Below are 224541 nucleotides of genomic sequence, written 5' to 3' on the forward strand. Positions count from 1 at the left end.
CCTTTTGCCACGGCCCTGCACCCGCTGATCGGGTGGAAGGTGACGCCAGGGGGTTAAGACGGGGTTGATTACAGGGGGGCATGGAAACGTGTGCCCCCGGTAAGGCCGCGGGGTCTCAGGGCGGCCCCCGCAGGCAGGGGCCCCGGAAGCCCCCAGGGAGGAAGAGCGTGTCCCGTCCTCCCTGGGGCGATGCCTCAGCGCTGGCTGCGGGTCCGGCTGCTGCTGCTGCTGCTGCCGCCGCGGCTGCGGCTGCGAGTCGTGGCCGGGGCGGCCGGCTCGGCGGCCGGAGCGGGGGCGCTGGCGCTGGCCGGGGTCACGCCGCGGGAGCGGTCCAGCTCCTCCAGCATGCACTTCTTCAGGCCGAACTCGGTGGCGGTCGGCAGGCGCTGCTGGCAGGCCGGGCGGAAGGCCTCTTCCGGCGGCGGGGCGACGGTGGGGGCCGGCGGGGGCGGGGTGGTGCACGCGGCCATCAGCGCCAGCGACGGGAGCAGGGCGGCCTTGAGGATCGTCTTGGTCACTGGTTCGTCCTTGGAATAAGGGCCCCGCAGGACCGTTCCACGGGCGGGGCGCCGGCCCTTCTAGGGCGACGCGCGCCGCGCGTCACCGGGCTTTTCCGGACGTTGCAGTGCGGAACTGCGATAAAGGGTGAAGTGCGGCAGCCTAGCGCGTGCTGCCGTCCCGCAGGGCGTCGTAGGCGGCGCGCACGCGGTCCGCCCCGTAGATGCGCTCGAACTTGCGCACGGTGAAGTGGGCGTGGGCCACGCCCCGGAAGTGCTCGAGGAAGGCGAGATTGATGGCCGCCCCCGCCGCGGCGCCGATCACGGGCACCGCCTGGGCCGAGAGCTTCAGGCCGACCGTGCCCGTGAAGCGGGCTGCGATGGCGCCCAGGAAGCCCGGCACCAGGCCGGAGACGAGGCTGGTGGCCGCGTTGGGCAGCATCTGGGCAAGGGCGATGCGGGCGGCGAAGTAGCCGGTTTCCGCCACGTCGTCATCCGAGGTGGAGGGGCTGCCGAGGGCGAAGACGGCCATGCACTCGGCGGCGGTGGAGGGCACCTTCGGGTCCTCCCCGGCGGCGGCGGCCTCGGCGGCGATCTGGCGGAGCAGAATCGTGGTGGAGAGGGGCAGCTCCGCGAGAGTCCCCAGCAGGCCCAGCGCGCCGCCCGCCGCGCCGCTCGCCATCGCGACACCCCGGTGGAACCAGGCCACGTCCATGCCGAAGGGTGTGCGGCGGGGCTCCGTGCCCACCGCGGTGGACCAGGCCTTCTCCAGCGCCCTTCGAACGGCGTTGTCCACCTGGTCCCGGACCGATTCGGGCAGCTTCTCCTTAAGCGCCTCGATCGGCGTGCCGGCGATGGCGGCCAGCCGTGCGGCGAAGGAGGGCCCCTCCAGCGTGGCCACGGCCTTGGCCAGCTCCGTCTGGGCGTCCTCGGGCAGGGTCAGCAGGGCGGGCAGGGTGCTGCCCGTGGATTCGGACGAGGTGGTGCTCATGGCGGGAGAAATGGCGCGGCGGGGGCCGGGTTGCATCGCCGTCTCGCGCCGGGTCGTTGATCCGCCGGAGGTATCGCCCTATCCCCGCCCCAGGTCTGCGGCCCAGGTCTGTGGCCCAGGTCTGCAGATCGGGCCTGGGGAAGGGGCTAGGGGACTTGGTGACGCTGGCGGTTCTGGTCGTGCTCGGCCTTCTCGGGGCGCTCGGCTGGCGGATCTGGTCCGTGCGCGAGGGACGGAAGAAGGCCATCTCGGCACTGATCCACGAGTGCCCGGGGCTGGACGACCGGCTGGATGGTCGGGAGACCACCATCCTGTTCAGCGGCACGGAGGAAATGGTCGGCCTCGCCTCCCACCGCCTGACGAAGCTGCTGCCCTTCTCCATCATCCGCAAGTGGCGGACCGAGCCGGTCTACAAGGCGGACAAGCGCGTGGGCTGGAACTTCATCATCGAGACCGGCGACCCGCTGGAGCCGATCTGGACCATCCGCATGAAGTCCGGCCCGGGGAACGAGGTGCCGAACTTCTGGATGGCGAAGTTCAGCGCGCACCTGAACGGCTAGGGGCCGGGCGGGTGCCCGGCCCCCCGCCCGTCAGAGGATGAAGCGCGACAGGTCCGTGCTGGCGGCCAGCGGCGCCACCTTCTCCCGCACGTAGCCGGCGTCCACGCGCACCGTCTCGCCGCGCCGGTCGGAGGCGGTGAAGGAGACCTCCTCCAGCAGCCGCTCCAGCACGGTGGCCAGGCGGCGGGCGCCGATGTTCTCCACGCGGTCGTTGATGTCGGCCGCCAGCTCCGCCACCGCGTCCACCGCGTCCGCGGAGAAGTCCAGCGTCACGCCCTCCGTGCCCATCAGCGCGGTGTACTGCGAGGTCAGCGCGTGCTCCGGCTCCGTCAGGATGCGGCGGAAGTCGTCGCGCGTCAGGCCCTTCAGCTCCACACGGATCGGCAGGCGGCCCTGCAGCTCGGGCAGCAGGTCGCTGGGCTTGGCGATGTGGAAGGCGCCGCTGGCGATGAAGAGGATGTGGTCCGTCCTCACCGGGCCGTGCTTCGTGTTCACGGTCGTGCCCTCGATCAGCGGCAGCAGGTCGCGCTGCACGCCCTCGCGGCTCACGTCGCCGCCGCGGAAGCCGTTCTCCGTGCGGGCGCAGACCTTGTCGATCTCGTCGATGAAGACGATGCCGTTCTGCTCGGCGTGGTGCACGGCGTCGCGGGTCAGCTTCTCCTGGTCCAGCAGCTTGTCCGCCTCCTCGCGCTGGAGGGTGCTGCGGGCCTCGGGCACGCTCATCTTGCGGGCGCGGGTGCGGCCCCCGAACATCTTGCCCATCATCTCCTGGATGTTGCCGGCGCCGGGCGGCATGCCCGGGATGTCCATGGCGCCGATGGGCGTGGCCTGCTCGGCCACCTGCACCTCGACCTCCTTCGTGTCGAGGCTGCCGTCGCGCAGCATGCGGCGGAACTTCATGCGCGTCTCGCCATTCGCGCCCTCCCCGACGAGCGCGGTGATCAGGCGCTCCTCGGCGTTCAGCTCGGCCTTGGCCTGCACCTCGGCGCGGCCGGCCTCGCGCAGCTGCACGATGCTGGCCTCCACCAGATCGCGCACGATCTGCTCAACGTCGCGGCCGACATAGCCGACCTCGGTGAACTTCGTGGCCTCCACCTTCAGGAAGGGGGCATTGGCCAGGCGCGCAAGGCGGCGGGCGATCTCGGTCTTGCCGCAGCCGGTGGGGCCAATCATCAGGATGTTCTTCGGCACCACCTCCTCGCGCATCCCGTTCGGGAGCTGCTGGCGGCGCCAGCGGTTGCGCAGCGCGATGGCGACGGCGCGCTTCGCGTCGTGCTGGCCGACGATGTAGCGGTCCAGCTCCGAGACGATCTCGCGCGGGGAGAGGTTGACGGCTTCCGCGGGGGAGGGGGTGTTCATTCCGATGGTTCATCCGGGCGCAGGGCGCGCCCATAAAGGGTAGAGGATGTCGTCAGGCGTCTTCGACGAGCCGCGCGAGGGGCGGATCCTGCCGCGCGCCGGCGAGGACGGCGTCCAGCAGGCCGGGGAAGCGCCCCTCCAGATCGTCCCGGCGCAGGGAAACGATACGCGAAGGCCCCTCGATCCGGACCCGGACCACCCCGGCCTCCCGCAGGCGGGCGACGTGGTAGGTCAGGTTCGTCTTCGTCGTGCAGCACAGGAAGGAGGAGCAGCGCTTCTCGCCCTGCTCCGCGACCATGAGCACGATGGCCCGGCGGATCGGGTCCCGCAGCGCGTCCAGCACCGCGGAGAGGTCGATCGCCTCCGCCTCGGGATGGGAAAGCGCCTTGGACATGCACACGAGATAGGCAACTCCCGGCGCATCTCCAAGGGGTCCAGGTTCAAGGGCTCTTGAACTCTCTGGCCACTGGGACTAGTTCAACATTCGTTGGACTACGGAGGGCGCCATGCCCCGCACGATCCTCTGGCTCACCCTCGGCGCCTTCGCCGTGGGAACCGGCACCTTCTCCATCGCGGGGCTTCTGCCCGTCATCGCCGCGGATCTCGAGGTTTCCGTCCCCGCCGCGGGCCATCTCTCCATGGCCTTCGCGCTGGCCTATGCCGTCGCTTCCCCCGTGCTGGCCGCGGCCACGGCCGCCATGGAGCGGCGCCGGACGCTGGTGCTGGCGATGGCGGTCTATGCCCTGGCCTCCGCCGGCTGCGTGCTGGTGCCGGGCTATGCGGGGCTGATGGGCCTGCGCGTCCTGGCGGCGCTGGCCGCCGCCCTTTTCACCCCCATGGCGGGCGCCTGCGCCGTCGCCCTCGTCGAGCCCCATCACCGCGGCCGCGCCCTGGCGCTGGTGATCGGGGGCATGACCCTCTCCACCGTGCTCGGCGCCCCCATGGGCACGCTGATCGGCGAGTATCTGGGCTGGCGGGCTACCTTCCTCGTCGTGGGCGCGCTGGGCCTCCTCTCCGCCCTCGGCGCCCTGGCCTTCCTGCCCCGCCTGCCCGGCAGCCGGGAGGCCGGGATCGGGGAGCGCCTGGCCCTCGTCACGCGCCCGGCGGTCGCCACGCTGCTGGTGCAGACCGTGGTCGTCTTCACCGGCGCCTTCACCCTCTTCTCCTACCTCGCGCCTTTCGTGCGCGGCACGCTCGGCTTCGTCGGCACGGGCACGGCGCTGGCGCTGCTGCTCTCCGGCCTGGGCGGGCTTCTCGGCGTCTCCCTCGGCGGCTGGGCGGCGGACCGGCAGGACCCCCGCCGCTTCCTCATCCTCTCCAACGCCGTGCTGGGCTGCGCCCTCGCCGGGATTTCCCTCTGCGTGGAATGCTTCACGCCCGGCGTGGCCGTGCCGACCGTGCTCGCCCTCCTTGTCGTCTGGGGCGCCTCCGGCTGGTGCTTCCCGGCCGTGCAGCAGGCCCGCCTCGTCGCCCTCTCCCCCGCCCTTGCTCCCGTGCTCCTCTCCCTCAATGCCTCCGCCACTTATGTCGGCACCTCCCTCGGTGCCCTGTTCGGTGGGCTGGTGATCGGGGCGGGCGGGCTGCAGGAGATCGGGCTGGTGGCGGGCGGAATCGTCGGGATCGGGGCGGCGATGGTCTGGGGAATGCGGGTGCGCGTGGCTTGAAGCCGGCCAGGGAGAGGGAGAAGGAATTCTCCCTCTCCCCGGACCCCTCACCCACATCTTTTTCTTCGGGCTGCCGCGGAATGCGGGGCTCTTGGTGCGCCTCGGATCGATGACCCGAGGCGCGGGACATGGATCCCCGGGACCAGCTCGAAGAAAAAGAGGATGGGGTCCAGGTGAAGAACTCCTTCTTCCCCTGGCGGTGGGTGCGGGAGGCAGAGCCTCCCGGAGTTACCCCCGCCGCAGCCCCGAGAGCGGCAGGCGGCCCGATTCCTTGAGCCGTTCGAGGACGATGGAGGACCGCACGCGCGCCACGCTCTCGTGCGGTAGGAGCACGTCGTTCACCAGGGCGGAGAGATCCTTCAGGTCGCCCACCACGGCCTTCAGGAGGTAGTCGGCGTCGCCTGTCATGGCGTAGGCCTCCTGCACCTCCTCCAGCCGGGCGACCAGATCGCGGAAGCGCTGGGCGTTGTCCCGGCTGTGGGTGGCGAGGGTGACCTGCACGAAGACGAGGAGGCGCAGGCCCAGGGGTTCCGCCGCCAGTTCCGCCCGGTAGCCGCGGATGATGCCCGCCGCTTCCAGCGCCGTGCGGCGGCGGGAGCATTGGGAGGGGGAGAGGCCGGCGCGCTCGCCCAACTGCTGGTTGGTCAGGCGCCCATCCTCCTGCAACGCCGCGAGGAGGCGGAGGTCGATGGCGTCGAGTTCGACGGCTTCGTGCATGATGGCGGTTTAGCACGCACGGACCGTGCAAGGGCAGGCGTTTCGCCCCGCAGTTCGCACGCAACTTGCGGAAGGCGCGCGATAGGCTTCCCTCATAAGATCTGAGGAGGCTTCCAATGGGTCCTTTCCCGCATGACGCGCCGCGCGCCGCGATCACGGATCACAACCCGGCCGGCACGGACGGCTTTGCCTTCGTCGAATACGCGAGCCCGGAGCCGGAGAAGCTGCACGCGCTGTTCGAGCAGATGGGCTTCAAGGCGGTGGCGAAGCACCGCACGAAGAAGAGCACCCTGTATCGCCAGGGCGACATCAACTACCTGCTGACGGAGGAGCCCGGCTCCCACGCGCAGGGGTTCACGAAGGACCATGGGCCCTGCGTGCCCTCCATGGGCTTCCGGGTGGTGGATGCCCAGCACGCCTTCGACCACGCGGTGAAGAACGGCGCGGAGCCGGCCACCGAGGGCAAGACGATGGACGTGCCGGCCATCAAGGGCATCGGCGGGTCCTACCTCTACTTCATCGACCAGTACGGCGAGGGCCGGTCCTGCTACGACGCCGAGTTCATGTGGTTGGGCGAGCGCGATCCCTGGCCGGTGGGCGCGGGCCTCTATTACATAGACCACCTGACGCACAACGTGTTCCGCGGCCGGATGGACTACTGGTACGATTTCTACAACCGCATCTTCAACTTCCGGCAGATCCGCTACTTCGACATCAAGGGCGAGTACACCGGGCTGTTCTCCCGCGCGCTGACCTCCCCCGACGGGCGCATCCGCATCCCGCTGAACGAGAGCGCGGATGACGAGAGCCAGATCGAGGAGTACCTGCGCGAGTACAAGGGCGAGGGCATCCAGCACGTCGCCTGCGGCTGCGACGACATCTACGGCACGATCGAGGGCCTGCGCGACGCCGGGCTGAACTTCATGCCCGCCCCGCCGGACACCTATTACGATCGCGTGGACGCCCGCCTGCCCGGCCATGGCGAGGATCTCGTGCGGCTGAAGAAGAACGGCATCCTCGTGGATGGCGAGGGCGTGGTGGAGGACCGCAAGGCACGGCTGCTGCTGCAGATCTTCTCCGCCAACGTCATCGGGCCGGTGTTCTTCGAGTTCATCGAGCGCAAGGGCGATGACGGCTTCGGCGAGGGCAACTTCCGCGCCCTTTTCGAGAGCATCGAGGAGGACCAGGTGCGCCGCGGCGTGATCGGCAACAAGGCGGCCTGAGGAGCAGCCAGAGGGGCGGCTTGCGGCGCGGCGGCGCCGGGCGGGATACTCCGGGAGAACCCGGAGACCTGCCCGATGCCGACGCGCCGCTCTCTCTTTGCACTGTTGCCCGCTGCGGGGCTGGCGGGCACCGCCCGTGCGGCGGAATCCTGGCGGATTGTCACCGAGTATCCGGCGAACGCCATGCCGGGCGAGGGGATCGCCCATTTCGCGGAGGCCGCGACGCGGCTCTCCAACGGGGCGCTGGCCGTGACACCGAGCTTCGATGCGCCGGACGGACTCCGCTCCGCCGCCATGATCCGCGCGGCCGCCGAGGGGCGCGTGCAGGCGGCAGATGCCTTCACCGGCGCGCTGGCGGGCGAGGCGCCTATCTTCCAGCTCTCGGCCCTGCCTTTCCTGACCGCTTCCGCCGAGGACACGGCGCGGCTGCTGCGCGCGGCGCGCCCCGCCTATGCGGCGGCGCTGGAGGCAAGGGGGGTGGCGCTGCTCTACGGCACGCCCTGGCCGGCCACGGGGCTATGGTCCCGCAACCCTGTCTCCGGGCCGGAGGCGCTGCGCGGGCTGAAGGTCCGCACCTATGACGCGGCGAGCACGGCGGTGATGCGGAACGCGGGCGCGGAACCCGCGCAGATCTCCTTCGCCGATGCGCTTCCGCGGCTGCGGGCGGGCGACATGGATGCGGTGATGTCCTCCGGCGATGGCGGGGCGGGCGCGCGGCTGTGGGAGATCCTGCCGCACTTCACGGTGCTGGATTACGCCTCGCCCCTCAGCCTTGCCTTCTGCAACACGGCGGTGCTGCGGGCGCTGCCGAAGCCGGTGCAGGAGCATGTGCAGCAGGCCGCGCGGGAGACGGAGGCGCGGCAGTTCCAGGCGATCGCCACGCGGCTGGCGGAGAACGAGGCGCGGATGCGGGCGAACAATGTGGTGCTGGCGAGCGGCGCCCCGCTGCGCGCCGCGCTGACGGCGGCGGCCGCGCCGGTGGTGGCGGACTGGACGTCCCGCGCCGGCGCCGAGGGCGCGGCGATCCTCAACACCTACCGGGCGGGCTGAAGGCTATGGGGCGTCTTGTCGATGGCGAGTGGCACGACCAGTGGTACGACACCAAGGCGACGGATGGGCGGTTCGTCCGCAAGGACAGCGCCTTCCGCAACTGGGTCACCGCTGATGGCAGCCCCGGCCCGAGCGGGGAGGGTGGCTTTCCCGCGGAGCCCGGGCGGTATCACCTCTATGTCTCGCTCGCCTGCCCCTGGGCACATCGGGCGCTGATCCTGCGCGCGCGCAAGGGGCTGGAGGGGATGATCGGCCTCTCCGTCGTCCACTGGCGGATGCGGGAGAATGGCTGGACCTTCGAGGACGGGCCGGGCGTGATCCCGGACACGGTGAACCACGCGCGCTTCCTGCATCAGGTCTACACGGTGGCTGACCCGCGCTACACCGGGCGCGTGACGGTGCCGGTGCTGTGGGACAAGCAGCGCGGCACCATCGTGAACAACGAGTCCGCGGAGATCATCCGCATGCTGGACCACGCCTTCGACGGCGTGGGCGCCACGCCGGGTGACCACGCGCCGGCCGGGCTGCTGGGCGAGATCGATGCGGTGAACGCCAGCATCTACGACGCGGTGAACAATGGCGTGTACAAGGCCGGCTTCGCCACGACGCAGCCCGCCTATGAGGAGGCGGCGCGCGCCGTCTTCGCGAAGCTGGACGAGCTGGATGCGCACCTGGCCACACGGCGCTATCTCGTCGGCAACGTGCTGACGGAGGCCGACATCCGCCTCTTCACCACGCTGGTGCGCTTCGATCTCGTCTACCACGGGCATTTCAAATGTAACCTGCGGCGGATCGCGGACTACCCGGCGCTGTTCCCGTACCTGCGCGACCTCTACCAGTCGCCGGGCTTCGGCGAGACCTGCGATTTCCTGCATATGAAGCGGCACTATTACGAGAGCCACCCGACGGTGAACCCGACGGGCATCGTGCCGATCGGGCCGGACCAGGACCTCTCGGCGCCGCATGGGCGGGAGGCGCTGGGCTAGAGGCCCGCGCTACTCCCGCAGCGCGCGGGCCGGCACGGCGACACCGCGGGCCGCATCCAGCGCCACAGCGACGGAGACGCCAGCCACGGCCCAGCCTCCGTCGGGGCCGCGCGCCAGCAGAGGGGCGCCGCTCGCGCCACGGGTGGCGGCGCAGTCATGCGCGATCAACCGCAGGCCTTCCAGGACCGCCGTGCCGAGAACGCGGCAGGCGGTGTCGGCCATCAGCACCTCCGGCCGGTCCTGCTGGTAGCCGCCGAGCATGAGCGGCTGGCTCGGGGTGGGATTCTCCTCCAGCAGGGGGAGCGGCTGCGCCTCGATGGGTGCTTCCAGCGTCACCACGGCCCAGTCAGCGCCGCGCGGGAGGCGCGTGCGCGGGTCGAAGCCTGGGCCGGTGCGGAAGCCCGCGGCGCGCGCCGTCGCCTTCCAGGCGCCCTGGCGATAGCCCAGCAGGAAATGGACGGAGGAGGGCTGGACCAACCGGCCGGTGCGGGGCGCCACGAGGCAGTGCGCGGCGGTGAGGACGGTGCGCGAGCCGATCAGCGTGCCGGTGCAGCGGGAGCCCAGTTCCGTCTGCACCCGGCCCAGCGAGGCCCAGGGCGGGGCCCCGGCATCCACCACCCGCCGGGCATCCCCGGCGCCGAGGCCGGGGAGGACGGAAGGGGGGATCCGGGGCTCGGCCAGGGCCGGCCCGGCGAGAAGGAGGAAGGCCGCGATCAGTACCGCTTGTAGGGCAAGAACTTGCCGGACATGGTGATCCGCACGCGGTCGCCCTTCTGGTCGGGCTGGCGCTCCAGGGTCATGTCGTAGTCGATCGCGGACATAATGCCGTCGCCGAACTCCTCGTGAATCATTTCCTTCCAGGTCGTGCCGTAGACCAGCACCAGTTCGTGGAAGCGGTAGATCAGCGGGTCCGTCGGCGGCAGGGGCTGGGCGCCGCGATAGGGGATCTCGCAGAGCGTCGCCTCCTCTTCCTCGTCCAGGCCGAACAGCTCGGCGATGCCGCGGGCGTGGTGCGGCTCCGCGCTCATCTGGCCCATGCAGAGGGCGCAGGTCCAGACGGGGCTCTGCCGGATGCGGGCGGCCACCTCGGCCCATTTCAGCCCGCTCCGCTTCTTCAGCCTCAGGATCTTCCGGCCGAGTTCGGTCTTGGCGTCGTTCATCAGGTCTCTCCCGCTCCAGGGCGGGATGCCGGATGCCAGTTCGGTGCCAGGAGCCCTGCCACCCCCTTCACGGCGAGCGGCCGCGCCCGATAAGAGCGGAACTGTCGCCGCCGGATGCGGCGAGAGGAGACGCCGATGATCGTGGACCTGCGGATCTACACCTGCCAGCCGAACCGCATGGCGGAGTTCGTGAAGATCTACGAGACGATGGGCTGGGAGATCCAGAAGAAGTACCTGGGCCGCTGCCTGGGCTGGTACACCACGGTGGAGGGGCCGCTGAACCGGATTGTCCACCTCTGGGCCTATGACAGCCAGGCGGACCGCGAGGCGCGGCGCTCGGCCATGGCGAAGGATCCGGGGTTCCAGGCCTATCTCGCCAAGGTGGCGGAGCTGGGCGTGCTGCAGGAGATGGAGAACCGCATCGTGGCGCCGGCGCCGTTCTACGCGGCGCATCTGGCGGAGCAGGGGAAGTAGGAGAAACGGCCCGGGGAGGATCTCCCCGGGCCGCCCTGTTCTCTAGAGGCGGGACTTCAGGAAGGCGTTGATCCGGTCCAGCAGGCCATCGCCCTCCTGGGCCGCTTGGCGGGCGCGGCGGTCCACCTCCTTGCGGGCATGGCCGAAGAGGTGCCAGCCCTCGTCGCGCGCATCCTCGTAGGTCTCGCGGCCGCGCTTGCGGGCGCGGTCATAGACCTCCTCGCCCTGGTCGCGGGCGCGGCCGAAGAGGCTCCAGCCGCGGTCGCGGGCGTCCTCATACGCGTCCTCGCCGCGGTCGCGGGCCTTGCTGAACAGGCTCCAGCCCCGGTCGCGCGCGTCCTCGTAGGTATCCTGGCCCTCGTCGCGGGCGCGCTTGAACAGGCTCCAGCCGGTGTCGCGCGCGTCGTCATAGGTGCCGCGGCCGCGCTTGCGGGCGGTGTCGTACAGATCCTCGCCCCGGCCGCGCGCCTGCTTGTAGTAGCTGCGGCCGCGGTCGCGGGCCTCCTCGTACAGGTCGCCGCCGCGCTCCCGCGCGTCGTCATAGGCGGAGGAGGCGTAGCGGCTCGCCCTGTCGGCGAAGCGCTCGGCCTTCTTGCGGGCATGCTTCAGGTGCGGCCGCGCCTCGCGCTCCGCCCGCTCCGCGTAGTCCAGGGCGCGGTGGGCGATGCGGCTGGCCTCATGGCCCAGCGTGCCGATCCCGTGGCCGGCGTCGCGCGCCACGCTCTGGCCGATGCGCCAGGCGCGGTCCGCCAGGCGCTCCTGCACGGGCTTGGGGCGGCGCAACGTGTACATCCCGATCGCGGCGCCGCCGAGCAGCGCGGCCGCGCCGATCAGCAGCCCGGCCGGGCCGAGCGGGTTCATCTGCGCTTCCAGCAGGAAGGAGGTCTTGCGCGGCGGCGGGCCCGAGAGGGAGGAGGTCTCCGCGAGGTCTTCCTTCGGCTCGTAAAGATTGTCGCGGCGCTCCATGCGGCCGGTCTCCTCGGTTTCCTGGGTGGGTCGGGCGATCTTCTCGAAGATCAGGTCGGTCAGGCGCGGGAAGTGGACGCCCATCATCGCCATCATGAAGCCGCCGCCGCCCACGTAGAGGTCGCGCGTGCGCGTCTCGCAGGCGTGGAGGATGGCGCGGGCGACCACGCGCGGGTGATAGGCCGGCGGCGGGTTCCGCAGGCCCGGCGAGCCGAGATGGTTGCGCGCGTGCTCCATGTAGGGCGTGTCGATCGGGCCGGGCTTGATGAGCGTGACGCTGATCGGATAGCCCTCGGCCTCGAACTCCGTTCGGAAGGCCTCCGTCACGCCCTTCACGGCGAACTTGGCGGCGGAGTAGGGGCCCTGCAGCGTCATCGCGCGCTCGGACAGAACGCTGCCCGTGTTGATGATGGCGCCGCCCTTGCCCTTGAGGTGGCGGGCGGCGACGAGCGTGCCGTGCACCACGCCCCAGTAGTTGGTGTCGAAGAGGCGGCGCTGGTCCTCCAGCGGCACGTCCTCCAGCTCGCCGTAGATGGCGACGCCGGCGTTGTTGCACCAAGTATCGAAGCCGCCGAAGGCCTCGATGGCGCGGGCGCTGATCGCTTCCACCTGTGCCATGTCGGCGACGTCGGCCACCACGGGCTCGGCGCGCCCGCCCTTGGCGCGGATCTCCTCCGCCAGGGCGTTCAGCGCCTCCTCGTTCCGGGCGACGAGGACGAGGGCTGCGCCCCGCTCCGCGGCCATGCGGGCAGTGGCCAGGCCGATGCCGGAGGAGGCACCGGTGATGACGATGACCTGTTCAGAAACAGGCTTCAGCTTGGGTGCGGGCATGAAGGGGACCTCGGCATTGCCGGGTCTCAACGACGGAATCCCCCGAGGGTTACGCCGGGCCTAGTCCACGATAAGCCGTGTCGTTCCCTCCGCCCCGATCGCCACCTCCGCGATGACGGGCAGGTGGTCCGAGGCGTCGCGCGCTGCCCTGTCCGTCCAGCTCCGCACCAGGGCAGCGCGCGGGCGGGCGTAGATGCGGTCCAGCGCGAAGACGGGGCGGGCAACGGGGAAGCTTCGCAGGCGGGTGCGGGAGGGGAGGGTGCCCAGGAAGGCGCGGTCTACCGGGCCGTGCGGCTCCCAGTCGTTGAAGTCGCCCATGGCGAGCATGGGCTCGGCGGCGGCGCGGGCGAGGGCCGCCAGCTTCGCCGCCTGGGCGCGCCGTTCCCGCCATCCCAGCCCGAGATGGGCCGCCAGCAGCCGCAGCGGGCCGGCCGGTGTCTCCAGCCGCGCGGTGATGGCGGTGCGCGGCTCCCGCCCGGGCACGGAGATGTCGTGCAGCGCGCCTTCCTCCAATGGCCAGCGGCTGACGAGGGTGTGGCCGTAGCAGCCATCCGTGGCGCGCATGGTGGGTGCCTCCACGGCGTGTCCGCCCAGCGCCTCGCATAGCGCGGTGAAGGGGGCGTGGCCCGGGCGGTTGCGACCCTCCACCTCCTGGATGGCTACCACGTCCGGCTCGTGCCGGCGGATCAGGGCGATGACGCGGTCCAGGTCGTGCCGCCCGGTGGGGGAGACGGCGCCGTGGATGTTCCAGGTCATCGCCCGGAAGGTGAAGCCGTCCATCTGCCCGACGTGCCTATCCCTCGTGGCGCAGGCGGCGGAACAGCTTCTGCAGGCCCCAGGTGACGAGGGCCCAGGCGACGAGAACAAGGGTGAGCAGGCCGATGTTGCGGAGCGTGGGATGCTCCAGGATGCGCGACAGGCTCTCCCCCACCAGGGAGAGGAGGGCGATGCCGGGCAGCAGGCCGAGTGCGGTGCCGATCATGTAGTCCGGGAAGCGGATCCGCATGGCGCCGGCCACGAGGTTCACCAGGGTGAAGGGCGCCACCGGCAGCAGGCGGATGGTGGTGACGGCGAGGATGCCGTTGCGGTTCACGGCCTGGCTGACGCGGTTGATGCGCGGGCCGAGGAACCGGCGCAGCAGGTCCGGCCCCAGCTTGCGCCCGAGCCCATAGGTGGCCGCGGCCGAGACCATGGCCCCCACCCCTGCATAGGCGAGGCCTGGCCAGGTGCCGAAGGCCGCGGCGGTGCCGAGGATGAGGACGTTCACGGGGAAGGCGACGAGGCCGAGCAGGAGGAAGAGCCCGACGGAGAGGGCGGGGCCCCAGTGGCCGCGATCCGTCAGGGCGCCGCGCATCGCCTCCGGCGTCAGCAGCCCGGCGAGCGGGGTGAACTTCCACAGCAGGATCAGCAGCGCGACGGGCAGCAGCAGCAGCGCCGCCCGGGCCAGAAGCGGCCAGGGCCGCCCCGAGGGCGGGGCGACATCGGGGTGGACGAGGTAGTCCGAGAGGAACTCGCCGGACTGCATGGGGCGGCGCGGGTCGGCGGCGCGCTCGATCCCCGGCAGCAGGCTGCGGGCGGGGCGGTCGCCGTCCTTCACGTCCTGCAGGCTCTTGCCGTTGGCCGAGAGGCCCTGCACGGCCTGGAGGATGGAGCCGGTGGCGCGGATGCGGGTGGCGACCGCCTCGGGCGGAACGCCCGTGTGCTCGGCGATCAGCCGGTCCCGCGCGCGGGCCACGGCGGCGCGCGCGGCGGCGTCCCGCGCCTCCACCATCAGGTCGCACTCCGTGTCCGTGCCCATGGAGCGGTTGCAGATGTTGGAGGAGCCGACGCGGAGGAAGCGGTCGTCCACCGCCATGACCTTGGCGTGGACCATCACCTCCGATTCCGCCCCGTCGTGCTCAACATGCGGGAAAACGAGGCGCACGCGCTCCGCCAGCCCCGCGCGGCGGATGGCGCGCATGAAGCGGATGCGGCCCGCCAGCATGGTGCGGTGCTCCAGCCAGGTGTGGTGCGTGCGGGGAACAACGATCAGCGCCTCCAGCCCGCGCCGCGCCTTCATGCGGGCAATCAGGGCGCGCGCCACGCGGCCGCAGGTGAGGAACTGGTTCTCGATGTAGATCGTGCGCTCCGCGCTGCCGATGGCATCGAGGTAGAGGGATTCCACCTCCCGCACCTCCGGCGCGCCGGAAAAGGCGGGCATGGTGCGGGCGATGCCGATCGTGGCGTCCCGGAAATCCGGCTCGATTCCGGGGGGCCAGGGGTCGTGGTCGCCCGGCGTGGGGGCGGGTAGGTCCAGGCACTCGGCGCAGGCGGCGTTCCAGCGGGCCTGGACCAGCTCCTCCAGCGCCGCCGCGGCCTCGCCGTCCACGACCATCTGCACGTCGTGGAAGGGCGGGTAGGGCTTGCCGGCGGGGTCCAACCGGTCCGGGTCGGCCGGGTTGTGGGCGCTGCGGTCCCAGCGGCGGATGGTCAGGTCCAGCCCTCCGGAGAAGGCGACCTTGCCGTCGATCACCACCACCTTCTGGTGGTGCGATGCGCCGAAGGGCGTGCGGTCATCCAGGCACAGTTCCACGCCGTCCGGGGTGTTCCAACGGAGATGCAGCACGGGCAGCGGCTCGCGCTCCAGCGCGTAGAGGACGGAGTAGTCCCAGAGCAGCAGCTTCACCGAGAGACCGGGGCGCCGCTCCACCAGGGCGGCCAGGAAAGGCCCGAGCTCCTCCGGCAGCCCGTCCTCCGGCGGGGTGTCGCCCACCAGGCGGGTGCGGCTGTCGATGTCCCAGCCGACGACATGGATGCTGCTGCGCGCGGCCAGCATCGCCGCCCGCACCGCGCCGAAGTAGTTGGCGCCATCGGGCAGCACGGCCGCGCGCGGGGCGCGGGTGGCGCGCCACACATTGCGGCCGGGGCGGAGGATGGAGGGCGTCTCGGCCTCGGGGATCGGGGGCGCCGTCCGGGGCCGGGCGCGGGGTGGCGCTTCGGTCAGCATTCCCCGCCTAACGCGGCAGGGAGGGTTTCGTTCGCAAACGCGAGGGACGGCCCGGTTCTTGCCAAATCCGGCGGGGATGCGCGGTTCGGGGGAAGCGATGCTCTGGGATCTGGCGCGGGCGGAGGGGCCGGAAGCGGCGGCGCGGGCCGCGCTGGCGCGCATCGAGGCCTGGGCCGACCCCGCCCTCTTCATCCACCGCGTGCCGGCGGAGGCGGTGATGGCGGAGGCCCGGCGGCTGGCCGGGGAAGGGCCAATGGGGCGCCCCCTCTGGGGCATCCCCTACGTGGTGAAGGACAATATCGACGTGGCGGGGATGCCCACCACCGCCGCCTGCCCGGACTACGCGTTTACGCCCGGGGAGGATGCGCCCTGCGTGGCCCGGCTGCGCGCGGCGGGGGCGGTGCTTCTGGGCAAGGTGAACCTGGACCAGTTCGCCACCGGGCTGGTGGGGGTCCGCAGCCCCCATGGCACGCCGCGCAACGCGGTGGCGCCGGATTGCGTGCCCGGCGGCTCCTCTTCCGGCTCCGCCAGCGCGGTGGCGGCGGGGATCGCGGGGTTCTCCCTGGGAACGGACACGGCGGGATCGGGGCGCGTGCCAGCGGGGTTTCAGAATATCGTCGGGCTGAAGCCCAGCCTCGGCCTGGTGCCCACGCGGGGCGTGGTGCCGGCCTGCCGCTCCATCGACACGGTTTCCGTCTTCGCCATGACGGCCGCGCAGGCCGCCGAGGTGCTGGATGCGATGGCCGGGGCCGATGCCGCCGATCCCTATTCCCGCGCCGCCCCGGCTTCCTGGCGCGCCACCGGCGGCGCCGTGCCGCCCGCCCTGCGCGTGGCGGTGCCCGAGGAGGCGGAACTGCTGCTGGACACGCCGGACGATGCGGCGCTGTTCAGGGCGGCGCTGGTGCGACTGGAGGCCATGGGCGCGACGCTGGAGCGCGCTTCCATCGCGCCCTTCCTTGCCCTCGCCCGCCGCCTCTACGACGGCGCCTGGGTAGCGGAGCGGACGGCGGCGCTGCGGGACATGGTGGAGAACCATGCGGACGCCCTGCACCCCACCACGCGCATCATCCTGGAGGGCGGCCTCGCCCGCCGCACGGTGGATGCGTTCGACGACTTCCACGCCCAGGCCGGGGCGCGCCTGTTGTCCCGCGCCCTGTTCGCGCGCTTCGACCTGCTGGCCGTGCCGACCGCGCCGGGCCTGCCCACGCTGGAGGCGGTGGCGGCGGAACCGATCGCGGTGAACAGCCGCAACGGAACCTACACCAACTTCGTGAACCTGCTGGACCTCTCCGCCATCGCCGTGCCCGCGGGGTTCCGGGGCGATGGGCGGCCTGCCGGGATCACGCTGGTCGCGCCCGCCTTTGCGGAGGCGTTGCTCTGCGCCGCCGGCGGCGCGCTGCACCACGCGGCCGGGCTGCGGCTGGGCGCTTCCGACGAGACCACCCCGCCGCCTCCACCTGGGGCCCAGCCGGCGGCCGGCGAGATCGCGCTGTTCTGCATCGGCGCGCACATGGCCGGGCTGCCGCTGAACGGGCAGGTGACGTCGCTGGGCGGGCGCTTCCTGCGGCGCGACCGCACGCGGCCGGAGTACCGGCTGCACGCGCTGGGCAACCGGCCGGGGATGGTGCGCGCGGCGGATGGGGCAGCGATCGAGGGGGAGGTCTGGGCCTTGCCGGCCGCCGGGATCGGGCCGCTGCTGGCCCAGGTGCCGGCGCCGCTCGGCTTCGGAACGGTGGCGCTGGAGTCTGGCCCATGCCTGGGCTTCCTGGCGGAGGCCTCGGGCGTGGAGGGCGCGCCGGACATCACCGTGCATGGCGGGTGGCGGGCCTGGTTGGCCGCGCAGAGGTAAAAGGCTGGGGGAAGAAAGAATTCTTCCCCCAGACCCCCATCATCTTTCTCTTCGAGTTGGCTACGGGGAGGCCTGTCCCGCGCCTCGGGTCATAGACCCGAGGCGAACCGCAAGTTCCCCATTCCACGGCAGTCCTGAAGAAAAAGATGAGGGTGAGGGGTCCGGGGAGAGGGAGAATTCCTTCTCCTTCTCCCTGGTCCGCATCGTCATGCCGCGACCACCACCCCCGGCCCCGCCCCCCGCATCGCCCCGCGCGTATCCACCACCAGCGGCGCCGCGCGGCGCACCAGTTCCAGGTCCATGCCCGGCTGGGGCGTGACGAGCAGCACCGCGTCCTGGGCCGCCAGCACGGCCTCGTCCAGGGCCACGCTTTCCAGCGCGGGGGAGGTGCCGTGCAGGCGGCGGGTGGTGGGGAAGCGGGGGACGAGGGGGTCGTGGTAGGAGACGACCGCGCCGCGCTGCTCCAGCAGGCGGAAGATCTCCACGGCCGGACTTTCCCGCGTGTCCGGCACGCCGGGCTTATAGGCAAGGCCGAGGAGGAGGATGCGGGCGCCGCGAAGGGGGATTTGGCGGTCGTCCAGCGCGTCGCGCAGGCGCATCACGGCATAGGCGGGCATGGCGTCGTTCACGCGGCCGGCGAGTTCCACGAAGTCGCTGGGAACGCCGAGTTCCCGCGCCTTCCAGGCGAGGTAGTAAGGGTCCACGGGGATGCAGTGGCCGCCGAGGCCGGGGCCGGGGCGGAAGGGCATGAAGCCGAAGGGCTTGGTGGCGGCGGCGTCGATCACCTCGTTCACGTCGAGGTGCATGGCGTGGGCGATGCGCTTCAGCTCGTTCACCAGGCCGATGTTCACGGCGCGGAAGACGTTCTCGTAGCACTTCGCCAGTTCCGCGACGGCGAGCGACGAGACGGGGACAAGGCTGCCGGCGACGGGAGCATAGAGTGCCTGCCCGACGGCGAGGCAGGCCGGTGTCGCGCCGCCTACCAGCTTCGGCACGCGCGCCACCGTGCCCTCCGGGTTGCCGGGGTCCTCGCGCTCCGGCGAGTAGATGGCGAAGGCGTCCTGGCCCACGCGCAGGCCAGCGGCGGCGAGGACGGGGAGGACCAGCTCCTCCGTCGTGCCGGGATAGGTGGTGCTCTCGAGCGCGATCGCCTGACCGGCGCGGAGATGCGGGGCCAGGGCGGCCAGCGTGTCCCGCACCGCGGAGAGGTCGGGCTCCTTGTGCGGGCCGATGGGGGTTGGGACGCAGATCACCAGCACGTCGCAATCCGCCGCCGCCACGGTATCGACGTGGGCTCGCATGGCGCTGGCAGCGATACGATTGTCGGCGATGCCGTGGACGGGGCTGCGGCCGGACGCGATCGCGGAGACCTTGGCGGGATCGATATCGAAGCCCTCGATGGCGAAGCCGGTCTCGGCGAAGCGGAGGGCGAGGGGGAGGCCGGCATAGCCGAGGCCGACGATGCCGATCCGGGCCCGCCGGGCGGCGATCCTGGCGATCAGCGCGTCGCGCCAAGTGGCAGAGGCTTGGGAGCCGTCCATCGAGAATCACTCACTTTTGAGTGACGGTAGGGAACCGCAACCGTGCGGGTGCCGCAAGTCGGCGCAGGTGGTCCCTACACCACCCACACCTCGACGCGCCGATTCCCCTCCTCCGGCGTGCGGGGCGGAGTGAGGATCAACGGCCGGGTCGCCCCGACGGCGGTCGTCGTGATCAGGCCGGCCGGAACGCCGTTCAGCACCAGGAAAGCAGTCACCACCTCCGCGCGCCTGCGGCTGAGAGCCATGCCGCCCAGGCGCTCCTCCGCCCCGTCGCAGTGTCCTTCCACGCGCATCCGCTGACCTGCCAGCGGCCCCAGGAAGTTCTCCAGCATGGTCAGGGTGGTGCGCTGGGCGGTGAGCGTGAGTTCGGAACGGCCGGGCTCGAAGCGCAGCATCATGGAGCGCGCATAGTCCGGGCCGCCTGTCCGGCCCCTCGTAGGTGCCGCGTCGCCGCAGGCGGCCAGCGGCCCGGTCAGGCTGGCAACGGCAAGGAGGCTGCGCCGGCCCGTCTGCCTGGCAAGCGAGGTTCTCACGCCCGCCCGGCGGCCGGCGTGTTCGGGGCGTGCTCGAATTCCGGCACCAGCCGCGCCAGCCCGGCCAGGGCCAGCCGCGCCTGCCCGCCGCGGGCGGCGGAGGCGATTTCGTCGATGGCGCGCCCCACAAGGGCCGCGTCCGCCGTGCGCGGGGTGGCGACGAGGAGGCCGGGGAACTGCGTCGGGCTCGGCGCCTCCTTGCCGTGGAACAGCTCCTCGAAGAGCTTCTCGCCGGGGCGCAGGCCGGTGAATCGGATCTCCACGTCGTCGTCCGGCTGCAGCCCGGCGAGGCGGATCATGCGGCGGGCGAGGTCCACGATCTTCACGGGCTTGCCCATGTCGAGGACGAAGATGCCGCCATCCTTCAGCTCCGGCGGCTGGTCCGCACGGTCCTCGGCGCCGATCACGCTGGCCTGGAGGACGAGGCCCACCGCCTCGCGCACCGTCATGAAGTAGCGGCGCATGTCGGGGTGCGTGACCGTCAGCGGCCCGCCGCGCTCCAGCTGGCGGCGGAACAGGGGCACGACGGAGCCGGTGGAGCCGAGGACGTTGCCGAAGCGCACGGTGACGCAGCGCATGCCGCCGCTGCCATTCGCCATGCCCTGGCGGGCCTGCATGTCCAGCGCCTGGCAGTACATCTCCGCCAGGCGCTTGGAGGCGCCCATGACGGAGGTGGGGTTCACCGCCTTGTCCGTGGAGATGAAGACCATGGCGCGGCAGCCATTGGCACGCGCGGCGTCTGCGATGAGTCGGGTGCCGAGGGCGTTGGTGAGCAGGCCCTCCAGCGGGTCGTTCTCCACCATCGGCACGTGCTTCAGGGCGGCGGCGTGGAAGACCAGCTCCGGCCGGATCTCCTCCATCAGCCGGCGCAGGCGCGGCTCGTCCCGCACGTCGGCCAGGACGGGGCGGCGGGTGATGCCGGGATGAGTCTCCGACAGCTCCAGGTCGATCTCGTAGAGGGCGAACTCGCCGTGATCCAGCAGGGTCAGGGTGGAGGGGCCGAGGGCGGCAATCTGGCGCGCCAGCTCGCTGCCGATCGTGCCGCCGGCGCCGGTGACAAGGACGCGCCGGCCCTGGATCAGCCGCGCCATCCCCTCCCGGTCCAGCGGGACCTGCGGGCGGTCCAGCAGCTCCTCGATGGAGACGGGGCGCAGCTCCAGGCGCCTGGCCGTCGCCTGGGGGCGGGCGGAGGCAGGGTCCAGCGAGGTGGGGCGCGGGGCGCGGCGCACGGGCACGCCGTGGCGGTCGGCCGCGTCCAGCAGCGACTCCAGCGCCGCGCCGGAAAGGGCGGGATCGGCGAGGACGAGGAGGGCGGGCAGGCGGCTTTCCGCCCGCAGCGCGTCCAGCACCGCCCCCGCATCCTCCACCGTGCCGAGGATGGGCACGCCGAGGATGCGGCGGCCGCGCTGGCGGGCGCGGGGGGCCAGGATGCCCTCCACCCGGTAGCCCGGGGCGCGCTGGGCGATCAGCGCGCGGAGGAACAGGTCCGCCGCGTCGCCGCCGCCCGCCAGCAGCACGGGCTGGGCCGGCACGTCGGAGGCCGGGCCGGCGCGGTGGGCGGATTGCAGCCGGCCCAGCAGCCGCGCGCCGCCCAGCAGCGCCGCGAGGACGCCGGCGTGCAGCAGCGGGAAGGCGGGATTGGGCGGCCGCCAGCCGCCGGCCAGCAGCAGCCCCGCCCAGAACAGGGCGGCCGCGGCGGCCGAGGCCGCCACCACGGGCAGCAGGTCCGGCAGGCCAACATAGCGCCAGTACTGGCGGGGCAGGCGCAGGGGCAGCGCGGCGGCGGTGAAGGCCAGCAGGGCGCCGGGCAGCCCGCCCGCCCACCAGAGGGCCGGTGGCCAGGTCCCGGGTGCGGCGAGGGCGAGGGCGGCCGGCAGGGCCAGCGCCGCCAGCGTCAGGTCCAGCCCCAGGTTGAGAAGGATGCGTTGCGGCGCCACGGGCCGGCCCTCAGGCGCCCTGCGCGGGCTGGGCGGCGCCGGGCTGCTGCAGCAGGCGCCATTCCGCCAGGATTGACCCCGGTGGCAGGGCGCGCGGCGCGGCGCGCAGCCCGGCCTCGATCAGCGGGACGTCGGAGGTGATGGCGGGCGCGGCGGGCGGTGCCTCCGCCTCCTCGGGCGGGCGGGCGAGCACGGCGGCAACGCCTGCGGGCAGGCCGCCGCCGGAGAGGTTGGCCTCCGACAGCAGCCGGGCGCCCGCGCCTCGTGGCACCTCGATGGGGCGGCCCGTCAGGGCGGGGATTGCCGGCCCGGGCTGCGGTTCGGGCAACGGGCGGGGCGGTGTGGGCGGCGGGGGCGGGGCCTCCGCCGCGGCCCGCATGCCCGCCAGCAGCGCGAAGACCGGCTCCGCCGGAGGGGGCACGGGGCGGGGCGGGGGGGCGACGCGCAGCGCCTGGACCATGGATCCGAGCGCGACAGTGGGGGTCTGCGTCTCGGCCATGGCCGGGGCGGCAGGCAGTTCCGGCATGGGCCCGAGCACCTGGGAGGGCGGGGGCAGCTCGCCGGGCGGCGGAGCGACGGGAGGCGGGCCGGGCGTGGGCTCCGGCGCCTCTCGCGCGAGCACCGCGGCGAGGCTGGCCGGGACCTCCCGCGCGCCGGCCAGCGCAGCGTCTGCGAGAAGGCGGGGCTGGGCGGCCTGCGCGGGCGCCGGACCGGGGAGCTGGGCGTCCTGAACCGAAACCGGGACCGGGGCCGAGACGGGAGACGGGGGCGCAGCCTCGGCCAGCAGGCGGAAGGGCGCGGCCTCCTGCGGGGCGGGGCTGGGCGCGGCGGGCGCCGGCCCGCGGCCGAGAAGGGCGGTGAGAGAGGGCGGCACGGCCCCGTCGCCGAGGCCGGCCTCGTCCAGGAGCCGCGGCGCGGCCGCGGCCGGGCGGGCCTGTCCGCGCATCGCGGCGGAGAGGCTGGCGAAAGCATCCGCCGGGCTGAGAGGGGCGGCGGCAGCCGGCGCGGGCGTGGCGGGCGGCGGAACCGGGGCGGCAGCCGGTGCGGGGGCCGGCGGCGCAGGGACGGGCCTAGCCGGAGCGAGGGCCGCCGGAGCGGGCCTCGGCGCTTCCACAAGGCTGGCCGGCACGGCGGCGACAGGGGCGGCCACCGGGGCGGGCGCGGGTGCCCGGGGCGGCAGCTCCGCCGGGGCCGGGGCAGCTGCCAGAGCGGCCATCGCGGGCGCGGGCATCGGAGGCGGGGCCGGGGCCGGCTCGGCGGTCCGGGCCACCGGGGCCGGAACTGGAACCGGGGCGGGCGCGGACCGCGCCTCCTCCGCCCGAACATGGACCGGTGGGGGGGCTGGCAGCGGGGCCAGCACCTCGTAGAGCGCCACGAGCCGCTCCGCCTCTCCTGCCCAGCCGTAGCGGCCGAGGGCGGCGGCGCGGCCGGCGGCGCCCATCTCGGCGCGGAGATGCGGGTCGGCCAGGGCGCGCACCGCCTCGGCCACCGTGTCGGGGTCGGCGGTGTTCACCAGCACGCCGCAGCCCGTCTCCCGCACCACCGCCGCCACCTCTTCGGCGAAGTTGGGGACGATGACGGGCAGGCCGGCCAGCATGCAGTCGAAGAGCTTGTGCGGCAGGGCCAGGCGGTGGTTCTCGTGGCCGGGCTGGAAGAGGACGAGGCCGATGTCGGCGTCCGCCGCGAGCGAGACGGCGGCCTCGTGCGGGAGCCAGCCGTGGCGTTCCACCGCGCCCGCCACGCCGAGGCGCTTGGCCTCGGAGAGGAACTCGGTCTCCGAGCTGTCGTTGAAGCGGCCGATGAGGGAGAGGCGCGTGCCCTCCGGGCACTTCGCAAGCGCCCGCAGCATCTCGAAGGCGCCCCGCTCGCGCGTGAGCGCGCCGAGATGGACGAGAGTGAGCGGGCCGTGGCGGTGGTCGCGCGGCGCCACCGGCACGGCGGCGGCGTAGTTGCGGACGGGCACCACCTCGGCATCGAAGGCGTCCTCCAGCCCGTCCTTGGCCACCACCACGGCATCGGACCGGGCGGCCATCCAGCGGCAGGCCGCGATCACGGCGCGGCGGCCGAGGCCGCGGAACATCCCGGGCAGCCGCGTGTCCAGGCGCGAGGGGTAGTGCTCGTGCACGTCCAGCACCACCGCGGCGCCCGTCATCCGGGCGGCGAGGATCGCGGCGTACCAGCTGTCCGGCTCGTGCGCGTGGATCACGGCGGGCTTCAGCTTCGCGGCGCGCCGGGCCAGGGTGCGGGCGGCGCGCAGGCGGCCAATCCAGCCGGAGACGCGGGGATAGGTGTGGATCTCCACCCCCGCCATCTCCTGCGGCACGTCCTTCGCGCCACGCAGCGGGGCGGGGGCGAGGTGGGCGACGCGCCAGCCGGCCGCGGCCAGGGCCGCGCCCTCCTTGCCGACGATGCGAAGGTCCGTCGGCGGGTGCGCGGCGGAGAGCATGAGGACCAGCGGCACCTCGCGCGAGGCGGCGAGGCGCAGCGCGGCGGCGGAGCGCTGGGGCTCCCGCCCCACGTCGCGGGTATGGGGCACCTTCGCCGGGGTGCGGCGGGCTTCGTTGCGGCCGCTCATGCCCGGGCCTCCACGGCGGCGGGCGTGCCCAGGTATTCTGCCAGATGCGCCACCATGCGGGCGCCCGCCCCGCCGTCCCACAGCGGGATGGGCCGGGCGCGGGGGCGGTCCCCGGCGAGCACCGCACACACCGCATCCGGCAGGGCTTCCGGCGCGACGAGGCGGTTGGTGCCGGCCTCCAGCGTCACCGGCCGCTCGGTGGAGGGGCGCAGCGTCAGGCAGGGCAGGTCCAGCGCCCAGGCCTCCTCCTGCACGCCGCCGCTGTCGGTGGCGACGAGGCGGGCGCGGGCGAGCAGGCCGAGAAAGTCACGGTATCCGAGCGGCGGGAGGGACATGACCCCTTCTGGCACGAGGAGGCCGAATTCCGAAAGACGTTGTGCGGTGCGGGGATGCACCGGCCAGGCAAGCGGCAGGTGCCGGGCCGCCGCCTCCACGGCCCGCAGCAGGGCCGAGAGCGCCTCCCGGCTGTCCACGTTGGCGGGGCGGTGCAGGGTGAGGACGCCGTAGCTGCCGGGCCGCAAGCCGCCCGGCAGGGGGCGGGCCCGGGCGGCGGGCAGGGTCCGCAGCAGGCTGTCGATCATGGTGTTGCCCACGGCGCGCACGGCGGCGGGATCGTGGCCTTCCGCCAGCAGCCGGGCGGCGGTGCCTTCGTCCGGTGCCCAGAGGAGGGTGGAGATCGCGTCCACGGCGCGGCGGTTGATCTCCTCCGGCATGTCCAGGTCGCCGCAGCGCAGCCCAGCTTCCAGATGCGCCACGGGGATGCCGAGCTTGCGGGCGGCGAGGGTGGCGGCCAGCGTGCCGTCCACGTCCCCGGCCACCACCACCATGGCGGGGCGGCGGGCGGACCAGAGCTCGGCGCAGGCGATCATGGTGCGCCCTGTCAGCCCGGCATGGCCGCCGCCGGAGATGCCGAGGGAGACGTCCGGCGGCGCCAGGCCGAGGTCCGCCAGGTGTCCGCCGAACATCGCGGCGTCGTGGTGCTGGCCGGTGTGCACCACCACAGGGCGGCAGAAGGGCGGGGCCTCCGCCAGGGCGTGGATCAGCGCCGCCAGCTTCGGCAGGTTCGGCCGGGCGGCCGCGATCATGTGGAGTTCGGGAAGCACGTCGCGCCGTCCTGGCCGGGAGAGGGGGTGGTTTAGGCCGCCCGCGCCAGGGCCGGCACCCCTGCCGCCGCCTCCAGAACCTCGCAGAAGCGCGCCGCATGGATCCGGCGGTCCCAGAGCCGCACGGCCCGCCCCCGTGCGGCGGCGCCCATCGCGGTCCGGCGGGCCGGATTCGCGGCGAGCGCCGCCAACGCGTCGGCCAGGGCCGGCGCGTCGCCGGGGGGCGCGGCGATGCCGCAGGCGGTCCCGTCCGCCCCCGCCCCCACCAGCCGCGCGGCGCGGCCCGGGGCGTTGGTGACGACGGGCAGGCCCGCGGCGAGGTAGTCCATCAGCTTGTTAGGCGCCGTCCACTCCGCGAATTCCGGGATGGGGGCCAGCAGGTGCAGCCCGATCCCGGCGCCGGAGAGCAGGGCGGCCAGCCGCGTCTTCGGCAAGGGATCGAGGAAGGTGACATTGCGAAGGTCGCGGCGCCGCGCCTCCTCCATCAGCCGGGCGCGCTCCCCGCCCTCTCCCACGAGCACGAGGCGGATGCGGCGCTCCCCCGCGTTGCGGAGGATGGTGGCGGCCTCAATCGCCGTGCCCAGCCCGTTGGCGCGGCCATGGGCGCCGGCATAGACGGCCAGCACCTCCCAGGCGGCGGCCTCCGGCGGGCGCCAGGGCGCGACCTGCGGGCCGAAGAGGTCGAGGTCGCAGCCGTTCGGCACGACATGGACGCGATCGGGCGCGGCGCCGCGGGCGAGGGCGGTTTCTGCCATGCCCTCGGTCAGCCCGATCACGGCGGCGGCGTTGCGGCAGGCGGCGTCCGCCAGCCGGCCCATGGCGGCCAGCACGGGGGCGGGCACGCCGCCGCCGAGATGCGCCTCCGACAGGGCGCGGGGCAGTTCCGGCCAGGGGTCGCGGATCTCGAAGACGAAGGGAAGGCCGCGCAGCCGCCGCGCGGCGAGCGCGGGGATGGCGACGGTGAGGGGGGTGGAGGAGGCGAGCGCCAGGTCGAACCGCTCCCGCATCGCCAGCCGCGCGGCGCGGTGGGCGTAGCGCAGGAAGGCGCCGGTGCGGGCGCCCAGGCCCTGGGCGTTGCCGCAGGGGATGTCGAACTCCACCACCCGGAAGCCGGCCACCCGGCCTTCCCGCACCCCACGCCGGAAGGGGCCGGAAAGGCCCGTTTCCGCCCCCTCGTAGCGGCCGCAGGCGAGGGTGACGGCGTGGCCGCGCGCCGCCAGGGCGCGGGCCATGGCATGGGCGCGGGTGGCGGTGGCGCCGCCGGGCCCGGAATAGTGCTGGTGGAGGTAGAGGAGGTTCAGGGGGATCAGATCCGGGCCAGGCGCCGGATCACCTCGACCACGCGGGCCTGCTCGCCCGGCTCCATGGCGCCGGAGGGCAGGCAGAGGCCGCGCTCGAAGAAGCCGGTGGAGACGCCGCCGCCGATCATGCGGCTGCCCCGGAAGGCTGGTTGCAGATGCAGCGGCTTCCAGACCGGACGGCTCTCGATCCCCGCGGCGTCCAGGGCGCGGCGCACCACCTCCCGGTCGGCCCCGAAGCGCTCCGGGTCCACCAGCATCACGCTGAGCCAGCGGGAGGAGCGGCCCCAGGCGGGCTCAGGCATGAAGGAGATGCCGGGCAGGTCCGCCAACCCCGCCACGTAGCGCGCGAAGACCGCGCGCCGGGCGGAGACGCGGGCCTCCAGCGCCCGCAGCTGCACCAGCCCGACGGCGGCGAGGACGGAGGAGAAGCCGTAGGAGTAGCCGAGCGTCTCGTGCTGGTAGTGCGGCGTGGACTCCTTTGCCTGCATGCTGAAGTGGCGGGCGGTGGTGATCAGCCGCGCGTCGTCGGAGGCGAGGGCGCCGCCGCCGCCGGCCGTGATGATCTTGTTGCCGTTGAAGGAGAAGCAGGCCAGCCGCGCGCCCTTGCCGGCGGGGCGCAGCCGCCCCTGGCCGCCAAGGCTCTCGGCGGAGTCGCTCAGCACCGGCACGCCCCAGCGGTCGCAGGCGGAGACGATCGCATCGAGGTCCGCGCACTGGCCGTAGAGATCGACCGGTACCACCACCCGGGGAAGCCGCCCCTCCCGCGCCGCCTGGGCCAGGGCGTCGCGCAGCAGGTCGGGGTCCAGGGTCCAGCTGCCCGGCTCCACGTCGAGGAAGGTGATGCGCGCACCCATCTGCGCGGCGGGGGCAACGGTCGCGACGAAGGTGAGGCTCGGCGCCCAGACCTCGTCGCCCGGCGTCACGCCCAGCACGCGATAACTGAGGTGCAGGGCGGCCGTGCCGGAGGAGACGGCGAGGACCTCGTCGAAGCCCGCCGCCTCGGCAAAGGCGGCCTCGAAGGCCTTGGGGATCGGGCCGGCGGGGGCCAGCCAGCCGCTCCGCAGCGTCTCCTCCAGCGCCTGCATCTCGCCGCCGGCGAGCTGGGGCGGGGAGAGGTGCAGGCGGCGGGGCGGCCCGGCCTCCGCGCTGGGACGGCGGAAGGGCAGGATGTTATCGATAGAGGCGAGGTCCGCGCCCGCCAGGGTGTCGGTGGACGGGATAAGGCGGAGCGCCATTCGGCCCCTCACGGAATTGCTACTACGTAGGTTGTGGCGCCTCGTGGCGAGTCCGCAAGGGTCATCACAACCGGCAGAATGAATCTTATTTTTTAACCATACCGTGTTTATCCCGGAGAACATTTACCAAAGATAAGATTCAGCCGGCCCGGCCGCGACGCGCTGAGCGATGTGCCCCGGTCCGGTCCGGGTGTCCGCCCGGCTTGTTCCCATGTGGCCGGCCGGGCAGCCGCCGCGTGTCGCGGGGGTTCCGGGGCGGCAGCTCCGGCATGGTGGCGTGGCCCGGGGCATTCACCCCGCGGCCGGAGAGCAGGACGCGCAGCGTGCCCAGCACCGCCGCCAGGTCGCCGCGCGCGGTAACCGCGGCGGCGTAGCGCGCATCCCATTCCAGCCGGGCGGGCCAGGGCACGGCGTTGCGTCCGCGGGCCTGGGCCAGCCCTGCCAGCCCCGGCCGCACCCGCAGCCGCTCCGCCTGGCGCGGCGTGTAGCGGGGCAGGTAGTCCATCGGCAGGGGGCGGGGGCCGACGAGGCTCATCTCCCCCCGCAGCACGTTCAGCAGCTGCGGCGCCTCGTCCAGCGCGGAGGCACGGAGAAGCCTGCCGAAGCGAGTCAGCCGCGCCGCGTCCGGCTCCCCCGCGAAGCGGGGCGCGCGCATGGAGCGGAACTTGAACAGGGTGAAGGGCACGCCGCCTCGCCCCGCCCTTTCCTGCCGGAACAGCACGCCGGGGCCGAGGGCGATCCGCACCGCCAGGGCCACCCCGGCCAGCAGGGGGCTGAGCAGCACCAGCAGAAGCCCCGCCGCGGCGGCATCCAGCCAGCGCTTCCCGTGCCGGGCGTAGAAGCCTTCAGGCAAGGGTCATTCCCTTCTCCGCTCCATGCGGCGCGGCCGCGCCTCCAGCCCGGCGGAGAGGGCGAGGCCCAGCGCGAACCAGACCATGCGGTTCCCCATGTCCGTGGACACCATCGCCCCCATTGCCACTGGCAGTACCAGCGCCACCAGCCGCCCCGCTGCGCCCGGCGGCAGCGCTCGCAGGCGCCCCGCCAGCAGCGCCGCCCCGCCTCCGAAGGCGCCGAGCCAGAGCACCAGCCCGGGCAGCCCGCCCTCCGCCAGCGCCTCCAGTAAATGGTTGTGGGGGTAGAGGCCGCGCCTCTCGCCATTCCCCGCCGCGAGGGTGAAGCCGCCCGTGCCCAGGCCCCAGGGCAGCGTCTCCCCCGTCCAGCGCAGGGCCTCTGCCCACAGCACGGGGCGGGCCGATGCGGCGATGCCATCCCCCGTGAAGCGCTCCAGCGTGCGCAGCCCCTCCGCGCGGGTGGGATCGGCCAGCACGACGGCCAGGCCCAGCAGCACGGCCCCGGCCGCCAGCCCCACCCACCCCAGCGCTGCCCTGGCCCGCCCGACGGACCAGAGATGTGCGGCCGGCGCCAGCGCCACGGCCAGCCCCATCGCGATCAGCCCCGCCCGCCCGCCAGGCAGCAGCCCCGCCCCGCCGAGGAAGGCGGTGAGCAGCGCCCAGGGCAGGCGCCGGACGCCCCGCGCCTCCACCACCCGCAAGGCGGAGAGCCCCGCCGCGGAGGCGATGGCGAGCCCGGCGAGCTGGTACTGCACGCGCACCATGTCCGGGTTGGCGCCCACCGCGCCGCCCAGCACCACGCTCCCGCTGGCCAGGCCCAGGGCGATGGAGGCAGCGATAAAGGGGCCGAGGAACAGGGTGGCGCCGGCCAGGACGCGCCGCGTCCCGGCCTCGCCGCCCACTGCCAGCCCCGCCAGCAGCATGGCCGGGCCCACCAGCACCACCTCCGGCAGCTTCGCCGCCAGCACCTCGCGGGACGGGCTCCAGAGACCGGCGACGACGAGCCAGACCCAGAGCAGGGCGCAGCACGCGAGCGGAGGGGCCAGCGAGGGCAGGGCCCGCCAGTGCGTGCCCGCGGCCAGCAGCAGCAGCCCGGGCAACAAGCCCAGGGTGCAGGCCAGCGTCAGGTCGAAAGGCAGGCCCGCCAGCAGCGGGGTGGATTTCAGCCCGCCCGCGAACTGCATGCCGGCGGCGGGAAGCCCGGCCAGGGCCGCCAGGGCGGCGGCGCTGGGGCGGGGGACCGTCAGGGGCATCCCGGGCTGCCCCCAGGGGGCGCCGCCCCCATCACTCCTCTCGTTTGCGCGCCAGGGCCGGCCGCAGCAGGCGGGCGCCGGCCGGGCGGCGTTCCGGCACCGCGGGCACGCCGAAGAGCAGCACGCGGCAGGCGGCGAGGAGGGTGCAGGCCAGTGGCACGGTCACCCCCAGAAGCATCAGCAGGAGGGGGCGGTTGGGCAGGGCGGGCCAGAGGCCGACACTGGGGGAGGAGACGAGGCGGGCGGCCACCGCCTCGTCCGCCGCCGCGATCACGCCGGCGCGCTGATGCTGTGCCAGCAGCTCGTACATCGGGGTGCGGAGATAGATGTCGCGCTCCGTCGCCAGCCGGGCCTCCAGCGCGGCGACGCGGCGGCGGGCCAGGTCGTCCAGGCTCGCGCGCACCTGCCTTTCCCCGAAGGCGTGGAGGCGGCGCAGGATGTCCAGCGCCGCCGCGCGGTCCGGGTGGGGGATGGAGAGGCTGGTGGTGATGGTGGCGAGGGACTGGGTGGCGCCGAGATTGCGGTCCAGCCAGCGGTCCACGTCGTCCAGGTCGGCGGGGGAGGGCGGAAAGCCTACAAGGGTGCGGAGGCGGCCCGTCACGCCCTCCCGCTTCTGGCGGGTGAGCTCGGCTAGGATATCCGTCTCGCGCGCCAGCATCGCCGCGGCCTCCGGGCTGCGGAGGGCGGCGAGGTAGATGGCGAAGTTGCCGCCGGCGCGCGTGTCCAGCAGGCCGCCGGGCATGACGAGGCCGCCCTGGATGAGGGTGGAGGCGGCCAGGCCCGTGGTCTCGGCCGGGGCCACCACCGCTTCCGCGACGTACTGGCGGGGCCAGAGCATGACGAGGGTGGCGCCGAGGAGGAGCAGGGCGAGGCTGGCGGAGACAACCCTCCAGCGGAGGCGCCAGACGCCGAGCAGGAGGAGTTCGAGCGGCATCCCCGATCACGAGACTGTGTGGGTTATTCTAGGCGCCAATTTTGCGCTTGGTGCAACCGGCATGGAACGTGATTCGCGTTTTGATCGTGCCCACGGGGGCTGTGGCGCGTGCCACGAGCACCGGAGCGCGCCGCGCCGACCCGTAGGCGGGACTGTCCCAGCCTTCCTCCAGAGAGAGGTCCAGCGGGGCATCGGCCGAGAGCTCGATCCGGGCGGCCGGGCTCTCCAGGGCCATGCCCTTCGGCTGCCAATGGCCGGGGGCGAGGTGCCAGCGCAGGGCCAGCGCGCGGAAGGGACCGGAAACCCTGTCCTCCACGACCCACTCCCCGTCGCCCGGCCACACCTGCCGGGCGTGGCGGTTGCCGCGGGAGTCCCGGGTGGAGCCGCCGCCGGGCAGGGGCTCGGTGGCGACCCAGCGGGCGAGAAGGAAGCGGCCGGCGCGCGGCATGGGCTCCGCGTCGTCGAAGAGGATCAGGTTGTGGGCGACGGCAGAGGCGAAATGGGCCGTCCACCACTCGGATCCCCGGGGCGGGTTGTAGGCGCCGGTTCCCGTGTCCCGCAGGAGGTTCAGCGGCCCGTGCCAGAGGTCGAGGTGCAGCAGGTCCGCCTGGCCCGGGCGGAAGCGCAAGGGGCCGGTGCGGAGGAGGGCACGGGCGCCGCCCCGATGCCAGCCGCGCGTGCCCTGGGCGGCCCACTCCGCCTCCTCCGGCAGAGGTGGGGCTGGGGGCAGCGCGAGCCAGGCGCAGCCCGGGTCCTCCGGGAAGCCCGCCGAGGCGCCGAGGAAGAGGCGGGCGGCGCGCTCCGCGCTGCCGCGGGCATCGGCCGGGCCGGCGAGGGAGAGGTCGGCGAAGGCGGAGCCGTCCTGGTGACCCAAGCGGGGGGTGGCGCCCGTCTCGGGGGCCACCAGGCGGGCGAGCCAGCGCGCGGCGGCGGCGGCACGATCGGCGAAGGGAGCGGGGAGAGAGGGGGCGCCGTGGTGCCGGCGCAGCCATTCCACGGCCGAGAGCACGTCCAGCAGCAGTCGGTGATACCCCGTGGAGACCTGCGCGAAGCCGCCATCCGGCGCCACGAGCCGCGCTAGGGCGCGCGCGAGGTCGCGGGCGGCGTGGCGGGCCATGGCCGCCTCGCCCAGGATCCAGGCGCAGGCGAGCAGGCCGGCGGGCTCGCTGACGGAGTGGTTGTTGTCCTGCGCCACGGCGTAGGCACGGGTGGCCGCGATCCGGCGGGCGTGCAGGCGCAGCAGGGCGGCCATCCCCGGCGACGGCGGACCGCCGCCGAGAAGGGCGTGGGACAGGGCAAGGTGCAGGGCGCGCAGGGCGGCTTCCTGCCCGCAGGCCCAGGCTGGGCCGCGGAAGGGCGGGTTGGCGGAGGCCCATTCGGCGAGCCGGGACTCGGCCCGCGCGCGGTGGCCGGCCTCTGGCGAGAGGCGATGCGCCTGGGACAGCAGGGGCAGCCAAGCCAGGCGGTTCTCTTCCCAGACCGGGCGGATGTCGCCGGGGGTGAAGAGATCCATGCCCAGCCCGGGCGCGGCGGGATCGAAAGGGCCGTGCGCGACGGCGGGTGAGAGGGCGCCCGCCGCCGCCAGCAGCGCCGCCCGGGTGCCGGCCGGCAGTGGCGGCATAGGGGGTACGGCTTCCGGCAGGAAAGGGGCGGTGGGGACCGGCGCATCCCGCAGCGCGCGCCCGGGCAGCCCTGCCGCGGCCCGGCCCCTGTGCCATGCCAGCCATAGCAGCGGGCGCGCGCCCAGCCGGGCGGCGGCGTCGAGGCGCAGCAGGGCTCGGGGTGCTTGGACAGGCATGGGGGCCGTGTTAGCACGATCACGGGTTCGTTATATCAGTGTCTCGCGGGCGGGTTGCGGCGCGCGGCGGGGCTCGGCCAGGGGCGGGGCGGGTTGCCGATGCGGGATGTCGCAGTCAGGGCCGGGCGCCTCGGGGCAGCTCTTCTGGTCGCGCTGGGGCCGGGCGGGGCTTTCGGCCAGGGCGCGGGCCAGCCGCTGATGCCGCCCTCGCTACCCTCCGCCCTGCCGGGCGGCATGTCGCTTCCGGGCCTGCCCTCCGGTTCCCAGCAGGACATCCTGCAGCGCATCCTGGACGCGGCGGGATCGCGCTTCCCCGGCGGTGGTTCCGCCATGCCCGCGCCGGCGCCCGTCGCGCCGCCCGTCATGCAGCCCCTGCCGGTGCCCGCGGCCCCGCTCCCCAACAGCTACCCGGCCTCTCCGGCGCCGCGCCTCGATCTCGCCGAGCCGCTTTCCAACACCGAGGCCTTCTTCGCCGCCCGCCTGCCGGAGCAGCAGCCGCCGCTGCGGCAGTTCGGCTACGACACCTTCCGCAACCTCGGCGCCCCGCCAGGGCCCGGGCCGGGCGTGGTGGGAGCGTTGCCGGACAGCTACGTGCTGGGCCGGGACGACGAGGTGGTGATCGCGATCCGCGGGCGATCGCGCCAATCCTACACACTGCGCATCGGGCGGGACGGGCTGCTGACCCTCCCGGACATCCCGCCCTTCCCTGCGGCCGGGCGCACGTTGCGGGATCTGCGCGCCGACATCGAGGCGCGGGTGGCGCGGGAGCTGGGCGGGTCCGAGGCCTATGTCTCGATCGGGCAGACCCGGCAGATCGCGATCTTCGTGGCGGGGGAGGTGGTGCGGCCGGGACTGGTGCCGCTGCCGGCCGTCGCCTCCCTGCTGGACGCGCTGGGGGCGGCGGGGGGCATCCGCCGCACCGGCAGCCTGCGCGCCGTGCGGGTGGAGGGGCCGGGAGGGGCGCGGGTGGTGGACCTCTACGCCGCCATCGCCGGCACGCCGGGTAGCCCGGACCTGTCCCTGCGAGAGGGCGAGCGGGTGGTGGTGCCGCCGCTGGGCGGGGTTGTGGCGCTGGCCGGGGACGTGACGCGGCCCGCCATCTATGAACTGCCAGCGGGGGCCGGCGCCGCCCCGCTCTCCGCCCTGCTGGCCCTGGCGGGCGGGGCGCTGCGCCCGGCGGGGAACCGGTTCCTCTCCACGGGTACGGATGCGGGCGGGCGGCGGGCCCTGGCGGAGCTGGCGCCGGGATCGCCGGTGCGGCGGGGCGATGCCGTGACGATCTCCCCCGGCGTGGACGCGGTCTCCGGCGGGCTGCGCCTGGCCGGGCATGTCGTGGCCCCGGTGATGCGGGGGGTGGGCGCGCGGGGCGGGGCGGGGCTGCGAGCCCTTCTGGCGGATCCGCGGGTGATCCGGCCGGACCCCTATGTCCGCATGGGCGTGGTCTGGCGGCAGGACGAGCGCACGCGGGTGCGGCGCTTCATCGGCTTCGACCTGGGGCGGGTGATGAACGGGGGTGCGGAGCTGCCGCTGCGCGAGGGGGACGAGGTGATCCTCCTCTCGCAGGCGGACGTGCTCTGGCTCGCCTCTCCCGCCGTACAGCGGGCCCTGAAGGGGGATGTGGGGCAGGGCGCGGTGGCCGGAGCCCCGGTGCCCGGCGCTTCCGCGCCTGGGGCGATGCCGGGGATGGCGGGGGCCGCGACCCCCGGGGCGGCAGTGCCCGCGTCCCTGCCCGCCGGAGCGATGGCTGCGGCCGGCGCGGCGCCTTTCCCGGCGGCGGTGGCCACCGGGCCGGACTGCCCGGCGCTGACCGCCCTGGCGATCGCCGCGCGCTCCTCGCCGCTGCGTTTCGCGCATGCGCGCAGCGCGGGCTTCCCTGATATCGGCACCCCGGGTTGCCCGCAGCTCTTCGTGGACTATCCGGCGCTGCTGCCCTTCCTGCTGGACCAGTCCGTGCTGCTCTCGGGCGAGGTGCGGCTGCCCGGGCTCTACCCCGTCCTCGACGACACGGGGCTGGACATGGTGCTCGCGGCCGCCGGCGGCACGGCGGACACGGCCGACCTCTCTTCCGTGGAGTTCGCGCGGGAGCCGCTGGAGAGCGCGGGCGCCATCCCGCTCACCCGCACGCTGCTGGACCTGCGGAGCCGGAACTTCGCGGCCATCCGTCTCTCCCCGCGCGACGCGGTGCGGGTGCCGCGCGGCTTCGGGGACCGCGACACGGGGCCGGTGACGCTGGTGGGCGAGTTCCTGCGCCCCGGCACCTACGACATCCGGCGCGGGGAGCGGCTTTCCGAGCTGCTGGCGAGGGCGGGAGGGCTGACGCAGCAGGCCTATCCCTACGGCGCCGTCTTCACGCGGGAGAGCGTGCGGCAGCGCCAGCAGGAGGGTTTCCAGCGCACGGCGCGGGAGCTGGAGACGAGCCTGATTCAGGTGGCGGCCGGGCAGGCCGTGGCGGGCAGCCGCCAGGGCAACCTGGACCTGGGCGGGGCGATCAACGCCGGCCAGGCGCTCGCCTCCACCCTGCGGGAGGCGCGGGCGGCGGGACGGATGGTTGTGGAGGCGAATCCGGTGGTGCTCGCTTCCCGCCCCGAGCTGGACGTGCTGCTGGAGCCGGGCGACCTGATCGTGATGCCCAAGCGCCCGAACGAGGTGACGGTGGTGGGCGCCGTGCTGAACCCGGGCAGCCTGCAGTTCGCCACGGGCTGGAAGGCGAGCCAGTACGTTCGCGGGGCGGGCGGGGAGCAGCGCTTCGCCGACATCTCCCGCGCCTTCATCGTGCTGCCGAACGGGCAGAGCGTGCCGGCGGGGCTGGGGAGCTGGCAGGCCGGCGGGCCGCCCGTGCCGCCGGGCAGCCTCGTCGTCGTGCCGCAGGATCCATCTCCCTACGAGACCTGGGGCTTCATCCGGGACCTGACCTCGGTGCTCGGGCAGATCTCCATCAGCTCGGCGGCGCTGGCGGTGATTTCGCGGCAGGCGAAGTAGCGGGCGATCACGAAACGTTGCGGAGAGATGACGGGCGGGTAAGGTTTCCACTAGGATCGGCTTGCGCGGGGTGCCCAGGGCCCCCGCGCCAAGATCCGGGATGGGAGGCCAAGATGCACACCGCCCTGTATTCGAGCCTGCACACGCTCCGCGGCCCGAACCTTTCGCTTTCGCTCCTCGCCCTCGCGCTCGTGGTGACACTGTTGGTGATGGAGCACGTCGTCGAGTGGCCGTTCCCGCTCTACCGCGAGACGCGGTAGGGGCTGCACGGGCCCGTAGCTGCCGGCCGGTGCCGCCCGGCCGCCGCTTCGGGCTGGGCACTGCCGGGTAGGACGCATCGCCTTCCCGGGGCTCCGCCGCGCCCTGGCGGTGAAGTGCGCGCGAGGTTCCTTGCGCCGCCTCGGCTTTCCGCCGACAGGATCGGGGATGCCGTCCCTGAACCCCCTCCTGCTCGACACGGGCAGCCCGCCCATCCCGGAGATCCAGCGCTGGGGCAGCCTCTACAACGGTGGGGGCGGGCCGCTGCTGAACATGTGCCAGGCCGTGCCCTCCTACCCGCCCGCGCCGGGGATGCTGGAGCGGCTGGCAGCGGCCGCGGGCGATCCCGCTTCCGCCTCCTACGGCCCGATCATGGGCGACGCGGCGCTGCGGGCGGCTTACGCGGCCGATCTCAATCGCGCCTATGGCGGGCGGATCGGCGCGGCGGAGGTGGCCATCACCGCCGGCTGCAACCAGGCCTACTTCGTCGCCATGATGGCGCTGGCGGGGCGCGGGGACGCGGTGCTGCTGCCCACGCCCTGGTACTTCAACCACCGCATGGTGCTGGACATGTTCGGCGTGGAGCCGCGGCCGCTGCCGTGCCGCTCCGCGCGCGGCTTCGTGCCGGACCCGGAGGAGGCGGCGGCGCTGATCGATGAGCGCGTGCGCGCGATCGTGCTGGTGACGCCGAACAACCCGACCGGCGCGATCTACCCGCCCGAGGTGATCGCGCGGTTCCACACCCTGTGCCGGGAACGCGGCATCTGGCTGGTGCTGGACGAGACCTACCGCGACTTCCTGCCCATCGGGGTGGACCGGCCGCATGGCCTGCTCTCCGGCGATGAGTGGCCGGAGAACCTTGTCCAACTCTACAGCTTCTCCAAGTCCTTCGCGATGCCCGGGCACCGGCTGGGCGCGATCGGGGCGCCCACGGCGCTGCTGCCGGAACTCGGCAAGGTGATGGATTGCGTGCAGATCTGCGCCGCCCGCGCCGGGCAGGCCGCGCTGGCCTGGGGGCTGGGCGCGCTGGACGAGTGGCGCGCGGAGAAGCGGGCTGCAACGCAGGAGAGGATCGAGACGGTGCGCGCCGCCTTCTCCCGCCTGCCGGGATGGGAGCTGGAGGCGCTGGGGGCGTATTTCGCCTATGTGCGCCATCCCTTCGGCGAGACCTCCGCCTGGCGCGTGGCGGAGGAGCTGGCGACGAAGCACGGGCTGATGTGCCTGCCCGGCCCCGCCTTCGCCGGGGAGGAGGCGCATCTGCGGATCGCCTTCGCCAACGTGGACGAGGCGGGGATCGTGGCGATGGAGGAGCGGCTGCGGGCGGCGACGCCCTGAGCGGCCGCCCCGGTAAGAGCGCCGCCATTCCCGGCCCATCCCGCGCTCCCAGCGCATCGTTTCTGTGCCAGCCTGGGCCGTGACGGGGCGGGCCCATGCTGGACGACTCGATCTGCACACGAGAGGGGACGGAAATGGACCAGCATCCGGCAAGCCGGCGCGACGTGATGGGGATGGGGGCCGCCGCGATCGGCCTCGGGGTCCTCCCGGTTGCGGCCGCGCACGCACAGCAGGCGCCCACAGCAGCGGCGGAGAGGGCGGCCTATGCCCCGCGCTTCGTCAACTCGCCCGATGGCGTGCGCCTGGCGACCTATGAGTTCGGCAATCCGCGGGGGGCCGCGATCCTTTTCCTGCACGGCTTCGCGCAGGCCGCCCTGTCCTGGGACCGGCAGCTGCGCGACCCCGCGCTCGCGCGCGAGTTCCGCGTGGTCGCGATCGACCTGCGGGGCCACGGCATGAGTTCCAAACCCGAGGGGGACGCCTTCTACAAGCCGGGCCAGGTCTGGGCCGACGACGTGCGGAGCGTCATCGCCGAGCTGGGCCTGCAGCGGCCCGTCCTCGTCGGGTGGTCCTATGCCGGGCGGGTCGTCGGCGATTACCTCAACGCCCATGGGGCCGCCGCGCTGGCGGGCATCAACTACGTCGATGCCAGCAGCTCGCTCAGTGATCCGGCCTTCTTCGGGGCCGATGCTGGGCTCCTCGGCCCGCAGGCCATGCTGGCGCCGGGCATCGATGGCTTCATCGATGGCACGGTCCGCTTCCTGCGCTCCTGCTTCGCCACCCAGCCCGAGCCCGCGGACTTCCAGACCATGCTGGCCTTCAACATGCTGGCGCCGCACTACGTGCGCGCCGGCCTCGCGGGCCGCCCTGCGAATTATGACGAAGCCCTGAAGGCGCTGCGCCTGCCCGTGCTGGTCAGCCATGGCGAGAAGGACCGGATCCTCACCACGGCGATGGCCCGCTTCACGGCCGGCGCGGTGCCGGGCGCACGACTCTCGCTCTACGCGGATAGCGGCCACGCGCCGTTCTGGGAGGAGGCCCCCCGCTTCAACCGCGAGCTGGCCGACTTCGTCCGGCTGGCCCAGGCGGCGCGGTAGCAGGGCGGCGCGGTAACAGGGCGGCCGCCCCGGCGGGCAGGCCCGGCCGGCGGGGCGGGTTTGCCCGGCGGACGGGCCTGGGCGGGGTTCCGGCTCAGCGTCGCGTTCGTGCCCGCCTTCGGACCGAGATCGCGAGGAGAAGGACCGCCGCGCCCGCCAGAACGGGCGCAAGGGCTGGCGCTGCCCGCATCAGCGGGACGTAGAGCCGGCCGTAGGCAAGGCTGGGTTCGTCGCGGTCGAGCACTATCTGCTCCGGGAGGGGTCGATCCCGGGCCTCCGGGCGCTCGATCCACATCGCCGGTTCTCGCTTGAGCACGAGGATGGCTGTCGGTTCGTCCGACAGGTAGATCACCCCGGTGAAGAGGCGGGCACCTCCGATCAGGAGGGACAGGACGAACAGCCCCAACGCAAGCTTGCGCATCGGCGGGTGCTCAGGCCCTTCTCTTCCCGCGGCCACTCAGCCCGGCAGCCAGCCCAGGGCGCGCAGCCGTTCCCGCTCGCCCCTGAGAAACCGGTCCCCGATATCAGCCCTCCAGCGCAGCTCGGGGGCGACGACGTTGCGGGCGCGGGTGCGAGCATCTTCCTGCGCCTCTTCCACCGTGGCGCCGGTGCCGGTGACGATCATCAGATGGCCGGAGCGGCGGTGGCCAAGGAGCTGGCCGTCCTCCATCCGCACATCGACGAGGTGGTAGCGGTCCAGTTCCGGGCCCTCGGGCTGGCGAAGGAAGAAGATCGGAGGGTCTTCATCCGGCGCGGAGGATTCCGTGTGGGCGGGGAAGGGCGGCACGGTGAGGACGATGGCCACGGACCAGCCGGGGCGGGTGGTGAAGCGGTCCGTGCCGCCCGCGGCCATGCGTGCCATGAGGTCGCCCCAGCCATCGGGCTGCAGCGCGGCCAGCACGGCGAAGCCGGGGTTGCCGAAGCGGCAGGTGAACTCCAGGGGCCAGACGCCCCGCTCGTTCACGATGAGATTGAGGTTCACGTAGCCGACATGGCCGGCCTCCGCGAAGTGGGGTGCCATGCGGTCCAGCGTGGCGGCGAAGAGCTTCTCGGAGTCGTCATAGGCGGCGAGGGTGCCCATCTCGCCGGTCATCTCGCCCATCTCGCCGGTGAAGAAGCGCTTGTGCTCGAAGTCGATGCAGGCGGGGCGGAGGAACTTCGTGCCGTCGAAATAGGCGCCGACGCCGACCTCCACCCCGTCCAGCCGCTCCATCAGCAGCACGCGGCCCTCGCCCGCGCGGCGGAGCATGAAGGCGAGGTCCGCGCCCTCCGGGTGATCTCCGACGAAGGTGGTGCGGGCGGTGTCGTCGTGCTTCAGCACGTAGCGGCCGGGGTGGCGGGCCAGCCATTCGAGGGCGAGGGAGGGGTGGGCGAAGGAGTGGCTCTCCGCGATGGCGAGCCCGGCTTCCTGCAGGACGGTTTGGCCGAACTCGCGCTCCGCCTCCAGCCGGTCGCCGAAAGTGCTGCCGCCGACGACGCGGTAGCCCTGGGCGCGCAACTCCTCCTGCACGGCACCGCGGCCGATGCGCTCGAAGAAGATGATGCCGTCGCGCCCGACCCAATCCAGTTCGGCCCGCCAGTCCGGCACGGTCTCGATGATGCCGCCGAAGGCGCGGCGCTCCGGCGGGTCCTCCGCGTGGACGCGGACCTCGTGGCCTTCCCGGCGGAGGGAGAGGTAGACGTCGCCGAGATAGGCGCGCGGGCCGATGGCGAGGATCCGCATGCTCACTCCGTCTCAGCGATGGTTCCTGAAGATGTGGACGGCACGGGATGTCTCAACCCCGCCCGCTACATCCCCGCGAATTGGAGCCGCGCCAGCCGCGCGTAGAGGCCGTCCTCCCGCACCAGCGCATCATGCGTGCCCTCCGCCACGAAGCGCCCCTCCTCCATCACCAGGATGCGGTCCGCCCGGCGCACGGTGGCCAGGCGGTGGGCGATGACGAGGACGGCGCGGCCGCGGGAGAGGCGGGCGAGCGCGGCCTGCACGGCCGCCTCGCTCTCCGCGTCCAGCGCGCTCGTCGCCTCGTCGAGCAGCAGCAGGGGTGGGTCGCGCAGGACGGCGCGGGCGATGGCGATGCGCTGGCGCTGCCCGCCGGAGAGGCGCACGCCCTTCTCGCCGAGGAAGGTGGCGTAGCCCTGCGGCAGGGCGTCCACGAAGCCCTCCGCGTCGGCGGCGCGGGCGGCGGCACGGATCTCGGCCTCCGTCGCGTCGGGGCGGCCGTAGCGGATGTTCTCCGTCACGTCCGTGCCGAAGATCACGGGGTCCTGGGGGACAAGGGCGATGCGGGCGCGGATGGCGGCGGGGTCGGCCGCGCGCAGGTCCACGCCGTCCAGCGTGACGCGGCCGGCGTCCGGGTCGCGGAAGCGCAGCGCGAGCTGGAAAAGGGTGGATTTCCCGGCGCCGGAGGGGCCGACCACGGCCACCGTCTCGCCGGGCTCCACGCGGAGGGAGGCACCGTCCAGCGCCGCGCGCTCCGGGCGGCTGGGATAGAGGAGGCGGACGTTCTCGAAGGCCAGGCGGCCCACCGGGCGGCCGGGGGCAGGGGCGGGCAGGGGCGCGGGGTTCGCGGGCGCCCGGATCTCCGGCGTGACGGCGAGGAACTCGCCCACCCGCTCCGCCGCGCCCGCCGCGCGCTGCACCTCGCTCCACAGCTCGGAGAGCGAAGTGGAGGAGCTGGCGAGGAGCACGGCATAGAAGACGAAGGCGGAGAGCTCCCCGCCCGTCAGGCGCCCGGAGAGCACGGAATGGCCGCCGACCCAGAGGGCGAGGGTGATGGCGCCGAAGCCGAGCAGGATGAGGGAGAGCATGAAGCCCGCGCGCACGCGAATGCGGGCGAGGGAGGCGGCGACGCTCTCTTCCGCGCGCTCCACGAAGCGGGCGAGGTCCGCCGCCTCGTGGTTCTGGGCCTGCACGGTGGACATCGCGTTCAGCGTTTCCTCCGCCTGGGCGCCGAGATCGGCCACGCGCTCCTGCGCCACGCGGCTGAGGCGCCTCTCCCGCCGCCCGAAGAGGACGAGGGGCAGGACGATGAGCGGCGTGACGGCGACGACGACGAGGGTGAGGCGCGGGCTGGTGAAGAACAGCATCGCCAGCGCGCCGAGGGCGGTGACGAGGGCGCGCAGCCACTGCGAGACCGCCGCGCCGACGAGCCCGCGCAGGATCTCCGTATCCGCGGTGAGGAGGGTGAGCACGTCGCCCGTGCGGCGCTGCTCGTAGAAGCTCGGCGGCAGGTCCAGTGCGTGGGAGAAGACGCGGCGGCGCAGCGCCGCGCCCACCCGCTCCCCCAGCCACGAGACGAGGTAGAAGCGCGTGGCGGTGCTGACGGCGAGCAGGACCACGAGGCCGAAGAGGAGCAGGGCCTGGCGGTTCAGGGCCTCGATGCTCTCGAAGCCCTGGTCCACCATGTGCCGCAGCCCCTGGCCGAGGAGCAGCAGCAAGCCGGCGGCGGTGGCCATGGCGAGCACCGCGCCCGCGACACGGCCGGCATGGGCGCGCAGCAGCGGCAGCACGATTCGCAGAGCGGGCAGGCGGCTCACGCGTTGGGATGCGGGGGCGGCGTTGCTCAAGCGGCCGCCGCGGCGCGCGGGCGCAACTCGTCCAGGCGCACGGGACGGTAGCCGCGCGGGTCCACGCCGACATCGTATTGCCGGGGCAGGGGCTTCAGCGTGCCGTGGGAATGGCCGTGCAGGTTCCAGGCTCCTTTCCTCTGCCCGTTCCAGTGCCGCAGCGCGTAGTGGCAGAGGACGAGGGCGTGCCCCTCCCGCTCGATCTCCGCGAAGGGCTGCGCGCTGGCCCAGCCGGGCAGGGCGCGGATGGCGGGCGGGTCGTTGTTGCCCCAGACCAGGTGCTTCGTGCCGTGGAGCGACGCGAGCAGCCCGGCCGGGTCCTTGTGCCCCACGGCGAAGTCGCCGAGGTGCCACACCTCGTCCTTCGGCGCGACAGCGGCGTTCCAGGCGGCGGCGAGGGCGGCGTCCATCTCGGCGGTGCTCCCGAAAGGGCGGCGCATCAGAGCCCTGAGGGAGCCGTGGCCGAAATGGGTGTCCGCCGTGAACCATGTTCGCATCTGCGGAAGATGGGGCGGTGCGCGGGGGGGCGCAGCCTCCGTAACCGTCTTGTCAGCTTCGCGTAAGCTTCGTGCGATCCTGATTTCCTTCCTGCAACGAAGCGGCCGCTGTCCGGTGCTGCCTTCGATGGGCAAGCTGATCCCCGTGATGGGCGCCGTGTGGCGCCTACTGGGTCTGCGCCGGTTCCGGCCGGTGCGGGACGCCGCGCTGTCGCTGCGGGCGCCGGTGGACCGAAGGCCGCGCTGGTTCGACCGCTGACGTTGCCGCGCCCCTGATCAGATCCGATCCGCGGCGCTGTCGGCGGGGCGGGACCGAATAAGGCCGGTGCTACCGGTCCGGCCCGCCGCGCGGCCCAGCATCCGGCCCGCGCCCGCCGGGCCCCGCGGCCCCGCCGGCGGAGTCCATCCCCGGCCGGTCGTTGCGGCCGCCCGGGCCGCCGCGCCCCTGCCCTGCCTCGCGGCCCGGGCCGCCCCAGCGGCCACCGGCGTCGCGCTCCATCCCGCGCCGGCTCTCGAAACCGCGGTCGGGCATCGGGGCGCGCTCGCCGTGTGGCGTCGCAGGGGCCGCAGCACCGCCCGGGGTGGTCGCGGCGGGGCCGGGGGGGCCCGCCCCCCCCCCCCCCCCCCCCCCCCCCGGGCCCCCCCCCCCCCCCCCGGGCCCCCCCCCCGCGGGGCGGGGGGGGGGGGGGCGGGGGGGGCCCCCCCCCCCCCCCCCCCCCCCCCCCCCGCCCCCCGGCCCCCCCCGGCCCGCCGGGGCCCGCGGGCACGGAGAGGCCGGGGCCGAGCAGCATCCGGCCGCCGCCAAAGCCTGCCCATGCCTCGATCAGCACGCGCGGCGCGCCGAAATAGGCGGGCGGGTCCCACATCAGCCGGTCCCGCTCCACCGAATCGGCCAGCAGGACGCCGTTCTCCATCCGGCCGCGGGCGATCACCGCGCCGTCGGGCGGCAACTCCACCCCTGGCGCGACGCGGAGGAGGAGGTTGCCGATCCGCGCCGGGCCGCCGAGACGGGTCAGGCGCCCGAGGACGAGGGTGGCGCTGCCGCCGGCCTCGCGCGGGTCGATGCGGGTGGCGGTCAGACTGCCATCGGGGGCGCGCAACCCGCTGACGAGCACGGCATCCCCTACCTGCCAGCTACGGCCAGCGGGCAGGGCGCCCAGGGTGGCCACGCGCTGGCCGGCGACGCGGATCGCGCCCTCCTCCACCGCCTCCACCGTGCCGGCGACCTCGTGGCGCAGGCCGATGCGGCGCGCGCGCAGGGCCCCGTCCGGCCCCATCGCTTCCACCACCACCACCTGCCCGACGCGGAGCGCGGCTGGGGTGAGAGGGCCGTCGGCCGTCGCCACGGGCTGGGCCGGATCGTAGGCGACATGCAGGCCGTTGACGCAGATGCTGGCGAAGCCGGTGACGACGCCGACGATGCCAAGGCTGGGGGCGCCCGTGCCGCCGATGCCGCGGTCCCCTTCCGCCGAGGCGAGGATGCCGGTGCCGCCGATGCCGCGCTCGCCCTCGGCCAGCGGCGGAGGGCCGCCATCCGGCCCGATGCGGCAGAGGCCGGACGGGGCCGGCGCCGGGGCGGGCGCGGGCGGCTGGGCGGCGCAGGCGGCGAGGAGCAGCCCCGCCGCGCAGGCGGCGAGGGCCGGCCGTCCCGCGGGGACGCCCAGGGGAAGCCACCTCACGCGCGGCAGGGGAAAGGGGCGCGGCATCCGGGTCAACCCTTCGGCGCGACCCGGGAAGAAGCGGGGGGAGCCTCGTTCTCGGCGTAGAGATAGATGCCGAGGTTCACCCGCCGTGTCGGCGTGCCGGGCTCCGCCTCGCCTTCCTCCAGCAGCGAGAGGGCGAGGCGGTTCATCTCCAGCAGCAGGCGCTGTGCACCCTCCCGCCCCGCCTCCTCAAGCCTGGCGGCGGCCTCCGGGCGCAGGCGGTCGTAGTGCAGGCTGCGATCGAAGAAGGGGGGCGCTCCGCCGGAAGAGATGTTGGCGCCGGCCGCCGCCATGTGGTCGTGCAGGTTCCGCGCGAAGTAGAAGAGCCGCCCCTCCAGGTCCTCGCTGGGCAGGTAGGCGGCGACGTTCAGGCGCAGCCGCTCGTCCGGGCCGGATGCCACGAGCCCCTGCTCCAGCCAGCCGTCCAGCACGGCGCGCGGGCGGACATCGGTGGTGACGGAGGCGACAAGCGTGTCGAAGGAGGGTTCGCCCGGGGGCGCGCTGCGGGGCAGGGGAAGGGGGCGGCCCTCCGCGTCCGCGTAGCCGGGAAGGCCGAGCCAGCGGGCGATCACCTGGCTTGCCAGCGTCACCACGGCCGGCACCTCCTCCGTCTCGCGCGGGGTTTCGCGCAGGCGCCGCAGTTCCTTGCGGTGCACGCCGGTGAGGAGGCTGAGGCGGCTGTCCGTCCGCCCGCGCGCGTCCTCGGCCATGCTTGCCGCCACCTCCACGTAGAGGCCGCGCAGCAGATCGGCCAGCACCGGGAAGGTGAGGCCGGCGCGGATCGTCAGCCGCACCAGCGGGCGCAGCAGGCGGCGAATGGGACGGAGGAGACTTTCGGCCGGAGGGGGCGAGGGGAGCATGGGATCCAGCGACAGCGCGCACATTCCATAGCACGGCCATTCGGTGGGAAAAAGTCCCACGCTCGCTTGACGTGGGAAATTATCCCACATAGGGTCCGGCTACTCCCACCCGGCTCCCGGAGCCAAAGATGGACCGCCCGACCATGACCTACCTCTCCGCCCGCTCCCTGCACCCGGAGGCACCCTGGTCGCCCCTGCCGCCGCGCGGCGCCGTGCCGGCCGGGGAGGACGCAGTCTCGATCGGGCTGCTGCGCCACCACACGAAGAACGCGCTGCAGCGGATCCTGACGGAGGTCTCGAAGGTGCGGGGGCTGGAGGAGACGCGGGAGGGCCAGAAGCTGATGCTGGAGGTGGAGCGGCGGGTGATGCTCAGCGCCGCCCTCTCCAACGCGCTCTTCGGCCTCACCCACGCGCCGGGCGGGATGGAGGACCGGCTGCGCTCCGTCTGCGAGGCGACGCTGGAGCTGATGGGCGACGCCGACCAGATCCTGCGCCTGGCCGTGGCGGTGGAGGGCGACTGCCCCGTGCCGCTGCGCGCCACCGCGCTGCGCGCCGCGCACGAGATGGTGGGGAACGCGGTGAAGCACGGCATGCACGCCCGCCTTGTCGGCCATATCCAGGTGCGCCTGACGAGCGGGGACGGGTGGACCCGGCTGATGGTGGAGGATGACGGCTGGGGCTATGGCGGCGCGCGCGACGGCGGAGAGGGGCTGGGCCTTCTCCGCGCCCTGGCCGGGCAGCACGAGGGCACGACGACGCTGGAGCGTGTCCAGGACGGCACGCGCGCCGCGATGGACCTGCCCCACGGCCCGCAGGACATGCCGCTGGGCTGAGCCGGCCGGGCGGACCCGATCGGCCGGGATCACAGGCCCCTGGTCTGGCCTTTCGCGCCCGCCCGCCTAACCTCGCCCGGACTTCAAGGGGATTCGGGCATGTACGACCTGGCGATCCGCGGCGGCACGGCCGTGTTGGGCGACGCGGTGGTCCGCTGCGATATCGGCGTCTCCGGCGGCCGCATCGCCGCCATCGCGGAGCACATCGACGAGGCGCGGCAGGTGATCCGGGCGGACGGGCTGCTCGTGATGCCCGGCGGCGTGGATACGCACTGCCATATCGAGGAGCCGCTGCCCGAGGGCGGCTTCCAGGAGGAGAGCTGGGAGAGCGCGTCCCGCTCCGCCTTCGCCGGCGGCACGACCAGCGTGGTCTGCCACACCACGCAGGACAAGGGCGGCACGCTGCTGGAGCGGCACCGTTCCAACCGCGAGCGCGCGGCGGCGGGCGCCATGGTGGATTACGGCTTCCACCAGATCGTGGCGGACCCTTCGGACGCGGCGCTGGCGGAGATCCCGGCGCTGGCGGCGGACGGAATCGGCAGCCTCAAGGCCTTCCTGACCTATGACAACGTCCACCTGGACGACGCCGCCTTCCTGCGCGTGCTGCAGGCCGCCAAGCGCAACGGGCTGATGGTGCACGTCCACTGCGAGAACTACGACGCGATCAACCTGGCCGTCTCCACCCTGCTGGCCAATGGCTGCACCGCACCGAAGTTCCACGCCCTGTCCCGCCCGCCCGTGGTGGAGCGGGAGGCGACGGCGCGCGCCATCGCGCTGGCGGAGCTGGTGGGCCAGCCCATCCACATTTTCCACGTCTCCTGCGCCGAGGTGGCGGAGGAGATCGCGCGCGCCCAGGCCCGCGGCGTGGCCGTGAAGGGCGAGACCTGCCCGCAATACGTGACGCTGACGGCGGACGACATGGACCGGCCGGGCTTCGAGGGCGCGAAGTTCATGTGCAGCCCGCCGCCCCGCACCGCAGCCGACCATGCGGGCGTATGGTCCATGATCCGGCGCGGCGTGCTGGACATGATCACCTCGGACCACTGCGCCTTCTCCTTCGAGGGCACGCGCGGCAAGGCGAAGAACGGGCGCGACGCGGCCTTCGACGTCATCCCGAACGGCGTGCCCGGGCTGGCCGCGCGCCTGCCGGTCGTCTTCTCCGAGGGCGTGTCCAAGGGGCGCATCGACCTGCCGACCTTCGTGAAGCTGGTGGCGGAGAACCCCGCGCGCATCGCCGGGCTCTACCCGCGCAAGGGCGTGATCGCCGTGGGCAGCGACGCCGACCTGGTGTTGTGGGACGCCGAGCGCCCGGTGACCCTCACCAACGCGCTGATGCAGCACGCCGTGGACTACACGCCCTACGAGGGGCTGGAGGTGGTGGGTTGGCCCGCCGCCACCATCCGGCGCGGCGAGGTGGTGATGCAGGCGGATGTCGTTCTGGCCCGGCCCGGGACCGGCCAGTGGCTGCCGCGGGGCCCCGGGGCGCGGTAGGGCGGGGCGGGCGCCCTCAGAGGCCCAACAGGTCCAGCGTCCGCTCCACCACCGCGCGCTCGTCGTAGAGCTCCAGGGCCCGGGCCCGCCCGGCCTCGCCCATGCGCGCGCGCAGGGCGGCATCCCCCGCCAGGCGGTTCAGCGCGGCGGCCAGGGGCTCCACCGTCGCGGGGGGGACGATGAGGCCGGTCTCTCCCTCCAACACCTGTTCCCGCGGGCCGCCGATATCAGTGGCGACGACGGGCAGGCCGGTCAGCATCGCCTCGATCACCGACATGGGCAGGCCCTCGAAATGGCTGGGCAGGCAGAAGATGTCGGAGGCCGCCAGCACCCGTTCCGTGTCGTGGCGATAGCCCAGGCGGCGCAGCCGGGGGCCCAGATGGGCGGCGGCGCGGGCGAAGTCCGGCTCCAGGTCGGCGCCGTGATCGCTCGACAGCCGCTCCCCCACCACCCAGAGCGTGGCACCGGGGACGGATTCCATGGCCCGGAGCAGTTCCGGATAGCCCTTGTGGCGCACGAGGCGGGAGAGGGCGGTGATCACCACCGCGTCCGGCGCCTCGCCCAGCTGCTCGCGCAGGGCGGCGCGGGCCGCCGGGTCCGGGTGGAAGCGCACGGGGTCGCGGCCGTTGCGGACGGCAACGGGGTTGGGGTGGATGCGAAGGCGGCGCGCGTCGCCCGCCTCTTCCTCGCTGACGGTCAGGAAGGTGTCGGTCAGCCGCCCGCCGAGGGATTCCAGGGCGAGCGAGAGGGCGCGGCGCCAGGGGCGGCCGGGCTGGTTGAAGAGGAAGCCGTGCACCGTATAGGCCGTGCGCGGCACCCGCTCCATCCGTGCCGCCGCGCGGGCGAGCAGGCCGGAGATGGGGAAATGGGCGTGCACCAGATCCGGCCGCGTCTCCCGGATCACCCGGCGCAGGGCCCGAAAGGCGCGCAGGTTCGCGGCCGGGGAGAGGCTGCGGGCCATGGGCACGGGAATGACCGTGAAGCCCTCCGCCCGCGGCAGGTCCAGCAGCGGGCCCTCCGCGCAGGCGGCGAAAACCTCGTGCCCGCGCGCGCGGGCGCCCCGCATCAGCGGCAGGAGGAAGTGCCGGAGGGAGAAGTCGATATTGGCGACGAAGAGGACGCGCATGGCCGGGGACTTCGCGCATTTCCCGCGGCCTGTGCAGCCCGGCGGGCACGAAAAAGGGCCGCCGGACATCTCCGGCGGCCCTTTCCTCGGCGCCCCGCGGTGCGGGGTGGCGGATCAGCCGTGCTGGCCGCCGCCGCCCGTCGCGCCGCTCTGCTCCAGGATCGTCTGCCCGGAATTGCCGGCCAGGGCGGTGCGGCTGTCCGCGGCGACCCAGCGGCCGGAAGCGGTCGCGCCCTCGGGCACGCGGACCTGGTCGGCGAAGGCGGGGGCGGCAACGGAGCCGATCAGGGCGGCGGCGAGGGCAAGGGTGCGAAGGTTCATCATGGCTGCATGTCCTGGGTGGATCGGGCGGCAGGGTGCCGCCCTTTGTTGCCAGGGAAATGCGCCCGGAAGGTCTGAAGTTCCAACGCAGGGGATGGATGACACCTATCCAGGAAATGGATGGTCCGTCCTGAAACCCTGAGGAGGCGGTGATCAGCCCCGGCGGAAGCGGGCTACGAAGAAGCCGTCCATCCCGCCCTTCTCCGCCCAGAGATCGGGCCGCGTCCGCAGCGCGCCCTGTGCCGTCACGGCCTCCTCCAGCCCCGGCACCTCTTCCGGCCGCACGGGCTCGGGCGTCAGGCCCAAGGCGGCAATGCGGGCGAGGTGGGCCTCCCCTTCCTCCGGCTGGAGGGAGCAGGTGGCGACCACCAGCCGCCCCCCCGGCGCCAGCAGGCCGGCGGCAGCCTCGATCAGCGCCGCCTGGGTCTCGGTGAGCTTCGGCACGTCCTTCGGGCGGCGGAGGAGCTGCACCTCCGGGTGGCGGCGGATGGTGCCGGTGGCGGTGCAGGGGGCGTCCAGCAGCACGGAGTCGAAGCGGCCCTGGTGCCCGGCGGACCAGTCCAGGGCGTCCGCGACCACCAGATCCGCGTCCAGCCGCAGCCGCGCCAGGTTCTCCCGCAGCCGTTCCGCGCGGTGGGGGTCCTTCTCCACGGCCGTCACCTTCGCGCCCATCGCGGCGAGCTGGGCAGTCTTGCCACCGGGCGCGGCGCAGAGATCGGCCACGCGCCCGCCGGGGGAAGGGGCAAGCAGCCGGGCGGGCAGGCTGGCCGCGGCGTCCTGCGCCCAGAACCCGCCCTCGGCGAAGCCGGGGAGTTCCGTGATGCGGGTGCCCGGCGCCAGGCGGGCCGTGCCGTTGGGCAGGATCTCCGCCCCTTCCGGCGCGGCGGCGCCGGGGGCGAGGGAGAGGTCCAGCGGCGCGGGGCGGGTGTGCGCCTCCGCGATCGCGCGCACCTTCGGGCCATAGGCGGCGTGCCAGGCGGACCAGAGCCAGGCGGGGGTGTCCAGCCGGGCGGCGTCCAGTTCCTCCAGCGCGGCGGGGCCTTCGGCGGCCACCTTGCGGAGCACGGCGTTCACCAGCCCGGCCAGGGGGCGCGGCGCCAGCGCAACCGCTTCCGCCACCGCCGCGTGGGCGGGCGTGCCGAGGAGGAGCAGGTCGGCCGCGCCGATGCGGAGCGCCTGCATGGCCGGCGGCGAGGGCTCCCGGCGCAGATAGGGTTCGAGCACCGCGTCCAGGCTGCCCAGGCGGCGCAGCACGGCGGCGGCGATGCGGTGGGCGGCGGCGCGATCCCGCGGCTGCAGATGGCCGGGCAGGGCATCCAGCGCCTCGTCGAGCGCGCGGCGGCGCTCCAGCACGGCGGTGAGGAGGGCGAGGGCGGCGGAGCGGGTGGGGTTGGACGGCATGCTGGGGGCGGCTTGGCGCATTTCGCGCGGAATGTGCAGGTCTTTTGCTGCATGCCCGGCCACGCGCTTGCGTGGCCCCCCCACGCGCTTGCGTGGCCCCCCCACGCGCTTGCGTGGCCCCCCCACGCGCTTGCGTGGCCCCCCCACGCGCTTGCGTGGCCCCCCCACGCGCTTGCGTGGCCCTTGATGCGGCGAAGGCCGCCAGCGGGGCTGGCGGCCTTCGGTCCAAGACCTAAACCGGGGCGATCGCTCCCGGGCGGGGATTAGCCGTGCTGGCCGCCGCCACCCGTGGCGCCGCTCTGCTCCAGCAGGGTCTGGCCACCGTACTGGTAGCCCGTGCCGGAGGTGTCGGCCTCGCTGGCCACGCCCTCGCCGCCAACGCTCCAGGCGCGCGCGGCATGGGCATCCTGCGAGAGGACGGGCGTGAGCAGGGCAGCGGCTAGGCCAAGAATTCCGAGGGTCTTCGTAATGCGCGACATTGTATTATCTCATGCGTGAATGGCGGCGGCACCGTGTCGTCGTCTTGCCGCCCTGATATCGGCGCATGCTGCACCGCACACCACCCCGGCCAGGGAATGGGTGCCATTCGCTTGGTGGATGGAACTCGCGCGATCCTGATTAGCCCTGTCCGATTAGCCCTGTCCGATTAGCCCTGTCCGGCCGCCCGCGCGCGGGCCTGTGCCTGGAACAGCAGGAAGAGCCCGACCAGGGTCAGGACTCCACCGGCCAGGTCGGCCCAGCCCAGCACCTCGTCCAGCACAGCCCAGCCGATCACGGCGGCGACCGGCGGGGCAAGGAGCTGCAGCGCGGCGGCCGTGGAGGGCGGGAAGCGCCGGAGCATGATGAAGAGCAGCGCGTAGCCGCCGACCCCGACGACGGTGACGCTGTAGGCCAGGCCGAGCCAGGCATGGGTGCTGGCTCCCGCCGGGGCCGGGCCGCCGAAGGCGATGGCGAGAGGAAGGAGCATGGCGGCGCTGACAAGGCTCTGCCCGGTGCTGGCGGTCCAGAGGTCCACGCGGCCGCGTGCCGGGGCGAAGATCAGCAGCCCCGCCGCCTGGGAGACGGCGCCGAGCAGGGCGAGGAGGACGCCGAGCGCCTCGGCGGGGCCGTGGCCGCCGGCATGGTCCTGGAGTTGCCCGGCCAGCCGCACGCCGCCCAGCAGCGCCACCCCGGCCCAGCCGAGCGCCAGCCCGATCCAGGCGAGGCCAGAAGGACGGCGGCGCAGGAAGGCCGCTTCCCCCAGCGCCACCACCAGCGGCGTAGCGGCGCTGATGAGCGCGACGAGGCCGGAGGGGATGAGCGACATGGCCCACCAGGAGAGGGCGAGGTAGCCGCCGGTGCCGAGCAGCCCCAGCAGCGCCACGCGCCCCCGATCCCCCGGCGCCGGCATGCGGGAGCGGGTGGCGGCGGCGATGGCCAGCAGCAGCGGGGCGGTGAGGAGGAAGCGGATGGCCAGCGCCCAGAAGGGCGGCCATTCCAGCACCACGAAGCGCGCCGCATTGAAGGCGGAACCCCAGATGAGGACGAAGACGGCGGCCAGCAGCAGGTCGGCCGGCTTCATCCCCGGGTGTCCAGCCGGGCGGCCAGGGCGGCCTGCGCCGCCTGGAGCCGCATCACCATCAGCCCCAGCCGGCCGAGCGCGAGGAGGCTGAGGGCGGAGATCGCCCCCGCGCCGGCGTAAAGGATGCGCGGGCGGGACCATTCCGGCCCCAGCAGCGGCGTGCCCTGCAGGGCCAGCACGGCGCAGCCGACCAGCGCCAGGATCCCGACGCCCTGCAGGATTCGGAACAGCACGGCGTCAGGCCAGGCCGGGGCCGTGGCCGTAGGATTGCTCCGGCGTGGCATGCGTCTCCGCCACGCCGCCATTGGGCTCCAACGGCACGTGGGCGCGGCGGGCCAGGGCGGCCTCCAGCGTGTTCTCCAGCAGGCAGGCGATGGTCATGGGGCCGACGCCGCCGGGCACGGGGGTGATCCAGCCCGCGTGTTCCTTCGCGGCCTCGAAGTCCACGTCGCCGGTCAGCTTGCCGTCCGCCTTGCGGTTGATGCCCACGTCGATCACCACGGCGCCGGGAGCGATCCAGTCGCCCTGAACCATGTTCGCGCGGCCCACCGCGGCCACCAGCACCTCGGCGCGCCGGCACTCCGCCGCGATGTCGCGGGAGCGGGAATGGAGCATGGTGACCGTGGCGTCGGCGGCCAGCAGCAGCGCGGCCATCGGGCGGCCGACGATGGCGCTGCGGCCCAGCACCACGGCGCGGGCGCCGGAGAGCTTCACCCCGGCCTCCGCCAGCAGATGCATCACCCCCTTCGGCGTGCAGGGCACCAGCCCCGGCAGGCCGGCGGCCAGGCGCCCGGCATTGACGGGATGGAAGCCGTCCACGTCCTTGGCCGGGTCCACCGCCTCCAGCACCTTCTGCGCGTCGATGTGCTTCGGCAGGGGGAGCTGGACGAGGATGCCGTCCACCGCCGGGTCGGCGTTCAGCCGGGCGATGGTCTCCAGCAGGGCAGATTCGGCCACGTCCTCCGGCAGGAGGATGGTCTCGCTGTCGTAGCCCGCCTCCTTCGCCGCGCGGTCCTTGGAGCGGACATAGACGACGCTGGCGGGATCATCCCCCACGCGCACCACGCGCAGGCCGGGGCGGAAGGGCAGGGCACGCACCCGATCCGCGAGCCCGGCGCGGATGCGGGCGCCGACGGCCTTCCCGTCGAGCAGCTGGGCCACCATCTCAGGCCGCCAGCCGCCAGAGGGCGGGGAAGACGGTGACGTTGAGGAAGATCCGCAGCGCCTGCAGCAGCAGGATGAGCACCAGCGGCGAGAGGTCCACCCCGCCCAGGTCCGGCAGGATGCGGCGGATGGGCCGCAGGGCGGGCTCCGTGACGCGCCAGAGGAAGTCGCCGATGGTCCAGACCAGGCGGTTGCGCGTGTCCAGCACGTTGAAGGCGGTGAGCAGGCTGAACACCGCCGCGATGATGAGCACCCAGACGTAGAGGCCGATCACCTGGTCGATCAGCCAGAACAGAGCCGTCATCCCGCCTTCCCCTTCCGCCCCTTGCCAAAACCGTGTTGCCGGGCCGAGCAGGCCCCCGTGTATGGCCCGCATCCCCGCCCGTCCAGCGGGACGCTTGACGTGCGGGCCGTGGCGGGGAATAAGCCGCCCCACGCCCGCGGTCCCCAAGCCTGCGGGAGCGGTGGTTAAGGGGCTGTAGCTCAGTTGGGAGAGCGCGTCGTTCGCAATGACGAGGCCAGGGGTTCGATTCCCCTCAGCTCCACCATCCCCCCTCCGAGAATAAATCTGGGATCCGTGGTCCGCCTGACCTGAGCGTGCCGGGTTGTTCGGTTGCTCGCCCTGTTGGCTGGAGCATCGGCTACGGCGTTCTGCGGAGTTGCGCGGCACCCGGCCGGTACGCACGGCAGCTGTTCCGAACGCTCACGCCACAGCCGCGCAGCGACGACGGCTATCCTTATCCTCTCGGGGCAACCGCCCTCTCTGTGAGCCCGGGATGCAACTGCAGGTAGGTTAACAACTTCATTAATCTCTCTTTGATTGCGTTCTAGTTGTGGAATTCTACCGCGCTGCATGTTGTTTTCCCGCCAAGGTAGATTTTCAAGACGGGCGCCATGCTGGCTGACGTACTACTGCCCAAGGGGACGGACGGCCGGATCACCGGTCATTCGCCGGGGCCGGCATGCTGAGGAAGGCTTCCGCACCCCGTGTCCTGATCGCCACTTTCGGGTCGCGCGGCGACATCCGGCCCCACCTCCTGCTCGCGCGGGCTCTCATCGCCCGCGGCCATGAGGTCACCCTCCTCACCAACGAGGAGTTCGTGAACTACTGCCGGAGCTTCGGGATCGAGCCGGTCCTTCTTCCCACGCCGGTGGGGCGGCTCCTCGGCGCGCACTCGGCGGGCGCGCCTCGTCCGGGCCTCTCCGCGCTCCTGCGGGAAGCGAATGAGTTCATCGCCACCGCCATCCAGACGTGCCATGCCCTGACGCGGGCCGCGGACCTCGTCGTCTACAACGCCTCGGCTTTCTTCTGCGCCGAGTTCGCCCGGGAGCAGGGGAAGCCCGCGATCCACGTCGCCCTCCAGCCCCTTCTGCCCTCGCGCCGCGCCCCGCTTTCCCTGTTGAGCGGCGCGGGCCGAGGCTCGCTCTCCACCCGCCTCTCGCACCATGCGATGCGCGTCGTACCGCTGCTTCTCCACTCGGGTATCCGCAAGGCGCGTCGGCAGACCGGGGCCGGGGCCCGTCTCCGCCCCTGGAGCAATCCCCTCACCGTTGGCCTGCACTACGCCGACCAGGTCCTTGCCTTCAGCGGCGCCCTCGTCCCGGATCCCGGCGATTGGCCCGGCCGGAAGACCCAGACTGGCTTCTGGTTCGACAGCAGCCCCCCGCCGCCACTCTCCGAGGAGATCCGCCGCTTCCTCGCCGCCGGGCCACCCCCGGTCTATATCGGCTTCGGCTCCATGGTCTGGCGCAGCCGCGCGAATGCGCGGCTCGTGCTCGAAGCCCTTCGCCGGTTCGAGGGCCGCGTCGTCCTCGGCCCCGCCATCGCCCGGACGGACGAGGAACTGCCCCCCAACGTCCTGCGCCTGGGCTTCCACGACCACGCGCCCCTGTTCCCCCATATGGGCGCCGTGATCCACCATGGCGGCGCCGGCACCACGGCCGAAGGGCTTCGCCATGGCCTTCCCACGGCGGTGTTTCCCGTGATCGGGGACCAGACCTTCTGGGGCACGCAAGTCGCCCGCCTCGGCGCCGGCCCGTCCCCGGTCCTGCTGCGTTCCGTCACCCCCTCCACCCTCGCCGACACCCTGCGCCAGATCACCGGCACCCCAGCCTATGCGAGGGCCGCGGCCGGGCTTGCCGCCGGCCTCGCTGCCGAGCCGGGCCTGGACGTGGCCGTGCAACTCATCGAGCGCAGGCTGGAGGAGAGGGCAGTTCAGCAGAAACGGCCTGCCAGCGCCGAGCTTCAGGCCCGGGCAGGGCGCCCCCGCGGCCTCGATATGGGTGATCTGCTCCTGCCCTCGGCGGCGCTGCGCCGGGCCTGGCACAAGGTCCCGTTCAGGAAGGCGGCGACGCCTTCCCGTACCGCCTTGCCGCTGTCCTGAACTGTCGCAGCCCAGGGGGCGCTGCCCCCTGGAACCCCCGCCAGGAGGCTGAGCCTCCTGGACCTGCATCGGGCTGCCGCGGGACTGACATGAGGCGTCGTGCCTGACGATTGGGTCTGATCCTGCCCTTGCAGTCGCCTCGGGTCATCGATCCGAGGCGTGCCGCCAGTGAAATCAGACCAACTCGAAGAAAAAATGATGGTGAGGGGGCGGGGGAGAGGAAGGATTCCTTTTTCCTCTCCCCGGGATGAGCGACATTCCGGGAGAACGACCCGTCTAGGGCGCGTGGTGGATCACGAACCACAGCGTCGGTGGCTCTGCCTGTGTCCAGGCCACGCGGTGGCGGCGGCGCGCTGGCAGGTGGACCCAGTCGCCGGGGCGCAGGCGGCGGGAGGTGCTCTCTCCCTCGATGTCCAGCACGGCCTCCCCGGCCACGAGCAGGACGAACTCGTCCTCTGCCTGGTCGTACCAGAAGCCGGGCGGGCTGGCCTGGCCGGCGGAGACGATCCGGCCGATGCGAAGGCCGGGGCGGGAGAGAAGGGTTTCCTCCACCTCCTGCGCCGGGTCGGCGGCCAAGCCTTCGTGCAGATTGCCGTGCGGGACCATCCGGGCCTTCTCCGCGGGATCAGGCGGGGACGCTGCTGCGGCTCTCCGCTGGCGACCGGTCCAGCCCGGTGTCGCCATAGAGCCAGGCGATCGCGTCGTACCATTCCTCCCGCGACTTGGCGGACATGATGGCGTTGCGGAGTGCCGCGTGCGGGCCGGACGGGTGATAGATGTGGTCTCCCACCTCGCGCGACTGGAGCTGCACGCGGGCGGTGCGGAGCACGCGGCGGCGGCGGTAGGCCTCTAGCGCCGCCTCCGGCGCGCCGGCATGCGCCTCCATCTCCTGGGAAAGAACGACGGCGTCCTCCATTGCCATGCAGGCGCCCTGGGCCAGGTAGTGCAGCGTGGGGTGTGCGGCATCGCCCAGCAGGGCCACGCGGCCGTCCACCCAGCGCTCCACCGGATCGCGGTCGCACAGCACCCAGAGTTTCCAGTCGCGGCCGTGGCGTATGATGCTCTGCGCGCGGGGATGGACGTGGGTGAAGCCGGCCATCACCTCCTCCATCCCGACGGGCTGCCCGGCCACGGGCTCCGGCGCCCCGTTGTGGTAGGTGACGACGAGGTTGAACTGCTTCCGGCCGGGGAGCGGGTAGTGGACGATGTGGCACTTCGGCCCGGCCCATAGGGTGGCCGCGTTCCAGCGCAGGTCTTCCGGCATCATCTCCGTGGGAATGACGGAGCGGTAGGTGGTGTGGCCCGTCACGCGCGGCGGGCCATCCCCCACCACCCGCGCGCGGATTCGGGACCAGAGCCCGTCCGCCCCGATCAGCACCGCGCCGCGCAGCGTCTCGCCGGAGGACAGCCGGGCGGTGACGCTGGCGCCGTCCTGCTCGTAGCCTGAGACGGTGGCGCCGGTGCGGAGGGTGACCCGCGGGTTGTCGCGGCAGGCGCGGACGAGGACGCCGTGCAGGTCGCCCCGGTGCACCACGGCGTAGGGATTGCCGAAGCGGCGGCGGAAGGGCTCCGTCAGGTCGATGCTGGCGATGTCCTCCGCCGTCAGCGCGTCCATCAATCGCAGGCGGTCCACGTACACGGCCATGGCGCGCGCCTCGTCGCCCATGCCGAGATGGTCGAAGGCCTCGAACGCGTTGGGGCCGAGCTGGATGCCCGCGCCGATCTCGCCCAGCTGAGGGGATCGCTCCAGCACCGTCACCTCGTGGCCCGTGCGGGCAAGGCCGAGGGCCGCCGAGAGACCGCCGATGCCGCCCCCCGTGACGAGGATCGGTCCTTCCTGGCGCATGCTGGTTCCCCTCCGCCGGTTCTTTGCCGGCCTGCTTTCGTCGTGGGGCGTTCCGGGCGGCCCGCCCCACGAGATCGAGATTGACCCTACACAGATAAAACGCACACTGTCTAATAAGTGAGCAAGGGAGGAGGCCGGCATGACCGACATCCAGGCACAGGAAGCGGGGATCGCGGCGAAGCGCCAGGAATTCTACGACCGCATCGGCGGCCAGAACCTGACGCCGCTCTGGCTCTCCCTGGCCGAGCTGGTGACGCCGGAGCCGCGCAGCAACTGCCGGCCGGCAAGCTGGCGCTTCGCCGATATCCGCGCGGCGATGATGGAGGCGGGCGGCCTCATCACCGCCAAGGAGGCGGAGCGGCGCGTGCTGGTGCTGGAGAATCCTGGCCTGCGCGGGCAGTCGAAGATCACGACGGACCTCTATGCCGGCGTGCAGCTCGTGCTGCCCGGCGAGGTGGCGCCGGCCCACCGGCACACGCAGACGGCGCTGCGCTTCGTGCTGGAGGGGAAGGGTGCCTACACCGCCGTGGACGGCGAGCGGACGCTGATGAACGAGGGCGACTTCATCATCACCCCGCCCATGACCTGGCACGACCACGGCAATGAGAGCGATGCGCCGATCTTCTGGCTGGACGGGCTGGACATTCCGCTGGTGCAGTTCCTCGACGCCTCCTTCGCCGAGCATCTCGGCCAGGACGAGCAGCCCGTGACGCGCCCGCTGGGCGACAGCGACGCGCGCTTCGGCGCGAACCTGCTGCCGGTGGACCACAGGCCGCGCGGCGGCACCTCCCCGGTGTTCAACTACCCTTATGAGCGCACGCGGGAAGCGCTGGAGCGGATGCGCCAGGCCGCGGAGTGGGACCCCTGCCACGGGCTGAAGATGCGCTACAGCAACCCCGTGACGGGCGGGCACGCGATGAACACGATCGGCACCTTCGTGCAGCTTCTGCCGAAGGGCTTCTCCACCGCCGCCTACCGCGCCACCGATGCCACCGTCTTCGCGCCGATCGAGGGGCGGGGACGCAGCATCATCGGCGACGACTTCGTGGTGGAGTGGGGCAAGCGCGACATCTTCGTCGTGCCGTCCTGGAAGAGCGTGCGGCACGAGGCGGCGGAGGACAGCGTGCTCTTCTCCTTCTCCGACCGGCCGGTGCAGGAGGCGCTGCACCTGTGGCGCGAGGATCGCGGGAACGCCTGATCGCGGCCCTCCCGACGATCAGCCCGCGACGGCCTGGCCGAGGCGGCGCGCGCAGTCCGTGACCCAGGCCGAGGCCCTGTCCACGTCCAGGTCGTCGAGCGCGACGACGCCGAGGCTGGCCTCGAAACCCGGTAGGCCGGGAATGGGGCTGGCCACGCCCACCGCGCCGCGCTGCAACTCGCTGCGGGTGATGCTGACGCCGCTCCGCCGGGCCTCGCGGACCGCATCGGTGTCCCCCGCGCCCTCCGGGCGGCCCGCGAGGATAGCGATGCCGGCCGCCCCGCGCGAGAGAGGGTGGCGGTTGCCGACCCTGTAGGCGATGTGGAGCAGCCGGCCCTCCGGCTCCGCTACGGCGACGGCGACGCATTCCTCGCCCTGCGCGACGGAGAGGAAGGCGGCCGCGCCGGATCGCCCGGCCAGTTCCTGCAGGAGCGGCTGCGCCCGCGCGCGAAGCTGCGGCCCGAAGCGGGAGGCGAGGGTGAGGATTCCGGCCCCGAGGTGAAGCGCCCCTGCCGCATCCCGCGCGATCAGGCCGTGCATCTCCAGCGTGGTGGCGAGGCGGTAGGCGATGGCACGGTGCACCTCCAGCCGCGCGGCCAGGGCCGCCACCGAGATGCCCTCCGGCTGCCCGGCGATGACCGACAGCGCCTGGAGGCCGCGATCCAGGGTCTGGAGCGTGTTGCCCGGCTTCTCCGCCGCATTATCGGCCTTCCGAACCATGTCCGTTCCTCCCGCAGCAACGCGTTGACGCGCGGCCCCGGCCCTTCCTATTGTGCGTTAACAGTATCGATCTGTGCGATATTAGTAAAATGGAGGAAGCGATGGACGGGATGGACAAGCTGGCGCCGGCCGCTTCCGGCTGCCCCTTCCACGGCGCCACGGCCCCGAATGGCTGCCCCGTCTCGCACGAGGCGGCGAACTTCGACGCCTTCACCGGCCCCTACCAGATCGACCCGCCGGAGGCGCTGCGCTGGGCGCGCGCGAAGGAGCCGGTCTTCTACAGCCCGCGGCTCGGCTACTGGGTGGTGACCCGCTACGAGGACGTGAAGGCGGTGTTCCGCGACAACATCACCTTCTCCCCCTCCATCGCGCTGGAGAAGGTGACGCCGACCTCGGAGGAGGCCAACGCCATCCTTCGCCGGTACGACTACGGGATGAACCGCACCCTCGTGAACGAGGACGAGCCGGCGCATCTGGAGCGGCGCCGCGCCCTGCTGCACTCCTTCCTGCCGGAGGAGCTGGCGCATCACGAGCCGATGGTGCGGCGCCTGACGCGGCAGTACGTGGACCGCTTCATCGACCGCGGCGAGGTCGATCTGGTGGATGAGATGCTGTGGGAGATTCCGCTGACCGTCGCGCTCCACTTCCTCGGCGTGCCCGAGGAGGACATGGGCGCGCTGCGGCAGTACTCCATCGCCCACACCGTCAATACCTGGGGCCGCCCGAGCCCGGAGGAGCAGCTCAAAGTCGCGGAGGCCGTGGGCAACTTCTGGCAATATGCCGGGCGCGTGCTGGAGAAGATGCGCGCCGATCCCTCCGGCCATGGCTGGATGGAGTACGCGATCCGCCGGCAGAAGGAGATGCCGGATGTCATCACGGATTCCTACCTGCACTCCATGATGATGGCGGGCATCGTGGCCGCGCACGAGACGACGGCGAACGCCACCGCCAACGCGCTTGTGCTGCTGTTGCGGAACCGCGAGGCCTGGGACGCGATCTGCGCCGATCCTTCCCTTATCCCGAACGCGGCGGAGGAGTGCCTGCGGCTGTCGGGCTCCATCATCGCGTGGCGGCGGCTGCTGACGGCGGATGCGCGCGTGGGCGGGGTGGATATCCCCAAGGGCGAGCGGCTGCTGATCGTCATGACCTCGGCCAATCATGACGAGCGGCACTTCGAGAATCCAGACGAGCTGGACATCTACCGGGACAACACGACGGAGCATCTGAGCTTCGGCTATGGCAGCCACCAGTGCATGGGCAAGAACCTCGCCCGCATGGAAATGCGGATCTTCCTGGAGGAGCTGACGCGCCGCCTGCCGCATATGGAGCTGGTGCCGGAGCAGGAGCTGGAATACCTGCCCAACACCTCCTTCCGCGGGCCGGACCACCTGCGCGTTCGCTGGAACCCCGCGCTGAACCCGGAGCGGCGCGATCCCGCCATCCTCGGCCGCAAGGTGGACTTCGCCATCGGCGCGCCGGAGCGGGGCGCGATCGCGCGGCAGATGCGCGTGGCGGAGATGAGGCCGGAGGCGGAGGGTGTGCTCGGCCTCGCGCTGGAGGACCCGAACGGCCACGACCTGCCGGGCTGGACGCCGGGCGCGCATATCGACGTCACGGTGGGGGAGTACCAGCGGAAGTACTCGCTCTGCGGCGATGCGGGGGACCGGCGGCGCCTGCAGGTCGCCATCCGGCGCGAGGATCTGGGGCGCGGCGGCTCCGCCTATATCCACACCGCCATCCGGCCGGGCGACATCATCCGCGTGCGCGGGCCGAAGAACCACTTCCGGCTGGATGAGGGGGCGGAGCAGTACCTGCTCGTGGCGGGCGGGATCGGGATCACGCCGATTATCGCCATGGCGGACCGGCTGCGGCGGCTGGGGAAGAGCTACGCCATCCACTACGCCGGCCGTTCCCGCGCCGCGATGGCATTCCTGGACCGGCTGAAGCGCGACCACGGCGCGCGGCTGCATCTCTATCCCAAGGACGAGGGCATCTGCCTCAACCTGCCTGCCGTGATCGCGGCGGCGTCGCAGGACGCGCAGGTTTATGCCTGCGGGCCGGAGCGGATGCTGGCGATGCTTGAGGACGCGGCGGTGTGCCGGCCGGAGCGGCTGCATGTCGAGCACTTCTCGGCCGCCGAGGCGCTTCTCGATCCCTCGGTGGAAACGCCCTTCGAGGTGGAGCTGAAGGATTCCGGGCTGTCCGTGCCGGTCCCGGCGGACCGGACCCTTCTCCAGGCGCTGCACGCCGCGGGGATCGACGTGCCGAGCGATTGCGGGGAGGGCCTCTGCGGGTCCTGCGAGGTGCAGGTGCTGGAGGGCGAGGTGGACCACCGGGACAAGGTGCTCAGCGCCGCGGAGCGCGCGGGCAGCGCGCGCATGATGGCCTGCTGCTCCCGCGCCCGCGGGCGGAAGCTCACCCTGGCTCTTTGACGGGGGCTCTTTAACGGGCGGGCCGCTTCTGCGGGGCGGCCCGGTGTTGCAGGATCGCGGGGGAAACTGCCCCTGCGGGCAGATGATGGGGAACACGTTCATGATCACACGACGCGCCGCAATCGGCGCCGGGCTGGCCGCGGCCGCCCTTCCGCTCGGCAGGGCTTGGGCCGCCTATCCGGAGCGGCCGATCCGCTGGATCGTCGGCTACGCGGCGGGCGGGGGCACGGACATCCTGGCGCGCCTCGTCGCCGGTTCCATGTCCGCGCGGCTGGGGCAGCCCATCGTCATCGAGAACCGCCCGGGCGCCGCGACGGCCGTGGGGGCGGAGGCGGCGGCGAAGGCCGCGCCCGATGGCTATACGCTGTTCACGGCGGGCAACGAGACGCTGATCTTCAACCCGAACCTCTACAAGCGCCTGGCCTACGACCCCACGAAGGACTTCGCGCCGATCGGGCTGATGGCGCGCTTCCACCTCGTTCTGACGGTGAAGAAGGATTCCGGGTTCCGCGACGCGAAGGGCCTGATCGCGCGCGCCAAGGCGCAGCCCGGCGCCATCGCCTACGGATCGCCCGGCGTCGGATCGCCGCACCACCTGGCAATGGAGCGGCTGGCGAAGGAGGCGGGCGTGAGCATGAATCACGTGCCCTATCGCGGCATGGCGCCCGTGCTGAACGACCTGATGGCGAACACGCTGGAAGCGGCGGTGGTGGATGCGGCGGCGGGAGGGGAGACGCTGCGTTCCGGCCGGGTTCGCCCGCTGGCGGTCTGCGCGCCGGAGCGCCTCTCCACCCTGCCGGACGTCCCGACGGTGACAGAGGCGCTCGGCCTGCCGCGCTTCGAGGCCTATGCCTGGCAGGGCGTCGTAGCGCCGGCCCGGACGCCGGAGGCCGTGATCGCCAGGCTGTCGCAGGACGTGGCTACGGCCTTGCAGGATCCCGCCGTCCGCTCCCGCATGATGGAGATCGGGCTGGAGCCGCTGAGCGGAGGGCCGGCCGACTACGCGAAGCTGATCGCGGATGAGCGGGCGGTGTGGGATCCGGTGGTGAAGGGGCTGAACCTCAGCCTGGATTGACCGGCCGGGGGGGGGGGGGGGGGGGGGGGGCGCGCCGGCGCCCCCCGCCCCGGGGGGGGCGGGGGGGGCGCGGCGGGGGCCCCCCCCCCCCCCCCCCCCCCGGCGGGTCCATCGGGCTGACTGCGCCCGTGTCGTGCCAGGTCTGCTTGCCCAGCCCGAGGCGGGCGAGACGGTCCGCCAGGCCCCAGAAGGCCACCACCTGCCGGTCCCGCACCGCGGGCAGGCTGGTGGGGGAGAGGCCGGTCCAGGGCAGGAAGGGGTTGCGGCGCTGCTGCGCCCAGAGGGCGACCCGGGTTGAGGGGCGGCTGCTCGGGCCGCGGGCGTGGAAGCCGTAGGTGTCGGCGACGACGAGGGTGTTGGCGGGCACGGCGTAGGTGACGGGCGGGCCATAGCCCAGGCGCCGCAGCATCTCCCCCGAGATGCGGAGGGAGCCGCGGCGGTGGTGGCCGTTGCCCTCCCGCCAGGAGAGGCTGGAGGCGCGTTCCCACCACAGGCGGCGCGGCGTGGCACGGTGGGAGCCGGGGACATAGACGAAAGGGCCGTCCTCCACGGGCACGTCGTGCAGGTACAGCCAGGCCTTCATGCTGGGGTAGAAGGTGTCGCTGTGCAGCTCGGTCTGCGGGTCGTCCTCCCCGGCCGTGGCATGGCTGTGAATGGTCTGGATGAAGAGGACGGGGCCGGCGCGGGTGCTGGCCGCGTAGTTCAGAAGGCCGCTCCAGCCCGGCGAATCGATGAGGGCGCGGGTTTCCGGCAGCGCCCTGAGCGTGGCGGGGGAGAGAGGCATCAGGCGGCTGACGGCGTCGCCCTGCACGGTCTCGCGCGGGGGCGCGCAGCGCCTCAATCTCCGCGCGCAGGCGGGCGAAGGTCTCGGGCGGCAGGAAGTCACGCTTCACCACGATGCCGTCCCGCTCGAACGTCGCGCGGTCCTCCGGGGAGAGCCCGGCGCCGAGGCGTTCGCGGCGGGACCGGGCCATGCGCTGGGCCATGGCGACGCGGCGGGCATGCAAGCCCCAGCGGTTCAGCCGCTCGCTGCCGAGGACCGGGTTGCCCGCGAAGGAACGGGCGGATGTGGCGATGGCCGCGAGGTGCAGCGGCGCCATGAGGACCCGCCGGACGGCCTGCAGCGGGCTGCGGGACACGGAGGTGCTTGGAGGGCCGTGCATGCCCCAGCGTCGCGCAGCGGGACGGCGTTGGCTGCCATCATTCGTTGATTGCGCGAAAAGGTGATGGGCGGGGAAGCCCCGCCCATCCCGGATGCTCAGAACCGGTACCGGACGCTGGCGCCTACGATCCAGGGGTTCAGGTCCGCGCGGGCGCCGATGGTGCCGCTGTTGACGCTGACGCTCGGGTCCAGCCAGAGCTTCTTCGCGTCCAGGTTCACCAGCCAGCGCGGCGCCACCTCGATATCCACGCCGAAGTTCACGGCGTAGCCGAAGTCGTTCTTCACATCGACCTTCGTGACGGGCGCGGTGCGGCCGCCGCCTTCCCCGTAGAAGATCGTGTAGTTCAGGCCGGCGCCGACATAGGGGCTGATCCGCGCCTGCGGGAAGGGGTGGAACTGCAGGGTCAGGGTGGGCGGCAGGGCCCAGACATGGCCGAGGTCCACGGCGCCAAGGGCGGAGCCGCGCACCTCCACGTCGTGCCGCGTCGTGGCGGCGATGAGGTTGAGCGAGAGGTTCGGGGTGAGGAAGTAGGAGAGGTCGAGCTGCGGGGTGGCGGTGCTGCTGGCGTGCGGCTTGCCGCCGATGGCATCCACGCGGCCACCATCCTCCGGCAGCATGCCGATGGCGCCGAAGCCGAGCACGAGGTCGCCGGCCCTCTTGCCGCGCACGGCCTGGCCGAAGAACAGGCCCTCCTGCGCCTGGGCGGGCGCGGGGAGGGAGACGAGGGCGGAGAGGGCCAGAAAGGCCGCAGCGGCCGCACCCGAACGGATGAACATGAATTCCTCGCTTCCGCGGAGCCGGCACGCGCCGTGTCTCCGTGAGAGCGGGGCTAATCCTCCGCCGCGGGCGCGGCCTTGACCTGCATCAAGCCTCTCAGGAAGCGACGATGCGGGCCGCGCGGATCACCTCGCGCCAGCGCGCGATCTCCGCCTCCTGGAAGCTCCGGTAGGCGTCGGGCGTGCCCGGCACCACGTCGAAGCCGATGCGCTCCAGCGCCGCGCGCGTCTCGGCGTGGAGGAGGGAGTCGCGCAGCGCGCCGGCCACGCGGTCGCGCAGCGGGGTGGGCATGCCGGCCGGTGCCATGAAGGACTGCCAGGAGGTGACGACGAAATCCTTCAGCCCCGCCTGCTCCGCCGTCGGCACGCCCGGCAGCACGGGGTGCGGGCGCTCGCTCGTCACCATCAGCGCGCGCAGCCGGCCGCCCTCGATATGGCCGGCCACGGTCCCGAGGTTCTGGAAGGAGAGGCTGACGTTGCCGGCGATCAGGTCCGTCGCCGCCGCGGCGCCGCCGGTATAGGGGACATGGGTGATCTCCGTGCCGGTCCGCAGCTTGAACAGTTCGGTGGTGAGCTGGTCGGAGGAGCCGACGCCCGAGGTGGAGTAGGAGGCGCGGCCGCCCGATTCCTTCAGCCACTGGATCAGCCCGGCGACGTCGCGCGCCGGGTGGTCCCGGTTCACCACCAGCACGTTCGGCGTGGTGACGGCGAGGACGAGGGGGGTGAAGTCCTTCACCGGGTCGTAGCCGAGATTGGGGCGCAGGGCGGCGTTGATGGCCCAGACGCCGATGGAGCCGACCATCAGCGTGTAGCCGTCTGGCGCCGCGCGCATGGCGACACGGGCGGCCACCTCCCCGTTCGCGCCGGGGCGGTTCTCCACCACCACGGCTTGGCCGACCGTCTGGGCCATGCGGTTCGCGGCGGCGCGGGCCACGATGTCGGAAGGGCCGCCGGCCACGAAGGGCACCAGCACCGTCACCGGCCGGGTGGGCCAGGCCTCCGGCCGGGCCCCGGATTGCGCCCGGGCCAGGACGGGGACCAGGGGCGCGGCCCCGGCGAGTGCGAGCAGGGTGCGGCGGGTGGCCATGAACGAGAATCCTCCGTGTTCACGCGCCTTGGCGGCGCTTCGCGGGGATGGTGCCGCAGGGCCGGGCCGGAAGGCGAGACTTTCCGCGCCCTCCCGCGTTGCGCCGGGCGGGCCGCCCGGCTAACCGGGTTGGAGGCCAGGGAGAGGGCTTGCATGACGACGGATCTGGAGATCGCGCGGGCGGCCACGCTGCGCCCCATCGCCGAGATCGCCGCGCGGGCCGGAATCCCCCTGGATGCGCTGGAGCCGCACGGTCGGTTCAAGGCCAAGATCGGCACGGATTTCGTGCGGACCCAGGCCGGGAAGCCGGAGGGCGCGCTGGTGCTGGTGACGGGCATCAGCCCGACCCCGGCCGGCGAGGGCAAGACCACCACCACCATCGGGCTGGGCGACGCGCTGAACGCGCTGGGCACGCGCACGATGATCGCGTTGCGGGAGCCCTCCCTCGGCCCCTGCTTCGGGGTGAAGGGCGGGGCCACGGGCGGCGGGCGGGCGCAGGTGGCTCCGATGGAGGAGATCAACCTCCACTTCACCGGCGACTTCCACGCGATTACATCCGCCAACAACCTGCTGTCGGCGATGATCGACAACCACATCCACTGGGGCAACGCGCTGAACCTGGATGTGCGGCGCATCGCGTGGAAGCGCGCCATCGACATGAACGACCGCGCCCTGCGCCTGGGCACCTTCGGGCTGGGCGGCGTGGCGAACGGCTTCCCGCGGGAGGACGGGTTCGACATCACCGTGGCGTCCGAGGTGATGGCGATCTTCTGCCTGGCCAAGGACCTGGACGACCTGCGCGCGCGGCTCGGGCGCATCATCATCGGCCAGTCGGGCGATGGGCGTGCCGTGACGGCGCATGAGCTGAAGGCGGATGGCGCCATGGCCGCGCTGCTGCGGGACGCGCTGATGCCCAACCTCGTGCAGACGCTGGAGGGGAGCCCGGCACTGGTGCATGGCGGGCCCTTCGCCAACATCGCGCATGGCTGCAACAGCGTGATCGCGACGCGGCTGGGGCTGCAACTGGCCGACGTGGTGGTGACGGAGGCCGGCTTCGGCGCCGACCTGGGCGCGGAGAAGTTCCTGGACATCAAGTGCCGCTCCGCGGGGATCGCGCCATCCGCCTGCGTGATCGTGGCGACCGTGCGCGCGCTGAAGATGCATGGCGGCGTGGCGAAGTCGGCGTTGGGGGCGGAGGACGTGGCGGCGGTGCGGCGCGGCCTGTCCAACCTGGAGCGCCATGTGGAGAACACCCGCAAGTTCGGCCTGCCCGTGGTGGTGGCGCTGAACCGCTTCACCTCCGACACGGAGGCCGAGATCGCTGCGGTGCAGGAGGCGATAGCGGCGCTGGGCACGCGCGCCATCCTCTGCACGCACTGGGGAGACGGCGCGGCGGGCGCGGCGGAGCTGGCGCGGGCGGTGCAGGAGCTGATCGCGGGCGGCACGGCGCGGTTCCGGCCGCTGTACCCGGACGACATGCCGCTGGCGGAAAAGATCGGCACGGTGGCGCGGGAAATCTACCACGCGGCCGAGGTGGCGATCCCGCCGGCGCTGGCGACGCGGCTGAAGCGCTTCGAGGAGGCGGGATTCCGCCGCGCGCCGGTCTGCATCGCCAAGACGCAGTACTCCTTCTCCGCCAACCCCGCGCTGCTGGGCGCGCCGAGCGGGCACGTGCTGCCTGTGCGGGAGGTGCGCCTCTCCGCGGGGGCGGGGTTCGTGGTGGCGGTCTGCGGCGACGTGATGACCATGCCCGGCCTGCCGCGCGTGCCCGCGGCCGAGGGGATCGGGCTGGACGCGGAAGGCCGGATCGACGGGCTGTTCTAGCGGGGGGCGTTCCGGGAGGAGGCGGGCGCCCGTGCCCGTACCCTACTGGTCGTCTTCGACCAGGGCGGCGGGGCTCTCTCGCGCGATCGCCCGCCATTCCCGCGGCGTGCAGCCGAAAGCCTCGCGGAAGGCACGGCTGAACGAGGAGTCCCTGGCGAACCCGACCGCGCGGGCGATCTGCGTGATGGGGCGGGCATCCCGGGGATCGCGCAGGGCTGATGCGGCCCTCTCCAGGCGCAGCCGGGTCAGATAGGCGGAAATCCCGGCCTCGTCGGGGAAGGCGCGGTACAGCGTGGCGCGGGAGACGCCGAGCAGGGCGGCGATCCGGTCGGTCGTCAGGTCCGGCTCCCTGAAGCGCTGCGCGATGATCCAGCGTATCTCCATCCCCAGCCGCGCCTGCTCCGCCTCCTCCGAGAGAGTGCAGACATCCGATGCGCCCAGGCAGGACAGGACCGCCCCGGTCAGGAGCGTGCCCGCCCTGGCGCCATCCTCGTCGGTCATGCCCGGCAGGCGCCCGAGGAGGTCGGTTACGAGCTCCACCAGCGGCTGGGCATCGTGGCCGGACAGCACCAACCCATGGAGTCCATCGATGCGAGGAACGAAGCGCTGAATCGTGCTCCGGGCGAAGGTGAGGTTCACGCAGCGGGAATTCGTCGAGGACTGCCGGAAAGGTCTTCCCATATCTACGATGAGGACAGTCCGGGCGGCGCCGCGATAGGAGCCGGCCGGGGTCTCGCCGTGAAATCTGCCTTCCAGGGTGATGGCCAGGTTGATGCTGTCGAAGCCGTCGGCACGGATCAGCGAGGCTGAGCGGTCATAGGTCTGACCCGTGATCCGGTTGTCGGCCAGAACCAGCTTCCCAAGATCGAACGTCTGGGCATGCGCGTAGAACTCTCCCCCCGGCGGCTCGGTGCGGACCAGCTTTGCGAGACTCGGCCACGGGCGACCACGCCAGGCCTCGTAGCGCTCGCGGGGAGCGATGCCGCGCGTGGTGAAACTCAGGAACCGCATGAGGCCGGATCATCATGCACGGGCCATGATCGATTCGCTAAAGTAAAGTTCGATCGATGGCCCGGAATCACTGCTCCGTGGCATTTCCCCGGAGGTGGGGTGAACAACTCATCTGGCTCACTGCGTCGGTCGGCAAGACCCTTTGGCGGGGGCATCTCGACGCGATGGCTCAGCAACTGGATCTTGTGCACTCAAGATTAAGAGCGGAATGGCGGGAAGCGCGCATCATGAAATCATTTATATCATCCCGCCGCGCTGTTATCAGTATTGCCAACACAAGATGATTTTTCCTGGTGTCTCGCGAGACCGGGGAAGGCGTCGACGCGCGCGCGCAAAATCTCTAGCGGGAGAGATGCTGTGGCGGCATGGAAGGACATGCGGCTGTCCTAGTAGTTTCACGCGGGCGGCAAGGCCCGGCGGGGATGAACGGGCGAAAGTCCTGCTAGCTCTTGCCGGCGGCAGAGCCGGTATCGAGTCCGGCCCACAGCACTGACCCAAAGCACCGTGCCGGACGCGAGAGGCAGCGCTTCCTCATCGGATGTCGGCCCACCAGATCGGCCCTGCCGTTTCGCTGCCTGAACCCGCGTGCGGGCAGGCCGGCTCCAAAGTGGGCGCATCGCCGATCGGCTTCGGATCGGGATGCGCGGCCACGGTGCCGCCCGATGCAGCAGCCGCGGAAGGGATGCGTCGAGCTCACCGAACGTGGCGGTGTCCGGCGCGTCAGGAGTGACGAGGATCGGATCCGCGCACGCCCAGGGCCAGCGCGCCGCGCTGGGGCGGCACGCCGGCATTCGGGCCTTCAGGCCGGGGTTGGGGCGCGCCCGTCGATCAGCCCTTCCTTCTTCATCTCCGCCCAGAAGCCGGCAGGAATGGTGGTGCGGAAGGCCTGCGCGTTCTGGCGCGGCTGCTCCGGCGTGCTGGCACCGGGGATGAAGCAGGAGACCACGGGGCTGGCGTTGAGGAAGTGCAGCGCCGCCACGCGCAGGTCCACGCCGTGGTTGCGCGCCACGTGCTCCATCCTCTCCCGCTTCTCCGTCATCGCCGCGGGGATGCTGGGGCCGTAGTTGAAGCGGTTCTTGCCCGCCAGGAAGCCGCCGTTCAGCGGCGCGCCGACCATGATGGAGGCGCCCTTGGCCTGGATGGCGGGGATGATGCCGTCCAGCGCCTTGGAATGGTCGGCCAGCGAGTACTGGGTGGCGGCGAGGAAGATGTCGGGCTCGGCCACTTCCAGCGCGGCCATGATCGGCTCTGGGTCGTTCACGCCCATGCCCCAGGCCTTGATGATCCCCTCCTCCTTCATCTTCGCCAGTGCCGGGAAGGCGCCGCGGCGGGCGATCTCGAACTGGGCGCGCCAGTCCTTGTCCGGGATGTCGGAGGTGCTGGGCGAGAGGTCGTGCACGAAGACGATGTCGATGCGCGACAGGCCCATGCGCTGCAGGCTGTCCTCGATGGAGCGGCGCGTGCCGTCGGCCGTGTAGTCGAAGACGTGGCGGAAGGGCGGGGCATCGGCCCAGTTGGCCACGCGGCGCAGGCCCAGCTCGCGGTCCGGGTTCAGCAGGCGGCCGACCTTGGTGGAGAGGACGAACTCATCGCGCGGCTTGCTGCTGAGGACCTGGCCCATGCGGCGCTCGCCCCGGCCCAGCGTGTACCAGGGGGAAGTGTCGTAGAGGCGGATGCCGGAATCCCAGGCGGCGTTCATCACCTCGATGGCGGTCTCGTCGGAGACGACCTTGCCGAAGCCGTTGGAGAGGGGCTGGCCGCCGAGGCCCAGGCGGTGCGGCGGGCGCCAGCGGTCGCCCTGGCGGGGGCCGTTCATGGGCAGGCCGCTGCTCGTGGTGCTGCCAGAGGGGGTGCTGCCAGAGGTGGTCTGGGAGGCCAGCACGTGCGGGGCGAGCAGGGCGCCGATCGTGGCGGCGGAGAGAAGGCTGCGTCGGGCGGTCACGGGGTGACTCCTGAAGGGTGGGGTCGCTCCGGGCGCTGGCTTCCGCCGCGCCCGCTGTCCAACTCGTGCCGTGGCCAGGGGTTGGGGGCGCCATTTAGTTTCGGATCACCTATGGCCCCATGGATGGGCGTGCAGGCGGCGCGGCGGAAATGTAGCTTTTCCAAATAGATCGGCTTCGCCCGCGCGTGATCCGGGCGCCTGGGACGGCGGGGTTCCCGGGCTTCGCTGAATTGCTAAGAAATGTCACGGATTTCATTTTCGCTCGAAGCAGCTTCCCGCCTGGCCGCCATTTCCCCTCGCGGAAGTGGCGGCCAGGCGGTGCGCGGGGCCAACGGGATCGCGCCTTCACGAGCGCGCGGTGCCCGATGCGCCCGTGCCGATCCGCCACATCTTGCGTTGGTGCCGCAGGAGGTCCGCCCCGCCTATGTCCCCCCCTATCGCCGACTACGCCATGATCGGCGACACGCACTCCAATGCCCTCATCGCGCGTGACGGCTCCATCGACTGGCTCTGCTGGCCGCGGCACGACAGCCCCGCCCTGTTCCTGCGCCTGCTGGACGAGAGGAAGGGCGGGTCCTGCACGATCGGGTTCAAGCGGCTGATCGGCACCGCCCGCCGCTACCTGCCCGGCACGAACATCCTGGAGACGGTCTTCACCACGGCCACGGGGCGCGCGGTGCTGACGGACTTCATGCCGCTCTCCCGGCCGGAGGAGATTCCGCCGGAGGGGCCGGACGGGATCGCGGAAGGGCGGGTGATCCGCATCCTGCGTTGCGAGGAAGGGCGGGTGTCCGGCCGCTTCCTCGTACGGCCTACCTTCGACTACGCGCGCCGCCCTTGCGCGCCCGCGTTGCAGCCGGACGGCACCGCCCTGTTCGAGGCGGGGGAGCAGCGCCTGTGTGCGGCCGCCCTGCCTGGAGGGCTGGTGTTAGAGGGCGAGGTCGTCTCGGCGGGTTTTGACCTGGGGCTGGGAGAGGGCATGGCGCTCGTGCTCTCCGGCGGGGAGGACGGGCGGACGGTGCCCCCGGTGCGGTTCGAGGAGGCCGAGGAGCGGCTGGCGGCCACGCGACACTACTGGGAGGAGTGGAGCGCGTGCTGCACCTATGCGGGCGGCTACCGGGAGGCGGTGCTGCGCTCCGTCCTGTTGCTGAAGCTGCTGACCTACTCGCCCACGGGGGCGATCATCGCGGCGCCGACGCTGGGTCTGCCGGAGGCCGTGCCGGGGAACCGCAACTACGATTACCGCTACGCCTGGCTGCGGGACGCCAGCTTCACCGTCACCTCCTTCGTCATGCTGGGCTACGTGCGGGAGGCGGCGGAGTACCTGCGCTTCCTGCGGCTGGCCGATCCCAGCCACGGCAAGAACCTCAGGCTGATGTACGCCATCGATGGCGGGCCGCCGGCGGAGGAGGCGTATTTGGAGCACCTTTCGGGCTGGCGGGGCGTGGGGCCCGTCCGGATCGGCAACGGCGCTGCCGACCAGAGCCAGTACGACATCTACGGCGAGCAGCTGCTGGCGCTGGAGACCTTCCTGGAGGCGGTGGACTACGATCCGCCGCAGAAGACGAACGACCGCCTGCCGGAGGGGCTGACGAACCTGGCCGCCTCCGCCATGGCCGCGCGCGACAAGGAGGACCACGGCATCTGGGAGCCGCGAACGCCGAAGCGGCAGATGTTCCACACCAAGGCGCTGATCTGGGTGGCGCTGAACAGGGCGGCGAGGATGGCCCGGCGGATCGGCCGGATCGAGGAGGGGCAGATCCGGGAGTGGGAGCGCGTGGCGGAGGAGGTGCGGGCGGAGTACCACGAGCGGGGATGGAACCCTGCGCGCGGGGCCTTCACCCAGTCCTACGGCTCCGACCTGCTGGACGCGGCGGTGCTGCGGACTGTGCTGTTCGGCGCGATCGAGCCGCACGACCCGCGCCTGGTCTCCACCTACGAGGCCATCACGCGGGAGCTGGTGGTGGACGACCTGGTGTACCGCTACCGCGCCCCGGACGGGATGGAGGGCGAGGAGGCGACCTTCGCCGCCTGTGCCTTCTGGCGCGTGGGCTGCCTGGCGCTGGCGGGGAAGACGGAGCCGGCGCGGCTGATCTTCGAGCGGCTGCTGGAGCGGGGGAACGACCTCGGCCTCTTCGCGGAGGAGATCGACGCGGCCACGGGCGAGCAGCGCGGCAACTTCCCCCAGGGCTTCACCCACATGGCGATCATCAACCACGCGCTGCGGCTGGAGCGGGAGCAGCGGCGCCGGGCGGCCTGAGGGGGCGGCCTGAGGGGCGGCGAAATCGGATTGCCCCTGAAACCAAGGGTCGCGAGGAGGGTTTCGGGTTAACTCATGATGGTGGGCCAGGGCCGGCGGGGCGCGCTCCTTGCCGGCCCTGGCCCATATTTTGCCTTGCTCGCCATGCCTCGCCCCGGGGCCGAAGGGTGGCCCATGCCGATCCTCACCGTCCGACACGTCACGACCTACCGCTACCGCCAGCCCGTCTCCTTCGGGGAGCATAGGATGATGCTGCGGCCGCGGGAGGGTTACGACCAGCGCCTGATGGAGGCGCGGATCGAGATCACGCCGAAGCCCGCCGACCTGTGGTGGGTGCACGACGTGTTCGGGAACAGCGTGGGCGTGGCCTGCTTCAAGAGCCGCGCGCGGGAGCTGCGCTTCGAGAGCATGATGCGGCTGGACCACCGGCCGGTGGAGGCGCTCGGCTTCCGGCTGGAGCGGCATGCGCGCAGCCTGCCCTTCTCCTACGCGATCGACGAGATGCCGGACCTCGCGCGGTCCATCGAGCGGCACCACGCGGATCCCGACCACGCGGTGGATTTCTGGGCGCGGGGCTTCCTTCGCAAGGACGGTCCGACGGATACGCTGGAACTGCTGACGACGATGACGAAGGCGGTGAAGCGGGACTTCACCTACGTGTCGCGCACAATGCGCGGCATCCAGGAACCGGGGCGCACGCTGGAGCTGGGCAGCGGCACCTGTCGGGACTTCGCGCTTCTGATGATGGAGGCGGTGCGCTCCCTTGGCCTCGCGGCGCGGTTCGTCTCCGGCTACCTCTACTCGCCGGTGGCGGATGGCACCGGGTCCTCGGCGGAGGGGCATGTGGGCGGCGGCGCCACCCATGCCTGGGTGCGCGTGTACCTCCCCGGCGCGGGATGGGTGGAGTTCGACCCCACCAATGGCATCGTCGGCAACCGCGACCTGATCCGTGTGGCGGTAGCGCGCGATCCGATGCAGGCCGTGCCGCTCTATGGGAGCTGGAAGGGCTTTCCCGACGACAGCCTGGGAATGGACGTCTCCGTCCAGGTCACGGCCGAGCCGGCGACGGAGGCGCGCAAGACGCCGGAGCGGGAGGCGCCTGAAGCGGGGCCGCCACCCGGGCCGGGTCCTCGGTCTCCGCCCGGCTCGGGCCCCGGCGGGGAGGCCCGCCAGCCCGCCCTGCCCACGGCCTGATGCTCATTTCAGACGTTCTCTTGCCACTCTCGAACCGCTTCCCCGGAGACCCGCCCGCCATGAAGATCCATGCCGGCTTCGACATCACCTACGAGTGCTATCAGCCGACGCCCATGATCCTGATGCTGAGCGTCCACCCCTCCCGCATGCCGGACGTGATCGGGCCGCACGAGCTCCGCTTCGACCCGCCGATCGGGGCCACCGAGTACCGGGACATGTTCGGCAACATCTGCCACCGCATCGTCGCGCCGGCCGGGCGCACCACCATCTCCACCCGCTTCGACGTGCTGGATCCCGGCGTGCCGGATGTCTATGCGCCGGAGGCGCGACAATTGCCGGTGCAGGAGCTGCCGGACGAGGCGCTGACCTTCCTCCTGCCCAGCCGCTACTGCGAGACGGATCGGATGTCGGATCTCGCCTGGTCGCTGTTCGGGCACACGCCGGAGGGATGGGCGCGGGTGCAGGCCATCGTGGACTACGCGCACAACCGCCTGACCTTCGGCTACGAGCACGCCAGCGTCTTCCGCACCGCCCATAGCGGCCATAGCGACCGTGTGGGCGTGTGCCGGGACTACGCGCACCTGGCCGTCACGCTCTGCCGCTGCATGAACATCCCGGCGCGCTACTGCACGGGCTATCTGGGCGACATCGGCGTGCCGCCGATCGACGCCGCGATGGATTTCTCCGCCTGGTTCGAGGTCTATCTCGGCGGCCACTGGTACACCTTCGACGCGCGCCACAATCGGCCGCGCATCGGGCGCATCCTGATGGCGCGCGGGCGCGACGCGGCGGACGTGGCGATCACCACCACCTTCGGATCCAACACCCTGGCCGGCTTCCACGTGGTGACGGACGAGGTGAAGCCGGACGTGTGGGCGTGACCGCGACCGAGGACTGGCCCGCGCCGGTGGAGGTGGTGAACGCGGAGGGCGCCGCGCCCTTCGTGCTGCTCTGCGAGCACGCCTCCAGCCATATCCCCGCGCGCTACGCGGACCTGGGCCTGCCGGCCGCGGAACTTGGGCGGCACATCGCCTGGGACATCGGCGCGGCGGAACTGGCGCGAAAGCTCTCGGCACGGCTGGACGCGCCGCTGGTGCTGGCGGCTGTCTCGCGGCTGGTGATCGACCTGAACCGGCCGCCGGGTGTGCCCACCAGCATCCCCGAGGTGAGCGAGGACACAGCTATCCCCGGCAATGTCGGCATCTCCGCGGTGGAGCGTACGCACCGGCAGACCGTGTGGTTCCACCCCTTCCACGATGCCGTCTCCGCGCTGCTGGACGCGCGGCAGGCGGCGGGGCGGCGGACGCTGGTGGTGGGGGTGCACAGCTTTACCCCGCGCTTCCAGGGGATGGACCGGCCCTGGCATGCGGGGGTGCTCTTCGCCGGGGCGGAGCGGTTCGGGCGGGCCCTGGCGGCGGCCATCGCGGCCGATCCGGCGCTGGTGGTGGGGGAGAACGAGCCCTATCGCATCGAGCCCGGGATCTACGACCACAGCATTCCCGTGCATGGCGACGCGCGGGGGCTGGAAGCCGTGCTGATCGAGGTACGGCAGGACCTGTTGGGCGATGCGGCGGGGATCGAGGAGTGGGCGGGCCGGCTGGCCCCCGCGCTGGAGCGGGCGGCCGGCGAATAGGTGAGGGCGACTACCCTTTTTTCTATGTTGCGGCGCAGCGAGACGCTAAGATGGTGGCGGTCCGCAGGAGATCGGTCGCCTTGACCCGGATGGCCCGCCCCATCGCCCTTCCGCCCCATCAGTCCGAGCGCACCGTGCCTCTTTCTCCCTCCCCGCACCGGCTCTACGAGGATGCGGCGGCGCTGCTCCTCGGCACCTTCATGGTGTCGCTGGGGCTGGTGCTCTACGGCGAGGCGCGGCTGGTGACGAGCGGGCTGGCGGGGCTGGCCCTGCTGCTGGGCTACGTGACGCCGCTCAACGCCGGCACGCTGTTCTTCCTGCTCAACCTGCCCTTCCTCGTCTTCGGCCTGTGGCGGATGGGGTGGCGCGTGCTGCTTCGGACGCTCGTCGCCATTGGGGCGGTCTCGCTGCTCACGCGCTTCGCGCCGCTTTGGGTGGATATGCAGCACGTCTCGCCCTTCTACGGGGCGCTGATGGGCGGGATCCTCATCGGGATGGGGGCGCTGGCCCTGGTGCGGCACCGCACGGGGCTGGGCGGCACCAACCTTGTCGCCATGCACCTGCAGGAGAAGCGGGGCTGGCGGGCAGGCTACGTCCAGTTGGGATTCGACGTGCTGGTGATGCTGGCGGCCTGCACGGTGCTGGACCCGCAGCAGGTCGGGCTCTCCATGTTCGGGGCCGTGGTGGTGAACCTGATCGTGGCGATGAACCACAAGCCCGGCCGGTATCTCGGGGTCAGCTAGGCCCTTTCGCCTTGCGCCGGGCGGAACGCTTCGCCAGGGTTCCGGTCCATGCTGGATCTCGCCACCCCGCTGGATCGCCTGGCGCTGCGCGCGTGCCGGCTTTTCGAGACCGACAGCGCCGAGGAGGCGCGGGAGCGCATCTCCCGCGTCATGCAGCCGCACGCCCTACGATTGGAGGGGCGGCTGGAAGGGCCCGCGCCGCGCTTCCACATGGATTTCCTGCGGCTGCGTGGGGTTGGGCTGGGAACCATCGCCTTCGGCCCGGCCTCCATCGAAGTGCCACCGCTGGACGGCTATCACCTCGTGCTCCTCTGCGTTTCCGGCGGGGCAGTGCTGCGCACCGGTGGGGCGGAGCTGGTGGTGGGGCCGGAGGCGGGGGCGCTCTGCCCGGCCGGGCAGCCCTTCAGCGCGCGCTTCTCGGCGGATTGCGAGCAGCTCATCCTGCGAATCGACCGGGACCGGCTCTCGGCGTTCACGGGCGGGCGGATGGGGTGGCTGGCGACGCGGCTGGATCTGCGGAGCGCGCGGCTGCGTCCCTGGCTCTCCGTGTTGCACGCGCTGGCCGGGGATGCGGCGGCGGTGCGGCTGATCGGCGAGGACCCGGCGGTGGCGGCGGATTACGAGCAGCTCCTGCTGCGCCTGCTGCTGGCCGGGCAGGAGGAGGCGGCGCCCGCGCGGGACGCGGTGCGCCCGGCCGCGCTGCGCCGCGCCCTGGCCTATCTGGAGGCGCGCGCGGCGGACCCCCTGACCCTTGCCGACATCGCCGCGGCCGCCGGCGTGCCGGAGCGGACGCTGCACGAGGCGTTCCGCCGGCACCTCGGGACCACGCCGCTGCGGCACCTGCGCGACCTGCGGCTGGACCGGGCGAGGTCGCGGCTCCTGGCGGGCGCTGAGGGGGTGACGGAGGCGGCCATGGCGGCGGGCTTCACCCATCTCGGCCGCTTCGCGGGCGATTACGCGGCGCGCTTCGGGGAACGGCCCTCGGAGACGCGGCGGCGCTGATCAGGCCGGCGGGGTCCTGTCCGGCGCTTACGCCGGCGGGCGCAGGATCGTTTCGAAGGGCTGTTCCGCCCTGGCAAGGCAGCCGGGTGGGATGCGCGGCGCCGGATCGTCCGAGACGAGGCCGCCGAGCCCGCTGGCGTGGGCAGCAACCGCCTGCCGCTTCGTCTCCGCCGGGATGGCCAGCCTCCAGCCATCCGGCAGGGCATCCTGCGGCGGGGCGTAGGAGAGGTGGGCGACGCCGCTTCCCGCCGCCACGGCCGCCGCGATGCGGTGGGCGGCGCTGCGGGGCGCATCCGTCGGCCAGGGGGCGAGGATCAGGTTGCAGTCCCGCGCCCACATGACGAGGGTGATGCCGCGCACCGCCGCCTCGAAGACCGGGCCTTCCGCCGGCACCGGGCCGTCGATGAGGCCGGCCATCAGCAGGCGGTCGGCGCGCAGGCCCAGGCGGCGCACCGCCTCGCGCGTCTCGCCTTCCCGGATTGCTGCGATCCGGTCCGGCGGGAAGATGTTGGAGCCGGGGTGGGAGGCGCTGCCGTCCTGCAGCACCATGACGAAGGGTGGGCGGCCCCTTTGGCAGGATTCCGCGATGAAGCCGCCGCAGTCCAGGCTCTCATCCCCGGGCTGGAGGGCGAGGACGAGGGCGTTCTCCCCGCCCGTGATCTCCAGCAGGCCGGCGAGGGGTGGGGCGGCGGGGTCCGTCATGCCGGGATTGAAGGGCAAGGGCCGTGCCGCGCGGAAGGGGCACTGCGGCGGCTGGATAGAGGCTGCGGCGGGCGGATAGTGGCGCGGGACGTGCTTCTGCCAATCTGACGCTTATACCTGCCCCGCTGAACGGAGGAGCCGAGATGGACCAGCATCCGCATGATGCCGCGCCGCTGCCCGGGGGCGCGCCGCTCGCCAGCTTCCCGCGCGAGGACGGGTCCCGTGTGCCCTACAAGGTGTTCAGCAGCGCCGAGATCTACGCGCTGGAGCAAGAGCGGATCTATCGCGGCCCGACCTGGAACTTCCTGGGGCTGGAGGCCGAGATCCCGAAGCCCGGCGACTACAAGAGCACCTATATCGGCGACACGCCGGTGGTGATGACGCGGGCGGAGGACGGGACGCTGGCGGCCTGGGTGAACCGCTGCGCGCACCGGGGCGCGGTGGTGTGCCGCCTGCCGCGCGGCAACGCGCTGTCGCATTCCTGCGTGTACCACCAGTGGAGCTTCGGCACGAAGGGCAACCTGCAGGGCGTGCCCTTCCGGCGCGGCCAGAAGGACGCGACGGGGATGCCGAAGGATTTCGACCCGAAGCGCCACAACCTGCGCCAGCTTCGGGTGGAGAGCTATCGCGGCCTGGTCTTCGCCACCTTCTCCGACACGGTGGAGCCGCTGGAGGAGTATATCGGGCCGGAGATGCGGCCCTATGTGGACCGGGCGTTCCACAAGCCCGTGGTGTACATGGGCTGCACGCGGCAGTTCTCCGATAGCAACTGGAAGCTCTACATCGAGAACGTGAAGGACCCCTATCACGCCAGCCTGCTGCACCTGTTCCACACCACCTTCAACATCTTCCGCGTGGGCATGAGGGCGCGCGTGATCCCCGACGAGAAAGCGGGGATGCACAGCGTGATCTTCGTGATGAAGAACGAGGAGGAGAACTCTGCCGACTACAAGTCGCAGGGCATCCGCTCCTACGATGAGGGGTTCCGGCTGGAGGATGACAGCATCCTCGCGCTGGAGAAGGAGTACGAGGAGGTGGCGACAAACCAGATCCAGCCCATCTTCCCGCAGCTTGTGATCCAGCAGATCCACAACACGCTGGTCTGCCGGCAGATCCTGCCGAAGGGGCCCGACCATTTCGAGCTCGTCTTCCACTTCTTCGGCTACGAGGACGACACGCCTGACATGCGGAAGCTGCGGATCAAGCAGGCGAACCTGGTGGGGCCGGCGGGCTACATCTCCATGGAGGACACGGAGGCGACGGAGCTGGTGCAGCGCGGCACCGCCCGCGACCCGGAGGCGACCTCCGTGATCGACATGTCGCGGGACGCGCCGGAGCGGCGGGACACGCTGATTTCCGAGCAGCTGATCCGCGAGTTCTGGAAGGGGTACCGGAAGCTGATGGGCTTCGACGTGGCGGCCAGGATCGCGGAATGAGAGAGGACCTGATGCTGCGCCTGGAGTTGATGGACCTCCAGGACCGCTACGTGGCGGCGATCGACAATGACCGCATCGAGGAGTGGCCGGGCTTCTTCACGGAGGACTGCCTCTACGAGATCGTCTCCCGCGAGAACGAGGAGGCGGGGCTGCCGGCGCCGCTGATCCATTGCGACAGCGCGGGGATGCTGCGGGACCGCGTGCTGTCCCTTCGGCACGCCAACATCTATGAGAAGCCGGCCTACCGGCACATGCTCTCCGGCATGGAGTGGCGGGAGGAGGGGGAAGGGTACGCTGTCTCCACCGGGTACGTCGTGGTGAACACCTCCATCGAGGGGGAGAGCACGATCTACCAGGCCGGGCGCTACCTGGACCGCGTGGTGCGGACGGAGCAGGGGCTGCGCTTCCGCGAGAAGCGCTGCATCTACGACACGCTGCGGGTGCAGACGCTGCTTGCCTTTCCGATCTGAAGCCTGTTCGAGGACGAACCATGGGTGAATGGCACGACGCGGCCGCCGCGGATGCGGTGGTGGAGGACGAGGTGCTGGGCTGCGTGGTGGCGGGGAAGCCGGTGGCGCTGTTCCGGGTGGAGGGGGAGGTCCATGCCCTCTACGACCAGTGCTCCCACGGCTACGCGAAGCTGTCGGACGGCTTCGTCGAGGATGGCTGCGTGGAGTGCCCGCTGCACCAGGGGCTGGTCGACATCCTCACGGGCGAGCCCCGTTCTGCGCCCATCACGGAGGGGGTGCGGAGCTTCCCCGCGCGGGAGGTGAACGGCCGCGTGGAGGTGGAGATCTGATGGACCTGACCTGGCAGTACATGACGGGCCAGGCGCGCCCCGGCCACGCCGCGCTGATCGCTGAGTTCGAGCAGGAGGGAGGGGCGGGCGTGGCCACGCTGCGCCCGGCGACGGACATTCCCTATGGCCCGCACGGGCGGGAGCGATTCGACTTCTACGCCGCGCCGGGCGCGTGGCGGGGCACGCTGGCCTATTTCCACGCGGGCTACTGGCAATCCCGCGACAAGGCGCAGTTCCGCTTCCTGGCGCCTCTCCTCGTCGCGCGCGGGTTGGACGTGGCGATGGTGAACTACCCGCTCTGCCCGGACGTGACCCTGCCCGCGCTGCTGGATTCTACCCGGCGCGCCGTGGGGGCGGTGCTGGCGCATGCAGCCTCCCTCGGGCGCGGCGGGGCGGCGCTGGTGGCGGCGGGGCATTCCGCGGGCGGGCAGATCGTGGCGGAGCTGGCGCTGTCGGACTGGAGCGGGGCATCCCCCATCGCGGCGATCGCCGGGCTGAGCGGGGTGTACGAGCTGGAGCCGCTGACCGCCACGCCGTTGAACGAGAAGCTGCGGCTGGACGTGGAGACGGCGCGGGCTCTTTCCCCCGTGCTGCGGGCCCGGGGCGGGTTGCCGCCGGCCTTCTTCGCCGTAGGCGGGGAGGAGACGCCGGCCTTCCTGGCGCAGAGCGCGCGGATGGCGCGGGCCTGGGCGGACGCGGGGAACGTGGCGGGGGAGTATGTCTCCCCGGGCGCAGACCACTTCAGCCTGCTGCGCGACCCCGTGGTGGTAGAGCGGATCGCAGCCCTTCCGCTATCCTGAGCCGGAACGACCGGCGCCGGGTCCCACCTGCCGGGGCTCACCAATCCGTGATGTGGGCTTGGCCCGCAAAGGGGCGGATTGCCGGGGGATTCGGCCCCATCGGGCGCCCGGCTTTGCTTGCTGAACGGGAACCCCCCCGGTAGGGTTCCCACGGATTCTTGGTGCACCGCACCAGATCGGGAAGGATCGCCTCATGGTTCAGGTTCTGGACTGCACGTTCCGCGACGGGGGCTACTACACCTCCTGGGACTTCGATCCTCGCCTGGTCGATACCTATATGAACAGCATCGCCCGCCTGCCGATCGACTATGTCGAGGTAGGCTACGTGAATGATCGCCTCTCCGGCTACTACGGCGAGTACTTTTTCCTGACGGCGGACAAGCTGACGGCGCTGAAGGCCCGGCTTCGGCCGGACCAGAAGCTGCTGGTGATGATCGACGCGAAGGCGGTGGAGCCGGAGCGAGTGCCGGCGCTGTTCGGCCCGCTGGCTGACATCCTGGACATGGTGCGGATCGCCTGCGCCCCGGCCCACCTGCCGCACGGCCTGTCCTTGGCGCGGGAGCTGAAGAAGCTCGGCCTGCAGGTGGGCTTCAACGTGATGTACCTGTCCACCTTCAAGGACAACCTGGACCACATCCGCCTGGCGATCGAGAGCCCGGACGCCTACGACGCCCTCTCCCTCGTGGATTCCTACGGCGGCGTGACGCCGAACGACGTGTCGCGGCTGTTCAAGGAGCTGCGGGCGCGGATGCCGGACTTCACCATCGGCTTCCACGGGCACGACAACATGTGCCTCGCCTTCGCCAACACCCTGGCCGCGATCGAGGCCGGGGCGGACGTGGTGGACGGCACCTTCACCGGCATGGGCCGCGGCGCGGGCAATGCCAAGACCGAGACGATCCTCATCCATCTGGCGCGGGAGGGGCTGAACGCCCAGCTGGACCACCAGGCGCTCTCCACCGTGGTCGCGCCCTTCGAGGCGATGCAGCGCGAGCAGGGCTGGGGCACGAACCTGCCCTACATGATCTCCGGCGCGAACAACCTGCCGCAGAAGGACGTGATGGATTGGTTGGCGAAGAACCGCTACTCCGTCATGTCCATCGTCCAGGCCCTGCAGCGCCAGGGCGGGCAGGAGGTGGACAAGTCCGTCTTCCCGGACGTCTCCACCCTCGGCCTGACCTCCGGCGACGTGCTGCTGATCGGCGGCGGCCCCTCCGTGAAGCGCCATGTGGAGGCCATCTCGCGGCTGGTGGCGCAGCACGATCCGGTGGTGGTCTTCTCCTCCGCCCGGCACCTGGACCTGGCGGCGCGGATCGGCGGGCGCCAACTCCTCTGCCTGCCCGGGCATGACGCCTTCCGCGCGCCGCCCGAGGCGCTGGAGCGCGTGGCGGCCGTGGTCATCCCCGCCCCGCCCCGCGTGCCGGGCTGCCTGCCGGAGGGGCTGAACCTCCACGTGGTGCAGGCCCAGTCCTACGAGACGGATGAGGGGCATCTCGGCCCGGTTTCCGACAACTCGCCGCTGGCGCTGGCGCTGGGGACCGCGCTCGCGCTCGGGGCGAAGCGCTGCTTCCTCGTGGGCTTCGACGGCTACGACATGGCCTCCGCGGCCGAGCAGGAGCTCTCCCGCGAGGTTCAGGCCGTGCTCGACTCCTTCGCGGCTCATCCGTCCGGGGTGGCGCTCTCCAGCCTTACCCCCACGCGCTACCGCGTGAAGCAGGGGTCGATCCACGGGCTGATCGCGGAAGTCGCCTGACGCCCGAGAGAGCCCCCAGGGAATTCCAATGGCCGTGACGCAACCCGCCGCAGTCGTCTTCGACTGCGACGGCGTCCTCCTTGTCTCCAACACGCTGAAGGCGGCGGTGTTCCGTGAGGCCTTGGCCGAGCACGGCTTCCACCCCGAGGACATCGCCCGCTTTTCCCGCTACCAGGTCGCGAATTTCGGCACCTCCCGCTACCGGCTCTTCGAGAACTTCCTGGGGTGGGAGGACCTGAAGATCCGGCCGGAGGCGGCCGATAAGGACGTGCTGGTCGGGTCCTATGCGCGCCTGCTGCGCGGGCGCTACGCGCGCTGCGCCTCCACCCCCGGCATGCGCGGCGTGCTGGACGGGCTGGCGGCGCGGGGCATCCCCCTTTTCGTCGTCTCCGGCTCGGACGGGGCTGAGCTGCGGGAGGTCTTCGCGGAGCGCGGGCTGGCCGGGCTGTTCCGCTCCATCCACGGCTCGCCCGCCACGAAGACGGAGAACCTGCACCTCGTCGCGGGGGAGCTGGGGCGGGACCTTCCGCTGGGCGACGTGTGGTTCATCGGCGACGCGGAGGCGGACCTGAAGGCCGCGGATGCCGTGGGCGCCTGCTTTGCCTATGCCGACCACTATTCTACCGCCAAGCCGCGGATGCGGGCCCTGGCGGCGGAGCGCGGCTTCCCTATGATCCGCGACCTGCGCGGCCTTCCCGCGCTTCTCGACGCCTGACAAGGAGCCCGATGCCCGTCACCGCCTTCCTTCCCTGCCGGGCCGGCAGCCAGCGCGTGCCCCACAAGAACACGCGCCCCTTCGCCGACCGGCAGGACGGGCTGCTGGGCATCAAGCTGGAGCAGCTGCTGGCCTGCGCGGCGATCGAGTCCGTCGTGCTCTCCACCAATGACCCGGAGGTGGAGGCGATCGCGGCTCCCTTCGTGGCCCGCGCTGGCGGCAAGCTGCGGATGGACCGGCGGCCGGACCATCTCTGCTCCTCCTCCACCAGCACGGACGAGGTGATCGCCTACCTCCCCTCCATCATCCCGGAGGGGGACGTGCTCTGGACCCATGTGACGAGCCCTTTCTTCGGCGCGGCGGACTACGCGGCCGCCATCGGCGCCTATCGCGGCGCGCGGGGGGCGGGGACGCATGACAGCCTGATGGGCGTGACGGAGCTGCGGACCTTCATTTGGGACGCCAAGGGCGCGGTGAACTACGACCGCGCGGTGGAGAAATGGCCGCGCACCCAGACGCTGACACCACTTTATGAGGTGAACAGCGCCATCTTCATCGCGGACGCCGAGACCTACCGCGCCCGCGGGGACCGGATCGGTGCGGCGCCGCTGCTGCACGCGATCCCCAAGGACAAAACGGTGGACGTGGATTGGGAGGAGGATTTCGTCATCGCCGCCGAGCTGTGGCGGCTGCGGGGCGGAGAGGGATAAGACCATGGCCTATATTTTCGTGTGCACGCCCACCTCGGGCACCGCCTCCATGCTGCGCATCCTCCAGGCGATCGGGGGCAAAGCCCTAAAGCTGCGGGCCGCCAATGGCCCGGCCTCGCTGGAGCCGCGCGAGGGCGCGACCCACCTGAACGCGGCGGAGCCGAACCTCCTCTACTGGTTCCGCGGCCCGCGGCACTGGGACACGTCGCTGGACGTCTCGGCCTTCAAGGTCATCGCGCATTTCCGGGACCCGCGGGACCTAGCGTGCAACCAGTACTGGTGGGCCCTGCAGCACCCCAACACCCACGACACGCCGGAGGTTGCGGAGGCCAAGCGGCGCAAGGTGGAGGAGGAGGGGATCGACCGCTACGTGATGGGCCGCAACAACGTGGCCAGCTATAACATGCTGCGCAGCCTCTCGGACGGGGCGCTGGGCGATGCGGTCACCTGGACCTCCTACAACCAGCTCTGCTGCGCCTTCGACTACATGACGGACAATCTCTGCCGCACCTTCGGGCGCGCGCCCTCCGAGGTGGCAGAGGTGCTGCGGATGGAGCGGCCGGAGAACCTGTTCAACAACCCGGAATGGGTGAAGGTGGGCGGCACCTGGAAGGGCTCCGACGTGATGCCCGGCCGCTACCGCCGTGACCTGAAGCCCGAGACGGCGCAGGCACTGACGGAGAAGCTGGCCTCCGATCTGGCGCTCTGTGCGCGGCGCGATGCGCCCTTCATGGCGCACCACTACCTGTAGGGCGCTGGTGCGGCCTGGGCAGGGCTAAGCGTGGCGTGATCGACCGAACTGCGGCGTGTGTGACCGGCGATGCCGGCACCCTCGCCGCAGGACCTACGGCACTGGCTGGTTTGGGCGGTGGAGGCCCGGCATTGATCCACACGGGCGCCGGCGCTGGCCTCCTTGCCCGGGCGCAGCAGGTTCAGCCGGGAATCCTTGTGTCAGATCACCCAGCTGGCCTGCCCTGACCCGTGAGGAAAAACCTCAGGCGGCCCTCTCCGGCCCGTGCAGCAGCGCCTCGTACTCGGCGGGGACGCCGCAGAAGATGACCTCTTCCATGCCGACTTCCGTGTAGTGGATCCGCGCCGAGTTCTTGATCAGGTGATTGTAGAGCGGCGCCACGTAGAGTTCCGGGGCGCTGGGGGCCAGCCGCTCCTGCCGCAAAGCCTCGGTGAAGTCCTGCGCCCGGGCGAAATGGTACAGGCCCGTGCAGCACAGGTCCGAGATCCGCCGCTTCTCGGCCGTCTCAAGGGCCAGTGGCTCATCGCCCGGAGCCGGGCGCACATAGGACCAGTTGTCGCCCGTACCCCTGAAAACCTCCAGGTAACCGTCGGAGCTCGGCCACCACGCATCGCCAGGGAAGCGGAAGCCGGGGCGGAAGGTGTCGATGTTGAAGATCGTCAGGGGAACGTCCTCGGCCAGGCCGGCCTGCGCGATCCCCAGCTCAACCGTCTCCGCCTGCCCGGTGGTCGGCGCCGTCAGCATGACCACCTGCACGTCCCGGATTCCCAGAGCCTCGCACTCGCTCCGCAGGAACGCCTCGGTCTCCATCACCTCCCGTGCGATGAAGAGGAAGGGATGCGTCTCGAAATAGGCGGAGAAGCTGCTCACGGCGTGCGCGAAGACGCTGCGGCCGTGAAGAGGAAGCATGTATTTGGGCCGATCATAGCCGGCCCGGGCGAAGCGGCTGGACAGGCCGGCCATAGGGATGACGATCATCCGACGCTATCCTCCAGCATGCCGTACAGGCGCAGCGCGTTGGCGATGAAAGCTCTCTGGCGATCGGGCCGGTCGGCGTGCAGCGGCAGCATCGACAGGAACAGGCCGGTCATCACCGCCTGCACCTCCTGGGCGGAAGCCTTCGTCTGAGTCAGCACGACCTCGGAGAAGAGGCTTTGCAGCCAGGCCTGCTGCGGCGTCCGCTCGAAGTTGATCGATAGACGATAGCCGTCATTCGCGGATGTGGTGTAGCGGCCGGCGATGATGTGGTCGTAACGCCCGATGATCGAGTGCGCGAGCTTGGCGAGATCGTAGCGCTGGTCGCCGAGAAGGCTCGGCGTGCCCGTCTCGATGTAGCCGCGGGGGTCGATCACCTTGATGCGCCGCGACCGGGAATCGTAGAGGATGTTGCTGAAGCAGAAATCGCCGTGCATCACGACGAGGGAGCGGTCGGTGCTCCCCTCCAGCAGCGCGGCGAGCTTCTGGGCGATGCCGAGCAGGGACGGGAAGGGCCGGCCCGCGAAGCTGACCGGCTTATCGATATCGAACTGGGTGAGGCGGGCGTAGTCTTCCAGGCGGGAGACCGTCTTGTCGATCGCCAGCTTCCGGAGCAGGGGCTTGCTGCTCTCATCGGTTCCGTTGCGGGCACAGACGGTGAGGAACTCGGCGCAGGACTCCATGATCCGCGTCCAGACCGGGCGGTTCAGCGAACCGAAGACAAACAGCTCCGAGAGGGTGGGGATGTACTGGTATTCGGTTTCGTAGAAGGGCAGCCCCTCGCTCTCGCCGCTATCCAGCACCCGCGCGCCGTAGAGCTGCACGGCCGGCGGAACTTCCCGCAGCCAATGCGCTTCCGCGCGCATCTTCGCGCCGTCCTCGCTCATCTTCCGGGCCGTCCGGCCATCCAGCCGGAGCGTGTTGAAGGAGCGGGCGGTGGTGACCGCGCGGCGCGACCGGAAGTAGGTTTGCGCGTGGCCGAAATCGAACCAGTTCTGCGCCTGATGCGCCTGGATCGGTCTCTCGCCGGCATAGAGGTTGATGCCGCCCACGAAATCGCCGCGTGCCCGCGTGATCGAGCGGACCAGGTCCACGCTGCTGCTGAAAGCGAAGTAGCCTGCCGCCACCAGCCGCCCCGAGGCGCGCTCACTGCCCGCGGGGAGGGTTTCCAGCGCGCGGATGTTCCCCCCGACGACCTCGGCTTCGGCCCAGGAATACCCGTCGACATTATCCGCCAGCGCAATGAGGTCGGTCTCGTCGAGGGGAAGGTCGTTGATCAGCGTGTCGCCGTGCAGGATCCGGAGGGGTTGGTCCGGCCCGCCGACCGTGTTCACCGCGTAGACAACGGCCTCGCCGAGCTGAAGGTGCTCCGGGAGCGGCAGCACCGTCACGCCCAGCTCTTCGATCCGCCGGCGATCCTCGACCGTGATCTCGTAGCTCTCTGGGACGGTGAAGTAGATCGGCCTGCGGGCGCCGAGGCGCGCCAGATGGTACTCATAGAGCCGCGCCATGCCCACCGGCAGGAAGGCCGGAGGCAGCTTCCCGAACTCGGCCGCGAGCTCGCCGCCGACATAGGCGCCGGACATGATCAGCCAGATGCCGCCCGCTCCGCTCATGGCGCCGAGGTCCTTCCGATCAGGGCGTGGATATCCTGCAGGCTCATTCTCACGAACTCGTCGGGCCTGATGGCCCGGTCGTCCACGTAGAAGCCATCCGTTCCGCACCACGGCTTTCCGATATGGATCTCGTCGAACGGGATCTCATGCTTCTTCAGCCATTCGATGATGATCGGGAGCGTCACGGCGTTGATCTTGCCGACGGAGCCGTTGAAGGTCCGCATGTTGCGGGCCGACGCGATGATGATCTCGAAGCCCTGGGCCTTGTAGCGGCGGATCTGCTCGACGACCTCGAGGTTCGGTTGCTTGTCCGGATAGGGGACGCCGGGATCCTCGATAGTGATGGTGCCGTCCAGGTCGAGCACAAGACGCTGCATTCTCTCGTGGCTCCTAGGGGGAGGTTAAGCAGCTTGGATGGGTGCTCATCCCGGGCAGAGGCGCACCTCAGAGGAGGCGGGGCCCACCTCTGGGTTCTGCACCGCCGCTTCGCCGCGGCGCACAATCTACAATCAAACTTCCCCCAGTCGAAGGTCGATTGTGCGACAAACTCGCCTCAACCCCCGGCAGGCGCGCCGGACGCCATCACCTTGGCGGCGAAGCTCCGGTCGAGGCGGGCCCGTGCGGTTGTCGCTCCGGCGGGCACGGCCTGCCAGAGCCGGCTCATCGCTTCGATCGAGCGCGTCGCTGCCATGGTCTCGATGGTCGCGACGACAACGGCGGATTCGAAGGTGTCGAGGTCTTCGCGGCCCTGGATCTCGGCCGTGAGGATCTCGCCGAACTCCTGCAGCGAGGGCTGATCCGAGAGGAGCGACGTCGTCTTGGTGCCCTTGAACAGCCCGACGGCCACGCCCTGATCGATCAGGTGCCCGCCGATCAGATATTCGGCGAACTGGCCTGTCGCCCCCTCGAAGTAGCGCGCATCGCCGTGCCGGTTCAGGTTCGGATAGACCGAGGCATAGGAGGAGGACACCTGCCGGCTCATCATGGCGGAACGGTCGTGCAGCTTCGTGGTGGAACTGGGGACGAGGCAAACCGGTTCCGACGCTGCGTAGAGCAGGTCCTCACGCGCCAGTTCGCTGATGCCGTTGTCGCAGCGGAGGCGGATGACCACGTCGAACCGGCGCCCCTCCGCCTCCTCAAAGCGGCGCATCTGCTCATGAGCCTGATGGATCATGTAGAACATCTTCGCTTGGTTGAGCTTGTTCAACCAGTAGAGTCCCGTCCTGTGCTCATGGCGGCGGTTGAAATCCTCCTCGTCCTCGATCTCGACGTGAGGCGTGCCGAAATAGGCCTGCAGTTCCTCCCGCTCGTAGCTCCGGCGGCCGGTGAGCAGTGTGCTCAGCCCCGGGAAGCTCCGGGCGAAGAGAGCGCTGTCCATGTGCTCTCCGGCCAGGCGCGGCATGAGGCCGACCGGAAGACGCCGATCCACGGACAGTCTCTGGCCGAGTCCCGAGCCGGCATCGGCCCATGTGGAGACGAAGACCGTGACATCCTCTCCTGCCAGCGCCTTGCGCGTCTGCGGCCAGGCGTTCCGGAAGCCCCGCAACTGGCCGGACATGCAGATCGCGACGCGGGGGCGGCGGTCCCCTGCTGCCAGCGCGGGTGCGGGAAGGGCGGAAACGGAACCGATGGACACATCCCGCCGGACCGGCCGGGCGTGGGATTGCGCGATGAAGCGGCGCGCGAGTGAGGCAACCCCGGGATCCGCAAGCTTCGGCTCGAGCGCCGCTGCGGCCTCCTCCAGCCGGTCCAGCGCCATGCCGCCGGCCGACGCCATGTAGGTCGCCGATCGCAGCAGCATGTCCGCCTGCTGGGCGGATGCCTGGCTGAGATCATCGTAGAGGCGGCTCGCCTCGCGGTGGGCTCCGAGCTGGCTCAGGAAATCCGTCAGGATCATGATCTGGCCGGGATAGCCGGGATGGTGATCGCGCATCTGCCGAAGCGCCCATCGTTCGGTGAGCGTCATCCTGAGACGCCCTGCCGCAGTCCGTATCGCGATGAGATCCCTGGCACCCGGCTTCGGCTCCATCAGGGACCGCCGCAGCAAGGGGCGGATGGCGTCCGGATCCCCTTCCGCGACCAGCGCGTCGATCCTCCGCCTCAGCCGGCCGTCGCGCCCGGCCGGCTCGTGGGGCGCTTCGCTCGCGGCCCAGTTCCGGGCTTCGCGGGCCAGATGATTGCGCCGCTCCAGCTGCCTCGCCTTCCCGTCGAGAACGCGAAGGAAATGCTCGGCGAGTTCGAATTCCGCCATCTCGATCGATGCATCGAAGCCGATGTAGCCGATGAGCGGGACGTGCTTCGCCGGGTTCTCGGCCACGGCGCGTCGGGCCAAGGCCACCAGCTCCGGCACCCTGCCGTCCTGCCACCAGCGCCTTGCCAGGAGGCCTGTCGCCTCGGGATGCCACGGCGAGGTGTCGAAGGCCCGCTGCAGCATGGCGATGCCCAGCGTCCACTCGCCCTCATCATGCGCGATTGCTGCCCGGAGCATGAACGGCTCGGCTGCTTCGGGGTGGCGCGCCGAGAGCTCGTCGGCGAGGATCCGGGCATCCGAGGCCCGGCGTTGCCGCAACAGGGCGCCGCAAAGGTCCAGCATGTCAGGCCAGTGCGGGCGGGCGTTCCGGATCAGGGAGACGACACTGGGCTCGTCGAGGCGCAGAACGCTGCGATCGGCAGGGCTTTGCCCTTCTGCCGACTCAGAGGACCGCATCTCACCGCTCATATGTCCGGCTCCGCACCAGATGAGTTCACATCTTATCGGAGTGGCAGTTCCAGGAGCAAGGTGTAATATATCAATACTTTCCTAATAAAGGGGCTGGTGCGAGGCGCTATTGTGGCGCGAGGTGGGGCTGTTCCTTGAGGCTGCGGCCGCAAGCCTTCGCATGTCCTGCTGTGTCTTCCGGTGACTTGGCCCGTCGTCTTACTCAGCCCGGGCGTACGGACGCATCTATTGCCTGCTCCCTGCTCAGGTCGATGCCCAATGCTGCGGCAATCACTCTTTCAGGCAGTCGGCGCCTCATCCCTGCCGGATGATCGTGCGCGTCCCGGCCGTGGCGAGAATGCTGGGATGAAGCCTGGCGGTACCCAAGCTATGGCGCATCAACTATTGTCGGTCGGGATGTCGGTGAGCTTCACGACAGGCGGCTGGTAGGGTTCGATCGAGCGGTTGCCGCCTTTCCCGCCATGGCGAATCATGTCCACCACAGCTCTTGGATCGGAGAGTTTGGCCCCGCGGAAATCGGTAAACCGGTAGTCCCACCAACGAGTGTCCAGCAGATCCTCGATCAAATCGGCGTCGAAGCGGAATTTGATAAGACGCCCGGGGTTGCCGCCGATGATGGCATAAGGGGGTACATCCTTCGTGACGACGGAGTTGGCCGCGACCACTGCACCATCACCGATGGACACGCCGGGCATGATGGATGCGCCCATCCCAATCCAGACATCATTTCCGATGACCGGTAATGGCTTCTGCGGGTTCGGCTCGAGCCCGTCGAACCGGTCGCCCGTGTCGTCGATGTAGGATTTGATGATGCTGAAATCGGAATCGTACATGAAGGCGGACGTACTGAGTTTCTCGATGGGATGCCGCGGCTTCGGGACCGACAACCCGCCCGCGATCGACGTGTAGCGGCCGATCCGCATCCCGGGGATCAGCGGTGACCAGCTGTAAGAAAATGCTCCGATCGGACAGACAGCATAGCCGTTCAGGATGCCGCAATAGGGTTCCACACCTGCCTGACGGTCGAACGTCAACCGCTGTCCCGGCTTCAACCGGAATGTGGTCTGCCGATTCTCGAAGAAAACGCGATGATCGCGCAACCACTCGATCGACCGCTCAGTGAGTAGCACTGTCGGCAAGGCGATGCTTACTCCCTTAATGCGACGAGGGTGATAGCAGCTACTGGAGGTTGTCAAAAGTCACGGACAATGCACGGGTGCTTGATGGCGCAGGCCCTGCTGCCTTCCCCCTCTGCGAGACACTCGCCCCTTCTGGGGGGGGCTCTGTGCCACCGCGGCACGGACCGCAGCCGCCCCGCAGAGGATGCGGGCTTCACGGAGGCTGCGGATGCCACAGATGCATCCGCCGGTGATTGCAGCGGCCCTCCTGGCCGCAAGGGGCCGACAACCAGCCCCGCGCGTTCGCGCGTTCCGGAGGGAGACGCACAATCATACGATGTTGCGCCCGGATTCGAGGTGCCGCATTAAGCGATCAGAACTGCCGCCTCCGCCGTTCGGCGGTTTGGCTTGCGGTCTTCGCCAGAGGGTTCGGGTGACCATGTCGTCGTGACTGCGGTGTACCGGTGCTGGATGGGAACGAGCGAAGTTCAGAGAGCAATGGCCGCCAGTGAGGGGCCCCCCGCTTTTCCGGAACGACGCGTGGCAGTCACTCAATCGAAAGGGTCTCGGCGATGGAAGCATCCGCGCTGATCGTGGGTGCCGGCTTCGCCGGCGCTGTTTACGCGCGCACGCTGGCGGAGGCGGGCTGGACGGTCCGCGTCATCGACCGCCGGCCGCATATCGCCGGCAACGCCTATGACGAGGTGGACGAGAACGGGGTGCGGGTGCACCGTTACGGCCCCCACCTTTTCCACACGAATAACGATGCCGTGGTGGAGTGGATCCAGAGGTTCGGGACTTTCGTACCCTACGAGCATCGGGTGCGCGCCCTGCTGCCCGATGGGCGCCTGGTGCCGCTGCCCGTGAACGCAGACACGGTGGAAGCCGTGCTGGGCCGCCCCCTGCCGGACGAGGCGGCCATGCAGGCCGCCCTCGCGGAGGTCGCCCTGCCGATCGAGAACCCGCGGAACGCGGCCGAGCACCTGAACTCAAGGATCGGCACGGAGCTGACCGACCTCTTCTTCCGACCCTACACGAAGAAGATGTGGGGGCTGGACCTGGAGGAGATGGACGCCTCCGTGGTGAAGCGCATCCCGCTGCGAACAGACCGCGAGGACCGCTACTTCCCGGGCGACCGCCACCAGATCATGCCGCGCGACGGCTACACCGCGATCTTCCAGGCCATCTTCGACCACCCGAACATCAGGGTGGAAACGGGCGTATCCTACGAGAAGGGGATGGAGAACGACTACACGCACTGCTTCAACAGCATGGCGATCGACGAGTATTTCGACCGTTCCCTGGGCGAGCTGCCCTACCGCTCCATCCGCTTCCACGCGAGGACGGAGGAGGGCGCGCCGCCCGCCGGGATGAACTGGACGGTGACGAACTACACGGACACCGGCCCCCTCACGCGCGAGACGCACTGGGACCTGCTGCCGCACCACCGGGCGGCGGAGACCGGCCGCCGCACCGTGACGGTGGAGGAGCCCTGCGACTACCGCGACAACAATGAGGAGCGATACTACCCCGTGAAGACCTCTGACGGGCGGTACCAGGAGAAGTACAAGGAGTACGCCGCCCTGGCAGCCGGGCTGGAGCGCATGAGCTTCATCGGCCGTTGCGGCACCTACCAGTACCTGGACATGGACCAGGTCATCAATCAGTCGCTGATGGGCGTGCGCCGCTTCCTGGCGGAGCGTGGAGGATGAATCCGGCGGGGGCCATGGCCCGGGAAGCCCGCCGGATCCTGTGCGGCGGCGTGGGAACGTAACGCCCGATCCGGAGGGTGCCCCGCGTGACGTGTTCACGGGGTGGGGCATCATCTCCCGCCTCGTCCGGCCCGGTGCCCGGGCTTCCGCCCTTGTATCGGGTGCCCTCACTATCCAGACATAGCTGCACCAACGGCCCATTGCGTCAGGGCTGGCCCTCATCGCCCGGAGCACGCGCTTGCCGGACCTGAACCCCTTGTCCGCCGTGAACCGCTTTGGCCTCGGTGCCGGTCCTGGCGAGCTCGCCCGCGCGCGGCCGGATCCACGCGGCTATGTCGCCGCCCAACTCGCTTCCCCCGCTCCGCCCGTGGTGACGGAAAATGTGCCGGCGGACACCGCCGCCGGCCTCTTCCTGCTGACGGAGCGCCGGCGGATCCTCAACGAGCGCAACGAGTTCGTGAAGCGCGGCGAGGCCGATCCCGGCACCCCGTTCGTCCGCCCCGGCGACGTCATGGCGCGGGAGCTGGCCCTCCTCCTCTCCACGGCCGTGGATACGCGCGCGCCGTTGATCGAGCGGTTGGCCCTCCACTGGTCCGACCACTTCACCACCGCCGGGGGCTTTGTCGGCTTCATGACGGGCAGCATGGAGCGCGAGGCGATCCGGCCGCATATGCTCGGGCGCTTCCGGGACATGCTGGTGGCCGCCACCCTGCACCCGGCGATGCTCTTCTACCTGGACAACCGGAACTCCGTCGGCCCCGATTCACGCCTGGGCCGCAGTTCCCGCGGGCGGCGTGGCCTGAACGAGAACCTGGGACGCGAGGTGCTGGAACTCCACACCCTCGGCGTGGACGGCGGCTACACCCAGGACGACGTGCTCGCCCTCGCGAAGATCCTGACGGGCTGGAGCATCGACCTGGACGAGCCGCCGAAGCGCCCGGAGCGCGTGGGCTTCTTCCCGGAGCGGCACGAGCCCGGCCCGAAGACCCTTCTCGGCAAGACCTACGCGCAGGAGGGCCCGGACCAGGCGATCGCCGCCCTGACCGACTTGGCGCGTCACCCCTCCACGGCCCGGCACGTCACGCGCCGCCTCGTGCGGCACTTCGTGGGCGAGGGGCTGCCGGGACTGGAGGCGCGCATGGCCGAGGTTTTCCGGCGCACGGATGGCGACCTGGGTGCCGTCACCCGCGCCCTTGTCTCGGACGGGGAGGCCTGGGGACCGCCGCGGAAGGTGCGGCCGCCGATCGAGCTATTGCTCGCCTCCTCCCGCCTGCTCGGCGGCCTGCCGCGCCAGCCCGATCCCGGCCGCGCGCTGAAGGCCATGGGCCAGCCCTTTTGGGAAGCGCCGGCCCCGAAGGGCTGGCCGGCGGGGAACGAGGCCTGGGCTGCGCCGGACGCGATCAAGACCCGGCTGGACTGGGCCTCCGAGCTGGCCTCCCGCCTGCCGCCGGGCACTGATGCCCGGGGCCTGCTGGACACGGCCTTCGGCCCTTATGCCAGCGCGGAGACGCGCCGGACCATCGAGAGGGCGGCGGACGGTCGGCAGGCCATTGCGCTGCTTCTGCTCTCGCCGGAATTCCAGCGGCGATAGGCCGCCATTGGCGTCGGGCACGCCTCCAGCCTCGGGGCTGTCGGGAAGGGGCGTCAGACCGGCCGCGCCGGGCAGAGCTGCAACCCGGCCCGCAGGTTAGCCGCAACGGGCGCGCAGCGCGCCTCGTCCGGCACCAGTCCGAAGGCGGCAAGGTCCGCGGCGCTGTCGTTCTGGCGGGGATCGCGCAGGATCTGGACCGGGCGGCCGGAGTGGAGGAGCCGCCGCGTTTCCTCCCATTGGCGCGTTCCCGGCGGCACCTCCCCCAACCCGACGAAGACGAGGTCACGCCCGGTCAGGAAAGGCAGCACAAAGGCGGTCGGGCGGCTGGCCACTGCCACCACGGCGCCATCCGGGAGCGCCGGCGCGGTCACCTCGATGACCCTGGCGCCATACTGGCGCAGGCGGCCCCAATTCTGCTTCTCCGTCACCGCCACGACCAGAACGAGGAGGGCCACGAGGCCGGGCAGGAAGCGCCGCGCCCGGCTCCACCCGAAGGCGGACAGCGCCGCCAGGATCACGGCGCCGGTCAGTGCCTCCAGGGCCACGACATAGCGCAGGATGGAGAACTGGATTTCCCAGAGCGCGAAGGCCACCGCGACGAAGGTCACGAGGAGGATGGTCGCGGGTGGCAGGATGGGCGGGCGCCGCATCGCGCGGTTCCAGGCCGCCCTGAGGCCGAGCGCCACCACGGCGAGCCAGGCCAGGGCAAAGCGAGGGTCCGCGACGCTGGTCTCCGCGACGACGAAGCTCTGCCCGCGCAGCCAGAAGAAGGGATAGGCCAGGGCCTGGAGCGGGCCGCGCGGCAGGAAGCGCGTGTCCTCCAGCGAGACGGGCGCGGCCCAGGGGGAGGCAAACACCTGGTTCATGAAGGGGAACAGGGGATTGCCGTAGCGCTGGAAGACGGCCCATCCCCACCAGCCCCAGGATGCGGCAAAGGCCGCGCCCCAGCCGATGCAGAGGAGGAGAGCTCCCGTCAGCACCGGCCGCCAGCCCAGCCCCGCCGCCCGCGAGGCGACGACCGCCCCGATGAGGAGAGCGGGCGCGTAGAGCGCGGCCGTCAACTTGAGCCCGGCCGCCAGCCCCAGGCAGAGCCCGGCGGCCAGGGAGGCACGCCGCCATCCCGCATCCCCCCCGGCCCCCTCCAGCGCGCGCAGAGGCACAAGCAGCCCGGCAAGGACGAGGACGCCGATGGGAATGTCGCCGTAGGTGGTGCCGATCTCCGACAGGATGGTGCTGCCGGAGACGCCGATCAGCGCGGCGGTGGCGGCGGTGCGGCCCGGCCGCGCGAGGTCAGGAAGCCCGCGCGCCAGGCTGGCGCAGATCTCAAGCGTCAGGAAGGCCAGGAGCCCGTAGGGCAGGCCGGCCAGGAAGGCGACGAGCCGAGGTCGGTCCGGCAACCACGAGACGGCCAGCAGGTAGTAGGGCAGGTCCAGCAGCGGGTTGAAGGCGCTCTGGGGACCGGCCGGCATGATGTCCATGCCGAGCCGCCCTTCCAGCAGGGAGAAGGGAAGGTAGAGGTGGTAGTTCCGCAGGTCCCAGTTGTTGTCCTGGCCGCGCAGGACGGAGACGAAGCCGGCCGCGACCAGCAACAGGAGCAGCCGCACCGCGGAATGCCGCAGCGGGGCGAGCCAGGGATGGAGGGACATGCTCTCACGCCGGGTGGGAGCGAGGGGTTTTCCTGAGCCGCCCCTTCAGGTCAAGGCGCGTGCCCTTGTTCGGAAGATCCGGCGGAGATCCGATCGGATCTCCGCCGGAGCCTTTCCCTACTGGAAGATCCGGGCCGAGAGCGCCGTCTGGTAGATCAGCTGCAGCACGTCCCGCCCGATCTGGAAGGCCTTGGGATCCAGCCGCGGCAGGGCGATCAGCTCGTCGCCCGGGCGCGGGCCCACCTGCGGGTCCAGCACCAGCTCGCCGCTCGCGCGGCGGATCATGATGTTGGAGAGGCTGCCGCGCTGGGTGAAGCCGCCGGCCTGGCTCACGAAGTCCTCGACCTTCAGGTTGGGGCGCCACAGCACGGCCTGGGGCGCCGTCACCTCGCCGGCCACCATCACCACCTCGCTCCGCTCGGGGATGACGATCGTGTCGCCGTCCAGCAGCCGCGTGTCGGAGCAGCGGCCGGAGCCGTCAGAGACGACGAGGCGTCCCTCCGGCTGGATACGCCGCGCGCGGGAGATGTACTGGGAGACGAGCGCGGCCTCGGCGGTGCGGATCTCGGCCACGCCGGTGGTCACGGAAGTGGCGGTGAAGAGCTGCCGCTCCAACCGGTCCAGCGTCTCGTCGATGGTCCGCTTCTGCTGGGCCGCGACGCTCGGGCGCAGCAGGAAGACGGAGGCGGTGTCCGCCGCGGTCGGGTTCACGGCCACGTGGTCCAGCAGCTGGCACAAGCCGATGCCGCGGTCCGCGATGAGGACGGAGGGGCCGATGCGGCTGCCCTCGATGCTGACGCGGATGGTCTCAGGCGGGGCATCGGTGATGAAGCTCGCCACGTCCTGGTCCTGTAGCTGGATCCGGCGCAGCTCGGCCACGGTGGTGTAGCGGGACCAGGGCGCGCCGTTGCGGGTGCCGCGCACCACCACGTTCGTGGCCGCCGGCAGGGGCGCCGCGAGCTGGACCAGCTCCTCGCCCGACATGGCGCGGCCGGGCACCTCGAAGAGGTAGTTGTTGCGCACGGCGCCGTCCACGCTGACGAGTGCGCCCTGCTTGTTGACGACGATGGTGTCGCCTTCCTGGAACAGGAAGCGGGTCAGGCGCCCGGCCAGCAGGAAGGGGTAGAGGTCCACGGTCTGCACCGTGCGCCCGCCGCGCTGGATCTCGATGTTGCGGAAGGAGCCGCGGGCGGGATCGACGCCGCCGGCGCGCAGCAGGTAGTCCAGCACGCTCTCCATGCCGGTGCCGACCTGGCGGCCGGGGCTCTTCACGAAGCCCGTGACGAAGACGCCGATGCGGTTCACGTTCAGCAGCACGGCATAGACCTGTACCTGCTGCGTGTAGATGCGGCGCACCTCGGTCTCGACCACCCTCTGCAGGTCGCCCGCGCGGGTGCCGGCGACCTTGATCGGGCCAATGGAGGGCAGGAAGAGGTTGCCGTCCGCATCGACCTGGCCGATCGCCTCGGACTCGATCGCGCCCCAGACGCGGACGGAGACGCGGTCCCCGATGCCGATGACGTAGTTGGGGTTGGGCGTGTCGGCCGAGGCGGGGGCGCCGCGGGCGAAAAGGGCGGCGCCGAAGACGGCGGTGGCGGGCCCGGGGGCGCGCTGCGGCTCACCCAGCGGGCCGGCCACCACGGCACCACCCTCGGCCGCCGTCGTCGTGCCCTCGCGGGAGACGGCGCTGGTCTCCGGCAGCAGCGTGTTCGCCTGCACGGGCGCGGCCTGGGCCAGCATCGGCCCCAGGCGGCCGGGGACGGGCTGTTGCAGGAGCCCGTCCGCGGACTGCGCCACCGCGGCGCCGGGCAACAGGCCGAGCAGGGCCAGGGCAAGGACGCATCCGCGCGTGGCGCGGCGTTCAGGCTGCATGTTCACGGAATCCGGCGAAGACCAGGGAAGCGATGCCATAGACCACGCAGAGCACGGCGAAAATGCTGCCGACGGCGTAGGCGGCCTTGGGATAGAGGGCGGTTTCGGCGAGCTGCGGCTGGGTGATCCGCGCCAGGTAGAGCTGCTGGCGCGCCACGTCGATGCGGGCCGACTCAAGGCTGCCCACGGCGGAGGCGAGCTGCTTGTCGGCGAATTCCCGCTCCAGCATGAGCCGCTCGTAGCCCGCGAGCTGGGTCGGGGCGGCCTGGTTGCCGTGGGTCAGGCGCTGCCGCTCGTTAGCGATCTGGCCCTCCAGCGCGGAGATGCGGTTGAGGACCACCGCGACCTGGGGGTTGTCCGAGCGCATGAAGCCGCTCTTCTCCCGCAGCTCGGCGCGGGCCTGGGCCAGGGCGGCCTCCATCTGCGTCACCGTCGTCATGTTGGCGGTGGCCTCGCTGGCGGGGTCCAGGGCGCGCCCCTGCTGCCGGAAGTTGGTCACGGCCTCCAGGGCGGCGGCCACGCGGCGCTCCGCGATCTCCACCTCGCGCCGCGCATCCTCCAGCGTGTTGCCGCGCTGCCGCTCGCTCAGCCCGTTCACCAGGTTCTCGGAGGCGCGGAGCAGCCCCTCGGCGATGGTCTTGGAGTCCTCGGGCCTGAAGCTGCGGACATGCAGGGTGACGGTGCTGGATTCCGTGTCGAAATCCGCCGAGACCATCAGCTTGTAGTAGCGGGTCAGCAGCTCAACACTGGGATTGCTCACCCAGAGCCGCGCGAGCGGGTCCGCCTCCGGCCGGCGCCAGATCTCGTTGAGATCCACCGTTTTCCGCACCTCGCGGACCGCGTCCTCGGAGTTGATGTAGTCGCGCACCGCCATGGCCTCCTCCGCAGCCGGCTTGAAGCCGGCGCTGCCGAGGGCCACGCCCAGCGCGCTCATGGAGTTGGAGGAGGCGCCGGCAGGGCCGCGGACGAGGAAGCGGGCCTCGCTGACATACTGGCCGGCCGCGATGCCGTAGAAATAAAGGGCGGCGAGGGCGGTCGGCAGGACAACGGCCAGCAGGAAGCCGCGCCACTTGCGAAGCCGCCTCGCCAGGGCCGAGGGGCGCCGGGCGGGAACGGAGACGCCGGCCGTGGCCGGGGCCCCGGCCTCAAAGGCTTTGATAGACGGCGATACCTTCATCGATGTCCTCGTACAGCTCGAGTAGGCCGTTCCGGAGCACGACGGCGGTGCGGCAATATTGCCTGATGTGGTCGGCAAAATGCGAGACCATCAGGAGGGAGGCGTTGCCCAGCCGGTCTTCCAGCATCGTCTGGCAGCGCTGGACGAAGCGCTGGTCGCCGGCAGAGATGATCTCGTCCACCAGGTAGCAATCGAACTTCACGGCGAAGGACAGGCCCATCAGCAGGCGCCCCATCATGCCGGCGGAGTAGGTCTTCACCGGCTCGTAGAAATACTGCCCGATCTCTGAGAAGGATTGCACGAAATCCAGCGTCTCCCGCACGTCCTGGCCGTAGATGCGGGCGATGAAGCGGGCATTGTCCGCCCCCGAGAGGCTGGCCTGGAGGCCGAAGCCGGAGCCGAGCGGCCAGGAGACGGACATCTCCCGCCGCACGCGGCCACGGGTGGGCGACTCCACGCCGGAGATGACGCGCATGAGGGTGGACTTGCCCGCGCCGTTGCGGCCGAGGATGCCCACCGCGTCGCCGCGCTCCACCACGGCGTTGATGCCCTTGAGAATCTCCCGGCGCCCGCCGCGGACGGGGTAGGATTTCCAGACGTCTTCGAGGATCAGGGCCATGGGCGTCGCATTCCCGGCTCAGAAGATCTCAAGCTTGCGCCGGGCGGTCCGGAGCGAGAGCAGGCCGAGCAGGGTGGTGACGAGGATGCACCAGCCGACATAGCGAAGGTCGTAGTAGGAGGGGAAGGCATCCCCGAAGATGCCCGCGCGGATACCCTCGTGCAGGCTCACCTGCGGGTTCCACAGCAGCAGCTCGCGCAGGTTCGCGGGCAGCCAGTGGAGGGCGAAGAAGGCGCCGGAGAGAGGCATGGACAGGTAGGTGAGGGGATGCACCAGCCGCTCCGCCACCTCCCAGCGCGCCACCAGCGCGGCCACCATCATCGCCAGCCCGTTGCAGAGCAGGAACATCAGGAGGAGGCAGAAGAAGACGAGCCCGGGATTCGCCGGCCAGACCCCCGCGAGCCACACGCCGCCCGCCAGGATGATGACGATCACGCCGATGACGGAAGCGGCCTCCAGCAGGTTGCGGGCCAGCAGCACGTCCACCGGCGTGACCTGGCGGTGGAACAGGAGGGTCAGGTTGGAATGCAGCGCGCTGCCCGCCCGGTTGATGATGGCGCGGAACATGAAATAGGGCACGTAGCCCACAAGGCTGAAGAGGAACGGATCCACCCCGCCCGGCATGGACTGCCCGTGCGCCGAGTGCATCAGCCCGACCATGGTGCCGAGGAAGAGCGGCTCGAAGAACAGCCAGAGGAAGCCGACATTGTGGCGGCCGAAGCGCGTCTGCACCTCGCGCATGATGAGGGCGCCGATCACCCGGACCTGGGTGGCGAGACCCTCGACGATCCAATGGCCCCGCTCCCGCCGGGCGGGCGGCGTGGGAACGAAGCCGACGTCGCTCACGGCCGGTAGACCGCTCCGCCACGCAGCAGGGGGCGTGCCGCAACCCAGCCCTGGGCGGGATCGTTGCAGTAGGTGGCACCCGGCGCGCCGCCGGGGGCACTGGAGGAGCCGAACTGCAGCTCCCGGCACTCGCGGCCGGAGGCGGCGTTGTACACGCGGCCGAGTCGCGCATTGACGATGCCGCTGCCGCTCGAGACGGTCTCGGCCTGCCCGACCTGGGCCCGGGCGGCGAAGGCGGCCAGGGGATCGGCCGCGCGGACCGGTAGAACCACGCCCGTGGCGGGCGGGGGAGAGGTAGGGGCGGCGGCAAGGCCGGCAGGATTCCACCAGCTTCCCTGGCCCGGCTCCGCCGTGCAGGCGGCGAGGGGCGCCAGAACCAGGAGGAGCGCGGCGCGGCCTGCCACCCCGGGTCGTGAAAGGGGCGAGGCAGGCAAGGCGGGAACCCTGGGCGGCTGCGCGGCCGCTCCGCTGGGCATGGCGTGCGTCATAAGGGCAGTCTATCCTACGGCGGCGCAGCAGGCAAAACATCCCAGGATGGCCCAGGCCCAATCTGCCGAGCCATTGCCGCTCGCCCTGTCCCCTGATCTTCTCGCCCGGTGGCCGCATCTGCCGGCCTTCTGGCCCGAGCTCAGCCAGGTGCCGCCCGGCATGGCCGGCGCCCTGACGGTGGTGGAGGAAGGGGGCGCGCCGGCCGCCGGCCCCGTGCTGCGCTTCTCCCTCGCGCCCTTCGCGCCGCCCCGCTTCGCCGGGCGCGATGCGCCGCCCCTCCTGCTGTCGGACGGCGCTCCGCCCCTGGCCGATGGCGAGGCGGAGGCCCTGGCGGCACTGATCGTGCGCGCCCGGCTGGGCGGTGCGCCGGGCCTGCCGGATCCGGGAGGTGCCGCCTTCGGCCTGGGCGCGCGGGCGGCCGCGCTGGTGCTGGACCCCTGCGACCCCGCCAACGCCGCCGGGGCGCTGGCGGCGCTGGCGGCGGCGCGCTCCTCGGGCCTGCCCGTGCTGGTGGCGCGCGATCCCTTCGCCGGCCGGGCTGCCGCGCCCGTGCTGGCCACCTCAGCCGCGTTGCCGGGCGTGAGGAGCCTGCCGCAGCCCCTCTCCCCCTGGACGCTGCTGGACGCCGCGGCGCGGCTGCACGGCGCGGGGCCCTTAATGGCCGCGCTGGCCGAGGCCGCCGGGGTGCCGCATGACCGGCCGGGCGCGCATCTGCAGCCGCTTCTCGCCCGCCTGCGCGCCGCCGATCCCTTTCGCCGCCGCCCCTGGAGCCGGGCGGAAGGTCTGGCCCTGCTGGCGGACTGGGTGGCAGCGGAGCGGGCAAATCGCGGCGTCTCGGCCTGCATCGGGATCGCGCGCTGGAAGCGGCGGCAGGTGGCCGCGCTGCTGGCGCATGAGGGCGGCTCCCCGGCCTTCGAGCGCAGCCCCGCCCGCGCCGCCCGGCGCGCGGTGGCGGAGGGCGGGGCGGTGGTCGCCTGGGCGGCCTCCCTCTCCGATGCGGGGGCGGCCGCTATCCGGGGGGGCGGGGTGCCGGTGCAACTGCTGGAGGACGGGTTCATCCGCTCCCGCGGGCTGGGGGCGCGCTTCCTTCCCGGAGCGTCCTACAGTCTCGATGCGCGCGGGGCCTATTACGACCCGCGCCAGCCATCGTCCCTGGAGATGATCCTGAAGGAAGGGGCGTTCCCGCCCGATCTGCTGGCCCGCGCGGCGGCGCTCCGGAAGGCGGTCGTGGCGCGCGGCATCTCCAAGTACAACCTGCGGAGCGAGGCGGCGCTGCCGGACCTTCCGGAAGGGCGGCGCAAGGTGCTGGTGCCCGGGCAGGTAGCGGATGACGCCTCCGTGCGCCTCGGTGGCGGGGCCATCCGCTCCAACCTCGACCTGCTGCGGGCCGTGCGGGCGGCGGAGCCCGAGGCCTTCATCCTCTACAAGCCGCATCCCGACCTGGAGGCCGGCTTCCGCCGGGGGCGGCTGCGGGCGGCGGAACTGGCGGGGCTGGCGGACGCGGTGGTGGGCGGCGTGCCGCTTCCCGCCCTGCTGCCGGAGGTGGACGCGCTGCACACCATGACCTCCCTCTCAGGCTTCGAGGCGCTGCTGCGCGGCGTGCCCGTGACCTGCTGGGGGCAACCCTTCTATGCCGGCTGGGGGCTGACGGAGGACCGCGCGCCCCTGCCGCCAGGGCGCCGCGGCGTGGCCCGCGCGCTGGACGAGCTGGTAGCCGCCGCCCTCATCCTCTACCCGCGCTACCTGGACCCGGTGACGCTGCTGCCCTGCCCGCCGGAGGTGATGCTGGACAGGCTGGAGCAGCCGGAGGCCTGGCGGATCTCCCCCCTCACCATCCACCGCGGGATGGAAGGCTGGGTGCGCGGGCTGCTGGCCCGGATCGGGGGGCGGCGGTGAGGGGCGGGCTGGTCGTCTCCGGCGCACCGCGCGGGCTGCGGGCGGCGCGGGACCGGCCTCTCAGAGCAGGACGGGAGGCGGATCCACGACCGGCTTGTTGATCAGCCCGTTGTGCAGCCGCTGCGCCGCAGCCTCCACGGCCGCGTCCAAGCCCGGGCGCGCGTAGTACACGCCGCGCAGGTGCAGGCAGTGGGCGATGCCGCGCAGGAAGGCTTCCCGCAGCTCGGGTTCCGGGGGGCGCCCCTTCGTCCAGAAGCTGTCCATCGGGCCTTCGTGCACCAGGCCCGGGATCTTGTAGATGGCGTCGCCCAGGGCAAGCGTGGGCAGGTGGTCCAGGATGGCGCGCAGGCCGACGGTGCTGTTGATCGTCACCACGCCCTGCACGCTCTCGGTAATGGCGCCGAGATTGCCGCCACCGAGGTAGTGGACGCGATCGGAGACCTTCGCCCGCTCGGCGATGCGGCGCACGCGGCGGCGCCAGTTCTTCATCGCGGGGTCCAATGGGTGGACCTTGACGAGGAGCTGCGCGTCCGGCGGCGCGTGGGCGGCGAAAGAGCGCGTCACCTCGTCGATCGCGGTGTCGAGGTCGGGGTATGCGGAGTAGGCACGGACGGAGAAGTCCGTCTCCATCTGCATGGCCATGAGGAAGAGCGGCCCGCGCCCCTGCAGCCGCGCCATGATGCCGTTCGCCTCCCGGTTGGCGCGCCGCCGCGTCAGGATCCGGGAGAGGGTGCCGAGATAGACCTGGATGGGATGATAGATCTGGTGGCTGCGGTAGTGCCGGAAGAAGCCCGGCAGCAGCGAGACCAAGTGGTAGGTCACGTCCATCGTGGCCTGCTTGCGGAAGCTGTCCCGGTAGCGCTCCCCGATGTCGGGCGGGGGGAGTGTCTCGGCCAGGGCGATGATGGCGGCGGGGTCGCGCGGGAATTTGCTCTCGCGGTTCAGCCCGTCGTGCTCGAAGACGATCCAGTCCGGGCGGAGATAGCCGAAATCGGTGGCCACCACGGCGATGCCGCGCGCCCGGGCCGCGGCGATGGCCTCCCGGTGGTAGAAGCGCTGCTCGCCGAGGAGAAGGATGTCGGTGATGCCCCGCTCGTCCAGGAAGCGCGCGATGAAGGCCGGCCAGTCCTCCGGCCGGCCCCGGTAATCCATCACCTCGCCGCCGCGCCAGAAGAGCTTGTCGCCGAGGCAGAGGTTGATCCGGTGCACGCCGTGCCCCAGCGCGCGGAGTCGCGCGCCGAGCAGTGGGAAGAAGAGGCTGATCGGGCCCTGCAGGAACAGGAACTGCCGTCCCTTCCGGGTGTTCGTCGCGTCCTCGGGCACCTTTGCTCCATATGCAGGAGCGTCGGGGGGCGCAATGGCATGGGTGAGCGGGGCTGGGGTGCTGGCCGCCGCCGGCCGGGCGGCCCCGATGTGCCCCGCGGGTCTCAAGCCCGTGTTTGCAGGGCCGCGCGGATATCCGCCGCGTCCAGCAGCCGCACCCCGCGCCGGCGCGCGGCGCGCAGGGCCGCACGGTCCGGGAAGGGGCAGTAGGGCAGCGGCACCCCGGCCGGCGACTCCGCCGCCGCGCCGGCCGCGAGCGCGGCCAGCACCTCCCCGATGAGGGGCACCGCCGCCCGGTGCAGGTGCCGCGCGGCGGCCGAGGCGGTGATGCCCGGCGGCAGGGCGACGACGCGCTGCGCGAGGACCGGCCCGGCATCGATTCGCGGCACGAGGCGATGGACGGTGACGCCGTGGGCGGGCTCCGCCTCCATCCCCGCCCAGAAGGTCGGAATCGGGCCGCGGTGCCGGGGCAGGAGGGAGGGGTGGACGTTGATGCCGCCCATCGGCGCCACGGCGATGGTGGCGGCGGAGAGGATGCCGTCGAAGTGGAAGGTCAGGATCAGGTCCGGCCGGGCCGCGCGCAGCGCGGCGTGGAAGGCGGGGCCGTTGACGTCCTCCACCACGGCCACGGGAATGCCCCCCGCGCGCGCCAGGGCGGCGAGCGATCCCGCGCCCCGCGCCAGCGCCCCCGCCAGCCGGGGCAGGGCCATGTTCACCGCGAGATAGCCGAGCATCCCCGGCCCGGAGCGGCGGAAGTGCCGCCAGGCCTGGCCCAGCAGGCCCCCGGCCGAGCGGCGATACGGGTTGGAGAGGCCGAGCAGGACCACCTGCCCGCCATGGAGGCCCAGGAACTCCGAGACCGCCTCGCTGCTCGCGGCGCTGCCGAGGGTGAGGAGGGCGACGCGGAGCGGTGTCAGCCCGCCACCTCGGCCGGCGCGATGCCCGCCGCGGTCTCCGCCACGATGTCCAGGGTCCGGTCCACCTGCGCCTCGGTATGGCCGGCGGTGAGGAAGAAGCGGAGCCGCGCGGCGCGCTCCGGCACGGCGGGGAAGGTGATGGGCTGCACGTTCACGCCGCGCGCGAAGAGCTCCGCCGAGAGGCGCCCGGCGCGGACGGAGGAGCCGGTCATCAGCGGCACGATGGCGTGCCCGCCGGAGGCGCCGGCATCCAGCCCGCGCGCCCGCAGCCCGTCCCGGAACCGGGCGGCGTTGGCGTTCAGCTTTGCTACCCGCCAGGGCTCCTCGTGCAGGATCTGGAGCGACTGGAGGGCGGAGGCCGCGAGCACGGGGGCGAGGCCGACGGAGTAGACGAAGCCCGGCGCCGTGTGGCGCAGCCAGTTGATGAGCTGGCGCTTGGCCGCGATGTAGCCGCCGCAGGAGCAGAGCGTCTTGGAGAGCGTGCCCATCCAGATGTCCACGCCCGCTGGGTCCACGCCCTGCAGCTCCGCAATGCCGTGGCCGGTCGCGCCGAGCACGCCCATCGAATGGGCCTCGTCCACCATCAGCCAGGCGTCGTGGCGGCGGGCGATCTCGATGAAGCGAGCGAGATCCGGCACGTCGCCGTCCATGGAGTAGTGGCCCTCGATGAGGATGAGGGCCCGGCCGGCGCCGCGGCGCGCGGCGGCCAGCTCCCGCTCGGCCGCGGCGGGATCGTTGTGGGCGAAGGGGATGCGGCGGGCGCCGGAGAGGCGTGCGCCCTCCACGCAGGAGTTGTGGATCATCGCGTCGTGCAGGATCACGTCGCGCGGGCCCATCAGGTGCCCGATCACCGTCACGTTGGTGGCGTGGCCGGAGACAAGGCAGATCGCGTCCTCCGCGCCGTAATGCGTGGCCAGCGCGGCCTCCAGCTCCGCGTGCAGCGGCCTCTCGCCGGAGACGACGCGGGAGGCGGAGGCGGAGATGCCGTGGCGCTCGATCGCGGCGTGGGCGGCGGCCTTCACGCGCGGGTCGTTGTTGAGGTCCAGGTAGTTGTAGGACGAGAAGTTCAGGTACTCGTCATTTCCGATGACCGTGGTGGCGCCGGCCACGCCCTGGTGCGGGCGGAAGAAGGGGTTGGGGAGGTCGAGCGCCTCCATCGCCGTCTTCAGCAGCTCGAAGTCGCGCAGCGCCGGCACGTCCCCGAAGGACCGCCCGTCGCCGGCGCCGCTCTCCTCCTGCCGCGCACGGCGCTTGGAAAGGCGCTGCAGCAGCGCCAGGCGCGCGGTGGCGGAAAGGCCGAGGCCCTGGTTCAAGCGCGTATCTCCATGACGGGCAGTCCCGGCCGGGCCAATTTAGGTGGCGCCCGCCTTGTCCGGTAGGGTCGCCGCATCGGCCGGCGTGGGCTCCGGCGTCAGCGTGTCGGGGCCGGGCCCGGCCGAGCCCGGCTCGAAGTGGCCGAGGAGGGAGTCCAGCTGGGCCTCCCGCGCCCCGCCGGACAGGCCCTCCACCATGCGCGCGGCCAGGCCCGCCACGGTGAGGTCCTCCGTCACGGCGGAAAGGGGCACGGCCATGCCGAGCCGCGCCTCCAGCGCCCCGCGCAGCTCCAACCCGCCAAGGCTGTCTAGGCCGAGGCGCGCCACGGGCACGTCGGCGCCGATGCTCTCGGGCGGCAGGCGCAGGATCCGGCCCAGCTCCTCCGCGCCGATGCGGGTCAGCAGGGCCTGGGCCTCCGCCGGGGGCAGCGCCATGAGGTGGACGCGCATGTCGGCGATGTCGGCGTCCGTCTCCTCCGCCCGGCCGCGCAGGGCGGCGAAGGCGGGCTCGCGCAGCACCGGCAGGGCCGCGCCCGCGCGCTTCCAGGCCACGCGGGCGAGGGAGACGACGGGGTGGCCCGCGGCGATGAGGCCGGGCAGGGTGTCCAGCGCCTCGCGCGCCGCCATCGGCTCCACGCCCAGGCGGCGGGCGAGGGTGCGGGCCGTCTCGGCCTCCCGCGCCAGGATGCCGGCATCGGCGATGGGGCCCCAGCCGACGGCGAGCGCTGGGCGGCCCCGCGCGCGGCGGCGGCGGGCCAGGGCCTCCAGCGCCGCGTTGGCGGCCACGTAGTTCGCCTGGCCGGGATTGCCGAAGGCCGTGGTGGCCGAGGAGAAAAGGAGGAAGAGGTCCAGCGGGTCCTCGGCCGTCAGCCGGTCCAGGTTCTCCGCCGCCACGAGCTTTGGGGCGAGGAGGGCGGCGAAGCGGGCGGCATCCATGGAGCCGGCCGCGCCGTCGTCGAAGACGGTCGCGGCGTGGACCACGCCGGTGAGGGGGCCTTCCTCCCTCAGCTCCGTCAGCAGGGCGGCGAGGGCGGGGCGGCTGGAGACGTCCACCGCGTGCAGGCTGGCCCGCGCGCCGAGGGCGGCCAGCGCCGTCACGGCCTCCCCCGCGCCCGGCGTGGCCGGGCCGCGGCGGGAGACGAGGGCGAGGCGCTGCGCCCCGTGGGCCGCCAGCCACTTGGCGCATTCCAGCCCGAAGCCTGAGGTACCGCCCGTGACGAGGATCGTGCCGCCGCGCCGGGGCGACCAGGCGGCGGGGCGCGGCCCCTCCTCGCGCGGGGGCAGCACGATGATCTTGCCGATATGGCCGCTGGCCTGGAGGAGCCGGAAGGCGCCCTCCGCGTCCTCCGCCGCGCGGCGGGCATAGGGCAGGGGCCGGAAATCGCCGGAGGCGAGGCGGCCGCGGATGGATTCCAGCAGTCGCGCCGCCTCGGCGGGCCGGGCCTTGGGCAGCTGGTCCACGTCCACGCCGAAATAGGTGACGTTGCGGCGGAAGGGGCGCACGGCGATGCGCCGGTCCTCCGCATAGTCGCGCTTGCCGAGCTCGATGAAGCGGCCGAAGGGCTTCACCAGGGCGATGGAGCGCTCCATCGCCTCCCCCGCGAGCGAGTTCAGGACCACGTCCACGCCGTCCGGCCAGTGGCGGCGAAGTGCGTCGTCGAAGCCGCTGGCGCGGCTGTCCAGCACGAGGTCGGCGCCGGCCGCGCGCAGGAAGGCGCGCTTGGCCTCCGTGCCTGCCGTCATCGCCACCTGGGCGCCGGAGGCCTGGGCCACCTGCAGGGCGGCGAGCCCCACCGCGCCGGCACCGCCATGGATCAGTACGCGCTCACCGGGCGCGATCCCCGCGCAGGTCTCCAGCGCGTAGACGGCGGTGAGGAAGGCGACGGGGATGGTGGCGGCGGCGGTGGAGGTCAGCCCCTCCGGGATCGGGGCCAGCGCCTCGGCGCGGGTGAGGACCTGGCCAGCCAGGGCCCGCGGGGCGAAGCCGAACACGCGGGTGCCGGAATGGAAGGGCACGCCGGGCCCGGCCTCCATCACCACGCCCGCGCACTCCATGCCGAGGCCGGCGCCGGCGAAGCCGTCCTTCAGCGTCTCCTCCGGCAGCAGGCCCTGGGCCCACATCAGGTCGCGGAAGTTCAGCCCGGCGGCTTCCACGCGCACCCGCACCTCGCCGGGGCCGGGGGCGGGCAGGGGCTCCATCGGCTCCCAGGCGAGGGAGGCGAGGGCGCCGGGCTGGCGCACCGCCAGCCTTGCCGCCGGGCCGGGCTGGGGCGGGCGGCAGGCCTGGCCATGGAGAGATCCGTGCACCAAGCCCTCCTGAGCGATGCGCGGCACGCGGCGGCTGGAGAGGCCGAGCAGGATCTCCGGCTCCGCATTCGGCGACAGCAGCTCCGGCAGGAGGCGGTGGGCGGCGGCGGCGGGGGCCAGGGCGGCGTCCACCAGGATGCGCCGGGGCGCCAGTTCCGGCATCTCGTTGGCCAGGACCCGGCCGAGGGCGCGCACGGCCTCGGCCGCCGCGGCGGTCCCGTTGCCCTGGGCGACGAGGGTGAAGCCCGCGCTGGCGCCCGAGGCGACGGCCGCCAGCTTCACGATGCCGGCGAGGCTGGTAGCGAGAGGCGCCGCCTCGGCCGGGCCGGCCGGGTTGGTGACGGCGACCACCGACGCGCCCCGCAGCGCGCGGGGCGGCAGGGCGGAGGCGTCCTCCAGCCGGTGGCTTTCCACCACGGCGCCCGCCTTGGAGAGGGCGGCGGCCAGCGCCTCGCCCAGCGGCGCGGCGCCCGCATCGGGAAGGAGGATGAGGCGCTGCCCCGACCGGGCAGCCGGGATGACGGGGGCCGGGGCGGGGCGCTGGGCCGCGATGAGGAGGGCGGGCCATGGCGAGGACCGGAGCGGCTCCGCCCGCGGCGCGGACCATCCCTCCGCGGCCAGGATGTCGCGCCATGCGGCGGCGTTCGGCAGGGCGGGGAGGGACCAGCTGTGCGGAGCCTGGCCGCGCACGAAGTCCACCACGCGGCCAGGCACCGGCTCCACCATCAGGAGGGTGCCGCCCTCGGCCAGGGCGGCGGCGAGGCCGGGCAGGACGCCGGTGCCGGCCTCCCCGCTGAGGCCGGGGTGCAGGCCGACGACGAGGTCGGCGACGACGGGCGGCGGGGCGCCGGTGGCGGGGTTCCAGTCCACCGTCACCACTTCCGCCATGGACTGGGCGGGCGGGGCGGGGCGGGTCTCGCCCGCCAGCAGGTGCAGGACGCGGCGGCCGGAGCGGACGAGGCCCGCCGAGAGGTGGCGGGTGAGGGCGGCGGGGCCCAGATCGAGCACGCGCAGCGGCCGGTCGGCCGGCCAGGCCGCGGCGATCGCGGCGGCGGCATCGGCCACCACCTGGGCCAGCCGGTCGAAGGCGCCCGATTCCTCGGGCAGCCGGGAGCGGACGGCATCCTGCGGCAGGTGGCCCGCCAGGGCATCGGGCAGCCGCTCCGCTGCCTGCGCGATCATGGCCAGGTCCTGGGCCAGGGCGGGCCGCTCGATGAGGATGGAGCGCCAGATGTCCTCGGGCGCCGGCAGGTCCCCGGTGGGCAGCAGGCGCCAGCCCCCGCCCTCGGCGGCCGCGAGGCCGTCCTCCTCCAGCGCGCGCAGCATCGAGACGGCATAGGGGGTGGAAGGCTGGATCACGCCGTCCCCACCGGCCGCGAAGGCGCGGGCGGTGGCGGAGGCGACATAGCCCTCCAGCAGCAGCGCGTACTCGGAAAGGTCGAGGGATTCGTCGCGCGTGCCGGCGGCCACCAGGGCGAGGTCCAGCGCGCGGCCCTGGTCGGGGGCGGGCAGGAAGGGGTCGAGGGCGGGCTGATCCTCCAGCCGGAAGGCGGAGGCCTCCGCGGCCTCGGCCCGGCCCAGCCGGGCGCGCTGGAACCAGACCCCTTCCGCCACCGCCACGGCACGGCCGGCCGTGTCGCCGAGAACCAGCCGGGCCTCCGCCGCGCGGCTGCCTGCATGGGTGAGGGCGAGGGCGGCGCGGGTGGCCGGGGCGGCGCCCCGGCGCAGCACCAGCCGCTCGAAGCGGACCGGGACCAGCGCGTCACCGGGGACTTCGCCCAGGCGCTCCATGCCGTGGCCGTCCCTGGCGCGGTCCATGGCGCCGCGGTCGGTCAGCAGGCCGATCAGGCCCTGCATCGCGCCGTCCAGCCGCACGGGGTGGAGGAGGAAGTCGTCATCCTCCGGAGCCTCGGCCGGCAGGTCCAGCGCGACCTCCGCCGCACCGCCCCTGGGATCGAGGAGGACATGCTGGACCGGGCGGAAGGCCGGGCCGTAGTCCAGGCCGCAGCGGGCGGCCACGGCGTGCAGCGCGGGCTCGGCGACCTGTCGGCCGCCCTCCGGCGCGTGGGGGAGCTCCGGCAAGGCCTCCGCCGTCGCCGGGCGCAGCAGGCCGCGGGCGTGCAGGGACCAGGCCTCGCCGCTCATCCGGCGGCGGGATTCCAGGCGGAAGGTGCCGTCATCGGCCAGGCGGAAGCGGACTTCCTGGCTGCCGCCCTCCCGGTCCCCGGGCGGCACGGGCAGGGGGCGCAGGATCTGGAAGGCCGAAAGCTCCAGCGCCTCCGCCTCCGGGAAGCGGCGGGCGGCGGCGGCGAGCGCCATCTCCGCCATTCCGGCGGCGGGCATCACCGCCTCCTCGCCCAGCCGGTGGTCGGCCAGCCAGGGCAGCAGCGCGGCGTCCACCTGGCGGGTCCAGTGGGCAAAGCCCTCCGCCGGGTCGGAATCCCGACGGAAGCCGAGCAGCGGGTGGTCCAGCACGGGGTCGTGCAGCCGATGGGATTCCGGGGTGGCCGGGAACCAGTGGCGCCGGCGGACATAGGGGGTGGGCGGCAGGCCGCGCCGCCGCGCCGGGCCCGCATAGGCGGCCGCCCCGCGCGGATCGGCGCCCATGGCCGCGGCGCGATCAGCGATGCCGGGAATGGGATTGCCCGGCGCGTCGCGCTTGGAGAGGCTGGCGAGGATCGGCGCCTCCGCCTTCGCGGCGCGCAGCGCCTCCCGCAGGTAGGATTGCAGGATGGGGTGGGCGCCGATCTCGATCACTGGCCGCGCACCGCGCCGCCCGGCCTCGGCCGCCGCATCGGCGAAGCGCACGGGGGCGCGCAGGTTGCGCCACCAGTAGCCGGCGTCCGCCGGCTCCTCCAGCAGGGCGCCGGTGACGGTGGAGAGGAAGGGCAGGCGCGGGGCGGCGGGGCGCAGCCCGGCCAGGGATTCGCGCAGCACCCCCTCCACCTCGTCCATGGCGGCGGAGTGGAAGGCGTAGTCCAGGTCCAGCGGGATGACCGTGTGCCGGTCCCGCTTCGCGGCGGCGACGAGGCGGGCGATGGCCTCCGCGGGGCCGGCGACGGTGAGGGCGCGGGGCGCGTTGCGGGCGGCGATCTCCAGCCCCGGCCCGCATTCGGCGAGGAGGGGCAGCGCCTCCTCCTCGGAGGTGTTGAGGGCGGCCATGCGGCCCTTGCCCCGCGTGCGCGCCTGGGCGGCGGAGCGGGCGACGATGAGGCGGGCGGCCGCGGGCATGTCCAGGATGCCGGCCGCGAGCGCCGCGGCCACCTCGCCCACGGAGTGGCCGAGCACGAGGGAGGGGACGATGCCCTCCTCCGCCAGGGCGGCGACGAGCCCGTGCTGCACGGCGAAGAGGGCGGGCTGGGCGACATCGGTGGCGGCCAGGGCCTCGGCGGTCAGGCCATCGGCCAGGGCGGCGGCGACGGACCAGCCCAGGTGCGGGGCCAGCTCGGCATCCGCCGCCTCCACCGCCTGCCGGAAGGGGCGGGAATGGGCCATCGCCTCCCGCGCCATGCCCGGGAACTGGGATCCGTTGCCGGAGAAGGCGAAGGCGGGGCCGGGGCCCGGTGCCGCCGGCGCGGTGCCTTGGATCCCGGCGGGCTCGCCCTCCGCGAAGGAATCGAGCCCATCGGCGAGGGCGGCGGCGTCGCCGCGCAGCACCAGGCGGTGGGGATGCAGGTCGCGGTGGCGGGCCAGGCCGCGCAGCAGCGCGGGGGCGGCCTCCGGCGCGGCGCGCAGGGCGGCGGACCAGGCGCGGGCGGCGACCGGCAGTGCCTCGGAGGAGCGGGCGGAGAGAATGAGGGGCGGGAGGGAGGCTCCCTCTGGCGCCGCCGGCGCGCCGGGCCGGGCGCGGGCGGCCCGCTTCGCCTCGGGCGGCGCGGCGAGCATGAGGGAGGCATTGGTGCCGCCGAAGCCGAAGGAGTTCACCCCGATCACGGGCGCGCGGCCCGGCAGCGGCTCCGGCGCCACCGGCACGCGGATGTTGAGGGTGGCGAAGTCGATCTTCGGGTTCGGGTCCCCGAAGTGCAGGTTCGGCGGGATCACCCGCCTCTCCAGCATCAGCAGGGCCTTGATGAGCCCGGCCATGCCGGAGGCGGTCTCCAGGTGGCCGATGTTGGACTTCACCGAGCCGACGGGCAGCGGGGCCTCTCGTCCGCCCGCCGCCAGCACGCCCCCGATGGCGCTGGCCTCCACCGGGTCGCCCGCCTGGGTGCCGGTGCCGTGCGCCTCGAAGTAGCTCACCTCGGCCGGGGAGAGGCCGGCCTCGTCCAGGACGCGGCGGATCAGGGCGGCCTGGGCCTGCGGGTCGGGCAGGGAGAGGCCGATGGAGCGGCCCACCGCGTTCACCCCGGCGGCGAGGATGACGCCGCGGATCTCGTCCCCGTCCGCCAGCGCGGCCGGGAGGGGCTTGAGCACGACCATGCCCGCGCCCTCGCCGCGCACGTAGCCGTCCGCCATCGCGGAGAAAACGTGGCAGCGCCCGCTGGGTGAGAGCATGGAGGCACGGGAGAAGCCGGTGAAGGCGTAGGGCGAGAGGAGGAGCTGCACGCCGCCCACCAGCGCCGCCTCCACCCGCCCGGCGCGCAGCGCGTCCACGGCGTGGGCGAGGGCGACGAGGGAGGAGGAGCAGGCGGTGTCGATCGTCTGCGCCCCGCCGCGCAGGTCGAAGACGTTGGTGATCCGGTTCCCCAGGATGGAGAGGGTGTTGCCGGTCATGAAGTAGCGGTCGGCGCCCGAGGGGTCCGACAGGCGCAGCTCGGCGTAGTCGGTGGAGGAGCCGCCGACGAAGACCCCGATCTCCCGCCCGGCGACGGAGGCGGCGGGCCAGCCCGCATCCTCCAGCGCCTCGGACGCCACCTCCAGCAGCAGGCGCTGCTGCGGGTCCGCCTCCGCCACCTCCCGCGGGGAGAGGCCGAAATGCGCGGGATCGAAGCCGGAGATGTCGCCGAGATGGCCGGCGGCGAAGGTGTAGGACCGGCCGGGCTCGCTGCGGTTGGGGTGGTAGAACCACTCCTGGCTGAAGCGGCCCGCGGGCAGGGTGGAGACGGCATCCCGCCCCTCGGCGAGGAGGGACCAGAAGGAGTCCAGGTTCGGGCCGCCGGGAAAGCGGCAGGCGGCGCCGACCACCGCGATCGGCTCCCCACCCGCGGGCCGCCTGGCGCCCCTGCTGCTTTCCAGGGGGCGGGGCGGTTGCTTGCGGTTCACGTCGGGCCCGTGGTGCGGGAGTGGTTGAGAGCGGCCCGGGGGCGCACCGCGCGCGGGCGCAGCCAGGCCGGCAGGGTGGCCCGGAGGAAGTGGGCGCGCTTCGAGCGGCGGGTCAGGTGCGCCAGCACCTCGTCCACCCGGGCGAAGTGCTCGTCCCAGCGCGGCGCGCGCCAGCCGGAGAGGCGGGAGAGCTGGTCCGCGCGGGCCGGGCTGTCCGGGCGCATGTAGTCGAGTATCGCGGCCCGCCAGGAGACGCCGTCCAGCGGGTCCAGGTAGTCCGGCACCTCGCCGCCGACCTCGCGCAGGGCGGGCAGGTCGGAGCAGATGGCGGGAACGCCCAGCGCCAGCGCCTCGGCCAGCGGCAGGCCGTAGCCTTCCGCGAAGGACGGGAAGAGGAGGGCGCGGGCGCCGCGCAGGATCTCCCACACCTCGCGGTCCGGCACCTGGCCGACCTCGCGCACCGTGCCGCGGAGCGCGTCGCAGCGCTCCAGGATGTCCACCACGTTCTCGTTCTCCCAGCCGCGGCGGCCGACGACGAGGAGGTGGGGCGTGCGCTGGCCCATGCGCCGGGCCAGGTCTCGCCAGAGGTGGAGAAGCAGGAGGTGGTTCTTGCGCGGCTCGATGGTGCCGAGCACGACGAAGTAGGGCTCCGCCGGCAGGGCGGGGGCCGGGGCCGGGGGCGGCTCGATCCCCAGGGGGGCCACCATGACGGGCGGCGGGATCTCCCGCACCCGCAGGTGGGGGCGCAGCGCCGCCTCCGTGTCGGCGGAGTTGACGATGATGGCGTCCGCCAGCGCCGCGGTGGTGGCGATGCGCCGGAGGTGCCGCTCCGCCTGGCCGGGGCGGGCGTATTCCGGGTGGGTCGCGGGGATCAGGTCGTGGATCAGAGGGACGAAGGCGCAGCCCGCGTCGCGCATCAGCTGGATCGGCCGGTCCCGCTCCAGGGCGCGGTGGGAGACGAGGAGGAAGACCTTCGGATCCGGCTGCCGGAGGCGCCGGACCAGCTCCCGCTGGCCGAGCCCGGCCATGACGCGCCAGCGGAGGCTGGCGGAGAGCCGGCGGGCACGGGTGGCCGCTCCGCCGCCCGGATCATTGTGCCCCCAGGCGCGCGCGAGGATGGCCACGTAGCCGACCACGGCGCGCCAGGGCAGGGCCACGTAATCGCCCGCCAGGGCCTGGGCGACGAAGGTGCAGCTCCCCTCCGGCATGGCCGCCCAGCGGCGGGCATAGGCCATTTCGACCCGGTCGATCCCGGATGGAGCGACCTTCCCGCTGCAGGCGAGCAGGCGGGAGATGTCGAGCACGATATGATGCGCCGCATGCGGCGGCCGATCCGCCGGTCGGACCTCGGGCATTGAGATTTCCTGACCGTACGGCACCCGCATGTCCTGTCCGAGGGCGTTATGCACTTACTACAACTTTTACGCGAGAAGCCACAGCCCCTGTCGGCTGACGCTGCCGAAGCACCGCAGAGGAAGGTTCGCGACGAGGTCTTAGACTTCATCAAGGCGGATTTCAGGCAGCGGCGTATGATCCTTTACCGGGGGCAGTTCAACTCTTTGTGAGTAATCTCGTTATTTTGCCGTTTTGTTTTTGCTTCCCATCGTTCGAGCCGCCGCTCGAGGGTGCCTCGGGCCAGCCCTGGCGGCGCGCGACGTCACGGGCCATCCTAGTTCCCGCCCATGAGGAAAGCACGAATGGCGGACGCGGCAGAACGGCGAATCCTCATCACCGGGGCATCCAGCGGGATCGGTGCGGCGACGGCGCGGGCCATGGCGGGGCCGGGCACGGCGATCGCGGTGCATTGCCGGGGCAACCGGGCCGGGGCCGAGGCCGTGGCGGCCGATCTGCGCGCCGGCGGGGCGAGGGCCCTGGTGCTGATGGGCGACCTGACGGAGCCGGAGACGCCCGCGCGGCTGGTGGCGGAGGCCGTGGTGGCTTTCGGCGGGCTGGAGGTGGTGGTGGCCAATGCGGGCTTCGCCGACCGCACCCAGATGGGCGCGATGACGGATGAGGGCTTCGCCCGCAGCGCCGACACCATCCTCTGGGGTTTCATGCGGCTGGCGCGGGCGGCGGGCCCGCACCTGCTGCGCGCCGGAGAGGCGGGGGGCGGGGCGCGGATGGTCGCCGTCTCCTCCTTCGTGGCGCACCTGTTCCGCACGGACGCCGCGACCTTCCCCGCCAGCGCGGCGGCGAAGGCGGGCGTGGAAGCCCTGGTGCGGTCGCTAGCGATCGAGTGGGCGCCGCATGTCACGGTGAACACCGTGGTGCCGGGCTTCACCCAAAAGGACCCGGGAACCCATGTGGCGCTGGAGGCGCCGGCCTGGGAGGCGATCCTGGCCCGGATCCCGCTGCGGCGCCTGGGCCAGCCGGCGGACGTGGCGGCGGCGGTGGCCTTCCTGGCCGGGCCGGGCGGCGCCTACATCACCGGGCAGGCACTGCACGTCAGCGGCGGCGTGGTGATCTAGGTCAGGCCTCCAGGGGCAGGCCGACGTAGTTCTCGGCCAGGGCCGCCTGGGCATTGCGGGAGCCGGCTAGGAAGTCCAGGTCGGCCATGCGGATGCGCTGCTCGAAAGGACTCTCGGCCGCGTCCACGTGCAGCATGGTGGTCATCATCCAGCTGAAGCGCTCAGCCTTCCAGACCCGGCGCAGGGCGGTGGCGGGGTAGGAGTCCAGGCCGGACTCGTCGTTGCGGCGGATCGCGGCTTCCAACGCGCGGGAGAGGACGAGGACATCGGCCACTGCCAGGTTGAGGCCCTTGGCGCCGGTGGGCGGGACGATGTGGGCGGCATCGCCGGCCAGGAAGAGACGGCCGTGGCGCATCGTCTCGCAGACGAAGCTGCGGAGGGGGATGATGCCCTTCTGGAAGATCTGTCCCTCCGCCAGCCTCCAGCTGCCGGCCGTCTCGAGGCGGCGGTGGAGCGCGGCCCAGATGCGCTCGTCCGGCCAGTTGGCGATGTCGTCGCGCGGGTCGCACTGGATGTAGAGGCGCTGGATTTCCGGCGTGCGGGTGGTGAGGAGCGCGAAGCCCTCCTCGTGCCGGGCGTAGATCAGCTCGTGCCAGGAGAGGGGGGCATGGGCGAGGACGCCGAGCCAGCCGAAGGGGTAGGTGCGGTCGTACTCCCGGCGGTCCGCAGCGGGGATGGCGCGGCGGCCGGGGCCATGAAAGCCGTCGGCGCCGACGACGTAGTCGCAGGCCAACTCGTCCGGCGTGCCGTCCGGGTGGCGGAAGGTGATCCGTGGCCGGTCCGTGTCGATGTCCTGGAACGCGGTCTCGGAGACGCCGAAATGGATGGTGCCGCCATCGGCCAGGCGGGGAGCGATGAGGTCGATCAGGACCTCGTGCTGGGGATAGAGGGTGACGCGCTTGCCGCCGGTGAGCTCCGCCAGGGGCAGGTGGAAGCGCGTGGCACCGTACTGCAGGGTGATGCCGTCATGCGCGTGGCCCTCCTGCGCCATGCGGTCGCCCAGGCCCATGTCGCGCATCAGCTCCGTCACCCAGTGCTCCAGCAAGCCGGCGCGGATCGTGCCCTCCACCGCCTCGCGCGTGCGGTTCTCCACGATGACGCTCTCGATGCCCGCGCGGTGGAGGAGATGGGCGAGGAAAAGGCCGGCGGGGCCGCAGCCGACGATTCCGACCTGGGTGCGCGTGGCGTTCCGCTGGGACATTCCGGACCTGTGGTTCTGGCTTGGACGATCGTTGGATATCGAACCATTCCCCGCCGCGGCAAGGGAGGGCGGGGCCAGCTTGCGGGGGCGGGGGCGGCGCGGCAAGACGGGGGCAAGGCATGGAGGAGCGCCGATGAGCGACGAGAGCCCGCTTCTGGTGACGCGGCAGGGCGGCGTGGTGCGGGCGGTGCTGAACCGGCCGGCGCGGCGCAACGCGCTGAACGGAGCGCTCTCCGCGGCGCTGGATTCGCTGCTGGCGGAGATGAGGGGCGACCGGGCGGGGAGGGTGCTCGTTCTCTCCGGCGCGGGCGGGCATTTCTGCGCGGGGCTGGACCTGGGCGAGGTGGGCGGCGAGACGGGAACGCCGGAGCAGCGCATGGCGGCGCAGCTGGAGCGGAACCGGGCGATCGGGGCGCGCTTCGCGGCAATCGCGGCGCTGCCGCAGGTGGTGATCGCCGCCGTGCAGGGATCGGCCTTCGCGGGCGGGCTGGGCTTCGTCTGCGCGGCCGATATCGCCTTCGCCAGCGGGGATGCGCGCTTCGCGGCGCCGGAGGCGCGGCGCGGGCTGGTGGCGGCGCAGATCCTGCCCTGGATTGTCCGGCGCACCGGCCGCAGCCAAGCGGCACGGATGGTGCTGCAGGGCCATGTGCTGGACGCGGCGGAGGCCGGGCGGATCGGGCTGGTGCATCAGGTGGCGGCGGACGCTGCGGCGCTGGACGCGCTGGTAGAGGCGACGGTGGAGGACGTGCTGCAGGGCGCGCCGGGGGCGCTGGCGGAGACGAAGGCGATGCTGGCCGCGCTGGGTGGCGCGGTGCCGGATGGCTATGCGGAGGCCGGGGCGCAATCCTTCGCCCGCTGCGCCGCGAGCGGCGAGGCGAATGAGGGGATTGCTGCCTTCAAGGAGCGGCGCGCGCCGGCCTGGCTGGCGACCCAGAGCGAGTAGCTACTCCTCGTAGATCATCTTCCGGGTCATCCCGCCGTCGCTGATGAACTCGGCGCCGGTGACGAAGCGACTCTCCGGGCCCAGCAGCCAGGCAGCGAGGGACGCGATGTCGGCGGGGGTGCCCACGCGGCCGGCAGGGTGTTGGGCGTGGTCGCTCTCGCTCAGCTTCTCATCCCGCACGTTGATCCAGCCGGGGGAGATGACGTTCGCGCGCACATCCGGGCCGAGGCTGATGGCAAGGGCGTGGGTGAGGGCGAGAAGGCCGCCCTTGCTGGCGGAATAGCTCTCCGTGTTCGGCTCCGACTGGTGGGCGCGGGTGGAGGCCATGGTGACGATGGCGCCCTTCGCCTGGCGCAGCAGTGATTCCGCCGCGCGGGCCAGCAGGAAGGTGCTCGTGAGGTTGGTGGCGATGACGCGGGACCACTCCTCCAGCGTCAGTTCGCGGATCGGCTTGCGGATCATGATGCCGGCGTTGCAGACGAGGCCATCCAGGCGGGCTTCGTTGGTGGCGATGCTGTCCACCAGGGCACCGACGGCGGCTTCATCGGAAATGTCGGCCCTGACGTGCCGGGCGGCAATATCAGGGCCGTTAGGGTCGGTGTCGGCGGTGACGACGTGCCAGCCATCGGCAGCGAGGCGGCGTGCGATGCCCTCGCCAATGCCCTTCGAGCCGCCTGTGACCAGCGCGACCCGCTTTCCTTCCGCCATGAATCCGCCCTCCGCCGTGCCGGGTGGCAACGCGGAGGGCAGGGCCGGGTTCAGGCCGCGCGGACCTCTGCGACGAACTGTGCGACGGTGTCGTTGAGGCGCTCGGCCTGTCCGGCGAGGTCGGAGGCGGCCGAGAGCACCTGGCCGGCGGCCGCCCCCGTCTCCGTCGAGCCGCGGCTGACATCGGCGATGTTCACCGTCACCGCCTCGGTGGCCCGCGCCGTCTCCTGCACCGTGCGGGCGATCTCGCCGGTGGCCGCACTCTGCTCCTCTACCGCCGCGGCGATGGCCACCGCGATCCCGCTCACCTCCTCGATCGTCCGCCCGATCCCCCCGATCGCCACCACCGCCTGGTCCGTCGCGGCCTGGATGCCCGCGATCTGCGCCCCGATCTCCTCGGTGGCCTTCGCCGTCTGCGAGGCCAGCGTCTTCACCTCCGAGGCCACCACCGCAAAGCCCCGACCCGCCTCGCCGGCGCGCGCCGCCTCGATCGTCGCGTTCAGCGCCAGCAGGTTCGTCTGCCCCGCGATGTCCGTGATCAGCCGCACCACGTCCCCGATCCGGGCCGCGCCTTCGGCCAGCGCCTGCACCGTCCCGTCGGTGCGCCGCGCATCCTCCACCGCCCGGCCTGCGGCCGCGGTCGCCTGGGCCACCTGGCGGCTGATCTCGCCGATGGAGGCCGTCAGCTGCTCGGCGGCAGCCGCCACCGTCTGCACGCCCCCGCTCGCCTCCCCCGCCGCCGCGACCACCCGGTCCGCCCGCAGGCTCGTGCCCTCGGCCGTGCCGGTCATGCCGCGGGCCGTCGCCTCCAGCTCCGTGCTCGCGGCCGAGAGGGTGCGCACCATCTCCCCCGCTCGCCCCTCAAACCCGCGCACCAGCGTCTCCAGCCCCGCCGCGCGCGCCTCGCGATGCGCGCGGGACGCCTCCGCCTCGGTTTCAAGCCGGCGCTGGGCGACGGAGTTCACCCGCAGTACCTCGATGGCCTCGGCCATCTCGCCCACCTCGTCCGCGCGGCCACGGTGCGGAAGCTCGGTCTCGATCTCACCCGCCGCGATCCGGCCCACGCCGCCCGTCAGTTCCCGGACCGGGCGTACCAGCCGCCGCAGCAGCAGCCAGACCCCGCCAGCAGCCACGCCCAGGGCAAGAAGCGCCATGGCGAGGCTGAGGATGAGACGCGTGCGGGCACCTGACGCGCTTACGTCGCCCACCTCAACGGCCGCATCCAGCGCCGCGTCGCGCAGGGGAAGCACGGTCTTCAGGGCAGGCACGGTCCATTGCCGGAATTCCGCACTGCTTCCTGGCCAGGCGGGCGTCCCCTGCCGGCCGAAGGAGGCCGCGGCGGCAGCATCCAGGTAGGCGCGGTAGCGCGGCTCCACCCCGTCCATATGCTCGCTCTGCGCCACCGACAGGGCTCGGAGCACGGCCGGATTGCCAACGGCCTGCGCCAGTCGCCGTGCCGTTTCCAGCGCCAGCTCCGCCCGCCCGGTCAGGCGCTGCCCGTCGGCCAGGCCAGCGGCCGTCACGGGCTGCCCGGCGAGCCAAGCGTTGATCAGCAGGCTACGCGTGCCCTTGTCCATGCGCGCCGTCATCACCTCGCGCGCGATCTCGGCCAACCCGGCTGCGGCAGGAGCGTCCTGCCCGATGCGCCGCTCGGCGTCTCGCGCCACGCCGTCCAGCCCGTCCAGCATCGCTGCGCGATCGGCCATGATGTCGGCCACGAGCTTCGGGTCACCCTCCCGGCCGTTGCGGGCCGCCATCTCGGCCACGCGGCGGCGCAGCGCCTCCAGCCTGCGGATCGAGGCGTCGATCGCCTCCGCGGAAAGGCCCTCGGCCAGCACGTCGCGCCGGGTGGCCTGCAGCAACGCATCGCTCTCGCGGGCACCGGCCTGCAGCCCGGCGGCGTCCGCCACGCCCGTGCGCGCAGCGGCGCTCAGGTCGCCGGCCTCGACGCCCAGCGCGGTCATGCCGCGCAGCGCGCCGCTCAGGACGCGGGTGGAGTAGGTGGCACGCTCCGCCCTCTCCCAGTTGGTCCAGGCCGTCCAGGAGGTCCAGCCGAGGCCCGCCAGCCCCGGCAGGGCCACGGCGGCGACTCCGGCAAGCAGAAGGGTGCGGATGCGCATGGTCTCTCCTCCGATGCGTGCGCAGCCTACGCGGCGGAGGTTACAGGGCGGTAAACCGCGTCCGGATCAGCCCCTCGGCAGGATTCGGCAGGCCGCCGCGGCGGCGCGGGCAAGCGTGATCAACCGCCGCGCGGCCACCGCACCCGTCGCCGCCTCCCCGACCACATGGCCGACCAGCGGGTTGGAAACGATGGCGCGCACCGCCGTGTCGGTCGCCACCTCCGTCGCCGCCACCGTCGCCGCGTCGAAGGCGGTGCGGCGCAGGAGGGACGCGGTGGCGGCGATGCCCGGCCGCATCCCGTGCAGTGCGGCCACCTGCCGCACCAGGCGCAGCCCGCGCCAGCCGATCACCAGGGCGTCCAGCGCCGGGGCGGGGCTGATCGCCGTAGCCGCGAAGCCCTGCACCGCCGCCAGCCGCCCGAGGGCTCGGGATTCCTCCTCCAGCGCCGCCAGCGGCCCGCTCTCCAGCAGGGCGCGCAACGCGGGAAGGTCGGGCGCCTCCCGAAGGGCGGGAAGGAAGGGCTCCGCGATGGGGATCGGCGCGGCCCATTCCAGGCAGCGCGCCCGCGCGGCCTCCAGGTCGCCCCTCGCGAAGGCGGCGCGGGCGGCATCCACTGTCCTCAGCCGGAACAGGGCGCCGAACTCGCGCACCACGGCCCAGAGGATCGCACCGAAGCCGCCCAGCGCAATCGCCAAGGTCAGCCAGCCGAGCGGGGCCGAGCGCGCGAACTGCTCCGCCACGTAGTTAGCAGCGGCCAGCGCCGCGAAGCCGAGGATGAGGGTGGCAACCCCGATGGCCAGGAGCGACAGGGTGGAGATCCCGGCCGAGGGAAGGGCGACCGGTGCCGTGCCCTCCTCCCATCCATGGTCCAGCCGCACGGCGGCGCCGGCCTCCTCCTCGAGGAGGATGCGGGGCGGGCGGGGGGCGGTCTCGCTCATGCCCGGGCATATGGCCCGGCAGCGATCCGTTTACAGCGCGTCGCCGAGCAGCGCCTGAAGCAGCGAATCCAGCCCGAGATGTGGCACGCCACCGCGCCCGTTGGCTTCCAGGCCCGGCGGGCGGAAGACCGGCATCTCGAAATAGGCGGCGTTCCAGAAGCTCTCCGGCGGACGGCGGGCAGGCACCAGGCCGGGGTCCACCGTGGCCCAGCGCCCGTTTTCCAGCAGGATGCCGCGTACGGCAGGGGAAGGCCGGCCCTCGTGCAGCGCCGTCGCTTCCTCGGTGCAGCGGATCGAGGCGACGGGGTGCACCGTGACGGCGGCGCCCGCGAGCTCTGCCCGGCGGCGCGGCGCGTCCACGAGGTCGGAGAGGAGGGAGGCGAGGCTGTCGCGGCTCACTTCCGGCACGTGGTCCGCCTTGGTCGCGGCGAATGCCACCCGCGCGATGCCACCGCCGGTCAACAGGTCCAGCCAGCCGCGGCCGTAGCGCAGCGTGGCGGAGATGGCGGCCAGGGCCTCCGCCGTGTCCTCGAACGCCTCCCGCCCAGCGTGCAGCGCCCCCAACACGTCCACCAGCACCACCTGTCGGTCGAAGCGGCGGAAGACCGGGTCGAGGAAGCGGTCCCGCTGGTCGCGCAAATAGGCCTCGTGGCGGCGCTCCATCAGCTCGCCCAGGGGCGAGGAGCGAGCGGCCTCCGGCATGGGGAAGAACCAGAGGACCGGGGCATCGCCGCCCGGGCCGGGGTTGAGGAAACGGCCGGGCTGAAGGAACCGCAGCCCTAGCTCGTCCCGCGCGGTGAGGAGGAAGCGGCGATACAGGGCGTGGCCGCGACGGGCCAGGGAGTCCTCGGCGGGCGCCGTTGGGGGAAGGGCCTTGGCGAAGGCCAGGAACTCGGCGGCCGGTGCGGCGCGGAGGCCGCGGCCCAGGCGGGCCAAGGTCTCGTCCGACCACTCGCCGAAGCCCTGCCCGAACATCGGCAGGTCCAGCAGCCACTCGCCGGGATAGTCCAACAGGTCCAGCGTCACCTCCCGGTCCGGCAGGACCTGGCCGTAGAAGCCGCTGCGCCGAAGGGTGAGCGCGAGGGAGAGGGTGGAGAGGTCCTCCGTCCGCGCCGGCCAGCGCGGCGGATCGGCCGCCAGCGCGGCCAGGTGCGCCTCGGCGTCGAAGCGGGGCGTCGCCTCCACGCCCGGCGGGATCGCGCGGGCGGCGCGCAGGCGCCCATCGGTCGCCGCCAGCCCCGGCAGGGTACGGCGCCCAATTCCTACCCCCTGGCCCGCCGCCACGAGGTTGGCGACGAGGGAGGTGAGGAACACCGTCTTCCCGGCGCGGGAGAGGCCGGTGACCGCCAGGCGCACCCTTTCCCGCCCCGCAAGCGCCAGCGCCGCCTCCCCGCTCCGGGTGGCGACGTCGGCGATCAGGCGGAGCGGGTCGGGCATCACGCGTGCGGCGTCAGGTGCGCTGGATCAGCTCGATCTTGTAGCCGTCCGGATCCTCGACGAAGGCGATGATCGTCGTGCCGTGCTTCAGCGGCCCGGCCTCGCGAACCACCTTGCCGCCCTGCGCCTTGATGCGCTCGCAGGCGGCGTAGACGTCCGGCACGCCGATGGCGAGATGGCCGAAGGCCGTGCCGATCTCGTACTTCTCCACGCCGTAGTTGTAGGTCAGCTCGATCTCGCCGAAGCCTTCCTTGTTGCCCTCCCCGTAGCCGACGAAGGCCAGGGTGTACTTGCCGGCGGGCACGTCGTTCCGGCGCAGCTCCCGCATGCCGAACATCTGCGTGTAGAACTGGATGCTGCGCTCCAGGTCGCCGACCCGGATCATGGTGTGAAGGAACTTGCCCATCGGCTGGAAGGTCGGTGCGTCGCTCATATGGCGGCTCCTGCTGCTGCCGGCCCCACATGGTCATCGGGACGGATGGCGAGAAGGAACAATCCGGCGGAATCCGCCTTCGCAACCATTACGTCACGGTCCACCAGCAGCGCCCCGTTCGCCTCGAAGGCGATGCCCGCTAGGCCGGCGGCCGCCGCGCCCTCCACCGTGCGCGGGCCGAGGGCGGGCATGTCCACCTCGCGGTCCTGGCCGGGCTTCACGAGCTTCACGAGGACTCCGCGAGGGCCTTCCCGCCGTAGCCCGCCGGCGCGGGCCAGCATGGCGTCCGTGCCCTCGATTGCCTCGACCGCCAGGACGAGGCCCTGCTGGACCACGGCGCCCTGCCCCACATCGGCCGCGCCGAGCGCGCGCACCACCTCCACGCCCCGGCGAATGTCGGCCAGGGCGCCCGCGTCGGGTCCTACGCGCGTCAGCAGGCCGGGCGGGGTCTGCGCCTCCTGCAGGAAGCGGGTGGGGCCGATCGGCTCGAACCCCTCCTCCCGCATTACCTGGCGCAGCGCCGAGAGAAGGGAGTCGTCGCCGCCGAAGGCTTTCATGCCGATGCGGGCCAGGAACTTCGCTCCCTTGGCGTCCGGCCGGAGGGAGAGGAGGGAGGGACGCTTCACATGGCCGACGAGAACGAGCTGTCGCGCCCCGCTGGCCTTTACCCAGTCGAACGCCGCCCCCGCGGCGCCCAGCCGGAAGACCATCGTCTTTTCCCCCGCCCAGTCAGCGGGGTTGGCGAAGCCTTCCAGCAGCACGGCCACGAAGGGGCGGCCCGTGGCGCGGCACGCCGCGGCCACGCGCAGCGGCATCTCGCCGCCACCCGCGATGATGGCGACAGGCTCCTGCGACACGGGAATCAGGCCGCCTCGGCCTCGGCCGAGTCATCGGCCTGGCGGCCGGCGCGCATCAGGCCACGGCGGCTGGGCGCTTCGATGAAGGCCAGCACCTCAGCCACCTGGGGCTGCGCGCCCTGGTCCTGCGCCACCAGCGCCATCCGCGCTTCGAAGGTGCCGCGCCCCAGGAAAAGGCTGCGGTAGGCCAGGCGCAGCCCGTTGATCGCCTCCCGTCCGAAGCCGCGGCGCTTGAGGCCGATCAGGTTCAGCCCGATCAGGCGGGCGCGGTTGCCCATGCAGGAGCCGAAGGGGATCACGTCCCGCTCAACCCCGCTCATCCCGCCGATCACGGCCTGCCGCCCGATGCGGACGGACTGGTGGACCGCCGTGCCGCCGCCGACGAAGACGTTATCCCCGATATGGACGTGGCCGCCGAGCATGACGTTGTTCGCCAGGATCACCTTGTCCGCCAGCTGGCAGTCGTGGCCGACATGGGCCACGCACATGATGAGGCACTCCGCGCCGATGCGCGTGATCCCCTCGCCGCCCACGCTGCCGCGGTGCACCGTGGCGTGCTCGCGGATGATGGTGCGAGGGCCGACCTCCACGCGGGTCGGCTCGCCATGGTACTTCAGGTCCTGGGGCGGCAGCCCGACCGAGGCGAAGGGCAGGATCTGCACGCCCTCGCCGAGGGTGGTGTGGCCGTCCAGCACCGCGTGGGCGCCGACTTGCACGCCTTCGGCCAGCACGACATCCGCGCCGACGGTGGCGTAAGGGCCGACTACGGCGCTGTCCGCAATGGTCGCGCCGGGCGCGACAATCGCGGTCGGGTGGATGTTCGGTCCAGTGGCGGGCAAGGTCAGCTGTCCAGGATCATGGCGGCGTAGGTGGCCTCGGCGACGACGACGCCGTCCACCTTCGCTTCGGCAGAGAACTTCCAGACGTTCCCGCGCTGCCGCTCCTTCGTCACGTGCACGCGCATCTGGTCGCCGGGCACCACGGGCTTCCTGAACTTCGCGCCCTCCACGGACATGAAGTAGACCAGCTTGCCGCGGGCATCGGGGCCGAGCGTCTCCACCACCAGCACGCCCGCGGTCTGGGCCATGCTCTCGATGATCATCACGCCAGGGAAGACGGGGTGGCGGGGAAAGTGGCCCTGGAAGACCTGTTCGTTGATAGAGACGTTCTTGATGCCGGTGCAGCTCTGCCCCGGCACGAAGTCGACCACGCGATCCACCAGCAGGAAGGGGTAGCGATGCGGAATCGCCTGCATAATCCGCTCGATGTCGAGAGTGGTGAGGGTTTCGCCCCCTGCGCTCTCCGGCGCCTTGTCTTCGCTATCCGCCATGTTCAATCGCTCGTCTTCTTCTCCGCGGCGGCGGCGGCCTTCGCCTGCCCCAGCTTTCGCAGGGCCGCGTAGCCGCGCATCGCGTCGCGCACCGGCTGGGCGGGGCTGCCCAACACGTCCATGCCGGCCGGCACGTCCGCCATGACACCGGCCTGGGCCCCGATCCGCGCCTTCGCGCCGATCGTCAGGTGCCCCGTAAGGCCCGCCTGCGCCGCAACCACGGCGAAGTCGCCGAGGGTGGTGGAGCCGGAGATGCCCGCCTGCGCCACGATGACGCAGCCGCGCCCCGTCCGGACGTTGTGCCCCAGCATGACAAGGTTATCCAGCCGCGTTCCCGGCCCGATCACCGTATCGTTGCCCGAACCACGGTCGATGCAGGAGTTCGCCCCCACCTCCACCCCGTCCTCCAGGATCACCCGGCCGAGCTGGGGCACCGTGACGTGCTCGCCCCTCGGGCCGGTGGCGAAGCCGAAGCCCTCGCTGCCGACCCGGCAGCCTGGGTTCAGCGTTACCCGATCCCCGGCCAGGCAGTGGGTGGCGGTGACGTGGGACAGGATTCGGCAGTCCGCACCGAAGACGCAGTTCCGGCCAATATGGGCGTGGGGACCCACGATGCAGCGGGGGCCGAGCACGACCCCCTCCTCGATCACGGCATAGGCGCCGATCTCGCAACCCTCGCCGATCTGTGCCCCCTCCCCCACCACGGCGGTGGGGTGGCGCGCGCCGCCCGGGGCTTCCGGCGGGTGCAGGACAGACGCGATGCGGGCGAAGGAGAGCACCGGCGCGGGAGAGATGAGGGCGACGCAGCCCTCCGGCACCGCCGCCGCATGCTCCACCGCCAGCACCACGGCGCCGGCGCGGGTCTGCTTCAGGCTGGAGATCCAGCGCCGGGAATCGAGGAAGGAGACCTCGTCGGGTCCCGCGGCGTCCAGGGTACCCACGCCCGAGAAGAGGCGGTCCCCTGCCCCTTCAGGCACCGCCAGCCCGGCCACCTCCGCCAGCCGCGAGAGCGGCAGCGGGCCGGCGGCCGCGTGGAAGCGCGGATCTGCGGCCACGCCCTTAGCGGCGCTGCTGCTGCTGTTGCGGCTGCTGGCGTGCCGGCGCCTGCTGCCCGGCACCCTGGGCCGCGGGCGCGGCCGGGGCCTGGCCTTCCGGCGGCAGGGTCACGTTGCGGAGCACGCGGTTCACCTGCTGGCTGATCTCGTCCGTCAGGTCGAAGGGTGCGTCGTTGAAGATCACCAGCGGGCGCGGCAGCACGAGGTTCACGTTCCGGCTGGCCGCCACCTGGCGGATCACCACGGCGAGCGCCTGCTCGATCTCCTGCAGCGCGCCCTGCGCCACCTGCTCGATCGCGCGCGACCGGTCGCGGAAGATGCGCTGGCTGTCGGTGATGCGCTCCTGCAGCTCGCGCTCCTTCGTGCGCAGCTGGTCGGCGTTCATCGTAGCCCGTTGGTTCGCCAGGGCCTGCTGCTCCTCGCGCCAGCGAGTCTGCTCGCGCTGAAGGTCGTCGTTCAGCTTCTGGCGCCGCTTCTCGATCTCCTCGCGCACCGCGTTGAAGGCGGTGGAGTTGCGCTGGATCTCCGGCACATCGACGATGCCGACCACGGCCGCCGGCGGCGGCTGGCCGGGGGGAAGCGGCGCCGGGTTCGGCTGCGGGCGCTGCTGCGCCTGCTGCGGCGGGCGCTGCGGCGGGCGCTGGGGCTGCTGGGCAGGGCGTGCCTGCCCGCCGCCACCGCCGCCGCCCTGGGGAGGAATGAAGAAGCCGGGATCGTTCTGCGCCAGGGCGCTGCCGACAGGAAGGAGGAGGGCCGCGAGGGCGGCGAGCGCGGGGCGCGCGGACATCATGGGAACTCCAGTCTTCTCGTTCTCAGAACCGCGTGCCGAAGCCGAAGCGGAAAAACTGCGTCTTGTCGTAGGATTCCTTCACCACCGCCTGGGCGAAGTCGAGGTTGATCAGGCCGAAGGGGCTGCGCCAGGATACGCCGACGCCGGCGCCGACGCGGGGAGTGGAGGTGTCGGCGATGTTCGGCCCGCTGCTGCTGCCGCTCAGCCCGCCCACATCCACGAAGGCGCGGCCGGTGATGCCGATTTCGTCCGGGATGGGCAGCGGAAAGCGGAACTCGGTGGTCTGCGTGTAGAGGAAGCGGCCACCGAGGCTGTCGCGCGTGTTCAGATCGCGCGGGCCGGCGCCGGCCACCTCGAAGCCGCGCAGGTTCTCGCCACCGAGGAAGAAGCGGTCCACGATGCGCTCGTCCCGGCTGCCGAAGGGCTCCAGGTAGCCGACCGAGCCCTGGATCGCGAGGACGTAGTTCGGATCGCCCAGCCAGCGCTCGAAGGGGATATAGTAGGAGCCGTCCAAACGGCCGCGGACATAGCTCACGTCGCCGCCAAGGCCGGCCACGTCGGTCCCGAGCCGGAGCAGGTAGCCGCTATGCGGGTCCAGCCGGCTGTCGCGGCGGTCGTAGGTGAGGGTCTGGCCGATCTGGGACAGCAGCGTCTCGCCGGCCTGCTCGCGGATATAGACCGAGGCGTTGGGATCGACGTTGTAGATGTTGCGGTGGGACAGGGTGTAGGCCCAGGACTGCCGCAGGTACTCGTTGAACTCGTAGCCCGCGCGCAGCGAGAAACCGTAGCGGCGCTCCTCATAGCCCGAGTAGGTGGTGAGGTTGCGGTTGATGTAGAAGACGTCCGCGCCGACCGCGAGGTTGCGGTCCTGGAAGGACGGGTCGGTCACCGAGAGGTCGAGCTGGCTGCGCTTCTGCGCGATCACGCCGTTGATGCGGCTGTCGATGCCCGTGCCGAGCAGGTTGCGCTCGCGCAGGCCGATGTCGGCCAGCGCGCCGGCATCGGTGGAGTAGCCGCCGCCGAGCGAGACCTCGCCCGTCGCCCGCTCCACGACGCTGGTGCCGAGCACCACGCGGTCCGGCGCGGAGCCGGGGTTGGTGGAGATGGTGGCGTCGCTGAAATAGCCGAGGTCGCGGATGCGCTGGCGGGAGCGCCGGACCAGCGAGGCGTTGAAGGCGTCGCCCTCCGCCAGGCGGAACTCGCGCCGGATCACGCGGTCCTGCGTGCGGACATTACCCGTGATGTCGATGCGCTCGACGTAGAGGCGGTTGCCCTCCTTCGCCTCGAAGGTGATGTCGACCGTGCCCGCATCCGTGTTGCGGACGATACGCGGCGTCAGCTCCACAAAGGGTGCGCCGAGCTGATTGGCGCGATCGGACATGGCGTCGGAAATCCGCTCGACGGCGTCGCCGTCGTACCAGTCACCGGAGGAGATATCGACGGTGCTGCGCAGCTGGTCCGCGGTCACGTTGCGAAGCGAGGAGGTGACCTCCACCTTGCCCAACCGGTACCGCCGCCCCTCGTTGATCGTGTAGGTGATGAAGAAGCCGGAGCGATCGGGCGCCAGCTCGGCCGAGGCGCCGGTGACGTTCACGTCCGCATAGCCCTGGCGCAGGTAGAAGCGGCGCAGCAGCTCGCGGTCGAAATTCAGGCGCTCGGGGTCGTAGGTGTCGCTGGAGGAGAAGGGCCGGTACCACGCCCCCTCGCGCGAGGCGACGATCTCCTTCAGCCGGCTGTCGGAAACGCTGCGGTTGCCCACGAAGTTGATGCGGCTGATCAGCGCGACATCGGCCTCGTTGATCTCGTACACCACGTCCACGCGGTTCTGGTCGAGCTGAATGATCTTCGGCTCGACTGTCGCCGAGAGGCGGCCGCGCCGCGCATAGGCCTCCAGGATGCGAGCCCGGTCGGCCTGGGCGGCCTGGGTGGTGAAGACGGCGCGGGACCGGAGCTGGGTGGCGTCGCGCAGGTTGTCGTCCGAGAGCTTGCTGTTCCCCTCAAAGGCGACGCGGTTGACGATGGGGTTCTCCTCCACCGTCACGAGGATGCGGTCGCCTTGCCGAGCCACGCGGACATCCTTGAACAGGCCAGTGGCGTAGAGCGTGCGGAGCGAGCGATCGAGCCGGTCCGCCTCGAACGCATCGCCGGGCTGCAACAGCATGTAGGAGCGGATCGTGTCCGCCTCGATCCGCTGATTGCCCTGGATGTCGATGCCCTGGACCGTCCCGGAGGGCGCGCGCGCGGCACGCTGGGGTGTCTGGGCCGCACGGCGGGTCTGGGCCTCGGCCTCCGCAGCGGAGAGGACCGGCACGAGGCAGGTGGCGGCCAGTAGAAGGGCCCGGGAGATAGGCGAGGCGTGCAAGGCGTGATCCTGTGCCGGCGGTTCCGGTTCGCGGGGCCGCAACCTAGCGGAGGGGGGCGCGTGTTGCCACCCCCGCGAAGGTTTCAGTCACATCCAGCGGAAAATGTGGCGTTTCAGCCGAAATTCCGGCCCCGCAGGCGGGACTCTGGGAAGGGAGCCCTTCGGCATCCCCACCCGAATCGCCGCCAGCGTCAGCCGAAGAGGCCGTGAACCCAGCGGAACAGGCCGAAGCTGGACAGGTCGTTCCAGGTCGCGAAGACAAACAAGGTGGCCAGGACTGCCAGCCCGGCCCGGAAACCGTACTCCACGGCCCGCGGCGGCAGCGGCCGGCCGCGCAGGGCCTCCAGCGCGTAGAAGACGAGGTGCCCGCCATCCAGCACGGGGATGGGGAAAAGATTGATCAGGGCGAGATTCACCGAGAGGATCGCCATGAAGGAGACGAGGCTGGCCAGCCCCAGCGTCGCCACCTGCCCGGAGAGCTGGGCGATCCGCAGCGGGCCGCCGATCTCCTCGGTGCCGCGCTGGCCGGAGATCATCTGCCAGATCCCGCCCAGCGTCTGAGCAGTGACCTCGCCCGTGTAGGCGATGCCGCCCCAGATCGCGGAGATCGGGTCCGTCCTCTCGTAGGAAGGCACGCCGCCCCCGATGCCGAGCATCCCGACGGGCGCGGCCCCCTCCGCCGTGCCGGGGCGCGGGGCCGGGGTGGCCGTGAGGCTGCGCTCCTCGCCTTCCCGCAGGAGGCGCACCGTCACCGGCTGGTTGGCGCGGGGCTGGATGTAGGCCTGCACCTGCTCGAAGCGGGTCACGGGTTGCTCGTCCAGCGCCACGATCCGGTCGCCGGGCAGGATGCCTGCCGCCTGGGCTGCCCCGCCATCCACAACGGAGGCGACGGTGGTGTTGCCCACCGGGCGCCCCACCGCGATGAACAGGGCGGAGAAGAGCACGGCCGCCAGGACGAAATTCGCGATCGGCCCGGCAGCCACGACGATGGCCCGGTCCAGCACGGGTTTGTCGTGGTAGCGCGGGCCCCGCGGGTCATGGTCCGGCGCGACGTCGGCCGAGTCGGTCACGTCGCCCGCCCCTTCCTGCCCGTAGAGCTTCACGTACCCGCCAAGCGGCAGCCAGCCGATCTGCCAGTCCGTCCCGCGCCTGTCCGTCCAGGCCGCGATCGGGCGGCCGAAGCCGATGGAGAACTTCTCCACGAAGATCCCGCGCCAGCGCGCGGCACCGTAGTGGCCAAGCTCGTGGAAGAAGACGAGCACGCCCAGCACGACCACGAAGGCGAGCACGGTGCGGAAGGGGTCGGGGAGGAATTCCACGGTGGGTCCTGGATCAGGCCTGGAGGTTGGGGCGGTTCAGGCAGCGATGCCGAGCCGGCCGGCAATCCGGCCAGCCTCGGCCCGCGCCTCGGCGTCGAGGGCGATCACGGCGTCGAGCGAGGGCAAGGCGGGCGCGCCCAGCCGCTCCATCGTCGCCTCGACCACCCGGGCGATGTCCAGGAAGCCCAGGCGCCGGGTGAGAAACCGTTCCACCGCCACCTCGTTCGCCGCATTCAGGATGGTGGGGACCCCTGCCCCCGCCAGCAAGGCCTCCCGCGCGAGCCGCAGGGCGGGAAAGCGGGCCTCGTCGGGGGCGGAGAACTCCAGCCGGCCCAGCGCGGCCAGATCCAGCCGCGGGACGTCGGCCTTCATGCGCCGGGGCCAGGCCAGGGCATGGGCAATCGGGGTCCGCATGTCCGGGGAGCCGAGATGGGCCAGCAGCGAGCCGTCAGCGTACTGCACCATCCCGTGCACGGTGGATTGCGGGTGGACCAGCACCTCGATCTGGGAAGGCTTGACGGGGAAGAGGCGGGCGGCCTCGATGACCTCCAGTCCCTTATTGAACATGGTGGCGCTGTCGATGCTGATCTTGGCGCCCATGGACCAGACGGGGTGCTTCAGGGCGCGCTCGGGCGTGGCGGCCCGCATCTCCGCCTCGCTTGACGTGCGGAAGGGGCCGCCGGACGCGGTGATAATGATCTTCTCGATCATCGTGGGGTCGCGGGCGTCCAGCGCCTGGAAAACGGCGTTGTGCTCGGAGTCCACGGGCAGCAGCGTCACCCCGGCTTCCTTCACGGCGGCCAGAACGATGTCACCGGCGCAGACGAGCGCCTCCTTGTTCGCGAGCGCGAGGGTGCCGCCGCGGCGGATCGAGGCCAGCGTCGGGCCGAGCCCCGCGGCGCCGACGATCGCGGCCATGGTCCAGTCGGCAGGGCGGGAGGCGGCTTCCAGTACTGCCGCCTCGCCGGCCGCGGCCTCCACCCCGCTGCCGGCCAGGGCTTCGCGCAGGGCGGGCAGGCCGACGGGATCGGCCAGCACGGCCACCCGGGCCCGGTACTTGCGTGCGCAGGCGGCCAGCGCGGCGGCGTCGCGGCCGGCGACCAGGGCCTCCACGGCGAACTCGCCCTCCGCCGCCTCGTCCAGCAGGGCCAGTGTGCTGCGCCCGACCGAGCCGGTGGCGCCGAGGATGGTGACTGTCTTGGTCATGCTACCGCCAGAGGGCGCCACCATAGCCGAGGATCAGGGCGAGGAGCATGGCGGCGGGCGCTGCGGCGAGCAGCCCGTCCAGCCGGTCCAGCAGCCCCCCGTGGCCGGGGATGAGGCTGGAGGTGTCCTTCACCTTGAACTGGCGCTTGATGGCGGATTCGAAGAGGTCGCCGGCCTGGGTGGCGATGGCGAGGATGGCGGCCACCGCGGCGGCGCGCCAGGAACTGCCGGGGGCAAGGAAGGGCGCGACCGCGGCACCGATGCCCATCGCGAGCAGGAGCCCGCCCGCAGCGCCGGTCCAGGTCTTGCCCGGCGAGACCTGGGGCCAGAGCTTCGGCCCGCCCAGCGCGCGGCCGGCCATGTAGCCGCCGATGTCGCTGGCCCAGACGGTGAGAAGGAGGAAGAGCAGGTTCGCCCGACCGGCCTCGTTCTCGTGCCTCAGCTCGATGAGGCAGAGGAAGGCGACGCCGATGTAGAGCACGCCCAGAGCGAGGCGCAGGGCCGGCTGGGCCGGCCGGTCCCGCCCGCGAAGACGTTCCGCCCAGGCCCAGGTGAGGAGGAAGCCGCCCACCAGCACGATCCAGGCGGTCAGCGGAAGTTCCGCGACGGAAAGGGCCCCTGCGACGAAGACGGCCGCCGGCACGCCCGCCCCGGGCAGCCGCGCCGTCCGCAACCCGCAGAGATGGACCCATTCCCAGGTAAGGATCGCCGCCGCGACGGAGAGCAGCAGTGTGTAGGCGTTGGCGCCCAGCCAGACGCAGAGGAGCGCCGCCGGCCCCAGCACCAGGGCGGAGAGAACGCGCTTCCGGAGGTCCCGCCAGTCCTTGCCGGGCTTGGCGCCGGGCTGCGAACCGGGGTTCGGGCCGGGCCTCGGCGCCGGCTCAGCCATTCCGCGCGCCGAAGCGGCGGTCGCGGCGGTGGAATTCGGCGATGGCCTCGCGCAGGTGCTCGGCCCCGTAATCCGGCCAGAGAACAGGCTGGAAGACCAGCTCCGCATAGGCCGCCTGCCAGAGCAGGAAGTTGGAGATGCGCTGCTCCCCGGAGGTGCGGATGATCAGGTCCGGGTCCGGCATTCCCGCCGTGTCCAGGTGCCGCGCCAGGGTGGCCTCGTCGATGGCGTCGGGGGCGATCTCCCCGGTGGCGATGCGCAGGGCCAGGCGGCGAGCCGCCGCCGTGATCTCGGCGCGGCCGCCATAGGAGAGGGCGACGTTAAGGTTCAGCCGAGTATTCCCCGCCGTATCGGCCTCGGCCCGCTCGATCTCGGCCAGCATTCCCGGGCCGAAGGCGGCGCGGTCCCCAATGACGCGGAGGCGCACACCGTTATCCACGAGCTGCCGGACCTCGTGGCGGAGGTAGTGGCGCATCAGCCCGGTCAGGTCCCGCACCTCGTCGGCCGGGCGGCGCCAGTTCTCACTGCTGAAGGCGAAGAGGGTGAGCCAGGACACGCCCTGCTGCCCCGCCGCCTCCACGGCACGGCGAGTCGCCTCCGCCCCTGCCTTGTGGCCGAGGGCGCGCGGCACGCCGCGGGCGGCGGCCCAGCGCCCGTTCCCATCCATGATGATGCCGACATGGACGGGTGCGGGCGGGGCGTTGCCCCCGGCGGTGAGGACGGGCTGTGTCGCGGCGCTCATGGCAGTGGACGGCTCAGACGGCCTTGATGTCCTTCTCTTTCTCAGACAGCGCGGCGTCCACCTTCTTCACGTACTCATCCGTCAGCTTCTGCACGTCGTCGGACCAGCGCTTGGCGTCGTCCTTGGAGATCTCGGACTTCGTCTCCCAGCCCTTGATCGTCTCCATCCCGTCGCGGCGCACGCCGCGGACGGAGACCTTCGTCGCTTCGGAGTACTTGGCGGCCTGCTTCGCCAGCTCGTTGCGGCGCTCCTGCGTCAGCGGCGGGAGGGGCACACGGATGACCTGGCCCTCGGCCTGGGGGTTCAGGCCGAGGTTGGAGTCGCGGATCGCGACCTCCACCTGCTTGGTGATCGTGCGATCGAAGACCTGCACGGAGAGCAGCCCGGGGCCGGCGACGGAGATATTGGCAACCTGGTTCAGCGGCTGGTTCGTGCCGTAGGCCTCGACGCGGATCGGCTCCAGCAGCGCGGGGCTCGCGCGCCCGGTGCGAAGGCCGGAGAACTCCTTCTTCAGGGTCTCCATGGCGCCGTCCATGCGACGCACCAGGTCCTTTCGCAGGTCGGGGAAGTTCGGCGGGGCGGCCATGGCGTGTCCCTCAGCTCTCGTGAACCGTCGTGAACTTGCCCTCGCCCTTCATGACGGCGGTGAAGGCACCGGGTTCGTGGATGTTGAAGACAATGATCGGAAGCTTGTTCTCGCGGGCCAGAGAGATGGCGGCGGCATCCATCACGGCCAGGTCGCGGGCCAGCATGTCCAGATAGGTGAGCGCGTCGTAGCGCTCGGCGGCCGGGTCCTTGCGCGGGTCGGCGGTGTAGACGCCGTCCACCTGCGTGCCCTTCAAAAGGGCGTCGCAGCCCATCTCGGCGGCGCGGAGCGCGGCGGCGGTATCGGTGGTGAAGAAGGGGTTGCCCGTACCGGCAGCAAAGATCACCACCCGCCCCTTCTCCATGTGCCGCACGGCGCGGCGGCGGATGAAGGGCTCGCAGAGGCTGGCCATGGGAATGGCGGACTGGACGCGGGTGGGCACGCCCGCCTTCTCCAGCGCGTTCTGCATCGCCAGCGCGTTGATGACGGTGGCCAGCATGCCCATGCCGTCGGCCTGGGCGCGGTCCATCCCGGCGGCGGCGCCGGAGACGCCGCGGAAAATGTTGCCCCCGCCGATGACCAGCCCGACCTGGATGTCCAGCCGCGTCACCGCCGCAATGTCCTCGGCGATGGCCGTTACGGTATTGCTGTCCAGCCCGTACTGGCCGGAGCCCATCAAGGCCTCCCCCGAGACCTTCAGCAGGACGCGCTTGTAGCGAGGGGAGGTCATTCTTCTCTGCGGTCCCGGGCGGCTGGCGAAATTAGAAGGCACGGCCCGCCACGGCAAGGCGCCGGACCGGGAGGCGGATCGCCGGGCGATAAACGTCCGGCGATCGGTCGTCCCGGCACGCCGGGACGGGTGGCCGGGCACGTGGCCCGGCCAGCGAACTCAGCCGGCCGTGCCGGCTGCGGCGGCCACCTCGGCGGCGAAGTCCGAGGTCTCCTTCTCGATGCCCTCGCCGAGCTGGAAGCGGGCAAAGCCCTTCAGCACCGCGCCGGACTTCTGGACCACGGCCTTCACGCGGCTCTCGCCGTCATGCACCCAGACCTGCTCCAGCAGCACCACTTCCTCGTAGTACTTGCGGATGCGGCCCTCGACCATCTTCTCGATGACCGCGGGGGGCTTGCCGGAGGCCTGGGCCTGCTCGGTCAGCACCGCGCGCTCGCGCTCCAGGGCGGAGTTGTCCACGGCGGAAACGTCCAGCGCCTCGGGGCGGGCAGCCGCCACGTGCATGCCGATCTGGCGGCCCAGCGTCAGCACCGCGTCGTCGCCGTTCGGGGCCTCGAGGGCCGCGAGCACGCCGATCTTGCCCAGGCCCGGCTTCACGGCCGAGTGGACGTAGGTGGCGACGGCACCCGAACCCACGGACAGGACGCGAGCGCGGCGGATAGACATGTTCTCGCCGATCGTGGCGATCAGGCGGGTGACCTCGTCGGCCACGGTGTGGCCGGCGCCGGGGTACTGGGCGGCCTTGATGGCCTCCACGTCCTCGCCGACCTCGAGGGCGACCTTGGCCACCGTCTCGACCAGGCCCTGGAACTGCTCGTTGCGGGCCACGAAGTCGGTCTCGGCGTTCACCTCGACCATGGCGGCCTTCGTGCCGGCGGCGGCAACGCCCACCAGGCCCTCGGCAGCCACGCGACCGGACTTCTTGGCGGCGGCGGACAGGCCCTTCTTGCGCAGCCAGTCGATCGCGGCCTCCGCGTCGCCATTGCTCTCCACCAGGGCCTTCTTGACGTCCATCATGCCCGCGCCGGTCTTCTCGCGCAGGTCGCGGACCATGGCTGCCGTGATCTCGGCCATCTCTCGTCTTCCCGTCTGTGGGGCGGCGTGACCCCGGGGCGGCCCGGGGCGATTCGTGCCGCCGCTGTATGCGACACGCCGGGGCAGCCCTGCCACCCCGGCGCGTTCATGTCCTTGCGAGCCCGGCAGGAAGCCCCGCCCGGCCCGCGGGTGATCAGCCGGCGTTGTTGCCGTCGTCGCGGTTGTTCTGGACCATCTGCTCCAGGCTCTCGCGGTCCACGCCCGAGGTCGGGGAGGACTGCACCGCGCCCTCGAGCACCGGCACGTCGGCCACCTCAGCGCCGCCGAGGGTCTCGGGAACGGCGCCGGCGCCCGGCAGGCCGCTGTCATCCGGCATCACGTCGGTCGGCAGGTCGGCCTGGGCGCCGACATCCATGCCGGAGGCGGAGAGCTCGGCGGAGATGCCGTCGAACACGGCGGCGGCCATCATATCGCAGTACAGGTTGATAGCGCGGATCGCGTCGTCATTGCCCGGGATCGGGAAAGCCACGCCGCTCGGGTCCGCGTTGGAGTCGCACACCGCGATCACGGGGATGCCGAGCTTGTTGGCCTCCTCGATCGCCAGCTTCTCCTTGATCGTGTCGATCACGAAGATCAGGTCGGGCAGGCCGCCCATCTCGCGGATGCCGCCGAGGGCGCGGTCCAGCTTCTCGCGCTCACGGGTCAGCATCAGGATCTCCTTCTTGGTGAGACCCTGGGTGTTGCCGGCCAGCTGCTCGTCCATCTGCTTCAGGCGCTTGATGGAGCCGGTGATGGTCTTCCAGTTGGTGAGCATGCCGCCCAGCCAGCGGTGGTTCACGTAGTACTGGCCGCAGCGGGTCGCCGCCTCGGCCACGTAGTCGGCCGCCGCCTTCTTCGTGCCCACGAAGAGCACGCGGCCGCCACCGGCCACCACGTCGCGCACGGTGCGCAGGGCGCGGTCCATCAGCGGCACGGTCTGCTGCAGGTCCAGGATGTGCACCTGGTTGCGCACGCCGAAGATGTAGGGGGCCATCTTCGGGTTCCACCGGCGGGTGTGGTGGCCGAAGTGGACGCCGGCCTCGAGCAGGCCGCGCAGGGTAACCTCAGGCATCGCCATGGGGCGTGTCCTTCCTTCCGATCAGATCCGGTTGGGCCTCCGCGGCGCTGTGCTTCCCTGGCGGGAAGACCGGACCCTTGCCGCGTATCTCGGAAGGGCGCGCCGCGTGCGGATTTGCCGGGCGCGGAAGGATTCCGCGCCCGGCGGGCCGCATATGGCACGCGCGAGGCGGCCGGGCAAGGCCTTCAGGAGGCCAGGGCGGCCTCCAGCCGCGCCAGCGCCGCCTTCTCCGGGGCGGAGATCCCGCCCAGCAGCCCGAGCAGGCCGCCCTTGGCCTCGGCTAGCTGCAGCGCCCGGTCCATCACCCGCTTCCGCAGGGCGCCGCGGGCCTCCGGGCCCAGGGCGTGGACGTAGTCGGTCCAGGCGGCGAGCAGCGCCGCCGGCGGCGGCTGGGCCAGCCAGCGAGAGAGAAGGGCCTGGCCGTCGCTGCCGGAATCCAGCCCAACGGCATGGGCGGCGTCCAGCACCGCCCGGCGCTCCCGGTCGCCCATCATCCCGTCGGCCCAGGCGACCACGACCAGCGGCACGATGGAAAGGGCCGCGACCGTGCCGCTGCCGATTCCCTGTGCCACGAGCCGGTCCAGCAGCGCCGGGTCCTTCAGCCCGGAGGCCTCTGCCAGCCGGTCCCGCTCCGACTTCCCGGGATCACTGGCGCGGAGGCGGCGGATCAGCTCGTCGCTCTGCTGGGCGAAGAACGCCTCCTCCAGCGCGCGGCGGCGATCGTCCAGGAAGTCCCTGCTCATGACCTTCTCCCTCTTGGCGGCGCCCTCGACGGGGCCCCTTACCAAAGGAAGGTTGGGTCCGACGGCCTCCGCTTCCAATGGGTGGGCCTGGGATTGGCGCGATGGCAGTCTGCGCCGCGACACGCGCCCACAGGACCAGACCACGTGACAGATCCCGCCGAGACCTCCTCCCCCGCCCTGGAGCTTCGCTACGGCACCCCCGGCCTGCCGCCCGGGCCTAGCAATCCGGTGATCAACGCGATCCTCGCCCACCGGTCCTACCGCCACTTCCTCGACCGTTCGCTGGAACCCGGGGCGCTGGAGACGATCGTGGCGGCCGCCTCCTCCGCCCCCTCCTCCTCCAACATGCAGACCTGGAGCGTGGTGGCGGTGGAGGACCCCGGCCGGAAGGACCGGCTGGCGACGCTGGCCGGGAACCAGGGCTTTATCCGCCAGGCTCCTCTCTTCCTGTGCTGGATCGCGGACCTGTCGCGCCTGGAGCGGATGGGAGAGGCGCACCAGCAACGCCTGGCGGGGCTGGACTACCTGGAGAGCTTCATGGTGGCGCTGGTGGACGCCGCCCTGGCCTCTCAGAACGCGCTGGTGGCCGCCGAATCGATCGGGCTGGGCGGGGTCTATGTCGGCGGGCTGCGGAACCGGCCGAAGGAGGTTGCGGCGGAGCTGAACCTTCCGCCCAAGGCCTTCGGAGCCTTCGGCATGGCGATCGGCTGGCCCGATCCGGCCGCGCGCGCCGAGGTGAAGCCCCGCCTGCCGCAATCCCTGGTGCTGCACCGCGAGACCTACGGCATGGCCGGAGAGGACGCCGCCGTGGCGGGCTATGACGAGGTCCTGGCCGGCTTCTCCGAGGAGAACGGCATGGGGCGGGCGGACTGGACGGGGCGGATGCTGAAGCGCGTGGCCGGCCCGGAATCCCTCAGCGGCCGCCACACCATGACGGAGACGCTGAGGGCGATGGGGTTCCCGCTGAAGTAGCGGTTCTCAGGCCGCTATCTCGACGGACTCGATCCCCGGCAGGACCTTCAGCGCCTGCGCCAGCCGGGGAGAGACGTTCCAACGCCCAGGCAGGGCCAGCTCCACTTCCTGGCCCGGCCCGGTGCGGGGGATGAGGACCACCTCCCCCTTCCCTCGCCCCTCGCGGTCCAGGATGCCGCGCAGTGTGTCCAACACCTCCATGGACGCGAACTCGATCCGCATGGAAGCGGGGATGGATTGTGCCGCCGATTCCAGCGTCTCGCAGTCCAGAGCCGTCAGCCGCACCGCCTCGCCGTCCACCCGAACCTCGGCGGTAAAGAGTACGGCATTGCCCTCGGTCAGGATGTCCCGGCACTTGCCGAGGATCTCGGAGAAGCAGGTCATCTCCGTGCTGCCGGAGAAGTCGGAGATGCGTACCCAGGCCATGCGGCTGCCTGTCTTCGTCGTGCGCTCCTTCGTGCCGATCACCGTACCCGCCAGCTTCAGCCGCGCGGCGCCGGCCTGGGCCCGCTCCGTCATGCGGGCGATGGGGCAGACCTTCAGCTTCGCCAGGGAATCCTTGTAGGCGTCCAGCGGGTGGCCGGAGAGGTGGAAACCGATCGCCTCCGCCTCCCGCTCCAGCCGGTCCAGCTGCGGCCAGTCCGGCATCTCGCGCAGGCGCAGCGGCGGCATGTCGGCCGAGGCGCCGGGCGCGCCGAAAAGGCCGATCTGTGCGCTACTGCGATCCTCCGCGGCGGCCTGGGCGCGGCGGATGATGGCCTCCGCGCCCTCCGTCACCTTCGCCCGGTTCGGGTCCAGGGATTCAAAGGCGCCGGCGCGGGCCAGGTTCTCCAGCTGCATCTTGTTCAGCAACTTCGGGTCCACGCGGTCCGCGAAGTCGGTGAGGGACTTGAAGGGCCCGCCCTCCTTCCGGGCGCGTACAAGGTCCTGCATGGCGCCGAGGCCGACACGCTTCACGGCGGCCAGGGCGAAGCGGATGTCCTTCGTCCCGTCCTCGCGCACCTCTACCGCGAACTCCGCGTCACTGCGGTTCACGTCCGGCGGCAGCACCTTGATGCCCAGGCGCGAGGCTTCCTGCAGGTGGGAGGCGAGCTTGTCCGTGTTGGTCATGTCGAGCGACATGATCGCGGCCAGGAACTCGGTGGGATGGTTCGCCTTCAGCCAGGCTGTCTGGTAGGAAACCAGCGCGTAGGCGGCGGCGTGCGACTTGTTGAAGCCGTACTCCGCGAAGCGCTCCATCAGGTCGAAGATCTCGCCCGCCTTGTCCTCGGGGATGCCGTTCTTCACCGCGCCCTCGGTGAAGATCTTGCGCTGCGCCTCCATCTCGGAGCGGATCTTCTTGCCCATGGCGCGGCGCAGCAGGTCGGCGCCGCCGAGCGAGTAGCCCGCCAGCTCCTGGCTGATCTGCATCACCTGCTCCTGGTAGACCAGGATGCCGTACGTTTCCTCCACCAGGCTGCGCATGGCCGGGTGCACCGGCTCCCAGGCCTGGCCGTGCTTGCGGGCGCAATAGGCGGGGATGTTCGCCATCGGGCCCGGGCGGTAGAGCGACACCGCCGCGATCAGGTCCTCGAACCGGTCCGGCCGCATCATGCGGAGGACGTCCCGCATGCCCTGGCTTTCGAACTGGAACACGCCGGCCGCGTCGCCCTTGGCGAGCATCTCGTAGGACCTGGCGTCGTCCAGCGGGATGGTGGTGATGTCGATCTCCACCCCCTGCCCCTTCAGGATGTCCAGCGCGCGCTGGATCACCGTGAGGGTCTTGAGGCCAAGGAAGTCGAACTTCACCAGCGACGCGCTCTCCACGTACTTCATGGAGTACTGCGTCACCAGCATCTCGGAGCGCGGGTCGCGGTAGAGCGGCACGATCTCGATCAGCGGCTTGCGCCCGATCACCACGCCGGCCGCGTGGGTGGAAGCGTTGCGGTACAGTCCTTCCAGCTGCAGAGCCGTCTCCATCAGGCGGTCCACGTTCTCGTCCGTCTCGCGCATCTCCCGCAGGCGTGGCTCGCCGTCCAGCGCCTCCTGCAAGGTGGGCGGCTTGGCGGCGTTGAAGGGGATCAGCTCCGCGATCTTGTTCACCTGCCCGAAGGGCATACCCATCACGCGGCCGACGTCGCGCACCACTGCCTTTGCCTGTAGGCGGCCAAAGGTGATGATCTGGCCCACCCGGTCCGGCCCGTACTCGTTCCGGACGTAGTCGATCACCTCCTCGCGCCGGTCCTGGCAGAAATCGATGTCGAAGTCTGGCATCGAGACGCGCTCGGGGTTCAGGAAGCGCTCAAACAGCAGGCCGAAGCGCATGGGGTCGAGATCGGTGATGGTCAGCGCCCAGGCCGCAACCGATCCGGCGCCCGAGCCGCGCCCCGGGCCGACGGGGATGTCGTGCGCCTTCGCCCACTGGATGAAATCGGCCACGATGAGGAAGTAGCCGGAGAAGCCCATCTTCTCGATGATGCCGAGTTCGAACTCCAGCCGCTCGCGGTAGGCAGGGCGGGCCTCGTCCGGCGTGCCCTGGGCGTCCAGCCGCTTCTCCAGGCCCTTGCGCGCCATGTCCTGCACGATGTCGGCCTCGGTCAGCCCCTCCTGCACCTTTCGGCTGACAGGCAGCTCCGGCTTCTTCGTCTCGGCCATCACGGCGCATTTGCGGGCGATAGCGAGGGTGTTGTCGCAGGCTTCCGGCAGGTCCTTGAACAGCTCCCGCATGGCGGCGGGCGGCTTGAACCAGTGCTCGGCCGTCAGGCGGCGGCGATCGGGTTCGGCGAGCGTGCGGCTCTCGGCGATGCAGAGCAGGGCATCATGGGCCTCATGCCCCGTGGCGTCCCTGAAGTACACGTCATTGGCCGCGACAATCGGCAGGGAGGCGGCATCGGCGATGGCCAGCAGCCCTGGCTCCACTGCCCGGTCCCGCTCCGTGCCGTGGCGCGTCAGCTCCACCGCCAGGTTGTCGCCATAGGCCTCGCGCAGCGCGGCGAGCAGCGCCTCCGCCTGGGCTCTCCGCCCCTCCGCCAGCAGCCGCCCCAGCGGGCCCAGCGTGCCGCCCGTCAGCAGGAAGATGCCGGAGGCGTGGGATTGAAGCTGATCCAGGGAGATGGCGGGCTTGCCGGAGGGGTCCTCGCCCAGCCAGCCCAGGGAGGAGAGGCGCTGGAGGTTCTCCAAACCCGGCTTGTCCATGGCCAGGGCCACCACCGGGTCGGGCGGCAGGCGCGCGGCCTCCGGCCGCTCCGGCTCCTTCTGCCGGGCGAGCCAGAGCTGGCAGCCGATGATGGGCTGCACCCCTTCCTTCGTGGCGTACTGGCTGAACTCCAGCGCGCCGAACATCACGGCCGTGTCGGTCAGCGCCAGGGCGGGCATTCCCGCCTTCTTCGCCAGCCCCGGCAGCTTGTCGGCCTTGATGGCTCCCTCCGCCAGGGAGTAGGCGGAGTGGACGTGAAGATGGACGAAGCTGCCGGACATGGAGGGAATATAGGTCCTCCACCGCCCGATCGCAGCTGATTCCGAACCGGCGGGGACGGAACGTCCGCGGGGCGGGCCCCCGTGCAACGCCCTATCTTGGAGCCTGCGGAGATGCCGGAAACCATCACCCCGCCGCGGGTGCAGGACGTGGTGAAGACCGCTCGCCCTCCCCTGCACAAGGTGATCCTGCTGAACGACGACTTCACGCCGCGCGGCTTCGTGGTGCGCGTGCTGAAGGCCGAGTTCCGGATGGACGAGGGCGCGGCCATGCGGGTGATGATGACGGCCCACCAGCGAGGTTCCTGCGTGGTGGCCGTCTTTACCCGGGAAATTGCGGAGGAGAAGGCGACCCGCGCGACCGACATGGCCCAGAAGGAGGGCTATCCCCTGAAATTCACGACGGAACCCGAGGACTAGCCCCCACGGCTAGCCCAGAGGATTAGCCAGGGACGACCATCCCCTCCCGCAGGGTCACCGTCCGGTCCATCCGCGCGGCGAGCTCCGGGTTGTGCGTGGCGATGAGGGCGGCGAGGCCCCTGCCCCGCACCGCATCCAGCAGCTCCGCGAAGACGCGGTCAGCCGTGCCGGTATCGAGGTTGCCCGTGGGCTCGTCGGCCAGCAGGACCTTCGGAGCGTTAGCCAGCGCCCGGGCGATCGCCACGCGCTGCTGCTCGCCGCCCGAGAGGCGGCTGGGCCGGTGGTCCCGCCGGTTCTCCAGGCCGAAGCTGCCAAGCAGCTCCCGCGCCCGCGCCTCCGCCTCCCGCCTCGGCTTCCCGGCGGCCAGCTGGGGCAGCACCACGTTCTCCTCCGCCGTGAACTCCGGCAGCAGGTGGTGGAACTGGTAGACGAAGCCGATCGTCTCCCGCCGCAGGGCGGTGCGGGCATCGTCGCCCAGCCCGCCCGCGTCGCGGCCCTCGACCAGCACGGCGCCGGCATCGGGCTTCTCCAGCAACCCCGCCACGTGCAGCAGCGTGGACTTGCCGGTGCCGGACGGCGCGACGAGGGCCACGATCTCCCCCGCCCGCAGGTCCAGCGCCGCGCTGCGAAGGACGGGCAACTCCCCGGCCTCGGTGCGGTAGCGGCGCTCCACGCCCTGAAGGGCGAGCACGGGGTCAGCCATTGCGAAGGCCCTCCACCGGATCCAGCCGTGCGGCGCGCCAGGCCGGGTAGATCGTGGCCAGCAGGGAAAGGCCGAGCCCCATCCCGACCACCTGCGCCACCTCCATCGGCTCCACCACGGCTGGCAGCTTCGTCAGGAAGTAGACCTCGGCGTTGAACAGCTCCGTGCCCGTGAGGGACTGAAGGGCCTGCCGGATATTCTCGATATTCAAGCAGAAGACGAGGCCGATGCCGAAGCCGATCAGCGTCCCGGCAACGCCGATCGAGGCACCCGCCAGCAAGAAGATGCGGAGGATGGCGCCGCGCGTGGCGCCGACCGTCCGCAGCACCGCGATGTCCCGCCCCTTGTCCTTCACGAGCATGATGAGGGACGAGATGATGTTGAAGGCGGCCACGATGATGATGAGGGTGAGGATGAGGAACATCACGTTCCTTTCCACCTGCACCGCCGCGAAGAAGGAGGAGTTGGAGGCCTGCCAGTCCAGCACCCGCACGGGGCGCCCCTGCAGCGCGCCGTAGATGGCGCGGGTCGCGTCGCCCACGCGGTCGGGGTTCGCGACGAAGACCTCCACCTGCGTCGCCGTGTCGCGGTGCTGGAAATAGACCTGCGCGGCATCGAGGGGCAGGAAGACGTAGCTGGAATCGTATTCCTGCATCCCCGCCTCGAACATCGCCACCACCTCATAGGCCTTGAGGCGCGGCACGGTGCCGACGACGGTGGCACGGCCCTGCGGCGAGACGAGGGTGATCTTGTCCCCGATGCGCAGCCCCAGGCGGCGCGCGAGGCGGGAGCCGACGACGATCGTGTCCTGCTCCCCGAAGCGCTGGAGGCTGCCGGCGAGGATGTTGTTTGCGATCAGCGGCCGGGCGCGCAGGTCCTCCGGCCGGATGCCGCGCGCTAGGCCGCCCGTGGCGCCTCCGCCCTCGCTGGTGAAGAGCACCTGCCCTTCAACGATGGGCGTGGCGGAGACAATGCCCGGAAGTTGCCGCACGCGGGCGGCGATGTCGTCGAAGTCGCGAAGGCCCTCGTTCGTCTGGGAGTAGACGCCGAGATGGCCGTTCAGCCCGAGGATGCGGCCCAGCAGCTCCTGCCGGAAGCCGTTCATCACGGACATGACGATGATGAGGGTGGCCACCCCCAATGCGATACCGACCAGGGAGAAGATCGCGATGACGGAGACGAAGCGCTCGCCCTTCCGGGCGCGCAGGTACCGGAAGGCGACGGCGCGCTCGAAGGGCGAGAACATCAGGAGATGGTGGCCTTGATCTTCGCCAGCGCCTCGTCCAGCGGCAGCTCCAGCCGCTCCCCGGTGGCGCGGCGCTTCAGCTCCACGATGCCCTTGGCGGCACCGCGCGGGCCGATGATGGCCTGCCAGGGATAGCCGATCAGGTCGGCATCGGCGAACTTGGCGCCCGCCCGCTCTCCGCGGTCGTCGTACACGGCCTCATCCGGCAGGGCGGCGTAGAGCTGCTCGCAGAGTGCATCCGCCGCCGCGTCGCCGGGCTTGAGGTTGAGGATGGCGCAGGCGAAGGGCGCCACCGCATCCGGCCAGATGATGCCGGCGTCGTCGTGGCCGGCCTCGATGATGGCGGCCAGCAGGCGAGAGACGCCGATGCCGTAGGAGCCCATCTCCGGGATCACCGGCGTGCCATCCGGGCCGGAGACGGTGAGGCCCATCGGCTTCGAGTACTTCGTGCCGAAGTAGAAGATGTGCCCAACCTCGATCCCGCGCTCCGTCACCTGCGATTCCGCGGGGATGGCGTCCCAGGCGGCCTCGTCATGCTTCTCGTCGGTCGCGGCGTAGCGGCTCGTCCAGAAGTCCATGACGGTGGAGGCGTCGCCGGTGCCGGTCGGGTCCTGCGCCAGCACGTCGAAGTCCAGCAGGTCCTTGTGGAGGTAGACGACGCTCTCGCCGGTCTCCGCCAGGATGATGAACTCGTGGGACAGGTTGCCGCCGATCGGGCCCGTATCGGCCTGCATCGGGATGGCCTTCAGCCCCATGCGCGCGAAGGTACGGAGATAGGCCCGGAACATCTTGCGATAGGATTCACGCGCGCCCTCCGCGTCCAGGTCGAAGGAGTAGGCGTCCTTCATCAGGAACTCGCGCCCGCGCATCACGCCGAAGCGCGGCCGGATCTCGTCCCGGAACTTCCACTGGATGTGGTAGAGGTTGCGCGGCAAGTCGCGATAGGACTTGGCGAAGGTCTTGAAGATGTCGGTGACCATCTCCTCGTTGGTCGGGCCGTAGAGCATCTCCCGGTCGTGCCGGTCGATGATGCGAAGCATCTCCTTCCCGTAGCCGTCGTAGCGCCCGCTCTCCTTCCACAACTCCGCGGCCTGGATGGTGGGCATCAGGATCTCCTGCGCGCCGGCGCGGTCCTGCTCCTGCCGCACGATCTCCGAGATCTTGCGGAGGACGCGCAGGCCGAGCGGAAGCCAGGCGTAGATGCCGGCGCTGGTCTGCCGGATCATCCCGGCGCGCAGCATCAGCCGGTGCGAGACGATCTGCGCCTCGGCGGGCGTCTCCTTGAGAGTGGGCAGGAAGGCGCGGGAGAGGCGCAAGGCGGCTGGCTCCGGGAAGGGAAGAGGGGCGCAACCTAGAGCATGGCGCGGGGCGCGCAATCCGCCTGGGGGTCGCGCAAAAAAGAAGGGCCGCCCCGAAGGGACGGCCCGAGTTTAGGGAGGAAACGCCAGTCACACGGCGGAAGAGGAAGAGCCCTCTTCCATGTCCCGATCATGCTGCAGTGCGGCCGGAGAGCGAAGGGAATTCGGGGCCTGAAAGCTGAAAAGATGTGCTCTAGAGTCGATTAATGCACAAATAGTCACCATAACCGACGAGACATCGCGCATCTAGCCTAATCATTAGGCATAGCAAGCCAGCCTTCGCGGAACGAAAGCCAATCGGCCCGCACGAGCCAGTCGATGAAAAACCAGACCAGCACCGCCAGGATCGTCGTCAGCACCAGGACGCGAAGGGCCCTCACCTGGCGGGGGGCACCGCGCCAACCTCCTGCCTCTGCCGCCTCCGGATCGGGACTCACACCCAGCGGGAGTACGGCGAAGAGCACCGTCCACCAGACCAGAAAGAAAACGACGATGCCGGCCGCCCAACCCATTCTGCCCCAACCTTGCCCTGACATGCCCGGGAAACGCCGTAATCCCGGCGCCCTCCCCGACGTTTCTACGCCATGTCCATCCGAAGGGAGACGGAGATGCGTCGTTTTATCCTTCTCGCCGGCCTCGCCCTCGCGGCCATTCCGGCGATGCCGCAGACCGCCGACGCCCATGGCGGCCGCTGGGAACGCGAGCGGGCCTGGCGCCACCACGAGTACCGCCGGGAGCAGGCCTGGCGCCGGCACGAGCGCCGGGAATGGCGCCGCGAGCAGGCCTGGCGCCGGCACCACTACGACCGCCGCGCCTATGGCTACGGCCCGCCGGTGGCCTATGCCCAGCCCGGCGTGACCATCGCCATCCCGTTCCGCTGAGCCCGCGCCCTGCTCCGGGCTCAGACCCGAAGCAGGTGGAGCTCGACCAGCGGCCGCTTGCGCACGCGGCGGCCGATGGCCTTGCGAAGGGCGGTGCGCGCCGCTTCCCGCAGGGCCGAATCCTCCCGCCGCAGGGGCGCGGGAAGATCATTGACCAGGCGGGCGAGGTCGGCCGCGATCTGAGCCATGGCATCCTCCCCCTGCTCGAAAAGGCCGGGGGCGGAAACCTGCGGCGTGCCGCGGACCCGCCCAACGTCGTCCACGGCCAGGGAGCCGACGACCACTCCGTTGAACAGCATCCGGCGCCGGGCACCGAGAACGCCGCCATCCAGTGGCAGCAGGCGGGTGCCGTCCACGGCCAGCTTGCCGCTCGGCACGGTCTCGCAGACCTCTACCGGGCCACCGCCGAGGCGCAGCATGTCCCCGTCCTCGATGAGGTGCGGCTCGGCGCCGAACTCACGGGCCAGCGCGGCGTGTTCCTGCAGGTGGCGCCACTCCCCGTGCACGGGAACGGCATGGCGCGGCTTCACCAGATCATAGAGCCGCCGCAGCTCGTCCTTCGCCGGATGACCGGAGACGTGGACGGGATGCTCCGAATCCGGGGTGATGACGCGGCACCCGGCCCTGTAGAGGGCCGCCTCGACGTTCATGATCGCCTTCTCGTTCCCGGGGATCATCCGGGAGGAGAAGATCACCGTGTCGCCCTCCCCGAGCGAGATCTGGGGATGCGTGTCGGCCGCGATCTTCGCCAGCGCCGAGCGCGGCTCGCCCTGGCTGCCCGTGCAGATGATCAGCAGCTCGTCATCGGGGAGATAGCCAGCCTCCTCCTCCTCAAGGAAGGGCGGGAGGTCGGCGAAATAGCCCGTCTCGCGGGCCGCGGCGTCCGCGTTGCGGAGGGAGCGGCCGAACAGCGCCACGCGCCGACCCGCCGCCATGGCGGCGCGGGTAATGGAATCCACCCGGGCAATGTTGGTGGCGAAGCAGGACACGGCGACCCGCCCCTTCAGCGTCGCGATAAGCGCCGTGAGCGCCTCGCGCACGTCGGCCTCACTGCCGGAATGTCCGTCCACCAGGGCGTTGGTGCTGTCGCAAACCATGGCCAGCACCCCCTCCTCGCCGAGCCGGGCGAAGCCGGCCTCGTCGGTCGGGGCGCCGATCAGGGGATTGGGGTCGAGCTTCCAGTCACCAGTGTGCAGCACGGTCCCGTAGCGGGTGCGGATCGCCAGGGCCTGGGACTCGGGCACCGAGTGCGCCACCCGCAGGAACTGGAGGTCGAAGTTCCCGATCTTCACGCGTGAGGAGAGCGGAACGGTGTGCAGCGTCACCTCGTGTAGCAGCCCCGCCTCGCCCAGCTTCCGGCGCAGCACCGCGCTGGCGAACGGACTGGCGTAGAGGGGGCAGCGCAGCATCGTCCATAGATGAGCCACCGCACCGAGGTGATCCTCATGCGCGTGGGTGATCACCAGCCCCACCAGCCGGTCCCGCCGCTCCGCCAGCCACGCCGGGTCCGGCACCAGGATCTCGGCCTCAGGCGCCTCGGCGCCTCCGAAGCCTATCCCGCAATCCACAGCGAGGAGCTGTCCATCCAGGCGATAGACATTGAGGTTCATGCCGATCTCCCCCGTCCCCCCGAGCGGGAGGAAGGCGAGGTCGTCGGTCGTGTTGAAGGTCATTCGTTCTCGTTCTTAGGAAGTCAGGGTCGGTCGTTTTGTGTCAGATGGGGATTGGCCGCGGGCCGCCAACAGGGGCGGCCCGGTCCGGCCATGATATCGAATCCAATATGTTGAATGCCGGGAGCCACCGCCTGGAACAAGGGGCGGAACGGGCCGCGCCGATCACCTTCAGGTCACTCCGGATCCGGCGCGACCCCTAGGCGTCCACCTGACCGGTGATCACCGTCCTGAGCCCGGCTTCCGTGCGGAGGCGCAGCGCGCCGGTTTCGTCCAGCCCTTCGAACAGCCCGGCCAGGGGTGCGCCGCCCGTCGTGACCGTGAGGGCCGCACCTTGCTGGTGGCCGCGGGAGAGCCAGGCGGCACGGATCAGCTCAAATCCCTCCGCATCACGCAGCGCGCGCCAGCGGTCTAACGAGGCCATCACGGCCGCCGCCGCCTCCTCCGGCCCCGGGGCTGGGGGCGGCAAGGCCGCCGTGGCCCGCCCGGGGACTTCCGGCGCGTGGGCAAGGTTCACCCCGAAGCCGAAGGCCAGCCAATCCAGCCGCCCAGCGGCATCGAGGCTCGCCTCGGCGAGGATGCCCGCGCACTTCGCCCCGCCCAGCAACAGGTCGTTCGGCCACTTCAGCGTCAGCCCGGCGCCGGCCCAGGGAACGAGCGCGTCGTGAAGGGCTACGGCGGCCAGAAGGCTCCATTGCGGCACCTCGCGCGCCGTCGCGTCGGGGCGCAGCAGGACCGACAGGTAGAGATTTCCCGGCGGCGATTCCCAGGCACGGCCATGGGTGCCTCGCCCGGCCGTCTGTCGGAAGGCGAGGACGGCGAGGCGCTCCCCCTCCCCTGCCTCGGCGCGCTGCCGAACCACGTCGGCGGTGCTGGGGAGCTGGTCATGGACCAGCAGCCGCCAGCCCGCCGGGGGCGTGCTCATCCGGCCAGGGCGGCCACTGCAGCGGCGGCGGCCGCGACGACCGGCGCCGGGAAGAGGAAGAAGAGCACGTTGAACAGCCCCGCCCCGGCCAGCACCATGGAGACGGCGGCCGGGCGCGGATCCAGCGCACCGGCCGGGCTGTCGAAGTACATCACCTTGATGATGCGCAGGTAGTAGTAGGCACCCACCACGCTGGTGAGCACGCCCACCGTGGCCAGGACCCAGAAGCCCTCCTGAACCGCCGCCAGGAAGACGTAGAGCTTCGAGAAGAAGCCCGCGAGCGGCGGGATGCCGGCCATGGAGAACATGAACACCGTCATGGCCGCGGCCATGCCCGGATCGGTGCGGCCCAACCCCGCGAGATCCTCCACGCGCTCCAGCGTCTTGCCCTGGCGACGCATGGAGACGAGCACCGCGAAGACGCCGGCGTTCATGACGAGGTAGATCGCCATATAGAGCATGACGCCGCGCAGCCCGGTGTCCGTGGCGACCGCCAGGCCCATCAGCGCGTAGCCGATATGGCCGATGGAGGAATAGGCCATCAGCCGCTTGATGTTCTGCTGCCGGATGGCCGCGAAGGAGCCGAGCAGCATGGAGCCCATCGAGGCCAGCCAGATCACGCCCTGCCACTGCTCCGCCAGATCCGCAAAGGGATCAGCGAGAACGCGCACCAGGAGGGACACCGCCGCCACCTTCGGCGCCGAGGCGAAGAAGGCCGTCACCGGCGTCGGCGCACCCTCGTACACGTCGGGCGTCCACATATGGAACGGCACGGCCGAGATCTTGAAGGCCAGCGCCGCCACCACGAAGGTCACGCCGACCACCAGCCCGAGCGAGACGCCCTCGGTCGTGGAGACCGCGCTGCCGATCGCCGCGAAGTTGGTGGAGCCGGAGAAACCGTAGGTGAGGCTCGCGCCGTAGAGATAGAGGCCGGAAGCAAGGGCACCGAGCACGAAGTACTTCAGCCCGGCCTCGGCGGAGCGCGAGTTGTCGCGGTCGAAGGCCGCAATGACGTAAAGCGAGAGCGAGAGCAGCTCCAGCCCGACATAGAGGGTGATGAGGTCGGAGGCCGACACCATCACCAGCATGCCAATCGTGCTGAACAGCACGAGGACCGGGAACTCGAAGCGGGCGATCCCCTGCCTCTCGTTCCAGTCCAGCGCCAGCATCAGGCCCGAGGCCGCACCGAGAAGGATCAGCACCTTCGCGAAGCGCGCGAAGCTGTCCGAGATGAACTGGTTGCCGAAGGCCATGCCGTCAGGCGTGGCCACCACCAGCACAGCGCCCACCAGTAGCGCGCCGAGCGTGCCCATGGTGACGGGGAAGGTCATGTCCCGCTTGGGGACGACGCCCACAAGCAGGAGAACAAGCCCTGCGACAGCCAGCAGGGTCTCGGGAAGGGCGAGGGTCCAGTTCATCGTATCAAAGCCCCGCCACGCGCGGCACCGCCAGGGCGGCCTCGTGCCGCTCGATGAGCGCGGCGACGGAAGCCTCCCAGACATGGGTGAAGGAGGAAGGATAGATCCCCATCCAGAGGGTGAGGACGATCAGCGGGGCGAAGATCGCCAGCTCCCGCGGAGAAAGATCGAGCAGGCCGCGCACTTCGTCCCGCGTGATGCGGGAGAAGACGACGCGCCGGTAGAGCCACAGCATGTAGGCCGCGCCGAGGATCATGCCCATGCCGGTGCCGAGCGCGACCCAGCCATTGGACCGCCAAGCGCCGGTGATGACCAGGAACTCGCCCGGGAAGTTCGCCGTGCCGGGCAGCGCGACGCTCGCCATGGTGAAAAGCATGAAGACCAGCGCGTAGGCCGGCATCACCTTCGCGACCCCGCCGTAACGCGCGATCTCGCGCGTGTGCAGCCGGTCATAGACCACGCCCACGCAGAGGAAGAGCGCGCCGGAGACCACGCCGTGCGCCAGCATCGTGAAGATGGCGCCCGAGATGCCCTGCTGGTTGAAGGTGAAGAGGCCCACGGTGACCACGCCCATATGGGCGACGGAGGAGTAGGCGATCAGCTTCTTCATGTCCTGCTGTGCGAAGGCGACCATGGAGGTGTAGATCACCGCCACGACCGAGAGCGCGAACATCATCGGGGCGAAGAACTGCGACGCCTCCGGGAAGAGCGGGATGGAGAAGCGGAGGAAACCGTAGCCCCCCATCTTCAGCAGCACGCCCGCCAGGATCACGGAGCCGGCGGTCGGCGCCTCCACATGCGCGTCCGGGAGCCAAGTATGCACCGGCCACATCGGCACCTTCACCGCGAAGGAGGCGAAGAAGGCCAGGAACATCCAGTACTGCCAGGAGGACGGGACGGCCTTCTGCATCAGCACCGCAATGTCCGTGCTGCCGGCATTGTACCAGAGCGCGAGGATCGCCAGCAGCATCAGCACGGAGCCGAGCAGCGTGTAGAGGAAGAACTTGAAGGCGGCATAGACGCGCCGCTGCCCACCCCAGATCCCGATAATGAGGAACATCGGGATCAGCACGCCCTCGAAGAAGACGTAGAAGATGATGAGGTCGAGGGCACAGAACATGCCGACCATCATCGTCTCGAGGACGAGGAAGGCGATCATGTACTCCCGCACCCGGGTTTGCACCGCCTCCCACGAGGCAAGGATGCAGATGGGCGTCAGCAGCGTGGAGAGCAGGACGAACAGCACGGAGATGCCGTCCACGCCCATGTGGTAGTTCACACCGAAGTCCGGCAGCCAGTTCATCTGCTCGACGAATTGCGGCTCCACGACCGAAGCGTCGAACTGGAACCATAGGATCAGCGAGAGGACGAAGACGATCAGGCTGGTCCAGAGGGCCGTCCAGCGCGCGTTGGAGGCGACGGTCGCCTCGTCTCCGCGGACGCAGAGGATCGCCACCACGCCGGCCAGAGGCAGGAAGGTGAGAAGGGAGAGCAGCGGGAAGCCGGCGGCGTTCATCGGGTGAAGCCCAGGAAGATGACCGAGACGAAGACCACGAGGCCCGCGATCATGGTGAAGGCGTAGTTCGCCACGCGTCCGGTCTGGAACCGCGCGACACCCCGCGCGGCATCGACCGTGAGCGCGGCCACGCCGTTCGGCACGCCGTCGATGATGGTGGCATCACCCGTCTTCCAGAACACCTGCGCGATGCGGCGGAAGGGTCGGACGAAGAGCCAGTCATACAGCTCGTCGAAGTACCACTTGTGCAGCAGGAACTTGTGGATCCCCGGGAAGGTCGCGGCGATGCGCGCCGGGATGGCCGGGAAGAACATGTAGAACACATAGGCCATCACGATCCCGACCACGCCGATCACCGTCGGGGCCAAGCCGACCCACTCCGGCGCCTCATGCGCGTGGTGCAGGACGTGGTTGTGCTCGGCGTTGAAGATCGCGCCGTTCCAGAAGTAAGCCTGATCATGGCCAACGAAGTTTTCGTAGAAGACCGCGCCCGTGAAGAGCGCGCCGGCCGCGAGGACCAGCAGCGGGATCAGCATCACGGCCGGGCTCTCATGCACGTGCTCCATCACGTGGTGATCCGCCCGCGGCTTGCCGTGGAAGGTCATGATGAGGAGCCGCCAGGAGTAGAAGGCGGTGAGGAAGGCCGCGATGAGGCCGAGCACGAAGGCGTACATCCCGGCGCCCGTATGGGCGGCGAAGGCGCTCTCCAGGATCATGTCCTTGGAGTAGTAGCCCGCGAAAAAGGGAACACCGGCGAGCGCCAGGCTGCCAATCCACATCACCGCGTAGGTGACGGGGATCTTCCGCCAGATGCCGCCCATCTTCCGGATGTCCTGCTCGTCCGACATGGCGTGGATGACCGAGCCGGCGGACAGGAAGAGAAGGGCCTTGAAGAAGGCGTGCGTGAAGAGGTGGAACACCGCCGCTTGGTACGCGCCCACGCCGATGGCGAAGAACATGTAACCGAGCTGCGAGCAGGTGGAGTAGGCGATCACCCGCTTGATGTCGTTCTGCACGCAGCCGATCGTGGCGGCGAAGAGCGCCGTGGAGGCGCCGACGATCGTCACCAGGGTCAGGGCGTTCGGGGCGTACTCGAAGACCGGCGACATGCGTGCCAGCAGGAAGACGCCGGCCGTCACCATCGTCGCGGCATGGATGAGGGCGGAGACGGGGGTCGGGCCTTCCATCGCGTCCGGCAGCCAGGTGTGAAGGCCGAGCTGGGCCGACTTGCCGCAGGCGCCGAGGAACAGGAGGACCGCGATCACCTCAAGCACCGGCATCCCGGCGAAGGTCACGCCTCGCATCTCCTCCACGCGGGGGAAGATGTCGCCGAAGTTCAGCGCGCCGAAGGTCCAGAAGGTCAGCGCCATGCCCAGCATGAAGAACAGGTCGCCGACGCGATTCACGATGAAGGCCTTCATCGCCGCCCGGTTCGCGCTCTCGCGCTCGTACCAGTAGCCGATGAGCAGGTAGCTCGCGAGGCCGACACCCTCCCAGCCGAAGAAGAGCTGGACCAGGTTGTCCGCCGTCACCAGCATCAGCATGGCGAAGGTGAAGAGGCCGAGATAGGCGAAGAAGCGCGGCGGCGTCTCGTCGTGAGACATGTAGCCGACGCTATACATGTGGATGAAGGTGGAGATGAAAGTCACCATTCCCACCATCATGGCGCTCAGCGTGTCGTAGCGGAGCGCCCAGTCAACGGTGAGCCCGCCGACATCCATCCAGTTCAGGATGGTCACGGTCTGCGGCTGGGCGTTCAGCCCGACCTCAACGAAGGCCGAGACGCCGCAGATGGCGGCCAGCACCATGCAGCCGACCGAAACCCACATGGAGAGCTTGTCGCCCAGCCAGCGGCCGAAAAAGCCCGCGAGGGTCGCGCCCAGGAGCGGGAAGAAGACGGCACCGACGAACATGGCGCCCTAACCCTTCAGGGTGGACACGTCTTCCACCTCGATGCTGCCGCGATTGCGGAAATAAATGACGACGATCGCCAGCCCGATCGCGGCCTCGGCGGCCGCCACGGTCAGGATGAACATCGCGAAGATCTGCCCGGTGAGATCGCCCAGGGTGGCGGAGAAGGCCACCAGGTTGATGTTCACCGAGAGCAGGATCAGTTCCACCGACATCAGGATGACGATGATGTTCTTCCGGTTCAGGAAGATGCCGAAGATGCCGAGCACGAAGAGGATCGCGCCCACGGTCAGGTAGTGGCCCAGCCCGATGGTGAGCATCAGTGGTGCCCTCCCCCATGCCCGTGGTCGTCATGCCCCGCGTGGCCGCCATGCCCATGGGCAACAGCCTTGGGCTTCGGCTCCTCCGGCGGCAGCGGGCGCAGGATTCCCATATCGCCGATCGAGGCACCGACCGGGACGGAGGCCATCTCGATCTGCGTGCGGCGGTGGATCTGCGCCTGGATGTCCTGGCGCCGGCTGCGCGCTCGGTCGCGGTGGGTCAGCACGATCGCGCCGATCATGGCGACCAGCAGGACCAGCCCGGCGCCCTGGAAGAGTAACACATAGTCTGTGTACAGCACCTGGCCGATGGCTTGCGTGTTGCTCACGGCGGACGGCGTCGGGTTCAGCCGCAGCCCACCCGCCTCGCCGCTGGACTGCCAGGTGACGAGGACGAAGATCAGCTCCAGGAACAGGATGCCGCCGATCACCGCCCCGATCGGGGCGTAGCGCTGGAAGCCCTCGCGCAGCCGCACGAAGTCGATGTCCAGCATCATCACCACGAAGAGGAACAGCACCGCGACAGCACCGACGTAGACGATGACGAGGATCATCGCCAGGAACTCGGCGCCGGCGATCAGGAAGAGCGCGGCGGCGTTGAAAAAGCCCAGGATCAGGAACAGCACGCTGTGCACGGGGTTCCGGCTGGTGACGACCATCACGGCGCAGGCGATCAGCACCGCCGAGAAGGCGTAGAAGGCCAGGCCCGCGATTGCGGAATCAGTGATCATCGGAAGGGCGCATCCGCCTGGAGGCGCGCGGCCAGGATCGGCTCCCACCGGTCGCCGTTATCGAGGAGCTTTTCCTTCTGGTAGATCAGTTCGGCCCGGGTCTCGGTCGCGAACTCCAGGTTCGGCCCCTCGACGATGGCATCCACAGGGCAGGCCTCCTCGCAGAGGCCGCAGTAGATGCACTTCGTCATGTCGATGTCGTAGCGCGTGGTCCGGCGGGACCCGTCCTCACGCGGCTCGGCCTCGATCGTGATGGCCAGGGCCGGGCAGACCGCCTCGCAAAGCTTGCACGCGATGCAGCGCTCTTCCCCGTTCGGGTAGCGGCGCAGCGCGTGCTCGCCCCGAAAGCGCGGGCTCAGCGGAGAGCGCTCATAGGGATAGTTGATCGTCGCCTTCTTGGAGAAGAAGGCCTTCAGCGTCAGCCCCAGCCCGGAGATGATTTCCCCGAGCAGGAAGCTTCGCGCCACTCGGTCGAGCGTCGCCATCAGGGACGGACCTTTCCGATTGCGGTGTTGGATCGGGTCATGCCGGCAGCCACCCGAAGATCTTCAGCGCGAAGGCCGTCAGCACCAGCCAGACGAGGCTGAACGGCAGGAAGACCTTCCAGCCCAGGCGCATCAATTGGTCGTAGCGGTAGCGCGGCAAGGTGGCGCGGACCCAGACGAAGACGAACATGCAGAAGCAGATCTTGAGGATGAACCAGATCGGCCCCGGCACCCAGTTCAGGGGCGCCACGTCGAATGGCGGCAGCCACCCACCGAGGAAGAGGGTGGAGGTGAGCGCGGACATGAGGAACATGTTCGCGTACTCGCCGAGGAAGAAGAGGGCGAAGGTCATCGCGGAGTATTCCACGAAGAACCCCGCCACCAGCTCCGATTCGCCCTCGGGCAGGTCGAAGGGCGCCCGGTTCGTCTCAGCCAGGGTGGAGATGAAGAAGATGATGAACATCGGGAAGAGCGGGATGAAGAACCACAGGTTCTTCTGCGCCAGCACGACGTCCGTCAGGTTCAGCGATCCGACGCAGAGCAGCACGGTGACGATCACGAAGCCCATCGAGACCTCGTAGGACACCATCTGCGCCGCCGAGCGAAGCGCGCCGAGGAAGGCGTACTTCGAGTTCGACGCCCAGCCAGCGATGATGATGCCGTACACGCCGAGCGAGGAGATCGCGAAGAGGTAAAGCACGCCGACGTTGATGTCGGCGATGGCCCAGCCCTCGTTCACCGGGATCACCGCCCAGGCGATCATGGCAAGCACGAAGGTGAGCATTGGAGCCATGATGAAGAGGACCTTGCTCGCGCCCGCCGGCACGATGGTCTCTTTCATCAGCATCTTGCCGGCGTCGGCAAAGGGCTGAAGCAGGCCGAAGGGGCCGACAACGTTAGGCCCCTTCCGCAGCTGCATCGCCGCCATGATCTTGCGCTCGGCCAGCGTCATGAAGGCCACCGCGATCAGCAGCGGCACCAGCAGCGCCAGCGCCTGAGCGACCGTCAGCGCGAAGATGCCGACCGGGGTGTTAAGGAAGTCCGCCATCACTCGGCCGCCATCGCAGGGGTGGGTGCGTGGGCGCGGGCGCAGTCGGCCATCACCTCGCTGGCCCGGCTGATCGCGTCGGCCTGCCAGTAGTTGGCGAAAGCCGGGGAGAACGGTGCCCCGCCGACCGCGCCGGCATCGCCCGCCGGACTGGCAGAGACAGGCGCGGGGGCCGGCGTCTCGTCCAGTCGCTGGAAGATCGGGTTCACCGCCTGCATCCGCGCGTGGAGCCCGAACCGGTCGTCATAGGGCAGCGTCACGCCCAGCGCCTCGCTGGCCGCACGCAGGATGCGCCAATCCTCCCGCGCATCGCCCGGCGGGAAGACGGCCCGGCGGCCGCGCTGCACGCGGCCTTCCGTGTTCACGTAAGTGCCGTCCTTCTCCAGGTAGGTGGAGCCAGGCAGGATCACGTCGGCCCGGGCCGCGGCGCGGTCCCCGTGATGACCCTGGTAGACAACGAAGGTGCCCGGCGCGATCAGGGACGGGTCGAACCCGTCCGCGCCCAGCAGCCACAGCGCGTCCACGCCGCCGCCGAGCATGGCGCCCAGGTCCTTGTTCCCCTGCCCCGGCAGGAAGCCGAGGTCGAGCGCCGCCACTTGGCCACCCTGCAGGTGCAGCAGGTTGAAGCCGTTCCACTCCGCCGTGACGGCGTTGATCGACTGCGCCAGTCCCCAGGCCGCGGCCAGCACCGCCGCGCCGTCCGGGCGCGCCAAGGCACCACGCCCCAGCAGGATCAGCGGGCGCTTGGCATTCCGCAGCACGTCGCCGAAGGCGCTGTCCAGCACGCCGCTCAGCGCTTCCGGGCCACTGCCCAGGTGCTGCGAGGGATAGGTCAGGTCCACATCCGGCCCGATCACGCCCACCGGCACGCGAACCATGGCCCGCTTGCGGATGCGCGCGTTCAGCACCGGCGCCTCGACGCGCGGGTTGCTTCCGATGATCAGCACCGCATCCGCCTGGTCGATCCCGGCGATGCTGGAATTGAACAGGTAGAAGGCGCGGTTCGAGGCATCCAGGGCCGCCCCGTCCTCGCGGCAGTCCAGGTTCGCCGAGCCCAGCCCCGCCATCAGCTCCTTCAGCACGAGGATGCTTTCCGCATCCGCCAGCCCGCCAGCAACTGCGCCGATCCGCTCGCCGGGAATGCCCTTCATACGCTCCGCGATCGTCCCGAAGGCCTCCGGCCAGGTCGCCGCGCGCAGCTTGCCGTTCTCCCGGATCCAGGGGCGGTCCAGGCGGCGCTTCTTCAGCGCGTCGAAGGAGAAGCGGCCGCGATCGGCCATCCACTCCTCATTCACGTTCTCATGCACGCGCGGGATGATGCGCAGGATGTCCGGCCCGCGGCTGTCCACGCGGATGTTCGTGCCAGTCGCGTCCAGCACGTCCACGCTGTCCGTCTTCGCCAGCTCCCAGGGGCGGGAGACGTAGGCGTAGGGCCGGCTGGTCAGCGCGCCCACCGGGCAGATGTCGATGAGGTTGCCCGACAGCTCGGAGGAGATCGCCTTCTCGATATAGGTGGTGATCTCCATGCCCTCGCCGCGACCGACCGCACCGATCTCCGGCACGCCCGCCACCTCACTCGCGAAGCGGACGCAGCGCGTGCACTGGATGCAGCGCGTCATGATCGGCTTGATCAGCGGGCCGAAATACTTGTCCTTGATGGACCGCTTCGGCTCGCGGTAGCGGCTGTTGTCCTGGCCATAGGCCATGGCCTGGTCCTGCAGGTCGCACTCGCCGCCCTGGTCGCAAATCGGGCAATCCAGCGGGTGGTTCAGCAGCAGGAATTCCATCACGCCCCGGCGGGCGTTCCGCACCACCGGGCTGTCCGTGATGATCTTCATGCCGTCTGCCGCAGGGAAGTGGCAGGAAGCCACCGGCTTCGGCGCCTTCTCCACCTCGACGAGGCACATACGGCAATTGCCGGCGATGGACAGGCGCTCATGATAGCAGAAGCGGGGAATTTCCTTCCCCGCCAGCTCCGCCGCCTGAAGGGCCGTGACGCCGAGCGGCACCTCGACCTCTACGTCATCCACCGTGACCTTGATGAGCTTCACGTCGCTCATGGCTTCACTCCGCCGCCATCGGGAAGACCCGTGCGGCATGATCGCGCTTATAGGCCGCGATCCGCTCTTCCATCATCGGCCGGTAGTGCCGGATCAGCCCCTGCACCGGCCAGACGCCGCCATCGGCGAGCGCACAGATCGTGTGCCCCTCGATACGCCGCGTCACGTTCTCCAGCACGTCGATCTCGTCGATCTCGGCGCGGCCCTCGACCATGCGGTCCATCATGCGGCTGACCCAGCCCATGCCCTCTCGGCAGGGCGTGCACTGGCCGCAGCTCTCATGCTTGTAGAACTTGGAGAGGCGGGCGATGGCGCGGATCAGGTCCGTGGACTTGTCCATCACGATCACCCCCGCCGTGCCGAGGCCCGACTTGTGCTCGCGCAGCGCGTCGAAGTCCATCAGCACGTCGTCGCAGATGTGCTTCGGCAGCAGCGGCGTGGAGGACCCGCCGGGGATGACGCAGAGCAGGTTGTCCCAGCCCCCGCGCACGCCGCCGGCATGGCGCTCGATGAGCTCCCGCAGCGGGATGCTCATCTCCTCCTCGACGTTGCAGGGCTTGTTCACGTGGCCCTGGATGCAGAAGATCTTCGTGCCCGAGTTCTTCGGCCGCCCGAAGCCGGCGAACCAGCTCGCGCCGCGCCGCAGGATCTCCGGCACCACCGCGATCGTCTCGACGTTGTTCACCGTCGTCGGCCGGCCATAGAGGCCCACCGCCGCCGGGAAAGGCGGCTTCAGCCGCGGCATGCCCTTCTTGCCCTCGAGGGACTCGATGAGGGCCGTCTCCTCGCCGCAAATGTAGGCGCCGGCGCCGCGGTGGACGTAGAGGTCGAAGTCGTAGCCCGACCCCGCCGCGTTCTTGCCCAGCAGCCCGGCCGCGTAGCACTCGTCGATCGCGGCCTGCAGGATGTTCTGCTCGTTGAAGTACTCGCCGCGGCAGTAGATGTAGCCGGCCGAGGCATTCATCGCGACGGCGGCGTAGAGGCAGCCCTCGATCAGGGTGCTCGGGTCATGCCGGATGATGTCCCGGTCCTTGCAGGTGCCCGGCTCCGACTCGTCGCAGTTCACGACGAGGTAGGAGGGGAGCCCGTCCGGATTGGACTTCGGCATGAAGGACCACTTGAGGCCCGTGGGGAAGCCCGCGCCGCCGCGGCCGCGAAGGCCGGACTGCTTCACCTCCTCGATGATCCAGTCCCGCCCCTTGGCGATCAGCTCCGCCGTGCGGTCCCAGTTGCCGCGCTTCCGCGCCGCCTCCAGGCCCCAGTGCTGGGTGCCGTAGAGGTTGGTGAAGATGCGGTCCTTGTCCTGTAGCGCCATGGCTCAGTTCCCTCCGGGAACGTCGAGCAGCGTCAGGCGGCCACCCTCCGGCGCGCTCGTCTCGCGGCCGATGGTGCTGCCGGGCTGCGGGCGTTCGCCGCGCTTGAGCGATTCGATGAGCTGGACAGTCCGGTCGTAGTCCAGATCTTCGTAGTAGTCGTCGTCCACCTGCAGGATCGGCGCGTTCACGCAGGCGCCGAGGCACTCCACTTCGGTGAGCGTGAAAAGCCCGTCCGCGCTGGTGTCGCCATAGCCCTTGAGGCCACCGGCCGCCTTGCAGGCACTCAGCACGTCGTCCGAGCCGCGCAGCATGCAGGGCGTCGTCCCGCAGACCTGGAGGTGAAACCGCCCGATCGGCTTGGTGTTGAACATGAAGTAGAAGGTCGCGACCTCGTAGACGCGGATCGGCGCCATTCCCAGACGCTCACCCACGCGGTCCATCGCGATCCGCGGCACCCACGCAGAGCCGGTCTGCCGCCCCATCTGCTTCTGCGCGACGTAGAGCACGGGGATGACAGCCGAGGCCTTCTTCGCCTCCGGATAGCGGGCGAGGATCTTGGCGATCTGCGCCTCGCTCTCCGCGTCGAACTCGAAGCTCGTGACCTCGACCTGCGGGTTGTCCGGATTGGAGTCCAGATGGTCCTTCGCGCCGTCGGTCACCGATCGATCTCCCCGAAGACGATGTCCAGGCTACCGATCACCGAGACCGCGTCTGCCAGCATGTGCCCCTTGGTCAGCACCTCCATTGCCTGGAGATGCGCGAAGCCCGGCGCACGGATCTTGCAGCGATAGGGCCGGTTGGTTCCGTCAGACACGAGATACACCCCGAACTCGCCCTTCGGAGCCTCGACCACCGTGTAGGTCTCGCCCGGGGGCACATGATAGCCCTCGGTGTAGAGCTTGAAGTGGTGGATCAGCGACTCCATCGAGCGCTTCATCTCGCCGCGCTTGGGCGGCGCAATCTTGTTGTCGTCCACCTTGATCGGCCCGGCCGGCATCTGGTCCAGGCACTGGTGAATGATCTTAAGGCTCTCCCGCATCTCGGCCATGCGGACCAGATAGCGGTCGTAGCAGTCGCCGTGGCGCCCGACGGGCACCTCGAACTCCATGCGGTCGTACACGTCGTAGGGCTGCTGCCGGCGCAGGTCCCAGGCCACGCCCGAGGCGCGCAGGCAGGGGCCGGAGAAGCCCCACTCCATCGCTTGCTCGGCCGACATCACGCCGATGTCCACGGTGCGCTGCTTGAAGATACGGTTATCCGTCAGCAGCCCGTGCAGCTCGTCGATGAATTTCGGAAATTGGTTCGCCCAGGCGCGAATCCGGTCCGTCAGCCCCGGCGGCAGATCGCGGGACACGCCGCCAGCGCGGAAGTAGTTCGCGTGGTAGTGGCTACCCGAGACCTGCTCGTAGAACTCCAGCAGGTGCTCGCGCTGCTCGAAGCCCCAGAGGGAGGGCGTGATGGCGCCGCAGTCCAGCGCGTAAGTGGTGATGTTCAGCAGGTGATTCGCGAGACGCGTGATCTCGCTGAACATCACGCGGATGTACTGCGCCCGCTCCGGCACCGTGATGCCCAGCAGCCGCTCCGTGCCGAGCGCGAAGGCATGCTCCATGCACATCGGGCTGACGTAGTCGAGCCGGTCGAAATACGGGTTCGCCTGCAGGTAGGACTTGTACTCGATCAGCTTCTCGGTGCCGCGGTGCAGCAGGCCGATATGCGGATCGGCGCGCTCCACCACTTCGCCCTTCATCTCGAGGATGAGGCGAAGCACGCCGTGCGCGGCGGGGTGCTGCGGGCCGAAGTTGAGGGTGTGGCTGTCCAGCTCCACCCGGCGCGTCTGCGCGTCGGCGGTGCTGGTGTCCACGGGAATGGCGTCGCCTGTCGTCAGACTCATGGCTGCTTCTCCGCGTCCGGGAGGGCCTTCTGTCCCTCAAGGAGCGATGCGGGCGGCGGCGCGATGCGGTTCAGATGCACCTTCTCGTCGCCCGGCAGGGTGGTCATGGCCTCCCACGGGGAGAGGAAGTCGAAGTTGCGGAAGTCCTGCGGCAGGTTCACTGGCTCGTAGATCACCTCGCGCCGCTCCTCGTCGTACCGGACCTCGACATGGCCGGTCAGCGGGAAGTCCTTGCGTAGTGGGTGCCCCTGGAAGCCGTAATCCGTCAGGATCCGGCGCAGGTCCTCGTTGCCCTCGAAGGCGATGCCGTACATGTCCCAGGCCTCACGCTCCCACCAGCCGGCCACGGGCCAGATGGCGGTCACGCTCGCCACCGGCGTCTCGGCATCCGTGGTGGTCACCACGCGGATCCGGTGGTTGTGCGTGAGGGACAGCAGGTTCCAGACCACCTCGAAGCGCTCCGGCCGCTCCGGGAAGTCCACGCCGCAGAGGTCCATCATCTGCTCGAAGGCGAACCGCGGATCGGCCCGCAGGATCGCCATGACAGTGCGGACCTGATCGCGCCGGATCCGGATCACCAGCTCGACGCCCCGGGCCACATAGGCCTCGGTGACGGCGCCGGGCGGCAGGCTGGCTGCAATCTGCGAGCCGAGTTCGGATAGGTCAGCCACGAAGGATCGTCCCCGTCCGCCGGATCTTCTTTTGAAGCTGCAGGATGCCGTAGACCAGCGCCTCGGCCGTCGGCGGGCAGCCCGGCACGTAGATGTCCACCGGCACAATCCGGTCACAGCCACGCACCACGCTGTAGGAGTAGTGATAGTAGCCGCCGCCATTGGCACAGCTGCCCATGGAGATGACCCAGCGCGGCTCGCTCATCTGGTCGTAAACCCGGCGCAGCGCGGGGGCCATCTTGTTGGTCAGCGTGCCCGCCACGATCATCACATCCGACTGGCGCGGCGAACCGCGCGGGATCACCCCGAAGCGGTCCAGATCGTAGCGCGCCATGTAGGCGTGGATCATCGGCACGGCGCAGCAGGCCAGGCCGAAGGTCATCGGCCAGAGGCTGCCCGTGCGGGCCCAGTTCACCACCTTGTCCAGGTTGGCGACGACGAAGCCCTTCTCCTCGATCTCTCCCGTCACGCCCTTCAGGACAGCATCCTGATCTGGGCCGGGCGGGAGCGCCTGCTTGTTCCAGGCCACCTTCTCGTTGTCCGACACGTCGGCCAACGTGGAGTGGCGCAGAATTTCACTACCGGTGCCGCTCATCGCATCACCCTTCGCGCGTCGCCGCGCTTCATATCCCTGCGGGCCATATGGCCCGGCTCGCCGCGGAAGCCGCGGCTCATTCCCAATCCAGCGCGCCCTTGCGCCACTCGTACACGAAGCCAACCGTCAGCAGGCCTAGGAACCCCATCATCGAGAGGAAGCCCAGCCAGCCGATCCCGCCGAGCGAAACCGCCCAGGGGAACAGGAAGGCCACCTCCAGGTCGAAGATGATGAAGAGGATCGCCACGAGGTAGAACCGCACGTCGAAGCGGTGCCGCGTGTCCTCGAAGGGCTCGAATCCGCACTCGTAGGTCGAGTTCTTCTCCGCATCCGGTTTCTGCCGCGCGGCCAGCACGGACCCGCCCACCATGGCGATGCTGATCGCCGCGGCGATGCCCAGGAAGACAAGGATCGGGAAGTAGTTGGCCAGCAGCGGCTGGGTCATCATGCCCCTCGGAGCTCTGGGCATCCGGGGTCGGAGGCGACCGCCGGATGCGCCCATTGGCGCCGAGGCCATGCCGCAGCGCAACGCGGTACATATAGATCAGAGAGGTGGTCCGCCATAGGGGCCCTGCCCCAGCTTCGCACAATGAATGCAGCTTAATCAACGCTTGCGAGGCGTTCGCAAGCAGATCGCGACCGGTGGAACGGAACGGATCGGCAGCCCTGAAACGCAAAACGCCGCCCCGAGGGGCGGCGTTCTGTTTCGCGTCGTGGCGCGAGTGACGGGGCTCGAACCCGCGACCTCCGGCGTGACAGGCCGGCGCTCTAACCGACTGAGCTACACCCGCTCGCGACGTGGAGGGGCGTTTACGGGCTGGAGACCCCCCTGTCAATGCATCCCCTTCATCGAACCATCATCGACATGATCGGCTTCATGGGCGGGCCGGCACGTGCGCTCGGCGGGCGTGCGGAGCCAGGCGCCTGCGCGGCGCGACAGCCCTATCGACACTCACAGCTATGGAGAGGTGGCGGACATGGGCGCTGAGGGATTCGAACCCCCGGCATCCTCGGTGTAAACGAGGCGCTCTACCGCTGAGCTAAGCGCCCTGAAGCCGGCCTGAGGGGGACCTATGCCGGGCAACCCCCTGCGGCGTCAACGACGTCACGAAAAAGGGGCGCCGGCTCGCGCCGACGCCCCCCCCTTCCCTTCAGCGCTACCGGGTCAGTGTGGCAGCCCGGCTCCGGCCGGATCGCCCGCCGCCGGCTTGGTCGGCGTCACCTCCTCCGGCTCGATCCAGTCGATCGGCTCCGGCCGGCGAACCAGGGCCTGGGAGATCACCTCGTCCACATGGGAGACGGGGATCACCTTCAGCGCCTTCGTCACGCTCTCCGGGATGTCGGCCAGGTCCTTCTCGTTCTCCTTCGGGATGAAGACGGTGCCGACGCCGGCCCGCAGGGCCGCCAGAAGCTTCTCCTTCAACCCGCCGATCGGCAGCACCCGCCCGCGCAGCGTGATCTCGCCAGTCATGGCCACGTCCTTGCGGACAGGGATGCCCGTCAGGATCGAGACGATGCTTGTCGCCATCGCGATGCCCGCGGAAGGCCCGTCCTTCGGGGTCGCCCCCTCCGGCACGTGGACGTGGATGTCCCGCTTCTCGAACAGCGTCGGCTTGATGCCGAAGGCGGTGGACCGGCTGCGGACATAGGACACCGCGGCCGACACGCTCTCCTGCATCACGTCGCCCAGCTTGCCCGTGTGCTTCACGGCGCCCTTGCCGGGCAGCAGCACGGACTCGATCGTCAGGATCTCGCCGCCCACCTCGGTCCAGGCAAGGCCGGTCACGGCGCCCACCATGTCCTCGGCCTCGGCCTCGCCGTAGCGGAACTTCCGCACGCCGGCATACTTGCCGAGGTTCTCGGCGGTGATCTCCACCTTCGTCGCCTTGCCGGAGACGATCTCGCGCACGGCCTTGCGGGCCAGCCCGCCGATCTCGCGCTCCAGGTTCCGGACGCCGGCCTCCCGCGTGTAGTAGCGGACCAGGTCGCGGATGGCCTCGTCGGAGACGCTCCACTCGTCCGGCTTCAGCCCGTTCGCCTCGGTCACCTTCGCGACGAGATGCCGGCGGGAGATGCCGATCTTCTCATCCTCGGTGTAGCCGGGGATGCGGATGATCTCCATGCGGTCCAGCAGCGGCTGGGGCATCTTCAGCGAGTTGGCCGTGGTGATGAACATCACGTCCGACAGGTCGTAGTCGACCTCCAGGTAGTGGTCGTTGAAGGTCCCGTTCTGCTCGGGGTCCAGCACCTCCAGTAGGGCCGAGGACGGGTCACCGCGCCAGTCGGCGCCGAGCTTGTCGATCTCGTCCAGCAGGAAGAGCGGGTTCGAGGTCTTCGCCTTCTTCATGCCCTGGATGACTTTGCCCGGCATGGAGCCGATATAGGTCCGCCGGTGGCCGCGCACCTCCGCCTCGTCCCGCACGCCGCCCAGCGACATACGAACGAAGTTGCGGTTCACCGCCTTGGCGATCGACTTGCCGAGCGAGGTTTTGCCGACGCCGGGCGGGCCGACGAGGCACAGGATCGGGCCGCGGATCTTCTTTGACCGGCTCTGGACGGCCAGGTACTCGATGATCCGCTCCTTCACCTTGTCCAGGCCGTAGTGGTCGGCATCCAGGACGCGCTGGGCCTCCTCCAGGTCGATCCGCACCTTGGTGCGCTTCTTCCAGGGGATGGTCAGCATCCAGTCCAGGTAGTTCCGCACCACCGTGGCCTCGGCGGACATGGGCGACATGCCGCGCAGCTTCTTCAGCTCGCCTGTGGCCTTCTCGCGCGCCTCGGGTGAGAGGGCCGTCTTCTTGATCCGGGCCTCGAGCTCGGCAATCTCGTCCTTGCCCTCCTCGCCCTCACCCAGCTCCTTCTGAATGGCCTTCATCTGCTCATTCAGGTAGTACTCGCGCTGGGTCTTCTCCATCTGCCGCTTCACACGGTTCCGGATGCGCTTCTCCACCTGGAGGACGCCAATCTCGCTCTCCATGTGCGCGAAGACGCGCTCCAGGCGGGCGGTCACGCCGACCGTCTCCAGCAGCTCCTGCTTCTCGGCGATCTTGAGGTTCAGGTGAGCGGCCACGGTGTCGGCCAGCTTGCCCGGCTCCTCGATCTGGTTGATCGAGACCAGCACCTCAGGCGCGATCTTCTTGTTGAGCTTGATATAGCCCTCGAACTGCCCGACGACCGAGCGGCTCAGCGCCTCGACCTCGGCGGCCTCGGGGGCTGCCTCCTCGACCGTCTCGGCGAAGGCCTCGAAGTGGCTGGCAGTCTCCTTCCAGCCCACCACCTTCGCGCGGCGGCCACCCTCGACCAGCACCTTCACGGTGCCGTCCGGCAGCTTCAGCAGCTGGAGCACGGTGGAGACGGTGCCGACCTCGAACAGGTCCTCGGCGCCGGGATCGTCCTGCGCCGCGTTGCGCTGAGCCAGGAGGAGGATCTGCTTGTCCTCGCGCATCACGCTCTCAAGCGCGCGCACGGACTTCTCTCGCCCCACGAAGAGGGGAACGATCATGTGGGGGAAGACGACGATGTCGCGAAGGGGAAGGACGGGCAGCGCCTCGCCCCGGACCAGCTCCGCTCCACCCTGGTTCTCAGAATCCGCCATGGGGACCTCGCTCAGACAGTCGGCGCGAAAGCGCCCCGATCGGGCACGCCCCCGTCGCCACGGGAATGAACCCTATGTGGTGCCGGGGCGCCTTTCCCACAACGGCGGAGAGGCGCCCCGGGCATATGGGGCTATGCAATATAAATGCCTCAGTCCCCCTTCCCAGGACGGGAAGTGGGGCCAGGCCGCCCGGCTCAGGCGCTAGTCTGCTCCGCCGGGCGTTCACCGTAGATGAACAAGGGCTGGGCCCGGTTCTCGGCCACCTCCTTGTTCACGACCACCTCCTCCACCTCGTCCAGCCCGGGCAGGTCGAACATGGTGGAGAGCAGGATGCCCTCCATGATGGAGCGCAGCCCGCGGGCGCCGGTCTTGCGCTGGATGGCGCGGGTGGCCACCGACTTCAGCGCGTCCTCCGTGAAGGTGAGCTTCGTCCCTTCCATCTCGAAGAGGCGCTGGTACTGCTTCAGTAGCGCGTTCTTCGGCTTGGTGAGGATCTCGATCAGCGCCTTCTCGTCCAGGTCTTCCAGCGTCGCGATCACGGGCAGGCGGCCGATGAACTCGGGTATAAGCCCAAACTTCAGCAGGTCCTCCGGCTCCACCTCGCGCAGGATGGCGCCCTGGCGGCGCTCGTCCGGCCCCTTCACGTCCGCGCCGAAGCCGATCGCCGTGCCCTTGCCCTTGGCCGCAATAATCTTCTCCAGCCCCGCGAAGGCGCCGCCCACGATGAAGAGGATGTTGGAGGTGTCCACCTGCAGGAACTCCTGCTGGGGGTGCTTCCGGCCGCCCTGGGGCGGGACGGAGGCCACCGTGCCCTCCATGATCTTCAGCAGCGCCTGCTGGACGCCCTCGCCCGACACGTCGCGCGTGATCGAGGGGTTGTCCGACTTGCGGCTGATCTTATCCACCTCGTCGATATAGACGATGCCGCGCTGCGCCCGCTCCACGTTATAGTCCGCGGCCTGGAGCAGCTTGAGGATGATGTTCTCCACATCCTCGCCCACGTAGCCGGCCTCGGTCAGCGTGGTCGCGTCCGCCATGGTGAAGGGCACATCGAGGATGCGGGCCAGGGTCTGGGCCAGCAGAGTCTTGCCCGAGCCGGTGGGGCCCACGAGCATGATGTTGCTCTTGGCGATCTCCACCTCGCCGGTCTTGGCGCCGTGCGCCAGCCGCTTGTAGTGGTTGTGCACGGCCACGGAGAGCACCTTCTTCGCGTGCTCCTGCCCGATGACGTAGTCATCGAGGACCTTGCAGATCTCCTTGGGCGTCGGAACCCCGTCCCGGGACTTCACGAGGTGCGTCTTGTGCTCCTCGCGGATGATGTCCATGCACAGCTCGACGCATTCGTCGCAGATGAACACCGTCGGGCCGGCGATAAGCTTGCGGACCTCGTGCTGCGACTTGCCGCAGAACGAGCAGTAGAGGGTGTTCTTGGAATCGCCGGACTTGCTCATGCGCGCTCCTCGCCCCTGGCCGGGCACAACGGCCCATCCGGGGCGTCAAGAAGGCAAGATAGCCCCCCTCCCCCATCGGGGGAAGGTTGGGCCGGAATTTGTGACAGGCAGGCTACCGGACCCCTGACCGAGGGTTCCCCCGCAGCGGGTCCGGCCAGCCCCGTGCCCATCAGGCGCGCGGCCCCTCCACCGCCGGCGTGGCCACGGCGGCCCCGGCCGGCAGCTTCGCCACCACCTGATCGATCAGCCCGAAGGCCTGGGCCTCCTCGGCGGACATGTAGGTGTCGCGCTCCAGCTTGCGCTCGATCTCCTCCACCGGCTGGCCGGTGTGGTGCACGTAGATCTGGTTCAGGCGCTTGCGCAGGTCCAGGATCTCGCGGGCCTGGATTTCGATGTCCGTCGCCTGGCCCTGGGCACCGCCGGAGGGCTGGTGGACCATGATCCGGCTGTTCGGCAGGGCGAAGCGCTTGCCCTTTTCGCCGGCCGTCAGCAGCAGGGAGCCCATGGAGGCGGCCATGCCCAGGCAAACGGTGGAGACGGGAGAGCGGATGTACTGCATCGTGTCGTACATCGCGAGGCCGGCCGAGACGACGCCGCCCGGGCTGTTGATGTAGAAGGCGATGTCCTTGTTGGGGTTCTCGCTCTCCAGGAACAGAAGCTGGGCGCAGATCAGGGACGAGACCTGGTCGAAGACCTGCCCCGTCAGGAAGATGATCCGCTCCTTCAGGAGGCGGGAGTAGATGTCGAAGGCGCGCTCGCCGCGGGCCGTCTGCTCGACGACCATCGGGACCAGCGAGTTGTTGTAGACATCAATCGGGTCGCGATCGACGAACACGGAACGGGTCATGGCTTGTCCTTCCCCGCCGGCGGAGAAGCGCGTCCCCGATGGCACTGCCCGGATGGGTGCCCGGCCATGCCGCGGTACCCCTCCGGCCCCCTCTGCCGGCAATATCCCTCCAAGATGGGGCAAGCCGCCCCCCTCGGAAAGGGGGGCGGCCCGGGATTCAGCCGCCCTGGATCAGGGATATGGGAACGGCAGGCCTCAGGCGGCCTGCAGCTCCTCAACGGTCACGGTCTTGTCCGTCACCTTGGCCAGTTCCAGCATGAAGTCCACGACCTTCTCCTCGAAGATCGGGGCGCGCAGGTTCTCCAGCGCCTGCGGATTCTTCTGGAAGAACTCGAAGACCTGCTTCTCCTGCCCGGGATAGCGGCCGGCCTCCCGGCGCATGGCCTGGAACAGCTCGTCCTGGCCGACCTGGATGTTGTTCGTCCGCCCGATCTCGGAGAGCAGCAGGCCTAGCCGGATGCGCCGCTCGGCGATTTTCCGGTACTCGGCGCGCAGGGTGTCCTCGTCCTTGCCGGCGTCCTCGGCGTCCAGGCGGCCCGCCTTGCGGTCCTCCTCCACGCGCTGCCAGATCTGGCCGAACTCGGCCTCCACCATGCCCTCCGGCACGGCGAAGTCGGCGCGGTCCGCCAGCTGGTCCAGCAGCGCGCGCTTCACCCGCAGGCGGGTCAGGCCGTCATACTCGCCCTGGATGGAATTCCGGAGCTCCTCGCGCAGCTTCTCGGCGCTCTCCAGGCCCAGGGACTTGGCGAATTCGTCGTCGGCCGGGGCCGCGGCGCGGGTCTTCAGCGCCTTGGCCGTGATCTCGAACTCCGCAGGCTTGCCCGCCAGCTCGGCCGAGCCGTAGCCCTCGGGGAAGCTCACGCGAACCTTGCGGGTCTCGCCGGGGCGGATGCCCTCCAGCCCCTCGGTGAAGCCGGGGATGAAGCCCTCGCCACCGACCTCGATCGGCATGTCGTTGGCCGTGCCGCCCGGGAAGGGCTCGCCGACTGTCGCGTCGTCGCCGTCACCCTCGACCAGCCGGCCGACGAAGTCGGACACGACGATGTCGCCCTTGGCGGCCGGGCGCTCCTCGGCCACGTCCTCAAGCTTGGCGTTGCGCGCGGCCAGGCCGTCCGCTGCCTTCTGGACCTCCTCGTCGGAGACCTCGGCGCGGGGGCGCTCCACCTCGATCCCGGAGAAGTCCGGCATCGGGATCTCCGGCAGGACCTCCATCTCGATGTTGAAGGCCAGGTCCTTGCCCTCGCCGAAGTCGCCGACCAGCTCCACCTTCGGCTGCAGGGCCGGGCGCAGGCCGCGCTCGGTCAGCAGGTCGCGGGTCGCGGTCTGCACCTGCTCCTCCAGCACCTCGCCCGTCACGGCCGTGCCATAGCGCTTCTTCACCACGGACATCGGCACCTTGCCCGGCCGGAAGCCCGGGATCCGCAGGTCGCGGCCCAGCGCGGCGAGCCGCTTGTCGCGCGTCGCCTCGATCTCCGCCGCCGGCACCACCACCGAGAAGGACCGCTTCAGCCCCTCGGCCGAGAGCTCCGTCACCTGCATTCGCTCAGTTCCACATCAAGATCGTTCAGGTCGGCGCCGGGCCGTTTGGTGCGGGCGGAGGGACTTGAACCCCCACGGCTTGCGCCACTGGAACCTAAATCCAGCGTGTCTGCCATTCCACCACGCCCGCATCGCGCGGCGCCGAATTGCGCGCCTCTACCCTATGGAGCCCGCCTTTCCAAGCGGTCCGCGTACCGACTCGCGATCGGCCGCTTTCCGCAGGGCGTCCGGAATGCCCGCCACCACGTCTTCTGCCACCACCCCGGGCCCTTCCGGGGCCGCCTCTCCCTGCAGCCAGACGGCCGCGCAGGCCGCCTCGAAGGGCGGCATGCCGCCAGCCAGCAGCCCCCCGAGAATCCCGGCCAACACGTCCCCCGTCCCGGCCGTGGCCAGGCTTGGCGGGGCGTTGTGGTTCACCGCGGCCCGCCCGTCCGGCGCCGCCACCACCGTGTCCGGCCCCTTCAGCACCAGCACCGCCCCCAGCCGCGCAGCCGCGCACCGGGCGGCAGCGAGGCGGTCCGGCCCCACCGGCCCGAAGAGGCGGGCGAACTCTCCCTCGTGCGGCGTCAGCGCTGCCACGCCGCGCAGCCCTTCCGGCTCCCCCGCGAAGGCGCCCAGCGCCCCGGCATCCGCCACCACCACCCGCCCGGCGGCCACCGCGCCCCTCAGCATGCCCCGCGTCATCTCGTCGGGCGCCAGCCCGGGCCCGATCACCCAGGTGCCGCGCTTCGGATCCTCCAACAGGGGTTCCACCGGCGGCCCGGCTACGATCGCCCCCGGCTCCCCCGCCCGGAAGGCTGCCGCCGCCTCGGGCGCTGTCGCGGCCAGCGTCACCAGCCCCGCCCCGGCCCGGCGCGCCGCCGCCGCCGCCAGCCGCGCCGCCCCCGGCATGGCCCCGCCCGCCACAACCAGGTGCCCGCGCCGGTACTTGTGGCCGGCCGGGTCCTGCCCGGGCAGCTGCCAGAGGCCCGGCGCGTTGCGGAAGCTCCGCGCCTCCTCCCCCGCCCGGGCCGCGGCCAGGGCCTCTTCCGGCAGGCCGATATCCGCCAGGTGCAGATCCCCACAGAGGAGCCGCCCGGGCATCAGCAGGTGCCCGGGCTTCAGCCGGGCAAAGGTGACGGTCAGCGCCGCGCCGACGACTTCCCCGACCGGCTGCCCCGTCCCGCCATCCAGCCCGCTCGGCACGTCCACGGCCAGGACCGGCCCGCCGGCCGCGCGCAGCGCCGCCACGGCTGCCTCCGGCAAGGGCCGGGCGGGCGCGGCGCCCAGCAGCGCGTCCACCACCAGCCCTGCCCGCGCCGCCTCCTCCGGGCGGAGCGGCACGACCGGCCCGCGCCAGCGGAGGGCCGCCTCTTCCGCCGGCCCTCCCGGCCGGGGCGGTGCTAGGGCAGCCACCGCGACGGGCCATCCCGCCTCGGCCAGCAGCCGCGCGGCCACGTAGCCATCCCCACCATTGTTGCCGGGCCCGGCCAGGACCAGCGTCCGGCAGGGCCGGACGCGCCGCATCGCCGCCCGCGCCACGGCCCGCCCGGCGGCCAGCATCAGCGACCCGACCGGCACGGAGGAGGCCGCGTCGGCCCGCGCCATGGCAACCGGGGTGAGAAGATCGAGTGGCAGGAAGCTCCGTCCCTTTCCCGGGAACCCCGGCGCCCCTAGCCTCATCCCATGGATTCCCACATCGATGTCGCCATTCTCGGAGGAGGCCTGAGCGGCGCCCTTCTTGCCGTGCTGCTGCAACGCGCCCTTCCTTCCGGCCGGTCCATCGCCCTGTTCGAGTCCGGCCCGCCGCCCGGGCGCGGCCTTGCCTACTCGACGCCGGACCCGAACCACATCCTCAATGCCCCAGCCGGCGCGATGAGCCTGCTCCCCGACCAACCCGACCATTTCACGGCCTGGCTGGAGGCGAACGGCGCCCCCGCCCCGACCGGGCAGGAAACGCTCCCGGTGGCCCGGCGCTTCGCCCAGCGCATGTTCTACGGCGACTACGTGGAGGAGAACCTCCGCGCCGCCACCTCGGCCGAAGCGGGCGCCCGCCTCGCCATCCACCGGGACCGCGCGACGGCGCTGGAGGAAGTGCCGGAAGGCTGGCGGATCACCTCGGGGGGGGCGACGTGGACGGCCCGCCTTTGCGTCCTCGCGATCGGCCACGCCCCGTCCCCGGCCGTTCCCCTCGCCCTTCGCGGCGCGGAGGCGACGGCGAACCTGCCCGCGGATGCGTCTCTCCTGCTCGTCGGCAGCGGCCTCACCGCCGTGGACGCGCTGATGAGCCTTCACGCCGCCGGCCATCGCGGGCCCATCCGCGTCGTCTCCCGCCATGGCCGCTTCCCGCTGGAGCACGCGCCGCCCGCGGCCGCGCCCTGGGTTCTCTCGCCCCCGCCCAAAACCGGCCGCGCCTCGGACCTCATGCACTGGCTGCGCGCGGAGGGAGCGCGCGCCATCGAGGCGGGCATCCCTTGGCAGGCCGTGCTGGATTCCGTGCGGAAGGAGGTTCCCGCGCTCTGGCGGGGCCTGCCCCTCCCCGCCCGCCGCATCTTCATGCGCCGCGCCCTCTCGGCCTGGAACATCCACCGGCACCGCATGCCGGCCGCGAGCGGCGCCATCATCCGGGCCATGCAGGAGAAGGGGCAGCTCACCATGGAGGCCGCCTCCTTCGGTGGCTGCGAGGCGGCGCCGGACGGCCGCGTCCTGGCCCTTCTCCACCCGTCGGGCGAGGCGACCCGCGCGGAGGCCGCCGACCACGTCATCCTCTGCACCGGTCCAGGCCCCGGCCGTGCCTGGGCCGCCGATCCCCTGCTCGCGCCGCTGATCCGCCAGGGCCGGGCCCGGCTGGACCCCCTCGCCCTCGGGTTGGACACCGACCCGGACACGGACGCCGTGCTGGACACGGCCGGCGCCGGATCCGCCAGCCTCACCGCCATTGGCCCCTGCGCACCCGGGGCCCGGTTCGAGATCACCGCTGTCCCGGAAATCCGCGCCCAGGCCGCCGCCCTGGTCCCGCGCCTGAACGCCGCGCTGGCGGGCTAGGGCCCGATCCGGTCTAACCTCTTCCGGGAATCGGCAGGGGTCGGACCATGGCCTTCGTGGTGGCGGTAGCGCAGCGCAAGGGCGGGGCGGGCAAGTCCACCGTGGCAGCCAACCTCGCCGTGGCGCTGGCGGAGGCCGGCGCCCGCGTGGCCCTGGCCGATACGGACCCCCAGGCCACCCTGACCCGCTGGCACGGGCTGCGCCCGGGGGGTGCATCACCCATGGCCTTCGAGAGCGGGGCGGGATGGCGCGTGCCACAGGCCGTCGCCCGGCTGGGGAAGGAGGCGGACTTCCTCATCCTCGACACCCCGCCTCACGCCGACACGGATAGCCGCCTGGCCATGCGCGCCGCCGATCTTGTCCTCATCCCCCTGCAGCCCTCCATGCCCGATGTCTGGGCGATGGAGGCCACGCTGGAGGTCGCGGCATCCGAGCGGAAGGCGGTGGCGCTGATGCTCAACCGCGTCCCCGCCCAGGGCCGGGCCGCCCAGGAGGTGGCGGCCGCTTTGGCCGAGCGGAAGCTGCCCCTCCTGCCCGCCCCTTTCGGCAACCGCACCGCGTTCGCCGCCGCCTTCGCGGAGGGGCTGGGCGTGGTGGAATCCGCGCCCCGGGGCCAGGCCGCGACGGAGGCACGGGCCCTGGCGGAGGCGATCCGGCGCGAGGCGGCCTGAGGGACCATCCCTCCCCGGCCGCGTTGAGGCAGCGGCCTGAAGCGGAGGAGCAGTCTTGCGGAACATCGACCTGACATCGTGGCAGGGCCTGCTCGGCACGCTGCTGGGCCTCGCGCTCGTCACCATCATTGGCGTCGGCATCCGCCTGCTGGTGATGTCCACGGTCCAGCGGCGCCGGGAGCGCATGAACCGCCAGATCAACGAGCGCCTGCGGGCGCTGATCGCAGCCTATAAGACCCTCGGCGGCTCCTTCACCGGCGACCTCTCCGTCGATCCCCGGCACCGGCGCGACCTGCGCGGGGAGGACGAGGCCGGGGAGTCTATCGACCTCGAGAAGATGGGCTCCGACCGCGCCCGCCGCATCCGGGACGCGGTGGAGGCATCCTTGTCCGACATCTTCCTCCTTGGCACGGAGGAGCACGTCCGCCTCGCCGAGCGCGCCGCGCGGGAGTTGGTGGCGGGCAAGCCCGTCCACACGCATGAGCTCGTCGTCGCGCTTCGCGACTTCATCCGGGAGGCGCTGGACCTCGATCCCATCCCGGAGGGCCTGCAGATCCCCATGCAGGGCCCGGCACGGCCATCCGGCTCCGGCGGGCGGGACAAGGGGGATCAGCGGGGCGGCGAAGGCCGGTCCGGAGGCGGCGGGATGGAGGCCGGCGGCGGCATGGCCCTGGGCGGGGGCATCGGCCTGGGTGGCGCCATGAGCATCGGCAGTGCTGAGGAGCCGCCCCACCACGTTTAGTCGGGACACAGGACGGCGGCGCCGGCGGCCGCCTTCAGCCTTTCTCCGACAGTTCCATCCGCCATATCGCGAGCCCGGCACCCACCAGGAGCACGAACCCCGCGAGGTCCCATCCGTCCGGCACCTCGCTCCAGAAGAGCACGCCCAGTGCGGTCGTCCAGAGGATGGCGGAGTACTCGAAGGGCGCCAGCAGCGTCGTCTCGGCCGCGCGATAGGCCGCCGTCATCAGAAGTTGGGCCACGACGGAGACGAGCCCCACGACAAGCAGCATCCCCCACTGCCACGGCGTGGGCGTCACCCAACCCGGAACCGCCATTATTCCGGAGACGAGGGCGGCCCCTATGGCGAACCAGAGCACGATCGTGATCCCTGGCTCCCCGGCCTCACCCATCTGGCGAATGGACACCATGGCATAGGCCCAACCCAGCGCAGCCGCCAGCACCCCCGCCACAGCGCCGGGATGCAGCCCGCCCCCGCCGCCCGGCTGCACCATCAATAATACCCCGAGGAACCCGGCGAGGATCACCGCCACCCGCCCCATCCCCACTCTCTCCCGCAGCAGCAGCACGGAGAGCAGGACGAGGAAGAGCGGCATCGTGAAATTCAGCGCCGTCACCGTCGCCAGCGGCAGGTGCACATAGCCGTAGAAGGAGCCGAACATCCCCACCAGCCCGCCCACCAATCGTTCGAGGTGTCGGCGCGGGTGGCGGGTCCGCAGCGCGCGCCGCAACCCGCCCGGCGCGGTCAGGTGCGCCAGCAGCAGGAGGACAGGCAGGGTCAGGGCGTTGCGGAAGAAAACCGTCTCCGCCAACGGGACCGCCCCCTGCAGCGCCTTCACCGCCGCGGCGGCCAGGGCGAAGAAGCCGGCCGAGCCAGTGACACAAAGGATCGCCCGTAGCCGCGTGGTGCGCGCCGAGGGGGCAGGTGTCATCGGGCGCTGTTCCAGGGCGGGCCTCCACCGGGCCGCCGGGCGGCCGGCGCTCTCTTCCCGTTCCCGAGCCCCCGGGGCAAGCCCGCGCCGGGGTGATTTCGCCCGCCGCCGATCCGCTGTAGCCTCCGCGCCGCATGACCGCCCGCATGACCGAGAGTGACGCCCCGGCCGCCCCTGAACGGCCCCTCGAACGGCCGAAGACGGCCCCGCCGGTACCACCCCACCCGCTCTACCAGCCCGAATCGGACGAGGTGGTGTGGCACGGCCGCTTCCCGCTGCAGCGCGTCCGGTTCCGCTACCGCCGGCGGGATGGAACCCTCTCCGGCCCCCTCACCTGGGAGCTGGCACGCCGCGGCGAGGCCACGATGATCCTGCCCTGGGACCCCGTGAGCGACCGCATCGCCCTGATCGAGCAGTTCCGCCTCCCCGCCCTCGCCGCCGGCGAGGAGCCGCGCATGATCGAGCTGCCCGCGGGCCTGGTTGAGCCCGGCGAGAGCGTGCCGGAGACCGCCAGGCGGGAACTGGAGGAGGAGGCCGGCCTTTCCTCCAGCCGGATGGAACAGATTGGCACCTTCATGCTCCACCAGGGCTACGCGGATGAGCGCGTGCACTTCCACCTCGCCTGCGTCTCGCTTGAGGGAGGCCCCGCCGCGACGGGCGGCCTGGCCAGCGAGGAGGAGGAGACGGCCGTGCTGGTGGTGGACGCTGCCGAGGCCTTCGCGATGGTGGCCGAGAACCGCATCCGCAACGCCCCAACAGCCCTGGCCCTCCTCTGGCTCCAGGTGAACCACGCGCGGCTGCGCGACGAATGGACCCGCTGATGCAGACCCAGCCCCTGTTCCGCGAGAACGCCTACACCGCGGAGAACCCGGCCACCGTGCTGGAAAGCTCCGAGGCCGGGGTAATCCTCGATTCCAGCGTCTTCTACCCCCGCGCCGGCGGCCAGCCAGGGGACACCGGCACCCTGGTATGGGATGGCGGCGAGATGACCGTTGCGGACACGGTGAAGGGTCCGGACGGGTCCGCCTTGCACCTCCCGGCCCCGGGCACCGCGATCCCGCCCGCCGGTGCGAAGGTCACGGCGCGGCTCGATTGGAACCGGCGCCACCGCCACATGCGCATGCACACCACGCTGCATCTTCTCTGTGCGGCGATGCCGGGCATCTACGCCACGGGTAACCAGATCGGCGCCGAGAAGTCCCGCCTGGACTTCGACCTGCCCGAGCCGCCCACGAAGGAATGGGTGACGGAAAGGCTGAATGAGCTGATCGCTGGCGACCACGAGATCGGCGAGCGCTGGATCACCGAGGCGGAGCTGGACGCCAATCCCGGCCTCGTCCGCACCCTCTCCGTCCAGCCTCCGCGCGGCGCGGGCCAGGTCCGGCTCGTGCGGATCGGCGCGGAGGACGCGCCGATCGACCTCCAGCCTTGCGGCGGTACCCATGTCCGCCGCACCGGCGAGATCGGGCGCGTGGAGGTGACGAAGATGGAAAGCAAGGGCAAGCAGAACCGGCGCATCCACATCGTGCTGGTGGAGGAAGACAAGTGACGACCGAAGCAAAGAACACCCTCGTCTTCACCGAATGGCTAGCGGGGGAACTCGGCAAGCCGGACCTCGTCGTCCTGGACTGCTCCCTGGTGCTGCCCGGCGAGCCGGGCGACAAGAAGGCCGGCTTCGCCGAGGCCCATATCCCCGGCGCGCGTCTCTTCGACATCGACCTCTTCGCCGATCCAGACAGCACCCTGCCCCATATGGTGCCCACCCCCGCGCGCTTCGCGAAGCTTGCGGGCGACCTCGGCATCTCCAACGAGAGCCGCGTGGTCTTCTACGACCAGGCGCACGGGCTCCGCGCCGCCGCGCGCGGCTGGTGGCTGATGCGGCTGATGGGGCACGAGAAGGCTTTCGTCCTCGATGGCGGCCTGCCCAAGTGGAAGAAGGAGGGCCGCCCGACCGAAGCCGGCGAGGCCGCGCCCGCCACCGCCGCAACCTTCGTCCCGGATTTCCGCGCCGATCGCCTGCGCGGCATCGGCGACATCAAGCGCATCGTCCGCCAGGGCGGCGGCGAGGCGCTGATCCTCGACGCCCGCGCGGCCGGCCGCTTCCAGGGCAGCGCGCCGGAGCCTCGCCCCGGCCTCGTCGCCGGCCATATCCCCGGCTCAGCCAACATTCCCTTTACCGAGCTGCTGGCCGCGGACGGCACGATGCTGCCGCCAGACCAGCTCCTCGCCCGGTTCGAGAAGGCCGGGGTGGAGCGGGAGCAGCCCGTGATCCTCTCCTGCGGCTCCGGCGTCACCGCCACCGTCCTCGCCCTCGGCCTCGTCCAGGCTGGGCTGCCTGAGGGATCGGTCTATGACGGATCCTGGACCGAGTGGGGCCTGCGGCCGGAAACACCGAAGGTGACGGCCGACGCCGCCAAGGCCACCGCCTGATGAGCGCGAGGAAGGACACCGGCCTCGGCTTCTCCACGCGCATGTCCCATCACGGGCGCGCGGGGGCGAAGGAGCACGGCTTCGTCAACCCGCCCATCCACCGCGGCTCCACCGTGCTCTTCCCGGACTGCGAGTCCCGCAAGAACTCGGCGAAGCAGCGCTACGAGCAGGTGCTGACCTACGGCACCGCCGGCGGCCCCACCCACCACATGCTGGAGGACATGGTGGCGGAGATCGAGGGCGGCACCCGCGCCCTGATCGTCGGCACCGGCCTTGCCGCCTGCATGGTCCCGCTCTTCGCCTACCTGAAGGCGGGCGACCACTGCCTGGTGCCGGACAGCGTCTATGGCCCCGTCCGCAATCTGGCGGACGGGCTGATGAAGAGCTTCGGGATCGAGACCACCTACTATGACCCGATGGTGGACGAAGCGGGGATGGCCGCGCTGATCCGGCCGAACACGAAGGTGGTCTATACCGAGAGCCCGGGCAGCCACACCTTCGAGCTGCAGGACATCCCCGCCATCGCCAGCGCCGCCCGCGCGGCGGGCGCCAAGGTGCTGATGGACAACACCTGGGGCTTCCACACCTTCCAACCCTTCGCGCACGGCGTGGACGTCTCCATCCAGGCCCTCACCAAGTATGCGGGCGGCCATTCCGACGTGCTGCTGGGCAGCGTGACGGTGAATAACCCCGAGGACTGGCAGATAGTGAAGGGCGCTTCGAGCCAGCTCGGCCAGTTCGCCAGCCCCGACGACTGCTGGCTGTGCCTGCGCGGCCTCCGCACCCTGCCCGTGCGGCTGCGCCAGCAGGCGGAGAACGGGCTGCAGGTCGCGCGCTGGCTGGAGACGCAGCCGGAGGTGCTGCGCCTGCTGCACCCCGCCCTGCCCTCCCACCCGCAGCACGCGCTGTTCCAGCGCGACTTCTCCGGCACCTGCTCGCTCTTCGGCCTGGTGCTGCAGCCCCGCTACTCGGACGCGGACGCCGAGACGGTGGTGGACGCGCTCCGGCTCTTCGGCATCGGCGCCTCCTGGGGCGGCTACGAGAGCCTCGCCCTTCCCACCGCGCCCTCGATCAGCCGAACGGTGACGAACCCGAAGGACTTCGGCGGCCCGATCATCCGCCTCCATATTGGCCTGGAGGACCCGGAGGACCTGATCGCGGACCTGACCCAGGCGCTGGGCCGGCTGCCGCGATAGGAAGGCCGCCGACGTGAAGCTCCCCGAGCTCGTCCACGGCATGACCGTGACGGCGGGGGAGCTGCGCTTCGGCGCGCCCGCCCTCGACGACTACTTCGCCGCGCTCCTGCCGGCGGGCCTGCGCGCGGCACCCGGGCGGCTCGCCTTCGCCGCGGCGTGCCACGGCGCCCTGCTGATGCTGCGCCGCCAGCTGATCGCGAAGGGCCTCTCGATCGGGCTGCCCGGGCCCGACGACGTGCCGCTGAAGGCCGCCGCTGCCGGCCTCCATCCCGGGCTGGACCTGATCATCGGCCCGGGAACGGCCGAGCAGCACCGGGACCGCGTGCTGCGCGCGCTGCTGACCGAGTCCGACGAGCCGCCGGGCCTACCCTCCTCGGTCCGCTGGCCGGCGGAGGGGGATGCCTCCGGCACGACCCTGGTCGCCCTCCTCTCCCCTGGCCGCCGCTGGCCCGCCGGCGCGCCATGGGACGGCATGGCTTACCTGGACGCGGAAACCTTCACCTTGGGCTTTCGCCCCTGATGGAAGGCCTGCCGCAATCCGCAATCCCCTGCTCGATCGCAGAATTGCCCCCAGCCGACGACCTGGCCGGGCTGACCTGGGCCGACCGTGCCTGCCTCGATCTCGCGCCAGGCCGCATGATCGAGCACCCGTCCTTCCCGATCTTCCACCGCAGGCAACCCGCCCAGGTCAGATGGCAGCGCCGCTCCGTGCCGGCTCTTCGGCTGGCGGTGCTGAGCGACGTGGTCGTCATCGGCGGCGGGATGGTGCTGGAGCCCGCCTCGGGCACGCTGATGCTGGAGAGCTTCACTTCATCCGGAGAGACGACCGCCTCCGCGAACACCCTCGTCAACGCGCTGCGCTTCATGAAGGCGCATCCGAGGGACGGTGCCATTTACCCGGACCAGCACTGGTCCCCTCCCGCCCGCCGGATCGAGGATCCGGTCTTCCACCTCACCTACCTTTCGGACATCAACTACACGCACTTCATGCTCGAGGTCCTGCCGAAGCTGCACTACTGGCTGCTGCTTCCCGAGCCCAGGCCGCGCCTCCTTGTCTCCCGCGCCGCGGCGGAGCGGCTGGCAGGACTTCTGGCCCTCTACGGCGTCGGCGCCGAGCAGCTAGTGGTCTGCCCCACTCCGTTCGAGCGCCCGGTGGCCGCTGCCCGGCTCTATCTGGGGGCGGCGCCGATGCTCGGGCATGCCCCGGTCCTGGCCTCCCTGCAATCGGCGGACGCGCCCCCATCCCCGGGCCCGAAGCGCATCTTCGTCACCCGCCGGGGGGACAAGTCCTGGTTTCGCAAGCTTCTCAACGAGGAATCCGTGGCGGAATTCCTCGCCGCGCGCGGCTTCGGGGTGCTGGCCATGGATGATCTCGCGCTCGCGCAGCAGGTCGCGCTCTTCCGCGGAGCTGACTGCGTCGCGGGGATCTATGGCGGCGCCCTGTTCAACACGATCTTCTCCGCGCCGGGCGCGCGGGTGCTCAGCCTGACATCCCCGGACTACCACCGCACCATCCTGGACGCCGCGCCGATGCAGCTCCGCGGCGCCACGGTGCTCGGGGAGTCCTTCACCACGAAGCTGGACAGCAACAACAGCCCCTTCGTGGTGGACATGGAGGACCTGCGCGCGGCCTGCGATCACCTCGGCCTCTGACGCCGAGGCTCCGGCGCGCCGGCCGCCCGCTCAGGCCGGCCGGGACAGGGGAGAGGCTCCGGCCCCCGCCTCGGCCAGTTCCGCCCGCTCCTGCCGCCGCCCCAGCCAGAAGCTCAGTGCCAACCACGCGACGGAGAGCGGCACGGCGACAATGGAGATCCCCGTCATGCTCAGCCCCAGCGCGATAAGCCCGGCATAGGACCAGCTCGCGACCTGGTCGCCGCCGCGATAGACCACGGTGTCGATGAAGTTCTTCGCCTTGTACCGGTCCTCGCGCGGCACGGAGGTGAAGAGGACCTCCCGGGTCGGGCGGGCCAGGGCGAAGTTGCTGACGCGCCGGACCACCTGCACGGCCACGAACACCGTGACGCTCGGCGCTGCCGCCAGCGCGGCGAAGCCCGCCACGCTGAACAGCGGCAGTGCGCAGAGCGTGATCGCGACGCCCAGCCAACCCATCAGCCGACCCGTGAGGAAGAGCTGGAACACCAGGGTGAGCACGTTCACCCAGAAGTCGATGTCGGCGAAGAAGGCCGTGCGCGCCGCCCGGTTCGGGAAACTGGCCTCCGCGATCGTCGCCTGCTGAAAGTACAGGAAGGTAGAAGTGACGGAGTAGAACAGGATGAAGAACGCGATCCCCAGCAGGTAGGGCGAGCGGAAAGTATGCGTCATTCCCGCGAAAATGCCGCCGCCGACGGCCTTGTTCGGATCACCGCCCTGCACGGGCCGCTGGAAGGCGTCGCTGATCCGCGAAAGGTGCCGGGAGGCGAAGACAGCCACCTCCAGCAGCACGATCGAGGCGAGCAGCAGCCAGTTCTGCCCGAGCTTCTCCACGAAACCCGAGGTCAGGCCCGATCCGGCGATCCCGCCCACGGTCGCGCCCGCCGCCAGGAAGCCGAAGAGGCGCTTCCCCTGCTCCGCGTCGAAAACGTCCACCACGAAGGACCAGAAAACGGAGACGACGAACAGGTTGAAAACCGAGACCCAGATGAAGAAGGCCCGCCCGATCCAGACATGCGCCTCCTGCCCTGCGAACATCAGCAGAAGCATGAAGACGAGCAGGTTCAGCATGAAGAAGCGGTAGGAGATGGCGATGAACCGCTCCCTCGGCCATTTCCGCACCGCGTAGGCGAAGAGCGGGTTCACGGCGAGCATCGCCAGCAGCGTGCCGGTGAAGAGCCATGGCAGGTTCCGCACCCCGCCCGCGACCCCTAGCTCGTCCCGGATCGGCCGCAGCACGTAGTAGGCCAGGAACAGGGCGAAGACGTAGAGCCAGGACCAGGCCAGGGCCCGCGCCTCCGCCGGGCGGACATCGATGATCCGCCGCAGTCCCTGGTAGAGCAGCCCGCCCCGCTCCGGGAGGGCGGGGGCCTTAGAGGCCATCGACGTACTGCTCCATCCGCCGGCGCATCGCCGCGTCCGGCATCCGGCCCTGGGCGGCGCGAAGGTTGTCGTCCACGTAGCGGGCCTGGGCCATGCCGGGCACGGCGCAGGTCACCCCCTCGTGGCTGACGAGGTACTTCAACATGAACTGCGCCCAGCTCGTCACGTCGATCTCAGCCGCCCATTCCGGCAGGGGCTTGCCCTGGGTGGCGCGGAACACGCTGCCCCGGCCGAAGGGCAGGTTGATGAACACGGCCATCCCCCGCTCCTTCGCCAAGGGGATGATGCGCTCGGCGGCGTTCCGGTTGTCCAGCGCGTAGTCGATCTGGATGGAATCCAGCTGCTCCCGGCGCATCATGGCCTCGAAGGCCTCGTACTGCCGGTCGAAGCTCGTGGTGGCGCCAAGGTAGCGGATCCGGCCGGCCTGCTTCAGTTCCCGCAGGTAGGCCAGTTCGTTCGTGATGTCGCGCAGGTTGTGCACGGCCAGCAGGTCGATCCGGTCCGTCCGCAGCGCCTTAAAGGAGGCGTCGATCTGCGCCCGCCCCTGCTCGATATTGTCCACCCCCACCTTGGTGCAGACGAAGAGAGAGGGCCGGATCTTCAGGTCGTCCATCAGCCCGCCCATGATCGCCTCGGCCTGGCCGTAGGATGGTGCGGTGTCCACCACCGTCCCGCCCAGCGCGTGGAAGCGGCGGAAGGTGTCGCGCAGCGGCGCCACGTCCTCGCCGGGCTTCACCTCCTCGTAGCGCCGGGCGGAGCCGAGGCCGATCACCGGGATCATCTCGCCCGAGGAGGGAATGGGCTTGCGGACCAGGGTTCCCATCGCAGCCCCCGGAGCAGCCCCTTGCGCCGCAGAGCCCCGGGGCAGCGCCGTGGCGGCTAGGCCGGCCCCCACGCCGGTCAGGATCGTGCGGCGGGTGGTATGCATGGCGTCGTCTCCCCGGAAGGGCCCCCTTCGCCGCTGGATGCGGCGCGGGACGGCGTCGTGGCCATTCAGTTAGGGAGTGTTGCGCGGATGTAAGGTCCGGGGAACCGCCATTGTTCCGCCGGGCGAAGGGGCCGGCGGTCAGACCGCTGCGGCGCAGGCCTCGCAGGTGCCCTCCACCTCCACCGTGGCCCTGGCAGGGTGGAACCCGGCCGCCCGCGCCGCGGCCGCCACCGCCGCCGCCACGCTGTCGTCCGACAGTTCCGAAGTGCGGCCGCAGTTCCGGCAAATGAGGAACTGGTGGGGATGCTCCTCCCCATGGCCGTGCGCCGAATCGGTGCAGGGAATGAAGGCGTTCAGCCGCTCCACCCGATGGATCAGCCCCTGGGCCATCAGGAAGTCCAGCGCCCGGTACACGGTCGGCGGCGCGGCCCCCGGCCGCTCCGCCCGCAGCCGGTCCAGCAGCGCATAGGCGCCGACGGGCTGTGGCGCCTCCAGCACCATCTCCAGCACCCGCCGCCGCAGCGGCGTCAACTGGGCGCCGCGGCGTAGGCAGGCCGCCTCCGCCTCGCGCAGCGCGCCGGCCGGGTCCGAAGGGGCGTGGTGGTGGTCGTGGTCGCCGTGGGGCATCCGGTCCTCGGGTGCGGCGCGGGTCTTCCGCGCCGGCACGCCCTATATAGGCGCCATGAGCACGCCGCCCAACCGCGCCCCAGAAGGGGCCCCATCGCGCCCCGCCGACCTGCCGGCCTGGAACCCGCCCACGCAGGAGGCCCGCTCCAGCTTCGTCGGGGCCCTCCGGCCCGACTCGAACGGGCTCGTCGCCGCCATCGCGCAGGCGCACGGCACCGGGGAGGTGCTGATGCTCGCCTGGATGAACGCGGAGGCGGTGGAGGAGACGCTTCGGACAGGCCGGGTCACCTACTACAGCCGCTCCCGCAAGGGCTTGTGGCGGAAGGGCGAGACCTCCGGCCAGGTGCAGCACCTGATCGATCTGCGCCTGGACTGCGACGGCGACGCGCTGCTCGCCACCGTCCACCAGGACGGCGTGGCCTGCCACACCGGCCGCCGCTCCTGCTTCTCCTGGGGACTGTCCGGGGAAGAAGTCCGCCCGTTGGAACCCGTCCTGGCCGATCCGGCGGCTCTCTACGGCGGGGCCCGTTGACGCCTTCGTGCGGCAGAGGCTTCCCTTCCAGCCACACGGAAGGAATGCCGCATGCCGCTCACCATGCCGGAGGAACTGATCCTCCTGATGCTCGACGACCGGAGCGGCCGCCTGCATGAAACGGCCGGCCCCGCTTCCGGCTACGCGGTAGCGGGCGCCATCCTGGCGGAGCTGGCGCTACGCAACCGGATCGACACGGACCCGCAGCGCCTCTTCGTGGCCGATGCCGCCCCGACCGGCGATGCGATTCTCGATCCCGTCCTCGCCCGCATCGCCGCCGATCCTGGCCCGAGCGAGGCGGAAGGCAGCGTGCCCCATAACAGCCGCTACTGGATCGAGACGCTGGGGCGCGAGGCCGAAACCTACCGGGAGGCCATTTTCGCGCGCCTTGTCGCCCAAGGCATCCTGCGGGAGGAGCAAGGCCGCTTCCTCTGGATCTTCCCGGAGCGCCGCTACCCCGTGATCTCCGACAAGGAGGAGCGCGAGGTGAAGGCTCGCCTGACGGGGGTGATCTTCAACGACGACATCCCCGAGCCGCGCGATTCGCTCCTCATCGGCCTCTGCCGCGCCGCCGGGCTGCTGCCGCTGATCCTGTCCGAGGAGACGCTCGAGGAGGTCGAGCCCCGGATCCAGCAGGTCGCCAATCTGGAGGAGCTCAGCCGCTCCCTCGGCAACGCCGTGCGCGACATCTTCATCGAGATGGCCCGCTACACGCCGATCATGTAAGGGCTCGCGCCGCCGGTCCGGGCCGCTTATGCAGCCCGCCATGCCGGAGAACCCTCCCCCCCTCCTCTATCTCGTTGCCGGAGAGGCCTCCGGCGACGTGCTGGGTGCCCGCCTGATCGCGGCCCTGCGGGAGTTCCGGCCCGGCCTGGCCATCGCCGGCATCGGCGGCGCCCGCATGGCCGAGCAGGGCGTGGAGAGCCTCTTCCCCATGCGGGAGCTGGCGCTGATGGGGCTGCTGGAGGTGCTGCCCAACCTCCGCAGCCTCGCCCGCCGCATGGATCAGACCGTGGCGGACATCACCGCCCGCCGCCCCGCCGCCCTGGTCACAATCGACAGCCCCGGCTTCGCCCTGCGCCTGGCTAAGCGCGTGAAGCCGCTGGGAATCCCGGTGATCCACTACGTCGCCCCCCAGGTCTGGGCCTGGCGGCAGGGCCGGGTGAAGGAGATGGCGCACCGGCTGGACCGCATCCTCGCCCTGCTGCCCTTCGAGCCGCCCTTTTTCGAGCGTGCCGGCATCCCCGTGACCTTCGTCGGCCACCCCGTGCTGGAGAGCGGCGCGGACAGGGGAGACGCCTCCCGCTTCCGCGCCGCCCACGGGCTGCGGCCGGAGGAGCGCGTGGTGCTGGTCATGCCCGGCAGCCGCCGCACGGAGATCCGCCGCCTCCTGCCCATCTTCGGGGAGGCGCTGCGCCTTCTCTCCGCGCGCGTGCCGGGCCTGCGCCCCGTGGTGCCGCTCGCTGGCCCCGTGGAGGAGGCGGTGCGCGCGGCCGCGGCCGGCTGGACCCCCGGCCCGATCCTGGTGCGCGACGTGGCGGAGAAGCACGACGCCTATGCCGCCGCTTCCGTCGGCCTTATCAAGTCCGGCACCTCCTCGCTGGAGGTGGCGCTGGCGGGCGTGCCGATGGTGGTGGGCTACAAGGTAAACCCGGTCACGGCCGCCATCGTGCGGCGGCTGATCAAGGTGCGCTACGCCAGCATCGTGAACCTGCTGGCGGATGCCCCCGTCATTCCAGAGTACCTCCAGCAGGACTGCCGCCCGGACCGGCTGGCCGCCGGACTCGAAACTCTGCTGGCGAACGGCCCTGAGGCAGCCGCCCAGCGCGAGGGCTTCGCGCGCGTCATGTCGCAACTGGCGGCGCCCGGCGGGGGCAGCCCCAGCGAGGCCGCGGCACGGGCCGTTCTGGACACCACCGGGCTAGCATAGAGAAAGGGCCGCGGCATCGGCCACGGCCCCCTTCCCTGTTTCAGGCCGGATCAGACGCCGGGCATGCGGCCCTTGCCCGTCCCGGTCGTGCCGCCGAGGGTCGCGCCGGCGTTGCGGTCGTCCTCCACCTCCACCTCGGTGTGGCGCACGGTGTCGGAGACGTTCTGCGTGCGCTCCTCTACCTGCTTGCGGATAACCAACTCTTCCTTCACCCGCGCCTCCTTGGAGACCACGGCCTCCTCGGTGTGCTCCACCGCCTCGATCGTGCGCTCGCGGAAGGCGTCATCGGCGGCCGAGAGCGGCAGGTCCACCGGGCGGCGCTCCACCTGAACGCGCTCGTCGCGCAGCGTCACGGACTCGTTCACGGGCGTCTCGACGACGTAGGAGCGGACGCGGACCCGACCGCGATCCATCTCGCGCTTGGAAATGCGGAGCTGCTCCTCCACGACGGGGATGCGCTCCTCCCTCGTGTCCGACGCCCCCATGGCGCCGGCGGCGGAGGTGCCGGCGGCAGTGCCGCCCATGCCCGCCGTGCCCGTGGTCCCGGTCGTCGCCGCACCGGCGACAGGCAGCGGCGTGCCGCCCACGGCCGGCGTGGAGGTGCCGCCCATCATCGCCGCGCCCACGGCGGCGGAGGTGTTCATCGGCACGCCCGTGCCCGCGGAGTCATCGGCCTGGTAGCCGCTCCAGCCGGCGGAACGCCACTCGGCCTCGCGGGAATCCAGGTCCACCGCGCCGTGCTGCTCGAAGACGTCCAGGGCATGGTCCACCAGCCCCTCATCCACCTCGGCGGAGACGACGTAGCCGCCGCGGCGGATGCCCTCGGAATAGGCGTAGCGATCCTCGTCGGGGATGAAGAGGTCACGCAGCGAGGCCCAGAAGCCGCGATCCTCCGCGGTGCCGGTGGCTGTGGCCGTCGTCCCGGCGCCGTGCACGGAGATCTTGGCGGGATTCACGCCGTCGTGCTGGCGCAGGTGCTCGGCCACCGCATCGGCCTCGGCGCGCGTGTCAAACAGACCGGTGATGGTGCGGGTCATGCGTTCTCTCCTTGACGAGTTGGGGACGTTGGAAGCGAGACGGACGCTCAGCGTTCCGCAGGATCGGCTGCGGGTGGGACGCGCTCCACCACGGCGTGCTGCACGCGCCGCGTGGCCGGCCGCTCCACGGTTGTCTCCGTGTCGCTCAGCCGGAGATGGATCTCCTCCCGGAGGACGAGCCGCTTCTCGACGACGAGGACCTCCTCGACGACGGGGATGATGAGGACGTTGCCGTCCTGGCGGACCTTGGGAACTTCCGTCACCGTCCGTCCCACCGGCCGGCGCTCCACCTCGGCCTCGCGCGTGCGGAGCGTCTCCCGCAGCACCTCCTCCACCGTCTCGGTGGAGAGGGAGACGCGGACACGCCCGGTTTCCACGGCGCGCTTCTCGATACGGAGCGCTTCCTCGACGAGGGGAAGCACGGTCTCGGCACTGGCCTCGTCCGTCATGTCACCCTCATCGTGGACCCGGCGCAAAAACGGCCGAGTCGCGGAGGGGTTGCCGGGACCGGGCCGGCCGTTACCTGGCGTGGCGCTTCGGCCGGGCCTTGCGGCGGAGTTCCATGAGGTCCGCCTCCTCCCGCGCCGCGTTGCGCAGCAGCGCCTCCTGGCCCCAGCGGTACTGCGGCGGGCAGAAGGTCCGCACGCCGTACCGGGCCGCCGCCTCCATCGTGAAGGAGGGGTCCACCAGATGCGGCCGCGCCAGCGCCACCAGGTCCGCGCGCCCCGCGGCCAGGATGGTGTTCACCTGGTCCGCGCTGGTGATGCTGCCCACGGCCACGGTGGCCACCTTTGCCTCGTTCCGGATCATGTCGGCATAGGGCACCTGGAACATGCGCCCGTACTGGGGCGCGCTGCGCGCCACCGTCTGGCCGGTGGAAACGTCCAGCAGGTCGCAGCCCTCCTCCGCGAAGGCGCGGGCGATCGCCACCGTGTCCTCATCCGTCACGCCGCCCTCGGCCCAGTCGGTGGCGGAGACGCGCACACTCATCGGCCGGTCGGAGGGCCACACGGCGCGGATGGCGCGGTACACCTCCAGCGGGTAGCGCAGCCGGTTCTCCAGGCTGCCGCCGTACTCGTCCGTGCGGTGGTTCGTCAGCGGGGAGAGGAAGCTGGCCATCAGGTAGCCGTGGGCACAGTGGAACTCCAGCATGTCGAAGCCCGCCCGCGCGCCCCTGCGCGCCGCCGCCACGAAATCCTCACGCACCTTGTCCATCTCCGCGCGGGTGATCTCGCGCGGCACCTGGCTGTTGGGGAAGTAGGGGAGCGCGCTGGCCGAGACGATGGGCCAGGCGCCTTCCTCCAGCGGCTGGTCCATTCCCTCCCACATCAGCTTCGTCGCGCCCTTCTGCCCGGCATGACCGAGTTGCAGGGCGATCTTCCCCGCCCCGTGCGCGTGGCAGAAATCGACGATCCGCTTCCAGGCCGCCTCCTGCTCGTCGTTCCACAGCCCCGTGCAGCCCGGCGTGATCCGCGCCTCGGGCGAGACGCAGGTCATCTCGGTGAAAATCAGCCCCGCCCCACCGGTCGCGCGGGCGCCGTAATGCATGAGGTGCCAGTCATCGGGCATGCCGTCCTTCGCCGAATACTGGCACATGGCGGAGACGACCGTGCGGTTCGGCACGATCATGTCACGCAGCCGGAAGGGCTGGAACATCGGCGGCGCGCCGGCGGCCGGGGAAAGCCCCTCCGCGCGCACTTCCTCCTCGAAAAGCTTCCGGGACTCCTCCACGAATTCCGGCGCGCGCAGCGCCAGGTTGTCCCAGGTGATCGCCTTGGCGCGGGTCATCACCCCGAAGGCGAAGCGTGTCGCGGGCATGTGCCAGAAGCGGTCCACGTGCTCGAACCAGACCAGGGAGACATCGGCCGCGTGCTGGATCTTCTCCACGTCCTCGCGCCGCCCGGTCTCGAAGCGCCGCAGCGCCTCCTCTACCGTCCCGCCCTTCATGAAGGCGCCGTGCAGCGCGATGGCATCCTCCATCGCCAGCTTCGTGCCGGAGCCGATAGAGAAATGCGCCGTCGCCTTGGCATCGCCCAGCAGCACCACATTCCCCTTGGACCAGCGCTTGCAGCGCATCATCGGGAACTGCCGCCACATGGAGCGGTTGGTGATCAGCTTGTGGCCCTGCAGCTCCTCGGCGAAGACCTCCTCAAGGAAGGCCGCGCTCTCCGCCTCGCTCTTGCCCTCAAGCCCGGCGCGCTCGAAGGTTTCCGGGTCCGTCTCCAGAACCCAGGTGCTCGCCCCCGCCTCGTACTGGTAGCAGTGGGCGATGAAGATGCCCTCGGGTCGTTCCTTGAAGAAGAACGTGAAGGCGTCGAAGGGCCGGGTGCTGCCCATCCAGGTGAAGCGGTTCGGCCGCAGGTCCACCGAGGGCTCGAAATGCGCGAGGTCGCTGTTCCGCACGGCGCTGTTGATGCCGTCCGCCGCCACGATCAGGTCCGCGTCCGGGAAGTCGGCCGGCGTCACGTCGCGCTGGAACTCCAGCTCCACCCCAAGCTCCCGCGCGCGCTGTTGCAGCAGCAAGAGGAGGGTGCGCCGGGAGCAGCCGCAGAACCCGTTGCCGCCGATCCGGTGCACCGCGCCCTTGGCGTGAATCTCGATGTCGTCCCAGTATGCGAAGGCGTCGCGGATGGCCTCGTAGGAGGGGCGGTCGGCCTTCTCAAAGGTGTCCAGGGTCTGGTCGCTGAACACCACGCCGAAGCCGAAGGTGTCGTCGGCCCGGTTGCGCTCCACCACCGTGACCCGCGCATCCGGCCGGTCCCGCTTCATCAGGATCGCGAAGTAGAGCCCAGCCGGTCCGCCGCCGATGATCGCGATCCGCATGGAAGGCCTCCTGGATACCCGAACCCCAGATAGTTTAGGCTTCAAGCAACGGGGCTTTCAACACGCTTGCGGGCCGACCGGAAAACATTTTAGGCTTCAAGCATCATGGACGGCATCACCGGTCGGCACGCGATGGTCACGGGGGGCGGCACGGGCATTGGCCTGGCCGTTGCGGCCGCCCTGACGACCGCCGGCGCCCGCGTCACGGTCCTCGGCCGGCGCGATGCGCCCTTGCGGGCCGCCGTCGCGGCCGGGAAGGCGGCTGGCTTCGAGGTGGCGGACGTAACGGCGGAAGGCGCCATGGCCGCCGCCGTTGCCCGCGTCGGCACCCCCGCCATCCTCGTCAACGCCGCCGGCGCCGCCGAGAGCGCGCCTTTCCTGAAGACCGATGACGCGCTCTGGGAGCGGATGCTGCGGGTGAACCTGCTCGGCGCCGTCTCCTCCACCCGCGCCGCCCTGCCCGGGATGCTCGCCGGGGGCCGGGGCCGGGTGGTGAACATCGCCTCCACCGCCGCCATGCGCGGATATCCATACGTCTCCGCCTATGTCGCTTCCAAGCATGCGGTCCTCGGCCTCACCCGCGCCCTGGCGCTCGAAGTGGCCACCAAAGGGGTGACGGTGAACGCCGTCTGCCCCGGCTTCACTGAGACCGACATCGTGGCGGAGAGCGTCGCCCGGATCGTCGCGAAGACCGGCCGCAGCGAGGCTGAGGCACGCGCGGAACTGGCGAAGCACAATCCCCAGGGCCGCCTGGTGCAGCCGGAGGAGGTGGCCGCCGCCGTGCTCTTCCTGTGCAGCGATGCCGCAAGCGCCGTGAACGGCCGCGCCCTGGCCGTGGATGGGGGCGAGGTGCCGTGAGCCTGCACATCGACGCCGAGACCGCGCTGGATCATGCCCCCGCCGGCCACAAGGACGACCTCCGCCTCTGGCTCCGCATGCTCTCCTGCGCGCGGCTGATCGAGGCCGAGATCCGCCGCCGGCTTCGCACCAACTTCGACACCACCCTCCCCCGCTTCGACTTCCTCGCCCAGTTGGAGCGCGCCGAGGACGGCCTGACCCCCGGCGAGATCAGCCGTCGCATGATGGTCACGGGCGGCAACGTCACTGGCCTCGCCGCGCGGCTGGAGGAAGAAGGGCTGATCGAGCGCCGCGTGGTGGAGCAGGACCGCCGCGCCGTCACCCTGCGCCTGACGCCCCAGGGCCGCCGCGAATTCGCCCGACAGACCGAGGCTCATGAGGACTGGGTGGCCGAACTGCTCGGTGGCCTTTCCGCCACGGATCGCGCCGCGCTGCTGCGCCTGCTGGACCGTACCCGCCGCGGCGTGCGCGCCGCCATCTCGGAGGCAGGCGCATGAGCCTGAAAGATTTCAACGCCCGGCACGTGCGGCTGACGGTGGAGGGTAAGGTCGCCTCCATCCTGCTGGACCGTCCGGAGCGGAAGAACCCGCTGACCTTCGAATCCTACGCCGAGCTCGTCCGCCTCTTCCGCGAGGCGGTGCAGGACGAGACGGTCGGCGCCTTCGTCATCTCCGGCGCGGGAGGCAACTTCTGCTCCGGCGGCGACGTGCACGAGATCATCGGCCCGCTGCTGGACCGCGACACCAAGGGCCTGATGCAATTCACGGCCATGACAGGCGACCTGGTGAAAGCCATGCGCGCCTGCCCGCAGCCGATCCTCTCCGCCGTGGACGGCATCGCGGCCGGGGCCGGCGCCATCATCGCCATGGCCTCCGACATCCGGATCGCTACCCCGCGCGCTAAGGTGGCCTTCCTCTTCAACCGCGTCGGGTTGGCCGGCTGCGACATGGGCGCCTGCGCGATCCTGCCCCGCATCATCGGCCAGGGCCGCGCTTCCGATCTTCTCTACACCGGCCGCTCCATGAGCACCCAGGAGGGCCTGGACTGGGGCTTCTTCTCCCGCGTCGTGGAGCCGGATGCGTTGATGGAGACGGCCGCCGGCCTTGCCAACCAGATCACGGAGGGCCCCGGCTTCGCCAACGCCATGACGAAGCGGATGCTCGCCATGGAGTGGTCCATGTCCGTGGAGCAGGCGATCGAGGCCGAGGCCGTCGCCCAGGCCCTCTGCATGACGACCAAAGACTTCCGCCGCGCCTACGAGGCCTTCGCCGCCAAGCGCCGCCCGGTGTTCGAGGGCGACTGATGGCCGACCGCGACTTCCTCTCCTGGCCCTTCCTCGCACCCCGCCACAAGGACTGGGCGGCGGAGGTGGAAGCCTGGGCCGCCGCCAACGCCGAGCGCCTCTCCGAAGGCGAGACGGACGAGGCCTGCCGCAACCTCGCCCGCGCCATGGGCGAGGCCGGGCTGCTCCGCATGGCCGTGCCGGAGAGCGGAAAGTTGGACGTCCGCGCCCTCTGCATCGCGCGTGAGACGCTGGCCCGCTATTCCGGCCTGGCCGACTTCGCCTTCGCCATGCAGGGCCTGGGCACGGGATCCGTCACCCTCTTCGGCGGCGATGAGCTGAAGGCGCGCTATCTCCCAGCCGCCCGATCCGGCACGGCCCTGGCCGCCTTCGCCCTCAGCGAGCCCGAGGCCGGGTCCGACGTGGCGGCGCTGGCTACCACTGCGCGCCGCGATGGTGATGATTGGGTCATCGACGGCAGCAAGACCTGGATCAGCAACGGCGGCATCGCCGCCACCTACGTCGTCTTCGCCCGCAGCGGGGAGGCGGCGGGCGCCAAAGGCCTCACAGCCTTCCTCGTCCCCGCCGACACGCCCGGGCTGACAATCGCGGAGCGCATCGAGGTCTCGGCCCCCCACCCGCTCGCCACTCTGCGTTTCGAGGGGATGCGCGTGCCGGACAGCCACCGCCTCGGCGCGCCCGGCGACGGCTTCAAGGTCGCCATGGCCACGCTGGACGTGTTCCGCGCCACCGTCGGCGCCGCCGCCCTCGGCTTCGCCCGCCACGCCCTGGACCTGACGGTGGAGCGCGCCACGAACCGCCAGCTCTTCGGCGGCCCGCTCTTCGACCAGCAGGTGACCCAGGCCGCCATCGCCGAGAGCGCCGTGGACGTGGAGACCTCCGCCCTCCTCGTCTATCGCGCCGCCTGGCTCAAGGATTCCGGCACGCCCCGCGTCTCGCGAGAGGCGTCCATGGCCAAGCTTCACGCGACGGAGGCCGCGCAGCGCGTGGCCGATCGCTGCGTGCAAATACACGGGGGGCACGGCGTCGTCCGCGACCACCCCGCAGAAAAGCTCTACCGGGAGGTTCGCGCGCTGCGCGTCTATGAGGGCGCCAGCGAAGTGCAGCGGATCATCATCGCCCGCGCCGAGCGCGCGCGGTCCGAGGAGACGTCTCCATGCAAGCCGAAGAACTGACGGCCGAATTTTCCGGCAGCACGCCGGACTTCGCCCCCAGCGCGCACATCGACACCTTTCCGCGGGACAACCTGCCCCCGCGCCATCTCTGGCCCGAACTCACTTTCGAGATGGACGACTACAAGTACCCGCACCGCCTGAACTGCGCCGTGGAGTTCCTGGACCGCAACGTGGAGTACGGGCGCGGCGACCACATCGCCGTCATCTCCCCGGAGGAGACTCTCACCTACTCCCAGCTGCTGGACCGGGTGAACCGCATCTGCAACGTGTTGGTCCGGGACCTCGGCATGGTGCCGGGCAACCGCGTCATGCTGCGCAGCGCCAACAACAACTGGATGGTCGCCACCTACTTCGCCGTGCTGAAGGCCGGCGGCGTGGTCGTCGCCACCATGCCCCTTCTCCGCTCGAAGGAGCTGGGCCAGATGCTGGAGAAGGCGCGGATCACCCACGCCCTCTGCGACGTCAAGCTGCGCGACGAGATGGAGAAGGCCGCCGCCGAGACGGACGGGCTGCGCCACCTCGTCTACTGGGGCAACGGCGACCTCGAGGCCCGCTGCGCCGCCGCCTCCCCGGACTTCGCGGCCTGCGATACGGCGGCGGACGATGTCTGCCTCATCAGCTTCACCTCCGGCACGACGGGCAAGCCGAAGGGAACGATGCACTTCCATCGGGACATGCTGATCATCTGCGACGGCTACGCCCGCCACGTCCTCCGCGCCGAGCCGTCGGACCGCTTCATCGGCTCCGCCCCGCTCGCCTTCACCTTCGGCCTTGGCGGCCTCGCCCTCTTTCCCTTCCGCATCGGCGCCACCGGCATCGTGCTGGAGAAGGCCGGACCGGACGAGCTGCTGCACGCAATCGAGAAGTACAGGGCCACAGTCTGCTTCACCGCGCCCACCGCCTACCGCGTCATGGCGCAGAAGGCGGAGGGCTTTGACCTCTCCTCCCTCCGCAAATGCGTCTCCGCCGGGGAGACCCTGCCCAAGGCCATCTTCGACGCCTGGGAGGAGGCGACCGGCCTACGCCTGATGGACGGCATCGGCGGCACGGAGATGCTGCACATCTACCTCGCCGCGCCGGAGGAGACGCTGCGCCCGGGCTACACGGGCATTCCCGTTCCCGGCTACCAGGCCAAGGTGATCGACAACGACGGCAACGAGGTCCCGCGCGGCACGGTGGGCTGGCTTGCCGTGCGCGGCCCGATCGGCTGCCGCTACCTCGATGACCCCCGGCAGACGGATTACGTGCGCCACGGCTGGAACATCCCGGGCGACGTGTACATCCAGGAGGAGGACGGCTTCTTCCGCTACCAGGGCCGCGGCGACGACATGATCGTGGCGGCCGGCTACAACATCGCGGGCCCCGAGGTGGAAGGCGCCCTCCTCACCCATCCCGCGGTGCGGGAATGCGGCGTGGTGGCCGCGCCTGACGGCAAGGGCGGGCAGATCGTCAAGGCCTATGTCGCCCTGAAGCCCGACTACCTGCCGAGCGACGCGCTGGCCAAGGCCCTGCAGGACCACGTGAAGGCCGAGATCGCGCCCTTCAAGTACCCGCGCGTTGTCGAGTTCCTGGAGGCCATGCCCCGCACCGAATCCGGCAAGCTCCAGCGCTTCGCCCTCAGGAAGTTGGCCGCCGGATGAGCCGCCCCCAGCCGATCCCGGCCTCCGCCTTGCCCGAAGCCGCGTTCCGCGCGCCCTTTCGCATCCGCTTCGGGGATTGCGACCCGGCCGGAATCCTTTTCTTCCCGAACTGGTTCGTCATGGCCAACGCGGCCATGGAGGACCTGTTCCGCCAACGCCTGGGGATCGACTTCCACGAGATGCACGCGGGCCGCGGCGTCGGCACGGGTTTCGTGCACGCCGCCGGCACCTTCATGCGCCCCGGCACGATGGGGGACGAGGTTCTGCTGACGCCCATCATCCGCCGCGTCGGCAACGCCTCCTACGCCATCGACCTGCACATCCATCGCGGGGAGGAGGAGCTGGCCCGGCTGGACCTCGTCACCGCCACCACCCAACTCGCCACCCGCACCAGCACGCCCGTGCCCCCGGACCTGCGCGCCGCCCTGCTGCGCTACCAGGCCGAGTGCGGCCCCGTGGCAGGGCAGGAGATCCCGGCATGAGCGGCCCGCTCCAGAACCTCCAGCCCCCCGGCTGGCCCGCCCCGAAGGGCTACTCCAACGGCATGACCGGCCGCGGCAGGGTGGTGCTGGTCGGTGGCCAGGTCGGCTGGGACGAGGCCGGCCGCTTCGCCGAGGGCTTCGTCGCCCAGACCGAACAGGCACTGCGCAACATCCTCGCCGTGCTGAAGGAGGCGGGCGCCGGCCCGGAGCATATCGGCCGCCTCACTTGGTACGTGGTGGACATGGGCGAGTACCGGGGCTGCCTCCCGGATCTCGGGCGTGCCTACCGCGCTGTGATGGGCCGCAACTTCCCGGCCATGGCGCTGGTGCAGGTGGTGGCCCTGGCCGAGCCCGAAGCCCGGCTCGAAATCGAGGCGACGGCGATCATTCCGGACTGAAACGCTTCGGGGCAGAGAAACCGGTGCGGCAGCGCGCCCGCTCGGTTAACCTTCTCTCCATGTCTCGGTCCCATGGAGCGGTCTCGGTGCCCCAAGGTCTCCTTTTCGACACGCCGGATCGCTACGGCCTGGTCAGCCGCGCGCTGCACTGGGGCATGGCGGCCCTCTTCGCCTGGCAGTTCGCGGGAATGGGGATCAAGCTGGCGCTCGGCCGGCATCCCATCTCCTCCTTCTTCGTCGGCACGCATTACGGCGTGGGGACGCTGCTTTTCGTGCTCGTCCTCCTGCGGGGCGCATGGGGCCTGTTCAGCGCGCGGCACCGCCCGCCGCACCGGCCCGGCCCTCTCGGCTGGGCCGCCCGGCTCGGCCATCTGGCGATCTACGCGCTGATGATCGTCGTCCCCAGCCTCGCCCTCCTGCGGCATTACGGCTCCGGCCGCGCCTTCGCTCCCTTCGGCATCCCCCTCTGGGATGCGCGGGAGACGAAGATCCCCTCCCTGGTGGATGCGGGGAACGCCGCGCATGGCGAGCTGGCCTGGTTCCTCCTCGCCGTGGTGGCCGGGCACGTGGCGATGGTCCTGGTTCACCGCTTCGCTCTGGGGCACGATGTTCTTCCGCGCATGGCCGGCCGGCTGCGCGCGCCGCAGTCCGCCCCGGCGCCGCTGCCCGTCCCTAGCGCGACGGGCGCGGCGGCCGCCCCGCGCTGACCTCATCACTGGCCGGATCGCCCTCCGGCCGCGCCGAACCGCCCACCGGTCGCGGCCCGGGCAGCTCCCGCTCCGCCGCGCAGGAGCAGACCAGGCCCCCGTCCCCGAGCCGGTTCGGCACGGTCGGCTCTCCGCAATGCGGGCATTCGCGGATGGGTTCCATGGGCACCTCCGGCTTTCCGCCCATCTGGTGCCGCACCGCGCACTGAAAAGCCCGGCCCCGCCTTGAACGGGCCCGCCCCCGGTGCGAATGTCCGCCCGCCGCCGGGGGGGCCCCTCCCGGCCCATGGTTCTACGACCGGCGGGCCCGGCCCGCCCCTGACCGCACGAGGATCGGAATGGCCAAGATCAAGGTGAAGACCCCAGTCGTCGAGATGGACGGGGATGAGATGACCCGGATCATCTGGGGCTTCATCAAGGAGAAGCTGATCCTTCCCTACCTCGACGTTGACCTGAAGTACTACGACCTCGGCATCCAGTACCGCGACCAGACCGACGATCAGGTCACGGTGGACGCCGCCAACGCCACCAAGCAGTACGGCGTGGCCGTGAAGTGCGCGACCATCACGCCGGACGAGGCCCGCGTGAAGGAGTTCGGCCTGAAGAAGATGTGGAAGTCCCCCAACGGGACCATCCGCAACATCCTGGACGGCACGATCTTCCGCGAGCCGATCATCTGCCAGAACGTGCCCCGCCTGGTGCCGCACTGGTCCAAGCCGATCGTCGTCGGCCGCCACGCCTATGGCGACATCTACCGCTCCGTCGAGATGAAGGTCCCGGGCGCCGGCACGGTCAAGATGACCTACATCCCTGAGGGCGGCGAGCCGCAGGAGATTGGCGAGTTCCCGATGCCCGCCACCGGCGGCGTCGCGATGATGATCCACAACCTGAACAAGTCGATCGAGGGCTTCGCCCGCGCCAGCTTCAACTACGGCCTGGCCCGCAACTTCTCGGTCTACTTCAGCCACAAGAACACGATCCTCAAGGCCTATGACGGGTCCTTCAAGGACATCTTCCGCAAGATCTACGACGAGGAGTTCAAGGCCGAGTTCGAGAAGCGCGGCCTGACCTACGAGGACCGCCTGATCGACGACATGGTCGCCTCCGCCCTGAAGTGGGAAGGCGGCTACATCTGGGCCTGCAAGAACTACGATGGCGACGTGCAGTCCGACATCGTGGCCCAGGGCTTCGGCTCCCTCGGCCTGATGACCTCCGTCCTGCTCTCCCCGGATGGCCACACGGTCGAGTCCGAGGCGGCGCACGGCACGGTCACGCGCCACTACCGCGAGCACCAGAAGGGCCGCGAGACCTCCACCAACCCGATCGCGTCCATCTTCGCCTGGACGCGCGGCCTGGCCTACCGCGGCAAGTTCGACGACACCCCCGACGTGGTGGAGTTCGCGAACGCGCTGGAGAAGGTCTGCGTGGAGACCGTCGAGAGCGGGCACATGACGAAGGACCTCGCCATCCTCATCGGCAAGGACCAGCCCTGGCTCAACACCCAGGCCTTCCTCGACAAGCTGGACGAGAACCTGAAGAAGGCGCGCGGCTGATCCTAGCGCGCACGCATTGACCTGGCAGGGGCGGGCGCCGAGAGGCCCCGCCCCTTCCTCTTTTCAGGCAGGCCATCCCATGCCCGGCTTCCTCACCCCGCTCGATCTGCTGGCGCTCGCGATTTTCGCACTCTGCTGGATCGGCTACGCCACCGTGGTGGACCGCGTGCCCTCCATCCACCGCCGCAGCGTCATCCACGCGATGAACGAGCACCGGCGCCGCTGGCTGGTCGCCGCCGTGCCGAAGGAGAACCGGATCGCCGACGTGGGCATCGTCGGCAACCTCATGTCCTCCACCTCCTTCCTCGCCAATACCTGCATCTTCATCATCGGCGGCGCCATGGCGCTGCTCGCCTCGCCGGAGGTCGGCCAGCGCGTCCTCGGCGCCGTCCCCTTTGCGCAGACGCCAACCGAGGGCGGGTGGGAGGCGCGGGTCCTCCTCATCCTCATCATCTTCGTGCGCGCCTTCTTCGAGCTGACCTGGGCGCTGCGCCAGTTCAACTACGGCTCCATCCTCATCGGCGGGCTCGGCCGCACCCCCGCCGCCATCCCCGCCGCCGAGATCGCGGCGGAGGTGGTGAACCGCGCCGCCCGCCACTTCAACACGGGCCTGCGCGCCTATTATTTCGGTCTGGCGGTGCTGGCCTGGATGGTCCACCCCTTCGCCTTCATCCTCGCCTCGCTCTGGGTGGTGTACGAGCTGCACCGGCGAGAGTTCCGCTCCGCCGTCCAGGCCGCCCTCATCGCCGCGGGCTGATCCGGCGCGTTAGAGACGCGCAGGATGGGAGGAAAGGAATGACTTATCTGGTCCTCGGATGGCTTCTGCCGGAGGAGGAGCGCGGCCCGCTCCTCGCCCTCGTCCCGCCCCGCTACCCTCGCGTGGTGGCCCACCACGTCACCCTGAAGCCCGGCGTGCGGCGGGATCATCCCCTGCCGGGGGAGACCGCCGGCCGCGTCGTCGGCGTGGCCGATGACAGCAAGGGCGTGCAGGCCCTGGTAGTGGAGATCGGCGGCAGCACCCGCCGCCCGGACGGCTCGACCTGGCACGTCACCTGGTCCCTCGGCCCCGGCCGGAAGCCAGTGGAGAGCAACGACGTGATCCGGCAGCACCGCTGGACGCCGCTGGACCACCCGCGCGAGATCCGCCTTCAGCCCGCAGTCTTTGACACGACCCAGTAGGACGGTTCAGCCCGCGCCCGGGCCCTCCCCGGTGAAGCCCAGCTTCCGCAACGCCGCGATGGAGCGTTCCGCCGAGACGTGGTGGACGAAGATCCCGCCCTTCGCCTCCCAGCCCTCGCGGGCCGAGGCGCGGTCATCCACCAGCACATGCCCCGGCCCCGACCAGCGCGGCTTCTCGCGGCTCATGCAGGTTATCACCGGCACGTGCGCGCCGAGCATCCTCGCCACCCATTGCTTCTTCTGCGCGGGCGCCCAGGATCCCAGCGGCAGGCCCGTCAGGATCGTCGGCCGGTGCGGCTCGCAGAAGCGCCACAGCACCGCCGCGTCGTGCATGAACTCCAGCGTGTCGAAGAAGGCCGGCGCCTTGGCGAGCGCGCCCCACATCTTCTTCAACGGCAGCTCCTCCGGCCGGCGGCCGGTCACGGTCTTCACGCCCCGGTCGAAATCCGCCAGCACGCCGTCCAGGTCGAGGAAGAGCGTGTGCGCGCTCATGCCGCCGCGTGCTGCTCCCGAAGCTTCAGGAACTTCAGCATCGGCCACTCCTCCTCCGCCCGGTTCCGCCGCCAGTCGGAGGTGAAGAAGGCCACCAGCGCCCCGTCATGGTCCTCCGCCGTGTCGTGCGGCGCGGATTGCCGGAACTTCTCCATCGCCGCCTTATCGTCGGAGGCAACCCAGCGCATCATCCCCCAGGGCGTGCTCTCGTAGCGGCTGGGCACGGAGTACTCGGCCTTCAGCCGCTCCGCCAAAACGTCCAGCTGCAGCGCGCCCACCACGCCAACCACCGGCGGCGTGCCGTCCAGCGGGCGGAACAGCTGCACCACGCCCTCCTCGGCCAGCTGCTCCAGCGCGGTGCGGAGCTTCTTGCCGACCATCGCGTCCTCAATCATCACGCGGCGCAGGATTTCCGGCGCGAAGCTCGGCACACCCCGGAAGTTCAAGGCCTCGCCCTCGGTCAGCGTGTCGCCGATCCGCAGGATGCCATGGTTGGCGATCCCCACCACGTCGCCCGGCCAGGCCTCCTGCGCCACCTGCCGGTCCTGGGCGAAAAAGAAGAGCGGCGCGTTGACCGGCACCTGCTTTCCCGTGCGGGTCTGGCGCAGCCGCATCCCCTTCTCCAGCCGGCCGGAGCAGATGCGGAGAAAGGCCACGCGGTCCCGATGGTTCGGGTCCATGTTCGCCTGGATCTTGAAGACGAAGCCCGTCAGCGCCGGCTCCTCCGGCTGCACGCGCCGCGTATCCGCCGGCCGCGCGCCGGGCTGCGGCGCGAAGCGCGCCAGCCCTTCCAGCAGGTGCCCGATCCCGAAATCCCGCAGCGCCGAACCGAAATAGACCGGCGTCATCGTGCCCTGCCGGAACGCCTCGATATCGAAAGTCGGGAATGCGGAGGCCAGCTCTGCCCCCTCGCGCAGCGCCTCCACCTCGGCAGCCGGCACCATCTCGTCGATCTTCGGATCATCCAGGCCGGAAAGCTTCACCGCCCCCGATCCCTCGGCGAGCAGGTGCAGCGCCGGCTCCAGCATGTCGTAGGTGCCGAGGAAGCCGCGCCCCGCCCCCACGGGCCAAGCCGCCGGCGTCACATCCAGCGCCAGCGTCTTCTCGATCTCGTCCAGAAGCTCGAAGACGTCCCGGCTCTCGCGATCCATCTTGTTGATGAAGGTGATGATCGGGATGTCCCGCAGGCGGCACACCTCGAACAGCTTGCGGGTCTGCGCCTCGATGCCCTTGGCCGCGTCGATCACCATCACGGCCGCGTCCACCGCCGTCAGCGTCCGGTAGGTGTCCTCGGAGAAGTCCTCGTGGCCCGGCGTGTCCAGCAGGTTGAACACCACCCCGTCCCGCTCGAAGGTCATGACGGAGGTGGCCACGGAGATCCCGCGGTCCTGCTCGATCTTCATCCAGTCCGACCGGGTGCGGCGCCGGTCGCCCTTGGCGCGCACCTGCCCGGCCAGCTGGATGGCGCCGCCGCGCAGCAGCAGCTTCTCCGTCAGCGTGGTCTTGCCGGCGTCCGGGTGGGCGATGATGGCGAAGGCGCGCCGCCGCGCGGCCTCCATCGCCACTTGGTTCTGGGCCTCAGGCGGGCGGTTGTGGCCAATCCCGGCGGTCTCGGGGGCGATCTGATCCATGCGCCGTATCTGGCGGCGTTGCGCCCCCGGCGCAACAACCGATGGGGCGCGTCAGCCGTGCCGGCGCCGCAGCGCATCCAGCGCCACGGTCATCACCGCCCCGAACAGGATCACCGCTGCCACCGGGCGGGGCGTCCCGTTCGCGAAATGCCCGACGGCCACGCTCCCCAGCGCCGCCACGGCGAATTGAAGCGTCCCCAGCAGGGCGGAGGCGGTGCCGGCCCTCTGCCCGTGCCGCGCCAGCCCGCCCACGGCCGAGTTGGGCATGATCATGCTGCCCGATGCCAGCATGGCGAAAACGGGAAAGAAGAAGCCCCAGATGCCGCCCCAGCCCGTCCAGGCCAGCACCGCGAGCGTGCTGGTGGCGGCCAGCAGCGCCAGGGAGCCCGCCGTGAGTACCCTGCTCGGCCCGAAGCGCCCAACTAGCCAGGGGTTCAACTGCGCCCCGCCGATGAAGCCCACCGCGCCCACGCCGAACAGGATGGCGAAGCGCCCCGGTTCCATCTGGAAATGCTCGATGTAAACGGCCGGGGCCCCGCTGATGTAGGCGAACATGGCGAACATCACCGCCGCCCCCATCAAGGCGTGGGTCAGGAAGACGGGCTCGACCAGCACCCGCCCGTAGTTCCGCATCAGCGCACCGAATCCTAGCCGGAGCCGCCGCTCCGGCGGCAGAGTGTCCGGCAGCAGCCACCAGACCAGCAGCCCGGACAGGGCGCCGTAGCACGCCATCACCCAGAAGATGGCGCGCCAGTCCGCCACCCCCAGCAGGGCCCCGCCCAGCGAGGGCGCGAGGATCGGCGCCGCCCCCATGACGAGGATGAGGCGCGACATGATCCGCGCCGCCTCCAGCCCCGTCACCTTGTCCCGCACCACCGCCCGCGGGATCACGGAACTGGCAGATGCCCCGAAAGCCTCCAGGAACCGGAAGGCCGCCAGCCAGCCCATGCTCGGCGCCAGGGCGCATCCGATGGTGGCGAGGGTGTAGACGACGCTCCCGGCCAGTAACGGCCCGCGCCGCCCGAAGCGGTCGGACAGGGTGCCCTGCGTCACCTGCCCGACCGCGAGACCCACGAACCAGGTCGCCAGGGTCAGCTGCGCGCCACCCTGCCCGGTGCCGAACTCCGCTTCCATGGCGGGGAAGCCCGGCAGGTACATGTCGGTGGAGATCGGGTTGATGGCTGTCAGGAAGCCGAGCAGCAGGGGAAGCCAGGGCGGCATGGGAGCTTTCGAGGTTGCGCGTCGCTGAGACCGGCCCTTGCTGCGCCGCAGCAGAGGGATTGGGAAGCCTATTTCGTGCGGATCACCTGCCAGAAGGCACTTGCGAACGATTATCATTCCAGGCAGCCTGGGCGGACCACTTGCCGGGAGACTTCCCCATGGCCACTCGCGGACTGCCCAGCTGGCCCCTCGCGGACGCCGCCCCCGAAGACCTGCCGCCCGCCGAGGCCCTGCTGCTGGACGCCATCCGTGGCTGGGTTGAGGCAACCCGGACGGGAGGTTCCCCCCTCGCCGCCCTGCGGCTCCCGCTCGCGACCGAGAGCCTGGCCGACGCCGCCCCGCTGCTAGACGCGCTGCTGCGCGCCCTCGCCTGCCCGGGCGCCATGGGCTGCCGCCTGTGCCCTCGCCTGACCCCGGCAGAAGGCTCGCTCCTCATGGGGCTCGGCCTCGCCCAGCGGGCGACGCGGCGGGAGGCCCTGGCCGTCCTCCTCCGCCTCGCCCCGCCCGCTTCCGCCTACGCCGCCCTCGGCCCGGCGCTCGCCCTGGGGCTCGTCCTCCGGCGCGGGGGAATGCTCCTCTCCCACCCGCTCCGCGCCACCTCGTGAAAAAGGCCGGGGAGTCTCCTCCCCGGCCCCATCGATCGGCGTACGGCGATCCGCCCTACCAGCGGCGGGACTGCCCGCAGTCCAGGTGGACGAAGCCGTCGCGCCGGTAGAGCCCGACGCCGCCCAGCCCCAGCGAGGCCGCGAGCCGCGCCATGCCGTAGGAATCCCGCCCGGGCAGCCGCATGTCCCCGGCCATGCCGGACATGTGGAGGGAGACGGTGGAGACCCGCCCCGTGAGGCGCGAGTTCGTCTCCGGCGTGCGATAGCCGCTGATGACCTGGAAGGCGTCGGTGGCCTCCATCTTCGCCGCGACCGCGTTCATCACGTCGAAAAGGCGCGGGTCCATCGGCGTCACCTCCTCGCGGTTGATGTCACGGAACACCCAGTCGAGCTTCCGCAGCGCCTCGGTCACGTAGCGCCCGTCCTGGAAATAAACGCCGGTGAAGCCATCCCCGGTATAGGCGCGCTGCACGCTGATGCGCCGCGTCCCGCGCGCCACCTGCGCCTCCGCCCCGCCCGGCACGGCGGCGCAGGCCAGCAGCCCAGCCCCGGCGGCGATCAGGTTGCGCCGCCCCAGCCGCCGGTCCTCGCAGCATGGGCATTCCGGCGCGTGCGGCCGGCGGCCGTTCCAGGCGGCGCGCACCGCGCCGATCACCCGGGCGCTCACCGCGCCGCCCCCGCGGTGGCGACCCGCAGCCCGCCCCGGTCCATCTCCCACGCATAGGCGGCGTCCAGCCCGTAGATGTCCGGTCGCACCTTCACGCGCGGGCCCTCCGTCGTCACCGTGGTGTAGTGCAGCCGCACGGGCAGCGGGCGCCGCAGGCCCACGGACTGCGTCTGCTTGCTGTCATAGGTGCGCTGCGCGCGCGCCATGTCCCAGCCCATCCCCTCGAGCACGAGGAGAAGAAGGTCATCGGGCAGCGAGAGCCGGATGCAGCCCGAGGAGAAGGCCCGGTCCGGCCGGCCGAACGGCCGGCGGTCGGGCGTGTCGTGCAGGTAGATATCGTCGGAATTGGGCATGATGAACTTGATCCGGCCAAGGGCGTTTTCGTCCCCGGCGTCCTGACGGATGAGGTAGGGAAAACGGCCCGGCCGAACGGCGGACCAGTCCACGGTGGCGGGATCGACCTCCACGCGCTCCCCGCCCACCACGCTGTAGAGGCGGAAGCCCTTGGCGGCCATTCCCGCCGGGTCGCGGCGGAAGCGGGGCAGAAGGTCCTCGCGCGCATTGCGCTCGGGCACGCCCCACGTGGGGTTGAACTGCACCGTCGTCAGCCGGGCGCGCATGGTCGGCGTGGCCCGCGCCGGCTTGCCGACGACGACGTTCATCCGCATCAGCACCCGATCGCCCTCCTGCACCAGCAGGACGTAATCGGGGATGTTCACCTCGATGCGCCGCTCGTCGCCGGGCTTCAGGGCGTTGCGCCTGAGGTCCAGCGCCACCCGGACCTGCGCCGCGCGGGCCGAGGCCGGGCGGTTCAGCAGCCCCAGGCTAGCGGCGCCCACTCGCCCGTCCGCCTCCAGCCCGTTCGCGGCCTGCCACCGCCGCACCGCGGCCTCCAGCGGCGCGTCGTAGGTGGCCCCGCCGTCACGAGCGGCCGCCAGCACCGGGTCCTCGGCCTTCAGCCGGGCCCGCAGGGCCGGTACGCGCGCCGCGTCCGTCATGCCGGGGTCCAGCGTGCCCTCGCCGGCGGGGATCGTCGCCCAGCCGCCAGCGGCGACGAGCCCGTTCGCCTTCGCCAGCTCGGACCGCAGCGCGGCCGCACCCTCCGGCAGGTTCGCCGCGCGGTCGATCAGCCCCGCCGGCTCAGGCAACCCGACCAGCTCCGCCTGCCAGCGGGAGAAGTCCGTCGCCGGGTCGCGCAGGATGTCGGCCCGCCCTGCCGGCTGCCGGACCCGGCCGAGCACGAGATCGCCGAGCGCGGCATTGGCCGCCTGGTACACCGCCGCGTGGAAGGTCGCGGGCTCCGAGCTGCCGAGGGCGTCCGGCGGCACCGCATAACCTGCGGGATCCAGCCCGTCCTGCCCCAGCTTCCGCAGCCGGGACGCCAGGCGGAACACGGAATCCCAGCTCTGCGGCCCTGGCCCCGCCGGCTCGGCGGCTCCTCCCTGCGACCGCGCCATGGCAGGAAGCAGGCCGGCCGAGAGGCCGGAAAGCACGTCGCGTCTTCGCATGCGCGGACGCATACCTCCCGGCGGCCCGGGCTGCAAAGCTGAATAAGGTAACTCAGCCGGAGATGAGCCAGCCGAGCAGCATCAGCACCACCACGCCGATCAGCACCGCCTTGATCAGAGACCACCACTCGCCGCGGCCACCCTCGCCCTCCTCGGCGTGCGCGATGGGTCGCGGCGAGGGGTGCCGGGCCTCGGCCATCCCGGCCGGGGCCGCGGCGTCCGGGCTGGCGGCGGCTTGGTCGCGCGTGGCGGCTCCGGAACGGATGGGATCGCTGGGCATGAGCCCTCCATGATTCGTTTGGGTTAGAGCTGCATCATCTTCAGCGCTCGCCAACCAGCCGGGCAACGGGCACCGTTCCACTCACGGGTGGGAACGTGACAGGCGCGCCCGGTTTTCAGCCCACGGCTCTGAACACCCGGCTAACAGCCCGGCGTTGCAGACTTGCCCGCTTGATCCCGGCGCCAGGAAAACCGACCCTGGCCCCATGTCTCAGACGCACCCCGCCGACGATTCCGCCGAACCGGCCTGGGCCGGGGCAGCCCGCTTCCTCGAGGGCCGGATTCCGCCCGGCGGCCGCGTGATCGCGCCCGAGAGCTTCGCCCGGCTGGCCGGTGCCTTGTCCGCCCCGGACCCGGAGAACATTCCGGACTGGGCGGTGATCCGCACCGCGACGGCGGGAAGCCTGCCGCCCGGCCTTCTCCGCCGCTTGCTGGCGGAAACGACCCCCGTCTTCGCCAATGAAGGCTACGTGGTCTTCGCGCGCCGCCCGACCTTCGGCTTGGCCGACATGCGGAACGCCCCCGCCGTGCGCGCCCTGGCGGATGGCGCCGCCCTTGGCGCCCCTTTCACCCCGCCCGGCCCCACTCTTCTGGAAGCGAGCCAGCCGAAAGCCTCGGCCCCTCCCGAGGCAGGAATGGTGCCCATCGCCCCACCCCGCGCCCCGGACATCCCCCGCGCCAATCTGCCGCCGGAGGCCCTGGCCCTGCAGGTTCCCGCTCCAGCTCCCAGGGCCGACCGCCCGGCCTTCCCCCTGCCCCGTCCCTTCACCGCGCCCGAGCCTCCGCCCGGCTTCGCCCCGCCGCAGCAGCCGGCCGCTGCGCCGCCCGAGCCGCCTCGGCTCTTCCCTGTTCCCGCCGCGGCGAACACGCCGCCCGTGCCGCGCCTCTTCGCCGTGCCGCCCGCGCAGCCGGTCGTCCCGCCGGAGCCGGCCTCCTTCGCACCGCCCGCGGCCCCGCCGGAGCCGGCCTCCCTCCTCGCCCCGCCGCCTGCCCCGGCCTGGCCGGTGCCGCCGCCGGAGCGGGCCACGCCCGAAGTGCCGCCCGCTTCGGCGCCGGCCGCCACCCTGCCCTCCGGGACGGCGCCGAGAGGCACCCTGCCCGCCCGTGTTGCCGCGCTGCTCGGGACGGGAGCGGGCCGTCGCGTCGCGCTCCTCGGCGCCGACGCGCGGGGGCTTGCCGCGGCCCTGGATCCCGCTGCTCTCGTCTCGGACGCGGAAGGGCAACCCGACGCCTGCTTCGACCTCCTCCTGCTCGCTCCGGGCGAGGCCTCGCTCGCGGGAGCTGCCGCGGACGCCGCGCGCCTGCTCCGCCCCGGCGGTCTCCTCCTCATCGTTGCGGAGAACACCGAATCGCTTGGCCGCCGACTGGCCGCCGCCCTCGGCCGGCCCGCCCCGGCCGGGCTTTCCGCCAGCACGATCCGCGGTGCCCTTCATGCGGCCGGGCTGGTTCCGGAACGCCTGGAAGGGCACGCGCTCGACACCTGGCGCGCCACGGCGGACCTCCCGCCGCCGGGCCTCGCCCCGGGCGACCCCGCCTCCGCGCTGCTGGAGGACGCGGCTTCCACCATGGATCCCCGCCACGCCGCGTGGCTGCTCTTCCTGGCGCGGAAACCGTGATCCCTCTGCGCCTGGAGGCCCCGGGAACATGACCTGGTCGGTTGTCATCCACGAGCCGGAGAGCGGCGCCTTCGCCGTCGCGGTAACGACCTGCAGCTTCGCTGTCGGCGCCTCCTGCCCGCATCTCCGGGCTGGGGTGGGGGCCGTGTCCACCCAGTCCTTCACCAACCGCTATCTCGGCCCGGCCGTGCTGGACGGGATGGCGCGCGGCCTCTCGCCCACAGCCGCCATCGAGGGCGCTCTGGCCGGCGACGATGGCCGCAACCTCCGGCAGGTGCATGCCGTGGACCGGTTCGGCCGCAGCGCCGCCTTCACCGGCGCGAACTGCGTGGACTGGGCGGGGGAACTCACGGGCCGGAGCCAATCGGTGGCCGGGAACATGCTCGCCGGCCCCGCCGTGCTGAACGACACCGTCGCGGCCCTCGCCATCAACGGCAACCTGCCCCTGCCGGAGCGCCTGGCCATGGCGTTGGAGGCGGGCGAAGCCGCCGGTGGGGACCGACGCGGCCGCCAGTCCGCCGCCATGCGCCTCGTCACGACGGAGGACTTCCCCGATCTCGACATCCGCGTGGACGACCACCCGGAGCCGTTGAAGGAGCTCTCCCGCCTCCTAGCCATCTGGCGCCGCGACCGCGCGCCCTACCTCGACCGGCAGCCCCGCAAGGCAAACCCATCCGGCGTCATCGACATGGATGCTACCGAGGCCGCCTGGAAGGCCGCCGGCATGGACCTGCGCTTCCGCCGCTGACCCTCAGGCCGCCCGGGCATCCTGCTGGCCCACCCGGGCCTGGAAATCCGCCGCCGACATCGGCCGGCCGAAGAGGAAGCCCTGCGCCTCCTCGCAGCCTTCCGCCCGAAGCATGGAGAGCTGCCCCTCGTCCTCCACGCCCTCGGCATTCGTCGTCACGTCTAGGGCGCTGCCCAGAGCGATCACAGCCCGCAGGAGCGCGACCGCCTTCGCGTCCATCGCGATGTGCCGGATGAAGGAACGATCCACCTTGATCTTGTCGAAGCGGAAGCGCTGCAGCGTGGCGAGCGACGAGTAGCCCGTCCCGAAGTCATCCATCGCCAGCCGCACGCCCAGCGAGCGCAGGCGCGAGAGGATGCCCAGCGTCTCGGCGCTGTTGGCCAGCATCGCCGCCTCCGTGATCTCCAGTTCCAGGCACGCGGGCGGCAGGCCGGACCGGGCCAGGGCCCCCTCCACCGTCGCCACGAAGCTCGCCTGGCGTACCTGGATGGCCGAGACGTTCACCGCCAGGTTCAGCCCGCCCCAGCCCCGCGCCACCTGGCAGGCCTGCTCCAGCACCCAGGCACCGATCGGTACGATCAGCCCCGTTTCCTCCGCCAGCGGGATGAAGACGTCCGGAGAGATCATGCCCCGTTGCGGGTGGTGCCAGCGCAGCAGCGCCTCCGCGCCCTTGATCCGCCGCGTGGCCGTGGAGACCTGCGGCTGGAAGAGGATCGTCAGCTCCTGCCGCGCCATGGCGTTCCGGAGATCCGTGATCAGCAGGCGCCGGGTGCGAAGCCTCTCGTCCATCTCCGGCTCGAAGATCCGCAGGCAGGACCCACCCTCCGTCTTCGCCTGGTACAGGGCCAGGTCGGCATCCTGCAGCAGCGCCTCCGGCCGCCCGTCGAAGGCCCCGGGCGAGAGCACGGCCGCCCCGATCGAAAGCCCCACGGTCCGGAACTCCGATCCCAGCAGCACCGGCTCCTCCATCGCCGCCAGCAGCCGGGCGGCGAAGGCGTTCAGCGCCTCCGGCTGGCCAAGGTCGGGGGCAACGAGGACGAACTCATCCCCGCCCACCCGCGCCAGCGTGTCCGTCGTCCGCAGGCAGCCCCGCAGCCTGGCAGCGACCACCCGCAGCACCTCGTCGCCCGCGCCGTGGCCCAGCGCATCGTTCACCTCCTTGAAGTGGTCCAGATCCATGGCGAGCACGGCCAGGAAGGCTCCGTCCCGGCGGGCCGCGGCGAAGGCCAGTTCCAGCCGGTCCCCCAGCAGGGCCCTGTTGGGCAGCCCCGTCAGACCATCGAAGTTCGCCAGCCAGCGCAGCCGTTCCGAGAGCCGGCTTCGCTCGGCGGAGGCGTCCCGGAACAGTATGCAGGCGTCCGTCAGCTCGGCCACTTCGCGGGGGGCGCCGCGGGGTGGCGGCGGGATGATCACGGCCAGGTCTCCGTGGCCAAGTCGGCGCAGCGCCTCGGTCAGCCCGGTCAGCATCCCGCCCAGCCGCCGCGCCGCCCCGGCGGCGTAAACTGTTCCGAAGACGAGGATGGCCGCGAAGGCCGGGGCCACGATGCCCAGCATTTCGTCCGAGGGCGTCGCCGTCGCCGCGGGCAGGACCAGCACCACCGCCGTGACGCAAAGGCACAGAAGGGAGGGAGCGGCGGAGAGTAGGATCAGCCGCGACCGCAGGCCCTGCTGCGGAAAGAACCGCCTTGCCATCCACCCCGATTCCCGTTCCCGTCAGGGCAGGAGGATGGCGCGGGCGTCCTTTCGCCAGGGTTAAGCGGGCCCGTCCTCAGGAAGCGTGGCGGACAGGCTCCGGCCCAGGCAGTTCCACCGCGATGGCGAGGGTGGAGAGATCCCCGCCCCGCTCCAGCGAGATGTTCACCCGGCCCGGGTCGATGGAGACGTGCTTCGCCACCAGCTCCACGATCTCCTTCTGGAGCTTCGGCAGGAAGTCGTCGCCCTTGCGGCCGATCCGCTCGTGCGCGAGCACGATCTGCAGCCGCTCCTTGGCCTGAGAGGCGGAAGCGGGCATCTCCGCCTGCTTCCCCCGGAACAGCTTCAGCCAGCTCATGCCGCCCTCCCGCCGAACAGCCGGGAGAGGAAGCCCTTCTTCTCGGCGTCCGTGAAGCGCATCGGGCGTTCCTCGCCCAGGAAGCGCGCCACCGCATCCTTGTAGGCCTGCCCGGCCGAGGACTCCGCGTCCATGATCACGGGGTTGCCGGTGTTGGAGGCCTTGAGGACGCTCTCGCTCTCCGGCACCACGCCCAGCAGGGGGATGCGGAGGATCTCCTGGATGTCCTCCAGCTTCAGCATCTCCCCCTTCTCCACCCGCGCCGGATCGTAGCGGGTCACAAGGAGGTGCTCCTTCACCGGATCCTTCTTCTCCTCGGCCCGCTTGGAGCGGGACTGGAGCACGCCCAGGATCCGGTCGCTGTCGCGGACGGAGGAGACCTCGGGGTTGGTCACGACGATCGCCTGGTCGGCGAAGTAGAGCGCCAGCAGCGCGCCCTTCTCGATCCCGGCCGGGCTGTCGCAGAGGATGTAGTCGAAATCCTTGGACAGCTCCTCGATGACGGTGGCCACGCCCTCCTTCGTCAGTGCGTCCTTGTCCCGGGTCTGGCTCGCCGGGAGGATGGAGAGGGTATCCACCCGCTTGTCCCGGATCAGCGCCTGGCTGAGCTTCGCCTCGCCGCTGATGACGTTGACGATGTCGAACACCACCCGGCGCTCCACGCCCATGATGAGGTCGAGGTTCCGCAGGCCCACGTCAAAATCGATCACTACGGTCTTCTTGCCCGCCTGGGCCAGCCCGGTCGCGAAGGCGGCGGAGGAGGTGGTCTTGCCCACGCCCCCCTTGCCCGAAGTCACCACGATCACCTGCGCCATGCGCTCTTCTCCAACCCCCTGCCCCGCTGGCTGCCCCCTCGCGGGCCATCGGAACGTTGCTTCCTTCGCATGGCCGGCCCGCTCCCTGGAAGGGGAAACCCGGCCGATTTCCTCAACCCAGCCGGTCGAACCGCATGCTCTCGCCGATGAGGCACACCTGCACGATGCGCCCGAGCGGGGCATCCCCCAGCCCGTCCCGCACCGCGTAGTAGCCGGCGATGGAGACCAGCTCCGGTTCAAAGTTCAGGGCGAAGATCCGGGCAGAGAGGTTTTCCGCCCCGCCCGCGATCGCCCGCCCCTTCAGGGCGCCGTAGATGTGGACGTTCCCGTCCGCGATCACCTCGGCTCCCGGGTTCACCGTGCCGCGCACGATCAGGTCGCAGCCCTGGGCCCAGATCCGCTGCCCGGCCCGCACCGCCTGGTCCACCACCATGGTCGGCTGCCAGTCGGATGGCGGGGGCGGCATCTCCTGCACGGGCTCCGGCACCGGCGCCGGCGCGGCCGGGGCCGCCACGGGCAGCTCCGCCCCTGCCGCCCGCAGCGGTGGCAGCCCGGCGGCCTGGGCGGCGGCGCGGACATCCGTCGCCCCGCCCGTGGTCCCGATCGGGGCGATGTGCACGCTCCGCAGCTGGGCGATCAGGTGCCCGAAATCGGGCGCTGCCGAGGGATCCAGGTCGTCCAGCCCCAGCACGATCGGGGCGTTCCGAAGGAAGCCGGGTGCCCGGCGGAACTGGTCGGCCAGGGCGGGCACGATCACCTCCACCCTGGGGTCGAGCAGCCGCAGCACCAGCAGGTTGAAATTGCCCCCGCGAAGCCGGAACGGCTCCAGTCGGGCTTCGGACGCGGGGGAGGACATGCGGGCGCGGGGAATCCTGGGAAGAGGTTCTCGCCTCACATTACAGGGAAGTGTCCTGCAGGCGAAGCCTTGCGCGCCGTCCCTCGCACGGGAACCCTGCGGCGCGACCCCCTGGCCACAGGATTCCGGCATGAGTTCAGCGCCCCGCGAGAAACACCGCCCGACAAGGGCCGATTTCCGCCACTTCCTGGAGATCCCGACACGCTGGGGCGACAACGACGCCTATGCCCACGTGAACAACGTGACCTACTACTCCTTCTTCGACACGGTGGTGTCCCGCTTCCTCCTAGCCTCCGGGGCCATCGACCTGAAGACCTCACCCCTGATCGGCGTGGTGGTGGAGACGGGCTGCCGTTACCTCGCACCCATCTCCTTCCCGGACCTCGTCACCGCCGGGCTCCGCGTGGCCCGGATCGGCAACACCTCCGTCCGGTACGAGATCGGCATCTTCCGCAATGACGAGGAGGAGGCGAGCGCCGAGGGCCATTTCATCCACGTCTACGTGGACCGCGCCACCCAGACCCGCCCGACGCCCCTGCCGCAGGATCTCCGGGACGCGGTGGCTTCGCTGCTCGTCGGGGCCGGCTGAGGGGCGCGGCGCGGGGGCGCCCGGCGCCGGCTAGCGTTGCCCGGCCTCCGGGTTAAACCGCACCCCTGCCCGGGCCAGCCCGCCCCCGATGCCGACCGGCGTGCCGTCCGCCCGCCAGCAGGCCGCGCCGGTCATTGCCCCGTCCTCGGCGAAGGTCACGGCCCCCATGCCGCCGCCGATCGTCCGCACCCGCTCCACCGCGTGGCCGCGCGCGACGAGCGCGGCCTCCGTCTCCTCGGAAATGCCGGGCTCCAGCTCCAGCTTATGGCCCTGGGTCCAGACGCGCGGCGCCTCCACCGCCTCCTGCGGCTCCATGCCATGGTCCAGCAGGTTGATGATGGCCTGCATCGCGGAGCCGAAGATCCGGAGGCCCCCTGGCAGCCCGAGCGCCGCCACCGGCCGCCCTTCCCTCAGCACCACCATGGGAGCCATGGAGGTGAAGACCCGCTTCCCCGGCGCGATCGAGAGCGCTTTCCCGGGGTGCGGATCGAAGTTGTACATGTAGTTGTTCGCGATCATCCCCGTGCCCGGCACGGTGAAGCGGGCGCCGAAGAGGCCGTTGATCGTCTGGGTGGTGGAGACGATGCCCCCCTTCCCGTCCGCCACCGTCACGTGGGTGGTGTTGGCGGATTCCAGCAGCCCCGCGCCGGGCTGCCAGTCCCTGGCGCGCCCCATCTCAATTTCCGCGCGGCGCGCGGCGGCATAGGCCTTGTCCGTGAGCCGCGCGACGGGAACCTCCACGAAGGCAGGGTCGGCGGTGGCCACAGCTCGGTCCGCGAAGGCCATCTTCAGCACCTCGGCCAGCAGGTGCACCCCGTCCGGCGTGCCGAAGCCCAGGCCCCGCAGGTCAAACCCCTCCAGAACGTTCAGCATCTGCGCGATGTGCACGCCGGAGGATGAGGGCGGCGGCGGGCCGATAATCTCGTGCCCGCGATAGGTGGCCCGGATCGGCTCCCGCTCGATCGGCGCCACGGCGCGCAGGTCGGCGGCGGAGATCAACCCGCCCGTCTCCTCCATGTGCTCCACCAGCGCGTCGCCGAGTTGGCCGTCGTAGAGCGCGTCCGGCCCGGCCTTGGACAGAAGGCGCAGGCTGTCCGCGTGATCGGCGCGCACGATCCTCTGCCCGGCCCGGATCGGGTTCCCACCGGGAAGAAAGATGCTGGTCAGCCCGGGATCCGTCGCCAGGTCCGCCGCGTTGTCGGCAACGCAATCGGCAAGATAGGGCGTGGCCCGCCAGCCCCGCGCGGCGATGCGGATCGCCGGGTCCAGCACGTCGGCAAGGGACATGGTGCCGTAGCGCTCCAAAGTATGGCACCAGGCCCGCAGCGCCCCGGGCACGGCCATGGCGAGCGGGCCGAAATGGTTCGCCCGGCCCTCCGTCTCCTGGTAATCCGGCAGGGTGTCGGACAAGGGCCGGTACATGTCCGGCCACGCCGCCGCGGGGGCCGTGGAGAGCCCGTCCACCACGATGTGCCGCCCGTCCGGCAAGCGGAGATGCGCCACCCCGCCGCCGAGCATGCCAACCATCATCGGCTCCACCACCGTCAGCGCGAAAAGAGCGGCGATGGCGGCGTCCACGGCATTCCCGCCGTTGAGCAGCATCTCCGCCCCGGCCCCCGATGCGAGGGGATGGTTCGTCACCACCACGCCCTTCCGGGCGGTGACGGGGTGCTTCTCGGTCACGGCGTCTCTCTCCTCCCGCCCCTTGCGGGGCGTCAGCCTTCGCGCCGGCGGCGCAACATCAGGTCCAGCAGCAACAGCAGGACCGTCATCCCCACCAGCAACACCGCTACCGCCGCCATGGCTGGGTCCAGGTTCTCGTTGATCCCGTCCCAGATCCTGCGCGGCAGGGTGAAGACCCGGCGCGAGGCGATGAAGAGAACCACAACAAGCTCATCCCAGGAATGGATGAAGGCGAAAATCGCCCCAGAGACGATCCCTGGCGCGATGCGGGGAAGGATGACCCAGCGGAGGGTCTGGAAGAGAGAGGCGCCCATCCCCCTCGCCGCGCTCTCCAGCCGCGGATCAAAGGCGGCCAGGGCGGTGGAGACGGTGATGACGACATAAGGCAGCCCGGTCACGCCGTGCGCGATTACGACGCCGAGGAAGCTGTCCAGAAGCCCCAGCCGGGCGAAGTAGCGGTACAGCCCGATCGCGTAGGCGATGCTGGGAATGATGATCGGCAGCAGCATCAGGGCCCGCACCAGTTCCGTGCTGCGCCTTGAGAGGCGCCAGCACCCGATGGCGCAGAGCGTGCCCAGCACCACCGCCACCAGCGTGGAGGCGACGGCGATCCAGGCCGATTGCAGGATGGCGTTCGTCCAGGCCGGCGTGGTCAGCAGCCGCATGTAGTGCTGTGCCGAGAGCCCCTCATGCGGCAGGGAGAGGAAGCGCTGGTCCGTCAGCGAGACGGGCAGGATGATCGTGATCGGCAGGATCAGGTAGATCACCGTCGCCCAGGCGACGGCGCCGTTCAGCCATCCCGGCCGGTAGCCGCCCATCCTAGCCCCCTGCCCCGAAGAGCCGCCGCAGGTTCACTAGGCGGGAGAAGACGGCCAGCGTGGCCAGGATCGCCACCACCAGCACCGTCGCCATCATCGCCCCCAGCCCCCAGCGGATCAGGTCCAGGATTTGCAGCTTGATCCACTCCGCCGCCATCAGCGTCTTGCCGCCGCCGAGCAGGGCGGGGGTGATGTAGAAGCCGAGGCTGAAGATGAAGACCAGCACCGCCGCCGCGATCACCCCGGGCATGGAGAGCGGCAGGAACACCCGCAGGAAGGCCGCCCCGCGGGAAGCGCCGAGCCCCCGCGCCGCCGCCAGCACGCGCGGGTCGATCTCCCGCATCGCCGAGAGCATCGGCAGCACCGCATAGGGCACCATGTAGTGCACCATCCCCACGATGATGCCGAACTCGTTCCACACCAGCGGCAGGGGCTCGTCGATCGCGCCGATCGCGAGCAGCCCCTCGTTCACCAGCCCCTGGCGCCGCAGCAGCGTCACCCAGGCGAAGGCCCGGACCAGCACGGAGATCCACAGCGGCACGAGCACCGCCAGCAGCCACCAGCGCTGGGCCTTCGGCCCCGCCATGGCGATGCGGTAGGCCAGCACATAGCCCAGCAGAAGCGCGATCACCGTCGTGACCGCCCCGATCCGCAGGGTGGTGAACACCACGCGCTGCACGCTCTCGCTCGTGAACAGCCGCTCGTAATTGCCAAAGCCCGGCCGCGGCTCAGTCACGCTGATCGCCAGCACCTGAATGATGGGCGCCAGATAGAAAGCCGTCAGCAACAGGAACGCCGGCAGGATCAGCCCCCACCACCCCAGCGCGCCGCGCCCCCTCGGGCTCAAGCCGCGCCGCCCGGAATGGCCGCAGGCCGGTCTTCCGCCACGGCTACGGCGGCATCGCGCGAAAAGCCCAGCCGCACGGGCAGCCCTTCCGCCGGCGCCACGGCGGCACGCCAGGCCGGGAGATGAACGCGGATCGGCCCGAGATCCGGCGTCTCCACCACCAGCCCGTAGCCCGTGCCAAGATAGGACCAGGCGAAGATCCGCCCCTCCACAACATTGTCCTCTCCGGCACCATCCGGCAGCAGAGCGATCTTCTCCGGCCTCAGGGAAAGCAGCGCGCGCCCGCGCGCCTCGCCCCGCGCCAGCACGCGGGCGGCGCCGCGCCGCAGCGTGATCCCGGCGGCGTCCGGCTCGGCATTTCCCTCGATGAAGTTGGACTTGCCGAGGAAGTCCGCGACAAAGCGCGTCGCCGGCCGCTCGTACAGCGCCTCCGGCGATCCCACCTGCACGAGATTCCCGTGGTTCAGGATGGCGATCCGGTCGGAAAGGCTCAGCGCCTCCTCCTGGTCGTGCGTCACGTTGATGAAGGTGCGCCCCACGCGCCGGTGCAGCGCCTTCAGCTCCTCCTGCAGCTCCGCCCGCAGCTTCTTGTCCAGCGCGGAGAGCGGCTCGTCCAACAGCAGCAGCGCCGGATCGAAGACCAGGGCCCGCGCCAGCGCCACCCGCTGCTGCTGCCCGCCGGAAAGCTGTGACGGCTTGCGGTCCGCGAAGGTTCCGAGCTGCACGAGGTCCAGCGCCGCCCGCACCTTCGCGTCCCGCTTCGACCGGCCCAGCCCCCGCACGCGCAGCGGGAAGGCCACGTTCTCGGCAACCGTCATATGCGGGAACAGTGCATATCCCTGGAACACCATGCCGAACTCGCGCCGCTCCGGCGGCAGGGCGGTGATGTCGCGCCCGTCGAGGAGAATCCGCCCCGCGCTGGGCTCCACGAAACCCGCAACCATCATCAGGATCGTCGTCTTGCCCGATCCCGAAGGCCCGAGCAGGGTCAGGAACTCCCCGCTCGCCACCTCCAGCGAGGCATCGCGCACCGCCACGAACTCGCCATAGCGCTTTCCGATGCCCTGGAGCGAGAGCGCGTGCCCGGTCGTGGCGGCGGGAGCACTCACGTCATGTAGTCCGGCTGCTCGCGGTCCATCTTCCGCCGCAACGCCTGCCAGATGAGCCAACCCTTCACCGGGCTGTTCCCGCCCTGCTCCCGCGCGCGCAGCACAACCTCGTCCGGCGGGACATCCAGTTCCGCGCCGGAGGACTGGGCCGCGATCTGGATGCGGCAGGACTGCTCCAGGTAGTACATCCAGTAGAAGGCCTCGGCCACGGTGCGCCCTACCGTCAGCAGTCCGTGGTGCCGCAGCACCATCGCCGGCTTGTCGCCCATGTCGCGCACTAGCCGCTCGCGCTCGCCCAGGTTGTCGTCCGCCGCCACGCCCTCGTAGTCGTGGAAGGCCACGCGGTCGTGGAACTCCGTGCTGATCTGGTTCAGCGGCAACAGGCCGCCCTTCTGCGCCGCCACCGCCATGCCCGCCAGGGTGTGGGTGTGCATCACGCAATGCGCGCTCGGCGCGCCCATGTGCAGCGCGGAGTGGATGACGAAGCCCGCCGGGTTCACCGGCCAGCTCGTCTCCTGTGCCGGCTCCCCCTCCGCGTCCACCAGGACGAGGGAGGATGCCGTGATCTCCTCGAAGAGCAGCCCGTAGGGATTGACGAGGAAGCGATGTCCCTCCCCCGGCACGCGCACCGAGAGGTGGGTGTAGACGAGGTCCGTCATCCCGAAATGCGCGATCAGGCGATAGGCGCAGGCCAGGTCGCGCCGCAGCTCCGCCTCGCTCGGCACGTGGTTCGGATCGGGCCGGACAGGCGGCGGGGGAAGCGGCATGTCTTAATATCCCCGAACGGGATCATAGAGGTTCGGCACCGGCCGCCCCGCCTCATAGTCCGCGATCACGTCGGCCACGAAGCGCGCACGCTCCCGCACCCGCGCCACGCTCGCCACATGCGGCGTAACCGTCACCTTCGGATGCGCCCAGAGCGGGCTGTCGGACGCCAGGGGCTCTGGCTCGAACACGTCCAGCACTGCGCCCGAGAGATGGCCGGAATCCAGCGCCGCGATGAGGTCCGGCACGACCAGATGCGGCCCACGCCCGGCGTTCACCACCGCGGCGCCCGCCGGCAGCTTCGCCAGCAGGTCCGCATCGATGATCCCCGCTGTCTCCGGCGTGGAGGGCAGCAGACACACCAGCACGTTGCTGCGGCGGATGAAGGCGTCGAACTCTTCCGGGCCCGCGAAGCTCTCCACGCCGGCCACTTCCTTGCGGCTGCGGGACCAGCCGACCACGGAATAGCCCAGCCCGCGCAGCATCGGCACAACCTGCGCGCCGAGCGTGCCCATGCCCATGATGCCAACGGTCAGGTCCTCTGCCGTGAACTCGGTGTTCACGTAGCTCCACCGCGCCTCCGCCTGCTGCACCGCGTAGGTACGCCCGAGCCGCAGCAGGTGCAGGCAGGCCCAGGCGACGTACTCGCCCATGCGCTGCCCCGTCTCCGCCCCGCCCATCCGCACCATCGGCAGATGGCGCGGCCATTGCGGGTCGCGCGTGATGTGGTCCACGCCCGCCCCGATGGAGACAACCATCTTCAGGTTCGGCAGGCTTGCCAGCCAACCCATGGGCGGCTCCCAGGTCAGGGCGTAGCGCACCTTCTCCGGCGCGAACTCCTCGGTCCCCGGCAGGACCTCCAGGCCGGGCATGAGGTTCGAGAGGTGCTCGCACCACTGCTTCACGTAGCGCGCGCCCGGAGCTTTCACGACAAGCATGGATCAACCCGTGATGATGTCGATCACCTCTTGGTTCAGCTCGGTGTAGTTGTCACCCCACCAGTTGCCGTCCAGCGTCACCTGCTGCGCGGCATTCGCCGGGTCGGTCGGGTTGAACCGCTTCAGCTCCTGCGGCACCAGCGCGGCGGCGCGCGGATTGGTCGGGCCGTTGCCCAGGAATCTCAGCAGCTCCACCTGCGGCTCCGGGTTCGCCAGCATGCTCGCCAGCAGGCGCTGCGCGTCCGCCCCGCCGGGATTGCCGCGCGGGATCACGAAGATTCCGGCCTGCAACAGCCCCTGGTTCCAGGTGAACTTGATCCGGCCCTTGGACTCGTCCTCCAGCACCTTGGCGCGGGTGTGCCAGATGATGCCCATCACGGCCTCACCCGTGCGCATGAACTGCTCGCTCTCGGAACCGCTGTTCCAGAACACGGCGTTGCGGCGGATCTCCTTGATCTTCGCCAGGCAAGCGCGCGCATCCAGCGGGTAAAGCTTGGCCGGATCTTTACCAAGCGCCATCTGCGCCGCATCCAGCACCGCCAGCGCGTCCCGCCGCAGCAGTCGCGTGCCCGGGAACCGGCGCGTGTCGAAGAAATCCGCCCAGTTCTGCGGCCCGCCGTTCGGGAACTTCGCGCTGTCGTAAGCCAGCACGGAGGAGAAGGAGTAGGGCGCCGCCCCGTATTCCAGCGCAAAGGCCTCTGAGATCACGTCGCTCTTCTTCACGACGTTGTAGTCGATCCTCGAGATGAGATTGCTCTTCCCCAGCACTCGGGAGGAGGACGCAGAGCTGTCGCAGAGGTCCCAGGTGACGGCGCCGCTGTCCACCATGCTCTTGATCCGGCCCGCCGATGGGCCGGTGCTGTTCATCGAGACCTTGAAGCCGGGATTCGCAGCCTCGAAGGGCGCGCCGTAGTTGCGGGTGAAGCCCTCGTTCGCGAGCCCGCCCCAGTTGGAGATCACCAGGTCCTTGGATCGCTGGGCCCGTGCCACGCCGCCGGCCGCGGGAAGCAGGCCCAGGATAGCAAGCGCCTTCAGGGCGGTGCGCCGCGGCAGCGCGCCGCGATCGGTCGCGCGCCGTGCCAGCTCGGCGCAGTCCTCGTGGAAGCTTTGCGACATGCCAATTCTCCCATGCTCCGGGCGCCTTGCCGGAACGCCGATGCGGCGCGACCCTGGTCGCGGCCTGGGGAACCTTCCCAGCAATTTTGATACCAGCCGGAGCGGCGATGCAATGAGCCACCTCCTCTTCGCCGAAGGCTTCAGGACCACCCCCTGGTGGTGGGAGGCGGCCGAGCCCGCGTCGCGTCCGGCCGAGTTGCCGGACCATGCCGCGGTCGCCGTCGTCGGCGGTGGCTATGCCGGGCTCTCCGCCGCCCTCACCCTCGCCCGTCTCGGGCACCGCCCGGTGGTGCTGGACGCGGAGCGGATCGGCTGGGGCGCCTCCTCCCGCAATGGCGGCATGGTCTCGGGCGGGCTGAAGGTGACGTCCGGCGGTCTGGCGCGCGCCCACGGCACCGATCGCGCCGCCGCCATCGCCCGCGATTCCGCCGCGTCCTTCCCATTTATCGAGGAGCTGATCGCGCGGGAGGGGATCGATTGCGACTACCTGCGCTGCGGGCGCTTCGCCGCCGCGTGGACCCCCGCCCATTACCGCGCCCAGGCCGCCAGGGCCGCCTTCATCGAGCGGGCAACCGGCCTCCCCGTCTCGATGCTCCCGCGGGAGCGCCAGCGAGAGGCCCTGGGCAGCGATCATTATCACGGCGGCATGCTCGCCGCCGCCACGGGCAGCCTGCATCCCGGCAAGTACGCGCGCGGCCTCGCCGGGGCCGCCGCGAAAGCCGGCGCCACCCTCGTCGATACCACCCGCGTCGAGGGCATCGCTCGGGACGGCGAGGGCTTCGCACTGAAGACCTCCCGCGGGGTGCTGCGCACGGACGCCGTCCTCGTTACCACCAACGGCTACAGCCTGGACGCGGTGGGCGGCAGCGCCATGCCCTGGCTCGCCCGCCGCCTCATCCCCGTCGGCTCCTACATCATCGCCACGGAGGAGCTGCCGGCGGAGATGATCGACCGGCTCTTTCCCGGCCGCCGCATGATCAGCGACACGAAGCGCGTGCTGAACTACTTCCGCCCCTCGCCGGACGGGAAGCGCGTGCTCTGGGGCGGCCGCGCCTCTTTCGGCCCCACCACGCCGGAACGGGCAGCCCCGGTGCTGCACGGCTTCATGACCGCCGTCTTCCCGGAACTGGCGACGACCCGCATCACCCACGCCTGGACAGGCAACGTCGCCTTCACCTTCGATATCCTGCCGCATATCGGCACGCAGGACGGCATCCACTACGCCGCGGGCTGCCAGGGCTCGGGGGTCGCCATGGCGAGTTGGCTGGGCCACCGCGCCGCGCTGCGGATCGCCGGGGCGGAGAACGAGCCCTTCGCCCTGGCGGACCTGCCCTTCCCGACCGCCCCGGGCTACCGCGGCCGACCCTGGTTCCTGCCGCTCGTCGGCGGCTGGTACCGGCTGCGGGACCGGGTGGACCGCATGGCCGCCTGATCTCCCCGCCGGGCGGTCAGGCTGGTCCTGGCCGCGCTGCCAGGGAGGGAGGGTGAGGATCCGCGCGGTGCCAAAGGTCGCGGCACATCCGCCAGAGATCGGCTCCCCCGCGGGCATCACGCCGAGCCTCCTCCGGCCCCGCGCTCCGGGCTTCCCCGCCAAGCCCCGGCGCGGGGACCGGTGCCGCGCGCCAGGCCATCTCCTCCGGAACACCCATCCGGTCGTACCAGTCGTCGATCACCATCATCGTGGCCCTCTTAAGAGAGCCTCAGTATTGTGGGAAAAATTCCCACATCAAGCTGAATTCCCGTGCGCTCACACTTCGACACGCCAGGAAACGGCCCGCCGCCTCCCCCGTTCGTGCCAGCACCATCCCGCGCCGGAGACCTAGGACCGCATGCTCACCGTTGGCGACCGCTTTCCCAGTTACCGGCTTTCGGCCGTGGAGGGCGGCCCGCGGGGCCTGGACCCGAAAACCGCCTTCACCGTCGTCAGCGATGCCGAGGATGCCGGCCGCTGGAAGTTGATCTTCTTCTGGCCGAAGGACTTCAGCCTTCTCTGCCCCACAGAGATCCTCGGCTTCGCCCGGCTGTCCCGCGAATTTGCGGACCGCGGCGCGGTGGTCCACGGCGTCTCGACCGACAGCGAGCTGGTCCACATGCACTGGCGCCTGCACCACCCGGAACTGCGCGACCTGCCCTTCCTCATGCTCTCGGACATTCGGCGGGAGCTGTCGCGCGAATGCGGCATCCTCGACGCGGTGGAGGGCGTGCCGCTCCGCGCCACCTTCCTGGTCGATCCGGACGGGGTGATCCGGCACGTCTCGGTCAACGATCTCGGCGTCGGCCGCAACCCGCAGGAGACGCTGCGCGTGCTGGACGCCCTCCTCACGGGTGAACTCTGCGGCTGCAACTGGCAGAAGGGCGAGGAACCGCTGCGGGTGGGATGAGCGGAGCGTCTTAACCCGGGATTCACCCGGGCCGCCTAGCCTGCATCCATGGAAGCCGCCCGCGCGCCCGCACCGTCCGGTTCCGCCCGCAGAACGGCCGCGGACCCGCGGGACATCTTCGTCACCTTCGCCTTCGCCGCGGCGGACCTGCTGGTGGAGACAGACCCGCAGGGCGTGATCACCTTCGCCGCCGGGGCCTTCCGCCACCACCTCAACGAGGCGCCGGAGAACCTTATCGGCCGCCCGATGGAGAGCCTGATCGCGGCGGAGGAGCGTGCGGCGCTCGGCTTGGCGATGCAGATCATCGCCAAGCGCGGGCGCCTGCCGCCCACCTCCATCCGGCTGAACGGCCCGCGGCGCGCCGCCTTCTCCCTCGCGGGCCTTGCCCCCGCTGGTCCCCGGGGCCGCTTCTGCATCACGCTGGGTCCCCTGCCCGCCCCGCCTCAGCCGGTCACCGTGGCGGAACAGGCCGTCTTCACCCGCGCCGCCGCCGGCGCACTCGGCCCCGGGGCGCAGGGCACGCTCGCCCTGATCGACGTGCCGAAGGAGATCCAGCGGGCGCTCGGTACCAGGCCGGAAGTGGAAGGGGCGCTGGATGCCGCCCTGCTGGCAGAGGGCGGCGCCTTCACGGGCCGTTTGGCAAGGGGCCGCTACGGTCTGTTGATCGGCGGCGACGGCGCCGACCTCACAGCCCTCGCCGCGCGGATGGAGGCCG

General features: G+C 71.3%; 201 protein-coding genes, 4 tRNA genes and 3 pseudogenes (2 of these 208 only partly in view). 72 read left to right on the plus strand and 136 right to left on the minus strand.

The genetic code is table 11. The features are described from left to right. The 3 genes from NRP21_RS07695 to NRP21_RS07705 form a co-directional block, all read right to left on the minus strand. Positions 1-11 carry the beginning of a flagellar motor protein MotB gene (locus NRP21_RS07695; protein ID WP_257715600.1) on the minus strand. Its footprint begins 1021 nt before the window's first position, so 11 of the gene's 1032 nt are visible here — the first part of the coding sequence; it begins with the start codon at positions 9-11; its stop codon lies beyond the left edge, outside the window. Between the two features lie 183 nt (positions 12-194). Beyond that, the gene (locus NRP21_RS07700) at positions 195-518 is read right to left on the minus strand and encodes a hypothetical protein (RefSeq protein ID WP_257715601.1); all 324 of its coding nucleotides are present in this window, start codon (positions 516-518) and stop codon (positions 195-197) included. Positions 519-660: 142 nt separating this feature from the next. Then, positions 661-1524, minus strand: coding sequence for an EcsC family protein (locus tag NRP21_RS07705; RefSeq protein ID WP_257715602.1), 864 nt, complete (start codon positions 1522-1524; stop codon positions 661-663). A gap of 122 nt (positions 1525-1646) precedes the next feature. Between NRP21_RS07705 and NRP21_RS07710 the strand changes: the two genes are divergently transcribed. Then, on the plus strand, positions 1647-2048 hold the full coding sequence (locus NRP21_RS07710) for a hypothetical protein (protein WP_257715603.1): 402 nt from the start codon (positions 1647-1649) through the stop codon (positions 2046-2048). 30 nt (positions 2049-2078) lie between these two features. Here NRP21_RS07710 and hslU read toward each other — a convergent pair whose 3' ends face one another. Next, positions 2079-3407, minus strand: coding sequence for an ATP-dependent protease ATPase subunit HslU (hslU, locus tag NRP21_RS07715; protein ID WP_257715604.1), 1329 nt, complete (start codon positions 3405-3407; stop codon positions 2079-2081). Between the two features lie 52 nt (positions 3408-3459). Then, positions 3460-3801, minus strand: coding sequence for an ArsR/SmtB family transcription factor (locus NRP21_RS07720; protein WP_257715605.1), 342 nt, complete (start codon positions 3799-3801; stop codon positions 3460-3462). A 112-nt stretch (positions 3802-3913) separates the two neighbouring features. Between NRP21_RS07720 and NRP21_RS07725 the strand changes: the two genes are divergently transcribed. Next, positions 3914-5071: an MFS transporter gene (locus NRP21_RS07725; protein ID WP_257715606.1), complete on the plus strand. Its 1158-nt coding sequence runs from the start codon at positions 3914-3916 to the stop codon at positions 5069-5071. Between the two features lie 228 nt (positions 5072-5299). Here the strand turns inward: NRP21_RS07725 and NRP21_RS07730 are convergent, their stop codons facing one another. Next, positions 5300-5788, minus strand: a complete 489-nt coding sequence (locus NRP21_RS07730; RefSeq protein ID WP_257715607.1) for an Lrp/AsnC family transcriptional regulator — start codon at positions 5786-5788, stop codon at positions 5300-5302. Positions 5789-5904: 116 nt separating this feature from the next. On the opposite strand from NRP21_RS07730, the gene hppD reads away from it, so the two are divergent. From hppD to NRP21_RS07745, 3 genes are all read left to right on the plus strand, one after another. After that, the gene (gene hppD / locus NRP21_RS07735) at positions 5905-7011 is read left to right on the plus strand and encodes a 4-hydroxyphenylpyruvate dioxygenase (protein WP_257715608.1); all 1107 of its coding nucleotides are present in this window, start codon (positions 5905-5907) and stop codon (positions 7009-7011) included. A gap of 75 nt (positions 7012-7086) precedes the next feature. Beyond that, positions 7087-8061: a TRAP transporter substrate-binding protein DctP gene (gene dctP, locus NRP21_RS07740; protein ID WP_257715609.1), complete on the plus strand. Its 975-nt coding sequence runs from the start codon at positions 7087-7089 to the stop codon at positions 8059-8061. A 5-nt stretch (positions 8062-8066) separates the two neighbouring features. After that, on the plus strand, positions 8067-9047 hold the full coding sequence (locus NRP21_RS07745) for a glutathione S-transferase family protein (RefSeq protein ID WP_257715610.1): 981 nt from the start codon (positions 8067-8069) through the stop codon (positions 9045-9047). A gap of 9 nt (positions 9048-9056) precedes the next feature. On the opposite strand, the gene NRP21_RS07750 is transcribed toward NRP21_RS07745, so the two are convergent. Together NRP21_RS07750 and cynS are read right to left on the minus strand one after the other, a co-directional pair. Then, a complete protein-coding gene (locus NRP21_RS07750) occupies positions 9057-9662 on the minus strand; it encodes a trypsin-like serine peptidase (protein ID WP_257715611.1) in 606 nt (201 codons plus the stop codon). Positions 9663-9760: 98 nt separating this feature from the next. Continuing rightward, a complete protein-coding gene (cynS, locus tag NRP21_RS07755) occupies positions 9761-10207 on the minus strand; it encodes a cyanase (protein WP_257715612.1) in 447 nt (148 codons plus the stop codon). Positions 10208-10342: 135 nt separating this feature from the next. On the opposite strand from cynS, the gene NRP21_RS07760 reads away from it, so the two are divergent. Continuing rightward, positions 10343-10681: an NIPSNAP family protein gene (locus tag NRP21_RS07760; RefSeq protein WP_257715613.1), complete on the plus strand. Its 339-nt coding sequence runs from the start codon at positions 10343-10345 to the stop codon at positions 10679-10681. 42 nt (positions 10682-10723) lie between these two features. On the opposite strand, the gene NRP21_RS07765 is transcribed toward NRP21_RS07760, so the two are convergent. From NRP21_RS07765 to NRP21_RS07775, 3 genes are read right to left on the minus strand one after another with little or no spacing between them, the layout of a single operon-like run. Then, entirely contained in the window at positions 10724-12478 is a 1755-nt protein-coding gene (locus tag NRP21_RS07765; RefSeq protein ID WP_257715614.1) for an SDR family oxidoreductase, read from the minus strand. A gap of 60 nt (positions 12479-12538) precedes the next feature. Continuing rightward, positions 12539-13258, minus strand: a complete 720-nt coding sequence (locus tag NRP21_RS07770; RefSeq protein ID WP_257715615.1) for an endonuclease/exonuclease/phosphatase family protein — start codon at positions 13256-13258, stop codon at positions 12539-12541. Between the two features lie 13 nt (positions 13259-13271). Beyond that, positions 13272-15464, minus strand: coding sequence for a VTT domain-containing protein (locus NRP21_RS07775; RefSeq protein WP_257715616.1), 2193 nt, complete (start codon positions 15462-15464; stop codon positions 13272-13274). Positions 15465-15561: 97 nt separating this feature from the next. Here NRP21_RS07775 and atzF point away from each other — a divergent pair, with 97 nt between their 5' ends. Continuing rightward, positions 15562-17313, plus strand: a complete 1752-nt coding sequence (atzF, locus tag NRP21_RS07780; protein WP_257715617.1) for an allophanate hydrolase — start codon at positions 15562-15564, stop codon at positions 17311-17313. A 206-nt stretch (positions 17314-17519) separates the two neighbouring features. Here atzF and NRP21_RS07785 read toward each other — a convergent pair whose 3' ends face one another. The 11 genes from NRP21_RS07785 to NRP21_RS07835 all read right to left on the minus strand — a co-directional run bounded on the left by NRP21_RS07785 (position 17520) and on the right by NRP21_RS07835 (position 32374). Next, positions 17520-18854, minus strand: coding sequence for a nucleotide sugar dehydrogenase (locus NRP21_RS07785; protein WP_257715618.1), 1335 nt, complete (start codon positions 18852-18854; stop codon positions 17520-17522). Positions 18855-18928: 74 nt separating this feature from the next. Then, positions 18929-19252: an OmpA family protein gene (locus tag NRP21_RS07790; protein ID WP_257715619.1), complete on the minus strand. Its 324-nt coding sequence runs from the start codon at positions 19250-19252 to the stop codon at positions 18929-18931. A gap of 131 nt (positions 19253-19383) precedes the next feature. After that, on the minus strand, positions 19384-21324 hold the full coding sequence (locus NRP21_RS07795) for a polysaccharide biosynthesis protein (RefSeq protein ID WP_257715620.1): 1941 nt from the start codon (positions 21322-21324) through the stop codon (positions 19384-19386). 10 nt (positions 21325-21334) lie between these two features. Next, positions 21335-23899, minus strand: a complete 2565-nt coding sequence (locus tag NRP21_RS07800; protein WP_257715621.1) for a glycosyltransferase — start codon at positions 23897-23899, stop codon at positions 21335-21337. After that, a complete protein-coding gene (gene wecB / locus NRP21_RS07805; RefSeq protein ID WP_257715622.1) occupies positions 23896-25002 on the minus strand; it encodes a non-hydrolyzing UDP-N-acetylglucosamine 2-epimerase in 1107 nt (368 codons plus the stop codon). Before wecB ends, NRP21_RS07800 begins: the two co-directional genes overlap by 4 nt. Positions 25003-25034: 32 nt before the next feature. Continuing rightward, entirely contained in the window at positions 25035-26312 is a 1278-nt protein-coding gene (locus tag NRP21_RS07810) for a glycosyltransferase family 4 protein (RefSeq protein ID WP_308219873.1), read from the minus strand. Continuing rightward, positions 26309-27538, minus strand: coding sequence for a DegT/DnrJ/EryC1/StrS family aminotransferase (locus tag NRP21_RS07815; protein ID WP_257715623.1), 1230 nt, complete (start codon positions 27536-27538; stop codon positions 26309-26311). The genes NRP21_RS07810 and NRP21_RS07815 overlap by 4 nt, the downstream gene beginning before the upstream one ends. 139 nt (positions 27539-27677) lie before the next feature. Beyond that, positions 27678-28391: a sugar transferase gene (locus NRP21_RS07820; protein WP_257715624.1), complete on the minus strand. Its 714-nt coding sequence runs from the start codon at positions 28389-28391 to the stop codon at positions 27678-27680. A 3-nt stretch (positions 28392-28394) separates the two neighbouring features. Beyond that, positions 28395-29642 (minus strand): O-antigen ligase family protein, encoded by a 1248-nt coding sequence (locus NRP21_RS27870; RefSeq protein ID WP_308219869.1) that lies wholly within the window; start codon positions 29640-29642, stop codon positions 28395-28397. A 31-nt stretch (positions 29643-29673) separates the two neighbouring features. Next, positions 29674-30576, minus strand: coding sequence for a hypothetical protein (locus NRP21_RS07830; protein WP_257715625.1), 903 nt, complete (start codon positions 30574-30576; stop codon positions 29674-29676). A gap of 28 nt (positions 30577-30604) precedes the next feature. Beyond that, positions 30605-32374 (minus strand): heparinase II/III family protein, encoded by a 1770-nt coding sequence (locus NRP21_RS07835; protein ID WP_257715626.1) that lies wholly within the window; start codon positions 32372-32374, stop codon positions 30605-30607. Between the two features lie 99 nt (positions 32375-32473). On the opposite strand from NRP21_RS07835, the gene NRP21_RS07840 reads away from it, so the two are divergent. The 4 genes from NRP21_RS07840 (at position 32474) to NRP21_RS07855 (ending at position 38043) form a co-directional block, all read left to right on the plus strand. Beyond that, positions 32474-35353: a polysaccharide biosynthesis/export family protein gene (locus tag NRP21_RS07840; protein ID WP_257715627.1), complete on the plus strand. Its 2880-nt coding sequence runs from the start codon at positions 32474-32476 to the stop codon at positions 35351-35353. A gap of 113 nt (positions 35354-35466) precedes the next feature. Beyond that, positions 35467-35613: a hypothetical protein gene (locus NRP21_RS07845; RefSeq protein WP_257715628.1), complete on the plus strand. Its 147-nt coding sequence runs from the start codon at positions 35467-35469 to the stop codon at positions 35611-35613. 166 nt (positions 35614-35779) lie between these two features. After that, entirely contained in the window at positions 35780-36946 is a 1167-nt protein-coding gene (locus tag NRP21_RS07850; protein ID WP_257715629.1) for an aminotransferase, read from the plus strand. Between the two features lie 134 nt (positions 36947-37080). After that, positions 37081-38043: an alpha/beta fold hydrolase gene (locus NRP21_RS07855; RefSeq protein WP_257715630.1), complete on the plus strand. Its 963-nt coding sequence runs from the start codon at positions 37081-37083 to the stop codon at positions 38041-38043. Between the two features lie 94 nt (positions 38044-38137). Here NRP21_RS07855 and NRP21_RS07860 read toward each other — a convergent pair whose 3' ends face one another. The 4 genes from NRP21_RS07860 to NRP21_RS07875 all read right to left on the minus strand — a co-directional run bounded on the left by NRP21_RS07860 (position 38138) and on the right by NRP21_RS07875 (position 42020). Next, on the minus strand, positions 38138-38464 hold the full coding sequence (locus NRP21_RS07860) for a hypothetical protein (protein ID WP_257715631.1): 327 nt from the start codon (positions 38462-38464) through the stop codon (positions 38138-38140). A gap of 36 nt (positions 38465-38500) precedes the next feature. Continuing rightward, entirely contained in the window at positions 38501-39766 is a 1266-nt protein-coding gene (locus NRP21_RS07865) for a hypothetical protein (RefSeq protein ID WP_257715632.1), read from the minus strand. Positions 39767-39831: 65 nt separating this feature from the next. Further along, the gene (locus NRP21_RS07870; RefSeq protein ID WP_257715633.1) at positions 39832-41580 is read right to left on the minus strand and encodes an ABC transporter transmembrane domain-containing protein; all 1749 of its coding nucleotides are present in this window, start codon (positions 41578-41580) and stop codon (positions 39832-39834) included. Between the two features lie 26 nt (positions 41581-41606). Next, entirely contained in the window at positions 41607-42020 is a 414-nt protein-coding gene (locus tag NRP21_RS07875; protein ID WP_257715634.1) for a metallophosphoesterase, read from the minus strand. A gap of 214 nt (positions 42021-42234) precedes the next feature. Between NRP21_RS07875 and NRP21_RS07880 the strand changes: the two genes are divergently transcribed. Then, on the plus strand, positions 42235-42366 hold the full coding sequence (locus NRP21_RS07880; protein WP_257715635.1) for a hypothetical protein: 132 nt from the start codon (positions 42235-42237) through the stop codon (positions 42364-42366). A gap of 69 nt (positions 42367-42435) precedes the next feature. On the opposite strand, the gene NRP21_RS07885 is transcribed toward NRP21_RS07880, so the two are convergent. From NRP21_RS07885 to NRP21_RS07890, 3 genes and pseudogenes are all read right to left on the minus strand, one after another. After that, positions 42436-42639 (minus strand): hypothetical protein, encoded by a 204-nt coding sequence (locus NRP21_RS07885; protein WP_257715815.1) that lies wholly within the window; start codon positions 42637-42639, stop codon positions 42436-42438. Between the two features lie 538 nt (positions 42640-43177). Then, positions 43178-43813 (minus strand): annotated as a pseudogene (locus NRP21_RS28020) (DUF5666 domain-containing protein); the annotation flags it as partial. Between the two features lie 5 nt (positions 43814-43818). Continuing rightward, positions 43819-44670 carry a DUF6502 family protein gene (locus tag NRP21_RS07890; protein WP_257715636.1) on the minus strand — a complete coding sequence of 284 codons (852 nt, stop codon included), beginning with the start codon at positions 44668-44670 and terminating at the stop codon, positions 43819-43821. Between the two features lie 128 nt (positions 44671-44798). On the opposite strand from NRP21_RS07890, the gene NRP21_RS07895 reads away from it, so the two are divergent. Together NRP21_RS07895 and hydA are read left to right on the plus strand one after the other, a co-directional pair. Next, positions 44799-45503: an ATP-binding protein gene (locus NRP21_RS07895; protein WP_257715637.1), complete on the plus strand. Its 705-nt coding sequence runs from the start codon at positions 44799-44801 to the stop codon at positions 45501-45503. Positions 45504-45602: 99 nt separating this feature from the next. Beyond that, positions 45603-46994: a dihydropyrimidinase gene (gene hydA / locus NRP21_RS07900; protein ID WP_257715638.1), complete on the plus strand. Its 1392-nt coding sequence runs from the start codon at positions 45603-45605 to the stop codon at positions 46992-46994. 16 nt (positions 46995-47010) lie between these two features. On the opposite strand, the gene NRP21_RS07905 is transcribed toward hydA, so the two are convergent. From NRP21_RS07905 to NRP21_RS07940, 8 genes and pseudogenes are all read right to left on the minus strand, one after another. Further along, positions 47011-48120 (minus strand): glycosyltransferase family 4 protein, encoded by a 1110-nt coding sequence (locus tag NRP21_RS07905; RefSeq protein ID WP_257715639.1) that lies wholly within the window; start codon positions 48118-48120, stop codon positions 47011-47013. A gap of 114 nt (positions 48121-48234) precedes the next feature. Further along, positions 48235-48444, minus strand: a complete 210-nt coding sequence (locus NRP21_RS07910) for a hypothetical protein (protein ID WP_257715640.1) — start codon at positions 48442-48444, stop codon at positions 48235-48237. Positions 48445-48594: 150 nt separating this feature from the next. Then, a complete protein-coding gene (locus NRP21_RS07915; RefSeq protein WP_257715641.1) occupies positions 48595-49842 on the minus strand; it encodes an RsmB/NOP family class I SAM-dependent RNA methyltransferase in 1248 nt (415 codons plus the stop codon). Between the two features lie 263 nt (positions 49843-50105). Beyond that, positions 50106-50321: a hypothetical protein gene (locus NRP21_RS07920; protein WP_257715642.1), complete on the minus strand. Its 216-nt coding sequence runs from the start codon at positions 50319-50321 to the stop codon at positions 50106-50108. 167 nt (positions 50322-50488) lie between these two features. Beyond that, the gene (locus NRP21_RS07925) at positions 50489-51403 is read right to left on the minus strand and encodes a DMT family transporter (RefSeq protein WP_257715643.1); all 915 of its coding nucleotides are present in this window, start codon (positions 51401-51403) and stop codon (positions 50489-50491) included. Next, positions 51400-51636, minus strand: coding sequence for a hypothetical protein (locus NRP21_RS07930; RefSeq protein WP_257715644.1), 237 nt, complete (start codon positions 51634-51636; stop codon positions 51400-51402). The genes NRP21_RS07925 and NRP21_RS07930 overlap by 4 nt, the downstream gene beginning before the upstream one ends. A gap of 94 nt (positions 51637-51730) precedes the next feature. Then, positions 51731-52567: pseudogene (gene folD / locus NRP21_RS07935) on the minus strand (bifunctional methylenetetrahydrofolate dehydrogenase/methenyltetrahydrofolate cyclohydrolase FolD); the annotation flags it as partial. A 1-nt stretch (position 52568) separates the two neighbouring features. Next, a complete protein-coding gene (locus NRP21_RS07940; protein WP_257715646.1) occupies positions 52569-52871 on the minus strand; it encodes a YggT family protein in 303 nt (100 codons plus the stop codon). A 168-nt stretch (positions 52872-53039) separates the two neighbouring features. On the opposite strand from NRP21_RS07940, the gene NRP21_RS07945 reads away from it, so the two are divergent. Both NRP21_RS07945 and NRP21_RS07950 read left to right on the plus strand, forming a co-directional pair. After that, positions 53040-53115, plus strand: a tRNA-Ala gene (locus NRP21_RS07945). Between the two features lie 414 nt (positions 53116-53529). Beyond that, positions 53530-54951: a glycosyltransferase gene (locus NRP21_RS07950; RefSeq protein ID WP_257715647.1), complete on the plus strand. Its 1422-nt coding sequence runs from the start codon at positions 53530-53532 to the stop codon at positions 54949-54951. A 276-nt stretch (positions 54952-55227) separates the two neighbouring features. Here the strand turns inward: NRP21_RS07950 and NRP21_RS07955 are convergent, their stop codons facing one another. Both NRP21_RS07955 and NRP21_RS07960 read right to left on the minus strand, forming a co-directional pair. After that, a complete protein-coding gene (locus tag NRP21_RS07955; RefSeq protein WP_257715648.1) occupies positions 55228-55557 on the minus strand; it encodes a cupin domain-containing protein in 330 nt (109 codons plus the stop codon). A 19-nt stretch (positions 55558-55576) separates the two neighbouring features. Next, positions 55577-56797 (minus strand): 3-hydroxybenzoate 6-monooxygenase, encoded by a 1221-nt coding sequence (locus tag NRP21_RS07960; protein WP_257715649.1) that lies wholly within the window; start codon positions 56795-56797, stop codon positions 55577-55579. Between the two features lie 139 nt (positions 56798-56936). Here NRP21_RS07960 and gtdA point away from each other — a divergent pair, with 139 nt between their 5' ends. Continuing rightward, a complete protein-coding gene (gtdA, locus tag NRP21_RS07965; RefSeq protein ID WP_257715650.1) occupies positions 56937-57995 on the plus strand; it encodes a gentisate 1,2-dioxygenase in 1059 nt (352 codons plus the stop codon). A gap of 18 nt (positions 57996-58013) precedes the next feature. On the opposite strand, the gene NRP21_RS07970 is transcribed toward gtdA, so the two are convergent. After that, positions 58014-58715 (minus strand): IclR family transcriptional regulator, encoded by a 702-nt coding sequence (locus NRP21_RS07970; protein ID WP_257715651.1) that lies wholly within the window; start codon positions 58713-58715, stop codon positions 58014-58016. 101 nt (positions 58716-58816) lie between these two features. Between NRP21_RS07970 and NRP21_RS07975 the strand changes: the two genes are divergently transcribed. Next, a complete protein-coding gene (locus NRP21_RS07975; protein ID WP_257715652.1) occupies positions 58817-61147 on the plus strand; it encodes a cytochrome P450/oxidoreductase in 2331 nt (776 codons plus the stop codon). 100 nt (positions 61148-61247) lie between these two features. Continuing rightward, positions 61248-62222, plus strand: a complete 975-nt coding sequence (locus NRP21_RS07980) for a Bug family tripartite tricarboxylate transporter substrate binding protein (RefSeq protein ID WP_257715653.1) — start codon at positions 61248-61250, stop codon at positions 62220-62222. Here the strand turns inward: NRP21_RS07980 and NRP21_RS07985 are convergent. The 3 genes from NRP21_RS07985 to NRP21_RS07995 form a co-directional block, all read right to left on the minus strand. Next, complete coding sequence (locus tag NRP21_RS07985) at positions 62209-63063, minus strand: phytanoyl-CoA dioxygenase family protein (RefSeq protein WP_257715654.1); 855 nt, start codon at positions 63061-63063, stop codon at positions 62209-62211. The genes NRP21_RS07980 and NRP21_RS07985 overlap by 14 nt on opposite strands. Before the next feature lie 417 nt (positions 63064-63480). Continuing rightward, positions 63481-64161, minus strand: a complete 681-nt coding sequence (locus NRP21_RS07990; RefSeq protein WP_257715655.1) for an OmpW/AlkL family protein — start codon at positions 64159-64161, stop codon at positions 63481-63483. Positions 64162-64258: 97 nt separating this feature from the next. Further along, on the minus strand, positions 64259-65248 hold the full coding sequence (locus NRP21_RS07995; RefSeq protein ID WP_257715656.1) for a Bug family tripartite tricarboxylate transporter substrate binding protein: 990 nt from the start codon (positions 65246-65248) through the stop codon (positions 64259-64261). 153 nt (positions 65249-65401) lie between these two features. Here NRP21_RS07995 and NRP21_RS08000 point away from each other — a divergent pair, with 153 nt between their 5' ends. Beyond that, positions 65402-67072, plus strand: coding sequence for a formate--tetrahydrofolate ligase (locus NRP21_RS08000; protein ID WP_257715657.1), 1671 nt, complete (start codon positions 65402-65404; stop codon positions 67070-67072). Between the two features lie 42 nt (positions 67073-67114). Here NRP21_RS08000 and NRP21_RS08005 read toward each other — a convergent pair whose 3' ends face one another. Both NRP21_RS08005 and NRP21_RS08010 read right to left on the minus strand, forming a co-directional pair. Next, positions 67115-68083, minus strand: a complete 969-nt coding sequence (locus tag NRP21_RS08005; protein ID WP_257715658.1) for an AraC family transcriptional regulator — start codon at positions 68081-68083, stop codon at positions 67115-67117. Between the two features lie 799 nt (positions 68084-68882). After that, entirely contained in the window at positions 68883-70025 is a 1143-nt protein-coding gene (locus NRP21_RS08010; protein WP_257715659.1) for an aldo/keto reductase, read from the minus strand. 424 nt (positions 70026-70449) lie between these two features. Between NRP21_RS08010 and NRP21_RS08020 the strand changes: the two genes are divergently transcribed. The 6 genes from NRP21_RS08020 to NRP21_RS08045 all read left to right on the plus strand — a co-directional run bounded on the left by NRP21_RS08020 (position 70450) and on the right by NRP21_RS08045 (position 76857). Beyond that, positions 70450-72285: a glycoside hydrolase family 15 protein gene (locus tag NRP21_RS08020; protein WP_308219870.1), complete on the plus strand. Its 1836-nt coding sequence runs from the start codon at positions 70450-70452 to the stop codon at positions 72283-72285. A gap of 174 nt (positions 72286-72459) precedes the next feature. After that, positions 72460-73479, plus strand: a complete 1020-nt coding sequence (locus tag NRP21_RS08025) for a transglutaminase family protein (protein ID WP_257715660.1) — start codon at positions 72460-72462, stop codon at positions 73477-73479. 59 nt (positions 73480-73538) lie between these two features. Continuing rightward, positions 73539-74360 (plus strand): transglutaminase-like domain-containing protein, encoded by an 822-nt coding sequence (locus NRP21_RS08030; RefSeq protein ID WP_257715661.1) that lies wholly within the window; start codon positions 73539-73541, stop codon positions 74358-74360. Next, positions 74357-75112 carry an N-formylglutamate amidohydrolase gene (locus tag NRP21_RS08035; RefSeq protein ID WP_257715662.1) on the plus strand — a complete coding sequence of 252 codons (756 nt, stop codon included), beginning with the start codon at positions 74357-74359 and terminating at the stop codon, positions 75110-75112. Before NRP21_RS08030 ends, NRP21_RS08035 begins: the two co-directional genes overlap by 4 nt. 89 nt (positions 75113-75201) lie before the next feature. Beyond that, positions 75202-75855 carry a YitT family protein gene (locus NRP21_RS08040; RefSeq protein WP_257715809.1) on the plus strand — a complete coding sequence of 218 codons (654 nt, stop codon included), beginning with the start codon at positions 75202-75204 and terminating at the stop codon, positions 75853-75855. 48 nt (positions 75856-75903) lie between these two features. Then, entirely contained in the window at positions 75904-76857 is a 954-nt protein-coding gene (locus NRP21_RS08045; RefSeq protein WP_257715663.1) for an AraC family transcriptional regulator, read from the plus strand. 27 nt (positions 76858-76884) lie between these two features. On the opposite strand, the gene NRP21_RS08050 is transcribed toward NRP21_RS08045, so the two are convergent. Further along, positions 76885-77577 carry a PIG-L deacetylase family protein gene (locus NRP21_RS08050; protein WP_257715664.1) on the minus strand — a complete coding sequence of 231 codons (693 nt, stop codon included), beginning with the start codon at positions 77575-77577 and terminating at the stop codon, positions 76885-76887. A gap of 125 nt (positions 77578-77702) precedes the next feature. Here NRP21_RS08050 and andAc point away from each other — a divergent pair, with 125 nt between their 5' ends. From andAc to NRP21_RS08090, 8 genes are all read left to right on the plus strand, one after another. Then, positions 77703-78995: an anthranilate 1,2-dioxygenase large subunit AndAc gene (gene andAc, locus NRP21_RS08055; protein WP_257715665.1), complete on the plus strand. Its 1293-nt coding sequence runs from the start codon at positions 77703-77705 to the stop codon at positions 78993-78995. After that, on the plus strand, positions 78992-79465 hold the full coding sequence (andAd, locus tag NRP21_RS08060; RefSeq protein WP_257715666.1) for an anthranilate 1,2-dioxygenase small subunit AndAd: 474 nt from the start codon (positions 78992-78994) through the stop codon (positions 79463-79465). Before andAc ends, andAd begins: the two co-directional genes overlap by 4 nt. 20 nt (positions 79466-79485) lie before the next feature. Continuing rightward, positions 79486-79794, plus strand: a complete 309-nt coding sequence (gene andAb, locus NRP21_RS08065; protein WP_257715667.1) for an anthranilate 1,2-dioxygenase ferredoxin subunit AndAb — start codon at positions 79486-79488, stop codon at positions 79792-79794. Further along, positions 79794-80594 (plus strand): alpha/beta hydrolase, encoded by an 801-nt coding sequence (locus NRP21_RS08070; RefSeq protein WP_257715668.1) that lies wholly within the window; start codon positions 79794-79796, stop codon positions 80592-80594. Before andAb ends, NRP21_RS08070 begins: the two co-directional genes overlap by 1 nt. A 193-nt stretch (positions 80595-80787) precedes the next feature. Continuing rightward, positions 80788-82347: an aldolase catalytic domain-containing protein gene (locus tag NRP21_RS08075; RefSeq protein ID WP_257715669.1), complete on the plus strand. Its 1560-nt coding sequence runs from the start codon at positions 80788-80790 to the stop codon at positions 82345-82347. Between the two features lie 28 nt (positions 82348-82375). Next, a complete protein-coding gene (locus NRP21_RS08080; RefSeq protein ID WP_257715670.1) occupies positions 82376-83062 on the plus strand; it encodes an HAD family hydrolase in 687 nt (228 codons plus the stop codon). 11 nt (positions 83063-83073) lie between these two features. Beyond that, positions 83074-83772 (plus strand): acylneuraminate cytidylyltransferase family protein, encoded by a 699-nt coding sequence (locus NRP21_RS08085; RefSeq protein WP_257715671.1) that lies wholly within the window; start codon positions 83074-83076, stop codon positions 83770-83772. A gap of 4 nt (positions 83773-83776) precedes the next feature. Beyond that, entirely contained in the window at positions 83777-84523 is a 747-nt protein-coding gene (locus tag NRP21_RS08090) for a thioredoxin domain-containing protein (RefSeq protein WP_257715672.1), read from the plus strand. Positions 84524-84766: 243 nt separating this feature from the next. On the opposite strand, the gene NRP21_RS08095 is transcribed toward NRP21_RS08090, so the two are convergent. The 5 genes and pseudogenes from NRP21_RS08095 to NRP21_RS28150 all read right to left on the minus strand — a co-directional run. After that, positions 84767-85501, minus strand: coding sequence for a glycosyltransferase family 2 protein (locus NRP21_RS08095; RefSeq protein ID WP_257715673.1), 735 nt, complete (start codon positions 85499-85501; stop codon positions 84767-84769). Then, complete coding sequence (locus NRP21_RS08100) at positions 85498-87114, minus strand: phosphotransferase (RefSeq protein WP_257715674.1); 1617 nt, start codon at positions 87112-87114, stop codon at positions 85498-85500. Before NRP21_RS08100 ends, NRP21_RS08095 begins: the two co-directional genes overlap by 4 nt. Next, positions 87111-87491: an HAD-IIIC family phosphatase gene (locus tag NRP21_RS08105; RefSeq protein ID WP_257715675.1), complete on the minus strand. Its 381-nt coding sequence runs from the start codon at positions 87489-87491 to the stop codon at positions 87111-87113. Before NRP21_RS08105 ends, NRP21_RS08100 begins: the two co-directional genes overlap by 4 nt. 176 nt (positions 87492-87667) lie before the next feature. Next, positions 87668-89821, minus strand: a complete 2154-nt coding sequence (locus tag NRP21_RS08110; protein ID WP_257715676.1) for a tetratricopeptide repeat protein — start codon at positions 89819-89821, stop codon at positions 87668-87670. Positions 89822-90360: 539 nt separating this feature from the next. Next, positions 90361-90600: pseudogene (locus tag NRP21_RS28150) on the minus strand (CatB-related O-acetyltransferase); the annotation flags it as partial. Between the two features lie 923 nt (positions 90601-91523). Here NRP21_RS28150 and NRP21_RS08120 point away from each other — a divergent pair. Together NRP21_RS08120 and NRP21_RS08125 are read left to right on the plus strand one after the other, a co-directional pair. Continuing rightward, entirely contained in the window at positions 91524-92663 is a 1140-nt protein-coding gene (locus NRP21_RS08120; RefSeq protein ID WP_257715677.1) for a UDP-galactopyranose mutase, read from the plus strand. 238 nt (positions 92664-92901) lie between these two features. After that, entirely contained in the window at positions 92902-94254 is a 1353-nt protein-coding gene (locus NRP21_RS08125; RefSeq protein ID WP_257715678.1) for a DUF1800 domain-containing protein, read from the plus strand. 53 nt (positions 94255-94307) lie between these two features. Here the strand turns inward: NRP21_RS08125 and NRP21_RS08130 are convergent, their stop codons facing one another. The 6 genes from NRP21_RS08130 to NRP21_RS08155 all read right to left on the minus strand — a co-directional run bounded on the left by NRP21_RS08130 (position 94308) and on the right by NRP21_RS08155 (position 100818). Continuing rightward, positions 94308-95900, minus strand: a complete 1593-nt coding sequence (locus NRP21_RS08130; protein WP_257715679.1) for a hypothetical protein — start codon at positions 95898-95900, stop codon at positions 94308-94310. 117 nt (positions 95901-96017) lie between these two features. Next, a complete protein-coding gene (locus NRP21_RS08135; protein ID WP_257715680.1) occupies positions 96018-97772 on the minus strand; it encodes a polysaccharide biosynthesis/export family protein in 1755 nt (584 codons plus the stop codon). Continuing rightward, positions 97762-98949, minus strand: coding sequence for a capsule biosynthesis protein (locus NRP21_RS08140; protein ID WP_257715681.1), 1188 nt, complete (start codon positions 98947-98949; stop codon positions 97762-97764). Before NRP21_RS08140 ends, NRP21_RS08135 begins: the two co-directional genes overlap by 11 nt. Then, positions 98918-99568 (minus strand): ABC transporter ATP-binding protein, encoded by a 651-nt coding sequence (locus NRP21_RS08145; RefSeq protein WP_257715682.1) that lies wholly within the window; start codon positions 99566-99568, stop codon positions 98918-98920. Before NRP21_RS08145 ends, NRP21_RS08140 begins: the two co-directional genes overlap by 32 nt. Before the next feature lie 18 nt (positions 99569-99586). Further along, complete coding sequence (locus tag NRP21_RS08150; protein ID WP_257715683.1) at positions 99587-100414, minus strand: ABC transporter permease; 828 nt, start codon at positions 100412-100414, stop codon at positions 99587-99589. Further along, complete coding sequence (locus NRP21_RS08155) at positions 100411-100818, minus strand: hypothetical protein (RefSeq protein ID WP_257715684.1); 408 nt, start codon at positions 100816-100818, stop codon at positions 100411-100413. The genes NRP21_RS08150 and NRP21_RS08155 overlap by 4 nt, the downstream gene beginning before the upstream one ends. A gap of 130 nt (positions 100819-100948) precedes the next feature. Here NRP21_RS08155 and NRP21_RS08160 point away from each other — a divergent pair, with 130 nt between their 5' ends. After that, positions 100949-102799, plus strand: a complete 1851-nt coding sequence (locus NRP21_RS08160) for a capsular polysaccharide export protein, LipB/KpsS family (RefSeq protein ID WP_257715685.1) — start codon at positions 100949-100951, stop codon at positions 102797-102799. Between the two features lie 60 nt (positions 102800-102859). Here the strand turns inward: NRP21_RS08160 and NRP21_RS08165 are convergent, their stop codons facing one another. The 5 genes from NRP21_RS08165 to NRP21_RS08185 all read right to left on the minus strand — a co-directional run bounded on the left by NRP21_RS08165 (position 102860) and on the right by NRP21_RS08185 (position 115216). Next, the gene (locus NRP21_RS08165; RefSeq protein WP_257715686.1) at positions 102860-104122 is read right to left on the minus strand and encodes a capsule biosynthesis protein; all 1263 of its coding nucleotides are present in this window, start codon (positions 104120-104122) and stop codon (positions 102860-102862) included. A gap of 104 nt (positions 104123-104226) precedes the next feature. Continuing rightward, positions 104227-104949, minus strand: coding sequence for a formyltransferase family protein (locus NRP21_RS08170; protein WP_257715687.1), 723 nt, complete (start codon positions 104947-104949; stop codon positions 104227-104229). A gap of 86 nt (positions 104950-105035) precedes the next feature. Then, positions 105036-106352: an aminotransferase class I/II-fold pyridoxal phosphate-dependent enzyme gene (locus NRP21_RS08175; RefSeq protein WP_257715688.1), complete on the minus strand. Its 1317-nt coding sequence runs from the start codon at positions 106350-106352 to the stop codon at positions 105036-105038. 39 nt (positions 106353-106391) lie between these two features. After that, positions 106392-113861 carry a type I polyketide synthase gene (locus NRP21_RS08180; protein WP_257715689.1) on the minus strand — a complete coding sequence of 2490 codons (7470 nt, stop codon included), beginning with the start codon at positions 113859-113861 and terminating at the stop codon, positions 106392-106394. Beyond that, a complete protein-coding gene (locus NRP21_RS08185) occupies positions 113858-115216 on the minus strand; it encodes a glycosyltransferase family 4 protein (RefSeq protein ID WP_257715690.1) in 1359 nt (452 codons plus the stop codon). Before NRP21_RS08185 ends, NRP21_RS08180 begins: the two co-directional genes overlap by 4 nt. Before the next feature lie 342 nt (positions 115217-115558). Here NRP21_RS08185 and NRP21_RS08190 point away from each other — a divergent pair, with 342 nt between their 5' ends. Next, the gene (locus NRP21_RS08190) at positions 115559-116329 is read left to right on the plus strand and encodes an SDR family NAD(P)-dependent oxidoreductase (protein ID WP_257715691.1); all 771 of its coding nucleotides are present in this window, start codon (positions 115559-115561) and stop codon (positions 116327-116329) included. Position 116330: 1 nt separating this feature from the next. Here the strand turns inward: NRP21_RS08190 and NRP21_RS08195 are convergent, their stop codons facing one another. Beyond that, entirely contained in the window at positions 116331-117530 is a 1200-nt protein-coding gene (locus tag NRP21_RS08195; RefSeq protein ID WP_257715692.1) for a 4-hydroxybenzoate 3-monooxygenase, read from the minus strand. A 133-nt stretch (positions 117531-117663) separates the two neighbouring features. Between NRP21_RS08195 and NRP21_RS08200 the strand changes: the two genes are divergently transcribed. Beyond that, positions 117664-118473: an enoyl-CoA hydratase/isomerase family protein gene (locus NRP21_RS08200; protein ID WP_257715693.1), complete on the plus strand. Its 810-nt coding sequence runs from the start codon at positions 117664-117666 to the stop codon at positions 118471-118473. On the opposite strand, the gene NRP21_RS08205 is transcribed toward NRP21_RS08200, so the two are convergent. The 20 genes from NRP21_RS08205 to NRP21_RS08300 form a co-directional block, all read right to left on the minus strand. Then, a complete protein-coding gene (locus NRP21_RS08205; RefSeq protein WP_257715694.1) occupies positions 118474-119181 on the minus strand; it encodes an SDR family oxidoreductase in 708 nt (235 codons plus the stop codon). Positions 119182-119231: 50 nt separating this feature from the next. Continuing rightward, positions 119232-121301, minus strand: coding sequence for a methyl-accepting chemotaxis protein (locus NRP21_RS08210; protein WP_257715695.1), 2070 nt, complete (start codon positions 121299-121301; stop codon positions 119232-119234). A gap of 66 nt (positions 121302-121367) precedes the next feature. Next, complete coding sequence (locus NRP21_RS08215; RefSeq protein WP_257715696.1) at positions 121368-122240, minus strand: DUF697 domain-containing protein; 873 nt, start codon at positions 122238-122240, stop codon at positions 121368-121370. A 30-nt stretch (positions 122241-122270) separates the two neighbouring features. Continuing rightward, the gene (locus tag NRP21_RS08220; RefSeq protein ID WP_257715697.1) at positions 122271-123677 is read right to left on the minus strand and encodes a YcjX family protein; all 1407 of its coding nucleotides are present in this window, start codon (positions 123675-123677) and stop codon (positions 122271-122273) included. Positions 123678-123690: 13 nt separating this feature from the next. Continuing rightward, positions 123691-124083, minus strand: a complete 393-nt coding sequence (gene gloA, locus NRP21_RS08225) for a lactoylglutathione lyase (RefSeq protein WP_408639614.1) — start codon at positions 124081-124083, stop codon at positions 123691-123693. A gap of 23 nt (positions 124084-124106) precedes the next feature. Beyond that, the gene (locus tag NRP21_RS08230) at positions 124107-124967 is read right to left on the minus strand and encodes an LpxI family protein (protein ID WP_257715699.1); all 861 of its coding nucleotides are present in this window, start codon (positions 124965-124967) and stop codon (positions 124107-124109) included. 5 nt (positions 124968-124972) lie between these two features. After that, entirely contained in the window at positions 124973-125806 is an 834-nt protein-coding gene (gene lpxA, locus NRP21_RS08235; RefSeq protein ID WP_257715700.1) for an acyl-ACP--UDP-N-acetylglucosamine O-acyltransferase, read from the minus strand. Positions 125807-125808: 2 nt separating this feature from the next. Next, positions 125809-126297 (minus strand): 3-hydroxyacyl-ACP dehydratase FabZ, encoded by a 489-nt coding sequence (fabZ, locus tag NRP21_RS08240; protein WP_257715701.1) that lies wholly within the window; start codon positions 126295-126297, stop codon positions 125809-125811. Positions 126298-126299: 2 nt separating this feature from the next. Beyond that, positions 126300-127352: a UDP-3-O-(3-hydroxymyristoyl)glucosamine N-acyltransferase gene (lpxD, locus tag NRP21_RS08245; RefSeq protein WP_257715702.1), complete on the minus strand. Its 1053-nt coding sequence runs from the start codon at positions 127350-127352 to the stop codon at positions 126300-126302. A gap of 4 nt (positions 127353-127356) precedes the next feature. After that, positions 127357-128142, minus strand: a complete 786-nt coding sequence (locus tag NRP21_RS08250; protein ID WP_257715703.1) for an OmpH family outer membrane protein — start codon at positions 128140-128142, stop codon at positions 127357-127359. A 22-nt stretch (positions 128143-128164) separates the two neighbouring features. After that, on the minus strand, positions 128165-130504 hold the full coding sequence (gene bamA / locus NRP21_RS08255) for an outer membrane protein assembly factor BamA (RefSeq protein ID WP_257715704.1): 2340 nt from the start codon (positions 130502-130504) through the stop codon (positions 128165-128167). A 191-nt stretch (positions 130505-130695) separates the two neighbouring features. Then, positions 130696-131823 (minus strand): RIP metalloprotease RseP, encoded by a 1128-nt coding sequence (rseP, locus tag NRP21_RS08260; RefSeq protein ID WP_257715705.1) that lies wholly within the window; start codon positions 131821-131823, stop codon positions 130696-130698. Between the two features lie 36 nt (positions 131824-131859). Further along, complete coding sequence (dxr, locus tag NRP21_RS08265) at positions 131860-133029, minus strand: 1-deoxy-D-xylulose-5-phosphate reductoisomerase (protein WP_257715706.1); 1170 nt, start codon at positions 133027-133029, stop codon at positions 131860-131862. A gap of 1 nt (position 133030) precedes the next feature. Next, positions 133031-133918 carry a phosphatidate cytidylyltransferase gene (locus NRP21_RS08270; protein ID WP_257715707.1) on the minus strand — a complete coding sequence of 296 codons (888 nt, stop codon included), beginning with the start codon at positions 133916-133918 and terminating at the stop codon, positions 133031-133033. Continuing rightward, positions 133911-134660, minus strand: a complete 750-nt coding sequence (gene uppS / locus NRP21_RS08275; protein ID WP_257715708.1) for a polyprenyl diphosphate synthase — start codon at positions 134658-134660, stop codon at positions 133911-133913. Before uppS ends, NRP21_RS08270 begins: the two co-directional genes overlap by 8 nt. A gap of 13 nt (positions 134661-134673) precedes the next feature. After that, positions 134674-135246, minus strand: a complete 573-nt coding sequence (gene frr, locus NRP21_RS08280; RefSeq protein WP_257715709.1) for a ribosome recycling factor — start codon at positions 135244-135246, stop codon at positions 134674-134676. A 10-nt stretch (positions 135247-135256) separates the two neighbouring features. Continuing rightward, a complete protein-coding gene (pyrH, locus tag NRP21_RS08285) occupies positions 135257-135976 on the minus strand; it encodes a UMP kinase (protein ID WP_257715710.1) in 720 nt (239 codons plus the stop codon). A 159-nt stretch (positions 135977-136135) separates the two neighbouring features. Beyond that, the gene (tsf, locus tag NRP21_RS08290; RefSeq protein ID WP_257715711.1) at positions 136136-137050 is read right to left on the minus strand and encodes a translation elongation factor Ts; all 915 of its coding nucleotides are present in this window, start codon (positions 137048-137050) and stop codon (positions 136136-136138) included. 154 nt (positions 137051-137204) lie between these two features. Beyond that, positions 137205-138128, minus strand: coding sequence for a 30S ribosomal protein S2 (gene rpsB, locus NRP21_RS08295; RefSeq protein ID WP_257715712.1), 924 nt, complete (start codon positions 138126-138128; stop codon positions 137205-137207). Between the two features lie 185 nt (positions 138129-138313). Beyond that, positions 138314-138871: a hypothetical protein gene (locus NRP21_RS08300; RefSeq protein ID WP_257715713.1), complete on the minus strand. Its 558-nt coding sequence runs from the start codon at positions 138869-138871 to the stop codon at positions 138314-138316. A gap of 144 nt (positions 138872-139015) precedes the next feature. On the opposite strand from NRP21_RS08300, the gene NRP21_RS08305 reads away from it, so the two are divergent. Next, positions 139016-139843: a nitroreductase family protein gene (locus NRP21_RS08305; RefSeq protein ID WP_257715714.1), complete on the plus strand. Its 828-nt coding sequence runs from the start codon at positions 139016-139018 to the stop codon at positions 139841-139843. A 6-nt stretch (positions 139844-139849) separates the two neighbouring features. Here NRP21_RS08305 and dnaE read toward each other — a convergent pair whose 3' ends face one another. After that, positions 139850-143299: a DNA polymerase III subunit alpha gene (dnaE, locus tag NRP21_RS08310; protein WP_257715715.1), complete on the minus strand. Its 3450-nt coding sequence runs from the start codon at positions 143297-143299 to the stop codon at positions 139850-139852. A gap of 111 nt (positions 143300-143410) precedes the next feature. On the opposite strand from dnaE, the gene clpS reads away from it, so the two are divergent. Further along, a complete protein-coding gene (gene clpS / locus NRP21_RS08315) occupies positions 143411-143716 on the plus strand; it encodes an ATP-dependent Clp protease adapter ClpS (RefSeq protein WP_257715716.1) in 306 nt (101 codons plus the stop codon). Positions 143717-143738: 22 nt separating this feature from the next. Here the strand turns inward: clpS and NRP21_RS08320 are convergent, their stop codons facing one another. The 4 genes from NRP21_RS08320 to NRP21_RS08335 form a co-directional block, all read right to left on the minus strand. Beyond that, entirely contained in the window at positions 143739-144419 is a 681-nt protein-coding gene (locus tag NRP21_RS08320) for an ABC transporter ATP-binding protein (protein WP_257715717.1), read from the minus strand. Beyond that, complete coding sequence (locus NRP21_RS08325) at positions 144412-145665, minus strand: lipoprotein-releasing ABC transporter permease subunit (RefSeq protein WP_257715718.1); 1254 nt, start codon at positions 145663-145665, stop codon at positions 144412-144414. Before NRP21_RS08325 ends, NRP21_RS08320 begins: the two co-directional genes overlap by 8 nt. Further along, on the minus strand, positions 145665-146981 hold the full coding sequence (gene proS / locus NRP21_RS08330; protein ID WP_257715719.1) for a proline--tRNA ligase: 1317 nt from the start codon (positions 146979-146981) through the stop codon (positions 145665-145667). The genes NRP21_RS08325 and proS overlap by 1 nt, the downstream gene beginning before the upstream one ends. A 293-nt stretch (positions 146982-147274) precedes the next feature. Next, positions 147275-147535, minus strand: coding sequence for a DUF1467 family protein (locus NRP21_RS08335; RefSeq protein WP_257715720.1), 261 nt, complete (start codon positions 147533-147535; stop codon positions 147275-147277). Between the two features lie 96 nt (positions 147536-147631). Here NRP21_RS08335 and NRP21_RS08340 point away from each other — a divergent pair, with 96 nt between their 5' ends. Next, on the plus strand, positions 147632-147904 hold the full coding sequence (locus NRP21_RS08340) for a hypothetical protein (protein ID WP_257715721.1): 273 nt from the start codon (positions 147632-147634) through the stop codon (positions 147902-147904). A 20-nt stretch (positions 147905-147924) separates the two neighbouring features. Here NRP21_RS08340 and NRP21_RS08345 read toward each other — a convergent pair whose 3' ends face one another. From NRP21_RS08345 to NRP21_RS08460, 24 genes are all read right to left on the minus strand, one after another. Then, positions 147925-149577: a ribonuclease J gene (locus NRP21_RS08345; RefSeq protein ID WP_257715722.1), complete on the minus strand. Its 1653-nt coding sequence runs from the start codon at positions 149575-149577 to the stop codon at positions 147925-147927. A gap of 196 nt (positions 149578-149773) precedes the next feature. Then, entirely contained in the window at positions 149774-150499 is a 726-nt protein-coding gene (locus NRP21_RS08350; RefSeq protein WP_257715723.1) for a biotin--[acetyl-CoA-carboxylase] ligase, read from the minus strand. After that, positions 150496-151917 (minus strand): NADH-quinone oxidoreductase subunit NuoN, encoded by a 1422-nt coding sequence (gene nuoN / locus NRP21_RS08355; protein ID WP_257715724.1) that lies wholly within the window; start codon positions 151915-151917, stop codon positions 150496-150498. The genes NRP21_RS08350 and nuoN overlap by 4 nt, the downstream gene beginning before the upstream one ends. Before the next feature lie 4 nt (positions 151918-151921). Then, positions 151922-153433, minus strand: coding sequence for an NADH-quinone oxidoreductase subunit M (locus NRP21_RS08360; RefSeq protein WP_257715725.1), 1512 nt, complete (start codon positions 153431-153433; stop codon positions 151922-151924). Beyond that, positions 153430-155346, minus strand: coding sequence for an NADH-quinone oxidoreductase subunit L (gene nuoL, locus NRP21_RS08365; protein ID WP_257715726.1), 1917 nt, complete (start codon positions 155344-155346; stop codon positions 153430-153432). Before nuoL ends, NRP21_RS08360 begins: the two co-directional genes overlap by 4 nt. Positions 155347-155352: 6 nt before the next feature. Further along, positions 155353-155664: an NADH-quinone oxidoreductase subunit NuoK gene (nuoK, locus tag NRP21_RS08370; RefSeq protein ID WP_257715727.1), complete on the minus strand. Its 312-nt coding sequence runs from the start codon at positions 155662-155664 to the stop codon at positions 155353-155355. After that, positions 155664-156395: an NADH-quinone oxidoreductase subunit J gene (locus NRP21_RS08375; protein WP_257715728.1), complete on the minus strand. Its 732-nt coding sequence runs from the start codon at positions 156393-156395 to the stop codon at positions 155664-155666. The genes nuoK and NRP21_RS08375 overlap by 1 nt, the downstream gene beginning before the upstream one ends. Then, a complete protein-coding gene (gene nuoI, locus NRP21_RS08380; protein WP_257715729.1) occupies positions 156392-156880 on the minus strand; it encodes an NADH-quinone oxidoreductase subunit NuoI in 489 nt (162 codons plus the stop codon). Before nuoI ends, NRP21_RS08375 begins: the two co-directional genes overlap by 4 nt. A 37-nt stretch (positions 156881-156917) precedes the next feature. Further along, complete coding sequence (gene nuoH / locus NRP21_RS08385; RefSeq protein WP_257715730.1) at positions 156918-157928, minus strand: NADH-quinone oxidoreductase subunit NuoH; 1011 nt, start codon at positions 157926-157928, stop codon at positions 156918-156920. Next, on the minus strand, positions 157928-159988 hold the full coding sequence (nuoG, locus tag NRP21_RS08390; RefSeq protein WP_257715731.1) for an NADH-quinone oxidoreductase subunit NuoG: 2061 nt from the start codon (positions 159986-159988) through the stop codon (positions 157928-157930). The genes nuoH and nuoG overlap by 1 nt, the downstream gene beginning before the upstream one ends. Positions 159989-159992: 4 nt before the next feature. Beyond that, positions 159993-161303 (minus strand): NADH-quinone oxidoreductase subunit NuoF, encoded by a 1311-nt coding sequence (nuoF, locus tag NRP21_RS08395; protein WP_257715732.1) that lies wholly within the window; start codon positions 161301-161303, stop codon positions 159993-159995. 3 nt (positions 161304-161306) lie between these two features. Then, entirely contained in the window at positions 161307-161963 is a 657-nt protein-coding gene (locus NRP21_RS08400; protein ID WP_408639612.1) for a complex I 24 kDa subunit family protein, read from the minus strand. Further along, positions 161960-163195: an NADH-quinone oxidoreductase subunit D gene (locus tag NRP21_RS08405; protein ID WP_257715733.1), complete on the minus strand. Its 1236-nt coding sequence runs from the start codon at positions 163193-163195 to the stop codon at positions 161960-161962. Before NRP21_RS08405 ends, NRP21_RS08400 begins: the two co-directional genes overlap by 4 nt. Next, entirely contained in the window at positions 163192-163866 is a 675-nt protein-coding gene (locus NRP21_RS08410) for an NADH-quinone oxidoreductase subunit C (RefSeq protein ID WP_257715734.1), read from the minus strand. The genes NRP21_RS08405 and NRP21_RS08410 overlap by 4 nt, the downstream gene beginning before the upstream one ends. Further along, complete coding sequence (locus tag NRP21_RS08415) at positions 163859-164461, minus strand: NuoB/complex I 20 kDa subunit family protein (protein ID WP_257715735.1); 603 nt, start codon at positions 164459-164461, stop codon at positions 163859-163861. The genes NRP21_RS08410 and NRP21_RS08415 overlap by 8 nt, the downstream gene beginning before the upstream one ends. Positions 164462-164537: 76 nt before the next feature. Continuing rightward, entirely contained in the window at positions 164538-164906 is a 369-nt protein-coding gene (locus tag NRP21_RS08420; RefSeq protein WP_257715811.1) for an NADH-quinone oxidoreductase subunit A, read from the minus strand. A gap of 269 nt (positions 164907-165175) precedes the next feature. Then, positions 165176-165252, minus strand: a tRNA-Asp gene (locus NRP21_RS08425). A gap of 187 nt (positions 165253-165439) precedes the next feature. After that, a tRNA-Val gene (locus NRP21_RS08430) sits at positions 165440-165511 on the minus strand. 115 nt (positions 165512-165626) lie between these two features. Beyond that, complete coding sequence (gene lon, locus NRP21_RS08435) at positions 165627-168056, minus strand: endopeptidase La (protein WP_257715736.1); 2430 nt, start codon at positions 168054-168056, stop codon at positions 165627-165629. A gap of 194 nt (positions 168057-168250) precedes the next feature. After that, positions 168251-169507, minus strand: a complete 1257-nt coding sequence (gene clpX, locus NRP21_RS08440) for an ATP-dependent Clp protease ATP-binding subunit ClpX (RefSeq protein WP_257715737.1) — start codon at positions 169505-169507, stop codon at positions 168251-168253. Positions 169508-169676: 169 nt separating this feature from the next. Continuing rightward, positions 169677-170354 carry an ATP-dependent Clp endopeptidase proteolytic subunit ClpP gene (gene clpP / locus NRP21_RS08445; protein ID WP_257715738.1) on the minus strand — a complete coding sequence of 226 codons (678 nt, stop codon included), beginning with the start codon at positions 170352-170354 and terminating at the stop codon, positions 169677-169679. Positions 170355-170549: 195 nt separating this feature from the next. Beyond that, the gene (gene tig / locus NRP21_RS08450) at positions 170550-171893 is read right to left on the minus strand and encodes a trigger factor (RefSeq protein ID WP_257715739.1); all 1344 of its coding nucleotides are present in this window, start codon (positions 171891-171893) and stop codon (positions 170550-170552) included. Between the two features lie 46 nt (positions 171894-171939). Continuing rightward, a tRNA-Leu gene (locus NRP21_RS08455) sits at positions 171940-172023 on the minus strand. 26 nt (positions 172024-172049) lie between these two features. Beyond that, positions 172050-173555 carry an NAD(P)H-hydrate dehydratase gene (locus NRP21_RS08460; RefSeq protein WP_257715740.1) on the minus strand — a complete coding sequence of 502 codons (1506 nt, stop codon included), beginning with the start codon at positions 173553-173555 and terminating at the stop codon, positions 172050-172052. A 3-nt stretch (positions 173556-173558) separates the two neighbouring features. On the opposite strand from NRP21_RS08460, the gene NRP21_RS08465 reads away from it, so the two are divergent. The 3 genes from NRP21_RS08465 to NRP21_RS08475 are packed head-to-tail and all read left to right on the plus strand — an operon-like array spanning position 173559 to position 176330. Next, a complete protein-coding gene (locus NRP21_RS08465; protein WP_257715741.1) occupies positions 173559-174917 on the plus strand; it encodes an FAD/NAD(P)-binding protein in 1359 nt (452 codons plus the stop codon). Positions 174918-174964: 47 nt separating this feature from the next. Next, positions 174965-175588 (plus strand): ParA family partition ATPase, encoded by a 624-nt coding sequence (gene parA, locus NRP21_RS08470; protein ID WP_308219872.1) that lies wholly within the window; start codon positions 174965-174967, stop codon positions 175586-175588. Positions 175589-175643: 55 nt separating this feature from the next. Then, entirely contained in the window at positions 175644-176330 is a 687-nt protein-coding gene (locus NRP21_RS08475; RefSeq protein WP_257715742.1) for a hypothetical protein, read from the plus strand. 34 nt (positions 176331-176364) lie between these two features. On the opposite strand, the gene NRP21_RS08480 is transcribed toward NRP21_RS08475, so the two are convergent. After that, positions 176365-177261 (minus strand): DMT family transporter, encoded by an 897-nt coding sequence (locus NRP21_RS08480; protein ID WP_257715743.1) that lies wholly within the window; start codon positions 177259-177261, stop codon positions 176365-176367. A gap of 146 nt (positions 177262-177407) precedes the next feature. On the opposite strand from NRP21_RS08480, the gene NRP21_RS08485 reads away from it, so the two are divergent. Genes NRP21_RS08485 through NRP21_RS08510 form a run of 6 tightly spaced genes read left to right on the plus strand, consistent with a single transcriptional unit; the run spans position 177408 to position 182540 of the window. After that, positions 177408-178082, plus strand: a complete 675-nt coding sequence (locus tag NRP21_RS08485) for an NUDIX domain-containing protein (protein WP_257715744.1) — start codon at positions 177408-177410, stop codon at positions 178080-178082. Continuing rightward, complete coding sequence (locus tag NRP21_RS08490; RefSeq protein ID WP_257715745.1) at positions 178082-178810, plus strand: alanyl-tRNA editing protein; 729 nt, start codon at positions 178082-178084, stop codon at positions 178808-178810. The genes NRP21_RS08485 and NRP21_RS08490 overlap by 1 nt, the downstream gene beginning before the upstream one ends. After that, positions 178807-179691 (plus strand): sulfurtransferase, encoded by an 885-nt coding sequence (locus tag NRP21_RS08495; protein ID WP_257715746.1) that lies wholly within the window; start codon positions 178807-178809, stop codon positions 179689-179691. The genes NRP21_RS08490 and NRP21_RS08495 overlap by 4 nt, the downstream gene beginning before the upstream one ends. Then, complete coding sequence (gene metC, locus NRP21_RS08500; RefSeq protein ID WP_257715747.1) at positions 179691-180887, plus strand: cystathionine beta-lyase; 1197 nt, start codon at positions 179691-179693, stop codon at positions 180885-180887. The genes NRP21_RS08495 and metC overlap by 1 nt, the downstream gene beginning before the upstream one ends. Positions 180888-180900: 13 nt before the next feature. Then, complete coding sequence (locus NRP21_RS08505; RefSeq protein ID WP_257715748.1) at positions 180901-181407, plus strand: hypothetical protein; 507 nt, start codon at positions 180901-180903, stop codon at positions 181405-181407. 44 nt (positions 181408-181451) lie between these two features. Then, a complete protein-coding gene (locus NRP21_RS08510; protein WP_257715749.1) occupies positions 181452-182540 on the plus strand; it encodes a glycosyltransferase family 61 protein in 1089 nt (362 codons plus the stop codon). Between the two features lie 30 nt (positions 182541-182570). Here the strand turns inward: NRP21_RS08510 and NRP21_RS08515 are convergent, their stop codons facing one another. From NRP21_RS08515 to NRP21_RS08525, 3 genes are all read right to left on the minus strand, one after another. Further along, positions 182571-183920, minus strand: a complete 1350-nt coding sequence (locus NRP21_RS08515; protein WP_257715750.1) for an NTP/NDP exchange transporter — start codon at positions 183918-183920, stop codon at positions 182571-182573. After that, complete coding sequence (locus tag NRP21_RS08520; protein ID WP_257715751.1) at positions 183910-184848, minus strand: aldo/keto reductase; 939 nt, start codon at positions 184846-184848, stop codon at positions 183910-183912. The genes NRP21_RS08515 and NRP21_RS08520 overlap by 11 nt, the downstream gene beginning before the upstream one ends. 138 nt (positions 184849-184986) lie before the next feature. Further along, positions 184987-185475, minus strand: a complete 489-nt coding sequence (locus NRP21_RS08525; protein ID WP_257715752.1) for a Fur family transcriptional regulator — start codon at positions 185473-185475, stop codon at positions 184987-184989. Between the two features lie 55 nt (positions 185476-185530). Here NRP21_RS08525 and hisI point away from each other — a divergent pair, with 55 nt between their 5' ends. From hisI to lpxB, 3 genes are read left to right on the plus strand one after another with little or no spacing between them, the layout of a single operon-like run. Continuing rightward, a complete protein-coding gene (gene hisI, locus NRP21_RS08530; protein WP_257715753.1) occupies positions 185531-186007 on the plus strand; it encodes a phosphoribosyl-AMP cyclohydrolase in 477 nt (158 codons plus the stop codon). A gap of 51 nt (positions 186008-186058) precedes the next feature. Then, positions 186059-186733 carry a GOLPH3/VPS74 family protein gene (locus tag NRP21_RS08535; RefSeq protein WP_257715754.1) on the plus strand — a complete coding sequence of 225 codons (675 nt, stop codon included), beginning with the start codon at positions 186059-186061 and terminating at the stop codon, positions 186731-186733. 40 nt (positions 186734-186773) lie between these two features. Beyond that, on the plus strand, positions 186774-187937 hold the full coding sequence (gene lpxB, locus NRP21_RS08540) for a lipid-A-disaccharide synthase (RefSeq protein WP_257715755.1): 1164 nt from the start codon (positions 186774-186776) through the stop codon (positions 187935-187937). 50 nt (positions 187938-187987) lie between these two features. Here the strand turns inward: lpxB and NRP21_RS08545 are convergent, their stop codons facing one another. The 3 genes from NRP21_RS08545 to NRP21_RS08555 form a co-directional block, all read right to left on the minus strand. Beyond that, entirely contained in the window at positions 187988-188974 is a 987-nt protein-coding gene (locus tag NRP21_RS08545) for a YsnF/AvaK domain-containing protein (protein WP_257715756.1), read from the minus strand. A gap of 47 nt (positions 188975-189021) precedes the next feature. After that, positions 189022-189423, minus strand: coding sequence for a YsnF/AvaK domain-containing protein (locus NRP21_RS08550; RefSeq protein WP_257715757.1), 402 nt, complete (start codon positions 189421-189423; stop codon positions 189022-189024). A gap of 70 nt (positions 189424-189493) precedes the next feature. Further along, entirely contained in the window at positions 189494-191797 is a 2304-nt protein-coding gene (locus NRP21_RS08555; protein ID WP_257715758.1) for a bifunctional salicylyl-CoA 5-hydroxylase/oxidoreductase, read from the minus strand. 105 nt (positions 191798-191902) lie between these two features. On the opposite strand from NRP21_RS08555, the gene NRP21_RS08560 reads away from it, so the two are divergent. The 11 genes from NRP21_RS08560 (at position 191903) to NRP21_RS08610 (ending at position 201092) form a co-directional block, all read left to right on the plus strand. Continuing rightward, entirely contained in the window at positions 191903-192655 is a 753-nt protein-coding gene (locus tag NRP21_RS08560; protein WP_257715759.1) for an SDR family NAD(P)-dependent oxidoreductase, read from the plus strand. Further along, a complete protein-coding gene (locus NRP21_RS08565; RefSeq protein ID WP_257715760.1) occupies positions 192652-193152 on the plus strand; it encodes a MarR family winged helix-turn-helix transcriptional regulator in 501 nt (166 codons plus the stop codon). The genes NRP21_RS08560 and NRP21_RS08565 overlap by 4 nt, the downstream gene beginning before the upstream one ends. Then, complete coding sequence (locus tag NRP21_RS08570) at positions 193149-193958, plus strand: enoyl-CoA hydratase family protein (protein ID WP_257715761.1); 810 nt, start codon at positions 193149-193151, stop codon at positions 193956-193958. Before NRP21_RS08565 ends, NRP21_RS08570 begins: the two co-directional genes overlap by 4 nt. Continuing rightward, positions 193958-195133 (plus strand): acyl-CoA dehydrogenase family protein, encoded by a 1176-nt coding sequence (locus NRP21_RS08575; RefSeq protein WP_257715762.1) that lies wholly within the window; start codon positions 193958-193960, stop codon positions 195131-195133. The genes NRP21_RS08570 and NRP21_RS08575 overlap by 1 nt, the downstream gene beginning before the upstream one ends. After that, positions 195115-196773, plus strand: a complete 1659-nt coding sequence (locus NRP21_RS08580) for an AMP-binding protein (protein ID WP_257715763.1) — start codon at positions 195115-195117, stop codon at positions 196771-196773. The genes NRP21_RS08575 and NRP21_RS08580 overlap by 19 nt, the downstream gene beginning before the upstream one ends. After that, complete coding sequence (locus tag NRP21_RS08585; RefSeq protein ID WP_257715764.1) at positions 196770-197255, plus strand: acyl-CoA thioesterase; 486 nt, start codon at positions 196770-196772, stop codon at positions 197253-197255. The genes NRP21_RS08580 and NRP21_RS08585 overlap by 4 nt, the downstream gene beginning before the upstream one ends. After that, a complete protein-coding gene (locus NRP21_RS08590) occupies positions 197252-197653 on the plus strand; it encodes a RidA family protein (protein ID WP_257715765.1) in 402 nt (133 codons plus the stop codon). The genes NRP21_RS08585 and NRP21_RS08590 overlap by 4 nt, the downstream gene beginning before the upstream one ends. Positions 197654-197739: 86 nt before the next feature. Further along, complete coding sequence (locus NRP21_RS08595; RefSeq protein ID WP_257715766.1) at positions 197740-198360, plus strand: cytochrome b; 621 nt, start codon at positions 197740-197742, stop codon at positions 198358-198360. Between the two features lie 338 nt (positions 198361-198698). After that, a complete protein-coding gene (locus NRP21_RS08600) occupies positions 198699-199913 on the plus strand; it encodes an NADP-dependent isocitrate dehydrogenase (protein ID WP_257715767.1) in 1215 nt (404 codons plus the stop codon). A gap of 79 nt (positions 199914-199992) precedes the next feature. After that, positions 199993-200670 (plus strand): DUF599 domain-containing protein, encoded by a 678-nt coding sequence (locus tag NRP21_RS08605; RefSeq protein WP_257715768.1) that lies wholly within the window; start codon positions 199993-199995, stop codon positions 200668-200670. Positions 200671-200708: 38 nt separating this feature from the next. Continuing rightward, a complete protein-coding gene (locus tag NRP21_RS08610) occupies positions 200709-201092 on the plus strand; it encodes a hypothetical protein (protein ID WP_257715769.1) in 384 nt (127 codons plus the stop codon). Positions 201093-201098: 6 nt separating this feature from the next. Here NRP21_RS08610 and NRP21_RS08615 read toward each other — a convergent pair whose 3' ends face one another. The 3 genes from NRP21_RS08615 to NRP21_RS08625 are packed head-to-tail and all read right to left on the minus strand — an operon-like array spanning position 201099 to position 204436. Beyond that, positions 201099-201584 (minus strand): hypothetical protein, encoded by a 486-nt coding sequence (locus NRP21_RS08615; protein ID WP_257715770.1) that lies wholly within the window; start codon positions 201582-201584, stop codon positions 201099-201101. Continuing rightward, positions 201581-203215 (minus strand): peptide chain release factor 3, encoded by a 1635-nt coding sequence (locus tag NRP21_RS08620; RefSeq protein WP_408639613.1) that lies wholly within the window; start codon positions 203213-203215, stop codon positions 201581-201583. Before NRP21_RS08620 ends, NRP21_RS08615 begins: the two co-directional genes overlap by 4 nt. A gap of 51 nt (positions 203216-203266) precedes the next feature. Continuing rightward, positions 203267-204436: a multidrug effflux MFS transporter gene (locus NRP21_RS08625; RefSeq protein ID WP_257715771.1), complete on the minus strand. Its 1170-nt coding sequence runs from the start codon at positions 204434-204436 to the stop codon at positions 203267-203269. Between the two features lie 158 nt (positions 204437-204594). Between NRP21_RS08625 and NRP21_RS08630 the strand changes: the two genes are divergently transcribed. Further along, positions 204595-205041, plus strand: a complete 447-nt coding sequence (locus NRP21_RS08630; protein ID WP_257715772.1) for a hypothetical protein — start codon at positions 204595-204597, stop codon at positions 205039-205041. A 55-nt stretch (positions 205042-205096) separates the two neighbouring features. Here NRP21_RS08630 and NRP21_RS08635 read toward each other — a convergent pair whose 3' ends face one another. From NRP21_RS08635 to NRP21_RS08645, 3 genes are read right to left on the minus strand one after another with little or no spacing between them, the layout of a single operon-like run. Beyond that, positions 205097-205708: a YcbK family protein gene (locus tag NRP21_RS08635; protein ID WP_257715773.1), complete on the minus strand. Its 612-nt coding sequence runs from the start codon at positions 205706-205708 to the stop codon at positions 205097-205099. Further along, positions 205705-207216, minus strand: a complete 1512-nt coding sequence (locus NRP21_RS08640; RefSeq protein ID WP_257715774.1) for a L,D-transpeptidase family protein — start codon at positions 207214-207216, stop codon at positions 205705-205707. The genes NRP21_RS08635 and NRP21_RS08640 overlap by 4 nt, the downstream gene beginning before the upstream one ends. Positions 207217-207268: 52 nt before the next feature. Further along, complete coding sequence (locus NRP21_RS08645; RefSeq protein WP_257715775.1) at positions 207269-207496, minus strand: hypothetical protein; 228 nt, start codon at positions 207494-207496, stop codon at positions 207269-207271. A 205-nt stretch (positions 207497-207701) separates the two neighbouring features. On the opposite strand from NRP21_RS08645, the gene NRP21_RS08650 reads away from it, so the two are divergent. After that, positions 207702-209111: a hypothetical protein gene (locus tag NRP21_RS08650; RefSeq protein WP_257715776.1), complete on the plus strand. Its 1410-nt coding sequence runs from the start codon at positions 207702-207704 to the stop codon at positions 209109-209111. A 28-nt stretch (positions 209112-209139) separates the two neighbouring features. Next, positions 209140-209859, plus strand: coding sequence for a DUF1028 domain-containing protein (locus NRP21_RS08655; RefSeq protein WP_257715777.1), 720 nt, complete (start codon positions 209140-209142; stop codon positions 209857-209859). Positions 209860-209862: 3 nt separating this feature from the next. Here the strand turns inward: NRP21_RS08655 and NRP21_RS08660 are convergent, their stop codons facing one another. The 4 genes from NRP21_RS08660 to minC form a co-directional block, all read right to left on the minus strand. Next, on the minus strand, positions 209863-211551 hold the full coding sequence (locus tag NRP21_RS08660) for a putative bifunctional diguanylate cyclase/phosphodiesterase (protein ID WP_257715778.1): 1689 nt from the start codon (positions 211549-211551) through the stop codon (positions 209863-209865). A 76-nt stretch (positions 211552-211627) separates the two neighbouring features. After that, entirely contained in the window at positions 211628-211909 is a 282-nt protein-coding gene (gene minE, locus NRP21_RS08665; protein ID WP_257715779.1) for a cell division topological specificity factor MinE, read from the minus strand. Beyond that, entirely contained in the window at positions 211906-212724 is an 819-nt protein-coding gene (gene minD, locus NRP21_RS08670; RefSeq protein WP_257715780.1) for a septum site-determining protein MinD, read from the minus strand. Before minD ends, minE begins: the two co-directional genes overlap by 4 nt. Before the next feature lie 112 nt (positions 212725-212836). After that, on the minus strand, positions 212837-213580 hold the full coding sequence (gene minC / locus NRP21_RS08675) for a septum site-determining protein MinC (RefSeq protein ID WP_257715781.1): 744 nt from the start codon (positions 213578-213580) through the stop codon (positions 212837-212839). 130 nt (positions 213581-213710) lie between these two features. Between minC and NRP21_RS08680 the strand changes: the two genes are divergently transcribed. Then, on the plus strand, positions 213711-214169 hold the full coding sequence (locus NRP21_RS08680) for an acyl-CoA thioesterase (protein ID WP_257715782.1): 459 nt from the start codon (positions 213711-213713) through the stop codon (positions 214167-214169). A 30-nt stretch (positions 214170-214199) separates the two neighbouring features. On the opposite strand, the gene ggt is transcribed toward NRP21_RS08680, so the two are convergent. From ggt to NRP21_RS08715, 7 genes are read right to left on the minus strand one after another with little or no spacing between them, the layout of a single operon-like run. Further along, positions 214200-215852 carry a gamma-glutamyltransferase gene (ggt, locus tag NRP21_RS08685; protein ID WP_257715783.1) on the minus strand — a complete coding sequence of 551 codons (1653 nt, stop codon included), beginning with the start codon at positions 215850-215852 and terminating at the stop codon, positions 214200-214202. A 32-nt stretch (positions 215853-215884) separates the two neighbouring features. Then, positions 215885-216670: an ABC transporter permease gene (locus tag NRP21_RS08690; RefSeq protein WP_257715784.1), complete on the minus strand. Its 786-nt coding sequence runs from the start codon at positions 216668-216670 to the stop codon at positions 215885-215887. A gap of 1 nt (position 216671) precedes the next feature. Beyond that, complete coding sequence (locus NRP21_RS08695; protein WP_257715785.1) at positions 216672-217517, minus strand: ABC transporter permease; 846 nt, start codon at positions 217515-217517, stop codon at positions 216672-216674. Then, positions 217514-218626, minus strand: a complete 1113-nt coding sequence (locus NRP21_RS08700; RefSeq protein ID WP_257715786.1) for an ABC transporter ATP-binding protein — start codon at positions 218624-218626, stop codon at positions 217514-217516. The genes NRP21_RS08695 and NRP21_RS08700 overlap by 4 nt, the downstream gene beginning before the upstream one ends. After that, complete coding sequence (locus NRP21_RS08705) at positions 218623-219393, minus strand: class II aldolase/adducin family protein (protein WP_257715787.1); 771 nt, start codon at positions 219391-219393, stop codon at positions 218623-218625. The genes NRP21_RS08700 and NRP21_RS08705 overlap by 4 nt, the downstream gene beginning before the upstream one ends. Positions 219394-219396: 3 nt before the next feature. Then, entirely contained in the window at positions 219397-220329 is a 933-nt protein-coding gene (locus NRP21_RS08710; RefSeq protein WP_257715788.1) for a 2-hydroxyacid dehydrogenase, read from the minus strand. A gap of 3 nt (positions 220330-220332) precedes the next feature. Beyond that, the gene (locus tag NRP21_RS08715; RefSeq protein WP_257715789.1) at positions 220333-221445 is read right to left on the minus strand and encodes an extracellular solute-binding protein; all 1113 of its coding nucleotides are present in this window, start codon (positions 221443-221445) and stop codon (positions 220333-220335) included. 112 nt (positions 221446-221557) lie between these two features. Here NRP21_RS08715 and NRP21_RS08720 point away from each other — a divergent pair, with 112 nt between their 5' ends. The 3 genes from NRP21_RS08720 to NRP21_RS08730 form a co-directional block, all read left to right on the plus strand. Beyond that, entirely contained in the window at positions 221558-222877 is a 1320-nt protein-coding gene (locus tag NRP21_RS08720; RefSeq protein WP_257715790.1) for an NAD(P)/FAD-dependent oxidoreductase, read from the plus strand. A 397-nt stretch (positions 222878-223274) separates the two neighbouring features. Then, positions 223275-223826 carry a peroxiredoxin gene (locus NRP21_RS08725; RefSeq protein WP_257715791.1) on the plus strand — a complete coding sequence of 184 codons (552 nt, stop codon included), beginning with the start codon at positions 223275-223277 and terminating at the stop codon, positions 223824-223826. A gap of 48 nt (positions 223827-223874) precedes the next feature. After that, on the plus strand, positions 223875-224541 hold the 5' portion of the coding sequence (locus tag NRP21_RS08730; protein ID WP_257715792.1) for a sensor domain-containing phosphodiesterase. 887 nt of this gene lie beyond the right edge of the window; 667 of the gene's 1554 nt are visible here — the first part of the coding sequence; its start codon is at positions 223875-223877; the stop codon falls past the right edge of the window.

The sequence above is a fragment of the Roseomonas populi genome, from assembly GCF_024594815.1.
Classification (GTDB): domain Bacteria; phylum Pseudomonadota; class Alphaproteobacteria; order Acetobacterales; family Acetobacteraceae; genus Roseomonas; species Roseomonas populi.

Excerpts from the sequence above, each read along its gene's own strand:
- NRP21_RS08555 (WP_257715758.1), bottom strand. The coding sequence starts at position 191,797 with ATGCGGATCGCGATCATCGGCGGCGGACCGGCTGGGCTCTACTTCGCG.
- NRP21_RS07720 (WP_257715605.1), bottom strand. The coding sequence starts at position 3,801 with ATGTCCAAGGCGCTTTCCCATCCCGAGGCGGAGGCGATCGACCTCTCC.
- nuoN (WP_257715724.1), bottom strand. The coding sequence starts at position 151,917 with ATGAACTGGACCCTCGCCCTTCCCGAGACCCTGCTGGCTGTCGCAGGG.
- NRP21_RS08020 (WP_308219870.1), top strand. The coding sequence starts at position 70,450 with ATGTCCCCCCCTATCGCCGACTACGCCATGATCGGCGACACGCACTCC.
- NRP21_RS07790 (WP_257715619.1), bottom strand. The coding sequence starts at position 19,252 with ATGATGCTGCGCTTCGAGCCCGGCCGTTCCGAACTCACGCTCACCGCC.
- NRP21_RS08195 (WP_257715692.1), bottom strand. The coding sequence starts at position 117,530 with ATGTCCCAGCGGAACGCCACGCGCACCCAGGTCGGAATCGTCGGCTGC.
- NRP21_RS08090 (WP_257715672.1), top strand. The coding sequence starts at position 83,777 with ATGGCCTATATTTTCGTGTGCACGCCCACCTCGGGCACCGCCTCCATG.
- NRP21_RS08350 (WP_257715723.1), bottom strand. The coding sequence starts at position 150,499 with ATGAGCACGCCCCCGGCGGGCTGGCGGCTGCTGGTCCATGACCAGCTC.
- NRP21_RS08630 (WP_257715772.1), top strand. The coding sequence starts at position 204,595 with ATGGCCACTCGCGGACTGCCCAGCTGGCCCCTCGCGGACGCCGCCCCC.
- gloA (WP_408639614.1), bottom strand. The coding sequence starts at position 124,083 with ATGGGCAAGTTCCTTCACACCATGATCCGGGTCGGCGACCTGGAGCGC.
- clpS (WP_257715716.1), top strand. The coding sequence starts at position 143,411 with ATGCCGGAAACCATCACCCCGCCGCGGGTGCAGGACGTGGTGAAGACC.
- andAb (WP_257715667.1), top strand. The coding sequence starts at position 79,486 with ATGGGTGAATGGCACGACGCGGCCGCCGCGGATGCGGTGGTGGAGGAC.
- nuoH (WP_257715730.1), bottom strand. The coding sequence starts at position 157,928 with ATGGCGGACTTCCTTAACACCCCGGTCGGCATCTTCGCGCTGACGGTC.
- NRP21_RS08715 (WP_257715789.1), bottom strand. The coding sequence starts at position 221,445 with ATGTCGCAAAGCTTCCACGAGGACTGCGCCGAGCTGGCACGGCGCGCG.
- dnaE (WP_257715715.1), bottom strand. The coding sequence starts at position 143,299 with ATGTCCGGCAGCTTCGTCCATCTTCACGTCCACTCCGCCTACTCCCTG.
- clpX (WP_257715737.1), bottom strand. The coding sequence starts at position 169,507 with ATGAGCAAGTCCGGCGATTCCAAGAACACCCTCTACTGCTCGTTCTGC.
- NRP21_RS07705 (WP_257715602.1), bottom strand. The coding sequence starts at position 1,524 with ATGCAACCCGGCCCCCGCCGCGCCATTTCTCCCGCCATGAGCACCACC.
- hisI (WP_257715753.1), top strand. The coding sequence starts at position 185,531 with ATGAGCACGCCGCCCAACCGCGCCCCAGAAGGGGCCCCATCGCGCCCC.
- NRP21_RS07845 (WP_257715628.1), top strand. The coding sequence starts at position 35,467 with ATGCACACCGCCCTGTATTCGAGCCTGCACACGCTCCGCGGCCCGAAC.
- NRP21_RS08160 (WP_257715685.1), top strand. The coding sequence starts at position 100,949 with ATGGCCCAGGCCCAATCTGCCGAGCCATTGCCGCTCGCCCTGTCCCCT.
- NRP21_RS08465 (WP_257715741.1), top strand. The coding sequence starts at position 173,559 with ATGGATTCCCACATCGATGTCGCCATTCTCGGAGGAGGCCTGAGCGGC.
- NRP21_RS08300 (WP_257715713.1), bottom strand. The coding sequence starts at position 138,871 with ATGAGCAGGGACTTCCTGGACGATCGCCGCCGCGCGCTGGAGGAGGCG.
- NRP21_RS08340 (WP_257715721.1), top strand. The coding sequence starts at position 147,632 with ATGCGTCGTTTTATCCTTCTCGCCGGCCTCGCCCTCGCGGCCATTCCG.
- NRP21_RS08720 (WP_257715790.1), top strand. The coding sequence starts at position 221,558 with ATGAGCCACCTCCTCTTCGCCGAAGGCTTCAGGACCACCCCCTGGTGG.
- NRP21_RS07850 (WP_257715629.1), top strand. The coding sequence starts at position 35,780 with ATGCCGTCCCTGAACCCCCTCCTGCTCGACACGGGCAGCCCGCCCATC.
- NRP21_RS08120 (WP_257715677.1), top strand. The coding sequence starts at position 91,524 with ATGGAAGCATCCGCGCTGATCGTGGGTGCCGGCTTCGCCGGCGCTGTT.
- NRP21_RS08205 (WP_257715694.1), bottom strand. The coding sequence starts at position 119,181 with ATGGCGGAAGGAAAGCGGGTCGCGCTGGTCACAGGCGGCTCGAAGGGC.
- NRP21_RS08190 (WP_257715691.1), top strand. The coding sequence starts at position 115,559 with ATGGCGGACGCGGCAGAACGGCGAATCCTCATCACCGGGGCATCCAGC.
- tsf (WP_257715711.1), bottom strand. The coding sequence starts at position 137,050 with ATGGCCGAGATCACGGCAGCCATGGTCCGCGACCTGCGCGAGAAGACC.
- NRP21_RS07855 (WP_257715630.1), top strand. The coding sequence starts at position 37,081 with ATGGACCAGCATCCGGCAAGCCGGCGCGACGTGATGGGGATGGGGGCC.
- minC (WP_257715781.1), bottom strand. The coding sequence starts at position 213,580 with ATGTCCTCCCCCGCGTCCGAAGCCCGACTGGAGCCGTTCCGGCTTCGC.
- NRP21_RS08135 (WP_257715680.1), bottom strand. The coding sequence starts at position 97,772 with ATGCAGCCTGAACGCCGCGCCACGCGCGGATGCGTCCTTGCCCTGGCC.
- NRP21_RS07915 (WP_257715641.1), bottom strand. The coding sequence starts at position 49,842 with ATGCCGTCCAACCCCACCCGCTCCGCCGCCCTCGCCCTCCTCACCGCC.
- NRP21_RS07960 (WP_257715649.1), bottom strand. The coding sequence starts at position 56,797 with ATGCGCCAGGAAGGACCGATCCTCGTCACGGGGGGCGGCATCGGCGGT.
- NRP21_RS08130 (WP_257715679.1), bottom strand. The coding sequence starts at position 95,900 with ATGTCCCTCCATCCCTGGCTCGCCCCGCTGCGGCATTCCGCGGTGCGG.
- NRP21_RS08250 (WP_257715703.1), bottom strand. The coding sequence starts at position 128,142 with ATGATGTCCGCGCGCCCCGCGCTCGCCGCCCTCGCGGCCCTCCTCCTT.
- NRP21_RS07725 (WP_257715606.1), top strand. The coding sequence starts at position 3,914 with ATGCCCCGCACGATCCTCTGGCTCACCCTCGGCGCCTTCGCCGTGGGA.
- NRP21_RS08345 (WP_257715722.1), bottom strand. The coding sequence starts at position 149,577 with ATGACCTTCAACACGACCGACGACCTCGCCTTCCTCCCGCTCGGGGGG.
- NRP21_RS08270 (WP_257715707.1), bottom strand. The coding sequence starts at position 133,918 with ATGGCTGAGCCGGCGCCGAGGCCCGGCCCGAACCCCGGTTCGCAGCCC.
- minD (WP_257715780.1), bottom strand. The coding sequence starts at position 212,724 with ATGGCGCAGGTGATCGTGGTGACTTCGGGCAAGGGGGGCGTGGGCAAG.
- NRP21_RS07860 (WP_257715631.1), bottom strand. The coding sequence starts at position 38,464 with ATGCGCAAGCTTGCGTTGGGGCTGTTCGTCCTGTCCCTCCTGATCGGA.
- NRP21_RS07875 (WP_257715634.1), bottom strand. The coding sequence starts at position 42,020 with ATGGACGCCGCCCTCGCCGCCGCCTGGAACGCCGCTGTCGCGCCGAAG.
- NRP21_RS08520 (WP_257715751.1), bottom strand. The coding sequence starts at position 184,848 with ATGCATACCACCCGCCGCACGATCCTGACCGGCGTGGGGGCCGGCCTA.
- NRP21_RS07770 (WP_257715615.1), bottom strand. The coding sequence starts at position 13,258 with ATGGACGGCTTCACCTTCCGGGCGATGACCTGGAACATCCACGGCGCC.
- NRP21_RS07865 (WP_257715632.1), bottom strand. The coding sequence starts at position 39,766 with ATGCGGATCCTCGCCATCGGCCCGCGCGCCTATCTCGGCGACGTCTAC.
- NRP21_RS08095 (WP_257715673.1), bottom strand. The coding sequence starts at position 85,501 with ATGATCGTCATCCCTATGGCCGGCCTGTCCAGCCGCTTCGCCCGGGCC.
- NRP21_RS08580 (WP_257715763.1), top strand. The coding sequence starts at position 195,115 with ATGCAAGCCGAAGAACTGACGGCCGAATTTTCCGGCAGCACGCCGGAC.
- NRP21_RS08185 (WP_257715690.1), bottom strand. The coding sequence starts at position 115,216 with ATGCCCGAGGTCCGACCGGCGGATCGGCCGCCGCATGCGGCGCATCAT.
- NRP21_RS08615 (WP_257715770.1), bottom strand. The coding sequence starts at position 201,584 with ATGAGCGCGCACACGCTCTTCCTCGACCTGGACGGCGTGCTGGCGGAT.
- NRP21_RS08590 (WP_257715765.1), top strand. The coding sequence starts at position 197,252 with ATGAGCGGCCCGCTCCAGAACCTCCAGCCCCCCGGCTGGCCCGCCCCG.
- gtdA (WP_257715650.1), top strand. The coding sequence starts at position 56,937 with ATGACCGACATCCAGGCACAGGAAGCGGGGATCGCGGCGAAGCGCCAG.
- minE (WP_257715779.1), bottom strand. The coding sequence starts at position 211,909 with ATGAGCTGGCTGAAGCTGTTCCGGGGGAAGCAGGCGGAGATGCCCGCT.
- NRP21_RS07835 (WP_257715626.1), bottom strand. The coding sequence starts at position 32,374 with ATGCCTGTCCAAGCACCCCGAGCCCTGCTGCGCCTCGACGCCGCCGCC.
- NRP21_RS08655 (WP_257715777.1), top strand. The coding sequence starts at position 209,140 with ATGACCTGGTCGGTTGTCATCCACGAGCCGGAGAGCGGCGCCTTCGCC.
- NRP21_RS07840 (WP_257715627.1), top strand. The coding sequence starts at position 32,474 with ATGCGGGATGTCGCAGTCAGGGCCGGGCGCCTCGGGGCAGCTCTTCTG.
- metC (WP_257715747.1), top strand. The coding sequence starts at position 179,691 with ATGAGCGCGAGGAAGGACACCGGCCTCGGCTTCTCCACGCGCATGTCC.
- NRP21_RS07775 (WP_257715616.1), bottom strand. The coding sequence starts at position 15,464 with ATGCTGACCGAAGCGCCACCCCGCGCCCGGCCCCGGACGGCGCCCCCG.
- hydA (WP_257715638.1), top strand. The coding sequence starts at position 45,603 with ATGTACGACCTGGCGATCCGCGGCGGCACGGCCGTGTTGGGCGACGCG.
- NRP21_RS08610 (WP_257715769.1), top strand. The coding sequence starts at position 200,709 with ATGACTTATCTGGTCCTCGGATGGCTTCTGCCGGAGGAGGAGCGCGGC.
- NRP21_RS08690 (WP_257715784.1), bottom strand. The coding sequence starts at position 216,670 with ATGGGCGGCTACCGGCCGGGATGGCTGAACGGCGCCGTCGCCTGGGCG.
- NRP21_RS08075 (WP_257715669.1), top strand. The coding sequence starts at position 80,788 with ATGGTTCAGGTTCTGGACTGCACGTTCCGCGACGGGGGCTACTACACC.
- NRP21_RS08105 (WP_257715675.1), bottom strand. The coding sequence starts at position 87,491 with ATGCAGCGTCTTGTGCTCGACCTGGACGGCACCATCACTATCGAGGAT.
- NRP21_RS08000 (WP_257715657.1), top strand. The coding sequence starts at position 65,402 with ATGACGACGGATCTGGAGATCGCGCGGGCGGCCACGCTGCGCCCCATC.
- NRP21_RS07785 (WP_257715618.1), bottom strand. The coding sequence starts at position 18,854 with ATGGACGGCTCCCAAGCCTCTGCCACTTGGCGCGACGCGCTGATCGCC.
- nuoI (WP_257715729.1), bottom strand. The coding sequence starts at position 156,880 with ATGGCGACGCTCGACCGAGTGGCGCGAAGCTTCCTGCTCGGGGAAATC.
- clpP (WP_257715738.1), bottom strand. The coding sequence starts at position 170,354 with ATGACCCGTTCCGTGTTCGTCGATCGCGACCCGATTGATGTCTACAAC.
- pyrH (WP_257715710.1), bottom strand. The coding sequence starts at position 135,976 with ATGACCTCCCCTCGCTACAAGCGCGTCCTGCTGAAGGTCTCGGGGGAG.
- nuoL (WP_257715726.1), bottom strand. The coding sequence starts at position 155,346 with ATGTTCGTCGGTGCCGTCTTCTTCCCGCTCCTGGGCGCGACCCTCGCG.
- NRP21_RS08705 (WP_257715787.1), bottom strand. The coding sequence starts at position 219,393 with ATGCCGCTTCCCCCGCCGCCTGTCCGGCCCGATCCGAACCACGTGCCG.
- NRP21_RS07885 (WP_257715815.1), bottom strand. The coding sequence starts at position 42,639 with ATGCCCGACCGCGGTTTCGAGAGCCGGCGCGGGATGGAGCGCGACGCC.
- NRP21_RS08535 (WP_257715754.1), top strand. The coding sequence starts at position 186,059 with ATGCCGCTCACCATGCCGGAGGAACTGATCCTCCTGATGCTCGACGAC.
- NRP21_RS07745 (WP_257715610.1), top strand. The coding sequence starts at position 8,067 with ATGGGGCGTCTTGTCGATGGCGAGTGGCACGACCAGTGGTACGACACC.
- NRP21_RS08360 (WP_257715725.1), bottom strand. The coding sequence starts at position 153,433 with ATGAACGCCGCCGGCTTCCCGCTGCTCTCCCTTCTCACCTTCCTGCCT.
- NRP21_RS08375 (WP_257715728.1), bottom strand. The coding sequence starts at position 156,395 with ATGATCACTGATTCCGCAATCGCGGGCCTGGCCTTCTACGCCTTCTCG.
- NRP21_RS07895 (WP_257715637.1), top strand. The coding sequence starts at position 44,799 with ATGGACCGCCCGACCATGACCTACCTCTCCGCCCGCTCCCTGCACCCG.
- NRP21_RS08405 (WP_257715733.1), bottom strand. The coding sequence starts at position 163,195 with ATGAGTCTGACGACAGGCGACGCCATTCCCGTGGACACCAGCACCGCC.
- tig (WP_257715739.1), bottom strand. The coding sequence starts at position 171,893 with ATGCAGGTGACGGAGCTCTCGGCCGAGGGGCTGAAGCGGTCCTTCTCG.
- NRP21_RS08490 (WP_257715745.1), top strand. The coding sequence starts at position 178,082 with ATGCAGACCCAGCCCCTGTTCCGCGAGAACGCCTACACCGCGGAGAAC.
- NRP21_RS08140 (WP_257715681.1), bottom strand. The coding sequence starts at position 98,949 with ATGAAGGTATCGCCGTCTATCAAAGCCTTTGAGGCCGGGGCCCCGGCC.
- NRP21_RS07890 (WP_257715636.1), bottom strand. The coding sequence starts at position 44,670 with ATGCTCCCCTCGCCCCCTCCGGCCGAAAGTCTCCTCCGTCCCATTCGC.
- NRP21_RS07980 (WP_257715653.1), top strand. The coding sequence starts at position 61,248 with ATGATCACACGACGCGCCGCAATCGGCGCCGGGCTGGCCGCGGCCGCC.
- NRP21_RS08620 (WP_408639613.1), bottom strand. The coding sequence starts at position 203,215 with ATGGATCAGATCGCCCCCGAGACCGCCGGGATTGGCCACAACCGCCCG.
- NRP21_RS07760 (WP_257715613.1), top strand. The coding sequence starts at position 10,343 with ATGATCGTGGACCTGCGGATCTACACCTGCCAGCCGAACCGCATGGCG.
- NRP21_RS08515 (WP_257715750.1), bottom strand. The coding sequence starts at position 183,920 with ATGGCCTCTAAGGCCCCCGCCCTCCCGGAGCGGGGCGGGCTGCTCTAC.
- NRP21_RS08600 (WP_257715767.1), top strand. The coding sequence starts at position 198,699 with ATGGCCAAGATCAAGGTGAAGACCCCAGTCGTCGAGATGGACGGGGAT.
- fabZ (WP_257715701.1), bottom strand. The coding sequence starts at position 126,297 with ATGGCGGATAGCGAAGACAAGGCGCCGGAGAGCGCAGGGGGCGAAACC.
- NRP21_RS08145 (WP_257715682.1), bottom strand. The coding sequence starts at position 99,568 with ATGGCCCTGATCCTCGAAGACGTCTGGAAATCCTACCCCGTCCGCGGC.
- NRP21_RS08570 (WP_257715761.1), top strand. The coding sequence starts at position 193,149 with ATGAGCCTGAAAGATTTCAACGCCCGGCACGTGCGGCTGACGGTGGAG.
- hslU (WP_257715604.1), bottom strand. The coding sequence starts at position 3,407 with ATGAACACCCCCTCCCCCGCGGAAGCCGTCAACCTCTCCCCGCGCGAG.
- NRP21_RS08550 (WP_257715757.1), bottom strand. The coding sequence starts at position 189,423 with ATGACGGACGAGGCCAGTGCCGAGACCGTGCTTCCCCTCGTCGAGGAA.
- hppD (WP_257715608.1), top strand. The coding sequence starts at position 5,905 with ATGGGTCCTTTCCCGCATGACGCGCCGCGCGCCGCGATCACGGATCAC.
- NRP21_RS08710 (WP_257715788.1), bottom strand. The coding sequence starts at position 220,329 with ATGCTTGTCGTGAAAGCTCCGGGCGCGCGCTACGTGAAGCAGTGGTGC.
- parA (WP_308219872.1), top strand. The coding sequence starts at position 174,965 with ATGGCCTTCGTGGTGGCGGTAGCGCAGCGCAAGGGCGGGGCGGGCAAG.
- NRP21_RS07990 (WP_257715655.1), bottom strand. The coding sequence starts at position 64,161 with ATGTTCATCCGTTCGGGTGCGGCCGCTGCGGCCTTTCTGGCCCTCTCC.
- NRP21_RS07800 (WP_257715621.1), bottom strand. The coding sequence starts at position 23,899 with ATGAGCGGCCGCAACGAAGCCCGCCGCACCCCGGCGAAGGTGCCCCAT.
- NRP21_RS07975 (WP_257715652.1), top strand. The coding sequence starts at position 58,817 with ATGGACGGGATGGACAAGCTGGCGCCGGCCGCTTCCGGCTGCCCCTTC.
- NRP21_RS07830 (WP_257715625.1), bottom strand. The coding sequence starts at position 30,576 with ATGCCGCTCGAACTCCTCCTGCTCGGCGTCTGGCGCCTCCGCTGGAGG.
- andAd (WP_257715666.1), top strand. The coding sequence starts at position 78,992 with ATGAGAGAGGACCTGATGCTGCGCCTGGAGTTGATGGACCTCCAGGAC.
- NRP21_RS07730 (WP_257715607.1), bottom strand. The coding sequence starts at position 5,788 with ATGCACGAAGCCGTCGAACTCGACGCCATCGACCTCCGCCTCCTCGCG.
- atzF (WP_257715617.1), top strand. The coding sequence starts at position 15,562 with ATGCTCTGGGATCTGGCGCGGGCGGAGGGGCCGGAAGCGGCGGCGCGG.
- NRP21_RS08725 (WP_257715791.1), top strand. The coding sequence starts at position 223,275 with ATGCTCACCGTTGGCGACCGCTTTCCCAGTTACCGGCTTTCGGCCGTG.
- NRP21_RS08415 (WP_257715735.1), bottom strand. The coding sequence starts at position 164,461 with ATGAGCGGCACCGGTAGTGAAATTCTGCGCCACTCCACGTTGGCCGAC.
- NRP21_RS07970 (WP_257715651.1), bottom strand. The coding sequence starts at position 58,715 with ATGGTTCGGAAGGCCGATAATGCGGCGGAGAAGCCGGGCAACACGCTC.
- dxr (WP_257715706.1), bottom strand. The coding sequence starts at position 133,029 with ATGACCAAGACAGTCACCATCCTCGGCGCCACCGGCTCGGTCGGGCGC.
- NRP21_RS08030 (WP_257715661.1), top strand. The coding sequence starts at position 73,539 with ATGAAGATCCATGCCGGCTTCGACATCACCTACGAGTGCTATCAGCCG.
- NRP21_RS08660 (WP_257715778.1), bottom strand. The coding sequence starts at position 211,551 with ATGGCAAGGCGGTTCTTTCCGCAGCAGGGCCTGCGGTCGCGGCTGATC.
- lon (WP_257715736.1), bottom strand. The coding sequence starts at position 168,056 with ATGGCGGATTCTGAGAACCAGGGTGGAGCGGAGCTGGTCCGGGGCGAG.
- NRP21_RS08005 (WP_257715658.1), bottom strand. The coding sequence starts at position 68,083 with ATGCGGTTCCTGAGTTTCACCACGCGCGGCATCGCTCCCCGCGAGCGC.
- NRP21_RS08045 (WP_257715663.1), top strand. The coding sequence starts at position 75,904 with ATGCTGGATCTCGCCACCCCGCTGGATCGCCTGGCGCTGCGCGCGTGC.
- NRP21_RS07920 (WP_257715642.1), bottom strand. The coding sequence starts at position 50,321 with ATGTCGCGCATTACGAAGACCCTCGGAATTCTTGGCCTAGCCGCTGCC.
- NRP21_RS07905 (WP_257715639.1), bottom strand. The coding sequence starts at position 48,120 with ATGCGCGTCCTCTTCGTCGCCAATATCGACTTCTCCCTCCGGCACTTC.
- NRP21_RS08585 (WP_257715764.1), top strand. The coding sequence starts at position 196,770 with ATGAGCCGCCCCCAGCCGATCCCGGCCTCCGCCTTGCCCGAAGCCGCG.
- NRP21_RS08640 (WP_257715774.1), bottom strand. The coding sequence starts at position 207,216 with ATGCGAAGACGCGACGTGCTTTCCGGCCTCTCGGCCGGCCTGCTTCCT.
- NRP21_RS07940 (WP_257715646.1), bottom strand. The coding sequence starts at position 52,871 with ATGACGGCTCTGTTCTGGCTGATCGACCAGGTGATCGGCCTCTACGTC.
- NRP21_RS08080 (WP_257715670.1), top strand. The coding sequence starts at position 82,376 with ATGGCCGTGACGCAACCCGCCGCAGTCGTCTTCGACTGCGACGGCGTC.
- NRP21_RS08100 (WP_257715674.1), bottom strand. The coding sequence starts at position 87,114 with ATGAGCGGAGCGGGCGGCATCTGGCTGATCATGTCCGGCGCCTATGTC.
- NRP21_RS08420 (WP_257715811.1), bottom strand. The coding sequence starts at position 164,906 with ATGACCCAGCCGCTGCTGGCCAACTACTTCCCGATCCTTGTCTTCCTG.
- NRP21_RS08575 (WP_257715762.1), top strand. The coding sequence starts at position 193,958 with ATGGCCGACCGCGACTTCCTCTCCTGGCCCTTCCTCGCACCCCGCCAC.
- NRP21_RS27870 (WP_308219869.1), bottom strand. The coding sequence starts at position 29,642 with ATGCCCCTGACGGTCCCCCGCCCCAGCGCCGCCGCCCTGGCGGCCCTG.
- nuoF (WP_257715732.1), bottom strand. The coding sequence starts at position 161,303 with ATGGCGCTACAGGACAAGGACCGCATCTTCACCAACCTCTACGGCACC.
- NRP21_RS08460 (WP_257715740.1), bottom strand. The coding sequence starts at position 173,555 with ATGAGGCTAGGGGCGCCGGGGTTCCCGGGAAAGGGACGGAGCTTCCTG.
- NRP21_RS08525 (WP_257715752.1), bottom strand. The coding sequence starts at position 185,475 with ATGCCCCACGGCGACCACGACCACCACCACGCCCCTTCGGACCCGGCC.
- nuoG (WP_257715731.1), bottom strand. The coding sequence starts at position 159,988 with ATGAGCGACGTGAAGCTCATCAAGGTCACGGTGGATGACGTAGAGGTC.
- nuoK (WP_257715727.1), bottom strand. The coding sequence starts at position 155,664 with ATGCTCACCATCGGGCTGGGCCACTACCTGACCGTGGGCGCGATCCTC.
- NRP21_RS08645 (WP_257715775.1), bottom strand. The coding sequence starts at position 207,496 with ATGCCCAGCGATCCCATCCGTTCCGGAGCCGCCACGCGCGACCAAGCC.
- NRP21_RS07995 (WP_257715656.1), bottom strand. The coding sequence starts at position 65,248 with ATGGCCACCCGCCGCACCCTGCTCGCACTCGCCGGGGCCGCGCCCCTG.
- NRP21_RS08220 (WP_257715697.1), bottom strand. The coding sequence starts at position 123,677 with ATGCCCGACCCGCTCCGCCTGATCGCCGACGTCGCCACCCGGAGCGGG.
- NRP21_RS07925 (WP_257715643.1), bottom strand. The coding sequence starts at position 51,403 with ATGAAGCCGGCCGACCTGCTGCTGGCCGCCGTCTTCGTCCTCATCTGG.
- NRP21_RS08200 (WP_257715693.1), top strand. The coding sequence starts at position 117,664 with ATGAGCGACGAGAGCCCGCTTCTGGTGACGCGGCAGGGCGGCGTGGTG.
- NRP21_RS07880 (WP_257715635.1), top strand. The coding sequence starts at position 42,235 with ATGGGCAAGCTGATCCCCGTGATGGGCGCCGTGTGGCGCCTACTGGGT.
- NRP21_RS07910 (WP_257715640.1), bottom strand. The coding sequence starts at position 48,444 with ATGATGAACCTTCGCACCCTTGCCCTCGCCGCCGCCCTGATCGGCTCC.
- rpsB (WP_257715712.1), bottom strand. The coding sequence starts at position 138,128 with ATGGCGATGCCTGAGGTTACCCTGCGCGGCCTGCTCGAGGCCGGCGTC.
- NRP21_RS08040 (WP_257715809.1), top strand. The coding sequence starts at position 75,202 with ATGGCCCGCCCCATCGCCCTTCCGCCCCATCAGTCCGAGCGCACCGTG.
- NRP21_RS08605 (WP_257715768.1), top strand. The coding sequence starts at position 199,993 with ATGCCCGGCTTCCTCACCCCGCTCGATCTGCTGGCGCTCGCGATTTTC.
- NRP21_RS08335 (WP_257715720.1), bottom strand. The coding sequence starts at position 147,535 with ATGGGTTGGGCGGCCGGCATCGTCGTTTTCTTTCTGGTCTGGTGGACG.
- cynS (WP_257715612.1), bottom strand. The coding sequence starts at position 10,207 with ATGAACGACGCCAAGACCGAACTCGGCCGGAAGATCCTGAGGCTGAAG.
- NRP21_RS08215 (WP_257715696.1), bottom strand. The coding sequence starts at position 122,240 with ATGAGCGAGACCGCCCCCCGCCCGCCCCGCATCCTCCTCGAGGAGGAG.
- NRP21_RS08560 (WP_257715759.1), top strand. The coding sequence starts at position 191,903 with ATGGACGGCATCACCGGTCGGCACGCGATGGTCACGGGGGGCGGCACG.
- NRP21_RS07950 (WP_257715647.1), top strand. The coding sequence starts at position 53,530 with ATGCTGAGGAAGGCTTCCGCACCCCGTGTCCTGATCGCCACTTTCGGG.
- NRP21_RS08070 (WP_257715668.1), top strand. The coding sequence starts at position 79,794 with ATGGACCTGACCTGGCAGTACATGACGGGCCAGGCGCGCCCCGGCCAC.
- dctP (WP_257715609.1), top strand. The coding sequence starts at position 7,087 with ATGCCGACGCGCCGCTCTCTCTTTGCACTGTTGCCCGCTGCGGGGCTG.
- NRP21_RS08210 (WP_257715695.1), bottom strand. The coding sequence starts at position 121,301 with ATGCGCATCCGCACCCTTCTGCTTGCCGGAGTCGCCGCCGTGGCCCTG.
- NRP21_RS08545 (WP_257715756.1), bottom strand. The coding sequence starts at position 188,974 with ATGACCCGCACCATCACCGGTCTGTTTGACACGCGCGCCGAGGCCGAT.
- NRP21_RS08625 (WP_257715771.1), bottom strand. The coding sequence starts at position 204,436 with ATGCCGCCCTGGCTTCCCCTGCTGCTCGGCTTCCTGACAGCCATCAAC.
- andAc (WP_257715665.1), top strand. The coding sequence starts at position 77,703 with ATGGACCAGCATCCGCATGATGCCGCGCCGCTGCCCGGGGGCGCGCCG.
- NRP21_RS08680 (WP_257715782.1), top strand. The coding sequence starts at position 213,711 with ATGAGTTCAGCGCCCCGCGAGAAACACCGCCCGACAAGGGCCGATTTC.
- NRP21_RS07955 (WP_257715648.1), bottom strand. The coding sequence starts at position 55,557 with ATGGTCCCGCACGGCAATCTGCACGAAGGCTTGGCCGCCGACCCGGCG.
- NRP21_RS08650 (WP_257715776.1), top strand. The coding sequence starts at position 207,702 with ATGTCTCAGACGCACCCCGCCGACGATTCCGCCGAACCGGCCTGGGCC.
- NRP21_RS08325 (WP_257715718.1), bottom strand. The coding sequence starts at position 145,665 with ATGTTCTCGCCCTTCGAGCGCGCCGTCGCCTTCCGGTACCTGCGCGCC.
- NRP21_RS08320 (WP_257715717.1), bottom strand. The coding sequence starts at position 144,419 with ATGGCTGACCCCGTGCTCGCCCTTCAGGGCGTGGAGCGCCGCTACCGC.
- frr (WP_257715709.1), bottom strand. The coding sequence starts at position 135,246 with ATGGCCGCCCCGCCGAACTTCCCCGACCTGCGAAAGGACCTGGTGCGT.
- NRP21_RS08110 (WP_257715676.1), bottom strand. The coding sequence starts at position 89,821 with ATGCGGTCCTCTGAGTCGGCAGAAGGGCAAAGCCCTGCCGATCGCAGC.
- uppS (WP_257715708.1), bottom strand. The coding sequence starts at position 134,660 with ATGAGCGCCGCGACACAGCCCGTCCTCACCGCCGGGGGCAACGCCCCG.
- lpxB (WP_257715755.1), top strand. The coding sequence starts at position 186,774 with ATGCCGGAGAACCCTCCCCCCCTCCTCTATCTCGTTGCCGGAGAGGCC.
- NRP21_RS08485 (WP_257715744.1), top strand. The coding sequence starts at position 177,408 with ATGACCGAGAGTGACGCCCCGGCCGCCCCTGAACGGCCCCTCGAACGG.
- NRP21_RS08085 (WP_257715671.1), top strand. The coding sequence starts at position 83,074 with ATGCCCGTCACCGCCTTCCTTCCCTGCCGGGCCGGCAGCCAGCGCGTG.
- NRP21_RS07815 (WP_257715623.1), bottom strand. The coding sequence starts at position 27,538 with ATGGCGCTCCGCCTTATCCCGTCCACCGACACCCTGGCGGGCGCGGAC.
- NRP21_RS08480 (WP_257715743.1), bottom strand. The coding sequence starts at position 177,261 with ATGACACCTGCCCCCTCGGCGCGCACCACGCGGCTACGGGCGATCCTT.
- NRP21_RS08025 (WP_257715660.1), top strand. The coding sequence starts at position 72,460 with ATGCCGATCCTCACCGTCCGACACGTCACGACCTACCGCTACCGCCAG.
- NRP21_RS07765 (WP_257715614.1), bottom strand. The coding sequence starts at position 12,478 with ATGCCCGCACCCAAGCTGAAGCCTGTTTCTGAACAGGTCATCGTCATC.